215 protein-coding genes, 6 tRNA genes, 3 pseudogenes and 2 riboswitches (1 of these 226 running past the window's edge) are annotated in these 220220 nt (G+C 64.8%); of the genes and pseudogenes, 127 read left to right on the forward strand and 97 right to left on the reverse strand.

The genetic code is table 11. The annotated features are described in order from the left end of the window. From AC1DHL_RS06560 to AC1DHL_RS06595, 8 genes and pseudogenes are all read left to right on the forward strand, one after another. Positions 1–122, forward strand: a pseudogene (locus AC1DHL_RS06560) (fimbrial protein); the annotation flags it as partial. A 96-nt stretch (positions 123–218) separates the two neighbouring features. Continuing rightward, positions 219–986 carry a fimbria/pilus periplasmic chaperone gene (locus AC1DHL_RS06565; protein WP_478097518.1) on the forward strand — a complete coding sequence of 256 codons (768 nt, stop codon included), beginning with the start codon at positions 219–221 and terminating at the stop codon, positions 984–986. 117 nt (positions 987–1103) lie between these two features. Then, a complete protein-coding gene (locus tag AC1DHL_RS06570; RefSeq protein ID WP_478161444.1) occupies positions 1104–3668 on the forward strand; it encodes a fimbria/pilus outer membrane usher protein in 2565 nt (854 codons plus the stop codon). 156 nt (positions 3669–3824) lie between these two features. Continuing rightward, the gene (locus AC1DHL_RS06575) at positions 3825–4865 is read left to right on the forward strand and encodes a fimbrial protein (protein ID WP_478161446.1); all 1041 of its coding nucleotides are present in this window, start codon (positions 3825–3827) and stop codon (positions 4863–4865) included. Positions 4866–4976: 111 nt separating this feature from the next. Continuing rightward, positions 4977–6038, forward strand: coding sequence for an aldo/keto reductase (locus tag AC1DHL_RS06580; protein ID WP_478097513.1), 1062 nt, complete (start codon positions 4977–4979; stop codon positions 6036–6038). Positions 6039–6045: 7 nt separating this feature from the next. After that, a complete protein-coding gene (locus AC1DHL_RS06585) occupies positions 6046–6537 on the forward strand; it encodes an aminoacyl-tRNA deacylase (RefSeq protein ID WP_478097511.1) in 492 nt (163 codons plus the stop codon). A 52-nt stretch (positions 6538–6589) separates the two neighbouring features. Further along, positions 6590–7219, forward strand: a complete 630-nt coding sequence (plsY, locus tag AC1DHL_RS06590; protein ID WP_478097509.1) for a glycerol-3-phosphate 1-O-acyltransferase PlsY — start codon at positions 6590–6592, stop codon at positions 7217–7219. Between the two features lie 14 nt (positions 7220–7233). Next, complete coding sequence (locus AC1DHL_RS06595; RefSeq protein WP_478161448.1) at positions 7234–7587, forward strand: RidA family protein; 354 nt, start codon at positions 7234–7236, stop codon at positions 7585–7587. 4 nt (positions 7588–7591) lie between these two features. Here the strand turns inward: AC1DHL_RS06595 and AC1DHL_RS06600 are convergent, their stop codons facing one another. Both AC1DHL_RS06600 and AC1DHL_RS06605 read right to left on the reverse strand, forming a co-directional pair. Further along, on the reverse strand, positions 7592–8230 hold the full coding sequence (locus AC1DHL_RS06600) for a retropepsin-like aspartic protease family protein (protein WP_478097505.1): 639 nt from the start codon (positions 8228–8230) through the stop codon (positions 7592–7594). A 12-nt stretch (positions 8231–8242) separates the two neighbouring features. Further along, positions 8243–8728, reverse strand: coding sequence for a YajQ family cyclic di-GMP-binding protein (locus AC1DHL_RS06605; RefSeq protein ID WP_478097504.1), 486 nt, complete (start codon positions 8726–8728; stop codon positions 8243–8245). Between the two features lie 73 nt (positions 8729–8801). Between AC1DHL_RS06605 and murB the strand changes: the two genes are divergently transcribed. Continuing rightward, on the forward strand, positions 8802–9854 hold the full coding sequence (murB, locus tag AC1DHL_RS06610; RefSeq protein WP_478161450.1) for a UDP-N-acetylmuramate dehydrogenase: 1053 nt from the start codon (positions 8802–8804) through the stop codon (positions 9852–9854). A gap of 123 nt (positions 9855–9977) precedes the next feature. On the opposite strand, the gene argG is transcribed toward murB, so the two are convergent. The 4 genes from argG to AC1DHL_RS06630 all read right to left on the reverse strand — a co-directional run bounded on the left by argG (position 9978) and on the right by AC1DHL_RS06630 (position 12764). After that, the gene (argG, locus tag AC1DHL_RS06615) at positions 9978–11312 is read right to left on the reverse strand and encodes an argininosuccinate synthase (RefSeq protein ID WP_478097500.1); all 1335 of its coding nucleotides are present in this window, start codon (positions 11310–11312) and stop codon (positions 9978–9980) included. Between the two features lie 14 nt (positions 11313–11326). Next, positions 11327–11650 (reverse strand): pyrimidine/purine nucleoside phosphorylase, encoded by a 324-nt coding sequence (gene ppnP / locus AC1DHL_RS06620; RefSeq protein WP_478097558.1) that lies wholly within the window; start codon positions 11648–11650, stop codon positions 11327–11329. Between the two features lie 130 nt (positions 11651–11780). Further along, positions 11781–12332 (reverse strand): hypothetical protein, encoded by a 552-nt coding sequence (locus tag AC1DHL_RS06625; protein ID WP_478097498.1) that lies wholly within the window; start codon positions 12330–12332, stop codon positions 11781–11783. A gap of 78 nt (positions 12333–12410) precedes the next feature. Next, positions 12411–12764, reverse strand: coding sequence for an ArsC family reductase (locus tag AC1DHL_RS06630; RefSeq protein ID WP_478161452.1), 354 nt, complete (start codon positions 12762–12764; stop codon positions 12411–12413). 34 nt (positions 12765–12798) lie between these two features. On the opposite strand from AC1DHL_RS06630, the gene folC reads away from it, so the two are divergent. The 9 genes from folC to AC1DHL_RS06675 all read left to right on the forward strand — a co-directional run bounded on the left by folC (position 12799) and on the right by AC1DHL_RS06675 (position 20019). Continuing rightward, entirely contained in the window at positions 12799–14106 is a 1308-nt protein-coding gene (gene folC / locus AC1DHL_RS06635; RefSeq protein ID WP_478161699.1) for a bifunctional tetrahydrofolate synthase/dihydrofolate synthase, read from the forward strand. A 62-nt stretch (positions 14107–14168) separates the two neighbouring features. Beyond that, positions 14169–15026 (forward strand): SPOR domain-containing protein, encoded by an 858-nt coding sequence (locus tag AC1DHL_RS06640; RefSeq protein WP_478161454.1) that lies wholly within the window; start codon positions 14169–14171, stop codon positions 15024–15026. 15 nt (positions 15027–15041) lie between these two features. After that, positions 15042–15527: a CvpA family protein gene (locus AC1DHL_RS06645; protein ID WP_478161456.1), complete on the forward strand. Its 486-nt coding sequence runs from the start codon at positions 15042–15044 to the stop codon at positions 15525–15527. Between the two features lie 12 nt (positions 15528–15539). Beyond that, positions 15540–17039 carry an amidophosphoribosyltransferase gene (gene purF / locus AC1DHL_RS06650; RefSeq protein ID WP_478161458.1) on the forward strand — a complete coding sequence of 500 codons (1500 nt, stop codon included), beginning with the start codon at positions 15540–15542 and terminating at the stop codon, positions 17037–17039. Positions 17040–17045: 6 nt separating this feature from the next. Then, on the forward strand, positions 17046–18269 hold the full coding sequence (locus AC1DHL_RS06655; RefSeq protein ID WP_478161460.1) for an O-succinylhomoserine sulfhydrylase: 1224 nt from the start codon (positions 17046–17048) through the stop codon (positions 18267–18269). After that, positions 18266–19654 (forward strand): glutamate--tRNA ligase, encoded by a 1389-nt coding sequence (gene gltX, locus AC1DHL_RS06660; protein ID WP_478161462.1) that lies wholly within the window; start codon positions 18266–18268, stop codon positions 19652–19654. The genes AC1DHL_RS06655 and gltX overlap by 4 nt, the downstream gene beginning before the upstream one ends. Positions 19655–19689: 35 nt before the next feature. Beyond that, positions 19690–19765 (forward strand) — tRNA-Ala (locus AC1DHL_RS06665). Positions 19766–19795: 30 nt separating this feature from the next. Beyond that, positions 19796–19871, forward strand: a tRNA-Glu gene (locus AC1DHL_RS06670). 71 nt (positions 19872–19942) lie between these two features. Continuing rightward, positions 19943–20019, forward strand: a tRNA-Asp gene (locus AC1DHL_RS06675). 253 nt (positions 20020–20272) lie between these two features. Here AC1DHL_RS06675 and AC1DHL_RS06680 read toward each other — a convergent pair. After that, a complete protein-coding gene (locus tag AC1DHL_RS06680; protein WP_478161464.1) occupies positions 20273–21037 on the reverse strand; it encodes a carbonic anhydrase family protein in 765 nt (254 codons plus the stop codon). Positions 21038–21297: 260 nt separating this feature from the next. On the opposite strand from AC1DHL_RS06680, the gene AC1DHL_RS06685 reads away from it, so the two are divergent. After that, positions 21298–22944 carry a M30 family zinc metallopeptidase gene (locus AC1DHL_RS06685; protein WP_478161466.1) on the forward strand — a complete coding sequence of 549 codons (1647 nt, stop codon included), beginning with the start codon at positions 21298–21300 and terminating at the stop codon, positions 22942–22944. Here the strand turns inward: AC1DHL_RS06685 and AC1DHL_RS06690 are convergent. The 3 genes from AC1DHL_RS06690 to AC1DHL_RS06700 form a co-directional block, all read right to left on the reverse strand. Next, the gene (locus AC1DHL_RS06690) at positions 22941–24914 is read right to left on the reverse strand and encodes an alkyl/aryl-sulfatase (RefSeq protein ID WP_478161468.1); all 1974 of its coding nucleotides are present in this window, start codon (positions 24912–24914) and stop codon (positions 22941–22943) included. The genes AC1DHL_RS06685 and AC1DHL_RS06690 overlap by 4 nt on opposite strands. 86 nt (positions 24915–25000) lie before the next feature. Beyond that, entirely contained in the window at positions 25001–26614 is a 1614-nt protein-coding gene (locus AC1DHL_RS06695; protein ID WP_478161470.1) for a GMC family oxidoreductase, read from the reverse strand. Continuing rightward, positions 26611–28119, reverse strand: coding sequence for a coniferyl aldehyde dehydrogenase (locus AC1DHL_RS06700; protein WP_478161472.1), 1509 nt, complete (start codon positions 28117–28119; stop codon positions 26611–26613). Before AC1DHL_RS06700 ends, AC1DHL_RS06695 begins: the two co-directional genes overlap by 4 nt. A gap of 142 nt (positions 28120–28261) precedes the next feature. Here AC1DHL_RS06700 and AC1DHL_RS06705 point away from each other — a divergent pair, with 142 nt between their 5' ends. Continuing rightward, complete coding sequence (locus AC1DHL_RS06705) at positions 28262–29332, forward strand: AraC family transcriptional regulator (RefSeq protein ID WP_478161474.1); 1071 nt, start codon at positions 28262–28264, stop codon at positions 29330–29332. Between the two features lies 1 nt (position 29333). Here the strand turns inward: AC1DHL_RS06705 and AC1DHL_RS06710 are convergent, their stop codons facing one another. The 3 genes from AC1DHL_RS06710 to AC1DHL_RS06720 form a co-directional block, all read right to left on the reverse strand. Beyond that, complete coding sequence (locus AC1DHL_RS06710) at positions 29334–29825, reverse strand: hypothetical protein (RefSeq protein ID WP_478161476.1); 492 nt, start codon at positions 29823–29825, stop codon at positions 29334–29336. A 37-nt stretch (positions 29826–29862) separates the two neighbouring features. Beyond that, on the reverse strand, positions 29863–30249 hold the full coding sequence (locus tag AC1DHL_RS06715) for a DUF3597 domain-containing protein (RefSeq protein WP_478097470.1): 387 nt from the start codon (positions 30247–30249) through the stop codon (positions 29863–29865). Between the two features lie 88 nt (positions 30250–30337). Then, positions 30338–30721, reverse strand: a complete 384-nt coding sequence (locus AC1DHL_RS06720) for a hypothetical protein (RefSeq protein ID WP_478161478.1) — start codon at positions 30719–30721, stop codon at positions 30338–30340. A gap of 153 nt (positions 30722–30874) precedes the next feature. Between AC1DHL_RS06720 and AC1DHL_RS06725 the strand changes: the two genes are divergently transcribed. Further along, positions 30875–32617 carry an IlvD/Edd family dehydratase gene (locus AC1DHL_RS06725; protein WP_478161480.1) on the forward strand — a complete coding sequence of 581 codons (1743 nt, stop codon included), beginning with the start codon at positions 30875–30877 and terminating at the stop codon, positions 32615–32617. Further along, a complete protein-coding gene (locus AC1DHL_RS06730; RefSeq protein ID WP_478161482.1) occupies positions 32614–33078 on the forward strand; it encodes an EVE domain-containing protein in 465 nt (154 codons plus the stop codon). The genes AC1DHL_RS06725 and AC1DHL_RS06730 overlap by 4 nt, the downstream gene beginning before the upstream one ends. A gap of 15 nt (positions 33079–33093) precedes the next feature. On the opposite strand, the gene AC1DHL_RS06735 is transcribed toward AC1DHL_RS06730, so the two are convergent. After that, entirely contained in the window at positions 33094–33468 is a 375-nt protein-coding gene (locus AC1DHL_RS06735; protein WP_478097462.1) for a VOC family protein, read from the reverse strand. Between the two features lie 92 nt (positions 33469–33560). On the opposite strand from AC1DHL_RS06735, the gene AC1DHL_RS06740 reads away from it, so the two are divergent. After that, positions 33561–34862: an acetyl-CoA hydrolase/transferase family protein gene (locus tag AC1DHL_RS06740; RefSeq protein WP_478161484.1), complete on the forward strand. Its 1302-nt coding sequence runs from the start codon at positions 33561–33563 to the stop codon at positions 34860–34862. A 103-nt stretch (positions 34863–34965) separates the two neighbouring features. Here the strand turns inward: AC1DHL_RS06740 and AC1DHL_RS06745 are convergent. Continuing rightward, positions 34966–35091: pseudogene (locus AC1DHL_RS06745) on the reverse strand (ATPase domain-containing protein); the annotation flags it as partial. Between the two features lie 74 nt (positions 35092–35165). Between AC1DHL_RS06745 and AC1DHL_RS06750 the strand changes: the two are divergent. Then, the gene (locus tag AC1DHL_RS06750) at positions 35166–35759 is read left to right on the forward strand and encodes a HEAT repeat domain-containing protein (protein WP_478161486.1); all 594 of its coding nucleotides are present in this window, start codon (positions 35166–35168) and stop codon (positions 35757–35759) included. 101 nt (positions 35760–35860) lie between these two features. Beyond that, positions 35861–38218 (forward strand): fatty acid cis/trans isomerase, encoded by a 2358-nt coding sequence (locus AC1DHL_RS06755; protein WP_478161488.1) that lies wholly within the window; start codon positions 35861–35863, stop codon positions 38216–38218. Positions 38219–38230: 12 nt separating this feature from the next. Here AC1DHL_RS06755 and cueR read toward each other — a convergent pair whose 3' ends face one another. Both cueR and AC1DHL_RS06765 read right to left on the reverse strand, forming a co-directional pair. Then, positions 38231–38647 (reverse strand): Cu(I)-responsive transcriptional regulator, encoded by a 417-nt coding sequence (gene cueR, locus AC1DHL_RS06760; protein ID WP_478097454.1) that lies wholly within the window; start codon positions 38645–38647, stop codon positions 38231–38233. Beyond that, on the reverse strand, positions 38644–40893 hold the full coding sequence (locus AC1DHL_RS06765) for a heavy metal translocating P-type ATPase (RefSeq protein WP_478161490.1): 2250 nt from the start codon (positions 40891–40893) through the stop codon (positions 38644–38646). The genes cueR and AC1DHL_RS06765 overlap by 4 nt, the downstream gene beginning before the upstream one ends. Before the next feature lie 188 nt (positions 40894–41081). Here AC1DHL_RS06765 and AC1DHL_RS06770 point away from each other — a divergent pair, with 188 nt between their 5' ends. Further along, positions 41082–42056 carry a JmjC domain-containing protein gene (locus AC1DHL_RS06770; protein ID WP_478161492.1) on the forward strand — a complete coding sequence of 325 codons (975 nt, stop codon included), beginning with the start codon at positions 41082–41084 and terminating at the stop codon, positions 42054–42056. 11 nt (positions 42057–42067) lie between these two features. On the opposite strand, the gene AC1DHL_RS06775 is transcribed toward AC1DHL_RS06770, so the two are convergent. Together AC1DHL_RS06775 and AC1DHL_RS06780 are read right to left on the reverse strand one after the other, a co-directional pair. Further along, positions 42068–43336, reverse strand: a complete 1269-nt coding sequence (locus AC1DHL_RS06775; RefSeq protein ID WP_478097448.1) for a cytochrome c — start codon at positions 43334–43336, stop codon at positions 42068–42070. Between the two features lie 7 nt (positions 43337–43343). Continuing rightward, positions 43344–44060 (reverse strand): c-type cytochrome, encoded by a 717-nt coding sequence (locus tag AC1DHL_RS06780; protein WP_478097446.1) that lies wholly within the window; start codon positions 44058–44060, stop codon positions 43344–43346. 148 nt (positions 44061–44208) lie between these two features. Between AC1DHL_RS06780 and AC1DHL_RS06785 the strand changes: the two genes are divergently transcribed. Both AC1DHL_RS06785 and AC1DHL_RS06790 read left to right on the forward strand, forming a co-directional pair. Continuing rightward, positions 44209–45105 carry a mechanosensitive ion channel family protein gene (locus tag AC1DHL_RS06785; RefSeq protein ID WP_478097444.1) on the forward strand — a complete coding sequence of 299 codons (897 nt, stop codon included), beginning with the start codon at positions 44209–44211 and terminating at the stop codon, positions 45103–45105. Next, a complete protein-coding gene (locus AC1DHL_RS06790) occupies positions 45084–45836 on the forward strand; it encodes a DUF1345 domain-containing protein (RefSeq protein WP_478097442.1) in 753 nt (250 codons plus the stop codon). The genes AC1DHL_RS06785 and AC1DHL_RS06790 overlap by 22 nt, the downstream gene beginning before the upstream one ends. Here the strand turns inward: AC1DHL_RS06790 and AC1DHL_RS06795 are convergent. From AC1DHL_RS06795 to AC1DHL_RS06805, 3 genes are read right to left on the reverse strand one after another with little or no spacing between them, the layout of a single operon-like run. Further along, on the reverse strand, positions 45786–46760 hold the full coding sequence (locus AC1DHL_RS06795; protein WP_478161494.1) for a DMT family transporter: 975 nt from the start codon (positions 46758–46760) through the stop codon (positions 45786–45788). The genes AC1DHL_RS06790 and AC1DHL_RS06795 overlap by 51 nt on opposite strands. Further along, on the reverse strand, positions 46757–47281 hold the full coding sequence (locus AC1DHL_RS06800) for a methylated-DNA--[protein]-cysteine S-methyltransferase (protein WP_478097439.1): 525 nt from the start codon (positions 47279–47281) through the stop codon (positions 46757–46759). The genes AC1DHL_RS06795 and AC1DHL_RS06800 overlap by 4 nt, the downstream gene beginning before the upstream one ends. A 5-nt stretch (positions 47282–47286) precedes the next feature. Then, positions 47287–48840, reverse strand: coding sequence for a DNA-3-methyladenine glycosylase 2 family protein (locus tag AC1DHL_RS06805; RefSeq protein ID WP_478161496.1), 1554 nt, complete (start codon positions 48838–48840; stop codon positions 47287–47289). 111 nt (positions 48841–48951) lie between these two features. On the opposite strand from AC1DHL_RS06805, the gene AC1DHL_RS06810 reads away from it, so the two are divergent. Continuing rightward, a complete protein-coding gene (locus tag AC1DHL_RS06810; RefSeq protein WP_478097435.1) occupies positions 48952–50334 on the forward strand; it encodes a phosphomannomutase/phosphoglucomutase in 1383 nt (460 codons plus the stop codon). A gap of 11 nt (positions 50335–50345) precedes the next feature. Beyond that, entirely contained in the window at positions 50346–51704 is a 1359-nt protein-coding gene (locus AC1DHL_RS06815; protein WP_478097433.1) for a 3-deoxy-D-manno-octulosonic acid transferase, read from the forward strand. Between the two features lie 16 nt (positions 51705–51720). Here the strand turns inward: AC1DHL_RS06815 and AC1DHL_RS06820 are convergent, their stop codons facing one another. The 7 genes from AC1DHL_RS06820 to AC1DHL_RS06850 form a co-directional block, all read right to left on the reverse strand. Beyond that, positions 51721–52653, reverse strand: coding sequence for an autotransporter outer membrane beta-barrel domain-containing protein (locus AC1DHL_RS06820; RefSeq protein ID WP_478161498.1), 933 nt, complete (start codon positions 52651–52653; stop codon positions 51721–51723). Between the two features lie 185 nt (positions 52654–52838). Beyond that, positions 52839–54371 (reverse strand): TolC family outer membrane protein, encoded by a 1533-nt coding sequence (locus AC1DHL_RS06825; protein WP_478097424.1) that lies wholly within the window; start codon positions 54369–54371, stop codon positions 52839–52841. 163 nt (positions 54372–54534) lie between these two features. Then, positions 54535–54870 carry a rhodanese-like domain-containing protein gene (locus AC1DHL_RS06830; protein WP_478097422.1) on the reverse strand — a complete coding sequence of 112 codons (336 nt, stop codon included), beginning with the start codon at positions 54868–54870 and terminating at the stop codon, positions 54535–54537. A 13-nt stretch (positions 54871–54883) separates the two neighbouring features. Beyond that, a complete protein-coding gene (locus tag AC1DHL_RS06835; RefSeq protein ID WP_478097420.1) occupies positions 54884–55570 on the reverse strand; it encodes a protein-L-isoaspartate O-methyltransferase family protein in 687 nt (228 codons plus the stop codon). Positions 55571–55590: 20 nt separating this feature from the next. After that, on the reverse strand, positions 55591–58854 hold the full coding sequence (locus tag AC1DHL_RS06840; RefSeq protein ID WP_478161500.1) for an efflux RND transporter permease subunit: 3264 nt from the start codon (positions 58852–58854) through the stop codon (positions 55591–55593). A gap of 13 nt (positions 58855–58867) precedes the next feature. Beyond that, positions 58868–60058 carry an efflux RND transporter periplasmic adaptor subunit gene (locus tag AC1DHL_RS06845; RefSeq protein ID WP_478161502.1) on the reverse strand — a complete coding sequence of 397 codons (1191 nt, stop codon included), beginning with the start codon at positions 60056–60058 and terminating at the stop codon, positions 58868–58870. After that, on the reverse strand, positions 60055–60729 hold the full coding sequence (locus tag AC1DHL_RS06850) for a TetR/AcrR family transcriptional regulator (RefSeq protein ID WP_478097414.1): 675 nt from the start codon (positions 60727–60729) through the stop codon (positions 60055–60057). The genes AC1DHL_RS06845 and AC1DHL_RS06850 overlap by 4 nt, the downstream gene beginning before the upstream one ends. 100 nt (positions 60730–60829) lie before the next feature. On the opposite strand from AC1DHL_RS06850, the gene msrA reads away from it, so the two are divergent. From msrA to AC1DHL_RS06865, 3 genes are read left to right on the forward strand one after another with little or no spacing between them, the layout of a single operon-like run. Further along, a complete protein-coding gene (gene msrA / locus AC1DHL_RS06855) occupies positions 60830–61381 on the forward strand; it encodes a peptide-methionine (S)-S-oxide reductase MsrA (RefSeq protein WP_478097412.1) in 552 nt (183 codons plus the stop codon). A 13-nt stretch (positions 61382–61394) separates the two neighbouring features. Continuing rightward, positions 61395–61700, forward strand: coding sequence for an acylphosphatase (locus AC1DHL_RS06860; protein WP_478161504.1), 306 nt, complete (start codon positions 61395–61397; stop codon positions 61698–61700). A 48-nt stretch (positions 61701–61748) separates the two neighbouring features. Beyond that, complete coding sequence (locus tag AC1DHL_RS06865; protein ID WP_478161506.1) at positions 61749–62696, forward strand: AEC family transporter; 948 nt, start codon at positions 61749–61751, stop codon at positions 62694–62696. A gap of 9 nt (positions 62697–62705) precedes the next feature. Here the strand turns inward: AC1DHL_RS06865 and pdxH are convergent, their stop codons facing one another. After that, a complete protein-coding gene (gene pdxH / locus AC1DHL_RS06870) occupies positions 62706–63371 on the reverse strand; it encodes a pyridoxamine 5'-phosphate oxidase (protein WP_478097406.1) in 666 nt (221 codons plus the stop codon). A gap of 23 nt (positions 63372–63394) precedes the next feature. On the opposite strand from pdxH, the gene AC1DHL_RS06875 reads away from it, so the two are divergent. Further along, complete coding sequence (locus AC1DHL_RS06875; protein WP_478097404.1) at positions 63395–63979, forward strand: nucleotidyltransferase family protein; 585 nt, start codon at positions 63395–63397, stop codon at positions 63977–63979. Here AC1DHL_RS06875 and AC1DHL_RS06880 read toward each other — a convergent pair. Next, the gene (locus AC1DHL_RS06880; RefSeq protein WP_478161508.1) at positions 63966–64499 is read right to left on the reverse strand and encodes a superoxide dismutase family protein; all 534 of its coding nucleotides are present in this window, start codon (positions 64497–64499) and stop codon (positions 63966–63968) included. The two genes, AC1DHL_RS06875 and AC1DHL_RS06880, sit on opposite strands and share 14 nt — an antisense overlap. Positions 64500–64504: 5 nt before the next feature. Continuing rightward, positions 64505–65167 (reverse strand): gamma-glutamylcyclotransferase, encoded by a 663-nt coding sequence (locus tag AC1DHL_RS06885; RefSeq protein ID WP_478161510.1) that lies wholly within the window; start codon positions 65165–65167, stop codon positions 64505–64507. Positions 65168–65296: 129 nt separating this feature from the next. On the opposite strand from AC1DHL_RS06885, the gene AC1DHL_RS06890 reads away from it, so the two are divergent. Continuing rightward, complete coding sequence (locus tag AC1DHL_RS06890) at positions 65297–65833, forward strand: OmpA family protein (protein ID WP_478161700.1); 537 nt, start codon at positions 65297–65299, stop codon at positions 65831–65833. Between the two features lie 116 nt (positions 65834–65949). On the opposite strand, the gene AC1DHL_RS06895 is transcribed toward AC1DHL_RS06890, so the two are convergent. Next, positions 65950–68406, reverse strand: coding sequence for a spermidine synthase (locus AC1DHL_RS06895; RefSeq protein ID WP_478161512.1), 2457 nt, complete (start codon positions 68404–68406; stop codon positions 65950–65952). A 13-nt stretch (positions 68407–68419) separates the two neighbouring features. Beyond that, complete coding sequence (locus tag AC1DHL_RS06900; protein WP_478161514.1) at positions 68420–69160, reverse strand: protein-L-isoaspartate(D-aspartate) O-methyltransferase; 741 nt, start codon at positions 69158–69160, stop codon at positions 68420–68422. 199 nt (positions 69161–69359) lie between these two features. On the opposite strand from AC1DHL_RS06900, the gene edd reads away from it, so the two are divergent. The 4 genes from edd to AC1DHL_RS06920 all read left to right on the forward strand — a co-directional run bounded on the left by edd (position 69360) and on the right by AC1DHL_RS06920 (position 74854). Continuing rightward, positions 69360–71198 carry a phosphogluconate dehydratase gene (gene edd, locus AC1DHL_RS06905; RefSeq protein ID WP_478161516.1) on the forward strand — a complete coding sequence of 613 codons (1839 nt, stop codon included), beginning with the start codon at positions 69360–69362 and terminating at the stop codon, positions 71196–71198. Beyond that, a complete protein-coding gene (gene eda, locus AC1DHL_RS06910) occupies positions 71189–71830 on the forward strand; it encodes a bifunctional 4-hydroxy-2-oxoglutarate aldolase/2-dehydro-3-deoxy-phosphogluconate aldolase (protein WP_478161518.1) in 642 nt (213 codons plus the stop codon). Before edd ends, eda begins: the two co-directional genes overlap by 10 nt. 58 nt (positions 71831–71888) lie before the next feature. Then, positions 71889–72614 (forward strand): haloacid dehalogenase type II, encoded by a 726-nt coding sequence (locus AC1DHL_RS06915; protein WP_478161520.1) that lies wholly within the window; start codon positions 71889–71891, stop codon positions 72612–72614. Between the two features lie 98 nt (positions 72615–72712). After that, the gene (locus tag AC1DHL_RS06920; protein ID WP_478161522.1) at positions 72713–74854 is read left to right on the forward strand and encodes a tetratricopeptide repeat protein; all 2142 of its coding nucleotides are present in this window, start codon (positions 72713–72715) and stop codon (positions 74852–74854) included. Here the strand turns inward: AC1DHL_RS06920 and gloA are convergent. Then, positions 74811–75221 (reverse strand): lactoylglutathione lyase, encoded by a 411-nt coding sequence (gene gloA / locus AC1DHL_RS06925; protein WP_478161524.1) that lies wholly within the window; start codon positions 75219–75221, stop codon positions 74811–74813. The two genes, AC1DHL_RS06920 and gloA, sit on opposite strands and share 44 nt — an antisense overlap. Positions 75222–75276: 55 nt before the next feature. Beyond that, positions 75277–75819, reverse strand: a complete 543-nt coding sequence (locus AC1DHL_RS06930) for a PaaI family thioesterase (RefSeq protein ID WP_478097388.1) — start codon at positions 75817–75819, stop codon at positions 75277–75279. Positions 75820–75871: 52 nt separating this feature from the next. Between AC1DHL_RS06930 and AC1DHL_RS06935 the strand changes: the two genes are divergently transcribed. Genes AC1DHL_RS06935 through AC1DHL_RS06950 form a run of 4 tightly spaced genes read left to right on the forward strand, consistent with a single transcriptional unit; the run spans position 75872 to position 79725 of the window. Further along, positions 75872–76336 (forward strand): MarR family winged helix-turn-helix transcriptional regulator, encoded by a 465-nt coding sequence (locus tag AC1DHL_RS06935; protein ID WP_478161526.1) that lies wholly within the window; start codon positions 75872–75874, stop codon positions 76334–76336. Then, a complete protein-coding gene (locus tag AC1DHL_RS06940; protein ID WP_478161527.1) occupies positions 76329–77582 on the forward strand; it encodes an MFS transporter in 1254 nt (417 codons plus the stop codon). The genes AC1DHL_RS06935 and AC1DHL_RS06940 overlap by 8 nt, the downstream gene beginning before the upstream one ends. Continuing rightward, the gene (locus tag AC1DHL_RS06945) at positions 77579–78991 is read left to right on the forward strand and encodes an MATE family efflux transporter (RefSeq protein WP_478161528.1); all 1413 of its coding nucleotides are present in this window, start codon (positions 77579–77581) and stop codon (positions 78989–78991) included. The genes AC1DHL_RS06940 and AC1DHL_RS06945 overlap by 4 nt, the downstream gene beginning before the upstream one ends. A gap of 29 nt (positions 78992–79020) precedes the next feature. Continuing rightward, positions 79021–79725 (forward strand): SDR family oxidoreductase, encoded by a 705-nt coding sequence (locus AC1DHL_RS06950; RefSeq protein ID WP_478161529.1) that lies wholly within the window; start codon positions 79021–79023, stop codon positions 79723–79725. A gap of 43 nt (positions 79726–79768) precedes the next feature. On the opposite strand, the gene AC1DHL_RS06955 is transcribed toward AC1DHL_RS06950, so the two are convergent. From AC1DHL_RS06955 to AC1DHL_RS06970, 4 genes are read right to left on the reverse strand one after another with little or no spacing between them, the layout of a single operon-like run. Continuing rightward, the gene (locus AC1DHL_RS06955) at positions 79769–80509 is read right to left on the reverse strand and encodes an aldolase (protein WP_478161530.1); all 741 of its coding nucleotides are present in this window, start codon (positions 80507–80509) and stop codon (positions 79769–79771) included. 30 nt (positions 80510–80539) lie between these two features. Then, positions 80540–81181, reverse strand: a complete 642-nt coding sequence (locus AC1DHL_RS06960; protein WP_478161531.1) for a 2-dehydro-3-deoxy-6-phosphogalactonate aldolase — start codon at positions 81179–81181, stop codon at positions 80540–80542. Next, positions 81178–82074: a 2-dehydro-3-deoxygalactonokinase gene (locus tag AC1DHL_RS06965; RefSeq protein WP_478161532.1), complete on the reverse strand. Its 897-nt coding sequence runs from the start codon at positions 82072–82074 to the stop codon at positions 81178–81180. Before AC1DHL_RS06965 ends, AC1DHL_RS06960 begins: the two co-directional genes overlap by 4 nt. Positions 82075–82112: 38 nt before the next feature. Beyond that, complete coding sequence (locus AC1DHL_RS06970) at positions 82113–82505, reverse strand: RidA family protein (RefSeq protein ID WP_478097372.1); 393 nt, start codon at positions 82503–82505, stop codon at positions 82113–82115. 112 nt (positions 82506–82617) lie between these two features. On the opposite strand from AC1DHL_RS06970, the gene AC1DHL_RS06975 reads away from it, so the two are divergent. The 14 genes from AC1DHL_RS06975 to AC1DHL_RS07040 all read left to right on the forward strand — a co-directional run bounded on the left by AC1DHL_RS06975 (position 82618) and on the right by AC1DHL_RS07040 (position 98187). Further along, positions 82618–84222, forward strand: coding sequence for an ABC transporter substrate-binding protein (locus tag AC1DHL_RS06975; protein ID WP_478161533.1), 1605 nt, complete (start codon positions 82618–82620; stop codon positions 84220–84222). A gap of 18 nt (positions 84223–84240) precedes the next feature. Then, positions 84241–85191 (forward strand): ABC transporter permease, encoded by a 951-nt coding sequence (locus tag AC1DHL_RS06980; protein WP_478097368.1) that lies wholly within the window; start codon positions 84241–84243, stop codon positions 85189–85191. Next, the gene (locus AC1DHL_RS06985; RefSeq protein WP_478097366.1) at positions 85188–86054 is read left to right on the forward strand and encodes an ABC transporter permease; all 867 of its coding nucleotides are present in this window, start codon (positions 85188–85190) and stop codon (positions 86052–86054) included. The genes AC1DHL_RS06980 and AC1DHL_RS06985 overlap by 4 nt, the downstream gene beginning before the upstream one ends. After that, positions 86051–87103 (forward strand): ABC transporter ATP-binding protein, encoded by a 1053-nt coding sequence (locus AC1DHL_RS06990; RefSeq protein ID WP_478097364.1) that lies wholly within the window; start codon positions 86051–86053, stop codon positions 87101–87103. The genes AC1DHL_RS06985 and AC1DHL_RS06990 overlap by 4 nt, the downstream gene beginning before the upstream one ends. Next, positions 87100–88110: an ABC transporter ATP-binding protein gene (locus tag AC1DHL_RS06995; RefSeq protein ID WP_478161534.1), complete on the forward strand. Its 1011-nt coding sequence runs from the start codon at positions 87100–87102 to the stop codon at positions 88108–88110. The genes AC1DHL_RS06990 and AC1DHL_RS06995 overlap by 4 nt, the downstream gene beginning before the upstream one ends. A gap of 250 nt (positions 88111–88360) precedes the next feature. After that, on the forward strand, positions 88361–89632 hold the full coding sequence (locus tag AC1DHL_RS07000) for an amino acid deaminase (RefSeq protein ID WP_478161535.1): 1272 nt from the start codon (positions 88361–88363) through the stop codon (positions 89630–89632). Between the two features lie 13 nt (positions 89633–89645). Further along, a complete protein-coding gene (locus AC1DHL_RS07005; RefSeq protein WP_478097359.1) occupies positions 89646–90548 on the forward strand; it encodes a MurR/RpiR family transcriptional regulator in 903 nt (300 codons plus the stop codon). Further along, complete coding sequence (locus AC1DHL_RS07010; RefSeq protein ID WP_478097357.1) at positions 90548–92047, forward strand: N-acyl-D-amino-acid deacylase family protein; 1500 nt, start codon at positions 90548–90550, stop codon at positions 92045–92047. The genes AC1DHL_RS07005 and AC1DHL_RS07010 overlap by 1 nt, the downstream gene beginning before the upstream one ends. Positions 92048–92151: 104 nt before the next feature. Further along, complete coding sequence (locus tag AC1DHL_RS07015; protein WP_478161536.1) at positions 92152–93120, forward strand: 2-hydroxyacid dehydrogenase; 969 nt, start codon at positions 92152–92154, stop codon at positions 93118–93120. A gap of 9 nt (positions 93121–93129) precedes the next feature. After that, a complete protein-coding gene (locus AC1DHL_RS07020; protein WP_478161537.1) occupies positions 93130–93876 on the forward strand; it encodes a FadR/GntR family transcriptional regulator in 747 nt (248 codons plus the stop codon). A gap of 96 nt (positions 93877–93972) precedes the next feature. Beyond that, positions 93973–95349: an ABC transporter substrate-binding protein gene (locus tag AC1DHL_RS07025; protein WP_478097352.1), complete on the forward strand. Its 1377-nt coding sequence runs from the start codon at positions 93973–93975 to the stop codon at positions 95347–95349. Positions 95350–95372: 23 nt separating this feature from the next. Beyond that, on the forward strand, positions 95373–96254 hold the full coding sequence (locus AC1DHL_RS07030) for a carbohydrate ABC transporter permease (protein WP_478097350.1): 882 nt from the start codon (positions 95373–95375) through the stop codon (positions 96252–96254). Continuing rightward, positions 96251–97102, forward strand: coding sequence for a carbohydrate ABC transporter permease (locus AC1DHL_RS07035; protein WP_478097349.1), 852 nt, complete (start codon positions 96251–96253; stop codon positions 97100–97102). Before AC1DHL_RS07030 ends, AC1DHL_RS07035 begins: the two co-directional genes overlap by 4 nt. Before the next feature lie 14 nt (positions 97103–97116). After that, the gene (locus AC1DHL_RS07040; RefSeq protein WP_478097347.1) at positions 97117–98187 is read left to right on the forward strand and encodes an ABC transporter ATP-binding protein; all 1071 of its coding nucleotides are present in this window, start codon (positions 97117–97119) and stop codon (positions 98185–98187) included. An 89-nt stretch (positions 98188–98276) separates the two neighbouring features. On the opposite strand, the gene AC1DHL_RS07045 is transcribed toward AC1DHL_RS07040, so the two are convergent. Then, positions 98277–100076: a DEAD/DEAH box helicase gene (locus tag AC1DHL_RS07045; protein ID WP_478161538.1), complete on the reverse strand. Its 1800-nt coding sequence runs from the start codon at positions 100074–100076 to the stop codon at positions 98277–98279. A gap of 283 nt (positions 100077–100359) precedes the next feature. On the opposite strand from AC1DHL_RS07045, the gene ettA reads away from it, so the two are divergent. After that, positions 100360–102021: an energy-dependent translational throttle protein EttA gene (gene ettA / locus AC1DHL_RS07050; protein WP_478097344.1), complete on the forward strand. Its 1662-nt coding sequence runs from the start codon at positions 100360–100362 to the stop codon at positions 102019–102021. 53 nt (positions 102022–102074) lie between these two features. Here the strand turns inward: ettA and AC1DHL_RS07055 are convergent, their stop codons facing one another. Next, a complete protein-coding gene (locus AC1DHL_RS07055) occupies positions 102075–103451 on the reverse strand; it encodes a TAXI family TRAP transporter solute-binding subunit (RefSeq protein WP_478097342.1) in 1377 nt (458 codons plus the stop codon). Positions 103452–103643: 192 nt separating this feature from the next. On the opposite strand from AC1DHL_RS07055, the gene AC1DHL_RS07060 reads away from it, so the two are divergent. Beyond that, a complete protein-coding gene (locus AC1DHL_RS07060) occupies positions 103644–103886 on the forward strand; it encodes a hypothetical protein (RefSeq protein ID WP_478161539.1) in 243 nt (80 codons plus the stop codon). On the opposite strand, the gene AC1DHL_RS07065 is transcribed toward AC1DHL_RS07060, so the two are convergent. Next, positions 103856–104872 (reverse strand): P1 family peptidase, encoded by a 1017-nt coding sequence (locus tag AC1DHL_RS07065; protein ID WP_478161540.1) that lies wholly within the window; start codon positions 104870–104872, stop codon positions 103856–103858. The genes AC1DHL_RS07060 and AC1DHL_RS07065 overlap by 31 nt on opposite strands. A 185-nt stretch (positions 104873–105057) precedes the next feature. Between AC1DHL_RS07065 and AC1DHL_RS07070 the strand changes: the two genes are divergently transcribed. The 3 genes from AC1DHL_RS07070 to AC1DHL_RS07080 all read left to right on the forward strand — a co-directional run bounded on the left by AC1DHL_RS07070 (position 105058) and on the right by AC1DHL_RS07080 (position 106591). Then, positions 105058–105528: a Cd(II)/Pb(II)-responsive transcriptional regulator gene (locus AC1DHL_RS07070; protein ID WP_478097336.1), complete on the forward strand. Its 471-nt coding sequence runs from the start codon at positions 105058–105060 to the stop codon at positions 105526–105528. A 110-nt stretch (positions 105529–105638) separates the two neighbouring features. Further along, complete coding sequence (locus AC1DHL_RS07075; RefSeq protein WP_478097334.1) at positions 105639–105887, forward strand: hypothetical protein; 249 nt, start codon at positions 105639–105641, stop codon at positions 105885–105887. Positions 105888–105922: 35 nt separating this feature from the next. Beyond that, complete coding sequence (locus tag AC1DHL_RS07080; RefSeq protein ID WP_478161541.1) at positions 105923–106591, forward strand: ABC transporter ATP-binding protein; 669 nt, start codon at positions 105923–105925, stop codon at positions 106589–106591. 53 nt (positions 106592–106644) lie between these two features. Here the strand turns inward: AC1DHL_RS07080 and AC1DHL_RS07085 are convergent, their stop codons facing one another. From AC1DHL_RS07085 to AC1DHL_RS07100, 4 genes and pseudogenes are all read right to left on the reverse strand, one after another. After that, complete coding sequence (locus tag AC1DHL_RS07085) at positions 106645–107649, reverse strand: glycerophosphodiester phosphodiesterase (protein ID WP_478097331.1); 1005 nt, start codon at positions 107647–107649, stop codon at positions 106645–106647. A 13-nt stretch (positions 107650–107662) separates the two neighbouring features. Continuing rightward, entirely contained in the window at positions 107663–108241 is a 579-nt protein-coding gene (locus AC1DHL_RS07090) for a DUF1439 domain-containing protein (protein WP_478097329.1), read from the reverse strand. A gap of 49 nt (positions 108242–108290) precedes the next feature. After that, positions 108291–109073: an amino acid ABC transporter ATP-binding protein gene (locus AC1DHL_RS07095; RefSeq protein ID WP_478097327.1), complete on the reverse strand. Its 783-nt coding sequence runs from the start codon at positions 109071–109073 to the stop codon at positions 108291–108293. Beyond that, positions 109057–109143 (reverse strand): annotated as a pseudogene (locus AC1DHL_RS07100) (amino acid ABC transporter permease); the annotation flags it as partial. The gene AC1DHL_RS07095 and the pseudogene AC1DHL_RS07100, both read right to left, overlap by 17 nt. Before the next feature lie 50 nt (positions 109144–109193). On the opposite strand from AC1DHL_RS07100, the gene AC1DHL_RS07105 reads away from it, so the two are divergent. Further along, positions 109194–110450, forward strand: coding sequence for an AMP-binding protein (locus tag AC1DHL_RS07105; protein ID WP_478161542.1), 1257 nt, complete (start codon positions 109194–109196; stop codon positions 110448–110450). A gap of 13 nt (positions 110451–110463) precedes the next feature. Here the strand turns inward: AC1DHL_RS07105 and AC1DHL_RS07110 are convergent, their stop codons facing one another. Continuing rightward, positions 110464–110745, reverse strand: a complete 282-nt coding sequence (locus AC1DHL_RS07110) for a GNAT family N-acetyltransferase (RefSeq protein ID WP_478097323.1) — start codon at positions 110743–110745, stop codon at positions 110464–110466. A gap of 241 nt (positions 110746–110986) precedes the next feature. Continuing rightward, positions 110987–111232: a hypothetical protein gene (locus AC1DHL_RS07115; protein ID WP_478097321.1), complete on the reverse strand. Its 246-nt coding sequence runs from the start codon at positions 111230–111232 to the stop codon at positions 110987–110989. Between the two features lie 504 nt (positions 111233–111736). Here AC1DHL_RS07115 and AC1DHL_RS07120 point away from each other — a divergent pair. From AC1DHL_RS07120 to AC1DHL_RS07135, 4 genes are read left to right on the forward strand one after another with little or no spacing between them, the layout of a single operon-like run. After that, positions 111737–114091 carry a nitric-oxide reductase large subunit gene (locus tag AC1DHL_RS07120; protein ID WP_478161543.1) on the forward strand — a complete coding sequence of 785 codons (2355 nt, stop codon included), beginning with the start codon at positions 111737–111739 and terminating at the stop codon, positions 114089–114091. An 11-nt stretch (positions 114092–114102) separates the two neighbouring features. Beyond that, a complete protein-coding gene (sdhC, locus tag AC1DHL_RS07125; RefSeq protein WP_478097318.1) occupies positions 114103–114480 on the forward strand; it encodes a succinate dehydrogenase, cytochrome b556 subunit in 378 nt (125 codons plus the stop codon). Next, entirely contained in the window at positions 114474–114815 is a 342-nt protein-coding gene (sdhD, locus tag AC1DHL_RS07130; RefSeq protein ID WP_478097316.1) for a succinate dehydrogenase, hydrophobic membrane anchor protein, read from the forward strand. Before sdhC ends, sdhD begins: the two co-directional genes overlap by 7 nt. Before the next feature lie 35 nt (positions 114816–114850). Further along, a complete protein-coding gene (locus AC1DHL_RS07135) occupies positions 114851–115600 on the forward strand; it encodes a succinate dehydrogenase iron-sulfur subunit (RefSeq protein WP_478097314.1) in 750 nt (249 codons plus the stop codon). A gap of 797 nt (positions 115601–116397) precedes the next feature. Here the strand turns inward: AC1DHL_RS07135 and AC1DHL_RS07140 are convergent. From AC1DHL_RS07140 to AC1DHL_RS07150, 3 genes are all read right to left on the reverse strand, one after another. Next, positions 116398–117414, reverse strand: a complete 1017-nt coding sequence (locus AC1DHL_RS07140; RefSeq protein ID WP_478161544.1) for a synaptic vesicle VAT-1 family membrane protein — start codon at positions 117412–117414, stop codon at positions 116398–116400. A gap of 218 nt (positions 117415–117632) precedes the next feature. Next, positions 117633–117812 carry a hypothetical protein gene (locus AC1DHL_RS07145; RefSeq protein ID WP_478097310.1) on the reverse strand — a complete coding sequence of 60 codons (180 nt, stop codon included), beginning with the start codon at positions 117810–117812 and terminating at the stop codon, positions 117633–117635. Positions 117813–118079: 267 nt separating this feature from the next. After that, on the reverse strand, positions 118080–118520 hold the full coding sequence (locus AC1DHL_RS07150; protein WP_478161545.1) for an OsmC family protein: 441 nt from the start codon (positions 118518–118520) through the stop codon (positions 118080–118082). A gap of 160 nt (positions 118521–118680) precedes the next feature. Between AC1DHL_RS07150 and AC1DHL_RS07155 the strand changes: the two genes are divergently transcribed. Then, complete coding sequence (locus AC1DHL_RS07155) at positions 118681–120375, forward strand: long-chain fatty acid--CoA ligase (protein WP_478161546.1); 1695 nt, start codon at positions 118681–118683, stop codon at positions 120373–120375. Positions 120376–120436: 61 nt separating this feature from the next. Here the strand turns inward: AC1DHL_RS07155 and AC1DHL_RS07160 are convergent, their stop codons facing one another. The 3 genes from AC1DHL_RS07160 to AC1DHL_RS07170 all read right to left on the reverse strand — a co-directional run bounded on the left by AC1DHL_RS07160 (position 120437) and on the right by AC1DHL_RS07170 (position 122283). Further along, positions 120437–120853 carry a type II toxin-antitoxin system HicB family antitoxin gene (locus AC1DHL_RS07160; protein ID WP_478161547.1) on the reverse strand — a complete coding sequence of 139 codons (417 nt, stop codon included), beginning with the start codon at positions 120851–120853 and terminating at the stop codon, positions 120437–120439. Between the two features lie 3 nt (positions 120854–120856). Then, positions 120857–121042, reverse strand: coding sequence for a type II toxin-antitoxin system HicA family toxin (locus tag AC1DHL_RS07165; RefSeq protein ID WP_478097303.1), 186 nt, complete (start codon positions 121040–121042; stop codon positions 120857–120859). Positions 121043–121419: 377 nt separating this feature from the next. After that, positions 121420–122283 carry a LysR family transcriptional regulator gene (locus tag AC1DHL_RS07170; RefSeq protein WP_478097301.1) on the reverse strand — a complete coding sequence of 288 codons (864 nt, stop codon included), beginning with the start codon at positions 122281–122283 and terminating at the stop codon, positions 121420–121422. Positions 122284–122349: 66 nt separating this feature from the next. On the opposite strand from AC1DHL_RS07170, the gene AC1DHL_RS07175 reads away from it, so the two are divergent. From AC1DHL_RS07175 to phnE, 8 genes are all read left to right on the forward strand, one after another. Next, a complete protein-coding gene (locus AC1DHL_RS07175; protein ID WP_478097299.1) occupies positions 122350–123543 on the forward strand; it encodes a YbfB/YjiJ family MFS transporter in 1194 nt (397 codons plus the stop codon). A 28-nt stretch (positions 123544–123571) separates the two neighbouring features. Next, on the forward strand, positions 123572–124165 hold the full coding sequence (locus AC1DHL_RS07180) for a carboxymuconolactone decarboxylase family protein (RefSeq protein WP_478097297.1): 594 nt from the start codon (positions 123572–123574) through the stop codon (positions 124163–124165). Between the two features lie 127 nt (positions 124166–124292). Beyond that, entirely contained in the window at positions 124293–126020 is a 1728-nt protein-coding gene (locus tag AC1DHL_RS07185) for an ABC transporter permease (RefSeq protein WP_478097295.1), read from the forward strand. Positions 126021–126057: 37 nt separating this feature from the next. After that, complete coding sequence (locus AC1DHL_RS07190) at positions 126058–127386, forward strand: ABC transporter ATP-binding protein (RefSeq protein ID WP_478097293.1); 1329 nt, start codon at positions 126058–126060, stop codon at positions 127384–127386. Positions 127387–127481: 95 nt separating this feature from the next. Then, a complete protein-coding gene (locus AC1DHL_RS07195; RefSeq protein ID WP_478097291.1) occupies positions 127482–128345 on the forward strand; it encodes a putative selenate ABC transporter substrate-binding protein in 864 nt (287 codons plus the stop codon). 13 nt (positions 128346–128358) lie between these two features. After that, the gene (locus AC1DHL_RS07200) at positions 128359–129177 is read left to right on the forward strand and encodes a phosphonate ABC transporter ATP-binding protein (protein ID WP_478097552.1); all 819 of its coding nucleotides are present in this window, start codon (positions 128359–128361) and stop codon (positions 129175–129177) included. A gap of 2 nt (positions 129178–129179) precedes the next feature. Continuing rightward, a complete protein-coding gene (locus tag AC1DHL_RS07205) occupies positions 129180–130013 on the forward strand; it encodes a PhnE/PtxC family ABC transporter permease (protein ID WP_478097289.1) in 834 nt (277 codons plus the stop codon). Beyond that, positions 130010–130792, forward strand: a complete 783-nt coding sequence (phnE, locus tag AC1DHL_RS07210) for a phosphonate ABC transporter, permease protein PhnE (protein ID WP_478097287.1) — start codon at positions 130010–130012, stop codon at positions 130790–130792. The genes AC1DHL_RS07205 and phnE overlap by 4 nt, the downstream gene beginning before the upstream one ends. On the opposite strand, the gene mnmH is transcribed toward phnE, so the two are convergent. After that, positions 130783–131850 carry a tRNA 2-selenouridine(34) synthase MnmH gene (gene mnmH, locus AC1DHL_RS07215; RefSeq protein ID WP_478097550.1) on the reverse strand — a complete coding sequence of 356 codons (1068 nt, stop codon included), beginning with the start codon at positions 131848–131850 and terminating at the stop codon, positions 130783–130785. The two genes, phnE and mnmH, sit on opposite strands and share 10 nt — an antisense overlap. A gap of 74 nt (positions 131851–131924) precedes the next feature. Between mnmH and selD the strand changes: the two genes are divergently transcribed. The 3 genes from selD (at position 131925) to AC1DHL_RS07230 (ending at position 133630) form a co-directional block, all read left to right on the forward strand. Then, complete coding sequence (selD, locus tag AC1DHL_RS07220) at positions 131925–132980, forward strand: selenide, water dikinase SelD (protein WP_478161548.1); 1056 nt, start codon at positions 131925–131927, stop codon at positions 132978–132980. 20 nt (positions 132981–133000) lie between these two features. Further along, complete coding sequence (locus AC1DHL_RS07225; RefSeq protein ID WP_478161549.1) at positions 133001–133501, forward strand: ABC transporter ATP-binding protein; 501 nt, start codon at positions 133001–133003, stop codon at positions 133499–133501. Positions 133502–133554: 53 nt separating this feature from the next. Then, positions 133555–133630, forward strand: a tRNA-Gly gene (locus AC1DHL_RS07230). A 40-nt stretch (positions 133631–133670) separates the two neighbouring features. On the opposite strand, the gene AC1DHL_RS07235 is transcribed toward AC1DHL_RS07230, so the two are convergent. The 3 genes from AC1DHL_RS07235 to AC1DHL_RS07245 form a co-directional block, all read right to left on the reverse strand. Continuing rightward, the gene (locus AC1DHL_RS07235) at positions 133671–135152 is read right to left on the reverse strand and encodes a trypsin-like peptidase domain-containing protein (RefSeq protein WP_478161550.1); all 1482 of its coding nucleotides are present in this window, start codon (positions 135150–135152) and stop codon (positions 133671–133673) included. Positions 135153–135218: 66 nt separating this feature from the next. Then, positions 135219–136229 (reverse strand): Bug family tripartite tricarboxylate transporter substrate binding protein, encoded by a 1011-nt coding sequence (locus AC1DHL_RS07240; protein ID WP_478161551.1) that lies wholly within the window; start codon positions 136227–136229, stop codon positions 135219–135221. Between the two features lie 2 nt (positions 136230–136231). After that, the gene (locus tag AC1DHL_RS07245; protein WP_478161552.1) at positions 136232–137248 is read right to left on the reverse strand and encodes a Bug family tripartite tricarboxylate transporter substrate binding protein; all 1017 of its coding nucleotides are present in this window, start codon (positions 137246–137248) and stop codon (positions 136232–136234) included. Between the two features lie 138 nt (positions 137249–137386). Between AC1DHL_RS07245 and AC1DHL_RS07250 the strand changes: the two genes are divergently transcribed. The 6 genes from AC1DHL_RS07250 to AC1DHL_RS07275 are packed head-to-tail and all read left to right on the forward strand — an operon-like array spanning position 137387 to position 144201. Next, positions 137387–138844 (forward strand): FAD-dependent oxidoreductase, encoded by a 1458-nt coding sequence (locus tag AC1DHL_RS07250; protein ID WP_478161553.1) that lies wholly within the window; start codon positions 137387–137389, stop codon positions 138842–138844. Positions 138845–138904: 60 nt separating this feature from the next. Next, a complete protein-coding gene (locus AC1DHL_RS07255) occupies positions 138905–139747 on the forward strand; it encodes an IclR family transcriptional regulator (RefSeq protein WP_478161554.1) in 843 nt (280 codons plus the stop codon). Positions 139748–139772: 25 nt separating this feature from the next. Further along, positions 139773–141065: an aconitase X gene (locus AC1DHL_RS07260; RefSeq protein ID WP_478097272.1), complete on the forward strand. Its 1293-nt coding sequence runs from the start codon at positions 139773–139775 to the stop codon at positions 141063–141065. Beyond that, on the forward strand, positions 141062–141526 hold the full coding sequence (locus tag AC1DHL_RS07265; protein WP_478161555.1) for an aconitase X swivel domain-containing protein: 465 nt from the start codon (positions 141062–141064) through the stop codon (positions 141524–141526). Before AC1DHL_RS07260 ends, AC1DHL_RS07265 begins: the two co-directional genes overlap by 4 nt. Continuing rightward, positions 141523–143214: a dihydroxy-acid dehydratase gene (ilvD, locus tag AC1DHL_RS07270; protein ID WP_478161556.1), complete on the forward strand. Its 1692-nt coding sequence runs from the start codon at positions 141523–141525 to the stop codon at positions 143212–143214. Before AC1DHL_RS07265 ends, ilvD begins: the two co-directional genes overlap by 4 nt. Positions 143215–143226: 12 nt before the next feature. Further along, positions 143227–144201 (forward strand): Bug family tripartite tricarboxylate transporter substrate binding protein, encoded by a 975-nt coding sequence (locus tag AC1DHL_RS07275; protein WP_478161557.1) that lies wholly within the window; start codon positions 143227–143229, stop codon positions 144199–144201. Between the two features lie 7 nt (positions 144202–144208). On the opposite strand, the gene AC1DHL_RS07280 is transcribed toward AC1DHL_RS07275, so the two are convergent. From AC1DHL_RS07280 to AC1DHL_RS07290, 3 genes are all read right to left on the reverse strand, one after another. After that, a complete protein-coding gene (locus AC1DHL_RS07280) occupies positions 144209–145660 on the reverse strand; it encodes a flavin-containing monooxygenase (RefSeq protein WP_478161558.1) in 1452 nt (483 codons plus the stop codon). Positions 145661–145683: 23 nt separating this feature from the next. After that, a complete protein-coding gene (locus tag AC1DHL_RS07285) occupies positions 145684–145968 on the reverse strand; it encodes a hypothetical protein (RefSeq protein WP_478097265.1) in 285 nt (94 codons plus the stop codon). Between the two features lie 267 nt (positions 145969–146235). Next, positions 146236–146865 carry a flavin reductase family protein gene (locus tag AC1DHL_RS07290; protein WP_478097263.1) on the reverse strand — a complete coding sequence of 210 codons (630 nt, stop codon included), beginning with the start codon at positions 146863–146865 and terminating at the stop codon, positions 146236–146238. 83 nt (positions 146866–146948) lie between these two features. Between AC1DHL_RS07290 and AC1DHL_RS07295 the strand changes: the two genes are divergently transcribed. Then, on the forward strand, positions 146949–147845 hold the full coding sequence (locus AC1DHL_RS07295; protein ID WP_478097261.1) for a DUF3014 domain-containing protein: 897 nt from the start codon (positions 146949–146951) through the stop codon (positions 147843–147845). A gap of 6 nt (positions 147846–147851) precedes the next feature. Here the strand turns inward: AC1DHL_RS07295 and AC1DHL_RS07300 are convergent, their stop codons facing one another. From AC1DHL_RS07300 to AC1DHL_RS07315, 4 genes are all read right to left on the reverse strand, one after another. Continuing rightward, positions 147852–149156, reverse strand: a complete 1305-nt coding sequence (locus tag AC1DHL_RS07300) for an RNA polymerase sigma factor (RefSeq protein WP_478097260.1) — start codon at positions 149154–149156, stop codon at positions 147852–147854. Further along, entirely contained in the window at positions 149157–149573 is a 417-nt protein-coding gene (locus AC1DHL_RS07305) for a YciI family protein (protein WP_478097258.1), read from the reverse strand. A gap of 39 nt (positions 149574–149612) precedes the next feature. After that, positions 149613–150035, reverse strand: coding sequence for a YciI family protein (locus AC1DHL_RS07310; protein WP_478097256.1), 423 nt, complete (start codon positions 150033–150035; stop codon positions 149613–149615). A gap of 176 nt (positions 150036–150211) precedes the next feature. Beyond that, positions 150212–150781 carry a DUF4124 domain-containing protein gene (locus AC1DHL_RS07315; protein ID WP_478161559.1) on the reverse strand — a complete coding sequence of 190 codons (570 nt, stop codon included), beginning with the start codon at positions 150779–150781 and terminating at the stop codon, positions 150212–150214. 240 nt (positions 150782–151021) lie between these two features. Here AC1DHL_RS07315 and AC1DHL_RS07320 point away from each other — a divergent pair, with 240 nt between their 5' ends. The 3 genes from AC1DHL_RS07320 to AC1DHL_RS07330 are packed head-to-tail and all read left to right on the forward strand — an operon-like array spanning position 151022 to position 152161. Then, positions 151022–151402 carry a hypothetical protein gene (locus tag AC1DHL_RS07320; RefSeq protein WP_478097252.1) on the forward strand — a complete coding sequence of 127 codons (381 nt, stop codon included), beginning with the start codon at positions 151022–151024 and terminating at the stop codon, positions 151400–151402. 13 nt (positions 151403–151415) lie between these two features. Beyond that, on the forward strand, positions 151416–151649 hold the full coding sequence (locus AC1DHL_RS07325; RefSeq protein ID WP_478097250.1) for a hypothetical protein: 234 nt from the start codon (positions 151416–151418) through the stop codon (positions 151647–151649). After that, positions 151646–152161, forward strand: a complete 516-nt coding sequence (locus AC1DHL_RS07330) for a HugZ family pyridoxamine 5'-phosphate oxidase (protein WP_478161560.1) — start codon at positions 151646–151648, stop codon at positions 152159–152161. The genes AC1DHL_RS07325 and AC1DHL_RS07330 overlap by 4 nt, the downstream gene beginning before the upstream one ends. Before the next feature lie 25 nt (positions 152162–152186). Here AC1DHL_RS07330 and gcvP read toward each other — a convergent pair whose 3' ends face one another. From gcvP to AC1DHL_RS07350, 4 genes are all read right to left on the reverse strand, one after another. Further along, on the reverse strand, positions 152187–155099 hold the full coding sequence (gene gcvP / locus AC1DHL_RS07335) for an aminomethyl-transferring glycine dehydrogenase (protein WP_478161561.1): 2913 nt from the start codon (positions 155097–155099) through the stop codon (positions 152187–152189). A 38-nt stretch (positions 155100–155137) separates the two neighbouring features. Further along, the gene (gene gcvH / locus AC1DHL_RS07340) at positions 155138–155515 is read right to left on the reverse strand and encodes a glycine cleavage system protein GcvH (RefSeq protein ID WP_478161562.1); all 378 of its coding nucleotides are present in this window, start codon (positions 155513–155515) and stop codon (positions 155138–155140) included. 61 nt (positions 155516–155576) lie between these two features. Beyond that, positions 155577–156773, reverse strand: a complete 1197-nt coding sequence (gene gcvT / locus AC1DHL_RS07345; RefSeq protein ID WP_478161701.1) for a glycine cleavage system aminomethyltransferase GcvT — start codon at positions 156771–156773, stop codon at positions 155577–155579. A 14-nt stretch (positions 156774–156787) separates the two neighbouring features. Then, positions 156788–156898, reverse strand: a riboswitch (glycine riboswitch). Between the two features lie 15 nt (positions 156899–156913). Then, positions 156914–157013: riboswitch (glycine riboswitch) on the reverse strand. A gap of 86 nt (positions 157014–157099) precedes the next feature. Continuing rightward, on the reverse strand, positions 157100–158593 hold the full coding sequence (locus AC1DHL_RS07350) for an ABC transporter permease/substrate-binding protein (protein WP_478161702.1): 1494 nt from the start codon (positions 158591–158593) through the stop codon (positions 157100–157102). 191 nt (positions 158594–158784) lie between these two features. Between AC1DHL_RS07350 and AC1DHL_RS07355 the strand changes: the two genes are divergently transcribed. Further along, positions 158785–159573, forward strand: coding sequence for an alpha/beta fold hydrolase (locus tag AC1DHL_RS07355; RefSeq protein ID WP_478161563.1), 789 nt, complete (start codon positions 158785–158787; stop codon positions 159571–159573). A 21-nt stretch (positions 159574–159594) separates the two neighbouring features. Continuing rightward, positions 159595–160689 carry an ROK family protein gene (locus AC1DHL_RS07360; RefSeq protein ID WP_478161564.1) on the forward strand — a complete coding sequence of 365 codons (1095 nt, stop codon included), beginning with the start codon at positions 159595–159597 and terminating at the stop codon, positions 160687–160689. Positions 160690–160702: 13 nt separating this feature from the next. Here AC1DHL_RS07360 and AC1DHL_RS07365 read toward each other — a convergent pair whose 3' ends face one another. The 4 genes from AC1DHL_RS07365 to AC1DHL_RS07380 form a co-directional block, all read right to left on the reverse strand. Next, positions 160703–161389, reverse strand: coding sequence for a dienelactone hydrolase family protein (locus AC1DHL_RS07365; protein ID WP_478097238.1), 687 nt, complete (start codon positions 161387–161389; stop codon positions 160703–160705). A gap of 82 nt (positions 161390–161471) precedes the next feature. After that, complete coding sequence (locus AC1DHL_RS07370; protein WP_478161565.1) at positions 161472–162851, reverse strand: phospholipase D-like domain-containing protein; 1380 nt, start codon at positions 162849–162851, stop codon at positions 161472–161474. Beyond that, complete coding sequence (locus AC1DHL_RS07375) at positions 162848–163516, reverse strand: glutathione S-transferase family protein (RefSeq protein ID WP_478161703.1); 669 nt, start codon at positions 163514–163516, stop codon at positions 162848–162850. The genes AC1DHL_RS07370 and AC1DHL_RS07375 overlap by 4 nt, the downstream gene beginning before the upstream one ends. Positions 163517–163548: 32 nt before the next feature. Next, the gene (locus tag AC1DHL_RS07380) at positions 163549–164670 is read right to left on the reverse strand and encodes a 5-methyltetrahydropteroyltriglutamate--homocysteine S-methyltransferase (protein WP_478161566.1); all 1122 of its coding nucleotides are present in this window, start codon (positions 164668–164670) and stop codon (positions 163549–163551) included. A gap of 203 nt (positions 164671–164873) precedes the next feature. Between AC1DHL_RS07380 and AC1DHL_RS07385 the strand changes: the two genes are divergently transcribed. The 7 genes from AC1DHL_RS07385 (at position 164874) to AC1DHL_RS07415 (ending at position 170942) form a co-directional block, all read left to right on the forward strand. Beyond that, on the forward strand, positions 164874–165620 hold the full coding sequence (locus AC1DHL_RS07385) for a GntR family transcriptional regulator (protein WP_478161567.1): 747 nt from the start codon (positions 164874–164876) through the stop codon (positions 165618–165620). A gap of 205 nt (positions 165621–165825) precedes the next feature. Beyond that, positions 165826–167001 carry an ABC transporter substrate-binding protein gene (locus tag AC1DHL_RS07390; protein WP_478097232.1) on the forward strand — a complete coding sequence of 392 codons (1176 nt, stop codon included), beginning with the start codon at positions 165826–165828 and terminating at the stop codon, positions 166999–167001. A gap of 151 nt (positions 167002–167152) precedes the next feature. Further along, the gene (locus AC1DHL_RS07395) at positions 167153–168025 is read left to right on the forward strand and encodes a branched-chain amino acid ABC transporter permease (RefSeq protein ID WP_478097230.1); all 873 of its coding nucleotides are present in this window, start codon (positions 167153–167155) and stop codon (positions 168023–168025) included. 1 nt (position 168026) lies between these two features. Beyond that, positions 168027–168998 (forward strand): branched-chain amino acid ABC transporter permease, encoded by a 972-nt coding sequence (locus tag AC1DHL_RS07400; protein WP_478161568.1) that lies wholly within the window; start codon positions 168027–168029, stop codon positions 168996–168998. Between the two features lie 8 nt (positions 168999–169006). Beyond that, on the forward strand, positions 169007–169765 hold the full coding sequence (locus AC1DHL_RS07405; protein ID WP_478161569.1) for an ABC transporter ATP-binding protein: 759 nt from the start codon (positions 169007–169009) through the stop codon (positions 169763–169765). Continuing rightward, the gene (locus AC1DHL_RS07410) at positions 169758–170462 is read left to right on the forward strand and encodes an ABC transporter ATP-binding protein (protein WP_478097224.1); all 705 of its coding nucleotides are present in this window, start codon (positions 169758–169760) and stop codon (positions 170460–170462) included. The genes AC1DHL_RS07405 and AC1DHL_RS07410 overlap by 8 nt, the downstream gene beginning before the upstream one ends. An 81-nt stretch (positions 170463–170543) precedes the next feature. Further along, the gene (locus AC1DHL_RS07415; protein WP_478097222.1) at positions 170544–170942 is read left to right on the forward strand and encodes an SRPBCC family protein; all 399 of its coding nucleotides are present in this window, start codon (positions 170544–170546) and stop codon (positions 170940–170942) included. Between the two features lie 16 nt (positions 170943–170958). Here AC1DHL_RS07415 and AC1DHL_RS07420 read toward each other — a convergent pair whose 3' ends face one another. Together AC1DHL_RS07420 and AC1DHL_RS07425 are read right to left on the reverse strand one after the other, a co-directional pair. After that, the gene (locus AC1DHL_RS07420; RefSeq protein WP_478161570.1) at positions 170959–171576 is read right to left on the reverse strand and encodes an NAD(P)-dependent oxidoreductase; all 618 of its coding nucleotides are present in this window, start codon (positions 171574–171576) and stop codon (positions 170959–170961) included. Then, positions 171573–172286, reverse strand: coding sequence for a DsbA family protein (locus tag AC1DHL_RS07425; protein ID WP_478161571.1), 714 nt, complete (start codon positions 172284–172286; stop codon positions 171573–171575). Before AC1DHL_RS07425 ends, AC1DHL_RS07420 begins: the two co-directional genes overlap by 4 nt. 68 nt (positions 172287–172354) lie before the next feature. Between AC1DHL_RS07425 and AC1DHL_RS07430 the strand changes: the two genes are divergently transcribed. Then, a complete protein-coding gene (locus AC1DHL_RS07430; RefSeq protein WP_478097216.1) occupies positions 172355–173305 on the forward strand; it encodes a LysR family transcriptional regulator in 951 nt (316 codons plus the stop codon). Here AC1DHL_RS07430 and AC1DHL_RS07435 read toward each other — a convergent pair. The 4 genes from AC1DHL_RS07435 to dnaG all read right to left on the reverse strand — a co-directional run bounded on the left by AC1DHL_RS07435 (position 173250) and on the right by dnaG (position 180253). Continuing rightward, a complete protein-coding gene (locus AC1DHL_RS07435; protein ID WP_478097540.1) occupies positions 173250–174383 on the reverse strand; it encodes an HPP family protein in 1134 nt (377 codons plus the stop codon). The two genes, AC1DHL_RS07430 and AC1DHL_RS07435, sit on opposite strands and share 56 nt — an antisense overlap. A 5-nt stretch (positions 174384–174388) precedes the next feature. Next, positions 174389–175627, reverse strand: coding sequence for a multidrug effflux MFS transporter (locus AC1DHL_RS07440; RefSeq protein ID WP_478097214.1), 1239 nt, complete (start codon positions 175625–175627; stop codon positions 174389–174391). 88 nt (positions 175628–175715) lie between these two features. Further along, positions 175716–178028 (reverse strand): RNA polymerase sigma factor RpoD, encoded by a 2313-nt coding sequence (gene rpoD, locus AC1DHL_RS07445; RefSeq protein WP_478097212.1) that lies wholly within the window; start codon positions 178026–178028, stop codon positions 175716–175718. A 278-nt stretch (positions 178029–178306) separates the two neighbouring features. After that, positions 178307–180253 (reverse strand): DNA primase, encoded by a 1947-nt coding sequence (gene dnaG, locus AC1DHL_RS07450; protein WP_478161572.1) that lies wholly within the window; start codon positions 180251–180253, stop codon positions 178307–178309. Positions 180254–180334: 81 nt separating this feature from the next. Here dnaG and AC1DHL_RS07455 point away from each other — a divergent pair, with 81 nt between their 5' ends. Then, positions 180335–181297 carry a YihY/virulence factor BrkB family protein gene (locus AC1DHL_RS07455; RefSeq protein WP_478097208.1) on the forward strand — a complete coding sequence of 321 codons (963 nt, stop codon included), beginning with the start codon at positions 180335–180337 and terminating at the stop codon, positions 181295–181297. Here the strand turns inward: AC1DHL_RS07455 and AC1DHL_RS07460 are convergent. Both AC1DHL_RS07460 and AC1DHL_RS07465 read right to left on the reverse strand, forming a co-directional pair. Continuing rightward, positions 181245–182003: a 3-hydroxyacyl-CoA dehydrogenase gene (locus AC1DHL_RS07460; RefSeq protein WP_478097206.1), complete on the reverse strand. Its 759-nt coding sequence runs from the start codon at positions 182001–182003 to the stop codon at positions 181245–181247. The two genes, AC1DHL_RS07455 and AC1DHL_RS07460, sit on opposite strands and share 53 nt — an antisense overlap. A 262-nt stretch (positions 182004–182265) precedes the next feature. Next, positions 182266–182823 (reverse strand): phasin family protein, encoded by a 558-nt coding sequence (locus tag AC1DHL_RS07465; RefSeq protein ID WP_478161573.1) that lies wholly within the window; start codon positions 182821–182823, stop codon positions 182266–182268. Between the two features lie 172 nt (positions 182824–182995). Between AC1DHL_RS07465 and AC1DHL_RS07470 the strand changes: the two genes are divergently transcribed. Together AC1DHL_RS07470 and AC1DHL_RS07475 are read left to right on the forward strand one after the other, a co-directional pair. After that, positions 182996–183925, forward strand: a complete 930-nt coding sequence (locus tag AC1DHL_RS07470; protein WP_478097202.1) for a histone deacetylase family protein — start codon at positions 182996–182998, stop codon at positions 183923–183925. Beyond that, the gene (locus tag AC1DHL_RS07475; protein ID WP_478161574.1) at positions 183922–184359 is read left to right on the forward strand and encodes an acyl-CoA thioesterase; all 438 of its coding nucleotides are present in this window, start codon (positions 183922–183924) and stop codon (positions 184357–184359) included. Before AC1DHL_RS07470 ends, AC1DHL_RS07475 begins: the two co-directional genes overlap by 4 nt. 70 nt (positions 184360–184429) lie before the next feature. Here the strand turns inward: AC1DHL_RS07475 and AC1DHL_RS07480 are convergent, their stop codons facing one another. Together AC1DHL_RS07480 and AC1DHL_RS07485 are read right to left on the reverse strand one after the other, a co-directional pair. Beyond that, positions 184430–184846, reverse strand: a complete 417-nt coding sequence (locus AC1DHL_RS07480; protein ID WP_478097198.1) for a hypothetical protein — start codon at positions 184844–184846, stop codon at positions 184430–184432. A 62-nt stretch (positions 184847–184908) separates the two neighbouring features. Then, on the reverse strand, positions 184909–185139 hold the full coding sequence (locus AC1DHL_RS07485; RefSeq protein WP_478097196.1) for a CsbD family protein: 231 nt from the start codon (positions 185137–185139) through the stop codon (positions 184909–184911). A gap of 191 nt (positions 185140–185330) precedes the next feature. Between AC1DHL_RS07485 and pncB the strand changes: the two genes are divergently transcribed. The 5 genes from pncB to AC1DHL_RS07510 are packed head-to-tail and all read left to right on the forward strand — an operon-like array spanning position 185331 to position 191501. Further along, complete coding sequence (gene pncB / locus AC1DHL_RS07490) at positions 185331–186551, forward strand: nicotinate phosphoribosyltransferase (protein WP_478097193.1); 1221 nt, start codon at positions 185331–185333, stop codon at positions 186549–186551. Then, a complete protein-coding gene (locus AC1DHL_RS07495; RefSeq protein ID WP_478097191.1) occupies positions 186548–187972 on the forward strand; it encodes a sodium:proton antiporter in 1425 nt (474 codons plus the stop codon). The genes pncB and AC1DHL_RS07495 overlap by 4 nt, the downstream gene beginning before the upstream one ends. Before the next feature lie 2 nt (positions 187973–187974). Then, positions 187975–188961, forward strand: a complete 987-nt coding sequence (locus AC1DHL_RS07500) for a 2-hydroxyacid dehydrogenase (protein WP_478161575.1) — start codon at positions 187975–187977, stop codon at positions 188959–188961. 18 nt (positions 188962–188979) lie between these two features. Continuing rightward, on the forward strand, positions 188980–190323 hold the full coding sequence (locus AC1DHL_RS07505) for a DNA recombination protein RmuC (RefSeq protein WP_478161704.1): 1344 nt from the start codon (positions 188980–188982) through the stop codon (positions 190321–190323). Continuing rightward, positions 190320–191501 carry an MFS transporter gene (locus AC1DHL_RS07510; protein WP_478097187.1) on the forward strand — a complete coding sequence of 394 codons (1182 nt, stop codon included), beginning with the start codon at positions 190320–190322 and terminating at the stop codon, positions 191499–191501. The genes AC1DHL_RS07505 and AC1DHL_RS07510 overlap by 4 nt, the downstream gene beginning before the upstream one ends. Positions 191502–191522: 21 nt before the next feature. On the opposite strand, the gene AC1DHL_RS07515 is transcribed toward AC1DHL_RS07510, so the two are convergent. The 3 genes from AC1DHL_RS07515 to earP all read right to left on the reverse strand — a co-directional run bounded on the left by AC1DHL_RS07515 (position 191523) and on the right by earP (position 194252). Continuing rightward, complete coding sequence (locus AC1DHL_RS07515; protein WP_478097185.1) at positions 191523–192389, reverse strand: LOG family protein; 867 nt, start codon at positions 192387–192389, stop codon at positions 191523–191525. A gap of 132 nt (positions 192390–192521) precedes the next feature. Then, a complete protein-coding gene (gene efp / locus AC1DHL_RS07520; RefSeq protein ID WP_028253416.1) occupies positions 192522–193076 on the reverse strand; it encodes an elongation factor P in 555 nt (184 codons plus the stop codon). A gap of 108 nt (positions 193077–193184) precedes the next feature. Further along, the gene (gene earP / locus AC1DHL_RS07525; protein WP_478097183.1) at positions 193185–194252 is read right to left on the reverse strand and encodes an elongation factor P maturation arginine rhamnosyltransferase EarP; all 1068 of its coding nucleotides are present in this window, start codon (positions 194250–194252) and stop codon (positions 193185–193187) included. 47 nt (positions 194253–194299) lie between these two features. On the opposite strand from earP, the gene AC1DHL_RS07530 reads away from it, so the two are divergent. The 4 genes from AC1DHL_RS07530 to AC1DHL_RS07545 all read left to right on the forward strand — a co-directional run bounded on the left by AC1DHL_RS07530 (position 194300) and on the right by AC1DHL_RS07545 (position 198274). Beyond that, positions 194300–194782, forward strand: a complete 483-nt coding sequence (locus AC1DHL_RS07530; protein WP_478161576.1) for an OsmC family protein — start codon at positions 194300–194302, stop codon at positions 194780–194782. A gap of 5 nt (positions 194783–194787) precedes the next feature. Continuing rightward, the gene (gene uvrC, locus AC1DHL_RS07535) at positions 194788–196761 is read left to right on the forward strand and encodes an excinuclease ABC subunit UvrC (RefSeq protein ID WP_478161577.1); all 1974 of its coding nucleotides are present in this window, start codon (positions 194788–194790) and stop codon (positions 196759–196761) included. Positions 196762–196829: 68 nt separating this feature from the next. Then, entirely contained in the window at positions 196830–197396 is a 567-nt protein-coding gene (pgsA, locus tag AC1DHL_RS07540) for a CDP-diacylglycerol--glycerol-3-phosphate 3-phosphatidyltransferase (protein WP_478097178.1), read from the forward strand. Further along, complete coding sequence (locus AC1DHL_RS07545) at positions 197393–198274, forward strand: DMT family transporter (RefSeq protein WP_478161578.1); 882 nt, start codon at positions 197393–197395, stop codon at positions 198272–198274. Before pgsA ends, AC1DHL_RS07545 begins: the two co-directional genes overlap by 4 nt. A gap of 6 nt (positions 198275–198280) precedes the next feature. Here the strand turns inward: AC1DHL_RS07545 and AC1DHL_RS07550 are convergent, their stop codons facing one another. Beyond that, positions 198281–199225: a LysR family transcriptional regulator gene (locus AC1DHL_RS07550; protein ID WP_478161579.1), complete on the reverse strand. Its 945-nt coding sequence runs from the start codon at positions 199223–199225 to the stop codon at positions 198281–198283. Between the two features lie 75 nt (positions 199226–199300). Here AC1DHL_RS07550 and AC1DHL_RS07555 point away from each other — a divergent pair, with 75 nt between their 5' ends. The 7 genes from AC1DHL_RS07555 (at position 199301) to AC1DHL_RS07585 (ending at position 204414) form a co-directional block, all read left to right on the forward strand. Beyond that, a complete protein-coding gene (locus AC1DHL_RS07555) occupies positions 199301–200191 on the forward strand; it encodes an alpha/beta fold hydrolase (RefSeq protein ID WP_478161580.1) in 891 nt (296 codons plus the stop codon). A 3-nt stretch (positions 200192–200194) separates the two neighbouring features. Beyond that, positions 200195–201280: a tartrate dehydrogenase gene (locus AC1DHL_RS07560; protein ID WP_478097170.1), complete on the forward strand. Its 1086-nt coding sequence runs from the start codon at positions 200195–200197 to the stop codon at positions 201278–201280. A gap of 223 nt (positions 201281–201503) precedes the next feature. Continuing rightward, the gene (locus tag AC1DHL_RS07565; protein ID WP_007830705.1) at positions 201504–201776 is read left to right on the forward strand and encodes an HU family DNA-binding protein; all 273 of its coding nucleotides are present in this window, start codon (positions 201504–201506) and stop codon (positions 201774–201776) included. Between the two features lie 14 nt (positions 201777–201790). Next, positions 201791–201866: transfer RNA gene (locus AC1DHL_RS07570), tRNA-Val, on the forward strand. 74 nt (positions 201867–201940) lie between these two features. Continuing rightward, positions 201941–203854 (forward strand): SurA N-terminal domain-containing protein, encoded by a 1914-nt coding sequence (locus AC1DHL_RS07575; protein ID WP_478097168.1) that lies wholly within the window; start codon positions 201941–201943, stop codon positions 203852–203854. A 30-nt stretch (positions 203855–203884) separates the two neighbouring features. Then, positions 203885–203960 (forward strand) — tRNA-His (locus AC1DHL_RS07580). Between the two features lie 115 nt (positions 203961–204075). Then, complete coding sequence (locus AC1DHL_RS07585) at positions 204076–204414, forward strand: H-NS histone family protein (protein ID WP_478097166.1); 339 nt, start codon at positions 204076–204078, stop codon at positions 204412–204414. A 61-nt stretch (positions 204415–204475) separates the two neighbouring features. Here the strand turns inward: AC1DHL_RS07585 and AC1DHL_RS07590 are convergent, their stop codons facing one another. Continuing rightward, positions 204476–205462 (reverse strand): NADPH:quinone oxidoreductase family protein, encoded by a 987-nt coding sequence (locus tag AC1DHL_RS07590; RefSeq protein WP_478097164.1) that lies wholly within the window; start codon positions 205460–205462, stop codon positions 204476–204478. A 125-nt stretch (positions 205463–205587) separates the two neighbouring features. Between AC1DHL_RS07590 and surE the strand changes: the two genes are divergently transcribed. The 5 genes from surE to rlmD are packed head-to-tail and all read left to right on the forward strand — an operon-like array spanning position 205588 to position 210618. Next, positions 205588–206352: a 5'/3'-nucleotidase SurE gene (surE, locus tag AC1DHL_RS07595; RefSeq protein WP_478097536.1), complete on the forward strand. Its 765-nt coding sequence runs from the start codon at positions 205588–205590 to the stop codon at positions 206350–206352. Between the two features lies 1 nt (position 206353). After that, complete coding sequence (locus AC1DHL_RS07600; RefSeq protein WP_478097162.1) at positions 206354–207127, forward strand: protein-L-isoaspartate(D-aspartate) O-methyltransferase; 774 nt, start codon at positions 206354–206356, stop codon at positions 207125–207127. Between the two features lie 11 nt (positions 207128–207138). Beyond that, positions 207139–208089 (forward strand): peptidoglycan DD-metalloendopeptidase family protein, encoded by a 951-nt coding sequence (locus AC1DHL_RS07605; RefSeq protein ID WP_478097160.1) that lies wholly within the window; start codon positions 207139–207141, stop codon positions 208087–208089. A gap of 6 nt (positions 208090–208095) precedes the next feature. Beyond that, positions 208096–209142, forward strand: coding sequence for a sigma-70 family RNA polymerase sigma factor (locus tag AC1DHL_RS07610; protein ID WP_478097158.1), 1047 nt, complete (start codon positions 208096–208098; stop codon positions 209140–209142). A 42-nt stretch (positions 209143–209184) separates the two neighbouring features. Next, positions 209185–210618, forward strand: a complete 1434-nt coding sequence (rlmD, locus tag AC1DHL_RS07615) for a 23S rRNA (uracil(1939)-C(5))-methyltransferase RlmD (RefSeq protein ID WP_478161581.1) — start codon at positions 209185–209187, stop codon at positions 210616–210618. A 45-nt stretch (positions 210619–210663) separates the two neighbouring features. Here the strand turns inward: rlmD and AC1DHL_RS07620 are convergent, their stop codons facing one another. Next, positions 210664–211365, reverse strand: a complete 702-nt coding sequence (locus AC1DHL_RS07620; RefSeq protein WP_478097154.1) for a Bax inhibitor-1/YccA family protein — start codon at positions 211363–211365, stop codon at positions 210664–210666. Positions 211366–211538: 173 nt separating this feature from the next. On the opposite strand from AC1DHL_RS07620, the gene AC1DHL_RS07625 reads away from it, so the two are divergent. Further along, positions 211539–211946, forward strand: a complete 408-nt coding sequence (locus AC1DHL_RS07625; protein WP_478097152.1) for a GlcG/HbpS family heme-binding protein — start codon at positions 211539–211541, stop codon at positions 211944–211946. Between the two features lie 181 nt (positions 211947–212127). Here the strand turns inward: AC1DHL_RS07625 and hemP are convergent, their stop codons facing one another. The 6 genes from hemP to bfr all read right to left on the reverse strand — a co-directional run bounded on the left by hemP (position 212128) and on the right by bfr (position 215328). Beyond that, a complete protein-coding gene (gene hemP, locus AC1DHL_RS07630; RefSeq protein ID WP_478097534.1) occupies positions 212128–212340 on the reverse strand; it encodes a hemin uptake protein HemP in 213 nt (70 codons plus the stop codon). Between the two features lie 94 nt (positions 212341–212434). Next, on the reverse strand, positions 212435–212848 hold the full coding sequence (locus AC1DHL_RS07635) for an ExbD/TolR family protein (protein WP_478097150.1): 414 nt from the start codon (positions 212846–212848) through the stop codon (positions 212435–212437). A gap of 5 nt (positions 212849–212853) precedes the next feature. Beyond that, positions 212854–213567: a MotA/TolQ/ExbB proton channel family protein gene (locus AC1DHL_RS07640; protein WP_478161582.1), complete on the reverse strand. Its 714-nt coding sequence runs from the start codon at positions 213565–213567 to the stop codon at positions 212854–212856. 20 nt (positions 213568–213587) lie between these two features. Next, on the reverse strand, positions 213588–214286 hold the full coding sequence (locus AC1DHL_RS07645) for an energy transducer TonB (RefSeq protein WP_478161705.1): 699 nt from the start codon (positions 214284–214286) through the stop codon (positions 213588–213590). A 102-nt stretch (positions 214287–214388) separates the two neighbouring features. Continuing rightward, a complete protein-coding gene (locus AC1DHL_RS07650) occupies positions 214389–214661 on the reverse strand; it encodes a (2Fe-2S)-binding protein (protein ID WP_478097146.1) in 273 nt (90 codons plus the stop codon). 190 nt (positions 214662–214851) lie between these two features. Further along, positions 214852–215328 carry a bacterioferritin gene (bfr, locus tag AC1DHL_RS07655; protein ID WP_478161583.1) on the reverse strand — a complete coding sequence of 159 codons (477 nt, stop codon included), beginning with the start codon at positions 215326–215328 and terminating at the stop codon, positions 214852–214854. A 235-nt stretch (positions 215329–215563) separates the two neighbouring features. Between bfr and ahpC the strand changes: the two genes are divergently transcribed. Further along, a complete protein-coding gene (gene ahpC / locus AC1DHL_RS07660) occupies positions 215564–216136 on the forward strand; it encodes an alkyl hydroperoxide reductase subunit C (RefSeq protein ID WP_478161584.1) in 573 nt (190 codons plus the stop codon). Between the two features lie 80 nt (positions 216137–216216). Next, positions 216217–217794, forward strand: a complete 1578-nt coding sequence (gene ahpF / locus AC1DHL_RS07665; protein WP_478161585.1) for an alkyl hydroperoxide reductase subunit F — start codon at positions 216217–216219, stop codon at positions 217792–217794. An 18-nt stretch (positions 217795–217812) separates the two neighbouring features. Here ahpF and ppsR read toward each other — a convergent pair whose 3' ends face one another. After that, entirely contained in the window at positions 217813–218634 is an 822-nt protein-coding gene (gene ppsR, locus AC1DHL_RS07670; protein WP_478097142.1) for a posphoenolpyruvate synthetase regulatory kinase/phosphorylase PpsR, read from the reverse strand. A 191-nt stretch (positions 218635–218825) separates the two neighbouring features. On the opposite strand from ppsR, the gene ppsA reads away from it, so the two are divergent. After that, positions 218826–220220: the 5' portion of a phosphoenolpyruvate synthase gene (gene ppsA, locus AC1DHL_RS07675; RefSeq protein ID WP_478161586.1), read on the forward strand. 999 nt of this gene lie beyond the right edge of the window; 1395 of the gene's 2394 nt are visible here — the first part of the coding sequence; its start codon is at positions 218826–218828; its stop codon lies off the right edge, out of view.

Genomic DNA, 220220 nt, shown 5'->3' on the forward strand with positions numbered 1-220220 from the left:
CGGTTGCTATCACCGCCGGATCTGCACTGCTGCCCTACGCCGCTGAATACGTGGCTGTCAATGGAGCTGCTGGCGCCGGCGCAGCCAATTCGAGCGTGATGTACACGCTCATCTACCAGTAATTTCTGGTAGCCCGGAAGCGCGCCGCCCGGCGCGCTTCCTCCCCCTCTTTATTCCTTATTACCAATTCGGACCTGCAATTCCGATCCACTACCACCATGAAGCAAATCTTTAAGACTTTCTTGGCCGCTGGCGTGCTCGCGCTGGGGGTGGCTGGCGCGCTGCAAGCGCAGGCGTCCGTCGTTGTGGGTGGTACGCGGGTCATCTATAACGCCAAGGATCGCGAGACCACGGTCAAGCTCAGCAATGAAGGCAAGTCGCCCGCGCTGACGCAGATCTGGATCGACAAGGGCGATCCCAAGGCGGCCCCCTCAAGCATCCAGGTGCCGTTCACCGTGACGCCTCCCGTGGCGCGTATTGACCCCGCCAAGGCGCAGACCTTGCGCATTATTTACACCGGCGAGCCGTTGCCCCAGGACAAGGAGTCCGTGTTCTGGCTCAACGTGCTCGAAATTCCTCCCAAGGCATCTGCTGATCAGGCGGATACCAACAAGCTCCAGATGGCATTCCGCACTCGCGTGAAGTTATTCTTCCGGCCCGCGAGCCTCGAAGGCAAAGCGAGCGAGGCGCCTGCGCAGATCGCCTGGCGCCTGGTTCAGGACGGCAATCGGCCTGCGCTCGAAGGGCGCAATCCCACGTCCTATCACGTGTCCTTTTCTTCTTTGAAGCTCATCGGCGGCGGCAAGGAAGCTCAGTTCGATGACGGCGGAATGATCGGCCCGGGCGAGACGAAGGTCTTCCCGCTTTCCGGCGATGTTCCGCAAGGGCCTGAGTCCAAGGTGCACTACCAGGCCGTCAACGACTATGGCGGCACGACCGCGGGTGATGCGGTGCTTGGCGCACCGGCTTCCTCCTCTTCGAAGTAGGCCGCGTAGGCCAATTCCGGGCAAGCCCCGGCCCTCTTTTCTCTCCGTTCCCAATTTCAACATGCCGCATGCGCCGGCAGGGGATCGTCTCGCCTCAATTTTCACGACAACACTCCGATGCAAGCATTCAACGATCAGACTCTCCGGTTTCGGCTGCGCCCCACGAGCGCGCTGGTGTTGTCCTTGTTTGCAAGCGTCGGTGCCTGGGCTGACAGTGGAAATGCGCCTGCCTCCACCGCGGTGGCCCAGGTGGAATTCAACGACTTGTTTCTGCAACAGCCTGGCGGTGCCCGGATCGACTTCAGCCGCTTCAACAAGGGCAACGTCGCACTCCCGGGTAGTTACCGCGTCGACCTCTACGTCAACCAGGCATGGCTCGGGCGCTCGGAGGTGACGCTGCGCCAGATCGGTGATGACAGCGCCAACGTGCAACCCTGCTTCGACCGGGCCTTCCTTGAGCGCATTGGCGTCGACCTGACCAAACTCACCCCCGAGGTCAGCACGCGCCTGGAAGCCGGCGGCGACGCCTGCACGCCCCTCTCGGAACTGGTCACGGACGCCACCGCGGCATTCGACAACGGCGAGCAGCGGCTCGACATCAGCGTGCCTCAGATCGCGATGGTCCGCACGGCACGTGGCTATGTCGACCCGAAGTATTGGGATGACGGCGTGACGGCCGCCCGGCTGCAATACAACGCCAACACCTACTGGGCGGAGAGCGCAGGGCAATCGTCCGCGCAAAGCTATATCGGGCTGAATGGCGGCGTCAACGTTGGTGCGTGGCGCTTTCGTCACAGCGGCAGCCTGACCAGCGGCGATCATGGCGGAACCCGCTACCAGAGCGTGCTGACCAACGCGCAACGCGGCATCACTTCGATAAAGAGCCAGTTGGTTGTGGGCGATGCCTATACCGACGGCTCGATCTTCGACAGCGTGGGCTTTCGCGGCGTGCAGCTGGCCAGCGACGACCGCATGTACCCTGAGTCGCAGCGCGGCTACGCCCCAGTCGTGCGCGGCATCGCGAGCACCAATGCACGCGTGCAGATCCGCCAGAGGGGCAACATCATCTATGAGACCACCGTGGCGGCCGGCGCGTTCGAAATCAACGATCTCTATCCGACGGGCTATGGTGGCGACCTGGAGGTCATCGTGACTGAGGCCGACGGCCGCGTGCGCATTTCCACAGTGCCCTATGCAGCCGCCGTGAACTCGCTGCGTGCGGGCTTGACGCGCTACAACGTCACCGTGGGCCAGTATCGCAATACCAGCGTGCAGAGCACGTCGATGATGTCCCAGGCCACCGTGCAGCACGGTTTCAACAACCTGGTGACAGGCTACGGCGGCCTGACGCTCACGCAAGGCTATGCGGCCGGCGTGTTTGGCGCCGCGCTGAATACCGACTTTGGCGCCTTCGGCGCCGACATCACCCATGCCAGCACGCGCCTGGAAAACCAGCCCGACCGCAACGGGCAAAGCGTTCGGCTGAGCTATAGCAAGCTGCTCGAACCCACCAACACCAATCTGACGGTGGCGGCCTACCGCTATTCCAGCCGTGGGTATTTGAGCCTGTCCGACGCGATGGCGCTGCGCGACCTGGACAGTCGCGACATGGGATATGCCGCGAACGACACTCAGCGCGGCAGGCTGCAGTTGGTCTTGAACCAGGCCTTGCCCAAGGGTTATGGCTCGCTCTACGCATCCGGCTCCAGCCAGACCTACTGGAATCGCGGCGGCACCGACACGCAGTTTCAAGTGGGCTACAACAACAGCTACAAGCAGATCAACTACGGCGTCTCTGCAGTGAGAGAGTACAACCCGGCGGCCCGCAAGTGGGACAACCGCGTGATGCTGAACCTCAGCATTCCGTTCGGCGGTGGCCGGCATCCGGTGTATTCGACGACCAACTTGCAGCGCGACAAGAACGGGGACACCAGCGTCCGGCAATCGGTGACCGGTGCGTATGGCGAGGACAACGCCCTCAGCTATGGCCTGAGTGCGGCTCACAGCGGCGGCGCCGGCAACACGACCAGCCTGGGCGCCAACGTCGCCTACGCTTCTCCGATGGCCACGGTCACCGGCAATGCCAGCAAGAGCAACTCGTATTCGCAAGTTGGCGCTGGTGTTTCGGGGGCGGTCGTTGCCTACGCCGGTGGCGTGGCCTTCACGCCGAACGCGGGTGACACCGTGGCCATTGTCGAAGCCAAGGATGCAGCCGGCGCACGCGTTACCAACGGCAGTGGTCTGCGGGTGGACCCGTGGGGCCACGCGATTGTGTCGAATCTGGTGCCGTTCGCGAGCAATCAGATCGAAATCGACCCCAAGGGCCTGCCGGTGAACGTGGAACTCAAGTCCACGGAACAGCGCGTCGCCCCGACATCGGGCGCGGTGGTGGTCGTCAAGTTCGATACGGACAACACCGGCCGGGCAGCGATCATCAGCGCCAAGGCCAGCGATGGCACGCCGCTGTCGTTCGGTACGGAGGTGTTCGATGCCGAGGGGAACAACGTGGGCACCGTGGCGCAGGGGGGACGGATCATCGCGCGCGGCCTGAAGAGCGACAGCGGAACCCTGACAGCCCGTTGGGGCCAGGACGATCAATCGACTTGCTCGCTGGGCTACACCTTGCCTCCTGGCGACAGTCAGTCTGCATCCTATGTGGCTTTGGATGCCGACTGTCGATAGATCATTCCCAGGAGATTTTTCTGGGGAATACTTACTTCCGAAAAGAATTGCGATGAGATTTAACAGATATTCGACGCGGTGGCACGCCATCGCCAATACGGCAGGGCAGCGCCCGACGATTTCGTTGGGGCACAACTTATTGCGCAGGATTGATCTATGAAAAAGGTAATTCAGATATTTCTAGGCATTGTGATGGCTGTAGCCGGTTCATCTAGCGTCCAGGCGGCGTGCCGCGCTATTAACTTTGGTAGTGCGGATTATAATATGGCCACCATCCCTGTTATTGACGCCGCTGCTTCCGCCGACCTGCCGGATGGTGCAATTCTATTTTCTACCACTGTAAGCACCAGAACCACCGGTTCTTTAACGATTGCAGGATGTGCTGGCAAGCAAGTGAGGATCGACCTTTATGGCATTAGTGGGCCGCATAACACCACACCTTCGGGAATCCCAGGGATCGGAGCGCGTTTGGTGTGGACTGGCCAGGGCAATATCTTTTACCAGCTCGCTTTTCCGTCAGGATATCTTCCCCAGACTTCGACGAGCCCTTTGTCTGCCAGCAGTCAGCTCAGTTGGGCGGGGAGCCTGACCTTAGAGTTGGTCAAGACGGGTCCGCTGTCGGCCGGACGCTATACTTTGGCCCGAATTGCGTTTTACCTTGCAGTGGTGGGTGACAGCCTGGACCTTACCCCTTGGGGTTACATTTACGGTCTCTCAGGCCCTACTTCTCCCATTATTGAAGTCAGACAGAATCCGACCTGTAGTGTGTCCTCTCCTTCGATGCAAGTGTCATTAGGCAGCGTCCCGATTCGCAATTTCTCCGGGGTCGGGAGTACATCGCCACAATCACAATTGTTCAATATCCAACTTGCCTGCTCGGGCGGCGACACTGGGGCAACGACCAAGGTCTTCACCACATTGACTGACCAGACCAATCCTGCGAATGAGTTGGACACCTTGTCATTGGCCTCGGGTTCCACTGCAAGCGGTGTCGGAATCCAGGTGCTGAGCGGTACTACCCCCATCAAGTTCGGACCGGATTCGTCCGCAGCCGGGAACACCAACCAGTGGCAAGCAGGGAGCACCGGAAACGGGGCTTTCAACATTCCGTTGACGGCACGTTACGTCCAGACGGCCCCGACAATCACTGCTGGTTCAGCGAATGGCTTGGCGACTTTCACGATGAACTACCAGTGATAGGAGCCTGTTCAAAGTCTCGTCGTCAGGGCGATGCACAGATCAAGCTCGCCGGAACGACGGATTGATCAGAACGTGGGACGGAACGCGGCAGCAGGTAGCATTTCGCCCATGCAAAAAATCCAACTCGGTCAGAGCGACCTCCACGTCACGCCGATTTGCCTCGGCACCATGACCTTCGGTGAGCAGGTCAACGAGCCCACCGCGCATGCGATCCTGGATCGCGCCTTCGAACGCGGCATCGACTTTATCGATACGGCCGAGATGTACGCCGTCCCGACCCGCAAGGAAACCTTCGGCGCCACCGAGACCATCATCGGCAATTGGTTCGACAAGAATCCCGGCATTCGCCAGAAGATCGTGCTGGCGACCAAGGTTGCCGGTCCGTCACGCGGGATGCCATGGGTGCGAGAAGGCGGCGGCATGACGGCGGCCGATATCGCCGCCTCGTGCGAAGCCAGCCTCAAGCGTCTGAAGACGGACGTGATCGATCTCTACCAGATCCATTGGCCCGAACGCCATGTGCCCGCATTCGGCTCGATCTACTACGACCCGACGAAGGAAAGTTCCGCCACGTCGATCCATGAGCAACTCGATGCATTGGGCAAGCTCGTCAAGGCCGGCAAGGTGCGCGCGATCGGGCTGTCCAACGAAACGCCGTACGGTGTCCACGAATTCGTCCGGCTCGCCGAACAACACGGCCTGCCCCGCGTGGCGACCGTGCAGAACCTCTATTGCCTGATCGGCCGTGCGCTGGAAAACGGGCTCGACGAGACGATGCACCGCCTCGGCGTTTCGCTCCTGGCCTATTCGCCGCTGGCCTTCGGGCTGCTGACCGGCAAGTACGACGAAAGCGGCACCGAAGGGCCGTTGGCGCCCAAGGGTGCGCGCATCTCCAGCTACGAATCGGTGCGCAAGCAGCGCTGGGGCCGGGCGGATGCGCTCGCCGCTGCGCGCCGCTACAACGCGCTGGCAAAGTCGCACGGCCTCACGCCGGCAAAGCTCGCGCTGGCTTTCTGCTACACCAAGTGGCAGGTCGCGAGCACCATCATCGGCGTGACTTCGGTCGCGCAACTCGACGAAGACTTGGACGCCTGGGGCACGAAGCTTTCGCCCGAGTTGTTGGCGGAGATCGACAAGATCCGTTGGGAAATGCGGGATCCCGTAGCCTGACGACGAAGTGAGCAAGAAAACGCACGTCTCCGAAACGCCCGCGACGCAGATGCTGCGGGCGAACGGTATCGCGTTCACGGAGCACCCGTACGAGTACCTCGAGCACGGCGGCGCGCAACACAGCGCCGAAGTGCTCGGCTTCGACCCCTTCACGGTGGTCAAGACGCTCGTCATGCAGGATCAGGACGCCAAGCCGCTGATCGTGCTGATGCACGGCAACCGCACCGTCTCGACCAAGAACCTGGCACGGCAGATCGGGGCGAAGTCGGTCGAGCCCTGCAAGCCCGAAGTGGCGAATCGGCACAGCGGCTATCTCGTCGGCGGCACGTCGCCGTTCGGCACGCGCCGAGAGATGCCGGCCTATGTGGAGTCGACCATTCTCGAACTGCCCTGGATCGCCATCAACGGCGGGCGGCGGGGCTATCTGGTCGGGATCGATCCGCAGGTGTGCGTGAAGCTCCTGGGCGCGAAGCCGGTGCAGTGCGCGCTGGCAGAATAGCCGGCTGCCTCGTTCGGAGGCGCGCCGCCGGGATTGCCGGCCCGGAGACACTGTGAGTTCCTACTTTCCCTCGCTCGTCGCGATCGTTCTTTCCTACCTGCTCGGATCCCTGTCCTTTGCAGTGATCGTCAGCAAGTCGCTCGGCATGGCCGACCCGCGTAGCTACGGCAGCAAGAATCCCGGCGCCACCAATGTGCTGCGCTCGGGCAACAAGGGTGCTGCCCTGGCGACGCTGCTGCTCGACGCGCTGAAAGGGTGGATTCCGGTGTTCCTGATCCAGCACTTCGGCTCAGGGCTGGGGATGGGGCAGGGCGTTGCCGCGATCGCGGGCCTGGCGGCATTTCTCGGACACCTCTATCCGGTGTTCTTCGGTTTCCAGGGCGGCAAAGGCGTGGCCACGGCGGCCGGCGTGCTCGTCGGCATCGCCTGGTTGCTGGGGCTGGCCACCGGCGTCACCTGGCTGATCATCGCCGTCTTCTTTCGTTACTCGTCGCTGGCGTCCATCGTCGCCGCCTTTTTTGCGCCGGCGTACTACCTGATCGGCGGCGAAATCGCCTGGCCGCTCGACCTCACGGTGCTGTTGTCGCTGGTCTCGATCAGCCTGCTCTTGATATGGCGGCATCGCGAGAATATTCGCCGCATCGCGACCGGCACCGAGTCGAGGCTCGGCGCCAAGAAATAGACAAAGGAACAAGCATGGCCACCATTCAACGCTTTCATGTCGGTCCTCGCCTCAGCGAGACGGCCGTACACAACGGCACGATCTACCTGGCCGGCCAGGTGCCCGACGATACGACGCAAGACATTTGTGGCCAGACCGCCCAGGTCCTCGCCATGGTCGACCGCCTGCTCGCCGAAGCCGGCAGCGACAAGTCGCGCATCCTGATTGCGCAGATTTTCCTTGCCGACATCGCCGAGATCGGCGCGATGAACGAGGTGTGGGACGCCTGGATTCCCGCGGGCAACACGCCCCCGCGCGCGACGGTGCAGGCCGCCATGGCCAACCCAGCCTACAAGATCGAAATTGTCGTGACGGCCGCGGCGGCCTGAGCGTTCAGAACCGTTTCTCGAGGACCATCTGGTCGGCGTCGCGCCGCATGGAAAAGCGGCTGATGAAGCTGTTGCCGAGCAGGATGAAAGGCATGGGTTCCTGCGAAACGATGGCTTCGACGTCGTAGATCTCGACATCGCCGACGCGCACCGAGTTCAGCCGCACGCGATAGCCCTGCGCGAGACCGTTGGCGGTGTTCATCCGCACCGGCTCGCCCTTCGTGAAGTCGAGCCCGATGCGTTGCGCGTCGGCGGCCGACATGGAGACATTGGTCGCGCCGGTGTCCACCATGAAGGTGACAGCCCGGCCATTGATGGCCCCCTGGGTCATGAAATGCCCGCCGCTCGATACAGGCAGCACGATGCGGTTGCCGCCGCCCCCGCCGCCCCCGCCGGCACCTATGCTCGTCGGCGTATCCATGCGCAGCGCAATTCGCTTGCCGCCAGCTTCGACGGTCGCCTGCTCGCCCTGAAGAGCCAAGAGCTTGACGCCCTGGAAGGTCTCGCCGACTGCCACCGTCTTGGGCGCGCTGCCGTCCACGATCAGGATCGCGCGGCTCCCGATGGTGCCGGTCAGCATGACCGACTGCGCGTTGGCGAAAGTGCAGGCCGCCGCCAGCAGCAAGGGCGTAAGCGCCTTCATTGCGATTGACGCTCAGTCCCTGAAATTGTTGAAGGACAGCGGCATGTCCGGTACGTCCTTCTTGATCAGCGCCATCGCGGCTTGAAGATCATCCCGCTTGCCACCGGTGACGCGCACCGCGTCACCCTGGATGGCGGCCTGCACCTTGAGCTTGCTGTCCTTGATCAGGCGCTGGATCTTCTTGGCGGTCTCCGATTCGATGCCGTTCTTGACCTTGATGACCTGCTTGACCTTGTCGCCGCCGATCTTGTGGACGTCGCCCTTGTCGAGAAAGCGGACATCGACGCTGCGCTTCGTCAGCTTGGCGCGCAAGATGTCTTCGACCTGCACGAGCTGGAACTCGGCATCGCCGATCATGGTGATTTCCTTGTCCTTGAGCTCGACGGCAGCCGAAGTGCCCTTGAAGTCGAAGCGCGTGGAGATTTCCTTGGCGGTGTTCTCCACTGCGTTCTTGACCTCGGGCAAGTTGGGTTCACAAACAGTGTCGAAAGACGGCATGAAGGCTCCGGCGGCAACAAATTGAAAGGGCCACGCGCAGTGCCGCGCGGCGTGCGAATGCGACAATTCTCCCATGATCGTGGAGCACAACGTACCGCTGCAACAGCACAACAGCTTCGGTATTGTCGCGCGCGCCCAGCACATGGTGCGCATTGCCGGCGAAGCCGACGTTGCCGCGCTGCTGTCCGATGCGCAATGGGGCTCGGTGCCCAAGTTCGTGCTTGGCGGCGGCAGCAACATCGTGCTGACCGGCGACGTCAAACCGCTCGTGCTGAAGGTCGAGATCAAGGGGCGCAGGCTGGTCGAAGAGACGTCGCGCGCCTGGATCGTCGAGGCGGGCGCCGGTGAAATCTGGCACGACACCGTGCGCTGGGCACTCGAGCAGGGCTTTCCGGGGCTCGAAAATCTGGCACTGATTCCCGGAACGGTGGGTGGCTCACCGGTGCAGAACATCGGCGCCTATGGCGTCGAACTGCAGGATCGCTTCGACTCCCTCGACGCGATCGACCTCGAATCCGGCCGAACCTTTTCGCTCGACGCCGCGCAGTGTGCCTTCGGCTATCGCGACTCGGTCTTCAAGCATGTCGCCACCGGCGAGAACGATTTCGGTCTGGCGGGGCGGGCGCTGATCACGCGGGTGCGCTTTCATCTGCCCAAGCCCTGGAAGCCGGTGGTGAGTTACCTCGACCTTGAACGCAAGATGGCCGAAACCGGCAACTTCACGCCAAGCGCGATGGAAATCTTCGACTGGGTCTGCGCCATCCGCCGCGCGAAGCTGCCCGACTGGCGCGTACTCGGCAACGCCGGCAGCTTCTTCAAGAACCCGACCGTCACGCCGGAGCAGTGCGCCGACATCATTGCCCGCGACCCGAAGATCGTTCACTACCCAATGGCGGACGGCAGCATCAAGCTCGCAGCCGGCTGGCTGATCGATGCCTGCGGCTGGAAGGGCAAGTCGGTCGGAAACGCTGGCGTCTACGAGCGCCAGGCGCTCGTGCTCGTCAACCGCGGCGGCAAAGCCAACCCGGTCACGGGCGGCGAGGTGATGACACTGGCCAAGGCCATTCAGACCAGTGTCTACGAGCGCTTCGGCATCCGCCTGGAGCCCGAACCCGTCGTGGTCTGACCCCCGGCCGCGCGGAGCGCAGGCCCCTTCGTGAAACACCGCGGAACCGGCTCTGCCGGGCCGCTGGTGTTGCCCCTGGCAGGGGGTGGCAGCGACACGAAGTGCGCGAGCTTCGGGGCGAGCTTATTCTTCGTCGTTCTTTAGTTGGGGAAGCGACGCGCCCTGCGACGACGACAGCAGGCCCGCCCGCGCGTAGATCGCCAGCTTGTCCCGCGTATCGACGATGTCGAGGTTGCGCATGGTGAGCTGGCCGATGCGGTCGGCCGGCGAGAAGCTCGATTCGCCCTTTTCCATGGTCAGCCGCTCGGGCTGGTAGGTCAGGTTCGGCGACACAGTGTTAAGGATCGAATAGTCGTTGCCGCGGCGCAGTTCGACCGTGACCTCGCCAGTGATGGCGCGTGCCACCCAGCGCTGGGCCGTTTCGCGCAGCATGATGGCCTGCGGATCGAACCAGCGCCCCTGGTAGAGCAGGCGACCCAGCCGACGGCCATGGTCACGATATTGCTCGATGGTGTCCTCGTTATGGATGCCGGTCACCAGGCGTTCGTAGGCAATGAACAGCAGCGCGAGGCCGGGTGCCTCGTAGATGCCGCGGCTCTTGGCCTCGATGATGCGGTTTTCGATCTGGTCGCTCATACCCAGCCCGTGGCGGCCGCCGATGCGGTTGGCTTCCAGGATGATGTCGACAAGGCTCGAGTATTCGACGCCGTTGATTGCCACCGGACGGCCTTCGACGAAGCTCACCGTCACTTCTTCGCGCTTGACTTCGACCTCGTCATTCCAGAAGGCGACGCCCATGATGGGCTGCACGATCTTCATGCCGCTGTTCAGGTGCTCGAGATCCTTGGCTTCGTGCGTTGCACCGAGCATGTTGGAGTCGGTCGAGTAGGCCTTTTCCGCAGACATCTTGTAGGCGAAGCCGGCCTTCTGCATGAATTCCGACATCTCGGCGCGGCCGCCCAGTTCGTCGATGAAGGTCTGGTCGAGCCAGGGCTTGTAGATCTTCAGCGCCGGATTGGTCAGCAAGCCGTAGCGGTAGAAGCGCTCGATGTCGTTGCCCTTGTAGGTGCTGCCGTCGCCCCAGATGTGGACGTCGTCTTCCTTCATGGCCGACACCAGCATGGTGCCTGTGACCGCGCGCCCGAGCGGCGTCGTGTTGAAGTAGGTCAGGCCCGCCGTCGTGACGTGGAAAGCGCCGGCCTGCAGTGCGGCGATGCCTTCGGCGGCAAGCTGGGTCCGGCAGTCGATCAGGCGCGCCTTTTCGGCGCCGTAAAGCATCGCCTTGCGCGGGATTTCGTCGTAGTCGGGCTCGTCGGGCTGGCCGAGGTTGGCGGTGTAAGCGTAGGGAATGGCGCCCTTGTTGCGCATCCAGTGCAGCGCGGCGCTGGTGTCGAGGCCGCCTGAGAAGGCGATGCCGACCTTCTGGCCGGCGGGAACGTTCTGGAGGATGGTGGACATGCTCGATTCCCGGTTCAGCCGAAGTGGCAGATGTAGCTGTAGGGCTCGCCGCTCACGCGGATCTGGAAGCTGGCGTTGCCCGGCACGCTGAACTTCTCGCCAATGCCGGATGCCACCCACTCGCTGCTGCCCGAAAGCATGAATTCGCAACTGCCGCCGGTGCCTTCCATGATCTCTGGCGCGCCAGTGTTGAAGGTGAGGGTGGACGGCAGGATCACGCCGACCGATTTCTTGGTGCCGTCGGCGAGCGTGAGGCTGTGGCTCACGCATTTGCCGTCGAAGTACACGTTGGCCTTGGTCGATACCGAGGCGCTCTGGAGGAATTCGGTTGTGCTCATGAGATAGGAGGGCGTGGCACCGGTTGCGGTCGGCATCCGGCGGCGCGCCTTTGCCAGACGCGCCCTTGCAATGGTTGGAAAAGCCCGTGATTTTAGGCTTCCCGGCCGGCCCTCCGGCCTGATCCCGGACTCAGCGCCAGCGACCACCCCAGCCGCGCGAGTAGCCGAAGCCCAGCGAGATGCCGATCGGCGGGTAGGCGTAGGCCGGTGCGTAGGCTGGGCCGTAGTAGGCGGGGGCGGGGTAGTAGACAGGCGCCGGCTGTACGTACACGGGGGCGGGCTGTGCATACATGGGAGCGGACTGCGCGTAGCCCGGTGCCAGCGCCGGTGCACCACCGCCCGACACCACAAGGCCTTGCTCCGGAACGACGTTGTCCCAGTTCTGAGGCGCCGGGTTCTGTGCAATCTGTGATTGCGGTACGACTGGCGACGTCGTGACGCCGTAGTCGCCCATATCGACCGAAATGCTTGCTCCAGGGGGCGTTGCCGTGCGCGTCGAGTATTGGCGACCCGCGTATTCGTAGGTGACGTTGTAGCTGATATGCCCGTTCGATTCGGTCACGGGCGATGTGGAAATCACCCGTGCCAACACCTGTTCTGCGTGGGCCATCGTGGCGCCGCCTGCCAGAGCGGCGGTCAACACAGAGAGGGCCGATATCTTGCGAATGGTGTTCGTATTCATGTCAATAACTCCTGGAAATGGGACTGCCAGCCCCGCATGGTTGGATTTGACGCGTTGGGGTGGTTCGGGTTCAACCGTTTACACAACGTGGCTTTTCCATTGGTCGGCGTCGAACCCCGTCGTGACGCCTGCGGGGGATCCCCAATCGACCACCGGCCGCTTGATCAGGCTGGGATTGGCGAGCAATGCAGTGCGCGCCGAGAGGGCGTCGACCACGCCCGCGCGGGTGGCTTCGTCGAGCCGGCGCCATGTGGTTCCGCGGCGATTGACCAGCGCTTCCCAACCGGGCGCGCGGAGCCACTGGTCCAGTTGGGCTTCGGGGACGCCTTCTTTCTTGAAATCGTGGAATCGGTAGGCGACACCATGTTCATCGAGCCAAGCGCGGGCGCGCTTGACGGTGTCGCAGTTCGTTATGCCGTAGAGCGTTATCATCCCTCGATGATGCCTGGGGCCCGCGTCGGCGACAATTCCGGGCTCCATGAAAACCCTCGCCGAATGGCTCGCGCTCGCTGAGCGCCTGCACCCCAAGAACATCGAACTCGGGCTCGACCGCGTCCGCACCGTCGCCGAGCGGCTGGGCCTTTCCTTCGACTGCCCTGTCATCACGGTGGCCGGCACCAACGGCAAGGGCTCGACTTGCGCGATGCTCGAGTCGATCCTCACGCATGCGGGCTACCGCACGGCTGTCTTCACTTCTCCCCATCTGGTGCACTTCGAGGAGCGGCTGCGATTGCGCGGCCATGCAGTCGACGGGGTCGAACTCGCGGAGCACTTTGAAACGGTGGAGCGCGGCCGGGGCGATGTCGCGCTGACCTATTTCGAGTTCACGACGCTTGCCATCCTGCTGTGCATCGCGGCGAACAAGCCGGACGTCGCCATCCTCGAAGTTGGCCTCGGGGGACGGCTCGATGCGGTCAACATCGTCGATGCCGACTGCGGCGTGATCACCAGCATCGACCTCGACCATATGGACTTTCTCGGCCCCGATCGCGAGAGCATCGGTTTCGAGAAGGCCGGCATCCTGCGAGCCGGTCGCCCGGCAATCGTCAGCGATCCGGTTCCGCCGCAAAGCGTGATCGACCATGCCAACGCGATCGGTGCCGATCTCTGGCTCGTCGGACGTGACTTCAACGTGTCGGGCGACAAGCAGCAGTGGGGTTGGAGTGGCCGCGGCAGGCGCTACAGCGGCTTGGCCTATCCGGCACTGCGCGGTGCCAACCAATTGATCAACGCCGCCGGAGTGCTGGCTGCGCTCGAAGCCCTGCGGCAGCGGCTTCCGGTGACTGCGCAGGCGGTGCGCAACGGTCTGGCCATGGTCGAACTGCCGGGGCGCTTCCAGATCATTCCAGGCGAGCCGGCCTTGGTGCTAGACGTTGCGCATAACGCGCACGCGGTCGCCGCGCTGGCCGAAAACCTCGATGCAATGGGCTTCTACCCGACCACCCACGGTGTATTCGGTGTGATGGCCGACAAGGATCTGATCCCCATCCTGGCGCGGATCGGCCCGATGATCGACCGCTGGTATTTCACTGATCTGCCGACAGCGCGCGCCGCCAAGGCGGACGATCTGCTGGCCCGCTGGCAGGCGCAGAACACGCGCTCCGACACCAGCGGCAGCGTGCACCACGCTCCCATGGAAGCGCTGCAAGCCGCCATCGATCATGCGGACCCCACTGATAGAATCGTCGTCTTCGGATCGTTCTTCACCGTGGGTGGCGTGCTCGAGCACGGAACCCCTCGTCTGCGGGCCAGGCACTTGTCGTCGGACTCCTGAAACAGCCTGATTTCCGGCGCTTTTTCCACCTCACGCTGCACTCCATCAGGAAAACGAATTTCATGGCGTTCTTCAAGTTCCGCGCACGCGGTCCTCAGGGCAACGAAGGGCGAAACTCCGCCGTCGCCGCACCGCCGGCGGAGAGCATCGAAGCGATGCGTCGTCGCGCACGCCACCGGCTCGTCGGCGCCGCCGTGTTGGTGTTGATCGGCGTGATCGGCTTCCCCTTGTTGTTCGACACGCAACCGCGTCCGGTCGCGGTCGACATTCCGATCGAAGTCCCGGACCGCGCCAAGGCAAAACCCCTGACCCTGCCGTCGACACCGGCGCCTGCACCCGCGGCCTCCGGCAAGGGCGGCGGCGCCGCATCGGCCAACGGCAGCATCATCACCGAGGCTGCGGACGGCACCGAGATTCCGCCCGGCAAGGTCGCCGCCGCAACACCGCCTGCGGAAGCCAAGCCCGACCCGGCGCCCGAGACGAAGCCGGAACCCAAACCCGAACCGAAACCCAAGGTAGAAGCCAAGGCCGAGCCCAAGCCGGAAGCCAAGGCGGAGCCGAAACCCGCACCCCCCAAGCCGGCAGCTCCCGCCGACGATGGCGGCCGCGCACGCGCCTTGCTCGAAGGCAAGACACCCGTGGCGTCCGCAACCGCTGCAAAGCCTACCGCGACCACCAACGCTGACGAAAACGGCCGCTTCGTGGTCCAGGTCGGCGCCTTTGCCGATGCGGACAAGGCCAAGGAAGTGCGCCAGAAACTCGAAAAGGCGGGGCTCAAGACATATACGCACGTCGCGAAGACGGCCGATGGTGAGCGCACGCGTGTGCGCGTCGGTCCGTTTGCCACACGTGCGGAGGCTGACCGTGCTGCGGGCAAGGTCAAGGGCTTGTCATTGCCGGCAGCCATCCTCAGCTTGTAGCCAGCACCGATCGACGTGGCCCTCCTCGACTGGATCGCCGTCGCCCTGGTGGTGATTTCGATGTTGCTGGGATTGATGCGTGGCCTGGTCTTCGAGGTGATATTGCTCGCAGGCTGGGTGGCTGCCTTCCTGTGCGCCCAGTGGCTGGCGGAAGACATCGGCCGTTGGTTGCCTTTCGGCGACCCGGCCGCAACTTGGCGCTACGCGGCGGGTTTCGTGCTGGTGTTCGTGGCCGTGGCCTTCAGCGTGGGGCTGGTGGCTTCGCTCACGCGCAAACTCGTGGCGGTGATCGGACTGCGGCCAGTGGATCGTATTTTGGGCGGCGTCTTCGGCGTGGCGCGCGGCGCGACGGCGCTGCTGGCCGCCGCGGTGGTTGTTCATTTGCTGGCGTTGAGCGACAGTGCCTGGTGGCACGAATCGCGAAGCGCCATTGTTCTCGATGCGGCATTGCAGGGCCTGAAGCCCGCCTTGCCTGAAAAGTTGGCAAGCTACCTGCCCTGAGAGGATTGCTTCATGTGTGGAATCGTCGGCGTTGTCAGTAGCGCCCCCGTCAATCAACTGCTCTACGACGCGCTGCTGCTCTTGCAGCACCGCGGCCAGGATGCGGCCGGTATCGTGACGTTGCTGGAGCGCAAGTTCTTCATGCACAAGGCCAAGGGCATGGTGCGCGACGTGTTCCGTACGCGCAACATGCGCGCGCTGCCCGGTGATGTCGGACTGGGCCAGGTACGTTATCCCACCGCAGGCAATGCCTACAGCGAGGAAGAGGCCCAGCCCTTCTACGTGAACGCGCCTTTCGGCATCGTGCTGGTACACAACGGCAACCTGACCAATGCGCATGCGCTGCGGGCCGAACTGTTCTCCACCGACCACCGCCACACCAACACCGAGAGCGATTCCGAAGTGTTGCTCAACGTGCTGGCGCACGAGATCGATCGCGCGACGCGTGGCGGCGCGCTCAAGTCGGCAACGCTGTTCGATGCGGTGCGCAACGTGCACAGGCGACTGCGCGGCTCGTACGCTGTGGTGGCGCTGATCGCGGGCCATGGCCTGCTCGCGTTCCGCGATCCCTACGGCATCCGCCCGCTTGCCATCGGCCGCGGCGCCGACGGCACCGTGATGGTCGCCAGCGAATCGGTCGCGCTCGAAGGCTCGGGCCATGTGTTCGAACGCAACATCGGGCCGGGCGAGGCGGTGTTCGTCGATCTCCAGGGGCAGGTGCATGCAGAGCAATGCGCCGATTCCCCGACGCTCAAGCCGTGCATCTTCGAGTTTGTCTATCTCGCGCGGCCGGATTCCGTGCTCGACGGCATCTCCGTCTATCAGGCCCGTTTGAACCTCGGCGAGACGCTGGCCAAGCGCGTGGTCTCGACCGTGCCGCCCAGCGAGATCGACGTCATCATTCCAATCCCCGAATCGAGTCGACCGAGCGCCACACAGCTTGCTCACCTGCTCGGCGTTCCGTACCGCGAAGGCTTCGTGAAGAACCGCTATGTGGGTCGCACCTTCATCATGCCGGGCCAGGGCGTGCGCAAGAAGTCAGTGCGCCAGAAGCTGAATGTGATCGGCAGCGAGTTCAAGGGCCGTAACGTGCTGCTGGTCGACGACTCCATCGTTCGCGGCACCACCAGCCGTGAGATCGTGCAGATGGCGCGCGATGCCGGTGCACGCAAGGTGTATCTCGCGAGCGCTGCGCCGCCGGTACGCTACCCCAACGTCTACGGCATCGACATGCCCACCAAGGATGAGTTGGTGGCGCACGACCGCACCGTCGAACAGATCCGCGAACTGATCGGCTGCGATGCGCTGATCTACCAGGATGTCGATGCAATGAAGCGCGCCATCGGTTCGCTGAATCCCAAGCTCGACGGGTTCGATGCATCTTGCTTCGACGGCGTCTATGTGACGGGCGACATCGACACGGAAGCCATCTCGCGAATGAACGGAAATCGTCCCCGCGTCGAAGAGACCGAAGAGGATTCCTCGCGTCTCGCGCTGCCCAATCTGAGCTGAAACAACGTGGCCGACCAACCCCTGCCACCCGGACTTCACCGCGACACGCTCGCGGTGCGCACCGCGCTGGAGCGAAGCCAGTATGGCGAGAATTCCGAAGCACTCTTTCTGACGAGCAGCTTCGTGCAGCCCGACGCCGAGACTTCGGCGCGTCGGTTCGCCGGCACCGAAGAAGGCTTTACGTACACGCGCACGTCCAATCCGACGGTGGCCAGCTTCGAGCGACGGCTGGCGGCGCTCGAAGGCACCGAGGCTGCCATCGGCGCGTCCAGCGGGATGGCCGCCATCCTCATGATGTGCATGGGGTTGCTCAAGGCGGGCGACCACGTCGTGTGCTCACGCTCGGTGTTCGGCTCGACACTCAACCTCATTGGCCGCGAGTTCGGCAAGTTCGGCGTTGAAACCACTTTTGTTTCGCAGACGGATGTCGCCGAGTGGAAATCAGCCATTCGCTCGACGACCAAGCTGCTGTTCGCCGAAACGCCGACGAATCCACTGACCGACGTGTGCGATATCCGCGCGCTGGCGGACATTGCGCACGATGCAGGCGCGTTGCTCGTGGTGGACAACTGCTTCTGTTCGCCCGCATTGCAGCGGCCGACCGAACTCGGCGCGGACCTCGTCATTCATTCGGGTACCAAATACCTCGAAGGGCAGGGCCGCGTGCTCGCCGGCGCGATCTGCGGTTCCGCGAAGCTGATCAACGAAGTGTTCGGGCCGGTCGTGCGGACCGCCGGTATGGCGTTGTCGCCATTCAACGCCTGGGTTGTCCTCAAGGGGCTCGAAACGCTCGGCATCCGCATGCAGGCACATTGCGCAGGCGCGTTGGCGCTCGCGCAGTGGCTCGAAACGCAACCCGGTGTCGCGCGCGTCTACTACCCAGGCTTGCCGTCGCATCCGCAGCATGAACTGGCGATGCGACAGCAGTCGGGGCAGGGCGGTGCGGTCGTGTCGTTCGACGTGAGCGGCGACAGCCCCGAGACGGCACGAGCCAATGCGTTCCAGGTCATCGACAGCACGCGCGTGCTGAGCATCACGGCCAACCTCGGCGACACCAAGACCACCATCACTCATCCGGCCACCACCTCGCACGGGCGCCTCAGTGAAGCGCAGCGGCAGGCGGCAGGCATCAGCCAGGGCCTGATCCGCGTCGCGGTCGGGCTCGATCACATTGAAGACATCAAGGCCGACCTCCTACGAGGTCTCGGCGGCCTGGGCACTCTCGCATGACGCAAAAGACACGCACCCGCTTCGCACCTTCCCCGACCGGATTCATTCACCTCGGCAACATCCGTTCGGCGCTCTATCCGTGGGCCTTTGCACGCTCGACCGGCGGCGACTTCATTCTTCGGATCGAAGACACCGACGTCGAGCGTTCGACACAGGCAGCCGTCGACGTCATCCTTGAAAGCATGCAGTGGCTGGGCCTCGACCACGATGAAGGCCCGTACTACCAGATGCAGCGCATGGACCGCTACAAGTCCGTGCTAGCCGAGATGCAGGCCGCTGGCCTGGTGTACCCCTGCTACATGAGCGTGGCAGAACTCGACGCCCTGCGCGAGAAGCAGATGGCCGCCAAGGAAAAGCCGCGCTATGACGGCACTTGGCGTCCCGAGCCCGGCAAGACCCTGCCATCTGTGCCTGAAGGCGTACAGCCTGTGCTGCGGTTTCGCAATCCGCAGGGCGGTGTAGTTGCGTGGGACGACAAAGTCAAAGGCCGCATCGAAATCGGCAATGACGAACTCGACGACCTCGTGATCGCGCGCCCTGACGGAACGCCGACCTACAACTTCTGCGTCGTGGTCGATGACATCGACATGACCATCACGCACGTGATCCGCGGCGACGACCACGTGAACAACACGCCGCGCCAGATCAATATCTTCCGCGCGCTCGGCAAGGAGCCGCCGGTGTACGCGCATCTGCCTACCGTTCTGAACGAGCAGGGCGAGAAGATGAGCAAGCGCAACGGCGCAAAACCAGTCACGCAATTCCGCGATGAGGGCTTCTTGCCCGACGCGATGGTGAATTACCTTGCGCGCCTCGGCTGGAGTCATGGCGACGACGAGATCTTCTCGCGTGGGCAATTCATCGAGTGGTTCAACCTCGACCACCTGGGCCGCAGCGCTGCGCAGTTCGACGAGACCAAGCTGCGCTGGGTCAATGCGCAGCACCTCAAGGCAATGGCCGATGAGGCACTGGCTCCGCTGGTCGCTGCGCAATTGCAAAAGCGGGGCATCGCTATCGACGAGCGACTTCCCGCGATCTGCGGACTCTTCAAAGATCGTTGCGAAACCACGGTGGCGCTAGCAGACTGGGCTGCGGCCTTCTATGCGGACATCGTTGTAAGCGAAGCCGATCGCGCGCAGCACGTCACCGATGCCGTGCGACCCGCAATTGCGGCGTTGGCAGACAAGCTCGCGAACGTCGCGTGGGACAAGGCTGCGATTGCGTCCGCCATCAAGGAAGTGCTGGCCGCACATGGCCTCAAGATGCCTGCGCTCGCAATGCCGGTGCGCGTTCTTGTGATGGGAACGCCGCAGACGCCATCACTCGACGCAGTGCTCTCTCTTTTTTCTCGCGAGAAAGTGATTGAGAGATTAAAGAAGGCCTAAAAACCTGTATATAATTTGAGGCTCGACACCCACAAGGGGGTATAGCTCAGCTGGGAGAGCGCTTGCATGGCATGCAAGAGGTCAGCGGTTCGATCCCGCTTACCTCCACCAACAGGGCGTCGAGAAAATAGTCCAGGTTTTGACCCTATCGTCTAGAGGCCTAGGACATCACCCTTTCACGGTGAGTACCGGGGTTCGAATCCCCGTAGGGTCGCCAGTTTTCACCATCAGGTGAAGAAGGCACAAGTGGCAACACTTGGCTCCAGTCGGAGTGAACGTTGCCTACCAGGAGTGGTAGTTCAGTTGGTTAGAATACCGGCCTGTCACGCCGGGGGTCGCGGGTTCGAGTCCCGTCCACTCCGCCAGAAAGCAGAAAAGCCGTTGCAAGTCACTGACTTGCAACGGCTTTTTTCATTCTGACTACTACCCTGCACGCTGTTACTCCAAAGGCCCGGTCGGCACGATATCTGCTGCCTATGCTTGGCGTTCTGGTCTTCAACGACTGACCCGTCGCGCTCAATGCAGGCACGCAGCACTGCCGTTCCAACGTGCCGCGCGTAGAAAAGCCGTTGCAAGTTATTAACCTGCAACGGCTTGATTCCTCCGACACTGATTCGGTCACACCATAAACGTCACGACACCGTTCGAAAGGTTGTACATCGACCCGACGATCTTGATCTGCCCCTTCTTCTCGAGGTCGGTCAGGATAGGGCTGCCGCTGCGCACTGCGTCGATCGTCTGCTGCACGTTCGTGCGCGCCACTGCATCCACGAACTCGGGGTTCTTGCTGGATCGGTCGCCCGTGTAGGACGTCGCCGCGACTGCAGGCTTGATGACGTCGAGCAGCCCGGTCAGGCTTCCGAGCTGAACGCCGTCGATAGCGCCTTTGATGGCTCCGCAAGCGGTATGTCCCATGACAAGCACGACCTTGGCACCCGCGGCTGCGCAAGCGAACTCAAGGCTGCCGATCAGGTCCTTGTTGGCGATGTTTCCGGCGACGCGTGCATTGAAGCTGTCGCCGATGCCCATGTCGAGAATGATCTCGGCGGGTGCGCGCGAGTCGATGCAACTCAGGATGACAGCCGCCGGGTATTGCCCCGACGCGCTCGAGCGCTTCTGCGCGAGGTAGTCGTGCGTCTGCATCTTTCCGGATCGGAAGCGCTGGTTCCCTTTCTTCATCATCTCGAAGACCTTGTCCGGGCTCATGGCGTCGCGTTGGGCCTGGGTCAGCGAGGCGGCTTCGGCGTCGTCCGTTCGCAGTCCGATGCTGGCCATCAGGACGGCGGCGCCGCCGCCCGCGGCCGTCTTCTTCAACCACGCCCGTCGATCGCCGTTCGCGGGGCCTTGGCTGTCCGATGCACAGCAACTGGTGATCAGTTTCATTGGAGATCCTTTCAAGAACTGGGCTCGAGCGCAGACGCATGGCCGCAAGCCTGCGGCAGATGCTAGGCACTTTGATGGGCGGCTGCCACTTCGGAGGGGCTCGTTCGATGTGCTTGACGCGAGTAAAGAACTGGGCCGCGAGCCCTCAACTTCTTCCTGCCGCTGCCGATATCCGGTTGCAACCCGGAGGAAAGAAAGTGATGCGCAGCAACTCGCGATTCGAACAAGTGTGTGGAACGACAGCGGTGCTGGCGTTGGCAATGTCCTTGTCAGCCTGCGGCGGAGGCGGTGGTGGCGGAGGAGGCGGCAGCTATGCGGGTGCGCAGACTGCTCCACCCCCGACTGTCTCGAAGCCGCCCGGAGAGGCAACGGGAAGCAACGCAGTCAAGGCGTCCTGCAATTCGTGCGGCGCGCTCGACGACAGCACCTATGCAGGCACGGGCACGGGCATCTGGCAAGGCGTCAATGCGTCGCAGATCCCGATGGATGTTCCGCTCTCGATCGCGGGCCTCAACGGCCAGACCGTGACGCTGGTGTTGACCAACGAAGGCGATTCGGCCGAGGCGCTTCCCGGATTGAGCGTGCGCGCCAGCGAGTTGGCGACGACGGCCAACAAGGCGACGTTCCAGCCGCACGATGACATCGGCGACTATCGCAGTGCCATCGACGAATTCAACCGCTCCGGTTTCGCGAAACTGCTGGACCCTCAGGCCAAGGATCAGCCGGGCCTCATGAAGTCGATGGCGCCGCTCGCCGCGTACGTGCTCAACGACAAGCGCGACATCTATCTCTACGACCACACGCAGCGGACCGTCAAGCTCGCAGCTCAACGTGTGACCGGCGATGGCACGGCGGTGAACCTGTGGGTCGAGGCCGGAGAGCTTTCACCGTCAGCCGTCTCCGATGCACTGGTGACCCGCATGCTGGACAAATTCGCCGCCCAGGGCGGCATCTACGACATGCTGGTTCGCGTCGGCGGGCCGCTCTGGGGCGACCATGGCATGACGCAACTGGTACCGGGCAGCGGCCAGCCGGTCGACATCTTCATCGTCAACTTCGATCACGACCATGAGCCCTACGGCCTCGTCGGCTACTTCTGGGGCCTGAACAACTTCAAGAAGGGCAGCGGTGATCTGGCCTACAGCAATGAGTCGTTGAGCCTGTACCTGGATTCGGAGTCGCTCTATCTCGACGGCGAGACCGGCTTCAAGCAGATCGCAACCGTGATGGCGCACGAAGGCATGCACATGCAGAACTTCTATCGCCGCGGCGTCAAGATGGGCTCGGACTCCACCTTCGACACCTGGTTGGAGGAAATGTCCGCATTGATGATGGAGGACTGGGCGAGCTTCAACATCGACCCCACGCACAACGCGATCCGCGATTCGCGCTACCCGTACTACCTCAGCTACAACGGCGCCGGCAGCTACAACTGCGGGCTGACCGAATGGACGCCGATGGGTGCGACTTGCGAGAGCTACGCGGTGACCGGCTCGTTCGGCGGCTTCCTGAATCGCCAGTTCGGGCTCGATTTCTACAAGGCGCTCCTGAACGGTCCAGCCAAGACAAAATCGGCCGACATCCTTGACAAGGCGATCAAGGCGCGCCGGCCGGATTCGAGCATCGGACAGGAACTGCGTCGCTTCACCGCAGCGTCGGCGGGGCTGATTCCCTTGGGCGCAGGCATTGCCGAATACAGCATGCCGGCGCGCAACGAGGATGTCTTCAGCTTGCCCGCCATCGATCCGGCCAGTCTCGGCCGCGCCAACCGCAAGCTGCCGCAAGCGGCGCCGCAGTTCCTCCAGGCGCTGGCCAGCTTCCCGGTGATTCGACCGAACATCGCGGGCACCTACAGCGAAGTCGTTCGGGTACCGCCGGGCAGCACGCTGTCGGTGGTTGTCAATTAGGGCGTGACGATATTGAAGTAGGGATCGAAGGTCTCGACGTTCGCGAAAACGGTGGCCAGTGCCTTGGGGTCACCGCTCACCTTCACCGCACCGGCCTGGACCATCTCGGGCAGCTTCTTGCCTTGCAGCAGCATCGCGAGGAAAGCCGGGCGCGTCAGCGTGAGCGTGGCGTCGGGGTTCTTCAGCACGCGGCCCTTGGTGTTGTTGAGCACGGAGTTCGAGAGCTCCAGCGCCCACGTCTCGTTCAGATCGGTGAACACCATGTTGATGTTCGCCTTCATGCCGTCGACCTTCTCGTGGTTCAGGCGCAGCGCGATGTAGTCGAACAGCAGTTCATTGTTCATGCCGCGCACGACATCGGGACCCTGGGCCGACGTCGGCGGCTTGAGAACGCCTTCGCGCAGTTCCTTCGCGCCGACCAGATAGGAATTGCGCCACGTCCCGGCCTCCGACTGGTAGCCCAGCTGTTCGAGCGCGTCCGCCTGCAGCGCGCGCGCCGCGGTGTTGGACGGATTCGAGAACACGACATGGTTCACCAGTTCCGCCACCCAGCGGTAGTCGCCGGCATCGAAGGCCTTGCGCGCCGTGGCGAGCACCGCGTCTTCGCCGCCCATGGCCGCGACGTAGCGCTTGGCTGTCTCGGTCGGCGGCAGCTTGTGCAGGTTCGCCGGATTGCCGTCGTAGTAGCCGAGATAGAAGTTGTAGACCGCCCGCAGGTTGTGGCTGATCGTGCCGTAGTAGCCGCGCGAACTTGCGTCTGCAGCGAGCGCCTTGGGGAAGAATTCGGCATCGCCGATCTCGTCCATCACCTGGCCCTTGTTGGCGAGGTTCAAGGCCTGGTCGTGGATGAAGCGATAGGTGTCGCGCTGGTTCGCCATGTACTGGCGGATGTTGTCGCCGCCCCAGGTCGGCCAGTGATGGCTCGCGAATGCGACTTGCACGTCAGGGTACATGTCGATCGTTTCGTTGGCGTACTTGCTCCAGGCCAGCGCATCGCGCATCTTGGCGCCGCGGATCGTGTAGACGTTGTGCATGTGCTTCGTCAACACTTCCGAGAGGCAGAGCGCCTTCTTGTCAGGGAAGTAGAACATCATCTCCGAAGGCGCCTCGGAGCCCTGCGCCATCTGGAACACGATGCGCACGCCGTCCACCGTCATCTCCTGGCCGGTCTTGCTGATGAGATCGGTCGGCGGAATCAGGCCCGTGGTGCCGCTGCTCAGCGCCTTGCCCAGTCCGGTGCCGACGCCTTGCTTCTCGTTCGAATCGAGACCCGCGCCGAACTGGTAAACCGCACGGCGCGTCATCGCCGTACCGGCGAGCACGTTCTCCGCCACGGCGTTGTCCATGAAGCCTTCGGGTGCGATTACCTTCACCTTGCCGGCCTGTACGTCGGCCTCGTTGATCACGCCGCGCACGCCGCCGAAGTGGTCGGCATGGCTGTGGGTGTAGATCACCGCGACCACCGGCTTCTTGCTGCCGAGCTTTTCCATCGCGAAGGCAAGCGTCGCGCGCGAGATCTCCGCGGTGAGCAGCGTGTCGATCACGATCCAGCCGGTCTTGCCCTCCACGAGCGTCATGTTCGCGATGTCGTAGCCGCGGATCTGGTAGATGCCGTCCGTCACCTTGAAGAGGCCGCGGGCGTTGTTGAGCTTTTCTTGCCGCCAGAGGCTGGGGTTGACCGTGGCGGGCGAATCGCCCTCGATGAAGTCGAAGCGGTTGGCGTCCCAAACGAGCTTGCCTTCGGGCGTCTTCACCAGCGGATCGGGCATGGTCGCAATCAGGCCGCGCGTCGCGTCCTCGAAGTCCCGCTTGTCGTTGAAAGACATCGTGCGCGCGACGGCCTGGTTGGCGCGTTCGGTCGCGGGTGTCGCGGGCTTCGGTGCCGTGGTCGTTTGCGCGAAGGCGCCGGGCGTCGTCGCGAGGGTCGATGCGATGAGTGCGGCGAGCGCGCCGCGTGTGCTTGTCTTCATGGGTGATGTGATGCGCCAGCATGGCGCTGCCAAGTTGTTGTTCGAATGGAAAAGGGCCGGCACCGGGCGGTGCCGGCCGTGCCGCGTCAGGCGCGCGCGTCGGCGCGGATCATGTCCGCCGCCTTCTCGCCGATCATGATCGTCGGCGCGTTGGTGTTGCCGCCGCACAGGGTCGGCATGATCGATGCGTCGACCACTCGCAGGCCATCGAGGCCGCGCACGCGCAGGCGCTCATCGACCACGGCCATCAGATCGCCGTCGGCACCCATCTTGCAGGTGCCGACGGGGTGGTACTGCGTGTCAGCGCGGTTGCGGATGTCTTCTGCAATGGCCGCCTTGTCATTGCGGTCCACCGGATGCAGCATCTTGCCGCGATAAGGCGCGAAGGGGCTGCTCTGGAGCATGTCCATCTGCAACTGGACGCCTTTCACCAGCAGTTCGAGATCGCGTTCGTCGTCCAGGAACTTCGGGTCGATCAGCGGCGCGGCGCGCGGGTCGCGGCTGGCAAGGCGAACGTGTCCACGGCTCTTGGGGCGCAGGACTTCGATGTGGCAGGAGTATCCGTGACCCAGATGCAGAGTGCGATTGTGGTTGTCCACCATCGCCACGACGAAGACCATCTGCAGATCGGGCACCTTCACCTCGGGCGACGAGCGGATGAACGCGCCGGACTCCGCGAAGTTGGACGTGATCAGGCCGGTGCGTTTCTTCTTCCATTCGAGCATGGCGCCCGTGATCTTCAATCCGCCGCGCACCGACACGCCGAAGGTCGGTGAACTGCTGTTCGTGCGATAGGCCTGCACGTGGTCGATATGGTCCTGGAGGTTCTCACCCACGCCGGGCAGGTCGTGCAGGACCTCGATGCCCAGTCGCTGCAATGCTGCACCTGGTCCGACACCGGACAACATCAGCAATTGCGGTGAGCCGAAGGCCCCGGAGCTGAGGATGACCTCGCGCCGAGCCCGCACGGCGTGTTCGGCGCCGTCCACCGTGCAGACCACGCCGCGCGCACGCTTGCCGTCGAACACGATGCGCGACGAAAGCGCACCGGTCATCACCTTGAGGTTGAGTCGCGAGAGATGAGGCGTGATGTAGCCCTTGGCGGCGCTGCATCGCTCGCCGTTCTTCTGCGTCACCTGGTACATGAAGGCGCCGAACTGCTCGGCGCCGTTGTAGTCCGCGACGGGCGGAACGCCATTCAGCGCAGCCGCGGCGATGAACGCCTGGTTCAACGCGCTGGGGCTGCGAAGCTCGGCCACGTTGAGCGGGCCACCCGTGCCGTGGAAGGGGCATGCGCCGTGCGTCTCGTTGTGCTCCGCACGCTTGAAGTAGGGCAGCACATCGTCATACGACCAGCCCGGATTGCCGAGCGAGGCCCAATGGTCGTAGTCCCAGCGGTGCCCGCGGACGTACAGCATCGCGTTGGTCGAGCTCGATCCGCCGAGCACCTTGCCCCGCGGCTGGTATCCCTGGCGGCCGTTCAAGCCCTTTTGCGGGACGGTCTTGAAAGCCCAGTTCTTGAAGGGCACGGGCAGCGTGGCCGCGACGCCTGCCGGCGCATGAATGAAGACGCTGTTGTCCGCGCCGCCGGCTTCCAGCAGGCAGACCGACACGCCGGGATCCTCGCTCAGGCGCGAGGCGACGACGCAACCGGCCGAGCCGCCCCCAACGACGACGTAATCGAATTCCTCAGTGCTCATGAATGGATTTGCTTCGTTGATGAATCGGCGGCGCGTTGGGTGGCGAGCTTGGGGTCAGCGCTGCGCAGATAGAACTTGAGCGCGAACCGCTGCACGAAGCCGCCGTAGGGTGGGTAGAACAGGTCGATAGGGAAGAAGCGATTGCGCTGGAAGACCGTGCGCGCGTGCGACAGCTCGCGAAAGCCTTCCACGCCGTGGTACGTACCCATGCCCGAATTGCCGATGCCGCCAAAGGGCGCATCGTGGTTCACCACCTGCCATCCCCAGTCGTTCACGGCGACGCCGCCCGAATGCGTGCGGCGCAGCAGTTCGTCGCGCTCGGTACCGTCGTGGGTGAAGCAGTAGAGCGCCAGCGGACGCGGCCTGGCATTGACGAAGGCGATCGCATCGTCCGTCGTGTCGTAGGGCACCACCGGCAGGATCGGGCCGAAGAGTTCCTCTTGCAGGATCCGCATGTCGGGCGTCAGGCCGGTCACGATATGCAGCGGCATCTGGCGTCCTGCCCCTTGAGGATCGGGCGCACAGGCCTCGATGCGCGCGCCCTTGGCTCGCGCATCGTCGAGGATGCCGTGCATGCGATCCAGCTGCCGCTGGTTGACCACGGAGGTGTAGTCCGCGTTGCCGTGGGTGCGGTCGTTGTAGAAGCGGCGGAAGGTGCGCTTGACGCCGGCGATGAAATCGTCAACGCGTTCACGCGGCACCAGTGCATAGTCGGGCGACACGCAAATCTGCCCGCTGTTGGTCGACTTGCCATGCGTGATGCGGGTGGCTGCATCGGCGATCGGGTAGTTGCGCGTGACCACCGCCGGCGACTTGCCGCCAAGCTCCAGCGTGACCGGCGTGAGGTTCTCCGCAGCGGTGCGCATCACGATGCGGCCGACGGCCGGCGAGCCGGTGAACACGATGTGATCGAAGGGCTGCGACGTGAAGACGTTGGGGTCGGCCAGTTCTTCGCCGACGACAGCCACCAGATCTTCAGAGAAGACTTCGGCGAACAGTGTCTTGAGGACCGCATTGGTGGCCGGCGTGACCTCCGGCATCTTGATCATCACGCGATTGCCCGCGGCCAGCGCCGCGACGAGCGGCCCTATCGCGAGATAGATCGGGAAATTCCACGGCACGATGACGCCCACGACGCCCTTGGGCTGGTAGCGCACCTCGACCCGGTTGCCGAGGAACAGCAGTTCGGTCGAACGGCGACTGGGCTTCATCCACCGGCGGACATGCGAGACGGCATGGTCGATTTCGAGCACGGAGCCCAGCAGGTCGAGCATCTTCGATTCCGCCTCCGACCGGTAGCCGAAGTCCTTGCTCATGGCTTCCGCGAGGACGTCCTGGTAGCGCTGGATCTGTCGCTTCAGCGCGGTCAGCCAGTCTCGGCGCCGCCCGGCCTCGGGACAGGGCTGCAGGGCGAAGGCGGCCCGTTGCGCGGCGAAGAGGCGGTGGACGCGCTCGGTTGCATCGATGGCCGCGGCCGCGTGCGCCAGATCAGTGGTGTCGTTCATGTGTTGTCTCCTTGGACGCTGCCTTGCACCTGAACCTGCCGCGTCGTGTGGCAACGAATGTAGGTCTTTGCAAGGGTTGCGCACAGGTTCAACTTCGACACATTCGGGTGAAAATCTGCCAATCCCTCCTTTCTCGATCACCGTGACCAAAGAAGCTCTCGCCACCCGGCCTGCAACGCCACGCATCGCGGCACGTTATGCGAGCGACCTGGATGCACCGGCGCACAACATGCTTGGCTTGACGGCGCTCACGGACTCCCTCGCGGAACTCGGGGTCGCGACCGAGGATTTGTTTGCCGGAACAGGCATCGCGCCGGAGGCCATCTCCGATCCGCAAGCGCGCATCTCTCACCGCCAGAAGATCGCGTTCTTCGGCAACGTCAAGCGGCTCAGCCCGGAACCGGCCATCGGCCTCATCGCCGGGCAGCGCCAGCGCCTTTCGGATTTCGGCGTCTTCGGCTACGCGGTGCTGACCAGCGCCACGCTGGCCGATGCAGTGGCCTTCGGCATCCAGCACGTGAAGCTCGCCGGTCCGGTGCTGGAAAAAAGCTTCCGGGTCGAAGGCGATGTCGCGATCTTCGAGGCGCAGGATGTGATGGACCTGGGGCCGCTGCTGCCCCTGGCGACCGAGTTCTGGTTCAGCTCGATCCGGGCGTTGACGAGCCGCGTGCTCGAGCGCGACTACGGCGGCCGGCGCCTGCTGCTGCCCTATCCGGCGCCGCCGTACGCGCAGCGCTACGAGGAAATCCTCCGATGCGAGGCGACCTTCGACACGGGCGTCATGCAATGGCAGTTCGACGCCGCCTTGCTGGGTGTGGCCTTGCCCAACGCCAACCCGATCACGGCCGAGGTGTGCGCCGACTTCTGCGGCCGGATGCTGGGGGAATTCGCGGGCGAGCACGCGCTGGTCAAGGTCATCAAGCAGGCCTGTCTCGACAACGTCGGCGACCTGCCGCGCGCCGAGCAGATGGCCGAGCGGCTGCACCTGTCGACCCGCACGCTGCATCGCCGATTGGTCAATGCAGGCACGAGCTACCAGGAAATCATCGATGGCATCCGGCAGCGCGTGGCGATCGAATTCCTTGAACGCACCGACATGTCGGTCGAGGAAATCGCCGACCGCAGCGGCTTTTCCGACGCATCGAATTTCCGCAAGGCGTTCAAGAAGTGGACCGGCCAGACGCCCGCGTACTTTCGCGATCGCGGGCGCTGAACTAGCGTTGTTGGGTCGCGTGCTCTTTCATCTTCGCGAGCGTGACGGCCAGGGCGGCGCCGCCGATCATCTTGATGAGCCCTGCGTGCTGGGCATAGAACTGGCTCACCTGGTCGACGATGCCCGGATGTGCCTGCTCGGCGTGCGCGGCGATCTCTGTGACCTGCCCGGGCGTCAGCTGCGAAGCCTGGTCGGGCGTCAACTGGGTCTGGCCCGGCGTGAGCACGCGCCCCAAGGCGCCGCCCGCCACTGCCGACAATGCGGTCGGGCCCAGCGTGGCAAGGATCTGGTTCAGAACGCCTGCCTGCTGCTGTGAAGACGACACGTTGAAGAGCTTCCCGACCGTGTCGCTGAAGGGCGGTGTCTGGTCGGACTTCATCGCGGCGGCGAGCCCTGCGCCGAGTTGATCGGTCGAAGCGTTCTGCACGACCTGATCGAAGTGAGCCTCCGGGTTTGCGCCAACCACTTGCTGTAGCAAATCGAGCAATCCCATGGTGTTCTCCCGTGATCGATGAATGCAATGAATGGCGTCAGGCGATGAGTTCCGACGGCACCTTGCCGCCGTTCGCGGCCAGCTTGGTCATGACCTGCCGGTGCAGCCAGATGTTCATCTTGGCGCTGTCGCTCGTGTCCGCGCCATAGCTCAGTTCCTGCGCGAGTTGCTTGCGCGTTTCGAGGCTGCTGTCCAGGCCGAGCAGCTTCATCAAGTCGACGATCGACGTGCGCCAGTTGAGATTCTTCGCGCCGGGCATGCCGTCGAGCAATGCTTCCACATCGACCAGCGTGATCGCGGCCGGCGGCGCTGCAGCGGCTGTCGTGGGCGCTGCAGCGGCAGAGGCCGGTGCTGCCGGCTGCTGCGCCGGGGCGGCGACTGCGGACGGAATGATCTTGGCAAGGATGCTGCTGAAAATGCTCATTGGTTCTTCCTCGAAAAGGATGGGGAGTGATTGAAGGACCGTCCCATTCTGCGACGCGGTTTCGCGATGGGCCGACGGGTGCAAACTGTTACTGACGCTGCTTCATGTTCATGTAGACCGCCATCGATTCGCATGTGGTGCCGGGTTCCACCGAGACAAATCTGTCGATCACCATGTGCTCGCGTGCCGGACCTTCCATCGGCTCCCTGACTTCCAGCCGACCGTCGACGTTCGCGAGCAGGGGCGCTTGCGGTGCGCTGCGCCATTGCATGTAGGCGCGCTCCAGCGCCAGGTAGTCGCCGCCCATCACGACCGGCCAGCGCTTGCCGCTCGCGCAATCGGTGAATACCGCCGCGTCCGCGAAGTAGACGAAGTCGCCGCGAAAGCGCACGGGCTGCGCGTGCAGGCTGGCCGCGAGTGCGCCGAGCAATGCAGCGGTGATCCACTTCATCTTCGAGTTCGGTCTGCGCATCCGGTCGCCTTTCATGTGTCGCCGCCGTGACGAGATCGTGCACAGCTTAAGAGACGCCCGTACGACTCGCAAGGCGTTCGAAGATGTGCAGGATGGCGCAGATCGCGTACAAAGCGATGACAACACGCCACGATTCCCCCGGAAAGCACTTTCATGTCCAGTTCTCCGTTCGAACCCGATGACACAGCCGACACCAGCGGCATGCGCAAGGGCCTGACCAGCTATGGCGACCAGGGTTTCTCGCTGTTCCTGCGCAAGGCTTTCATCAAGGGCGCGGGCTTCACCGACGTGGCGCTCGACAGGCCCGTGATCGGCATCGCCGACACCGGCAGCGACTACAACCCCTGTCACGGCAATGCACCGCAACTCATCGAGGCCGTCAAGCGCGGCGTGATGCTCGCCGGCGGCCTGCCGATGGCATTCCCGACGATCTCGATCCATGAGAGCTTTGCGGCTCCGACCAGCATGTACCTGCGCAACCTGATGTCGATGGACACGGAAGAGATGCTCCGCGCGCAGCCCATGGACGCCGTGGTGCTCATCGGCGGCTGCGACAAGACAGTGCCGGCGCAGCTCATGGGTGCGGCCTCGGCGGGCATTCCGACGATCCAGCTCATCACCGGCTCGATGCTCACCGGTAGCCATCGCGGCGAGCGCGTCGGCGCCTGCACCGATTGCCGGCGCTACTGGGCGCGCTTCCGCGCCGACGAGATCGACGTCGCCGAAACGGTGGAGGTGAACAACCAGCTTGTGGCGAGCGTGGGCACCTGCTCGGTGATGGGCACCGCCAGCACCATGGCCTGCATCGCCGAAGCGCTGGGCATGACGGTGCCGGGTGGTGCATCCCCGCCGGCCGTCACCGCCGACCGTATCCGCATTGCGGAGCAGACGGGCGCCCAGGCGGTGCAGATGGCCCGCGACCGGCTGACCATCGACAAGGTGCTCACGCCAGCCGCCTTCGAAAACGCGATGCGGGTGCTGCTGGCGATCGGCGGCTCGACCAATGGCATCGTGCATCTCGCGGCCATCGCCGGCCGCGTGGGGCTCGACATCGACCTGCAGACGCTGGACCGCATGGGCCGCGAGACGCCCGTGCTGCTGGACCTGAAGCCTTCGGGCCAGCACTACATGGAAGACTTTCACGCGGCCGGAGGCATGGCAACGCTGCTGCGCGAACTCAAGCCGCTGCTCCGGCTCGACGCCCTGACCGTCACCGGCCGCACGCTGGGCGAGGAGATCGAGCGCGCCGGGCCGGGCTTTGTGCAGGATGTGGTGCGACCCATCGGCCGGCCGATCTATCCGCAAGGCGGCATCGCGGTGCTGCGCGGAAACCTGGCGCCCGGCGGCGCGATCATCAAGCAGTCGGCGGCCGATGCAGCGCTCATGGAGCACGAGGGCAGGGCGGTGGTGTTCGAGAACCTCGAAGACCTCGCGCGGCGCATCGACAGCGACGATCTCGACGTGACGCGCGATGACATCCTCGTGCTCAAGAACATCGGCCCCAAGGGTGCACCGGGCATGCCCGAAGCGGGCTACCTGCCCATTCCGCGCAAGTTGGCGCGTGCGGGCGTCAAGGACATCGTGCGCATCTCCGACGGCCGCATGAGCGGCACGGCCTTCGGCACCATCGTGCTGCACGTGACGCCGGAGTCCGCCATCGGCGGTCCGCTCGCGCATGTGCGCAGCGGCGACCGCATCCACCTCAGCGTGGCGAACCGGGAGTTGTCGCTGCTCGTGACAGACGAAGAGCTCGCGCGCCGCGCCAAGGAAACGCCGATCATCTCGCCGACAGCCGATCGCGGCTATCGCAAACTTTTCCTTCAATCGGTCACGCAGGCCGACCAGGGAGCCGACTTCGATTTCCTTCGCGCGCCGAAGGCAGGAGGATGCCCATGACCCAATACTGGTTGATGAAATCCGAACCCGACGATTGCTCGATCGACGACGCACTCGCCGCCCCGAACGCGACCGTGCCGTGGACCGGCGTGCGCGGTTACCAGGCGCGCAAATTCATGCGCGATGCGATGCATGTCGGCGACGGCGTGCTCTTCTACCACTCGAGCTGCGCCGAGCCCGGTATCGTCGGCATCGCGCGTGTGGCGTCGGACGCCCGGCCCGACCCGACGCAGTTCGACCCCGCGTCGCCCTATTACGATGCCGACTCCAAGACCGATGCCGCGCGGTGGCTGCTGCTCGACGTGCAGGCGTTGCGCAAGACGCGGCTGCTGGCATTGCCCGAGATGCGCGCGACACCTGAACTCGCCGACATGCTGGTGCTGCGCAAGGGAAACCGGCTGTCGATCACGCCGGTCGACGAGACGCACTGGCGGCTGATCACCGAGAAGATGCTCGCCTGACGCCGCCGATGCCGCTCACAGGGTCTGGATGACCGCCATGATGTTGCCTTCCGTGTCCTTGAACCACGCCGCCATGGCGCCGCCCTGCGTCACGATCCCGTCTGCATCCTTGCCGGGCATGTCGTAGTCCTCGAACACGACGCCACGCGCCTTCAGTTCGGCGACTTCCTTCCGGATGTCCTGCACTTCCCAGAAGGCCTGGCTCGCCAGTGAGGTACCTGCGTTCGGCGTGGGATACAGGAAGGCACCCGTGCCGCCGCCGAACTCATAATGGACGCCGCCGCCAAGCTCGGCCTTCGGCTTGAAGCCGAGCTTGTCTTCGTAGAACTTCCTGGCTCGCGCGACGTCCTTGACGGGGATGTAGGCAAACATGGGGGATTGCTGCAACATTGCATGCTCCTTTTCGAGTCCTCGAACGGCCGCGATTTTGCGCCGCGGAGCCGTCATTTCGCGCGCGTGCAAGCCGACACCGGGAGTAAGCCATGACCCTCGCCTTCGAATCCAAATACCAGAGCAAGCGGATGTCCGCCGCCGACGCGGTGCGGCTGGTCCACGACGGCGACACGATCGTCGTGCCGACGGGGCCGGGAGAGCCGCCGCACCTGCTGACGGCGCTGTCGAACCAGCGTCGCGATTTCCGCGACGTCCGGGTTTCGCAGATCCTGCCGCTGAAGAAATACGGCTACTTCGATCCCGAGACGGTCCGGCACGTGCGGCACGTCGCCTACTTCTTCGGGCCCGCGTCGCGCGCGGGCGGGCAGGAGGGCTGGAGCGACTACGTGCCGGCCAACTTCTCGGAGCTTCCCGCCTTGATCAAGCGCGGACTCACGCCGGCCGACGTGGTGTTCAGCATGGCCTCGGCGATGGACGAAGAGGGCTACTTCTCGCTCGGCCTGGCCGCCGACTACACGATGGCGGCGGTCGCCAAGGCGCGCGCCATCGTGCTCGAAGTCAATCCCAACGTGCCGTATTCGTATGGCGCCTGCCGCGTGCATCTGTCGCAGGTGAGTGCGCTCGTCGAATCCGAAGACGATCTCCCGGCGGTCGGCCTGCCGACCATCGGCCCTGTGCAGGAGGCCATCGGCAAGCAGGTGGCCGAGATGGTTCCGGACGGCGCCACCTTGCAGATCGGCTACGGCGGCATTCCGGACGCGGTGGTGATGCAGCTCACGCACAAGCGAGACCTCGGCATCCACACGGAGATGGTCGGCGACGGCATCCTGACGCTGGTCGAAGCCGGCGCCGTCACCAACCGGCTGAAGAACATGCATCCGGGCCGGATGTTCGCGACCTTCGCGCTGGGCTCGAAGCGCCTCTACCAGTTCATGCATCGCAATCCGATGCTGGAGATGCATCCAGTGGATGTCACCAACGATCCGCACCTCGCGGGGCAGAACGACCACCTCATTTCCATCAACGCCACCATGCAGGTGGACCTGATCGGGCAGTGCGGCTCCGAAAGCCTCGGCTTCTCGCCGGTGTCGGGGACCGGCGGGCAGAGCGATTTCGTGCGTGCTGCGAATCGCTCGAACGGCGGCAAGTCCTTCATCGTGCTGCCGTCGACGGCCAAGGGCAACACCATCTCGCGCATCGTGCCGACCTTGACGCTGGGCACCCACGTCACGACCAGCAAGAACGACGTCAACTATGTGGTGAGCGAATACGGCGTCGCGCAGTTGCGCGGCAAGAGCGCGAAGCAGCGGGCGGAGGCGCTGATCGCCATCGCGCATCCGGACTTTCGCGCCGAGTTGCGGGAGGCGGCGCAGAAGATGCGGCTGGCCTGAAGCGCCTCAAAGCAAAACCAGCAGCTGTTCGAGATTGACGGGCTTGAGCAAGTGGTGGTCGAAGCCGGCCGTCTCGATGCGCTCCCGGAGGCCGAGTTGCCCCCAGAAGGAACTGGATGGCCACGGTGGTCTTGCCTGCGCCGGGCGCGCCTTCCAGCAGGTAGAGGCGGTTGGCCGTCAGGCCGCCACCCAGGACATCGTCGAGGCCAGGGACTCCGAATTGCAGCAAGGTGGTCGACGTGGCCGCAGCATGCGGCGGCGGCCTACATCGGCGCAGCCCCGGCGCTGTCACGCTATGAGGCCATGAGTTCCGACCTTGGCGGACTCGATGCCGCAGATCCCACGGACCGCACCAGCGCACTCGCCGCGCTGGTCGTGGCTGGCCGCGCGTCCACACCGACCTTGCAGCGCGCGCTTGCGAGCCCTGACGCCGAAGTACGCGAGAAAGCCGCGGGGGGCCTCGCTGAAATCGCCGATCCGTCGGCCGCCGAGGCCTTGGCTGGCGCGCTCGGCGATTCAGAGCCGAGAGTGCGCGCCCGCGCCGCGCAGGCGTTGGCCGCCATCGGCGACGAGCGTGCTCTCGAAGCGCTCGTGCGCACCATCGACGACTATCCCGACGATCTGCATCCGCCGCATACCGTCGCGACCTATGTGCTGATTGCACGCGGTCGCGACGCACTGCCGGCGATCGTGCCGCTGCTCGATGCGCCGAATCCCGTCACGCGTCAGCGTGCCTTCGTCGTGCTGGAGACGCTGGTGTCGGACATGCCCGAGGCCGGTGATTGGGGCGTCTTGTGGCAATCGCTCGGCGCCTACGACCCGAAGGGAGCGGACGACGCGGCGCGCCAGGCTGCCAGCATGCAGTGGCGGCAGTGGATTGCCGCGCACTGTCCGTAGAAGCCCGCCGACCCATCTCAGGCCCATGCAAGCGGGCCACTGGCGCGTCATGTCGCCACGTTACAGTGCATGACCCATAGCTGCAGTCGAAAGGTACCGGCATGCGTCGTGTTCGTGTCGCGTCATTGATCGTCCTTGTCCTCGTCTTGATTGCCGCTTGTGCAACGGTTGCCACGCAGCGCTTCGACGATCTCTTCGGTCCGGCGGACCCGACGCGCTTCGACAAGCCCATCGCGCCGCCCGCAGGTCAGTCGTACGCGCAGACCATCCAGCCCATCCTCGATCGCCGGTGCGTGGTTTGCCACGCGTGCTATGACGCACCTTGCCAGCTGAAGGCCACGAGTTGGGAAGGCCTCGCGCGGGGTGCGAACAAGACGCCGGTGTATGACGCGACCCGATTGCTCGCGGCCCCGCCGTCGCGTCTTTTTGTCGACGCCGACAAGCCCTCGGAATGGCGGACGCGTGACTTCTTCCCCGTCCTGAACGAGCATGCGCCGACACCGGAAGCGAACCGCACCGCCGGGCTGATGCATCGCCTGCTGTCTCTCAAGCAGCAGCATCCGCTGCCGACCGAAGGTGTCGTCAGCGGCGGATTGGACTTCTCGATCAATCGCAAGGCGACGTGTCCCGCGGGCGAGGAGATCACGCGCTACGAGCGCGAGTCGCCATTGGGCGGGATGCCGTTCGGATTGCCGGGTCTCAGCCCTGCGGAGCACGGTACCCTCACCCAGTGGATCGAGAAGGGAGCGCCGTACGAGGGCCCGCCCGCGCCGTCGGGCCTGGCGATGCAGCGTGTCGCGCAGTGGGAGCTTTTTTTCAACGGCGATTCGCTGAAGGAAAGGCTCTTCAGCCGCTACGCCTACGAGCACCTGTTTCTCGCGCATCTCTATTTCGACGACGATCCGCAACGCCAATATTTCAAGATGGTGCGTTCGGCCACGCCACCCGGCCAGCCGGTGCAACTTGTCGCCAGCCGTCGACCCGTCGACGACCCCGGCGTGGACCGCGTCTACTACCGGCTCGTGCCCGAGCGCGAGACCATCGTCGCCAAGACACACATGCCCTATGCCCTGAACGCACAGCGCATGGCACGCTGGCGCTCGCTGTTTCTTGATGCGCCCTATTCGGTGGACCGCCTGCCGGGCTACAGCGCCGAGATGGCGGCGAATCCGTTCTCCACCTTTGCGGCCTTGCCGGTCGGCGCGCGCTATCGCTTCATGCTCGACGAGGCGGAATTCACGATCATGGGCTTCATCAAGGGGCCGGTGTGCCGCGGGCAGATGGCGCTCGACGTGATCGAAGACCACTTCTGGGTCGTGTTCCTCGCGCCCTCCGAGGGCTACGACAGCGCGCTTTCCGGCCAGTTGGCCCGCGATGCCAATCTGCTGCGGCTCCCCACCGGCAGCAGCAACACCGATGTCGTGGTTCCCTGGCTCTACTACGCGAGGCTGGAGAACGACTACCTGAAGGCCCGCACTCAATTCCTGGCCCAGAGCCTCGGCGGACCGCAGAAGCTCGATCTGCGGCTGATCTGGGACGGTGATGGCCGCAACGACAACGCCGCCCTGACGGTGTTCCGCCATTACGACAGCGCGAGCGTGGTCAAGGGCATGGTGGGTGAATCGCCGAAGACGGCGTGGGTCATCGGCTATCCGCTGCTCGAACGCATCCACTATCTGCTGGTCGCCAACTACGACGTCTACGGCAACATCGGACACCAGCTCAACTCGCGGCTCTACATGGACTTCCTGCGCATGGAGGGCGAGTTCAATTTCATCATGCTGCTGCCCAAGGCGCAGCGCACGGTCACGCGGGACGCGTGGTACCGCGACGACGGCCTGAGCACGCGCGAGCAGGTGTATGGCGGCCCCGCGACGACCCTGGCGATCGAGAGCGGCATCCGCTTTCGGACGGCCGACCCCAAGCGCGAGTTGCTCGAAATGATGAAGACGAAGCTGGCTCCCGTGCTCGACACGCGCTTCGATCTCGACCACCATGCGGCGCCGACGCTGAAAGCGCCGCAGCGCGAGCTGGAGGCCGTGCACGGCACCTCACTGCAATGGATGCCTGAAAGCGCGCTCCTGGTCGTCGAGGCGGCCGACGGCACCAGGACCACTTTCAGCCTGCTGCGCAACACGGCGCATTCGAGCGTGTCCCATCTGGTCGGCGAGCGCCGCGAGCTGCGGCCCGATGAGGACACGCTGACGATGGTCCCCGGCGTGATCGGCAGCTACCCGAATGCCTTCTATCGCGCCACCGTGGCCGAATTGCCGGCCATGACTGCGGCAATGCGCGAGCTTCGGTCCGAGGCCGACTACGCGGCCTTCTCGAAACGCTGGGCCGTGCGCCGCACCAATCCCGACTTCTGGGCCTTCAGCGATGCCGTCATCGATCGCTATCAGAAGGATCAGCCATTGGAAGCCGGCATCCTCGACTACAACCGGTTCGAAAATCGATAGGTGCGGGCGCGCCTACTCCGCCAGTTCGTCGAGGATCGGGCAATCGGGGCGGTGATCGCCATGACAGCACTCGGCGAGCCGCTCCAGCGTGCGCTTCATCGCCGCCATCTCCTCGATTCGACGATGCAGGTCTTCAGCGTGCGCGAGGGCGATGCGCTTGACGTCGGCGCTTGCACGGCGCTTGTTCTGCCAGAGCTTCAGCAGTTCGGCGATCTCGGCCATGCTGAAACCCAGATCGCGCGCACGGCGGATGAAGCGCAGCGTGTGCACGTTGCTCTCTGTGTACTGCCGATAGCCCGCGTCAGTGCGGGCCACGTCGGGCAACAGGCCGAGCGACTCGTAGTGCCGCACCATCTTGGCGGAAACGCCGGAGCGGGCCGCGGCCTCGCCGATGTTGAAAGGTTCCATGTCTGCTCTTGCTGCGCTCATCGCGCCTTTCCTTTCCAGCGGCGCAGCAGCAACGCATTGCTCACCACGCTCACGCTGCTGAAGGCCATCGCGGCGCCGGCGATCACAGGGCTCAGCAGGCCGAAGGCCGCCAGGGGAATGCCGACCACGTTGTACGCAAAGGCCCAGAACAGGTTCTGCCGGATCTTGGCGTAAGTGCGGCGCGAGATGTCGATGGCGTCGCTCACCAGCGCCGGATCGCCCCGCATGAGCGTGATGCCGGCTGCGTGCATCGCCACGTCGGTGCCGGTGGACATCGCGATCCCGACATCGGCGGCGGCCAGCGCAGGCGCGTCGTTGATGCCGTCGCCGACCATCGCGACGCGCTCGCCGTCGGCCTTCAGTTGCGCGACGATGGTCGCCTTGTCCTCGGGGAGTACTTCGGCGCGCACGGTGTCGATCTTCAGCACACGCGCCACCGCCTCGGCGCTGCCGCGGTTGTCACCGGAGACCAGCGCGGTGCGAATGCCTTGTGCGTGCAATTGCCGGATGGCTTCGGCCGCCGTGGCTTTCGGTGTGTCGCCGAACGCCAGCATGCCGATCAGCGTCCGGCCTTCGGTCACGTCCGCCAGCCATGAGACGGTGCGCCCTTCCGACTGCAATTGCGAGGCGCGGGCGTCGAGTTTGCCGAGTGGCACCGAGAGTTCGCGCATGAAACGGCTGCTGCCCAGGCGCATCTCGCGACCATCGACGACAGCCGACATGCCGCGTCCCGCAACAGCGCGCACGGCGCTGGCACGCGGGATGTCGATGCCGGCGTTTTTCGCGGCGGCGAGCACCGCACGAGCCAGAGGATGTTCGCTGCCGGCCTGGATGGCGGCGCTGGCGCGGAGCAGGGCTTCCGCGTGGCCGTCGACAGCCTCGCAGGCGACGAGTTCCGGGCGACCTTCGGTCAGCGTGCCGGTCTTGTCGAAGGCGACGACCTTGACGCTGTGCGCCACTTCGAGCGCCTCGGCATCCTTGATCAGCACGCCATGGCGGGCGGCGACGCCGGTCCCGGCCATGATGGCCGTCGGCGTGGCGAGGCCCAGGGCGCAAGGACACGCGATGACGAGCACGGCGACGGCATTCAATATCGCCGTCTCCCAGTTCCCCGCGGCGAGGCCCCAGCCAAGGAAAGTAAGCAGGGCGATACCGACGACCACCGGCACGAACACGCTGCTGACCTGGTCGACCAGCCGCTGAATCGGCGCCTTCTTCGCCTGGGCGGACTCGACCAGCCGAACGATGCGTGCGAGCGTGGATTCCGCGCCCACCGCGGTGGTCCGTATCAGCAGAAGGCCCTGGCCGTTGACGGAGCCGCCGGTCACGGCATCGCCCTTTTGCTTGGCGACCGGCAGACTTTCGCCGGTGATCAGCGACTCGTCGACTTCGCTGTTGCCTTCGATGACCAGCGCATCGACCGGCACCCGCTCGCCGGGGCGGACGACCACCAGGTCGTCGATCCGGACCTGCGCCACGGGCACGTCGTGCTCCGCGCCGTCTCGCCGTACGCGCGCGCGCTCGGGACGCAGCGCGTTCAGCGCCCGGATGGCCTCGGTGGTCTGGCGCTTGGCTCGCGTTTCCAGCCACTTGCCGAGCAGCACCAGCGTGATGACCACCGCCGAAGCCTCGAAATACAGGTGCGGCACGCCATGGTCGGCGTGCGCGAACAGGAGAAGGTAGACGCTGAGCCCGTACGCGGCCGACGTGCCAAGGGCGACCAGCAGGTCCATGTTGCCGGCGCGAGCCTTCAGCGCCTTCCAGCCCGAGCGATAGAAGCGCGCGCCGAGCCAGAATTGAACGGGCGTTGCCAGCGCGAGCTGCAGCCAGCCGTCGAGCATCCATTCCTCGCCGAAGAGCACGCCGAACATCGGCAACACGAGTGGCGCCGACAGAATGGCGGCGGCGATGACCGGCCATGCATCGTTGCGTCCGCGCCGCTGCACGGATGCCAAACCAGGGGTGCGCGCCACGCCGGCCAGTGCCGCCGGAGCCTCTTCCTCGCCGACGGCGTAGCCCGCCTTTTCGACGGCGGCGCGCAGGGCGGCGAGCTCCACCGACCCATCGGTCCGCACGCTGGCCGCTTCGGTCGCCAGGTTGACGCTGGCTTCGGTCACGCCCGGAACGCCGGCAAGCGACCGTTCGACCCGCGCCACGCAGGACGCGCAGGTCATGCCCTCGATCGGGAGCGACCATTCCAGGAGGCCGGTCGTCGTGCCGGGCGAGAGCGCCAAGCTCTGGTTCATGGAGATTTCCTGTCCTTCAAGCCGCCATGTGGGCGGGATGGAAGGAGTTTCAACCTTTCCATGATGGGAGGGTCAAGCGGACTTGATGGGCTTGATGTTGGGGTCGTTCTTTCGTACTACATCGAACGCCATTTAGTATTTTTTTGTTACATCGCCTATTCTTCCGCATTCACATCGAGGAGGTTTCGATGGGCGCGAGCGAAATCGATCGGATGGCGGCCGTCACGAAGGACTGCCGCATGTGGGTGGACGACCCCCAAGGCTTCACCACGTACAAGGTGGGCAGGCTCCATCACACCTACCACCTGCATCCACTCTTTCAACTGCCTGAACTGGAAGCGCTTGCGCAGGAACTGGTGCCGCTCAAGCAGTGCCGTTTCGTCAGGCCGGGCATCACGCAGGCGTCAGGCTTTGCGCACGACAGCAAGCCTTCGGACGGACGCAGCATCGAGGAAGTGTTCAGACGCATCGAGGAGCCTGGTTCCTGGATTGCGCTCTACGACGTCGAAGCCATTCCGCGCTACAAGGCGCTTCTCGAGAGCGTTCTGGACAACGTGCGCGACACCATCATGCGCGAGCAGCGCGGGATCTTCATGGTCACCGGCTTCATCTTCATCTCGGCGCCGCCGTCAGTGACGCCGTTCCACATCGACCGCGAGAACAACTTCTGGCTGATGTTGCATGGACAGAAGGTGATGAACGTCTGGGACCATACCGACCGCGTGGTCGTGCCGATCGACGGGGTGGAGGACTACATCGTCGCCCACTCGGCGCGCAAGGTCCGGCTGAAGGACGAATTCGTCGCACGCAGCCATGAATTCGTGACAGGACCGGGAGACGGAATCTACTTCCCGAGCACCTCGCCCCACATGACGCGCTCGGACCCGGAATGGACAACGCCCGGCGACCGCGTGGCGATCTCGGTCGGCGTGAACTTCTACACCGCCCATACGCGCAAGACGGCGCGCGTGCACCAGTTCAATCGGATGCTGCGCAAGTGCGGGCTGTCGCCTGCGCAGCCGGGCGAATCGCCGATGGTGGACGCCATCAAGGCGCCCATCGGAAAAGTTATCGGTTTTGCCCACTCGTCGCTGGCCCGCGCGGCCTACGCGATGAAGACGAAGAACGAACTCACCTTCAAGCCGCCGCCCGGCTCCTACTAGGGCGCTGCTCGTCACCGGCGCATCATGTCGCGCGGTGTCACGGGGGGTGCGTCGTTGCCCCACGATCCGCGAACGTAGGTCAGCACGGCGGCGACATCGATGTCGTCGAGCACCGGGCTGAAAGGCGGCATGCCGTAAGGGCGCGGATTGCCTCCGGTCGAAGGCAGGAAACCGCCGTGGCGCACGATCTGGATCAGGTTGACCGCCGAGTCCATCAGCACGGCGCGATTGCCCGCGAGCGGCGGATAGGCGCCCACTGCTCCCTGGCCCGAGTCGCCGTGGCAGTAGGCGCAGCGCTGGTCGAAGATCCTGGCGCCGCGTTCCATGACGCGGGGGTCGCGTCGGGTGGTCGAAGTCGGCGCCGCGGCGGTCGCGGTGCTCGGCAGTTCCTTGAGGTACACACCCATCGCGTGCAGGTCCGCCTCGTCCAGATGCTGGGTGCTGCCGAATACCACGTCGGCCATCGGGCCCATGACCGAGCCGCGCGCCGACCGGCCGTTCTTGAGCAGTTCGACCACGTCCTGCGGGTCCCAGTCGGCGACGCCGGCTTCACGCTTGGAGGTGAGCGAAGGCGCATACCAGTTCTCGACCGCGATGAGGCCGCCCGAGAGGCCCAGCTTCTCCTGCGTGGCGCCGAGCACGTTGCGGGTGCCGTGGCAGGCGATGCAGTGGCCGAGGCCTTCGACGAAGTAGGCGCCGCGGTTCCACTCGGCAGATTTCGCGGGATTCGGTTCGAAGGTGCCGGGCGTGAAGGAGAGCGCACGCCACACCGCGAGCGCAGCCTGCGTGTCATAGGGAAAGCGCAACTGGTGCCGAACGTTCGGCGTCGGCGAAGGCGGGATGCTCCGCAGATACGCAAAGATCGCATCCGAATCGTCGCGCGTCACGCGCGTGAAGTTCGGGTAGGGGAAGGCGGGGTAGAGCAGGCGCCCGTTCTTCGAGCGGCCGTTGTGCAGGGCCCGCCAGAAATGGTCGGCGCTCCAGTCGCCGATGCCGGCTTTCGGGTCGGGTGTCAGGTTGCTCGCGAAGACAGTGCCGAAGGGCGTCTCGATGCCGACGCCGCCCGCGTACGGCGCGCCGCCGAGGGCCGTGTGGCATCCCGCGCAATTGCCGGCCAGCGCGAGATAGCGGCCACGTTCGACCTGGGCCGGCGTGCCATTGAAGGCGGCCGGTGTTTCCGGCAGCTTGTCCTCCCCGCGCAGGTTGAGCCCGACGATGGCCAGGCCGGCCAGCACCGCGAGCGTGACCAGGAAGACCAGCAGATAGAAAAGGCGTCGCATGGCGGGCTCAGTTGGCGTTCAGCGCGCTGCATGCCATCGGCACGGGGCTCGGCGCCGTGGCCTGGGGCTTGGGGTTGGAGGGCACCGGCTGCATCGCGAGCCAGCTCGCCGCGGCGTTGATGTCGGCTGACGTGAGCTTGCGACCCACCTCCGCCATGCAGTCGGGCGCGAGCGCGTGGCGCTCGTTGGTGATCCATGCGCCGAGCTGTGATGAAAGATACAGGCGCGGCAGGCCGACCAGCGCCGGAATTCCGGGCAACACACCGGTCAGTGCCTCGCCGTGGCAGCGCACGCAGGCCGGAATGTCGCGCGCCGCGTCGCCCTGGAACACCAGCGCCTTGCCGCGCGCCAGCATCTCGGGCGTGGCATCGGTGGTGCTGGGAACGGGCGGGTAGGGCAGGTCGATGGAGGAGAAGTACTCGGCGATTTCGCGCAAATAGGCGTCCGACAGGTGCCGGACCATATGCACCATGTCCGTGTTGAAGCGACGGCCGTCCCGGAAGCTTTGCAGCTGGTTGAAAAGATAGCCTGCAGGCTTGCCGGACAAACGCGGGTAATAGCCTGCCTCGGTGCTCGATCCCTCGCGGCCGTGACAGGCAATGCAGGCTGCGACGCGTTGTTCGATGGTGTCGGGAACGTGCCCGGGCGCAGGCGGTGCGGCAAACACCGGCGCCGCCAGGACACAGGCTGTGAGCAGGGGCGCCAGGAGGCGTGGAATGTTCATTCGTGGTTCGTTGGTTGGACGACGGGCACGCCGGAGCGTAGCGCGATCGGATCGGTTCTGCGCGTCGGACGGTTCGCCGTGCTTTTCAGATCGTTCCGCTGTCGCGGAAAGGCCGCACCTCCAGAGAATGGACGCCATGAATCAATACATGAAAGCATTCGAAAGCATCAACTGGCAACAATGGAGCGCACCCGTGCTCTCAGGCCTGCGCATCATGCTGATCATCGCGGTTGCGTGGGCCGCGATCATCGTGCTTCAAAGGGTCGTGGGGGCGGTTCGTCTTCGTGTCGAGGCCCGGCTCGGCGGAGCCGACGGCCCCCAGCGGGCCGAGACGCTCGGACGCGTGGTCCGCTACCTGATCGCCTTGGCTGTCAGCGCCATCGCGGTCATGCTGGTGCTTGCCGAAATCGGCATATCGCTGGCGCCGATTCTCGGCGCCGCCGGCGTCGTGGGATTGGCCGTCGGCTTCGGGGCGCAAAGCCTGGTGAAAGACTACTTCACCGGCTTCTTCATCCTGTTCGAGGACCAGATCCGTACCGGCGACGTCGTGAAGATCGCCGATCTCAGCGGCGTGGTGGAGGACATCACGCTTCGCCACGTCCGGCTGCGGGACTATGAAGGCAACGTTCATTTCGTGCCGAACAATCTCGTGACCACCGTCACCAACATGTCGCGGTCTTTCGCGCAGGCCGTGGTCGAGGTCGGCGTTTCCTGTCAGGAGAACATCGATGAAGTCCTGTCCGTCATGGTGCAAGTCGGCGCAACGCTGCAAGCCGACCCTTCCCATGCAGGAAAGATCCTCGCGGACCTGGAGATGGCGGGCGTCGAGCGCTTCGAGAACGGTGCCGTCGTGCTGCGCTGTCGCTTCAAGGTGTTGCCCCTGCAACAGTGGACGATTCGCCGGGAATACCTTCGGCGCCTCAAGGTCGCGTTCGATCGGGCGGACATCCAGCTGCAGCTTCCCCGCATGGCGCTGTACGGCCCGGCGCCGGCGCATTGGGCGGCTGGCGCTAAAGTCGCCGCATGCGCAAGCAATTCGCGTTGATGACGGGCTGGCAGCGTCTGCTGTGCGGCGCTGTCCTGGGTTTGGTGGTGAGCTTCGGCCTGCCGCTGTTTCATTGGCCGCTCGACGACGCCTCGCGCGGTCTGCTGGGCTGGTGCGTCGCGGCCGCCGCGTACCTGCTGCCCGCCTGGTGGCTGGCAGAGACGTCGGATGCGGAGGGCACACGGTTGCGCGCGCAGCAACTCGACCAGCCCAAGGCATGGATCCTGATCATCATGGTGATCGCGGTCGGCGTCGGTGTCGGAGTGATCGCGATGCTGCTGCAGCAGGTGCCGCGACTGTCTGGTGCGCAGCGTGTCGGCCACATCGCGCTGGGGCTGGCGGGCCTCGCGAGTTCGTGGCTGATGATTCACACCATCTACGCCTTCCACTACGCGCACCGCTACTACCAGCGCGAGAAAAAGGAGAGCGGGAAAGGCCCGAAGGCCGAGCCCCCGGGGCTGAAGTTCCCCGGCAAGTCGGAGCCGGACTACTTCGACTTTCTCTATTACTCCTTCGTGGTCGGCATGACCTCGCAGGTGTCCGATGTGCAGGTCACGTCGCGCGAGATGCGGCGCATCACGCTGATCCACGGCGTGCTCGCGTTCACCTTCAACATGCTGGTGCTGGCGCTGTCCATCAACGTGGTGGCCGCGTCGATGCAGGGCCCGTCGCCGGCGTCTTCAGGCAGCCCGGCGGCTGGTGCGGCCCAGCCTGACCAGACCCGTCGATAGCGCCACGCCGCACACGATCACCACTGCGCAGATCAGCATCCACTGCGTGATCTCTTCGCCGAGAAACACGGCGCCATAGAACAACGCGAACACCGGCACCAGGAAGGTCACCGTGAGCGCGCGCGCCGGGCCCGCGTTCTCGATCAGCCTGAAGAACAGGATGTAGGCCAGTCCGGTGCACGCCGTGCCCACGGCGACCAGCGCCAGCCACGCCTGCACGCTCGGCATCTGGGTGGGCCAGAGCCACAACGCCGGTACGGCGAGCGCGAGCGTCGCACCGATCTGGCTGCCTGTCGCCGTCGCCAATGCAGGGACGCCGACCAGGTACTTGCGCGTCAGGCTGGCGGAAAACGCGTAGCAGATGCATGCGGCAAGGCATGCAGCGATGGCCCATCGCGCGGCACCCTCGTCCGCGCCGGAATGAAAGCCCGCGCCGCGGCCCGCGAGCATCGCGACGCCGACGAAGCCGATCACCAGGCCCAGGATGCGCGAACGGTCAGGTCGATCTCCGAACCACGCCCATGCGACCAGCGCGCCGAACATCGGCACGGTCGCGTTGATCACCGCCGCGAGGCCGCTGTTGATGGTCAGCAGCGCGAACGAGAAGAACGCGAATGGCATGCCGGAGTTGAGCACGCCGATGCCGAGCGCCGGCTTCCAGTACTGCTTCAACGCTGACCACTGTCCCCGTATCCCCAACAGGGGCAGCAGGAAGATCATCCCGATCGCGACGCGAACCGCCGCCGTCGGCAGCGCGCCGAATTCGGCGGCCCCGATACGCATGAAAAGAAAGGACGCGCCCCAAAGCATGCCCAGCAGCAACAAGTCCACGACCCATCGGCGGCTCGCCGCCTTCGGCTTCGAAGGAGGTGGCGCGGGATTCGCCGTAGCCGGGCCGCCCGCGGTGCACTCGGCTTCGCTCATGAACCCGTCTCCGCGAGCGGTGCGCCCAGCGCACCTTCCAGTTCGAGCAGCGCAGTCTTGCGGTCGAGCCCGCCCGCATAGCCGGTGAGCGATCCGTCGGAGCCCAGAACCCGATGGCAGGGCACGATCACGCTGATCGGATTGCGGCCGACCGCAGCGCCCACGGCGCGCACGGCGGCGGGCTTGCCGACACCCGCACTGATCGAGCCATAACTGGTGGTCTCGCCCGCGGGAATCGCGAGCAGCGCCTGCCATACCGATTGCTGGAAGGGCGTGCCGTGCGAGAGATCCAGCGGCAGGTCGAAATGCTGGCGGCGTCCGGAGAAATACTCGTCGAGCTGTTCGGTCGCCTTGCGCAGCACCGGATGGTCGGTCGCGACTTCCCAGCCGGTCATGTCCGGCGAGTGTCGCTGGCGGTCGAACCAGACACCTGCCAGGCCCTTGTCGGTCGCGGCGAGCGTGATGCCGCCGAGCTTGCTGTCGAAGTGGGTGGTGTAGATCGTTGAAGTCTTGAATTTCATGGCTATCAGACGGTGACGCCGGAATCGATGGTGGGGACGATCGATGCAGCATCGATCGTGGGAGATGAGGAAGGGGCGTACCAGGCGCGCAGCACGGCATAGCCACGCCAGGGACGCCAGGCGAGTGAAGCTTCCGCAGCCGCACGTGCCGTGGTGACGCCGAGCGCCTTCTGCAGCGCGACGTCGCCTGCGGGGAATGCGTCGGGCCAGCGCAGGGCGCGCATCGCGATGTACTGCGCCGTCCAGTCGCCGATGCCTGGCAATGCCTGCAACGCAGCGAGGGTGGCGGGGACGTCGGCGCCGGCATGCAGGGCAAGCCGGCCTCCCATCACTTCGCGCGCCACCGCGAGCAATGCTGCCTGGCGCTGTCGCACGATGCCGAGCTGGCCCAGCGCGTCGCCGCTTGCACCGGCAATGGCCGCAGGTGTGGGGAAGAGCCGGTCGAGCCCGTCGATGGGCGTCGCGATCGGCTCGCCGAAGGCTTGCACCAGCCGCGAGCCCAGGGTGCGCGCGGCCGCGACCGTGATCTGCTGGCCGAGGACCGCGCGCACGGCCAGTTCAAATCCGTCGACCGTACCGGGCACGCGCAGGCCGTCGCCGTGCGGAAAGCTGGCGTGCAGCGCACCGTTGATTGCCATCGGCTCGGCATCGAGATCGAGCATGGCACGCACGCGGCTGATCACGATGGGCAAGACTGAAGCCAGCGAATCGCCCACGCGCAGCAGGACCTGCTCGCGCTGCGGATCGAAGCGAAGCTGCAGCCATCCCTGCAGCGTCCGGCCGCCTTGCGACACGCGCAGCGTGCGTGCGAACTGCTTCGTGCCGTTGCTTTCCGAGAGGAGCTCGACGCCGCGCAGCGCGCGGCGCGCGAAGAAATCGAGCATCGCGGCGCTGTCATAAGGCGGACGAAAACCGAGCTTCACTTCGACGCCATCGCCTTCACGGCGATCGGCCGAGCCGCCGGCGCGGCGCAGGGCGCTCGGGTTCAGACCGTAGTGGGCCAAGAAGGCCGCGTTGAAGCGGCGCACGCTCGCAAATCCGCTGGCGAGCGCGACCTGCGTCATCGGCAGTCGCGTGTCGGCGATCAGCTGCTTGGCGGCGAGCAGGCGACGCGTCTGCAGATACTGCAACGGGGACACGCCGAACTGCGCCTCGAAGATGCGGCGCAAGTGGCGGTCGCTGACGCCGAGCCGCGCGGCAATTTGCGCCGCGCCTGGGCCGTCGTCGGACCAGGCGTCGGGCTCGTCGATCAGCCGTGCCGCCTGCAGCGCAAGGATGCGCGACGCGTCCTCGGTCGACCAACTCGCGGCGCGGGGCGCCAGTTCGGGTCGGCAACGCAGGCACGGGCGGAATCCTGCGGCCTCTGCCTGCGCCGCGTGGCGGAAGAAGCAGCAGTTCTCGCGCCGGGGCAGCTTCACGCGGCACACCGGCCGGCAATAGATGCCCGTGGATGTCACGCCGGTGAAGAAGGACCCGTCGAAGCGTGCATCATGGGCCTTCATGGCCAAATAGCATGCATCGCTCTCAAGTCCGGCAGTGGAGGCGGGGGTGGCTGGCATGAAAGGATCATACGTTCGCGCCAGGCCAAGAGTAGCCATTTCCGGACATCTGGCTTCGAAAGGCCATGCCTACAATCGTGTTCAATTTTCGAACTTCCAGGGGTTGCTTTCATGCAGATCAGCGCATCGATCTTCAAGGCCTACGACATCCGCGGCGTGGTTCCCTCCACGCTCGACCCGGAAGTCGCCGAGGCGCTCGGCAAGGCCTTCGGCAGCGCAGCGCGCGCAGCCGGGGAGAAGGCGGTGGCGGTCGGACGTGACGGGCGCCTCTCCGGCCCTTCGCTGTCGGAGGCCCTCATCAAGGGATTGGTCGCCACCGGTGTCGAGGTGATCGATGTCGGCGCCGTCACGACGCCGATGCTCTACTTCGCGGCCCATACGTTGTGCACCAGCGGCATCCAGGTGACCGGCAGCCACAACCCGAAGGACTACAACGGCTTCAAGATGGTGCTCGCCGGACGCGCGATCTACGGCGACGAGATCCAGGGCCTGCGCAAGGTGATGGAAGCCGACAGCGCGAAGCTCGCGCACGGCGGCAGCGTGCGCAAGGTCGACGTGACCGAGGCCTACACGAAGCGCATCACCGGCGACATCAAGCTCGAGCGTCCGCTCAAGATCGTGGTCGATTCGGGCAACGGCATCGCGGGCGCGTCGGCCCCGGCGATCCTGCGCGCGATCGGCTGCGAAGTGACCGAACTCTTCAGCGAGGTCGACGGCAACTTCCCCAATCACCATCCCGATCCCAGCAAGCCCGAGAACCTCCGGGATCTCATCGCCGCGCTGAAGGCCGGTGACGCCGAACTGGGACTGGCCTTCGACGGCGATGGCGATCGCCTGGGCATTGTCACCAAGGACGGCAACAACATCTTTCCCGATCGGCAGATGGCACTTTTCGCGCAGGACGTGCTGTCGCGCGTGCCGGGCGGGACCATCGTGTTCGACGTCAAGTGCTCGCAGCGTCTTGCGCCGGCCATCGAGGCAGCGGGCGGCAAGCCGATGATCTTCAAGACGGGCCATTCGCTCATCAAGGCCAAGATGAAGGAGATCGATTCGCCCCTCGGCGGCGAGATGAGCGGCCACATCTTCTTCAAGGAGCGCTGGTTCGGCTTCGACGACGGCACGTATGCCGGCTGCCGCCTGCTCGAGATCCTGAGCAAGAGCCCGAACGCGAGCGATGTGCTCAACGCATTGCCGACCAGCTTCTCGACGCCCGAACTCAATGTGAAATGCGCCGAAGGCGAGCCGCATGTGGTGGTCGATCAACTCGTCAAGACGGCGACCTTCGACGCGCCGGCCAAGGTGTCGACCATCGACGGCTTGCGCGTCGACTGGCCTGATGGTTTCGGACTCATCCGTGCCTCCAACACCACGCCCGTGCTCGTGTTGCGCTTCGAAGGCCAGACCGATGCGGCGCTCAAGCGCATCGAAAGCGAAATGCTCACGCTGCTCAAGAGCGTGAAGCCGGACGCGACGCTGGCCGAAGCCGCGCACTGAATCCGCGAAGCGTGCGTTCCTTGCTGTTGCGCCTCTACGGCGCCGTCACTACGCTGGCCAAGCCGTTGGTGCGCCGCAAGCTCCGCCGGCGTGCCGCGGCCGAGCCTGGCTACGCGCTGGCCGTCGAAGAGCGCTTCGGTCACTACGACGATGCCGCCAACGGAATGGGCTGGTGCTGGATCCATGCCGTGTCGCTGGGCGAGGCGCGCGCGGCCGGCATCCTCATCGAAGAACTTCGCCGGCAATTGCCCGGCATTCCGATCCTGCTGACCAACGGCACCGCCACCGGCCGCGAGGAGGGCGCCAAGCTGCTGGAGCCTGGGGACCTCCAGGTGTGGCAGCCCTGGGACGCGCCGGAGCCGGTCGCACGCTTTCTCGATCGCTTCCGTCCCCGCATCGGCGTGCTGATGGAAACCGAAGTCTGGCCCGAGATGACCGCCGCCTGCGCCGAGCGCGGGATTCCGCTGGTGCTGGCCAACGCACGGCTCAACGAGAAGTCGCTGGCCGGGGCCGAACGCTTCGGCTGGCTTGCGCGGCCTGCGTACTCCTCGCTGGCGGCCGTGTGGGCGCAAACGGAAGCCGATTCGCACCGGCTGGTGTCGCTGGGCGCCAAGGTCGCGGGCGTTTTCGGAAACTTGAAGTTCGACGCCACGCCGGACGCGCGGCAACTCGCCGCAGCGGCCAAGCTGCGTACGCAACTCCCTCGGCCCGTGGTCATCTTCGCGAGTTCGCGCGATGGCGAGGAGCAGCAACTGCTCGACGTGCTCAAGCGTTTCGGCGCACTGGCACCGGTGCCTCCTGCGCAGGACGCCGTCAAGTCGATCGCCAAGCGCGTGCACGACGTGCAATGGATGATCGTGCCGCGCCATCCGCAGCGTTTCGACGAAGTGGCCGCGCTGATCGAGTCGAACGGATTCGCTGTCGCGCGGCGCAGCGCTGCCGGCGCGCCGACCGAGGCCGAGATCTGGCTCGGCGATTCGCTCGGGGAAATGGCGCTCTACTACGGCCTGGCCGACGTGGCGTTGCTGGGCGGCAGCTTCGAGCCGTTGGGGGGGCAGAACCTGATCGAGGCGGCGGCCTGCGGTTGCCCGGTCATCATGGGGCCGTCGACCTTCAACTTCGCAGAAGCGGCGGAACTCTCGCTGGCCGCCGGCGCTTCCGCGCGAGTGGCCGACATGGAGCACGCCGTGACGGCTGCGCTCAAGTTGGTCGAGAAACCCGAGCGTCGTGAGGCGATGGCACAGGCTGCGCTCGCATTCGCTTCATCGAATCGCGGCGCGGCTGAGCGCACGGCAGCGGCATTGCTCGACATCGCCGAACGGGCGTCGCCGACAGTTCCGGAAGAGCGCGCCGAGCCTCACCTCGAATGATTGCGGCCTTGACGACCTACCAGGCGTACTTCATGCCGGCGCGCACGGTCCAGGCTTGATACGGCTGGGACGACGACTGAGTGTTCCACTGCCACCCCAGGTCGCCCCACGCACCGAGTCCCTGCTTGAAGTCGACGTTGACGCCGGCCTTGAGCTCGTAGCGATTGTTTGGATAGGTCGTCATCTGGTTGACCAACACCTCGTCGCCCAAGTCATCGTGCCACCAGTTCATGGCGGCATAGGGGCGGAAGCGCCAGCCAGAGGTCTGGACCCAGTTCGGTTGCACCCGAATCCCTATCCTCGACATCCAACCGGCGCGCTTGCTCGTCTCTATGTTGGAAAAGTCAGTGTCCAGGAGGTTGTAGTTGTTGTTGCGCAGGTAGATCAACTGGCCTTGCGGCCGGAGTGTCCAGCCGCTTGTGTCGCCCAGCGGTATCGCGTAGCCGAGCTCGGCGGACGCTATGCCGACGCGGGACTGGCCGTCCGTGCCGGCCAGAGACAGAGGGGCCGCCCGGTTGTCCGACCATGCGTACTGTCCCCGTACGTCGGCGTACCAGCCTTGCCGGGTTCGATCGTCCTGGTACCAGGTGCTGTAGATGCCCATGCTGCCGCTCGGCGTGTCACCGCGCGGCTGGAACAGGTTGCCGATCCCGCTCGAATCGGGGCGCGAGCTGTCGCTGCTGGCCGTGGCGCCGAGGTGGAGGCGGTCGGTGCCACTGAAGAGCGACCATTGCGCGGCGTCGGCCGCGGCTGGGGCGGTGCCAGCTCTGGGATCGGTGTCGAAATTGCTGGGGTTCCGCGAGGCGCACTGGGCGGCCGCGCCGAATCCCGACGAGGAGCATTGCGCATAGGCGCCGATGCTGCCGGCGCACACTGCCGCCGCGACGGCCAGCCGAGGGATGCGCCGCGCGGTCGATGCGCCCGCCAACACAGGAGATGCACTACGCACGGCCGAACCTCCTTCTGGACCGATCCGATGACTCAGGAAAGCCGTGGAGAACGGAAGGCCCGTAACCTATTGTGCGTCGATTGTGAGGGTTTGAGGCGTTGCCTGCAAACGACGATTAGCGATTTTCGTCACGGTGTCACGACGTCGAACATCGGCTCGAATTCGTCGAGCATCGGATCCGAAGGCTAGCGCGTCGGCGGTGCGATCACCGGCGGCGGTGGCGGCACAGGCATCGTCGGCGGCTGCGAATTGACCGGCGGCGACAACGTGGGCGGTGCGGTCAAGCTCGGCGTGGGTTCGACGGGCACCGGGCTCACTGTTGCCGCGGAAGGCTGGTCGGGCGAGGCGGCGCTGTCGACCGTCGCGCGGCCGTTGGTCGCGAGCGTGTTGTTGACGGCCACCAGGTCGTCCGACGTCAGTGTGCCGTTGGCCTGCCGCAGCCTGAGGTTACCCACCAGCACGTTGTAGCGCGCGACGGCGAGGTCGCGCTTGGTCTGGAAGAGCTGGCTCTGCGAGTTCAGCACATCGATGTTGATGCGAACGCCCACCTGGTAGCCCAGGCGGTTGGCGTCGAGCGCGCTCTGGCTGGACGACTCGGCCGCTTCGAGCGCCTTGACCTGCCCGGCGCCCGAGACGAGCCCCAGGAAGGCCGAACGCGTGGCCTGCGAGACGCTGCGGCGCGTCGATTCGAGGAACTGGCGCTGCTGCTCCTCGAGCGCCAGCGTTTCCTTGATGCGGTTCTCGGTCGCGAAGCCCGCGAAGAGCGGCAGGTTGAACACCACGCCGATGCTCGCTGCCCGCACGTTCACACGGCCGGTGCTGGTGCTGGTGCTAGTGCCTTGCGGGTTGTTCGTGGCGTTGTAGCCGAGCTGCGCATCGAGCGTCGGCTTGTGGCCGGCCTGGGCCTTGTCCACTTCGAGCTTGGCCACGTCGAGGCCGAGCTGCGCCTGCTGGATGGCGGGATGTACGGCCTCGGCCTGCGTCACCCAGACGTTCATGTCGGCGGGAAGCAGCGGTGGCAGCACCACCGGCGCGGCCAGTGGCGTCGGGTTGGTGCCCGGGCGGCCGACTAATTGGTCGAGCGCGATCCTCCTGACCTGCAGGTCGTTCTCGGCCGTGATCTCCTGTGCGACCACAAGGTCGTAGCGGGCCTGTGCCTCGCGCGAGTCAGTGATGGTGGACGTGCCGACCTCGAAGTTGCGCTTGGCCGAAGCGAACTGTTCGGCCACCGCGATCTTCTGCGCGCGGACCAGCGCCAGGCTGTCCTGCGCCGAGAGTACGTCGAAGTAGGCCTGGCTCACGCGCACGACCAGATCCTGCTCCGCGATGGTGAGCGTCGCCTGCGCGATGTCGACCTGCCGCTTGCTCTGCTCGTAAGCGGCCCAGTTGGCGGGACGGTACAGCGGCTGCGTCGCGTTGATGCCGGCGGACTGGTTCGGAAAGCCGCGGGTGGTGGACAGGTTGTCGGTCGACAGTTCCTGGTGGGTGGCCGAGGCACTGGCTGAAAGCCCGACTGCCGGCAGGATGCCTGCCTTGGCCTGCGCGGCCCGTGCCAGGCTCGCGTCATACTGCGCCCGCGCGCCCTGGTAGGTCGCGTCGTAGCCGCGTGCGGAATCATAAAGTTCGATCAGGCTCTGGCCATGAGCCGGCAGTGCAATCGCCGCTGCGAACAACATCGCGAGCGCTGCCGAAAGAGGAAGAAGCCTGGGAACGGGCATGAAACGTCCTTGAAAAATCAAAAGCAAGGTTGCGAGGCACTGACGTCGCGAGCCCAGCAGCCAATACCAGAAACACCGCGGAACCGGCTTAGCCGGGCCGCCGGTGTTGCCCCCGGTAGGGGGTGGGCGGCTACACGAAGTGAGCCAACCTGGGGGGGAGCCATCAGTACTTTGGAACGGAGGGATCGTGCTGCGACCAGGCGTCGATGCCGCCGGCGATGTTCGCCACTTCGGCAAAACCGTTCTGAACCAGAAAGGCCGCCACCCGCTGGCTGCGCGCGCCGTGGTGGCACAGGCAGGCGATGCGCTGGCCGGCGTTCAACTCGCCGACGCGCGCGGGGATCTCGTTCATCGGAATCGTCGCCAGCGTGAAGCCCTTGGGCACGACGCTGGCGGTCTGGAGTTCCCACGGCTCGCGCACGTCGAGAACCACCGGCATCGCATTCGGGTTCTGGGCGAACCAGTCGGCAAGGTCGGCCGCTCGGATTTGATCGATCATGAAAAGGCCGGGATCAGAAATTGAAGCGCGAGGGCGCCGGGAAATTGAGAAGGCGAGGCGCAACCATGTCCCACGGCTGGATGGTGTCCCACTTGCCTTCGCTGACGCGGGTGACGAAGTGGGCGCGCATCATGGGCTCGTCGCCGACGATTGCAGCGAGCCGGCCGCCCATCTTCAGGGAGCCCAGCAGGCCTTGCGGAATGCGCGCGACCGAGCCGCTCAGCAAGATCACGTCGAAGGTCGGGCCGCTCGGTAGCGGCTTGGAGCCGTCGGCGTTACGCACTTCGACGTTCATCACGCCGTTGCGGCGCAGCGTCTCGGCGGCGGTAGCGGCCAGCTTGGGGTCGATTTCGAGCGTCAGCACCTGGGCGGCACGGTGAGCCAGCAGCGCGGCCATGAAGCCGGAGCCGGTGCCAATTTCGAGCACGGTCTCGTGCTTCTGGATGTGCAGGTCCTGCAGCATGCGCGCTTCGACCTTGGGCGAGAGCATGCATTGGCCGGGTTCCTTGGGCGTGCCGACGTCTTCGAGCGGGATTTCCATGTCGAAGAAAGCCAGCGCGCGGTGGGCCTTGGGCACGTAGTCTTCGCGCCGGACGTTGGCGAGCAGGTCGAGGATTTCGAGATCGAGCACATCCCAGGGGCGGATCTGCTGTTCGATCATGTTGAAGCGAAGGCGCTCCAGAGAAAGGGTGGGGTTCATGTGCTTTTCCTAGGTCGGGCTCAGGACAAACTTTCAATTTTAGGCGCGGGCTCCTGGGGCTCCCCGGCGGGTGCCGCCTTCGGAGCACCGCTCCAGCGGCGGCGCGCCCAGTTCGCGAGGTCGTCCATGTAGCAATAGACGACCGGCACCACGACCAGCGTCAGCAGCGACGAGGTGATCACGCCGCCGATCACGGCTTGCCCCATCGGCGCGCGCTGCTCGGAGCCTTCGCTGATCGCGAAGGCCAGCGGCACCATGCCGAAGATCATCGCCAGTGTTGTCATGAGGATGGGGCGCAGCCGCACACGGGCGGCGAGCAGCAGCGCTTCCGAGCGCGGCAGTCCCGGCACCGGCATGCCGTCGTCGCCGACGCCAGGCTCCCGCGCCCGGATCGCGAAGTCCACCAGCAGGATGGCGTTCTTCGTCACCAGCCCCATCAGCATCACGATGCCGATGATCGAGAACATCGACAACGTCGAGCCGAAGATGAGCAGCGCCAGCACCACGCCGATCAGCGTCAGCGGCAGCGCCATCATGAGCGCCAGCGGTTGCAGGAAGCTCTTGAACTGGCTGGCCAGGATCATGTAGATGAAGATGATCGCCAGCGCAAGCGCCGACACGGCGTAGCCGAACGATTCCTGCATGTTCTTGGTCGAGCCGCTGAACTGCCAGCCATAGCCGGGCGGGAAGGGGATTTCCGCGAGCGCCTTGCGAATGTCGGCCGACACCTCGCCCGCCGATCGGCCGTCGACGTTGGCGTTGATGGCGACTTCGCGCGCCAGAGCGCGGCGATTGATCTGGTTCGGCCCGGTGGATTCGCGCACTTCCGCCACCTGCTGAAGCCGCACGATGCGGCTCGACCCGTCGGCGTTGGCGCCCACGGCCGTGCTGATGAAGGGCAGGCGCGCGAGGTCGGCCGGCGAGTTGCGCACCTCGGGCGCGAGCCGCACGTTGACGTCGTAGGTCTGGTCGTCCGGCGCGCGCCAGTTGCCGACCGTGGTGCCGGCCACCAGCGTGCGCAGCGAAGCCGCGATCGGCGCCACGCCCAGGCCGAGGTCCGATGCCGCATCGCGCCGCACCACGACGCTCACCGTGGGCTTGTTGGGCTTCTGGCTCGAATCGAGATCGACCAGCCCGGGAATGGGACGGATCGCATCCATCACACGCTGCGTGAGCCGTTCGAGTTCCTTGAAGTCGGTGCCCTGCAGAGAGAACTCGATGGGCTTGTTGCCGCCCACGGAATCGCGCAGGCCCACGTGCGTGACCGTGATGCCGGGCACCGAACGCAGCCGTTCGCGAAGCACCGTCGACATCTGGTCGACGCTGCGGCTGCGCGCCTTGCGGTCCACCAGCCGCACGTAGATGCTCGCGTACATCTTGCCCTGAGCGTCGCCAGTGTTGATGGTGGTGAGCGTGTAGCGCACCTCGGGCATCTCGCGCAGCACGGCCTCGACCTGCCGCGCCTTCGCCTCGGTCACTTCGAGCGAGGAGCCGACCGGCGTGTAGAAGTTGATGGCGGTCTCGGAGAAGTCGGCCTTGGGCACGAATTCGGTGCCCAGCAGGGGCACCATGAAGACGCTGCCAATGAAGATGCCCACTGCCGCGAACAGCGTCGCAAGCTTGTGCACCAGCGCCCAACGCAGGATGCCCTGGTAGCCCTCGGCCAGGCGTTCCGTCGCGGCATCGAACCATCCGGTCACGCGGCCGATGGTCTTGTCGTAGAGGGTGACGGGCGTTTCGCGCTGGCCGTGCAGGTCGATCGCCGGCGAACCATGTTGAGACCCGGCCTTGATGGCCGGGTCGTGCCAGATGCTCGACATCATCGGGTCGAGCGTGAAGCTCACGAACATCGAGATCATCACGGCCGCGACGATGGTGATGCCGAATTCGTGGAAGAACTTGCCGATGATCCCTTCCATGAAGCCGATCGGCAGGAACACCGCGACGATCGACAGCGTGGTTGCGAGCACGGCGAGGCCGATTTCCTGCGTGCCGTCGAGCGAAGCCGCATAAGGCGATTTGCCCATCTGCACATGGCGCACGATGTTCTCGCGCACCACGATCGCGTCGTCGATCAGCAGGCCCACGCAGAGCGACAGCGCCATCAGCGTGACCATGTTGATCGTGAAGCCGAACATCGCCATGAACCAGAAGGTGCCGATCAGCGCGATCGGCAATGTCAGGCCGGTGATGACCGTCGAGCGCCACGAGTTCAGGAACAGGAAGACGATCAGCACCGTGAGCAGTGCGCCTTCGATCAGCGTATGGCGAACGTTCTCGACTGCGACACGGATCGGCCGCGAAGCATCGGCGATGGGTTCGAGCCGCACGCCCGGCGGCAGTTGAGGCTGGATTTCGGCGATCGCCTTGGTGAGGCCGTCGACCACCTGGATGGTGTTCTCGTCCTGGGCCTTCTGCACCGACAGCAGCAGCGTGCGCTGGCCGTTGTAGAGGGCGAGGCTGTCGATTTCCTCCGCGCCGTCGTTCACGGTCGCGACCTGCTCGACACGGATCGGTGCGCCGCCCTTGCGCATGATGATGATCTTCCCGAAGTCCTCGGGGCGTTCCATGCGGGCATCGACCTGCACGACGCGGTCCTGCTCGAGCGAGCGCACGGAGCCGACCGGCAGCGCCTGGTTCTCGTTGCGCACCGCATCGACCACCTGGGTGGCGCTGACGCCGAAGGCTTCCATCGCCTGCGGATTCAGGTAGATGTTGATTTCGCGCCGGGTGCCGCCGACCAGCGTGACGGAGCCGACGCCTCGGACGTTTTCGAGGCGCTTCTTGAGGACTTGATCGGCCCAGTTCGTCAGCTCCACGGCACTGGGTTGCTTGTCCTTGTTTCCGTCTGGCAGCACGGCCACCGACCAAACCGCACGCGAGGCCGGGTCGAAGCGCTGCACGCGCGGGTCTTTCACTTCGTCGCGGAACAACGGCCGCACGGACGCGACCTTCTCCCGCACGTCGTCGGCCGCCTTGCGCCCGTCGACGTAGAGCTGGAATTCGATGATGACGACCGACTGGCCTTCATAGCTGCGCGAGGTGAGGGCGTTGATGCCGGCGATCGAGTTGACGCCTTCCTCGACCTTCTTGGTGACTTCGCTCTCGACGATCTCGGGCGAGGCGCCGGGGTATTCGGTGATCACGACCACGACCGGGAAGTCGATGTTCGGAAACTGGTCGACCTGCAGGCGCTGGTACGAAAAGGCGCCGAGCACGACCAGCGCGAGCATCAGCATCGTCGCGAAGACGGGATTCTTCAGACTGACACGGGTGAACCACATGGGCGTGCGCCGCTCAGGGGGTGGAGCGCGCGGCGGCGCTCGCAACCGGACCGGTCGAGGCGATCGGCATGAGACGCACCGCGGTGCCTTCGCGAAGCGGGCCGACGCTACCCGCGATCACTGTCGCGCCATCGTCGATGCCGCGCACGGCGACCATCGCCTGGCCGTCCGCCTGGCCGCGCAGGCCGGTCTCGACCGGTCGATGCGCGATGCGGCCGTCGATGACCAACTGCACGTAGGGAGTGGGTTTGTCGGTGCGCACGGCGGACAAGGGCAGGGCGAGCGTCTCCGTGCGGCCCACGTCGATCGTGCCTTGCGCGAACAGCCCCTGACGGAAGCCGGTGCTGCGGTCCAGTTGCAGGTAGACGAGCACGCTGCGGCTGCCTGCCTGCGCGCTGGGATTCACGCGCACCACGGTCGCGCCGACGTTGCGCTCGCCGCTTTTCGGGTCGCTGGCGCTGCCGCCTTCGATCTGGAGCGTCGCACGCTGGCCCACGCGCACGGCCACCGAATCGGCGGCCGCCAGCGTGGCTTCGACTTCGATGCGGCTCAGGTCGACGACCTCGATCACCTTCGTGTCGATGGCGACGCGCTCGCCGGACTGCGCCAGCCGCTGCGCCACCTGCCCGGTGATGGGGCTCTTGAGTACGGTGTCATCGAGCGACTTGCGCGCCACTTCCACGGCGGCGAGTGCCGCGCGATGGGTGGAGAGCGCGGAATTGAGATTCGACTGCGAGGTATCCAGCGCTGTCTTGGAGATGAAGCCCTGGTCGACGAGCGCCTTGTTGTTGTCATAGGTGCGCTGGGCCACTTCGGCCTGTGCGCGGGCCGAATCGGCCTGCTCCTGGACCTGACGCATGCGCGAACGGTATTCGATCGGATCGATGCGTGCGATGACCTGACCCGCCTTGACGGTATCGCCTTCGCGCACCGTGAGGCCAATCAACTCACCGGCCACGCGCGCCTTGACGGCCGCCCAGTCGACCGCCTTGAGCGTGCCGGAGACGGCCAGCGCTTCGGCCAGTTCGCGTCGGGTGGCCCGCACCACATCGGCCGACGAAAGCTCCACGACGGTCTCGGCCGGCTTCGCGCTCGCCGCGACTGCGGCCTGATGCGCCTTGCGCGCACCGATGGCCCGGACGATGCCGCCGAGCACAAGAATGAGGATCAGGGCCGCGACGACCCACTTGACGGAACGCTTCATACGTCGGCCTTGGGCGCACGAAGGCCGTTGAGGACGATCTCGGCCTGGAGGGCCAGGTACTTCTGGGGATCGATTTCAGATTCTCCGTCGACGCAAATGGCAGCCGAGTGCTTCCACAGCATCAGGAACATCATCGGAGCGATGACGGCATAGATGGCAAGGTCCACGTCGACCGGCGCGAACTCACCGCTGTCGACGCCGCGTCGCACGATGCGCCGCAACAGCGCGTGCCCGGGGCGGACCACTTCGCGGCGGTAGAACTCGGCCAGTTCGGGGAAGTTGCGGCCCTCGCTGAGCATGAGCTTGGCGAGGCCCGAGACCTTGGTCGAGCCGATGCGCTCCCACCAGATGCGCATGCAATAGCGCAGCATGTCGGTCGTGGAGCCTTCGAAGGCATCGAACTCACGGTTCCATTCGGTGAAGCGGCCGGAGAGGTTCTCGACGACCACGGCCTTGAACAGCTCTTCCTTGCTCGGAAAGTAAAGGAAGAGCGTGCCCTTGGAGACGCCGGCCCGGGCCGCCACCTCTTCGGATCGCGTGGCTGCGAAGCCTTTTTCGACGAAGAGGTCCAGCGCAGCTTCGAGCAACTCGCCGGGACGGGCTTCCTTGCGACGCTCGCGCTTGGCGCGCACCGGGCAGATCTTGTCGCTGAGGAATCGGGGGGCGGGCATGAGGGGTTACTGACTGGCGGGTTAGTAATGTAGTGAGGCGCCCGATTTGCGTCAAGCCGTCAGAATGTCTGGTTTGGTAATTTCACCCGCCGGAGTTCCCATGACCGACTCGTCACCGCAAACCGAAACCATCGTCCTGGGCGGCGGCTGCTTCTGGTGCACCGAAGCGGTGTTCGATCGCGTGCGGGGCGTGGTCGATGTCGAATCCGGCTACAGCAACGGCCAGGTCATGCATCCGAGCTACGAGCAGGTCTGCACCGGCCGCACCGGGCATGCCGAGGTGGTCAAGGTGGCGTTCGACCCGGCGCAGATCTCACTGCGGGAGATCCTGGAGATCTTCTTCGTCGTGCACGACCCGACCACGCTCAACCGGCAGGGCAACGACGTCGGCACCCAATACCGCAGCGGCATCTACTACACGAGCGATGCGCAGAAGCAGGTGGCAGAGGATGTGATCCGCGAGATCACCGAGAGCAAGACCTATCGCTCGCCCATCGTGACCGAGGTGAAGCCGCTGGACAACTACTCGACCGCCGAGGCCTATCACCAGGACTATTTCCTGAACAACCCCAACCAGGGCTATTGCGCCTTCGTGGTCGGGCCGAAGGTCGAGAAATTCCAGAAGACCTTCGCGGCGCATCTCAAGGCGTGATCCGGGGCCGGCCATGAGTTCCGACGGCATGAGCGGACTGGAAAGCCGGTTGGTCCGGCTCCACGGCCGCGTGCAGGGTGTCGGTTATCGCGAGACCTGTGTGCATCATGCGCGTGCGCTCGGCGTCACGGGGTGGGTGCGCAACCGGTCGGACGGTTCGGTCGAGGTGCTGCTGCAAGGCTCGCCGAATCAACTGGCGCACATGTGCGACTGGTTGCGTACCGGCGTTCCGGGCGCGAAGGTCGACGCGATCGACGTGAAGGACGTGCCGCGGCCCTTCGATCGGCTTGACACATTCGAGCGCCATCCGACCGTGTGAGCCGTCCCGGGTGGGGTGCGCCGTTCGACGGCATGTATCCTCGCCGCCGTGAATGCCTCCGTCCTTTCCTCCCTGCTGCCCGTCGTGTTGCTCATCGCCGTCGGGTTCTTCGCGGGGCGACGGGGGTGGGTCGGCGGCGGCGCGGTGCGGGACCTGTCCAACCTGATCTTCCTGCTGCTCGCGCCGGCGCTGCTTTTCCGGTCGATGAGCACCGTGCATGTGGCGCAACTCAGTCTGCGGCCGGTCGCCGTGTACTTCGTCGCGGCGGGTTTGATCTTCGCGGCGACGATGATGTGGCGCGGCTTCAACCGGACGGCGGCCGTGCTCGCGCTCGCCAACACCTACAGCAACACCGTGATGATCGGCATCGCGCTGATCGGCCTGGCGTATGGGCCCGAGGGCATGGTCGTGCTGCTGACGCTGATCTCACTGCACTCGCTGGTGCTCCTGACGAGCGCGACCGTGGTGCTCGAAATGGCCGTGGCGCACGAGCATGCTGCGACCAGCGGGGAAGCGCGGCGTCCGATGGTGAAGGTCGTCGGCGGCGCGCTCTATCACGCGATCATCCATCCGGTGCCGTTGCCCATCATTGCCGGTCTTCTGTTCGCGCGATCAGGCCTGCAAATGCCCGAAGCCATCGACACGCCGATCGCCTTGCTCGGCGGCGCCTTCAGCCCGGTGGCGCTTGTCATGGTCGGCATCACGCTGGCGTTGACGCCCGTTGGTGAACACTGGCGCGACGCGCTGGTGCAGGCACTGGTCAAGAATGTGGCGCACCCGCTGCTGGTGGCCGGACTCGGTCTTGCACTGGGCCTGCGTGGGCTGCCGCTCACGGTGATGGTCGTGGCCGCGGCGTTGCCGATGGGCGCCAACGTCTTCCTGTTCTCGCAGCGCTACCGGACTGCCGAAGAACTCGTGACCGCCAGCGTCGTGGTGTCGACGGGCTTGGCGCTCGTCACGCTGACCGTCGTCATGGCGCTCGCGAATCGTCTGTAGCGCGGCGCGTCAAGGCGCGAGGCGCTCGCGCACCCAGGCGCCGCTTTCGATGCGATAGCGCAGGCGATCGTGCAGGCGGCTCTTGCGGCCTTGCCAGAATTCCCAGCGATCGGGCATGAGCCGGAAGCCGCCCCAGTGCGGCGGCCTTGGGGGTGAGAGCAGGTGCCGCGCGGCCTGCACGGCGGCGTTCTTCACCAGCACATCGCGGCCGCTGATGACTTCGCTTTGCGGACTGGCCCACGCGCCGATGCGCGAATCGAGCGGGCGGCTCGCAAAGTAGGCGTCGCTTTCGGCGTCGCCGACTCTTTCGACACGGCCTTCGATGCGCACCACGCGTTCAAGCTCGACCCAGTGGAATTGCAGCGCGGCATAGGGGTTGCCGGCGAGGTCCTGCCCTTTGCGGCTGTTGTAGTTGGTGTACCAGACGATGCCGCGCGCGTCGTAGCCCTTGATCAGCACGATGCGCGTGGAAGGGCGCAGGTCGCCGCCGACGGTGGCCAGCGTCATCGCGTTCGGTTCGGGGAGCTTGGCGTCGATGGCCTCGGCAAGCCAGCGCTCGAATTGCTGCAGCGGGTCGGCGGCGCTGCCGTTTTCGTCAAGTTCGGCGCGCTCGTAGCTCTTGCGCAGCGCGGCCAGCGATTCGGTGGGAGAACTCATGGCGCCATTGTTGCGCATGCGAAGCGGAGATACTGCGGATCATGAACGAAGTGAACGACACACCCGTGTCACGTCCGCCCATCGTCATCGTGCTGGCCTCGGGGCGAGGCGAGCGCTTTCTGGCCGCCGGCGGCGTCGGGCACAAGCTGCACGCGCCGCTGGGCGAAGCGACGGTGCTTGCACATACGCTGGCCGCCGTGCGCGCGAGCGGCCTGCCGTGGCACATCGAGGACGTGGGGCATCCCGGCATGGGCGATTCGATCGCCGCCGCCGTCCGGGCCACGGCCGATGCGGGCGGGTGGCTGATTCTCCCGGCCGACCTGCCCTTGGTGCAGCCGGCCACCTTGCAGGCGGTGGCGCGGGCCCTGGTCGATCCGGTGCGGGCGGCCCAGCCGCACTACCGCGGCGGGCGAGGACACCCGGTCGGCTTTGCGGCTGCGTGCGGTCCGCAACTTGCAGCGCTGTCCGGCAACCTGGGTGCGTCGCCGGTACTTCGGGCGCTGCGGGAAGCGCAGCAGGTCGCGGACATCGAAGTCGACGACATCGGCATCGTCACCGACGTCGACACCCCCGAAGAATTGGCGCGCGCCGAAGCGCTGCTGCTGGAACGACTCAGCCGCGCGTGATCACTGCGCAAGCGATGCGCGGGCCGGAATTGCCCGCCGGTTGCGTCGTGAAATCGTCGCGGTCGCGGTGAACCACGAGCGCTCGTCCGATCACGTTGTTGGCCGCGCCGTCGGTCAGCGAAATCGCGTGCACGTCGACGCTGAACCGCGCCACGCCGCTCGCGTCGGCGACCAGGCTGGGCAACTCGCCTGAATGACTGCCCGGGGCGGCGAACTTGCCGTGCGTGCCGCCGGACGGATTGAAGTGACCGCCCGAAGCGTTGCCGTTGTCACCGCAATCGCCCTTTTCGTGGATGTGGAAGCCATGCTCCGTGCCGGGCGGAAGGCCGCGCACTTCACCCGCGACGCGCACGCCATGGTCGAGCGCCGTGAAGGTCACCTTGCCCATCGTCGGATTCGGCGAGATCGCTCCGGTCGGCGCGAGGTTGGCCGTGGCACCCGCTCCCGAAGCCATGGTGCCGCAGGCGGCGAGCAGGCTGGCCGAGAGAAAAGCTGCAGCGATAGCGATGAAACGCGACATGTGTGTTACTCCTTGAATCTTGATTGCGTTGAAGGCTCCGAAGGGTATACCGGAGACGCCAACTCGCGGCTATCAGCCTGCGCCGACAGGCGGGATTCCGCCAGCTTGACCAGGCGCGCCAGCGCCGCGTCGTGGATGCCGTGGTGCTTCAGTTCCAGCAACGTCTGGTGTGCGTAGTCGAGCGAACTGCCGTAGCGGCCAACCGCGGTCTCGAAGATGTGGCGGTAACGCTCGTCGCTCAGTTCGCCGGTGAAATTGGGACTGAGCCGCGACAGCGTGAAGGCCAGGGCGCGCACCGTCGAATGGGGCGTCACGCATTCGAGCCATCGCGGGTCGTAGACGCCGGTCGGCATCTCGCGCAGCCAGAGCCGGCCCAAGGTTTCGAGCCCGTCGGCCGCCGGCACCCGAAAGACCATGCCCCGGCAACTTCCGCCCGACAGGAGCCCGAACACCAGGCCAGGGTTCTCGACCGTGCCGCGATTGACGCGGCTCCACATCTTGAGCGCACGGTGCCAGCCGTGCACCCGCGCGGGGAGTCTTTCGACGAAGCCGAACTCCGGCCGCCAGATCAACGAGCCGTAGCCGAACAGCCACAGATCCTGGTGGCCGCCCCATTCGTCGATCACGCGATCGAGCATCGGCTTCGGGTCGCGCAGTGGCTTCGGCAAAGGGTCCAGTCCGGGCGGCCCGGGATCGCCTCCCGGGTTCGGGGAGCCGACGCCTACAATTTCGCGGTCATGGTTCACCGCACCATTATTTACCGACCCCTCAATTACGGAGACCCGCCCATGTCTGCCATCAACGAAGACGAGAGCCAGCAGAATTTCATCCTCGCCTTTGTATTGGGCTTGATCGCGTTGGTGATCCTCTTCGTCATCGGTATCGTGCTGTTTCAGAGGAACCACATGACTGGCGTCCCGGCCCAACCGGTGGCCGCAACCGCGCCGGCGCCGGCGACGACGGTGGCCGTCGTGACGGAGACGGTGACCGTCGTGATCCCTGACGGCGCGAGCATTCGCGTCGCGGGCGGTGTCGTGAACTTCTACTTCGCCACGGCGAGCGCCGATATCGCGCCTGGTGCCGCCGAGGCGCTGGCGATCGTGATCAAGGGCGTCGAAAGCGGCCACAAATGCGTCGTGTCGGGCTTCCATGACACCACCGGGGACGCCGCGCTGAACGAAGAACTCGCCAAGAGGCGCGCCGAGACCGTCCGCGACGTGCTCACCGGACTTGGCGTTCCGGCGGACAAGATCGAACTGCAGCGGCCTCCTGTCACGGCGGGTACGGGCAACAACGCCGAAGCGCGCCGGGTCGAGGTCAGGCTGAAGGACTGAGATGAAACTCGCCCCCAGGTTGGCTCACTTCGTGTAGCCGCCCACCCCCTGCCGGGGGCAATACCAGCGGCCCGGCAAAGCCGGTTCCGCGGTATTCCTGGACTTGGGGTCGCATCTCAAGGACGCGCCGCGGCCGCAAGGCCGTACAGAAGCAGCGCCGCCACGACCACTACCGTGAATCCCACATGAATCGCGAGCAGCGTGGCCAGCACCGCCCCGGTGACTGAGGCGCAGCCGTTGATGCCCCAGGCCCAGGGAATGAGCCGCGCATGGACGGCCTCCATCCTCGCCAATCCCAGCGGGAAGGGCATGCCCATGAAGAAAGCCAGCGGGGCGATGAGGCCCGCCGAAAGCAGAATCCTGGCCACGTCCGGCAACCCCATCGCGTGCCGGAAGAGCCACGGAAGTAGCAGCAGGCAAAGCGCCGCCGACACCGCGATCGCGCCCACGACCGCCGTCTCCGGACGCTTCAGGCCGGCCCCGTGCTGCAGGCGCCCTGCAACGCGGCTGCCGATGCCGGCGAACAGCAGAAAGGCGAACAGCACCACCGCGACGGCACGGAGCGGGTGACTCAGGAACAGGACGAACTTCTGGATGAACGCGATTTCGATGAACATGAAGCCGAAGCCGATCGCCAGGAAGTAGACGAGGATGCGGCCGCGCGAGCCGGCCGAAGGCGCGCGCCGGTCCTGTCGAAGGTCGGCCCGTGCGACCCAGGCCAGAGGCAGTCCGATCAGCAGCAGGCTGGCGAAGATGGCTTGAGCAAGCGTCGCCACCAGCACCGGGTAGCCCCATTCCAGCAGCGTCAGGCCGCCTTGCTCCTTGAGCGAGAGGAGTTCGTGCAGAGAGCGCCACTTGAAGAAGTGGAAGAAGTGCGGCTTGTCGTCGGTGGCCGGGGCGATGTGGAACTTGTAGTCCCGAAGGAACGCGTCTCGGCCCGGACCCAGCAGCGCCGTCGCGCCGTCGAACAGGTCGGGGCCCTGGACCACGTTGTATCGGTTGGCTTCGCCAGGCTGCATGCCGGGATAGAACCCCAGGTCGAACGAGCGGGCGACGCAGAAAGACTTGATCGCCGCGATGTCCTCGCGGTCGAAGGCGCCGTTCTTCACCAGCAGCGTGCTGGTCTTCCAGCTTCGCACCATGGCGAGCCGCGATCCGGGATCGGCGATGCCCGCTTTTTCCAACGCCGCCACGGCGGTGGCAAACAGCTTCAGTGCTTCACGCGGCGGCAGCGTGACCCAGCGTGTGATCGCCAGCAGTCCGCCGGGCTCCAGGTGCCGCAGATCGTCCAGCAAGGCCTCGACCGTGTAGAGATAGTTCTCCGACAGCGCGTAGAGGCCGGCCGAGGACGCGCTGAAGGAATCGAGCAGGGCCAGCTGGATGAGGTCGTAGCGTTCCTCGCTGGCGGCGACGAAGCCGCGTGCTTCGGCCACGTGCACGTGCGCGATCCGCGAATAGAGGCCGCCCGAAGCATCCGCGAAGCGGTGCTGCACCAGATCGACGACCTGCGGGTTGAGCTCCACCGCATCGATCCGGCTTGCGCCGTGGAAATGGGCCTGCAGCACGTCGGCCCCCGCGCCTGCGCCCAGCACCAGCACGCGTGGGTGGTGCAGCAGGTGGTAGGGCAGTGCCGAACTGATCTGGTCGAGATACTCGAGAGACGCGAGGCTGTCGCGCCGTCCGTCGAATCGGGTCAGCGCGTTGAGACCTTCGCCGTCGGTGAAGACGCCCCACTGCGGCGGCGGCTCGGTCGTTGCGTTGAGACTCAGGCCCGGCACGTGGCGCAGCGGAATGCGCGGACTCTCGACCACGCTGACAAGGCCCAGCGGGCTCGAACGCTCCAGCACCACCCGCGCGTCGGGAATGCGCAAGGTCTGCGACAGCTCCTTGTACGGCGACATGACCGGCGCCAGCCATGCTGGCGGCAACAGCAGGGGAAGACCGGCCAGCGCTGCCAGCAGCGCGGCCGGCCATCGCCTGGGGCTTCGGCACTCGATCCAGGCCACGCTGGCGGCGACCCATCCCAGGGCCCCGATCAGCTTCAAGGCCTCGGCTGGCGACAGCACGAGCAACAGCGCCACGATGCCCAGGCTTCCCGCCCCCGCACCGAGGATGTCGAAGCTGTAGATGCGCGACTGCATGCCTCGAAACGAGGCCAGGGCCATGCACGTGCAGGCGCCGGCGCACAGAAAGGGGAGCAGGAGCAGCAGATAAACCGCCAGCAGGTAGGCCGGCTGGCGCGGATCCCACAGCATTTCCAGCGGATTGAAAGGCACGCGCTGGGCCAGCAGGAAGCAGCCGATGGCGCTGGCACCGAAGGCCCCTGCGGCGGCGCTGAACAGCAGCGCAAAGTGTCGCTGCACCCTGGGGAGTGCCAGGGTCAGCACGGCGCCGCTGGCGCCATAGCCGAGAAGCGCCAGGCTGATGATCATGTAGGCGAAGTGGTGCCACAGCACGATGGAGAAGAGCCGCATCAGCAGGATCTCATAGGCCAGCGCGGCAGCCGAGATCAGCGCCACGGCCATCACCGGCGCAGCAGCCGGACCGGGGGCGGACGCGCGTGTCCCGGCCATCGAATTCCCCGGCTCAACGCGTGCCCGTCAGCGGAACGAAGGCCACCGGCAGGATCTGCCGGGTCGAGACCGTCCCGTCGGCATTCTTCTCGACCAGCATCAGCTGCTGGATCATGAAGGGCGCGCCTACCGGGATCACCATCCTGCCGCCGACCTTGAGTTGCCGGATCAGCGGCGGCGGGATGTGGCTGGCCGCCGCGGTGACGAGGATCGCGTCGTATGGTGCATGTTCATTCCACCCGTAGTAGCCGTCACCCAGGCGCACCTGGACGTTGTCGTAGCCCAGCGCCTGGAGGCGCTGCCGGGCCTGCAATCCCAGCGGCTCGATGATCTCGATGGTGTAGACCGCGCCGGCCAGTCGCGCCATCACCGCCGCCTGGTAGCCCGAACCGGTGCCGACCTCGAGCACCGTGTGGCCGGGTTCCACCCTGGCGAGGTCGGTCATGAGCGCCACGATGTAGGGTTGCGAGATGGTCTGGCCGTAGCCGATCGGAAGCGGCCGGTTGAGATAGGCCAATGTCACCTGGTCAGCGGAAACAAAGGCGTGCCGCGGCACCTGGCCCATGGCGGACATCACGCGCTCGTCGAGGGCCTGCTTGCCGGTCTCGGCGCGGGTTTCGCGCACGAACGCCGTGATCTCCTGCGTCATCTGCCGGCGCTGGGACGCAAAGTCGTCGGCTGCGGCGCCCTGTGCGCCTGCCATGGCCGAGAGGAGCACTGCGGCAACAACGCCACGGAGAGTGGATGCGGTCATTGCTTCGGTTCGGCGGCATCTTTCGTTCGCCAAGGGGCAGCACAGACGTGCTGATCATGGCCGAGCGCGAGATCGCGGTCCAGCGCGTGGCCGCAAGCCCATGTTGGGAAGGCGGTAGCAAATCCTGCAACGGCGACTTGATACCATGCACCTCCGAGCCGCCGCCACATGGCAGCTCACCGGCAGTGCGACAAATCCCATGACTACACACCCCACAGTCCGCGATGTCACCGACCGTATCCGCGAACGCAGCCATACGCTGCGCAGCGCCTACCTCCAGCGTCTGACCGAAACCCGCAACCGCGACCGCGGTTCCGACCGCATGGGCTGCGCCAATGTGGCGCATGCCGTGGCGGGTATTCCGGCGAGCGACAAGATCAGGGTCGTCGCCGAGCGCGCGCCCAACATCGGCGTCGTCACCGCCTACAACGACATGCTCTCGGCTCACGCGCCGTACCAGGGCTATCCGGACATCGTCAAGCACGAGGCTCGCCGTCTCGGCGCGACCGCGCAGGTGGCCGGCGGCGTGCCGGCCATGTGCGACGGCGTGACGCAGGGTACGCCCGGCATGGAGTTGAGCCTCTTCAGCCGGGACGTCATCGCGATGGGCACCGCAGTAGCGCTCACGCACGACATGTTCGATGCCGCGCTGCTGCTCGGCGTCTGCGACAAGATCGTGCCGGGGCTGCTGATCGGCGCGTTGCATTTCGGCCATCTGCCGATGGTGTTCGTGCCCGCGGGGCCGATGCCTTCGGGGCTCTCCAACAGCGCCAAGTCCAAGGTGCGCGAACAGGCCGCGCAAGGGCTGGTGGGGCGGCAGGGGCTTCTCGACGCCGAGATGCAGGCCTATCACGGCCAAGGCACCTGCACCTTCTACGGCACGGCCAACAGCAACCAGATGTTGCTCGAAGCCATGGGGCTGCACGTGCCCGGCACCGCATTCATCCAGCCTGGCGACACGATGCGCGAGGCGCTGACGCGCGAGGCGGTGCGCACCGTGCTGGGGCGCGCCTCGGATGCCGCCTATGCCGTTCCGCCCATCGGCGAAATGGTCGACGAGCGCGTCATCGTCAACGCGATGGCCGCATTGCTCGCGACCGGCGGCTCGACCAACCACCTGATCCACTGGGTCGCGGTCGCGCGTGCGGCCGGCATCCTCATCGACTGGAACGATTTCTCGGAGCTGTCGGAAGTCGTGCCGCTGCTCACACGGGTCTATCCCAACGGCAGCGCCGACGTCAACGAGTTCCAGGCCGCGGGCGGCCCGGGCTTCGTGATCGGCGAACTGCTCGATGCGGGCTTGATGCATGGGGATGTGCTGAGCGTGCGTGCCGGCGGCATTCGCGAATTCGCGAACATCCCGGTGCTGTCCGGCGCGCCATCGGACGAGCATCCACTCCAGTGGCATCCCGCTGCGCCGTCGAAGAACGATGCGGTCGCCCGACCGGTGTCGGCGCCATTCAGCGTCACCGGCGGGCTCAAGCTGCTCAGCGGCAACCTCGGCCGCAGCGTGATCAAGGTTTCTTCGGTGCCCGACGACCGCCACGTGATTGAGGCGCCGGCCCGCGTGTTCGATTCGCAGGCGGGCCTGCAACAGGCGTTCAATGCCGGCGAGCTGGAACGCGACGTGGTCTGTGTCGTTCGCTGGCAAGGCCCGCAGGCCAACGGCATGCCCGAACTGCACAAGCTCACCCCGCCGCTGTCCGTATTGCAGGGCAAGGGCTTCCGGGTGGCGCTGGTCACCGATGGGCGCATGAGCGGCGCGTCGGGCAAGGTGCCGGCCGCGATCCACGTGTCGCCTGAGGCCGCCGCGGGAGGCCCGCTCGCCAAGGTGCGCGATGGCGATCTGATCCGGCTCGACGCCGTGGCCGGTACGCTGACCGTGCTGCTTCCCGAAGACGAATGGGCATCGCGGGAGACCTCGACCCAACCCGAAGACCAGCGCACGGCCAACGGCCACGGCCTCGGCCGCGACCTGTTCGCCGGCATGCGCCGCAATGCATTGACAGCAGAAGAAGGAGCCTGCACATGGCTGTGAACCATTCGATTTCCGCGCTCGACGTGATGCGCGACGCGCCGGTGATTCCGGTGATCGTGCTGCACGACGTGAAAGACGCGGTGCCCCTGGCGCGTGCGCTGGTGGCGGGCGGCATCCGCATGCTGGAAGTGACGCTGCGCACGCGCGAGGCGCTCGAATGCATCGAGATCATTGCCAAGGAAGTGCCCGAGGCCGTCGCCGGCGCGGGCACGATCCGCAGTGCGGCCGACGCGCAGGCCTCGGCATTGGCAGGCGCGAAGTTCGGCGTCAGCCCGGGCTATACGCGCGCCGTCGGCAAGGCTTGCCACGACCTGGGCCTGCCGCTGCTGCCGGGCGTTGCCACAGGCAGCGAAATCATGCTGGCCCAGGAGGACGGCTTTACCGAACTCAAGTTCTTCCCGGCGGTGCAGGCCGGCGGCCTTGCCATGCTGAAGGCGTGGCAGGGGCCTTTCGGCGACGTCAAGTTCTGCCCGACCGGCGGCATTCACCTGGGCAACGCGCATGAGTTTCTCGCGCTCTCCAACGTGGCATGCGTGGGCGGGTCGTGGATCGTGCCGACGGACGCCATCGCCGCCGGCGACTGGGCCCGCATCGAAGCGCTCGCGCGCGAGGCGAGCCAGCTTGCGCGATGAGCGCCGCCCGGCCGCCCGAAGGCGCTCGCACCGCAGTGCGTAGCACGGAGATTTCCTTGTGAACGGCACCGTTGACATCGGCGATCTGAAGGTCGTCGCCTTCGACGTCTTCGGCACGGTGGTGGACTGGTATTCCGGCATCGCGGCCGAGGCCGAGCGAATCCTGCCGGGCGTCGATGGCGGCGCCTTCGCGCTGGCCTGGCGCGCAGGCTACCAGCCTGCGATGCGGAGCGTGATGGAGCGGCTTGCGGCAGGCGAGGGCGGCTTCACGTTGCTCGACGAATTGCACATGGGCATTCTCGAACACGTGTTGCGCGACTTTGGTATCGAGGATCTGGATGCGGCGCGCAAGCGCGATCTCAACAAGGCGTGGCACCGGCTACCCGCATGGCCCGACGCGGTGGAAGGGTTGGCGCGGCTCAAGCGCAAGTACACCATCTGCACGCTGTCCAATGGCAACATCGGCCTGCTCACCGAGATGGCCAAACGCGCCGGGCTGCCGTGGGACTGCGTGCTTTCCGCCGAAGTGTTCAAGGCCTACAAGCCCGATCCGCGCACCTACGTCGGCGTCGCGGGTGTCTTCGATGTCTCTCCGGGCCAGGTGATGCTGGCGGCGGCGCATCACGATGATCTCGCCGCGGCGCGCATGTGCGGGCTTCGCACGGCCTACATCGAGCGGCCGCTGGAGTTCGGGCCTTCGCGGCCGAAGGATGTCTCGCCGCAGCCCGACAACACGCTGCACGCGCGCGACATCGGCGAATTGGCGGATCTGCTGGGCTGCTGAGGGCGGCCGCCCGCGCCGGCCGGCCAGCGGCGAAGTCATCGGTCAGAATTCGGGCTCGCCATGGTTATGCAATCCGTCAGCACGAGTAAGAGACGTCCATGATTCAATCCACGCCCCAGCAGATGGCCCAGGCTGAGCGTCATTTCCGGGCCGGGCAAGCCGCTCTTGCCGAAGATCTGTTGCGCAAGGTCATCGCCCGGGATCCCAGGGTTGCCAAGGCCTACGAGCTTCTGGCGTACATCTGCGGCAATCGCCAGGATCTGGCGGCATGCGAGGAATTCCTGGAGAAGGCCGCGGCCTTGCCCCAGTGTTCCCCGGAAGCGCTGTTCTATCTCGGGCGGGCGCAGTTGCAACGCGGCCGCGCACGCGAGGCCGTGGAGTCCTTTGGCCGCGCCATGAAGCTGGCTGGCGAATTCTTCGAGGGTCTGCACGAACTGGGCGTCGCGCACAGCGCGCTTGGCGCGCACGAACCGGCGCTGCAGGCCTTCCGGCGCGCGGAGCGCCTCCATCCGCGCTCGCGCGAGTTGCAGTCCAACCTTGCCGACACGCTGGCAGCGCTGCAGCAGTTCGGCCCCGCGCTCCAGCACTATGACCGCGCGCTGACGCTCGATCCGAAGTTCGTTCAGGCCTGGGCGAACCGTGGCACCGTGCTGACCGAACTGGGCCGCGGGCCCGAGGCGCTCGAGAGCTACGAGCGCGCACTGGCGCTGGCCCCCGAAGACGTGCCCACCTGGATGAACCGCGCCGCCACGCTGACGGTGCTCAAGCGGCATGCCGAGGCGCTGGCCTGCTACGACGAGGTCGCCCGCCTCGCGCCGGACACGGACTACCTCCGCAGCCAGCGGCTGCATGCGGCGATGTTCGTTTGCCGATGGGACGGCTGGGCGCAGCAGGTCGACGACATCGTGGCGCGCGTCGAGGCCGGCGAGAAGGCGGCGATGCCCTTTGCGCTGACCGCAGTCCCTGCGAGTTCCGCGACGTTGCTCAAATGCGCGCGCAACTTCGCGCTGGACAAGCATCCATCGCGCGGACCCGCTGCGAGTGCCGCTGCGCGCGATCCGGCGCGAAAGCTGCGTGTCGGCTATTTCTCCACCGACTTCCGCGAACATCCGGTGTCGCAACTGATTGCGCGCGTGCTGGAATGCCACGATCGCCATCGATTCGAATGGTTCGGCTTTGCCCTCGGACCGCCCGCGCGCGACGAGATGGGCACGCGCATTGCAGGCGCGTTCGATCATTTCTCCCAGGTCGGGGATCGAAGCGATGCGGCCATTGCGGCCATGGCGCGTGATGCCGGCATCGACATCGCGGTGGACCTCAACGGCTTCACCGAAGGCGCGAGGCCGGACATCTTCGCGCGACGCGCGGCGCCGGTGCAGGTCAACTACCTCGGCTATCCGGGCACGATGGGCTGCGACTACATGGACTACATCGTGGCCGACGCGACGCTCATTCCGCCCGGCGACTACGACTGTTACTCGGAGAAAGTCGTCGTGCTGCCGGGCTCCTACCAGGCGAACGACAACACCAAGCGCATCAGCGAGGCCGTGACGACGCGGGAGCACATGGGCCTGCCGCCGGATGGCTTCGTCTTCGCGTGCTTCAACAGCAACTACAAGATCACGCCGGACGTCTTCGACGTCTGGATGCGGCTGCTCCGGAATGTGCCCGGCAGCGTGCTGTGGCTGCTGCAGGGCAACGCCGATGCGCAACGCGCGATCGAGGCCGAGGCGCGCCAGCGGGGCATCGATCCCGAGCGGATCGTCTGGGCCCAGCGGATGCCCCTGGCGGAGCATCTGGCGCGGCACGCGCACGCGGATCTTTTCCTGGACACCTTCCACTACAACGCCCACACGACCGGCGGCGATGCGCTCTGGAGCGGCCTGCCGGTGCTGACGCTGGCCGGCACGACCTTCGCGTCACGCGTCTGCGCGAGTCTGCTTGGGGCAGTGGGCTTGCCCGAACTCGTGACCCACAGTGTCGAGGCATACGAAGCCTTGGCGACGACGTTGGCGACCTCGCCGCAGCGCCTGGCCGAACTGCGTGGCCGCCTGCAGGCGAATCGCAAGACCATGCCGCTGTTCGACTCGACGCAATTTGCTCGGCGTATCGAGGCGGCGTACGAGGCGATGTGGGACCACCATCAGCGCGGACTGGCGCCCGATCACATCCGGATCGGGGACGCCGTCGAAGCGGTTAGCGCAGTCCGCCGCCCGTCGCGCCTTCTGCGCGCTGGATGAGTTCGATCTTGTACCCGTCGGGGTCCGTCACGAAAGCGATCACCGTCGTGCCACCCTTGACCGGACCGGCCTCCCGCGTGACGTTGCCACCGGCCGCCTTGATCTTTTCGCAGGCCGCATACGCGTCGGGAACGCCCAGCGCGATGTGGCCGTAGGCGGTGCCGAGCTCGTAGCTTTCGGTGCCCCAGTTGTAGGTCAGCTCGATCTCGGCCTGGGCCGGATTGCCTTCGTAGCCGACGAAGGCAAGGCTGTACTTGTACTCGGGGTTTTCGGAGGTGCGCAGCACTTGCATGCCGAGCACCTTCGTGTAGAAATCGATCGAGCGCTGGAGATTGCCAACGCGCAGCATGGTGTGAAGAAGTCGCATCTCGTGGATCGCCGTTGAAATTGTGGGTCGGCGATTGTCGCGCTTCGAGGCGAGGTCAGCGATTCGGCATCTCGAACACCAGGCACGTCGTCGTTGCATGTGCATACAAGGTGCCGTCCGCGCCCACGAGCCGGGCTTCGGCGGTCGCAAGCTGGCGGCCGCAATGGATCACCTTGCCTTCGGCCCGAACGCGCTGGACCTTGGGCGTCAACGCCTTGACCAGGTTCACGCCGAGCTCCGCCGTGGTGTAGGCGCGGCCGACCGGCATCATGGTGTGCACGGCACAGCCGAGCGCCGAATCGAGCAGCGTGGCAAACCAGCCGCCGTGAATGGTGCCGAGCGGATTCAGGTGCTCTGGCAGCGGTTTCCCCTGGAACACGGCGCGTCCCGGGCCGACTTCGATCAACTGGAAATTGAGCGTCTTTGCGATGTGGGCGTAGGGGAGCTCGGCTCGAAGCATCGCTTGCATCATTTCCAGGCCGGTCTTTCCGGCGATCTGGTCCGGCCGCGCGAGACCTGGGCCAGGGCCTGCATTGAGCCGCTCGTTGATGGCGTCTTCCTCGGCGATCCAGGCAGCCAGTTGATCCGTCGATGTCATCCGATTTTCCTTGAAAGTTGCATATGCAATGATTGTAGCTACAATCATCCCCATGAACGCTATCGCAAAACCCCAGGGTTGCACCAACTTCAGGTTGCGCCACTTGATGCGTCAGGTCTCGCGGCACTATGACGCCGAGGTCGCCAAGAGCGGTCTCAAGACAACGCAGTACTCGTTGCTGTCGCATGTGCTGCACCTCGGCCCGCTGCGGCCGGTGGATCTGGCGCAGGCGATGGGCATCGAGGCCTCGACGCTGTCGCGCAATCTGAAGCCGATGATTGCCGCCGGCTGGCTCGTGCAGGGCGAGGGACCTGACGCACGCAGTCGACTCATCGAGATCACCGGCGACGGCCGCAAGAAGCGCACGGAAGCCCAGCGCCACTGGCGCGCGGCCCAGGAGCAGCTCAATGAATTGCTCGGCGTCGAGCGCGTGATGGCGCTGCACACGCTGGTCGACGAGAGCATCGCGCTGTTGCAGGCCGCCGACGAAGTGTGCGAGGGAGACATCGATGAGTGACCGAACCGTTGCCGGCGCGACGCCCGCCGCGCGCTACGCCATCTGGCTGGTGCTTCTCGCCGCCGCCGGCACTTTCGCGCTGACCATGGGCGTGCGGCAGACGATGGGCCTGTTTCTCTCGTCGCTGAACACCTCCACCGGACTCGGCATCGGCAGCATCAGCCTCGCGTTCGCGTTCGGGCAATTGTGGTGGGGCCTGACGCAGCCTTTTGCGGGCGCCGTGGCCGACCGCATCGGCACCGGGCGCGTGATCTTCATCGGCGTGTTGCTTGTCGCGCTCGGCACTTTCATCACGCCGTTGATGACAACGACGGGCGGCCTGATCTTCGCCATCGGCGTGCTGGCTGCGGGGGGCGCGGGCATGGCGGGGCCTTCGGTCCTGATGGCCGCGACGACGCGCCTCGTTCCCGTGCAAAAGCGCGGTCTTGCCACGGGTGTGGTGAACGCGGGCGGCTCGTTCGGCCAGTTCGCCATGGCGCCGATCGCGATCGGGCTGATGGCCACTGTCGGCTGGGCGAGCGCCATGCAGTGGCTGGCGGTGTTGATCCTGCTGGCGCTGCCCGCGATATTCGTGCTCAAGGGCAACTCGAATCAACTTGCGGCACAGTCCGCGGCGGTAAGCGGCGTGAAGCCGCTCACTGCGCGCCAGGCGATCAGCCAGGCGATCGGCACGCCCAGCTACCGTTACCTCAGCCTCGGTTTTCTCGTCTGCGGTTTCCACGTCGCGTTCCTGGCGACGCACCTGCCGGGCGTGGTCGCGGCTTGCGGCCTTCCGCCCGAGATCGGCGGATGGGCGCTCGGGATGATCGGTCTCTTCAATATCGTGGGCAGTCTGGCCATGGGCTGGGCGGTCAGCCGCTGGCGCATGAAGTCGCTGCTGGCGCTGCTTTACGCGACGCGCGGCATCGCGGTGCTGGTTTTCCTGCTGGCACCCAAGACGCCGGCGGTGATGCTGATCTTCGCGGCAGTGATGGGCATCACCTTCCTGTCGACGGTACCGCCGACGGCGGGGCTGGTGGCCAAGATGTTCGGCCCGGCCAACATGGCAATGCTGTTCGGCATCGTGATGCTGGCGCATCAGGTCGGCGGCTTCCTCGGTGCCTTCCTGGGCGGCTATGTGTTCCAAGCCACCGGCAGCTATGACATCGTCTGGTACATCGACATCGCCCTGGCAGCCGGTGCGGCACTGATCAACCTGCCGATCCGCGAATCGCGGCCGGCGATGCTGGCGAAGGCCGCGGCATGAGCGAATCGACAACCATCGATCCGCGCACACGTCGCCTGCTCGAAGCGCCGATCGTCCCGACGCTGCTGCGGCTTGCCGCGCCCAACGTGCTGGTGATGATTGCGCAGGCTTCCGTCGGCCTGATCGAAACCTACTTCGTCGGCAAGCTCGGCACCGATGCACTCGCCGGCATGGCACTGGTGTTCCCGATCGTGATGCTGATGCAGATGACGTCGGCCGGCGCGATGGGCGGCGGCATCGCTTCGTCCATCGCACGCGCGCTCGGCGCACGGCGTCGCGATGATGCGGATTCGCTGGTGCTGCATGCGATCGCGATCGCCTTCGGCTTCGGACTGCTCTTCATGCTCGCGCTGCTGCTTGGCGGACCCTGGCTGTACACGCTCATGGGCGGGACCGGCGCGTCGCTGGACGCGGCAATGGCCTATTCGAACGTCGTCTTCGCGGGCGCCGTGCTGGTGTGGCTCTTCAACTCGCTGGCCGCCGTGATTCGCGGCACCGGCAACATGGCGGTGCCGGCGAATGTGACGGTCGCTGGCGTGGTCGTGCTCATTCCGCTGTCGCCGCTGCTGATCTTCGGCTGGGGGCCGATTCCGGGCCTGGGCATTGCCGGTGGTGCGGTCGCGCTATTGCTCTACTACCTCGGCGGATCGATCGCGCTCTGGATTTATCTTCGGTCGAAGCACAGCCTGCTGAAGCCATCGATGGCCAATGTACGCTTCCGTTGGCCGCTGTTCCGCGACATCCTGCGCATCGGCCTCGTGGGTGCGGTGTCGACCGTGGCGACCAATCTGTCGATCGGTATCGCGACTGCGCTGTCCGGACACTTCGGGCCCAGTGCGATTGCCGGCTACGGCACCGCGGCGCGGCTCGAATACCTGTTGGTGCCGCTCGTGTTCGGCCTCGGCGCGCCGCTGGTCGCCATGGTCGGCACCTGCATCGGTGCCGGCCAGCGCGAGCGGGCGCTGCACGCCACCTGGGCAGGTGCGGCCATCGCGTTCGCGCTCACAGGTGCCATCGGCGTTGCAGCGGCGCTGTTCCCGCGGCCATGGTTGATGCTCTTCGGCAGCGACCCCGCCATGCTCGAAACGGGTTCGCAATATCTGCGTGCCGCCGGGCCGTTCTATGGCTTCTTCGGCGTCGGGCTCGTGCTGTACTTCGCGTCGCAGGGTGCAGGGCGATTGCTGTGGCCGGTCCTTGCCAACATCGCGCGCCTGGTCGTCGCGGGGCTTGGCGGTTGGCTGGCTCTGCGCTGGGGCGGCACCTTGGCGCACGTGTTTCTCGTCCAGGGTATCGCGCTGATGGTGTACGGCGCGGTGAACGCATCGGCGATTGCCGGCGGCGCCTGGTTCGGCCGCATCGGCTGGCCTCGGACCACGACCGGGCTGTTGCGCCGCATCCAGCCTTCCTGAAATCTTTTCGAAACTTCCGAAAGACCGCCATGAAAGTCAAAGACTCCGTCGTATTCATCACCGGCGCCAACCGCGGGTTGGGGCTCGCCTTTGCGAAGGCCGCGGTCGCGGGCGGCGCGAAGAAGGTCTACGCGGCAGCGCGTGATCCGAAGAGCATCACGCTGGCCGGGGTGCATCCCATAGCGCTGGACGTGACGCGGCCCGAACAGGCGGAAGCTGCTGCCCGTGAATGTGGCGACGTCACGCTGCTGATCAACAACGCGGGCATTTCGCGTGGGGTGAACCTGCTCGGCACGCCGGATGCCTTCGAATCGGCGCGGGCCGAGTTCGAAACCAATTTCTTCGGACCGTGGGCCACGAGCCGGGCCTTCGCACCCGTGCTGAAAGCGAACGGAGGCGGCGCGATCGTGAACGTGTTGTCGGTCCTGAGCTGGCTCAGCCTGCCGAGTTCCGCGACCTACAGCGCGTCGAAGTCGGCCGCGTGGTCGTTGAGCAATGGCCTGCGCGACGCGTTGCGCGAGCAGGGCACGCAAGTGCTGAGCTTGCACGTTGCGTTCATGGATACCGACATGGCGAGCAATGCGCCGGGTCCCAAGGCGCCGCCGGACGACGTGGTCGCTCAGACGCTTGCGGCACTGGAAGCCGGTAAGTTCGAAGTGCTGGCGGATGAGTTGACGCGGCAGGTCAAGCAGGGGCTATCGACCGACGCGCCGCCCTACGCGGCGGCTCGCTGACCGATGAATCTTCCGCTCAATTGAAGTTGGACCCACCAGGCCTTCAAAGGGGTCGCGGCACAGGCACCAGGCGATGCAGCGCCTCGAAGAATAGATCGGACTGCTCCCTCTCCCCCTGAATCTGCGCAGCCACATGGGCGGCAAGCGCCGCGTCGACCGGCACGAGCGGCCGCCCGGTCGATTGCGCGATCACCTGGTGCAGGCAGGCGCGTTCGAGGTAGTACAGATCGTCGTAGGCGTGCGCAATGCTCGCACCGGCCACGATCACGCCGTGGTTCGCAAGAAACGCCACGTCCTTGCCCGCCATGGCGTTGGCGATGCGCTCGCCTTCGGTGTCGTCGAGCGCGAGGCCGTTGTAGCGGGCATCAACGGCGATGCGGCCCATGAAACGCATCGCGTTCTGGCTCAGCGTCGGGTCCAGAGCGCGATCGGAGGTGAGCGTTAGCGCGGTCGCGTAAGGCATGTGGCAATGCAGGACCACCGCATGGCCGGTGATGCGATGCACTGCGCCGTGGATGAAGAGCGCGGTGGGCTCGACGCGGTGTCGGCCGGCCAGCGCTTCGCCATGTACATCGATGAGCACGATGTCGTCGGGGCCGATCTCGCTCCAGTGGAGGCCGCGCGGATTGATGAGATAGCGATCCTTCGCGCCCGGCAACGCGACGCTGAAATGGTTGCACACGCCTTCGGACAATCCGTGATGCGCGGCGGCCCGCAGGGCAAGCGCGAGATCCTGGCGCAGGGTGCGGACGGCGGGGCTGGCGTATTGGGAATCTGCGTTCATGAGGTCGTGATCAGGTTGACGGTGGTGTCGTCACGCGCGCAGCGTGCCGCCGAAGCCCGCGACGAAACACTGCGCATCTTCGCGCACCGCCGCCGCACTCTTGCCCGGCTTGTACAGCGCCGAGCCGATGCCGAAGCCGGCCGCGCCCGCGGCGCGCCACGCATCCATGTTGTCAGGCGTGATGCCGCCGACGGGCATCAGCGACGTGCCCTTGGGCAGCACAGCGAGCAGCGCTTTCACCACCGCGGGTGAAGCCAGTTCTGCCGGAAACAGCTTGAGCCCGCTCGCGCCCGCGGCCAGCGCGCCGAAGGCCTCGGTCGGCGTCATCACGCCGGGCAGGCTGACGAGTCCGAGCCGCCCAGCTTCGGCGACGACTTCGGCGTTGAAGTTCGGCGCCACGATCAACTCGCCGCCGGCGGCATGCACGTCGCGCACCTGTTGCGCATCGAGCACCGTGCCGGCACCGACCAGCGCATCCGGAAAGCGCTTGCGCAAGAGCGCGATGCTTTCCAGCGGCCGTGGCGAATTGAGCGGCACTTCGAGCAGGCGGAAGCCCGATTCGACGATGGCGTCCCCCACGCCGGCGGCTTCCTCCGGCGTCAGGCCGCGCAGGATCGCCACGAGCGGCAGGTGCTGCAAGGCAGCGGTGAACTTGTCTGAGGGAGTGGTCATTGCTTGCGATGGCTGTGTGTGTGGAGCGCGTGCAGGCCAGCCCACGTCGCCTCGGCGCCGAGCGTCCTGGCCCTGGTGCCGGAGGCCTGCAGTGCCAGCAAGTAGCGCTGCGTGAGCGCGGGAGTGCCGATCAACACCACCTCGCCGGCCGCGTGGAGGGATTGCGTGCGCAGTTCTTCTCCAATGAGGATGCCGGAGAGATAGCTCGAGAGTTCCCGTGCCGGCATGCGATCGAAGAGCGACAGGGTGCGTGCACCGAATGCGTTGTGCAGCAGGCCCTGGCCGTTGTCGGACTGCGTGACGCCCTGCAGGAAGGCCGCCTCGTCGAGCGGTGCTGACGTATCGAGCGTGCGCGCGAGGATCGAATGCTGGCTCAAAACGGCATAGAACTCGCCGGTCATGAAGGTCCGAAAGCCGGTCACCATGCCGTTCTTCACGCGGGCCCATTTGTTGTGCGTGCCGGGCAGCACGAACAGACCGTCGCGCAGCTCGGTGAGGACCATCGCGCCGAGGATCTGCACTTCTTCCCCGCGCATCACGTCGGGCACGCCGTCGTGCGTGTCGCTGAGGCCCGGCACGATGGAGATGCGTCCCGGCTCGATTTCCATGATCTTGTTGCGAACTTCGGTGAGACCCGCGGGGCAGGGGCAGTAGGGCGCCTCGACCCATCCCTGCTTGCTTCCGGCCATGCCCGAAATCAGGCAGCGCGTGCCGAGCGGACGCATCCACTCGGCAAAGAGCGTTTCGAACACTTCGGTGAAGCCGCCGTTCTTGATGGTGAGGATGCCGCGCGGGTGGCTCTGCTCTTCCAGCACTTGCCCATCGGGGTCGAGCAGCGCACCGCGCAGCGAACTCGTTCCCCAATCGACGGCAACAAGGCGGGCGTGGCTCATGGGCGTGTCTCTCGCATCTCTCGTGTCTTTCGGTCGAATCAGCCGCGCGGCTTGTAGGCGGTCACGTCGATCTCGACCTTGGCGTCGATCATGAGACGCGACTCGACGGTCGAGCGTGCGGGCCGATGGTCGCCGAGGCATTCCATGTACACGCGATTGAAACTGCCGAAGTCACGCGCGTCATTCAACCACACGCTGACCTTGGCGATGTCGGCCAAAGTGCAGTCGGCCAGGGCGAGCGCCTGTTCGATGCGCTTGAAGACCTGGCGCGTCTGCGCTTCGATGCCGCCGACGATCACCTGGCCCTGGTCGTCGGTCGGGACCTGGCCGGAGACGAAAACGAAATCGCCCGCGCGGGTGGCGGGCGAGAGGGGGCGAGCCTGGCGGTCCGAGGCGATGGGCGACTGACCGAGCATTTCAACGTGGGACATGGTGATGGATATGTAATGAAATTACAGAAAATGCGAGGGTAAACCCCCGTTTGACGTGGCAAACGACTGTAAATACGATCGCCGATGTAATGTTATTACTCATGGAGCCGCGATGCAAACGTCCGCCATCACTGTACCGATATCTGGTTTTTCTCCACTGAACCCGGTGCGTGCGCCGCGTTGGCGGGCTGTCGCAGGCACGCTCTTCGCTGCCTTCGCGGTGGGCCTTCTGCCCGGCGCCGCATTCGCCGAACCTGCCAAGGGAGGCGCCGCCAACCTGGCGATGGTCGGCGAACCGCAGGGCCTCGACCCGATGACCAGCACGGCCGATCTCGTCGGCACCATCATGCAGCACGTCTACGAGCCGCTCTATACCTTCGACGCGAACTGGAACATCGCTCCGATGCTGGCCGAGGGCATGCCGGTTGTCTCCAAGGACGGCCTGACCTACACCATCGCGATTCGCAAGGGCGTCAAGCTCCACAACGGACGTGACCTGAATGCCGATGACGTGGTGGCCTCGCTGCAGCGCTGGATGGACCTTTCGCCGCGCGGCAAGGCAGTGGGCAAGGAAGTGGCTTCGCTCACGGCCAAGGGCCCGCTCTCCGTCGAGTTGAAGCTCAAGAACCCCTATGCGCCGCTGCTGGCCCAACTGGCGCTGCCCAGCGGCATGGCCGCCATCATGGCCAAGGAAAGCATCGCGCCGCAGCTCAAGGAATTCATCGGCACGGGCCCCTACAAGTTCAAGGAGCGCCGGCCGGATCAATTCACCGTGCTCACGCGCTTTGACGGCTACACCGCGCGCAAGGAAGCGCCGAGCGGCTACGCGGGCCGGCGCGAGGCCTTGCTCGACGAACTGCGCTTCGTGCCGGTGCCCAACGCGAACACGCGTGTCGAAGGCTCCCTGTCGGGGCAATTCCAGTACGCCGACCTGCTGCCCGTGGAGGCCATTGGCCGCATCGAGAAGGGTGCGCCGACCGTGGTGCCGATCGTGACCAAGAACTTCGGCTTCCCTTACATCGTGTTCAACACGAAGGAAGGCGTGCTGGCCTCGCAGCCGCTGCGCCGTGCGGTGCAAGCGGCGGTGGGGCAGGGCGAACTGATGGCCGCTGGTTTCGGCGACAACCGCTTCTTCGTCGTCGAGCCCAATTTCTTCCCGAAGGGCACGCCCTATTACTCGGCCGCCGGCGCCAACGCCTACAACACGCGCAATCCGCAAGCGGCGAAGGATCTCGCAGCCAAGGCGGGCTACAACGGCCAGCCGATCCGCATCATGGCCAGCCGCCAGTACGAGTTCCACTACAACATGGCGCTCGTCATGTCCGAGCAACTCAAGAAGGCAGGCTTCAAGACCGACCTGCAGGTGGTGGACTGGGCCACGCTCGTGCAGCGCCGCAACGACGCCAAGCTGTGGGACGTCTATTTCACGCATTCGGGCCTGTTCCCCGAGCCGATGCTTTCGCCGCCGCAACTGGGCGACGGGGCGCCGGGCTGGTGGGAAACGCCGGCCAAGAAGTCCACGCTCAGCGCCTTCAACCAGGAGAGCGATGCGGCCAAGCGCGGTGCACTGTGGGGCCAGGTCCAGCAGACCGTCTATGACGAAGTCCCGTTCATCGAGGTCGGCAAGTTCAACAGCCTGTCGGCGCGCTCGGCGAAGCTGGAGGGCTACACGCCCGCGATCTGGCCGTTCTTCTGGAACACCGGACTCGCCAAGTAAGCGCCGCGAGACTCTCCCATGTTGCGCTTCCTGCTCACTCGCCTGGCCGGCGCCCTGGTGGTACTCGCCATCGTGGCCGTGCTGGTCTTCGCCCTGACACGCCTTGCCTCGGGAGACCCTGTCGCGCTGCTGCTCGGCGACCAGGCCACTGCCGAGGACATCGCCCATGCCCGCACCCAGTACGGCCTTGACAAGCCCTTGCCGACGCAGTTCGTGCTGTGGGTGGGAGAACTGCTGCAAGGCAACCTGGGGCAGTCGCTGTTCCTGCAGCGGCCGGTGGCGCAGGCGCTGATGGAGCGTGCCGAACCGACCTTGTTCCTTGCGCTTTTCGCGGTGAGCATCGCGGCACTCATCGGCATCCCGGCCGGCATGGCCGCTGCCATCTGGCGCGGCAGTTCAGCCGACCAGGCCGTGAGCGGCGTCGCGATGCTGGGTGCGAGCGTGCCGAGTTTCTGGCTGGGGCTGATCCTGATCCAGTTCTTCGCGGTCAAGCTCGGCTGGTTTCCTGCATCGGGCTACGGTGATCCGAGCGCATCGCTGGGAGAGCGGCTGCATCACCTCCTGCTGCCCGCGCTGGTGCTTGGCCTGCTCAATTCGGCGCTGATCATCCGCTTCACCCGCGCGTCGATGCTCGACATCCTCGGCGAGGACTATGTGAGAACAGCCCGCGCCAAGGGCCTGCCGGAGCACGTGATCATGGTCAAGCACGTGCTGCGCAACGCGCTGGTGCCGATCATCACGGTGCTCGGCCTCACGCTCGCGCTGATGATCGGCGGCACGGTAGTGACGGAGACGGTGTTCAACCTGCCCGGCGTCGGCAACCTCGTGGTGCGCGCGGTGCTTCGGCGCGACTATCCGGTGATCCAGGGCACGCTGCTCGTGATCGCCGCCATCTACGTGTTCATCAATCTTGGTGTCGACTTCGTGTACACGCTGGTCGATCCGCGCATTCGGTTGGAATCCAAATGAAAGCCGCCGTCTCCTCATTCCTTGGCGGTGTGCTTCCCCTCGCGCGGCGGCTGTTTTCGCGCAAGGTGGTGTTGGCTGCCGCGATCGTGCTGCTGCTGGTGGTGGGTGTCGCGGTGATCTATCCGTGGCTCTCGGATGCCGACCCGAGCGCTATCGAGATCAGCGAGCGCCTGCATGCGCCCTCGTGGACGCACTGGGCCGGCACCGACGAACTCGGTCGCGACGTCATGCTGCGCATCGTTCACGGGGCGCGCTACTCGTTGCTGATCGGCTTCGTGACTGCAGCGGGCGCCGTTTTGTTCGGCACCCTGATGGGCATGCTCGCCGGCTTCTTCCCCCGTCTCGACGCGCCGCTGATGCGCGTGGTCGACGCCATGATGTCCTTCCCCGACATCCTGCTGGGCATCGCGCTGGTGTCGATCCTCGGCGTGTCGCTGTGGAACGTGATGCTGGCGCTGGTGATCGTCTACACGCCGCGCGTGGCGCGGGTGGTGCGCGCCACCACGCTCGTGCTGCGCGAACTGCTCTTTGTCGATGCGGCGCGCGCGCTCGGCGTGCGCACGCCGCGCATCCTGCGCAAGCACATCCTGCCCAACCTGATGTCGCCGATCCTGGTACAGGTGACATTCATCTTCGCCTACGCCATCCTGGCCGAAGCGGGGCTCTCGTTTCTCGGTGTCGGCGTGCCGCCCGACATTCCGACCTGGGGCACCATGATCGCCGGCAGCCTCGAATACGCGGACAAGGCCTTCTGGACCATCTTCTGCCCCGGCCTCGCGATCGTGCTGACCGCCCTGTCGCTGCAGATGCTGGGTGACGGCGTGCGCGACCTGCTCGACCCCAAGCTGAGGAAGGCGACATGAACACGAGCGCTGCTATGTCGACAGAGTCGCCGCGGCTCGAAGTGCACGGGCTTTCCACCTCCTTCGCCACGGAAGCGGGCCGCATCCAGAGCGTGGCCGACGTGAGCTTCTCCATCCGTCCCGGCGAAACGCTCGCGCTCGTAGGTGAATCGGGCTCCGGCAAATCGGTCACCAGCCTCACGCTGATGGGCCTGCATGCCAAGACCTCGCACGCGCAGGTGCAGGGCGAGGCCTGGTTTGTGCGGCGCGACGGCCGGCGGGTCGACCTGCTCGCCATGCCCGAGGCCGACAAGCGTGCCCTGCGCGGCAACGAACTGGGCATGATCTTCCAGGAGCCGATGACCAGCCTCAATCCGGTGCTCACCATCGGCGAGCAGATCGCCGAGTCGGTGCGGCTGCATCTCAAGCTGGATCGCGGCGCGGCCTTTGCGCACGCGCGGCGCATGCTCGAACTGGTGGAGATCCCCGCCGCCGGTCAGCGCGTCAACGAGTATCCGCACCAGCTCTCCGGCGGCATGCGCCAGCGCGTGATGATTGCGCTGGCGATGGCCTGCAACCCGACCTTGCTGATTGCCGACGAGCCGACCACCGCGCTCGATGTGACCATCCAGGCGCAGATCCTCGCGCTGATGGGGCGGTTGCAGAAAGAGACGGGCATGAGCATGCTCTTCGTCACGCACAACCTCGGCGTCGTTGCGCAGTACGCGGACGCGGTGGCCGTGATGTATGCCGGGCGGATCGTCGAATCCGCGCCGGTGCACGATCTCTTCGCGCGGCCGGACCATCCCTACACGCGCGGGCTTCTTGCCTGCCTGCCGGGCGTGGCGCGTCGGCGCGGTGCGCATGCTGCTTCTGCCGGGCGCCGTCCGCAATTGGTGGCCATTCCGGGCCAGGTCTCCAGCCCGTTCGCGCCGCCGCCCGGTTGTGCCTTCGCGCCGCGCTGCGCGTTCCGGCAAGAAGCGTGCGACGCGCGCATGCCCCTGCTCGAATCGGCGGGCGGCCGGCGCATGGTGCGCTGCATCGGATTCATCGAGGAGAAGGCCGCATGACGACCGCGACAGCCATGGCAACAGCGCCAACCACAGCAGCGGCGGCGGGCGACAACCTGCTCGAGATCCGCAATCTGCGCAAGTACTTCGGCAAGGGCAGCCATCCCGTGCGCGCGGTCGACGATGTGAGCTTCAGCATTCGCAAGGGTGAGACGCTGGGACTGGTCGGCGAATCGGGCTCGGGCAAGAGCACCATCGGCCGCCTGCTCACCCGTCTGGTCGACCCGACCGGCGGGCAGATGCTCTACCAGGCCAGTGGGTCGGATGCGACGCCGCAGGATCTCGCGGGGATGTCGCAATCGCAGTTCAGGCCGTTGCGCTCCAAGGTGCAGATCATCTTCCAGGACCCGTATGCCAGCCTCAACCCGCGCATGCGGATTCGCGATGTACTGGCCGAAGCGCTCGACACGCACGGATTGGCGAAAGGCAGTGCGCGCAAGCCGCGCATCGAGCAACTGCTGCAGCAAGTGGGTTTGCGCCCCGAGCATGCCGATCGCTTTCCGCACGAGTTCTCGGGCGGGCAGCGCCAGCGCATCGGCATCGCACGCGCACTGGCAGTAGAGCCGCAGTTCATCGTCGCGGACGAGCCGTTGTCGGCGCTCGACGTATCGATCCAGGCACAGGTGGTCAATCTGCTCGGCGAGCTGAAAGAGCAACTCGGCCTTACGCTGCTTTTCATTTCACACGACCTGGACGTGGTGGAGTACCTGTGCGACCGCGTCGTCGTGCTGTACCTCGGCCGGGTGATGGAGATTGCGCCGACCGAAGCGCTCTACGCGAGCCCGCAGCATCCCTACACGCGTGCGCTGCTTGCGGCGGCGCCGATTCCCGACCCGGCGCAGCGCCGCGTGGTGCCATTGCTGCAGGGCGATCTGCCAAGCCCGGCGAATCCGCCGTCGGGCTGCGTGTTTCGCACGCGATGCCCGCTGGCGGAAGAGCGCTGCGCCAGCGCCGACATGCAACTGCGCGAAGTGCAGCCGGGACACTGGCATGCATGCTGGAAATGAAGCTCACCCCCAGCCTCGCCCACTTCGTGTGGCTCTGCACCCCCTTGCAAGGGGCAACACCAGCGGCCCGGCAAAGCCGGTTCCGCGGTGTTTCACCAATGGGCCTGGCTTCGCCGGCCGCGCGCGGCGCGCCCGTTCGTGGGCTGCCGTGGAACCGGCTTTGCCGGGCCACGGGCAGCGCCCCCGGTAGGGGGTGGGCGGCTACACGAAGTGAGCAAACCTGGGGGCGAGCAACAGAAAAGGAACGAACATGACTGAAGAGCTGATCCTCGATCACCGCAGCAAGAGCTATCCGCTGGACGCCGCGCCGTGCCGCGCCGCGGATATCGGACAGAAGGGATGGAACGTCTTGGCCGACGACCTGGCCTATCCGCTGGCTGTCATCCGCCGCTCGGCGCTCGCGCACAACATCGCCTGGATGCAGGACTATGCGCAGCGCAAGGGCGTGACGCTGGCGCCGCACGGCAAGACGACCATGTCGCCCGAGCTGTTCGCACAGCAGCTTGCCGGTGGCGCATGGGGACTGACTTTCGCCACCATTTACCAGCTTGCGGTGGGTGTGGAGGCGGGCGCGCAGCGCGCCATCATCGCCAACCAGGTGGTGTGCGATGCCGACTTGGATGGGCTCGACATGCTGCTTGCCGGGCACAACGAGCTGCGGGTGTGGTTCCTGGTTGATTCGCTCGCACAGTTGGCGCTGATCGAAGACTGGGCGAAGCGCCGGCAGTGCAAGCGTTGCTTCGACGTGCTCGTCGAGATCGGCATCCCTGGCCAGCGCACCGGTTGCCGGACGCTGGAAGAAGCGCTTGCGCTCGCCGAGGCCATTTCGCGCTCGCCCGTCGCGCAGTTGGGTGGCATCGAATGCTACGAAGGCGGCCTGGCCCGCTGCGACAGCGAGCATGATGCGCGCGAAGTCACGGCGCTGGTCGAGCGCGTGCTCGAAGTGGCGCGCCGCTGCGACGCGCAGAACCTGTTCCATGAAGACACCATCATGCTCACGGCCGGCGGCTCGGCGGTGTTCGACCTCGTGGTGCCGCTGCTTCGTGCGCAGGGCTTGTCGCGGCCGGTGAAGGGCGTGTTGCGCTCCGGCTGCTACGTCACGCATGACAACGGCAATTACGCCCGCTTCCTGAAGCAGGTGGAGAAGCGTGAAGGACTGGATGCATCGCTGCGCGCGGCGCTCGAAGTCTGGGCCATCGTGCAGTCGGTGCCCGAGCCCGGCCTGGCACTGTTGACCTGCGGTCGGCGCGACATCTCGTACGACCTCGAAATGCCGATCCCGGTCCGCCATGCGCCGCGTGGCGCACGCGTGGCGGCCGAAGCGCCCACCGGTTGGACGATCAACGCCCTCAACGACCAACATGCCTATCTGCGCTTCGATCCCGCCGGCACCGCGCCGAAGGTCGGCGATCGCGTGGCGCTCGGCATCTCGCACCCTTGCACGACCTTCGACAAATGGCGCTGGATGGCGTTGGTCGAGGACGACATGGCGATCACAGGTGCCATCAGCACTCGCTTTTGAGGACTGCGTGGCAATGAACAATCCTTCCGCCCATCTGTTGCAGCGCCTGCGCGAACGCATGGCCGAGTTGCCCGCAGCACAGCGCAGCGTGGTCCAGTGCGTGCTGGAAGATCCGCGCGCAGCGGTGGCGGCAACGGTGGAGCAACTCGCGCAGCAGGCCGGTGTCTCGATGCCGACCATCGTGCGAACCTGCCGCAGCTTCGGCTTCGAGTCGGTGCGCGAGTTCATGCTCGCGCTTGCACAGGATCTTGCGGTCACCGGCTCTTACCTGCACCGCAGCGTGCTGGCGGAAGACAGCGCGAGCGATGTCGCGAGCAAGATCATCCATGCGGCCGTGTCTTCGCTGACCGAACTCGGCCGTCGCATCGACGTCGAGGTGCTCGATCAGGTCGCGACACGACTGGCTGCCGCGCGGCGCATCGACTGTTATTCGGTGGGCGCGGCGTCCACCTTCATGGCGAGCGAACTGCAGAGCCGGCTCTTTCGCCTGGGGTGCACCTCCAACGCGATCTTCGACGCGCACCAGCAACTCGTTTCTGCCAGCACCTTGGGCCCTGACGGGGTGGCGTTCGTCATCTCGCACGTGGGGCGCATGCCCTACACGCTGGAGGCCGCGCGCTTCGCGCGCTCGCAGGGCGCAACGGTGGTGGCGCTGACGCAGCCCGATACGCAACTGGCCGAGATCGCCGATCTCGTGCTCGCCGTGTCGGTGCCGCAGGATGCGGTGATGCGCGTCGGCACCGAGGCGTACCTTGCGCATCTCGTGGTGATCGAGATCCTGATGGTGCGACTCGCTCAGAAGCTCGGCCCGGTCGCGACGCATGGTCTGCAGCAATTCAAGCAGCTTCTTCACAAGCACGGCTTCGACAGTGCCGAGTATTCAGGCGCTACCGAGACCTTGAACGACGAGAAATGATGACGCAAGACATTGGCCATTCGACGCTTCTCAAAGGCGGCAAGATCGTCGACGGCAGCGATGGCCCGGGGTGGCTCGGCGATGTGCTGCTGGCGGGCGAGCGCATCGTGTCGGTTGCACCCCCCGGAGAAACCTCGCCCGAATTGCTCGCGGCCTTGCACGCGCAGGGCGTCGTCGTCGAAGAGATCGATTGCAGCAACATGGTCATCGCGCCGGGATTCATCGATGTGCATACGCACGACGACGCCGCGGCCATCGAGAAGGCCGACATGCTGCCCAAGCTGTCGCAGGGCGTGACGACCGTGATCGTCGGCAACTGCGGAATTTCGCTCGCCCCGGTGGTCACAGGCGAACCGCTGGCGCCGCTGTCGCTGCTGGGGCGCGAGCAGTTCCGCCACGGCACGATGCATGCATACGCCGATGCGGTGAATGCCGCGCGCCCCGGCGTCAATGTTGCCGCACTCCTGGGGCATACCGCGCTGCGCATGCGTCATATGGCGTCGCTGGATCGCGCGGCCAACGAGTCGGAGCGGGCCGCGATGGCGGCGAGCATGCAGGAGGCGATGGACGCGGGCGCCTTGGGGCTTTCGTCGGGCGTGTTCTATGAAGAAGCCTACGCGGCCGATCTCGATGAACTGGTGGCGGTTGCCAGCGTGGCGGCGCGCAACGGTGGCGTGTACGCGACGCACATCCGCGATGAATTGGCCGGAATCCTTCCGGCACTGCAGGAGGCTGCGCTGACGGCACGCCAGTCCGGCTTGCCACTCGTCATCTCGCATCACAAGTGCGCGGGGCCGGACAACTGGGGACGCACGCGCGAGACGCTGCCACTCATCGAGCAACTCGCCCGCAACCAGGAGATCGGCATGGACGTGTATCCCTACACCGCCGGCTCCACGGTGCTGCGCGAGGACCTGGTCGACGGCATCATTGACGTGCTGATCACCGGCAGCCAGTCGCATCCCGAGATGGGCGGACGCTATCTCGCAGACATTGCCGCGCAGTGGGACATTTCTCAGCAAGAAGCGGCGGTGCGGCTCAAGCCCGGCAATGCTTGTTACTTCCAGATGCGCGAGGACGACGTGCAGCGCGTGATCACGCACCCGCTCTCGATGATCGGGTCCGACGGCCTGCCGCACGACGAGCGGCCGCATCCTCGCCTGTGGGGCGCATTCCCCCGTGTACTGGCGAGCTATTGGCGCGAGAAGGGACTGCTGCGGCTTGAGCAGGCGATCCACAAGATGACCGGCATGTCCGCAGCGCGCTTTCGCATCGGCGAACGTGGCCTGCTGAAGGCCGGCTACATGGCGGACGTGGTGGTGTTCGACCCGCTGCGTGTCAAGGATGGTGCGACCTTCGAGCAGCCGCGCCTGTTCAGCGAAGGCATCGAACGCGTGTGGGTCAACGGCGTGTTGAGCTACACGGCAGAGGGCCGCGCGACCGGTGCGCGTGCCGGCCGCTTCGTGGTGCGCGCGAAGGCACCTTCAGACGCCAACTGACCCCGCTTCCTGACTTCGCCCATCAGGGTTTGTCCTGCCGAGCGTCGATTTCAATCATCATATGATAAGAATCGACAACGCCGAGAGGCTGGAGGGACGAACGCATGACAGCGACCAATGCCGCCAACGAGACTGCTCGCCCGGAGTTGCTGGTCGTCGCGCCCTTGATGCCGTTCCTCATGGAGGCCCTGCGGCGTGACTACACGGTGCATGACCGGATTCACGTCAGCGACCCTGCAGCCTTCGCCACCGTCGCGCCGCGTATACGCGGTGTGGTCGCCAACGGCGAAGCCAAGGTGCCGCGTGAACTGATCGCGCAACTGCCGGCGCTCGAGGTCATCTCGGTTTTCGGTGTCGGCTATGACGGCGTGGACGTGGCCGCGGCCCACGAGCGCGGCGTGCCTGTGACCAACACGCCCGAGTTCCTCAACGACGACGTGGCGGATCTCGCCATCGGGCTGCTGATCGCGGTCGCGCGCCGAATTCCGCAGGCCGATCGCTTCGTGCGTGCGAATGAATGGCCTGCCGGACCCATTTCCCTGAGTCGCAAGGTCACGGGCGGTCGTCTCGGCGTGGTGGGCATGGGTCGCATCGGGCAGGCGATCGCGCATCGCGCCAGCGCGTTCAAGATGAGCATCGCCTACACCGCGAGGTCGCCGCGCGCGAACGTCAACTACACCTACTATCCCGACGCTGTCTCGCTGGCCGCGGCAGTTGATTTTCTGGTCGTGATCACGCCGGGTGGCGCAGGAACGCGAGGCATGATCGACGCGCGCGTCCTTGCTGCATTGGGGCCCGAGGGCTACCTGGTCAATGTGGCGCGCGGCAGCGTGGTCGACGAGCCCGCGCTGATCGAGGCACTGCGCAGCGGTGTCATCGCGGGAGCGGGGCTCGACGTTTTCGCGAACGAACCCAACGTGCCCGAAGCCTTGCGCAACATGCCCAACGTGGTGCTCACACCGCACATCGGCAGCGGAACGAAACAGACGCGCGAAGCCATGGGCAAGCTCACGTTCGACAACCTGCACGCGCACTTCGCCGGCGCGCCGCTGCTGACACCCGTGGACGCCTGAAGGCACTGCATGACCAAGAACACCCACGGCCGTACATTGGACTTGCTGGGTGAGGCGATCGTCTCCCGCCGATATGCGATCGGAGCACCCATGCCTTCCGAGCCGCTGCTTTGCGAAGAGTTCGGCGTCAGTCGCACCGTCGTGCGCGAGGCAGTGAAATCGCTGGTGGCCAAGGGACTGATCGTGACCGGTCCCAAGGTCGGCACGCGCGTGCTGCCCGACGACGAATGGAACTGGTTCGACCCCGACGTCATCACCTGGCAAGCCCGCGCGGGCCTCACGCCCGAATTCCTGCGCGATCTCCAGGATCTGCGCCGCGTCGTCGAACCCGCCGCGGTGCGTCTCGCGGCCGAGCGCGCGACGCCGGAAGACATCGAGGAAATCGAGATCGCCTACGCGGGCATGAAGCACGCCGTGGAGCATGGCGGCGACTATGTCACCTTCGACCTGCGCTTTCATCACGGCCTGCTGCGCGCCGCGCGCAATCGCATGCTCGCGCAGATGAGCAAGGCGCTGCATGCGCTGCTCCGCACCAGTTTCGAGATATCGACGATCAAGAAGGATGGGCCGGCGATGTCGTTGCCGATGCACCGTGCCGTGCTCGACGCCGTGATCGCCCACAACCCCGCACGTGCCGAAAGGGCCATCACCAAGCTGATCGACGGCGCGCGCGAGGACATCGAGGAAGTGCTTCGCTCGCGACGGCGCCTGCCTCGTCTCGGCCGACCGCCCCCGCGACTCAAGGCCACCGCCTGAGGCGCACGCTTTCCGTTTTTCCGTTTTTCCGTTTTCCGTTTCCCAACCCTCGCTCGAGCACCGAGCAATCCCGTTCAAAAAGAAGGAGACAGCAGCATGAAATTGAAGGCATTGATGATCCCCGCGCTGATGGCGATGGGCCTCACGGTCGCCGGCCAGGCGGCGGCGCAGGAGAAGCTCACCGTCTGGTGGGTCAAGGGCTTCTACAAGGCGGAAGACGACGCGCTCTTCGCAGCCATCAAGAAGTTCGAGGAGAAGCACAAGGGCGTCAAGGTCGAGCTGTCTCAATACCCGGTGCAGGACATGATTCCGAAGACCGTCTCGGCGCTCGATTCGGGAAGCCCCCCGGACGTGGCCTATGCCGACGTCTACGACTTCCAGGTCACGGGCAAGTGGGCCTTCGACGGCAAGCTGGAAGACATCAGCAGCGTGATCTCGCCGATGGTGAGCCGCTTCGCGCCCAACACGGTCGAGACGACCTTCCTCTACAACGACCAGACGAAGTCCAAGGCTTATTACGCCTTCCCGATCAAGCAGCAGACGATGCACATCAACTACTGGATCGACATGCTGGCCGAGGCGGGCTTCAAGGAGTCGGACATCCCGACCAACTGGAAGGACTACTGGTCGTTCTGGTGCGAGAAGGTCCAGCCCGCCAGCCGGCAGAAGACCGGCAAGCGCACCTTCGGCATCGGCATGCCGATGGGCGTGGATTCGAGCGATTCTTTCTACTCGTTCCTGACCTTCGCGGACGCCTACAACGTGAAGATGGTCAACGACAGCGGCAAGCTGCTGGTTGACGATCCGGCCGTGCGTACGGGCCTGATCAACGCGTTGACCGACTATGTGGCGCCCTATCAGAAGGGCTGCACGCCGCCGTCGTCCACGAGCTGGAAGGACCCGGACAACAACGTCGCCTTCCACAACAAGACCACGGTCATGACGCACAACGCGACGATCTCGCTGCCCGCCAAGTGGCTCGACGATTCGAACAACGCGTCGCTCACGCCGGAGCAGCGCGAGGAAGCCAAGAAGAACTACTTCGAACGCATCCGCACGGCGGGCTTCCCCAACAAGCCTGACGGCAGCAAGATGGTCTATCGCACGGCGGTGAAGACGGGCGTGGTGTTCAAGGACGGCAAGAACAAGCAGCGCGCCAAGGAGTTCGTGACCTTCCTGCTGCAGGAAGAAAACCTCACGCCGTATGTCGAAGGCTCGCTCGGCCGCTGGTTCCCCGTGACCAAGGCGGGTCAGGCCAGTCCGTTCTGGCAGGCCGATTCGCATCGCAAGTCCGTGTACAACCAGTACGCGGCCGGCACGGTGACCTTCGAATTCACGAAGAACTACAAGTTCACCATCCTCAACAACGAGAACGTGTGGGCCAAGGCGATGAACCGCGTCGTGAGCGACAAGGTGCCGGTGGACAAGGCGGTCGACGAGATGATCGAGCGCATCAAGACGGTCGCGCGTTAAGTCAAACCTGATCGGCGGTTGCCATGAGTTCCACTGCAACAAGCATCGCGACTACTGCTGCTGGCGCCGCCGCAACGCCTGTCTCGAAGACCGGACGCTGGCAGTTCTGGGGGCGCCTGATGGTCGTTCCCTATCTGCTGGTGTTCGTGATCTTCGTTCTCTACCCGGTGTGCTACGGCCTCTGGCTGGCACGCCATCCGCAGAGCTACGAGCACCTGGTGGCGGACCCGATCTTCTTCCGATCGGTCATCAACACCATCGTCTTCCTGGTCGTCGCCATCAATCTGAAGATGGTGGTCGCCCTGGTGCTCTCGGGCTTCTTCGTGCAGTCGCGCTGGTGGATCAAGATCCTTTCGGGGATCTTCATCCTGCCGTGGGCCGTGCCGTCGATCCCGACCATTCTTTCGGTGCGGTTCATGCTCAACCCGGAGTGGGGCGTGATCAATACCACCATCTTTCGCCTGACGGGTCTCGACGGACCGAACTGGCTCAACGACCCGACGCTGGCGCTCAGCCTTGCGATGCTGATGCACATCTGGAAGTCGCTGCCGTTCTGGACGCTGATCCTGGTGGCCGGCCGGCTTTCCATCCCGACGGAGCAGTACGAGGCTGCGTCGGTAGACGGCGCGAGCTCGTGGCAGAAGTTCAAGTTCATCAGCTGGCCGGCGCTGCGCACGCTCTATGTCACGTCGCTGATCCTGTCGATGATCTGGACGCTCGGTGATTTCAACAGCGTCTATCTGCTGACCGGTGGGGGGCCTGCGGATCTCACACACGTTCTTGCCACGCTCGGCATTCGTTACCTGCGCCTCGACCAGGTCGATCTGTCGATGGCGTCGATCGTGGTCGCGATGCCGCTCGTACTTCCTCTTGTGTACTTCATGATGAAGAGGCTCTCGAAATGAAGCGCTGGACCATGAAGTCCGTCGGCACCGAGGCCAAGCTCCTGCTGATCGGCATTCCCGTGCTGCTATGGACGATCATCCCTGTCTATCACATGGTGCTGTTCGCGATCTCGCCGCGCGGCACCGCGACATCGGGGCGCCTGTGGCCGACGTCGCCGACGCTGGACAACTTTCACACGGTTTTCTTCCAGAAGCACTTCTACCTCGATCACTTCTGGGTGCAACTCGGCAACTCGGTGCTGATCGCGGTGGCGGTGGGCTTGCTCACGCTCTTCGTCGCGACCACGGCCGCTTTCGCGATCAGCCGGCTGCGCGTGCGCGGCGGCCGCACGGTGATGAACATGGCGCTCTTCACCTACTTCATCCCCGCAGCCTTCCTGGCAGTGCCGATGTACAAGACCATGGGCAACTACGGCCTGCTCAACAGCCAGTGGTCACTGATCCTCGCGATGGTGACCATCGCGTCGCCGTACTGCATCTGGGTGCTCAAGCAGGCTTCGGACAAGCTGCCCTATGAACTCGATGAAGCAGCGCGCATGGACGGCGCATCGCCCCTGCAACTTTTCCGGCTGGTGTACCTGCCGCTCATGGTGCCTTCGCTGGTCGCGGTCGGAACCTACGCGCTGCTGTTGGCGTGGAACGAATACCTCTATGCCTTCCTGCTGCTGTCGAACGATACGCAAGTCACTCTCGCCGTGGCGCTGGGCAATTTTCTCGCGGCCGACGATTCGCCGTGGGAACTGCTCATGGCGACTGGCTTGATCTACGCGTTGCCCCCTGCGGCGATCTACTACACCTTCAAACGCTACATGGTCGGCGGCATTACCGCCGGCGCGGTCAAGAGCTAAGGGAAGACAACGATATGGCTTCAGTCACTTTTCAGAACGTCCAGAAGTCCTACGGCAAGACGCAGATCATCGAGCGGCTCGGCTTCGAGATCGAGGATGGCGAATTCGTCGTGCTGGTCGGGCCTTCAGGTTGCGGCAAGTCGACGCTGCTGCGCATGCTCGCGGGCCTGGAGGACATCACCGGCGGCGAGATCATGATCGACGGCCGCGTGGTCAACGAACTCGAATCGAAGGACCGCGACATCGCGATGGTGTTCCAGAGCTATGCGCTCTATCCGCACATGACGGTGGGCGAGAACATGGGCTTCAGCCTGCGCCTGCGCAACGCCGACAAGGGCGTGACCGAGAAGCGCGTCGCGGATGCTGCCAAGATCCTCAATCTGGACAAGCTGCTGGGACGCTACCCGCGAGAGCTGTCGGGTGGTCAGCGGCAACGCGTCGCGATGGGGCGCGCGATTGTGCGTGATCCCAAGGTTTTTCTCTTCGACGAACCCTTGTCGAATCTCGATGCGAAGCTGCGCGTCGCGATGCGCGCCGAGATCAAGGCGCTGCACCAGCGATTGAAGACCACGACGGTGTATGTCACGCACGACCAGATCGAGGCCATGACCATGGCCGACCGCATCGTCGTCATGCACGACGGCGCGGTCGAACAGATCGGCACGCCCCTCGAACTCTATGACCGCCCGGACAACCTGTTCGTCGCGCAGTTCATCGGCTCACCGGCGATGAACGTGATCGAAGGGACTGTGAGGCGCAACAACGGGCGCTGCACCGTCGAGGCGCACGGCGCGATGTGGCCGGTGCCTGCCGGTGCCGCGACGGAAGAGGGCAAGGCCGTGCACTACGGCGTTCGGCCGGGTGACATGACGCTCTCGGATGCCTCCAACGGCGTACCGGCCAAGGTCATCGTGGTCGAGCCGACGGGTGCGGAGACGGAATTGCTGGTCGAGGTCGGGGAAGCGCAGATCACGCTCGCGGTGCACGGGCGGGTGGATGCGCAGCCTGATCAGATGGTGGGGCTCATGATTGCCAGCGAGAGCGTGCATCTGTTTGATCGGGAGAGCGGGAAGCGGTTGGGGTGAGTTCGTCGGCCTACCGCACATTGGCGATGCAAAAGTAGCGCCAATGAAAAAGGGCGCCGAAGCGCCCTTTTTCTGTTGAATGGTCGATCTCAGCGACCGAACGAGCGGCCACCGCCGCCACCACCACCGTAGCCGCCGCCGGAGCGACCGCCACCGCCACCCGAACGTCCACCGCCGCCCGAACGGTTGCCGCCGTAGCCGCCACCGCCGCCACGACGGCCGCGGCCGCCGAGGCTGTCGACGCTGGTGCGCAACGGATCAGGCTGACCCGCGGCACCGGCGATCGCTTCGGCGCGCAGGTGCGCGACCGCATCGGCTTGCGTCGGGCTATGGCTGTTGCCATGATGACGCGGCTGGCGCTCTTCGTGCGGTAGGTGGTCGTGATGGTGGTGATGCACCGGTGCATGGTGCGGCGCGCGCGCCGGTCCTTGCGGTCCGCGTGCCGGACCTTGCCCACGGCCACCTTGGCCGCGTCCACCTTGACCGCCACCATTCGCGTTGCGGCTCGGTTGTGCGCCCTGGCCCTGGCCGTTGCCGCCGCCGCGGCGTTGGCCACCGCCATTACCGCCGCCGTTGCCACCGCCACTGCGCTCGCCCTGGCCGGCCTTGTTCTCGCGGATGCGCTGCATCATTTCCTGACGGGCTGCCTTGGCAGCCGCCTGCATCACTTCGCGGCTCGGCGGACGGCCGGCGCCGCCCCAGATCGTCTGCCGACCCATCGCGATGGGTTCGGCGCGCTCACCTTCTTCAGGGCCGAAACCTTCGATGGTCTTGACCGGAATCTGCTGCTTGGTGAAGCGCTCAATCTCCTGCATGAAGCCTTCTTCGTCCAGGCAGACCAGGCTCACCGCCTCGCCGCTCGCACCCGCGCGGCCGGTACGGCCGATGCGGTGGACGTAGTCTTCGCTGACGTTCGGAATTTCGTAGTTGACGACGTGCGGCAGTTCGTCGATGTCGATGCCGCGTGCGGCGATGTCGGTCGCGACCAGCGCGCGGATGTCGCCGCTCTTGAAGCCGGCGAGTGCTTGCGTACGCGCGCTCTGGCTCTTGTTGCCGTGCAGCGCCATCGCCTGGATGCCGTTCTTGGTCAGGAATTCAGCCACGCTGTTGGCGCCGAACTTGGTGCGGGTGAACACCAGCACCTGGCTCCAGTTGTGCTCGTTGATGATGTGCGCGAGCAGCGCCTTCTTCTTGCCGCGGCCCACGGGATGGACCACCTGGGTGATGCGCTGGACGGTCGTGTTGCGCGGCGTGACCTGGATGCTCTGCGGATTCTTCAGCAGCGTGGCCGCGAGGTCGCGGATCTCGTCGCTGAAGGTGGCCGAGAAGAGCAGGCTCTGCTTTTCCTTGGGCACCAGCGCGAGGATCTTCTTCACGTCGTGGATGAAGCCCATGTCCAGCATGCGGTCGGCTTCGTCGAGCACCAGCATCTGCACGGTGGAGAGATCGAGCATGCCTTGCTGCTGCAGGTCGAGCAGGCGGCCGGGCGTGGCGACCAGGATGTCGACGCCGCGCTTCAGGCGATCGATCTGCGGGTTCATGCCCACACCGCCGAAGATCACGGTCGAACTCAGCTGAAGGTACTTGCCGTAGGTGCGAACGGATTCTTCGACCTGGGCAGCGAGTTCACGCGTGGGGGTCAGCACCAGGGCGCGAACGCCGGTACCGCCGAACTTGTTGGTGGCGCTGCGGCTCATCGTGAGCTTGTGCAGCAGGGGGAGGGTGAAGGCAGCGGTCTTGCCGGTGCCGGTCTGGGCGCCGCCCAGAAGGTCATGGCCGTCGAGGACGGCGGGAATCGCCTGCGCCTGGATCGGCGTGGGATTTTCGTAGCCTTGCTCATGCACGGCCTTCAAGATGGCCGGGGCCAGCTTCAGTTCATCAAAGTTCATTGAGTTCAATAAGCGCCCTACACGGCGCAGTGGTATCCACCCGCTCGGGCGTCACGTTGACGTCGAGCCAGTAAGGGTGAATGAAGGTCAGGGGTGGGAGCCTGAAAGCCCGCCCCTTGTCGAGGGAAATGGCCTTCTTCGTCCCCGGCGGAGAGCCGGCGTTGCGGGCAACTGGACCCGACAACAGACGGTATTGTCGCATGAGTCGATAATCGGCGGTTCGGCGCACCCCTTTCCGGGCGAACGCGCAATCCCTCTCACCCTCTGAAATGCAAGCAATCTGATGGCCCAGTACGTCTACACCATGAACAAGGTCAGCAAGACCGTGCCGCCCAAGCGGCAGATCTTGAAGGACATTTCGCTTTCGTTTTTCCCCGGCGCCAAGATTGGCGTCCTGGGCCTGAACGGCTCGGGCAAGTCCTCGCTGCTGAAGATCATGGCCGGCATCGACAAGGAAATCGAGGGCGAGGCGCTGCCGATGCCGGGTCTCACCATCGGCTACCTCGAACAGGAACCCAAGCTCAACCCGGCGCACACCGTGCGCGAATCGGTCGAGGACGCGATGGGCGCCGTCTACGCCGCCAAGGCACGCCTCGAAGAGGTGTACGTGGCCTACGGCGCGGAAGATGCCGATTTCGACGCGCTCGCAGCCGAGCAGGCCGAGCTCGAAGCCATCATTGCCACCGCCGGCACGGATTCGGAGCACCAGTTGGAAATCGCCGCCGATGCGCTGCGACTGCCGCCGTGGGACGCCAACATCGGCGTGCTTTCGGGCGGCGAGAAGCGCCGTGTCGCGCTGTGCCGGCTGCTGCTGAGCAAGCCCGACATGCTGCTGCTCGACGAGCCGACCAACCACCTGGATGCCGAGTCCGTCGAATGGCTGGAAGTGTTCCTGCAGCGCTTTCCGGGCACCGTGGTGGCCATCACCCACGATCGCTACTTCCTGGACAACGCCGCCGAGTGGATTCTCGAACTGGACCGCGGCCGCGGCATTCCATGGAAGGGCAACTACAGCACCTGGCTCGAGCAGAAGGGCGAACGTCTGGCGCAAGAGCAGAAGAGCGAAGAAGCCCACGCCAAGGCCCTGAAGAAGGAACTCGAATGGTCGCGCCAGAACCCCAAGGCGCGGCAGGCCAAGAGCAAGTCCCGCCTGGCCCGCTTCGAGGAACTGAGCGACTACGAATACCAGCGGCGCAACGAAACGCAGGAAATCTTCATCCCCGTGGCGGAGCGTCTGGGCAACCAGGTGTTCGAGTTCAAGAACGTCAGCAAGTCCTTCGGCGACCGGCTGCTGATCGACAATCTCAGCTTCGAAGTGCCCGCGGGCGCGATCGTCGGCATCATCGGCCCGAACGGTGCCGGCAAGTCGACCTTGTTCAAGCTGATCGCCGGCAAGGAAAAGCCGGACAGCGGCGAGGTGGTGGTCGGCCAGACGGTCAAGATGGCTTTCGTCGACCAGACCCGTGACGCGCTCGCCAACGAGAAGACAGTATGGGAAGACATCTCGAACGGCCTCGACATCATCAACGTCGGCAAGTTCCAGATGGCGAGCCGTGCGTATGCAGGCCGCTTCAATTTCAACGGTGCGGATCAACAGAAGAAGGTCGGTACGCTTTCGGGCGGCGAACGCGGACGGTTGCACCTGGCCAAGACGCTCATCGCGGGCGGCAACGTTCTGATGCTCGACGAACCGTCGAACGACCTCGACGTTGAAACGCTTCGTGCGCTGGAAGATGCACTGCTGGAATTCGCGGGCTCGGTGCTGGTGATCAGCCATGACCGCTGGTTCCTCGACCGCATTGCGACGCACATCCTGGCGGCCGAAGGCGACAGCCAGTGGACCTTCTTCAACGGCAACTACCAGGAATACGAAGCCGACAAGAAGAAGCGACTGGGCGAAGAAGGCGCCAAGCCGCACCGGATGCGCTTCAAGGCGCTCAAGTAACAGAGCGCCAGTATCGGCGGTGCCGCAAGGCACCGAAGCTTCGCTACCTTTTCTCAGGCGGACCCCGGCGCAGGGTACGCGTCACCCGCGTCCTCATCGTTCTGCGCGCGCGCCAAGATGCGTTTGCGCACCGCATAGATGTTGTTGCGCAGCGCGTAGAGCTCGTCGGCGTAGGACAGCGGCACGGCCACCTTGTTGACGCGCCGGTCCAGGTCATCGAGTTCCTTGAGAAGCGCGTCGGGGTCGCCCCGGTGCGATTCGAGCCTGGCTTCCACGTCGCGCAACCGGGCATACCAGCGGAACACGCGCCGCCGCACGCGAAACTGATAAAGCGGCGGCACGATGCGGCTCAAGGGCAGCATCAACACCAGCAAGCCGCCCAGCACCAGCCACATCCGTTCCACGAGGTTGCTCGCCCAGAAGGGGAGATAGCGTTGCCAGAACGGCGGCGTGCCGTTGATCGCGCGGTCACCTTCGGGGCTCACCGGCAGTTCGCTCGTGCGCGTATTCGGGAAGTCGCGGGCGCGATTGAACCATCCTGCGCCGCCGTGCAAGGTCTGCGCGCTCTGCGCGAACAACTGCCGGATGGCCGGATGCGTCTCCTCGCGCGCCAGCAGCGACGTCGTCGCGGCGAGCAGCGACACGTCGTGCGAAGGAAGATCGGCGGCCAGGTCGACCACCCCGCGCGGCAGCGTCACGGGCTGCAGGAAAGCGAATCGCCGCGAATACGCGTCGCTCTGCGCGAAATCCAGCAACTGGATGTCGGGAGCGCGCAGCAGGCGCTGCACCAGTGGAGACTGCGGCGCGGAGGCCAGCACGATCACGTCGAGCAGGCCGGCCTGGAGCGCCTCGGTGGCGGGTGTCTGCTCGAGGTTCGACAGCTCCAGCGTGGCCGGGTCCATGTGGTTGGCGCGAAACATCCTGTCCATGATCTCGGGCACGCCGCTTCCGGCCTTGTCGACGTTGATGCGCAGATCCTTGAACTGCGTGAGCGAGGTCAATGTCGCGGTCTTGTGATCGATCTTGCGCGCGGCGTCGGTGCGATAGAAGAACCAGAGCGGCTCGAGGAACAGGCTTCCCAGGGAGGTCAGTCCAGCCTCCTGGTCCTTCACGGGATCGGCGCTCCCGCCGCGGACGAAGGCCACATCGGCTTCGCCGTTGCGAAGCAGTTGCAGGTTGTCCAATGAGCCGTCGGTCGGCTTGAGCACCACTTCGATGCCGTTGGCCTTGAGCGCTGTTGCATAGCGCTTGCCGAATGTGGCGTAGGCGCTGCCTGTGGGTCCGGTCGCCAATGTCACCTGCTTCGGCGGTTGCGGCTGGAGCCACCAGTACGCCGCGGCCAGCAACCCGACGACGAGAAAGATGACCGGACCGGCGGACGCGATCAGGTCGCGGATGGAGAGGAGGAAGAGTCGGATGGCTTGAGGCATGCGTGGACGTGGGAGAGGACTCTGGATCGAGGCGCTTGCGGCAGCGGCATTTTCAGTTGGATTCAGGCCGATCCTGGTTACAAAGCGCTCGCTGAGCATGTGGCACGGGGCGTTGGCCCGAAGATGTAGGCCGTCGCTTCATCCGAATGAAGGATTGATGGAGAAACGAGCCGCGCGTCCAATACGCGGACCATGACCTACCTCCACACTCGTTTGCTATTCGTGGGCAGGATCCTCACGGCGGTGCTTGGGATCTCGCTGCTCTTGCTCATCGCCGCGCACGACCTGTTTCCGCTGATTTCACCGGCGAAGCTGCTTCTCTTTGCGGGCGTCGGCGCCTTGCTGCTGATCGCGGTGGTTCATGTCTATGCCTTCGCCATCGCGGGCGGCTGGAGGAAGCTGGTTCAACCGAGGTCCCCAGCGCAAGGAAAGTAATGCTCGCCGATGCGGACGGTTTGCGCCGCCCGCACGGCGCGCACCGTCGCCAGCGCAACGACTTCGGCCGCCATCGTGCCCAATACCGTCATGCCCGGCGCGTCACCCTCCAGCGGGACGCGCCCCGTGGCGAGCGCGAACAAGGTGTCGCCGTCGCTCATGGTATGGACCGGATTGATCGAACGAGCCAGCCCGTCGTGCGCGACGGTGGCCAGGCGGTTGGCCTGAACCTTGGTGAGAACGGCATCGGTCGCGATCACGCCCAGCGTGGTGTTGGTGCCCGCGAGCAGCGGCTTGGGGAGTTCGCCGCGAAGGATGGCGCGGCGGGTGTCGAGCAATGAAGCGCCATCCTCGGTGCGCGCGCCGGCGACAACATGCGCCGTGTCGGGGTCGATCACGTCGCCGAGCGCATTGCAGGCAATCAGCGCGCCGACGGTCACCCCGTTGACCGTGACCGAGGCAGTGCCGACGCCGCCCTTCATCGCTCGATGGACGCCAAACAGCTTGCCGACGAGCGCGCCGCTGCCGGCCCCGACATTGCCTTCGGCCGGTGTCGCGGTCGAGGCCGCCTCGCAGGCCGCGTAGCCGGCTGCCGCGTCGGGCCGGATGCTTGCGTCGCCGACCGGCAGGTCGAACAGCACGGCAGCCGGCACGAGCGGCAGCGTGCCGTAGCGCACGTCGAGTCCGACGCCGCGCTCCTCGAGCCAGCGCATCGCGCCGTCCGCGGCCGCGAGGCCCCAGGCGCTGCCGCCCGCGAGCATCACCGCGTGAATGTGTTGAACGAAGTTGCCGGGCGCAAGGAGATCCGTCTCACGGGTGCCGGGCGCCGCGCCGCGCACGTCGACGCCGGCGACCGCGCCATCGCGGGCAAGAATGACCGTGCAGCCGGTAGGGCGGCGCGGGTCGCTGAAATGGCCGACCTCGATGCCGGCAACGTCGGTGATGGCGCCCGCGCGGGGTGCCGAAGGGGAGGGGGAATCGCGCATCGGACGATTATGGTTGCTCGCTGCCTGTTTGGCAGGCAACGCAGTGGCAAGCCGCATGGGGCGGTGCTTTGAGGGTGGCTGTCCTTCTTCAACCCACAACGTTATCCACAGAAGTCCGGCGTAACTTGTCGCACGCCGCGTGAACTGCCACGATGTCGGACATGGAAATCACTTGAGGGCAACCCGTGGTCAACCCAACACAAATCGCCGGACAAGGCTTGCGCATCGGCGAGGCCGCCGCACAAAGCGGCGTGAGCGCCGCCAACATCCGTTACTACGAGAAGGAAGGGCTCATCGAGCCCCAGGCGCGGAGCGACAACAGCTACCGCATCTACAGCGACGCCGACGTGCACCGCCTGCGTTTCATTCGGCTGTGCCGCGCCATGGACATGTCGCTCGACGAGGTGCGCACCTTGCTCGCGCTCGACCTGCGCAGCAAGGCCGATTGCGACGCGGCCTGCGTGGCGCTCGATGCGCACCTCGGCCACGTGCGTGAACGTCTGCGGGAACTGCGCACGCTCGAAAAAGACCTGATCGCCTTGCGCGACTGCTGCGACGGCACCGACGCGCAATGCCACATCATCGAGACCCTGCATGCGCGCGCGGACCGTCAACCGGCCGATCCGCCGCGCACGCGCGCGGCGCGTCACGTGTGACGCGGCAGCGCTGACGCCTCCGAGCGATTGGGCACGTCAGTGGAAGCCCACCGCGCGCTGAGTCGGCGCCTTCGTCAAAATGACTCCGGTTAAGAGTTTGGAGATGACAAATGCCACGCGAGCACGAGTATTGGTTTCCATCAAAGCGCTATGGTTGGGGGTGGGGCATTCCAACCTGCTGGCAAGGCTGGGCAGTGCTTGTCGCGTACTTCACGCTGCTCGGGTTGGCTTTGCTACTTTCCCGTCCAGACCGGGAGCCCTTCACCTTTGTCTTGCTTGTAATGGCCCTGAGCCTCGTTCTTGTCGCCGTGTGCTGGGTCAAGGGGGAGCCGCCCAGATGGCGGTGGGGCAAGGAATGAGAGGCCATTGCGTGCCCTTGCTGTAGGGTTGCGACATGAACCCTACGGCACTCGCCCCCATTCTCGACGTCAAGGATCTATGCTTTGCGCACCCAGGGCAGCCGGCGCTTGCGGCTGGATGGAGCGCGTCCATCGGCGCCGGGGTCACGCTGTTGTACGGCGACACCGGCAGCGGAAAGTCGACGGTCCTTCGATTGATTGCAGGCAGACTACCCGCTGAGGGCCGGCTGACCCTCGCAGGTGCACGCCTTGACGGAGAGCCCGAGGCCTATCAACGAAACGTGTTCTTCTGCGACCCGACGACGGTCGCATTTGATGAGGTCACCGCGGTTGAGTGCACCGCGTCGCTCAACGCCGGCGATGCGCGCTTCAGCGAGGCCAGGTGGCGATCCTTCATCGAGGGATTCTCCTTGACCCCGCATCTCGACAAGCCGATGTATATGCTTTCGACCGGGTCAAAGCGCAAGGTCTGGTTGGCGGCTGCGCTCGCATCAGGACGCGCACTCACGTTGCTCGATGAACCCACGGGCGGGCTCGACGCCGCATCGATTCGCTTCTTGTGGCGCGCATTCGCTTGCCTCGCCGAGCAGCCCGATCGGGCCATCGTTGTCGCAAGCGCCGCGCGAATCGATTCGGTCCCGCTTTCCGGTTCGATTGAGCTACCACTTCGTTCAACACGACATATCGGACCGCGTGACATGTGACTTCTGGGCAGCTACCGCTGTGACAATCTCGGAGGAGCTCAGCGCCACGGCGTTCAGCGATTCCGCGCGGGCAGCGGCATGCCTTGTTCGCCCATCACATCGCGGAGGATGGCCGGATCGTCGGTGATGATCCCGTCCACGCCCCAGTCCATCAGCCGGGCCATGTCGGCGCGCTCGTTCACCGTCCACGGCAGCACCTGAAGGCCGAGCGTGTGCGCCTCTTTCACGAGCGCGGGCGTGAGGTCCTTGAAAGCAGGCGACCAGATCACCGGGCCCTTGGCGTTGCCCGCCGCGGCCTTCACCAGACGAGGCGCCGAGCCGAAATCCTCGAGCCGCAGGCCCGCAGTCCAGCGGCTGTCTTTCAGCGTGCCCGCGCTCGTCAGGTAAGCGCGTGGCATTTGCGGCGCCTGTTCGCCGACCAGCGCGAGGGTGCGCCAGTCGAAGCTCTGGATCGTCACGCGCTGTGCCATGCCCGCCTTGTCGATCTCGGCCAGCAACGCGCGCACCATCTGGTCGGGCGCTGCGGTTTCGTCGGGGTGCGTGGGATCGACCTTGGTCTCGATGTTGAAGCGCACCTGGTCTGCGCCGAGTTTGCGGACGCCCTCGAACAAGGCGGCGAGCGTCGGGATACGTTCGCCGTCGCGCGGCAACTGCTTCGGGAAGGACTTGCCGTAGTTGGTCTGCGGGTTGATGAGACCCACGTCGTAGGTCTGCAATTGCGACAGCGTGAGGGTGCGCAAGGGCGGGCCCTTCGACGCGAGGAATCGGCCTTGCGTGTCGCGGGTGTGGTCGGGGTTCAGTGACGTGTCGTGCGAGATCACGACCACGTTGTCGGCCGTCAGTCCGATGTCGAGTTCGAGCGTGTTGACGCCCAAGGCGATCGCGTTGGAGAAGGCCGCAAGCGTGTTCTCTGGCGCGAGCGCGCGACCGCCGCGGTGCGCCTGCAGGTCGATGGCCGGTTTCGCTTCGTGCATCGTCGTCGCGCAACCGCCGAGCAACGAGCCTGCGAGAAGCCAGGGCAGGCACCGTGCGGCCAGGTTGCGCGGCGATTCGTTCATGCGTTCTCCGTTCTTATTTGAGTTGCACCGTGATGCCGTTGTCCTGCACCGTGATGTCGCCGATCTCGTAGGTCTTTCGCCCGACCGTCAGTTCCTGGGCCGTGAAGGTACGCAGAGGCTGGTCGCGCAGCAGTTCCTGGGCGACGACGGCGCCGATCCGCTGGAGCCGCTCTGCGTCGCGGCCGGTCACGCCTTGCAGTTCGAGCCGCTCGGCCTGCGGATTGTCGAGGCGCAATGCACGCGCAGGCGCGTCGTACTTGAGTCCGCTGCTGACGGCGACGACGCCCTCGACCGTCGAAGGGCGAAGCAGCGGGCTGTTGATGGTGAGTGTGGCGGTGATCGCGGCACGGTTTTCACGGGCGTCCAAGCCTAGCTGCGGATCACGCAGGCTCACCGTGAAGATCTCGGCGTAGTGCTTCTGTACCGGGAATTGCTTGGCGATCTGCGCCTGGAGTTCGTCGCGGCTGGCGGTGTATTCGCTGGTGAAGAAGTTGAAACCCGCCATCGCGGCGAACGAGGCGGGCATCGCGGTTGCGCCCAGCAGTGCGCGCAGCAGGAGACGTCGGGAACGGATCGGGGAGCGGTTGCGCATACCGCTCGGAGCTTGCCATAACCGGAGGGTTCCCCGGCCGTCCTGGCCCTCAGTCGTGCAGCGACGAAAGGAACTGTTTCAATTCAGCCGTCTGAGGATTGCCGAAGAGCTCGGTGCGCGGCCCCATCTCGTGGACGCGGCCCTGGTGCATGAAGATCACCCGATCGCTGACCTTCCGCGCGAAGCTCATCTCGTGCGTGACCATCAGCAGCGTCATGCCCTCGACGGCGAGCGATTCGACCACGCGCAGGACCTCGCCGACCAACTCTGGGTCGAGCGCCGAAGTGATCTCGTCGCACAGCAGCACTGCGGGCTCCATCGCCAGCGCGCGGGCGATGGCGACACGCTGCTGCTGGCCGCCCGAGAGCTGGTCGGGCATGGCGTCGAACTTCTCGGCGAGGCCCACGCGCGTGAGCAGCTTGCGGGCCTGCGAAGCGGCCTCCATCGTGCTGCGCTTCTTGACCAGCGTGGGCGCAAGCATCACGTTGCGTCCGACCGTCAGATGCGGAAACAGGTTGAAACTCTGGAAGATCATGCCCACGCGCTGGCGCAGTTCGCGCATTGCCATCGCGCTTTCGTGGAGCAACGGTTTGCCGTCCACCGTGAGCGAGCCCTCCTGGAACACTTCGAGGCCATTGATGCAACGCAGGAGCGTGCTCTTGCCCGATCCGCTCTTGCCGATGATGGCGATCACCTCGCCGCGCCTGACATCGAGGTCGATCCCCTTGAGCACTTCGTTGCTGCCGTAGGACTTGCGCAGCGCCGTGATGCGCACGATGGGCGCGGCGGTCGAAACGGGGGCCGGCGCGGGAGCTTCAGCGACGAGCGCCATGGAATTTCCTCTCGAGGTTCTTGGCGTACAGGCTCACGGGAAAGCACAGCACGAAATAGAGCAGGGCGACGCTTCAGCGGCAAGGCTTGTGCCGGCCGCATCTGGGATTCCGAGAGCCGCGTGTTGATCACGATGGACGCCTACTACCGCGCCGGCCATCTGATCGATCACAAGGAAAAGGCCGACACCGCGGTGAAGGAGGCCGCCAGCCTTGGCCAGCAGGTCGACAAGGTCCTGGTCTGGCAGCGCTGCTCGGGGAAGACCTCGAGCGCCACGCCGCTTGTCGAGGGGCGCGACGTGATCGTCAATGACCTGCTCGGCAAGTTCCGCGGGCAGCGTGTCGAGCCCGTGCCGCTGCCGGCCGAGGCGCCGCTGTTTCTGATGTACACGAGCGGCACCACCGGACGGCCGAAAGGTTGCCAACATTCGACTGGCGGCTACCTCGCCTACGTCACCTGGACGTCCAAGTACATCCAGGACATCCACCCCGAGGACGTGTATTGGTGCATGGCCGACATCGGCTGGATCACGGGCCATTCCTACATCGTCTACGGCCCGTTGGTGCTCGCTGCTTCAACGGTCGCGTATGAAGGCGTTCCGACCCATCCGGACGCCGGCCGGCCATGGCGCATCGCCGAACAACTCGATGTCAACATCTTCCATACCTCGCCCACGGCCATCCGCGCGCTGCGGCGCGACGGACCCGACGAGCCGGCGAAATACCAGCACCACTTCAAGCACATGACGACCGTTGGCGAGCCGATCGAGCCTGAGGTGTGGAAGTGGTACCACCGTACGGTCGGCAAGGGCGAAGCCGTCATCGTGGACACCTGGTGGCAGACCGAAACAGGCGGGTTCCTCTGCAGCACGGCGCCGGGCATCCACCCGATGAAACCCGGCAGCGCCGGGCCCGCGATTCCCGGCATTCATCCGGTGATCTACGACGACCTGGGCAAGGAACTCACCAGCGGTTCGGGCAAGGGCGGCAACATCTGTATCCGAAATCCCTGGCCGGGTGGCTTCCAGACGATCTGGAAGGACCCCGAGCGTTATGTGCGCCAGTACTACTCGCGCTACTGCAAGGACCCCGAGAGCAAGGACTGGCGCGACTGGCCCTACCTGGCGGGCGACGGGGCGGTGCAGGCGGCCGATGGGTACTACCGCATCCTCGGCCGCATCGACGACGTGATCAACGTCGCCGGCCACCGCCTGGGCACCAAGGAAATCGAATCGGCCGCGCTGCTTGTGCCAGAGGTCGTCGAGGCGGCCGTGGTTCCGGTGGCCGACCCCATCAAGGGCAAGGTGCCTGATCCCGGCGACGTGTCCACGCTCGCCAATCCGGAGGTCGTCGAACGGATCAGGGAGTCGGCCAAATAGAACCTGTTGCGCGTCACCAAATCCCTTCCCTACTATCAAGCGTGACGCACCTTCTTGGTCTTCGCAATGGCACCAAGCACCAGCTTCTTGACCCCAAAGCGCGCGCCAGGCTCATCGCCTCAAGCATCAATCGCTCACCATAGTGATGTCCCTTGTATTGCTCGCGGACGTACAGCCGCCTCACCTCGGCAACACTGGCATCGTGCTTCTGTATTGCGACACAACCGATGATTTCGCTGCCCTTTTCAAGCAACAGCAACACGCCAATCCGGAAAGGGCACCGAGACAAGACCATGGAGAGACGAGAGCATCAAGCATTTCGGAGGTCGGGGCGAGTGTCTGGTCCTGGGCCGGCAGCCGCCTCGCGGCTATTTTGACGCTTCGGCCCGTGTTTCACGGACTCGACAACTGGCTTCGAATCATCGATGACGCTACCGGGCTTCGATGTTGGCGGCGGCGTCAGCTGTCCGCCTCGTGTGCACTTCGCATTCCAATCCTGGGTCCTCATAGCCGCGACAACCGCCTCCCAGGCGCGTTCACCCTTCAACGGCCCAATCTGCCATTCCTCGAAAGAGCCCCGCGCGTTCCAGCATATGCGTCATCTGCGCTGCCGCGTGGATGGTCAAGTGGTGCCGGGTGAAGCCCGGCCGCGGAGAAATATAGGCCGCCATTTCGCGGGCAAGCACGCGCTGCGCGTCCGAGGAATCGGCGAGGAGCGAGATGACCAGATTCTCGAGCGCGATGATGCGGACCTGCAGCTGAACCAGTTCAGCGTTGGTCAACGCGGGGACAGTGGACTGCTCCTCTTCGCCATGTGAGGCCCATTGCGGTCCACATGCGCACGCACCCCCCTCGTTGTCCCATCGCGCAAGTGCCTGCTCGAGCAAGGTTCTGACGTCAGACGGTTTCGTGGCTGTGGACATAGGCGTGCAAGTGGAAATTGCGAACATTTAAACCCGAGCCGAAGCGTGGACCGTCGAAACCGACCGCCAAACCTAGCTGCGGGGTAAAGAACCAAGTACTGAACCTACTTCATCGTGACCTCCTCGACAAGGAACGCCCGCCGTTCGAAGGGCAGTAGGATGCAACTTGCGTCGCAACAGCGGTTCGCCTCGATGCGAAGCCTCAATGTTCGACAGCGCACGTACGGTTTGCCGGAATCACGCGCATACTGCACGAAGGAGTGTCTCTATGACCCCGGCCTTCCCGAGCGACGCGATAGAAAGCGAAACAACCTTTCGCTTGCTGGAAGAACCCAGCAGCGCGCTACTGAAGGGACTCGGCCGATGATGGCTGCAGGCCCCAAAATCGCCGAAGTTGCGCCTCCCCTGTCCGACGTCCGGACTATCGAGCGACTATCACCGTGGTGGCGGCGCGCGAGCCTCATCACGATGGCATTCGGCTTTGCCGTGCTGGTTCTGCTCACCTTCAAGGTCTACCACGAGGCTCCTCCAATTCCAGAGAAAGTTGTCACGTCGGATGGAACCCTCGTCTATACCGGAGCGGACGTCCAAGAAGGCCAGCAGGTTTTCCTGAAGTATGCGCTGATGGAAAATGGCTCCATCTGGGGCCATGGCGCTCTTCTGGGGCCGGATTTCTCGGCCGAGTTCCTTCACAGTTTGGCGCTGTACCAGGCAGAGAGCCTTGCGCGGCAGAAACATGGTGCAAAGCTTGAATCCTTGACGGTGACGCAGCGCGCCCTGGTCGAGGCCGAAGTGAGAACCGGGCTCAAGGACAACCGCTACGACCAGCAGAGCGCAGGCCTGGTGGTCGACCCGTCCTACCGAGAGTGGTTCGAAGGTCGGACACGCGCTTGGGAGGAGTACTTCTCATTGCCTGCGCACAACGGCGGGCTGCGGGCCAAGACAATTTTCGACCCTTCCGAGTTGAAGCAACTCAGCGCGTTCGTCGCATGGACGGCCTGGGCGTCGGTTGCAAATCGGCCGGGGACCGCGCATTCGTACACCAACAACTTCCCCTTCGACCCTGTCGCAGGCAACACGCCGCCGGCTGATGCAGTCCTGTGGAGCGCGTTGAGCCTCATCTTTCTGCTCGGCGGTACTGCCACGGTCCTTCTGGCATTCGGCAAATTCGACTACCTCGGCTGGAAGACCAGGCCCGGTTACCTGTATCCGAAGGTGCTCGGCGCCTCGGTCACGCCTGCCCAACGCGCGACGCTGAAGTATTTCGCGTTGGTGGCTGTCTTGGTCTTGGCTCAGACTTTGGTCGGGGGCGCCGTGGCGCACTACCGCGCGGAACCGGGCAGCTTCTATGGCTTCGACCTGGCAGCGTGGCTGCCCAGCAATCTGCTGCGCACCTGGCATCTGCAGTTAGCGATATTCTGGATTGCAACCGCCTATGTGGCTGGTGCGCTCTTCCTTGCGGCCGCGTTGGGCGGGGGCGACCCCCCTGGCCAGCGAAGAAACATCGATGCGCTGTTCTGGGCCTTGGCGACGGTCGTGATTGGCAGCCTGCTGGGGGAGTGGGCGGGAATGCGACAACTTCTGCCGCAACTGTGGTTCTGGTTCGGTCATCAGGGCTGGGAGTACCTGGACCTGGGCCGAGCATGGCAGATGATGCTGGCGGTGGCGCTCCTGTTCTGGTTCGTGCTACTTTTCCGGGCGGTGCTACCCGCACTGCACGACCCTGAGCGGCGAGAGATTGCGGCGCTGTTCTTATGTGCCGCCATTGCGATTCCCGTCTTCTACCTGCCAGCGATGTTCTTCGACGGGAGAACGCATTTTTCAGTCGTCGACGCCTGGCGCTTCTGGATTATTCACCTCTGGGTCGAGGGCTTCTTCGAATTCTTCGTGACGGTGATGGTTGCGATTATCTTTTTTCAGTTTGGCGTCGTGAGTCGCATCACCGCCACGCGCGTCATCTACCTCGATGCCATCCTCTACTTCGCCGGGGGTTTCATCGGAACTGGGCATCACTGGTACTGGACCGGACAGACGAGCTTCAATATGGCGGCGAGCGCCCTCTTTTCAGCGTTGGAGGTCGTGCCGCTCACCCTCATCACCCTGGATGCCTGGGACTTTGTCAGACTGTCGCGCCCCAGCTCTGACCCTGACCGTGAGCGAATCGAGGTGCCACACAAGTGGACCTTTTACTTCCTGATGGCTGTCGGGTTCTGGAACTTTGTCGGAGCGGGCGTCTTTGGCTTCCTCATCAACCTGCCCATCGTGAGCTACTTCGAGACCGGCACGCTCCTCACCATCAACCACGCCCATGCCACGATGATGGGCGTCTTCGGCATGTTGGGCATCGCCCTCATCGTCTTCGCCATCCGGCAGACCGTTGACGAGCCTCTTTGGAAGGTGCTTGAACGGTACGTCAGGGTCGGCTTCTGGGGCATGAACGGCGGCTTGGTGTTGATGGTCGTGCTGAGCTTGTTTCCGGCCGGTGTCTTGCAACTCGCGGACGTGCTCGAAAATGGCTATTGGCACGCTCGCAGTCAAGCGTATACGGCTGGGACGATTCCCATATTTCTGGAATGGAGCCGCCTGCCTGGGGACCTCGTCTTCATATTGCTTGGCGTCGTCCCTGTCACCATTGCGGCCGCTCGGGCTTACCTGGCAAGCAGAACTCCACCTACCGGTGCAGCGATGACCGTGCCTGCGATTCAACCTCACGCATAGGCGCACCCGCCATGGCTCGCTCGTCTCGTCCGGTCTTTCTGAACCCGTTCCAAATCCAGATGCCGGTGGGCGCCATCACCTCTATCGGGCACCGGGTGTCCGGTGTCATTCTCGCTGCGGGCGTCCCGCTCGGCGTCTATCTCTTGGCCCAGTCGCTGCGAGATGAGCAAGGCTTCGAGCGCGTCCTGGCGCTGCTGGGCCATTGGCCTGTCAAGGGCGGCGCGACTATTGTGACCTGGGCGCTCGCGCATCACATCTTCGCAGGCATTCGACATTTGTTGTCGGACTTCAACGTGGGCGCACCATTGCGGCTGGCGCGTCGAAGCGCCTATCTCGCAAATATCGGTGGTATCGCGGTCGCCCTGGCCATGGCGGTGCTCCTATGGTGAAAAGAGGATTCACGGGGTTGCCAGCGTGGTTGGTGCAACGCGTAAGCGCCATCTACATGCTGCTATTCATACTCTTCTCCCTCGCAGCCTTGGCCTTTCAGCCGAGGCGCACCTACCAGGACTGGCGGGCGTGTATCGCCGACCCGCTGGTCGGAATTGCCCTCGCCGTCTTCTTCGTCGCATTGTTCTCGCACATGTGGGTCGGCCTACGCGACGTGCTGCTGGACTATGCGAAGCCGGCCGGCCTACGCCGCACCTTGATTGCTGTCGTGGCGTTGTGCCTGCTGGGTCTGGCGGCGTGGGTCGCTCAAATCATCCTGGGCGCCAGAACATAGCCTCTTCCGTCTTCCGGAACCAAAGGTTGCCAACAATGAAGCTCTCAATCTCTCGCTACAACCCTGAAAAAGACAGCAAGCCGCACATGCGGGACTACGAGATTGAGCCCGCGCCTGAGGACCACATGTTGCTCGATGTCATCCTGAGGCTGAAGAAGCAGGACAACACCCTGACGCTGCGGAAGTCCTGCCGCGAAGGGGTTTGCGGGTCCGACGCGATGAACATCAACGGCCGCAATGGGTTGGCCTGCATCACCCGTGTCCATGGACTGAAGGAGCCGGTGGTCCTGCGCCCGTTGCCCGGCTTCCCCATCATCCGGGACTTGGTCGTTGATATGACCAACTTCTTCAAGCAGTACCGCTCCATCAGTCCATTCCTGATGAACGACGATGCGCCGCCGGAAAAGGAGCGCCTCCAGTCGCCGGCCGAAAGAGACACGCTCAACGGCGCCTACGAGTGCATTTTGTGCGGCTGTTGCAGCAGCCAGTGTCCGTCGTACTGGTGGAACCCGGACAAGTTCGTCGGGCCTGCCGGACTGCTCCAGGCATACCGGTTCATCGTGGACAGCCGGGACCGCGCCACGCCCGCGCGGTTGGAGAATCTGAAGGGCCCCTACCGTCTGTTTCGATGCAGAACCATCATGAACTGTGCAGAGGTATGTCCGAAGGGCCTGGAGCCTTCGCATGCCATCGAGAAAATCAGGTTGAGGATGCTCAACGTCACCGGCCAAGGAGGTGGGCTGGAAGTTCACGAGCCAGGCACCGGTCTCGACAAAAACCCTTAGATGCTCGGTTCACGGACAGACCGGAGCAGGTCCTTTGCGGCAAGGCGTGAACGTCCGGTTGTGGCTGACTGTAGCCGGTGGTCAGGTCCTGCTAAGAACTTGCTCCCTGGCTCGCCACTGGGCTGGACCGACCAGACAGTAGATTCCACGCAGGTGGACTCGCATCGGAGTTGCAGGGGGAGCATAGCCAGCTACCAATGCGACCGTTGCGCACCCAGGCGAAGTCGGGGTTGGGGTTGACCGTCCTTCGACTTTCGGCAACTGAGGGTACGGCATGTCGTAGGAAGTTGTTCTCTCTTGCCGCAAAACCGAGAACACCGGTAAGACCTATGAGCACGCTGTTCTGACCCACATCGGGAAATCCGGCTTCATCAAGGCGCATCAGAAGCTCCTGCCGCGACTCATTGGTGAGGTGCGGCGTCAACGGGGTCACTGCGCTCGCACCGGAGCATCCGAGCAGAAGTGCGGCGCCGGAGAGAAACCTTGAAATCACCATGCCTGTTGGCCTTTTCCTTGAACAGCGGGGACGATGAGCGGCTGCTTTGGCTCGAATTCTGCGGTCTTGACGAAGGGCCGGTCTTGGCCGACTGCGGAAGTCTAAGCGCGAGGCTTCCATTTGGGACTGGCCGCCAGTGCGCATCGCCTGCGCGCGCCGTGCTTCTTCATCGCTTGAACTACCCCGTCAGCCGCTGGAGATCGCAAAGTTTCACGATGCGGCAAAAGAACAGGAAATCGTGTCGCACTCAATGTGTTTTAGTGACGCACGACAAACCGCTCTGTCGCCCGCGGCCCGGTTGTCAAACGACCAACACGACCTTGCCTGTGTTCTTGCGAGCTTCCATGTAGGCCTGCGCTTCGCCTGCCAGTGCCAGCGGAAAGCTTCTGTCCACGTGGGGACGCACCCAACCTGCTTCCACACCATCCAGCAAGGTCCTCATCCAGGCCTGAAGCTTGGGCACCTCATGCCACAGATGGCCGAGGTTGACGCCGAAAACCGATCTGTTCTGGTTCATCAGCGCCACTGGGTTGAACCAGGGCATGCCAAGGCCCACCGAGAGCAGCTTCAGCGGGCCGGGCAGCGCCGACTCTGTCGCCGTGGAGGCGCCGAACATGCCTAGCCTGCCGGTGTGACGCAAGGCGCGATAGCTCTTCTTCCATTCCGCCCCACCCAGCGGATCGGAGATGAGCTCGACGCCGCGGCCTTGTGTGAGCCTTGCGACCTCGCGCGTCCAATCGAGCTTGGTGTAGTCGATCGCCTCGTGCAGGCCGCGTTGCTTGAGAAGAGCATGCTTGCCAGCGCTTGCGGTGCCGTAAATCGTGGCGCCGATATGGCGGGCAATATCGATCGCCGCCAGCCCGACGCCGCCGCCGGCGTTGTGGATCAGTACCGTCTCGTCCGGCTTCAGGCCGCCCATCACGACAATCAGTTGCCAGGCCGTCAGATAGTTGACCGGGATCGCCGCGGCCTGTTCGAAGCTCAAGGCGGCGGGCTTCTCGAAGACCTGGTCGTGGGGCACCACGACGGTGTCGGCATAGCCGCCAAAGCGGGTGAGGGCGAACACCTGCTTGCCGATCCAGCCTGTTTCCGACTGCGTGCCGACCGCATCGACGATGCCCGAGACTTCGTAGCCGATCACGGCCGGCAGCTTCGGTGCATCCGGATAGAGGCCCTTGCGAGCCAGGATGTCCGCAAAGTTGATGCCGCTGGCCCTGACCCTGATGCGCAGTTGCCCGGCCTGTGGTTCCGGGTCGGAAGCCTCTCGCTGCTGCAGGGCTTGCGGGCCGCCCTTGGCGGTGATCCAGACTTGCTTCATGGCGCACCCTCCGTGCTCGGCTCCTGCTGCGGCCGGTCCGCCCGCGAGGCGCGAAGCGTCGCAGCTTACGTCGAGTCAGCTTTTCTGACCACCTCAAAGCTGGCGGTCACAAACGACCGGCCTGAGCACCGCAGTCCGGATGAATGCGCCCTACGGTGCCTACGTGATCGGCGACTACACCGGAATCACGTCCCCGTTCAGAGCGCGCCTCCTGAGGATCAGGCCGTGGGCGGGTCTCGCTTGGAGTCGGACTTCGCACGGACGACCAGCGAGCGCAGTTCGCGCAAGCTGGCCAGTTGCTCGTCACTGCGAAGCTTCATCGCTTCAAGCTCGCGGACGATCTGCAAGAAGGGGTTGGGGTCTTGGGGGCGCGCGGGCGCGCAAGTAGGGTGTGCCATTGATGGCCTCCAACGATTTCGGTTTGCTACAACCGACGCACCCGCTGCTAAACGGGGGCGGCGGCTCGAACGGGTTAGCAGACCGGGAAACCGAAGGAAACCGGCGAGCCTCGCGGCTCCCCGAACGAGCCGCCAAAAAAAGTGGGGCGCGAACGACGAAGCCGCGGAACCCTTCGATTCAACTGCGGCTTCTGGTTTTCAGTTTCTGGGCTGCTAAACCCGATCACTCCATTGTGTGACGTGACGCGGCAAAGTATAGCGACGGGCTCAAGCCTTGCGCGTGGCCTTCAGCGTGATCTCCGGAACACTGGCAAGTGCTTTCGACAGCGGGCAACCCGCTTTCGCCCCGGCCGCGAGTTCCTGGAACTTCGCTTCGTCGATGCCGGGCACGGCCGCTTCCAGTTCAAGCTGGATGCGGTCGATCTTGAATCCCGGGCCGTCCTTCGCGAGGCGCACCGCGGCCTTTGTGTCGATCGACGTCGCGGTGAATCCGGCGCCCTCCAGCGCGAACGCGAAAGCCATCGTTAGGCAGCCCGCATGGGCCGCACCCAGGATTTCTTCGGGATTGGTGCCGCGCTTGTCATCCTCGAAGCGGCTGGCGAATCCATAGGGAAAGTCTTTCAACGCGCCGGTCTCGGTGCTGATCAGGCCCTTGCCGGTCTTGCCGGCACCTTCCCAGTGAACGCTTGCGTGCTTGTCTGCTGCCATGTGAACTCCTTGACGGTGGGTTGAACGGAGCCTGCCGTTGTACGACAGATTGGCCGCGGCGTCTGTCAGCCTGGAGAGTCACCCATGTGACGCCTATGGGGCTTCCCCGATGCAGCCGCGCCTTCGCGCGGCGTAGGCTCTCGGGCTGTTTGGAGACTGTATGGACCGCCCGCATTACAAGTTCTGGCCGCAGCGCCTGCCTCGTTCGATCACCGTCCCCGCCACCTCGCTGTGGCACAACCTCAAGACCAACGCTGAGCGCTATCCCGACAAGGCCGCGCTGGTCTTCTTCGGCAGCGAGATCACCTACCGCGAATTCGCCGCCCAGACCGAGCGCCTGGCCGGTACGCTGCATGCCCTCGGCGTGAAGCGCGGCGACCGCGTCATCCTCGACATGCAGAACTGCCCGCAACTCGTGATCGCGCATTTCGCGATCCTGCGCGCCAATGCCGTCGTGGTGCCGGTCAATCCGATGAACCGCGCCGAGGAATTGAAGCACTACATCACCGATCCGGACGCCAAGGTCGCGATCACCACCGGCGACATCGCGCCCGAACTCGCCAAGGCCAGCAATGCGCTGGACGCCAAGGACCGACTGGCGCACATGATCGTGACCCAGTTCACCGACACCTTCGATGCCGAGGTGACCGGCGACGAAGCCCCGGCGCCGGCCTGGCGCGACTGGCTGCTGACCCGCCATCCGCTGCCCGCGCTGGAAGACGGCGCCGTGATGGCGTGGACCGACGCAATGAACGCCGGCCACTCCGTGCCGGAGCACGTGGTCGGCGCCAACGACATGGCCTTGCTGCCCTACACCAGCGGCACCACGGGCCTGCCCAAGGGCTGCATCCACAACCATTCGAGCCTGATGCACAACGCCATCGCGGGCCAGCTCTGGGGTCTCGGCTCGATGGAGACGGTGGTGCTGGCCGTTGTGCCGATGTTCCACATCACCGGCGTGGTGAGCATGATGCACACCACCATCATCTTCGGCGGCACCTTGGTCATCATGCCGCGCTGGGATCGCGACGTGGCCGGCCGCCTGATCTCGCGCCGCAAGGTCACGAGCTGGACCAACATCCCGACCATGGTCATCGACCTGTTGGCCAGCCCGAACTTCGCGAACTACGACCTGAGCAGCCTCGTCTACATCGGCGGCGGCGGCGCCGCGATGCCGCAGGCCATCGCCCAAAGGCTGCTGGAGCAGTTCGGCCTCAAGTACCAGGAAGGCTACGGCCTCACCGAGACCGCCGCGCCTTCGCATGCCAATCCGTTCGAGAACCCGAAGCAGCAGTGCCTCGGCATTCCCTACATGAGCACCGACGCGCGCGTGGTCGACCCTGACACGCTGCGGGAAATGCCCATCGGCGAATCGGGCGAGATCATCATCCATGGCCCCGAAGTCTTCGAGGGCTACTGGAAGCGGCCCGACGCCACGGAAGCTGCCTTCGTCGAGTTCGAGGGCAAGCGCTTCTTCCGCTCGGGCGACATGGGGCGGATGGACGAGGACGGCTACTTCTTCATGACCGACCGGCTGAAGCGCATGATCAATGCGAGCGGCTTCAAGGTCTGGCCGGCCGAAGTCGAGCTGCTGATGTTCCGCCATCCAGCGATCCAGGAAGCCTGCGTGATCGCCACCAAGGATGCCTACCGCGGCGAATCGGTGAAGGCCGTGGTCGTGCTGCGCCCGACGCACAAGGACACGACCGAGCAGCAGATCATCGACTGGTGCCGCGAGAACATGGCGGTCTACAAGATCCCGCGCGCGGTGCAGTTCGTCGATGCCTTGCCCAAGAGCGGCAGCGGCAAGGTGATGTGGCGGTTGCTGCAGGAGGCGGAGAGCGCCGAAAAATAAGGTTTTGGACACGCTGCTGCGGGTACCCCCCATCGACGCTAGCGTCCGCCACGCATAGGCCTCACGCCAGACTCATGTCTAGCCGCCGACCGAGCGCCCGCAGCGCAGCGGCAACCGTGTCGATCTTCGTCGGGTGGTGCAGGTCGATCAGGCGCGTGACCTCCTGCGGGCGCGCGTGCATAAGCCGCGCCAGCTCTGCAGGGCGCTTGCCCTGCGCAATCATCTCGTTGAGCAATAGCACCTTTGCCGACACGCTGGCCGGCAGGTCGACCGTGATCTGTCCGCGCTTCGGAGCCGACGGCGGCGGTACCGGTCGGCGGTCTTCGAAGTAGAAATCCATCGCACTCGTCAGCGCATCGGCTGCGAGCGCAATCGCCTCATCCCGATCCTTCGCGCCGGTCAGGGCCTCGGGGATATCGGGGAAAGAAACCGTGAACCCATCGCCATCGCGGGTCACGCGTGCCGGGTAGCTAAACATTGTTCACCTCTCATCTTTGACACCGAGTTGACGCAAGATGGCCTTGCGCAATCCTTCGCCCAGATCCTGGGCACCGTGTCGCGGCAGCGTCGACTGCTTGCCGTTCAGGTACACCTTGGTGTGCTTCGCACCCTCAGTGAACGTCGCCCCCTTGGCGGCGAGGAAGCGCTTGAATTCCGAATACTTCATGGAGAGTCCCATCCTGTGGTTGTCGTTTGCGGTCCATAGCTCTTTCTCCATGATTTCGTGCACAGCGCACGCACCCTTGGGCGAGGTGCAGGCCGCCGGAATATCCGACTTGCCTGCATAAAGTATAAACAAAAATGTTGAACATTGTCTATGTAGGCAACATTGACCGGCTAGGCGCCGCCGCTGCTTCCAGATTGTCAGCAAGGCCTGCGAACGAGGGTACGGCCGGGCAGGTGAAGCAGGCGTGCGGGTCCTCGCAGAGCCACCGGTACAACTCCATCTTCTGCGAGTACTGCACGCCGTGCAGCACGAGACCAGACAGGTGCCAGATGAAACGCCCTGTTTCAATCGTGGTAACGGTTCGCGAAGGGCAGGCGCTATGGCTTGCGCAGCATATCGATCAGCCGCGCCAACGCCACTGACGGCGTGCCTTGCCACACCAGATGCGTGCGATTGGCGCGCATGCGCTCCGGCAGCACGTGCTGGCGCACATCGGCGGTGGCGCGCAGCGCCTTGAGCACGGACACCGGCACGATCGCAAAGCCGGTGCCCGCTGCCACGCAGGCGATCATGGCCTGGTAGGAAGAAAACTCCAGCGAGCGCGACGGCGATACGCCGCCCTTGCCGAGCCATTGCTCGAGCAGGCGGCGATAGGAACAGCCCTGCGCGAAGGCAATCAGCGTCGCATTGGCCAAGTCGCCGGGCCGGGTCACGGAGCTCACGCTGTGCGCGGTGATCAACACCAGTTCTTCCTCGAACACCGGCAGGGTCTCGAGCCCGGGCGCGGCGAAAGGCTCCGACACGAAGGCGGCTTCGATATCGAAGGCCTTCACCCGTTTGAGCAAAGCGCCAGTGGTGCCGGTGACGAGTTCGACCACCACCCCCGGATAAAGCTTGTGGAAGCGCGACAGCACAGGCGCCAGCCGGCTGCCCGCCGTGCTTTCGAGCGAACCCAGCCTGAAGGTGCCAAGCGGGAGATCGCTGCGCAATTCGCTCTCCGCCTCGTCGGCCAGGCGCAGCAGGCGGTCGGCATAGGGCAGCAGCTTGTGGCCGGCGGGCGCGAGCGCGAGGGTGCGCCCCTGGCGATGGAACAGCTTGTGACCCAGTCGCTCTTCAAGTTGCTGGATGCGGGTCGTGACGTTCGACTGCACGCGGTTGAGCTTGTCGGCCGCGCGGATCACGCCGCCCTCGGCCACGACAGTGCGAAAGATCTCCAGGGAGTCGAGGTCGATCGTTCTCATAAGAAGAATGATTGTTCTGAATAATTCATTTGTGGCCGTTGCGCATTCTGCGTCTAATGACGAGCCATGTCGAACCCATCCATCGCCGTATCGAGACCGTCCTTTGTCACCGTGTGCGCCGCCGGAATGCTGGCGCTGGCGATCGCGATGGGGATCGGCCGCTTCGCCTTCACGCCGATGCTGCCCCTGATGATCCGCGCCGGCAGTGTCGACGTGGCGGCCGGTGGCTGGCTGGCGGCGGCCAACTACGCGGGCTATCTGCTGGGCGCGCTCACGACTGCGCGGCTGCCGCTCACGCCGCAGCGCGTCGGGCTGTTGTCGCTGGCGGTGATCGTGCTGTCGACTGCGGTGATGGGCTGGACCGGCTCCGTCTCGATCTGGCTGCTGCTGCGCTTCGTGGCAGGGGTGGCGAGCGCATGGGCGCTGGTGAGCACCAGCGTGTGGTGTCTGGGCTGGCTGGCGCGCCTCGATCGTCCGGCAGGCGCCGGCGTGCTCTATGCAGGCGTAGGCGTGGGCATCGCGCTCGCAGGCCTCTATTGCTGGCGCGCGGGCGTGGCGGGCGTGGTGCCCGAGGGGCTCTGGATGCAGCTCGGCGCGCTCGCGCTCGTGGGTTTGGTCGTTGTCGCGGTGTTGATGCCGCGCGAGGCGGCGGGGCAGGGCGCGGCCGCGAACGGTCCTTCCGCCGCCGCGCCGACGTCGTCGCCCGGTGTGGTCCCGTGGGGACTCGTGTTGAGCTACGGTGTCCTGGGTTTCGGCTACATCCTGCCGGCGACTTTCTTGCCGGTGCTCGCGCGCGCGGTGGTCGATGACCCTTCCGTGTTCGGCGCCGCCTGGCCCGTGTTCGGCACGGCGGCGGCGTTGTCGACCGTGTTTGCCGGCGCGGCGCTGGTCCACTTGCCAAGGCGGCATGTGCTCGCCGGAAGCCATGCGCTGATGGCGCTCGGCTGCCTGCTGCCGGTGCTGCATCTGTCGGCGGCCACCGTGCTCATGGCTGCGCTGCTGGTGGGCGGCACATTCATGGTCGCGACCATGGCCGGCATGCAGGAAGCAAAGGCGAGCAGCGTGGGCGATCCGACGCGCATGCTGGGGCGAATGACCGCGGCCTTCGCGATCGGCCAGATGGCCGGGCCGGTGTTGTCCTCCGCGCTGAGCGGCAAGGCGGAAGGCTTCGGCGGACTTTTCATCGCGTTGGCGGTCGGCGCCGTGGCGCTGCTGGGCAGTGCCGCATGGTTGGTCCGGAAACCTTCACGCACCGTTTGATCGACAGAACCAGACAGGAACCCATCACATGATTCAGCAAGGTCACACCGAGCCCTGGGTCGAGCGGCTGCCCATGCCCGCCGCCGAGTCCATGAGGGATGCGCAACGCGCCGCCGCGCAGGCCCTGATCGACGGTCCGCGCAAGGCCGTGTTCGGTCCCTTCATCCCGCTGCTGCAGAGCCCGGTGTTGATGGAGCGCATCGGCAGCCTGGGCGAATACCTGCGCTTCGACAGCGCGATCGACCCGCGCGTGCGCGAACTGGTGACCTGCGCCGTCGCGCGCCACGTCGGTAATCAGTTCGAATGGGTGCTGCATGCCGCGGCGGCGGTCAAGGCCGGTGTCAGTGCCGAGGCGATCGAGGCTTTGCGACTCGGGCGCCGCGCTGTGCCGCTGGCGGACGACGAGCAACTCGCGCTCGACTTCGCTCTGGAACTGCTGCGGAACCATGGCGTGAGCGAGCCCACCTACGCGGCCGCCGAGGCGCGCTTCGGCCCGCGCACGGTGGTTGAACTCAGTGCGCTGGTCGGCTACTTCACGATGGTCTGCTGGGTCATGAACGTGGCCCATACGCCGGTCAAGCCGGCGGATGGGCAGCCCGGGCTGGACCCGTTCCCGCTCTAGGGCGCGGCGAACCCGCAGGCCGCCGCGGCGGCCGGGCATGGCGCGTGGTCAGGTTGGTGTCGCAATCGGCAGGCACAATCGCGTCGCGCCGCGGACAGGGTCCGTGAACCGACCCTTCCGATCACTCATGCTCGACAAACGCTTCTTCCCGCGCCAGGCCGTCGCGTCCGGCGGCAACCGCTGGGACTGGGCCCTCCTGCCCCTGGTGCTGGCGACCCTGTTCGCCCTGGCATTTGGTGCCGCCCAGATGGCGCGCCCCTATGAACTGGGCCAGCCGCTGCCGATCAGCCTCGACCCGTGGATGCTGCCGTACTACCTGCTGCGCACGACGCTGCGGATGTTCCTCGCGCTCGGGGCGTCACTGGTGTTCGCCTGCGTCTTCGCCGTGCTGGCGACTCGATACAAGGTGGCCGAGAAGATCCTGGTGCCGATGCTGGACATCCTGCAGTCGATCCCGATCCTGGGCTTTCTGTCGATCACGGTCACCGGCTTCATCGCGCTGTTTCCGGGCAATCTGCTGGGCGTGGAGTGCGCAGCGATCTTTGCGATCTTCACCTCGCAGGCCTGGAACATGGCGTTCAGCCTTTACCAGTCGCTTCGCACGGTGCCCGCCGAGCTGCGGGAGGCGTCGTCGGTGTTCCAGCTCTCGGCCTGGCATCGATTCTGGCGACTCGAACTGCCTTTCGCGATGCCCGGACTGCTGTGGAACATGATGATGTCGATGTCCGGCGGCTGGTTCTTCGTGGTCGCGTCCGAAGCGATCTCGGTGTCGAACCAGAACATCAAGCTGCCCGGTGTCGGCTCCTACATCGCGATGGCCATCGAGGCGCGCGACATCGGCGCGATCGGCTGGGCCATCGGCGGCATGCTGATCGGCATCACGCTGTACGACCAGCTCTTCTTTCGGCCGCTGATCGCATGGGCCGACAAGTTCCGCTTCGAGGAGGGCAGCTCCGAAGACGCGCCGCGCTCCTGGCTGCTCACGTGGCTGCGCCGCACCGATCGACTCAAGCGCATCGTGATCGGGGCGGCGAAGATGCTCGAGCGCTCGCTGGTGCTGTTCCGGCGCGATCACGACGGGACTTCCATCAAGGCGCGCCCGCAACTGCCGAACGAGGCCGTGGCGCGTGTGTGGGACGCCACGATCGCGGCGGCGGTGCTGCTGGCCATCGTGTGGCTGGTGCGCTTCATCCACACCGAGGTCGGCTGGTCCGAGGTGGGCCACGTCTTCCTGCTGGGCTTCTACACGATGCTGCGCGTGCTGGTGCTGATTGCGCTGGCCGCGCTGGTGTGGGTGCCGATCGGCGTTTGGATCGGCATGAATCCACGCTGGGCCGGGCGGCTGCAGGGCGTGGCGCAGTTCATGGCGGCGTTTCCGGCAAACCTGATGTTCCCCGTGGCGGTGCTGTTCATCGTGCGCTGGCAGCTCAACCCGAACATCTGGCTCGCGCCCCTCATGGTGCTGGGCACGCAGTGGTACCTGCTCTTCAACGTGATCGCGGGCGCCTCGACCATCCCGACCGAACTGCGCTACGCGGCCGAGAATTTCGGGCTGAAGGGATGGCTCAAGTGGCGGCGCTACCTGCTGCCGGCGGTGTTCCCGAGCTTCGTCACCGGCGCCATCACGGCCAGCGGAGGCTCATGGAACGCCAGCATCGTGGCCGAATACGTGACCTGGGGCGACACCACGCTGCAAGCCGTGGGCCTGGGCAGCTACATCGCCCACATGACCGCCATCGGCGACTTTCCGCGCATTGCGCTGGGCATCGGCGTGATGTGCGTGTTCGTGATGGCCATGAACCACTTCGTCTGGCGGCGGCTCTATGAGCTTGCAGAGAACCGGATGCATTTCTAATTTCCAATGACTGCGAATGATTGCGCGAGGAACCGCCATGGCTGAAGCCATCGTTGAACTCAGGGGTGTGGGCAAATCCTTCAAGCTCGCCGACGGCGCGGCGCGCTCGGTGCTGGAGGGCGTGGATTTTCGGCTGGCCGAAGGCGAGATCGTGGCGTTGCTCGGGCAGTCGGGTTCGGGCAAGTCGACGCTGCTGCGCATCCTGGCGGGCCTGATCGGCGTCGATGCCGGCAGCGTGAACTACCGCGGCCAACCCTTGTACGGCCCGGCGCGCGGCATCGCGATGGTGTTCCAGTCTTTCGCGCTCTTTCCGTGGCTCACGGTGCAGCAGAACGTCGAACTGGGGCTGGAGGCGCGCGGCGTCGAGCCGGTGGAGCGCGCGCGGCGTGCGAGCGACGCCATTGAATTGATCGGTCTGGCGGGCTTCGAAGGGGCATTGCCGCGCGAGTTGTCGGGCGGCATGCGGCAACGGGTGGGCATTGCACGCGCGCTCGTGGTCGAGCCCGAGGTGCTGCTGATGGACGAGGCCTTCTCCGCGCTCGACGTGCTCACCGGCGAGCGCCTGCGAGACGACATCCTCCAGCTCTGGGGCGGTGGCGAGATGCCGACCAAGGCCATGCTCATCGTGTCGCACAACATCGAGGAAGCCGTGCTGATGGCCGATCGCGTGCTGATCTTCGCGGCGGACCCCGGCCGCGTCCGCGCCGAATTGCCGATCCGCCTGCCGCGCCCGCGCGATGTCGACAGCCTGGAGGTGAGGGCGCTGATCGACGAGGCCTATGCGCTCATGACCGCCGGCGCGCCGGTGGCCGGCCGCGCCGCCGAGGAACCCGTGCGAATGCATCTGGGCGATCGCCTGCCCGACGCCGATGTCGGCCGCATGGAAGCGCTCCTGGAAATGCTCATCGAAGACGGCCGGGAGGGCCGCGCCGACCTGCCGCAACTCGCCGAGGAGGCCGAGCTCACCGACCATGACCTGCTGCCACTCACGCAGGCGCTTTCGTTGTTCGGCTTTGCGCAGCTTGCGGACGCCGACTTGCATCTCACCGAACTGGGTCGTCGCTACGTCGCTGGCACGCACACGTTGCGCCAGCAGTTGCTGGGTCAGCAGTTGCTTGCGCACGTTCCGCTCGCAGCCCACATCCGCCACAGCCTGGAACAGGCCCCCTCGGGCGAGCTGCCGCAAGAACCCTTCCTGGAGTTGCTGAAGGAGAGCCTGGACGAGGCAACCGCCGAGCGCGTCCTGCGCACGGCGATCGAATGGGGCCGATACGGCGAGGTGTTCGAGTACGACCTGCGCACCGGCCTGATCCATCTGCCCGCAGGCGAGGACGAAGCCGCCGAAGCTTCAAGCAACGGCGGCTAGACCAGCGGGCGACCGGATAATGCGGGGCCTGCGGCGCCGGCGCCAGCGATGCTGCGGTCCGGCCCGCCCTCTCTTTCATCTTCGACTGATCTCCCATGAAGCGACTTTTCCTGCAAGGTGCCCTGGCCGCCCTGATGGCCTCCTGCCTCGGCATGGCTGCGCATGCGCAAACCCCCGTCCTGCGCGTTTCGGCCATCCCCGACGAGGCGCCGACCGAGTTGCAACGCAAGTTCAAGCCCTTGGGCGACTACCTGCAGAAAGCCACCGGCATGACGGTGCAGTTCACGCCGGTGACCGACTACGCCGCCGTGGTCGAGGGCCTCGCCACGAACAAGATCGATCTCGCCTGGCTCGGCGGCTTCACCTTCGTGCAGGCCAAGCTGCGCACCAACGGCACGGCCGTGCCGATCGTGCAGCGGGCCGAGGACCAGGTCTTCACCAGCAAGTTCATCGTTCCGGTCGACAGCAAGGCGAAGACGCTGGCCGATCTCAAGGGCGACACCTTCGCCTTCGGCGCACCCTCGTCGACCTCGGGCAGCCTGATGCCGCGCTATTTCCTGATGCAGGCCGGCATCAACCCCGAGAAGGACTTCAAGAGCGTGGCTTACTCCGGCGCACATGACGCCACCGTCGCTTTCGTCGCGGCGGGCCGTGCGCAGGCCGGCGTGCTCAATGCCTCCGTGTGGGACAAGCTGGTCGAGGAAAAGAACCCGAACGCGGGCAAGGTCCGCGTGCTGGCGACGACACCGACCTTCTACGATTACAACTGGACGGTACGTCCCGGCCTCGATCCGGTGATCACGAAGAAGCTGACCGACGCCTTCCTTGCGCTCGACGCGGCGAATCCGGCGCACAAGGACATCCTTGCACTGCAGCGCGCCAGCAAGTTCATCCCCACGCAGGCTTCGAACTACGAAGGCATCGAGGCGGCGGGCAAGGCGGCCGGTCTCATCAAGTAAGGCGGGATTGGCCTTGACGCTGGTGCTGCGCGACGTCGGGCTGGTGCACCCCAACGGCCACCGCGCGCTGAAAGGGGCAACGCTGGCCGTCGAGCGCGGCGAATGTGTCGCCGTGATCGGCCCTTCGGGCGCGGGCAAGACCAGTCTGTTGCGCGTCGCGGGAACCTCGATACGACCGAGCGAAGGCCATGTCGAAGTGCTCGGCCAGGCGCCGTGGGGGTCGTCCGCCCCGGCGCTGAAGGCCTTGCGGGCGCGCATCGGCTTGATTCACCAGACGCCGCCGATCCCGCCTCGTTTGCGTGTCGTCAGCGCGGTGCTGGCGGGGCGGCTCGGCGTGTGGTCGGGGTGGCAGGGCATCGCCTCGCTGCTGCGCCCCGCCGATGCGGCCGGTGCGCAGAACGTGCTGGCGCGGCTCGATCTGGGCGAGCGTGTGTTCGATCGATGCGATCGCTTGTCGGGCGGCCAGTTGCAACGCGTCGGTATTGCGCGCGTGCTCTACCAGGCGCCGGACCTGATCCTGGCGGACGAGCCCGTGTCGGCCCTCGATCCCACGCTGGCCGATGCGGCCATCCGCGAACTCATCGCGCAGAGCGAGGCCACGGGTGCAGCGGTGGTGGCGTCTTTACACGCCGTCGATCTGGCGCTGAAGTGGTTCGGGCGCATCGTCGGCCTGCGCGATGGGGAAGTGCGGTTCGACGTGCCGGCGGCCGATGTCACCCACGCGATGCTGCAGGACCTCTACGCCACCGAAGGCGGTGTGCTGCCGACGCAGGCCCGCGAACTGCCGCTCCCCGGCCCGGATGCGCGGGCGCCGGCAATCATGTGTCGCTGACCATGCATTCCCCGAGCGCCGCGACCCTGCGCGACCCGCTGGCGCGTGGGCGCCTCACGGCAGTGCTGATCGCGCTGGTCGTGCTGTGGCCGATGGCGTTGATCGCGCAATTCAATCCGCTTGCATTGTTCGACCCTGCGAGCCTGCGCGTCATGGGTGGCTTCCTCGCGGGCTTCTTGCCGCCTTCCGCGGCGCCCGACTTCCTGGCGTTGCTCGCCAAGGCCACGCTCGAGACGCTTGCCATGGCGACTGCCGGCATCGCGTTGGCCTTTGTCGTTGCGGTTCCGCTGGCCTTCGCGATGACGCGATCCCTCTCGGTGGCGCGCATCGGGCCCGGGCCGGGGCGCTGGCGGGGGCAGGCGATCCGGTCGGCCGCAAGCGGTCTGCTCGTCGTTCTGCGCGCCATTCCGGAAGTGGTCTGGGCGCTGGTGCTGGTGCGCGCCTTCGGGCTGGGGCCGGCGGCGGGCGTGCTGGCATTGGCCATCACGTACGGCGGGATGCTTGGCAAGGTGTATGGCGAGATCCTCGAATCGGGTGATACGCGCCCGGCACGCGCATTGCTCGAAGCCGGCAGCGGACGGATCGCGGCCTTGTTCTATGGGCTGTTGCCGGGCGCGGCACAAGAACTGGTTTCGTACACCGTGTACCGCTGGGAATGCGCCGTACGCGCATCGGTCGTGATGGGTTTCGTCGGTGCTGGCGGCCTGGGCCAGCTCATGGACCAGTCGATGAAGATGCTCAACGGCGGCGAGGCCAGCAGCATCTTGATCGTCTTTCTGTTGCTGGTGCTGATGGCGGACGGCTTGAGCGCCATGTTGCGCAGGGTGCTCGCATGACGCAACGGCCGTGTGTTGCATGCATCGCGGTGAGCTTGGGCGTGCTCGTCGCGATCATTGCCAGCTTTGCCTATCTCGCGATCGACTTCCGGGCTCTGTTCGCCAGCGAGTCGATGGCATCCATGGCGAGGTTCGTCGCCGAGTTTTTCCCGCCCGATGTTTCGTCGGCCTTTCTGGCAAAGATCGCCTGGGGCGCGCTGCAAACGCTGGCGGTGTCTGCGTTGGGCACCTTGCTGGCATTCGTCGCTGGCGCGTTGCTGGCGCTGCCGGCCTCGGGGCGATTCGGGGTGGTGGGCAAGCAGGGCGCGCGGTTCATGCTGAATGTGTTGCGCAGCGTGCCCGAACTGGTTTGGGCGGCGCTGATGGTCCTGCTGGCCGGCCTGGGTCCTTTCGCGGGCGTGCTTGCACTGGCGCTCCACACCACTGGCGTCTTCGGAAGGCTGTTCGGCGAGGCACTCGAAAACGCGCCCGCAGCGCCCGAGCTCGCGCTGCGCGAGGCGGGCAGCGGCGCGGCAGCCGCCTTCGCCTACGGGAGCCTGCCGTTGGTCTGGCCGCAGTGGCTTGCCTATACGCTCTACCGATGGGAGATGAACATCCGCATGGCGGCAGTGCTCGGCTTCGTGGGTGCCGGCGGGCTCGGGCAGATGCTGTACTTCCATCTGTCGCTGTTCCAGCAGGCGCAGGCCGCGACCGTGATCGGCGCGATGTTCGTGCTGGTCTTCATCGTGGATGGCGCAAGCAGCCGGCTGCGGCGCGGGCTCGTTCCGGCCTACGCCTGAAGGCGAGAGGCTTCCAGCGCCAGCACGGCATCGGCCACGGCCTCGATGCCAGCGTCCGAAAGATCGCTCGCCTCGATTTGGCGTCGGTCGCTCCACGCCGCGAAGTGACGCGCCTGCGATCGCGCATAGTGCGGGTCGTAGTGCAGCGCCATCAGCTCCGCGAACAACGGTGAAAGCTCGCCGGCGCGCGCCCAGGCCTGCCAGCGCTGCACCGTCTCCTTGCCCTGCATTTCCTTGAGCATGCCGAGTTGGGTGGCGAGCGCTTCGGCGTTGTCGCCCAGATAGGCGTAGTCTCGCAGCAGGTAGGTCAACCGCGCCTCGGGCGTCGCGACGACCTCGATGCATGGGCTCTCGCGCATCCGGGCGACCATCGACAAAGGCACCGCGATGCGGCCGATGCGCGCGCTTTCGCCTTCCACGTACAAGGGGCGATCGAGATCGATCGTTTCAAGCACCTGCGCGATGCGCGTCTCGAAATGTTTCTGCGAAGGCTGGGGCACGCCCGGCAGGGCGCCGAGCAGCGATCCCTTGTGCCTCGCGAAATCCTCCAGGTCGAGCACCTGCGCTCCGCGCCGCGCCAGCGCCTGCAGCACGCGGGTCTTCGCGCTGCCCGTGGCGCCACAGAGAATGCGCAGTGGCAGCCGCGGGCACAGCGATTCGAGCTGTTGCAGCACGTGATGGCGAAAGCTCTTGTAGCCGCCGGCCAATTGCTGGGCATCCCAGCCCACGAGCCGCAGCCAGGTCACCATCGAGCCGCTGCGCAGGCCGCCGCGCCAGCAGTACACGAGCGGCTTCCAGTTGGCCGGGCGGTCGGCAAAGACCTCGCGCAGATGCTTCGCGAGATTGGCCGCGACCATCGCACCGCCGACGCGCCGCGCCTCGAATGCGCCCTGCTGCTTGTAGAGCGTGCCGACGATGCGGCGCTCCTCGTCGTCCAGCACCGGGCAGTTGATGGCGCCGGGGATGTGGTCCAGCGCAAACTCGGCGGGCGAGCGTGCGTCGATCAGGGTGTCGAACGCGTGACGATCGGTCACGCGCACAGGAGAACGTTGCATGATGTGTTCAGCGCCGATGCCCGGCGCGCATGGCTGGCAAAATGCCGACCCACGTCGGCTGTCTCGAACACTTCATCATGGAATCGATCGCTCTCACAAGGTTTTCCCACGGCGGCGGTTGCGGCTGCAAGATCGCCCCGGGCCTCCTGGCCGAGATTCTGGCACGCGCCCCGCAAGGCATCGTGCCGCCCGAACTGCTCGTGGGCATCGAGACCAGCGACGATGCGGCCGTCTATCGCCTCAATGCCACGCAGGCGCTGGTGGCCACCACCGATTTCTTCACACCGATCGTCGACGACCCGTACGACTTCGGCCGCATCGCCGCGACCAACGCGCTGTCGGATGTGTACGCGATGGGCGGCACGCCGATCATGGCCCTGGCGCTGGTCGGCATGCCCATCGACAAGCTGCCGCCCGAAGTGATCGGGCGCGTGCTCGAAGGCGGCGCCAGCGTCTGCCGGGAGGCCGGTATCCCCATCGCGGGCGGCCACAGCATCGATGTGCTGGAGCCGATCTACGGCCTGGTCGGGCTGGGGCTGGTCCATCCCGATCGCGTGCGCCGCAACTCGGACGCAAAGGCTGGTGACGTGCTGGTTCTGGGCAAGCCGCTCGGCGTGGGCATCCTCTCGGCGGCGCTCAAGAAAGGGCTGCTCGACGATGACGGTTACGCGCAGATGCTGCGCTACACGACACAACTCAACCGCGTGGGGATCGAACTCGCGGCCATGGACAGCGTGCATGCGATGACCGATGTCACCGGCTTCGGCCTCGCCGGCCACCTGCTGGAAATCTGCCGCGGCGCGAATCTCTCTGCGCGCGTGCAACTGAGCGCGCTGCCGATCATCGAGGCCGCGGCGAAGTTCGCCAAAGAAGGCATCGTCACCGGAGCTTCGGGCCGGAACTGGATCGGCTATGGTTCACAGGTCGAATGGCCGGCGTCTGCCGCCACGTGGCAGCATTCGCTGGTGGCCGATCCGCAGACCAGCGGTGGGCTGCTGGTGAGTTGCAGCGCCGATGCCGTCGATGCCGTGGTGGGGGTCTTCCGTGCCGCGGGTTTCGAGCATGCCGCACCGATGGGTGCACTCCGCCAGGGCGATGCCGGATCGGCTTCGCGTCTTGAATTCACTGTCTAAGAAAGAACACCGAGGAGCCTATGAATCGTCGCGCCAGTGCCGTGGTGGCAAGCCTTCTGATTGCCTTGTCGTCATTCGCGGCCTGTGCGCAAGAGTCCGAGCCAGATGAATTTTCCGGAAAGCCGTTCTGGGAAGTCCTCATCGGACCGTTTGCGATCCACTGGAGCAACAATCCCGAGCACAAGCACGTCTATCTCCTGGGCATCGAGCGAGCTCAGGCGGACGGCTACATCTGGGGCTTCTCCGCCTTCAGCAATTCGTTCGGCCAACCCTCGGCCTACGCCTATTACGGCTATCGATGGGACGACCTGTTCGGCTATCCCAAGGTCTACGCAAAACTCACCGGCGGCATCATCTATGGCTACAAGTACCCGTACGAGAACAAGATTCCGTTCAATCACGATGGCGTCGGGCTCGGGGTCATTCCGGCAATCGGCTATCGGTTCACCCCCAGAGATGCTGTTCAGGTCGAAATGCTGGGGACGGCCGGACTGATGTTCACGTACAACCGCAGGTTCTGAATCTCGACAAAATTTCCCCCTATAATGTGAGGCTCTGCAAAATGCGGAAAAACGCGGGAATAGCTCAGTTGGTAGAGCGCAACCTTGCCAAGGTTGAGGTCGAGAGTTCGAGACTCTTTTCCCGCTCCAGTTTTCAGAAAAAGAGGCCTTGGCCTCTTTTTTTTGGTCTTCAGTCCGACGCGTTCGACGGCCCGATCCGCGCATCCGGCAGCCGGACCGGCACATAGGCCAGCCGGCGATCACGCATCACCAGCAGCGCGACGGACTGCCCGGGCGGGAGATTCGAGAGCCGGTGTCGGTAGTCCTCGACACGATCGACCCGTGCGTCGTTCACCGCAACGATCAGATCCCCCGCCCGAATGCCTTCGCTACGGGCTGCGCCGGTGGCTTCGCGGACCATCAGACCGCCCTCGGTTCCCAACTGCTGGCGTTGTGCCGGCGTCAACTCGCCAAGGCTCAGACCCAGGCCGTCGTTCCACTCGAGAGCGAGGTCGGTCCGCAAATAGCTTCTCTGCACCGGTTCTTCCGAGAGCGTCACCAATATCGTGTGTTTCGTGCCGTGGCGCCACACGTCCAGTCGAGCGCGGCTGCCGGGCGCGCGCTCGGCAATCTGGCGCAAAAGCTCCGTGAAGTGCGCGATCGGCGCACCGTCGAGCATGGTGACGACATCGCCGCGAGCCAACCCGGCCGCCTGCGCCGGACCGCCGGCATCCACGCGAACCACCAGCGCGCCGCCCGCCGTTTCCTTCGATCCGAAGGCTTGGGCCAGCGCTGGCGTCATCTCCTGGAAGTCGGCGCCGATGCGAGCCCGCCGGACCCGCCCTGAGGCCTTCAATTGCGCTGCGACTTTCATCGCGAGGTTGATCGGCACCGCAAAGGACAGGCCCATGTAGCCGCCGCTGCCGCTGTAGATCATCGAATTGATGGCGACGACCTCGCCGCGATGGTTGAACAGCGGGCTACCCGAACTGCCGGGATTGATGGCCACGTCGGTCTGGATGAAGGGAATCTCACCGGCGCCGCCGATGAAGCGGTCGACGGCGCTCACCACGCCCGCGGTGACAGTGCCGTGAAAGCCGAAGGGCGCCCCGATGGCAGCAACCCAGTCACCCGGCGCGAGTTTCGACGAATCGCCGATGACGGCGGTCGGAAGGCCGGTCGCGTCGATCTTCAGCAATGCGATGTCGGTGCGCCTGTCGACGCCCAGCACCTTCGCGGGGAACCGACGACCGTCGTCCAGGCGGACTTGGGCTTCGTCGATGGCAGCGACCACGTGGGCGCTGGTCAGGATCAGGCCGTCGCTCGTGAGAACCACGCCGGAGGCCAGGTCGCGGATCTGGCTGACCCGCACGCTGGCCCGCAACGGCCACGCCAGCCTGTCGGCGAAGTCGGCTTCGGGCGCGATCTCGTCAAGGCCGTCGATCGTTTCGTCGCGCCCGATCCGCAGGGTGCTGATATCGACCACGCTGGCGCTGCGGCTCGCGACGAGCGAAGAGAAGGAGGTCGCCCCGGTCGGTGATGTTCCGGGGCTGACGGCGCACGCGCCGAGAAGGCATGCAAGACCCACGATGACCACGCGCCGAGACAGGCGCGCCACTGCTTGCGCAACGCAGCCGCTGTTCCACATCCGCATGATCGAAAAACCGCACATGGCGATTCTTCAGATCGAAGAAACCTCAGGCTGGTTCCTGTGCCATGTGCCGCCGGCGCGCCGCGCTCACTGCCGGGTCAGTCCGAGCTGGTGAATGATGCTTCCCCACTGTTCGTAAGTCGAATGCGTGAGCTCGTCGAGTTGCTGCGGCGTCGACGATTCGGCCTCGTACGCACCCTGACGGAAGAAGTCTCGCGTCGCCGGCATCGCGAGCACCTGCGCGAGTGCCGCGTTGAGCTTGGCGACGACCGGTGCGGGCATGTGCGCCGGGCCATAGAAGCCCAACCAGCTCGGCATGTCGACGCCGGTCACACCTTGCTCGGTCATCGTCGGCACGTCGGGCAGCATGGGACTGCGCTTCGGCGCGGCGACCGCCAGCATGCGGACCTTCCCGGTCGCGGTGTTCGTGATCGCGTTGGGTGCGGCATCGAAGTAGTACTGCACACGGCCCGCGAGGAAATCCTTGGCCGCATCCGCGCCGCCCTTGTACGGCACGTGGACCACGTCGAGCCCGGCCTGGCGCGCGAAGGCTTCTCCGTAGATGTGCGACGAGGTGCCGGTGCCGAAGGAGGCGTAGCTCATCTTGCCCGGGTTGGCCTTGATGTAGGCGATCAGCTCCTGCACCGTCTTCGCGGGCACGCTGGTGTGCACGGTGAGCACCAGCGGGCCGCGCGCGCCGAGCGAGATCGGCGTGAGGTCCTTGAACGGGTCGTACCGCACCTGCGCCAGCGTCTGCGGGTTCTGCGCGACGACGGAGGAGGGCGCGTACATGATCGTGTAGCCGTCAGGCGCTGCCCGGATCACCTCTTCGGTCGCGAGGATGAAGCTCGCGCCGGGCCGGTTCTCGACGATCACCGATGTCTGGAGCACTTCGGCGAGCTTGTTGGCCACGAAACGCGCCTGCGTGTCGGACGCGCCGCCCGCGGCGAGGCCCAGGACGATGCGGATCGTGCGGCCTTTTTCCGGGAAAGGCGCCGTTGCCGCCGCCGAGACGCTCGTTGCGAGCGCTGGCGCAAGACAGAGTGCGAGTGCGCCGAGCGCGCGGCGGCGGTCGATGCGAAGAGGAGGTGGCTGCAATTTCATTCCTTGGTCAATCCCACTTGTTTCACCATCGCGCCCCAGCGGTCATAGGTCGACCGGGTGATGCGCGCAAATTCATCCGGCGAGGTGCCGCCGGCTTCGTAACCGCCATTGCGATAGAACGCCTGCACCTGCGGCATTGAGAGCACCTGGGCCAGCGCGCTGTTGAGGCGGGCCAGCACGGGCTTCGGCATGTTCGCCGGGCCGTAGAAGCCGAGCCAACTCGGCAGGTCGAGGCCATCCACGCCTTGTTCGGCAAAGGTGGGCACGTCCGGCAGCGCGGGAATGCGTGATGCCGAGGCCACGGCCAGGATCCTGACCTTGCCGGAAGCGGCCGTGATGACGGCGGACGAGGCCGAATCGAACATGTACTGGACGCGGCCGCCAATCAGGTCCTTGGCGGCGTCCGAGCCACCCTTGTAGGGGATGTGCACGGCATCGATGCCGGTCTTCTTGACGAAAGCTTCGCCGTAGATGTGCGAAGAGGTGCCCGTGCCGAACGACGCGTAGCTGATGGTGCCGGGGTGCGCCTTCACGTAGCTCACGAGTTCGCCAACCGTCCTGGCGGGCACTGCGCTGTTCACGGTCAGCACCAGCGGGCCGCGACCGCCCATCGAGATCGCGGTGAAGTCCTTGAACGGGTCGTACGGCACCTGCGCCAGCGTGTGCGGGTTCTGGGCCATGGTGGACGACGGGGCGTAGAGCAGTGTGTAGCCATCCGCCGGGGCGCGCGCGACTTCGCTGGCGGCAAGCATGGTGCTTGCGCCGGGGCGGTTGTCCACGATCACGCTCGTGCCGAGAACGTCGCCGAGTTTCTGCGCCACGATGCGCGCCTGCCCGTCGGTGCCGCCGCCGGCGGTGAAGCCGACCACGATGCGGATCGGCTTGCCCTTGATTGGGAAGTCCTGCGCCCCGGCCACGGGGGCGAGCGCCAGCAGCGCGCAGCCGGCCAGCAAGGCGAACGCCCGGCGGAAAGCTCCCGGCCACCGTGCGGCGAATTCGTGCAACGTCTCCATTCGCTTTATATTGAACACATGGTTCATAAAAAGCTAGATTGTTTAGGGAATACCCCAGTAAATGCGATATGTGATTGACAAAATGGACATGAAAATCAAAATACGCATCTACGAGACACTATGAACCATCGCTGATCCATGAAAACCGTCGTCCGCACCGATGAGCGCATCCTGAGCTCCGACATCTTCGACCGCGACGGCCGTGTCGCCCGACTCGACCACGGCGTCTGGTCCGAGCCCGGCCGCGACATCCCCGTCTACCACCGCTGCGGCGTGCTCGTCGTGGGTGGCGGTCCGTCGGGTACCGCGGCGGCGGCAGCGGCGGCGCGGGCCGGCGCAGACGTGGCCTTGCTGGAGCGCTACAACCACCTGGGCGGCCTCTCGACCGGCGGCCTGGTGATCTGGATCGACCGCATGACCGATTGGGAAGGCAAGCTCGTGATCCGCGGCTTCGCAGAGGAACTCTTCGACCGCCTGCCGGCCGATGCCATCGCAGGTCCCGCGCGTGAGGATTGGGGCTCGCAAGACACGGCCAAGGCCGCCCACTGGTCGCAACGCACGGCGGCGTACCACGGCGTCGTCACGTGGTCGCCGACCATCGACCCGGAGCGGCTCAAGCTGCTGTCGCAGGAAATCGTGCTCGAACGCAAGGTCAAGCTCATCTACCACTCGTGGGCCGCCGTGCCGATCGTGCAGGACGGTGTCGTCAAGGGCGTGGTGTTCGAGAGCAAGGAAGGGCGCATGGCGATCATGGCCGACGTGGTGGTCGACGCCACCGGCGACGGCGACCTGTTCGCGCGCGCCGGCGCCGCTTACGTGAACGACATCGAAGAGGCCGACGTGCATCACTGCATGAACACCTCGTGGCTGTTCGGCGGCGTCGACATGAACCGCTGGATCGATTTCAAGGCCGGTCGTCCCGACGAGTTCAGCGCCTTCATGGCGCGCGGGCGCGAAGAACTCGGTCTGTTCGAACGGCCCTTCGTCTCCTGGCGCAACGACGTCGCGCTGTTCATGGGGCCGCGCCAGTCGGGCTACTCGGCGCTCGACGTCGACGATCTCACCGCGGTGGAGGTGCGTTCGCATCGCGCCATGGCCGCGCATCTGGACTACTTCCGCGCGCACGCGCCGGGCTTCGAGGACGCCTACCTGATGCTGAGTGCGCCGCAGATCGGTGTTCGCCATGCGCGCCGGCTCAGCGGGGTCGGCGCGGTGCTGCGCAGCCAGTGGCCCGAAGGCCGCGCGCTGGCCGACGAGATCGGCGTTTCGCCCGCCGTCTCGCCCAAGTTTCCGAACATCTCGATTCCCTACGGCGCATTGGTGCCGCAGCAACTCGACGGCCTGCTGGCCTGCGGCCGGCACGTCTCCTGCGACCGCAATTCGCACGGCTTCATGCGCGAGATTCCGCAGTGCTGGATCACCGGGCAGGCCGCGGGCGTGGCCGCGGCGCTCGCGTCTCAGGGCCGCGTCGCGCCGCGTGCGGTCGATGTGGGCGTGCTGCAGGCGGCGTTGCTGGCGCAGGGCGTCCATCTGCGCGCCGGTGCCGATGCCGCCAACGCCGCGGTTGCCCGACCGCTCGATGCGTTGCAGGCCTGAGCCGCACCGATGAACCCGAAGGCAGCCTCTACATTGGCGGGTTCCTCCAAGGAGTTCTCCATGGCCACCGACAAGAACGATTCATCCCTTCAATCTCCCGAAACCGCCGATGCGCGCGCCGACCGCTCTGACACCGTGAGCGCGCTGGAGCGCGGCATCTCGGTGCTGCGCAGCTTCACCGAGGAACGGCCGCTGCTGAGCCACGCCGAAGTCGCGCGCATCACCGGCATCCCCAGGCCCACGATCAACCGTCTGGTGGCAACGCTGCTCGCGATGGGCATGCTCAAGATCGCGCCCGGGAGCGATCGCTTTTCGCTGGGGCCCGGTGTCGTGTCATTGGCGCGCGTGTTTCTCGGAGGCCTCGATGTGCGCGCCATCGCACGGCCGGTGATGCAGGGGCTGGCCGAGGAAATGGGCGCGTCGGTCTACCTCGCCGTACGCGACGGCATGGAAATGGTGCTGATCGAAGCTTGCCGTCCGCGCTCGACAATGCTTTCGGCGCGGCTCGACGTCGGTTCGCGCGCGCCGCTGCCCAATTCAGCGCTGGGGCGCGCCTACCTCTCGGCGCTCGATGAAGGCACGCGCTCGCAACTCCTCGATTCGATGCGTCTGCTGCGCGGGCCCGAATGGGACAGCCTCGCACCCGCCATGACGCGCGCCATCGGCGAAGCGCAGCGGCTGGGCTACTGCCTGTCGCTGGGTGAATTCCATCGCGAGATCAACTCGGTGTCGGTGCCGCTGATCGGGCCGGGCGACGAGATCATGGCCCTCAATGGCGGCGGTGCGGCTTTTGTCTTCACCGAGGAGCGCTTGCGCAACGAACTCGCGGCGCGCCTGCGCGAGATCGCCGAGCGCATTGCGCACGACATCGGTGGCCGTGTGCCCGGCCTGCCGGCGAAATAGCGTCAACCCACGGAGGTCGCAGGCCATGCACTTGAGCGATGAAGAACAATCGATGCGGGACGGCCGCGACGGAGCGGCCGTGCAGAAGGCCATGGATCTCCTGATCCGCTACGGCGAAGCCCTGGGCGCGGAGCGCCTGGTCGAGACACGCAACGTGTGCGCGACCATCACATCGACCACGCCCTTCCAGCGCGATTTCGCGCTCACACAGGGCGGCATGGATGCGGTGTTCTCCGAATTCAGCCTCGACAGCCAGGAGGCGGTGCCGATTCCGAAGTTCAAGGTCTTCACCAGCCATCTTCAGCTGGGCTTCGATCCCGGACAGCCCGAACGCATGGGTGTCAGCGAAGACATCGTTCGCTTCTACGAGAAGAGCGAGCGCCATGCCGCCGGCCTGGGCGCGCAGATCATGAACACCTGCACGCCCTATCAGGTGGGCAACATCCCGACGCGCGGCGAGCACTGCGCCTGGATGGAGTCGTCGGCGGTGATCTACTGCAACTCGGTGCTCGGCGCCCGCACCAACGCCGAAGGCCGCGAGAGCACCGGTGCGGCGATGCTCACGGGCCGCATCCCTTACTGGGGTTATCACCTCGACGAGAACCGGCTCGGCACGCACGTCGTGGAACTCGACATCGAGATCGAATCGGTGCAGGACTGGGGCCTCCTGGGCTACTACATCGGCGAGCAGGTGCAGGATCGCGTGCCGGTGATCCACAGCCGGCGCGGCATCGGCCGCGTGCCGAATCTGCCGCGGCTCAAGCATTTCGGCGCAGCGGCCTCGTCGTCGGGCGGCGTCGAGATGTACCACGTGGTCGGCGTGACGCCCGAGGCGCTGAGCCTCGAGCAGGCGCTCGGCGGCCGAAAGCCCGTGCAAGTGCTGCGCTACGGCGAGGCCGAGCGCCGTGCCACCTACGAAACCATCAACGCCACGGCGCGCAGCGCGGAGATCCAGTACGTGATGCTCGGCTGCCCGCACTACACGATCGAGCAGATCTGGGAGGCCGCGCAACTCATCGAGGGCCGCAAGGTGCATTCAGATTGCGAACTGTGGATCTTCACGCCGCGCGCGATCAAGTCGCTGGCCGATCGGAACGGCTACACGAAGATCATCGAGGACGCGGGCGGCATCCTCATGACCGACAGTTGTTCGGCCATGAGCCGTGCGGTGCCCAAGGGCACGAAGACCGTTGCCCTCGATTCGGCCAAGCAGGCTCACTACCTGCCGGCCATCCTTGGCGTGCAGGCCTGGTTCGGCAGCACGGCTGAATGCATCGACGCGGCGTGTACGGGCCGCTGGAACGGGAGCCTGGCATGAGCTCGCGAGTTGGCAACACCGACAACACCCTGGTGATCCGCGGCCGCAAGGTGGTCGGCGGCGTCGCCGAAGGCGAGGCGCTGGTCACGCGCGACCGGATCTCGGGCTGGGGCGGCATCGATCCGCGCACGGGCACCGTCATCGAAACGCGGCACTCGCTGCGCGGCCAGAGCTTCGCCGGCAAGGTGCTGGTGTTCCCCGGCGCCAAGGGCTCGTCGGGCTGGTCCGCGATGTTCCATGTGGCGCGGCTGATGAACACCGTACCTGCTGCATTCCTGTTCAACGAAATGACGACCAAGGTGGCGCTCGGCACGGTGGTCACGCATTCGCCATCGATGACCGACTTCGACCGCGACCCTCTGGAGTGCATCGAGACCGGCGACTGGGTGCATGTGGACGCCGACCGCGGCGTCATCGAAATCACGAAGAAAAACATCCACAACATCGGAGACACCCCATGACTCGGCCGCTACGCAGCAACTTCCCGCGCGGTTCCTATCTCTGGTCGGTTCGCAACGCCCACTGGCGTGCGCTCGGCATTCCCGAGGAAGACTGCGAGAAGCCCAAGATCGCGGTCGTCAACAGTTCTTCGGAGCTTGCGGCCTGCTTCAGTCATCTCGACCAGATCGCGGTGCAGGTCAAGGAAGCGATCCGCGCGGCGGGAGGTGTGCCATTCGAAATCCGCACCGCGGCGCCGAGCGACTTCATCACCGGGGCCGGCGCACGCGGCGCCTACATGCTGGCCGCGCGCGACCTGGTGACCAACGACATCGAAGTCGCCGTCGAAGGCGCGCAGCTCGACGGCATGGTGTGCCTCACCTCCTGCGACAAGACGGTGCCGGGCCAATTGATGGCGGCGGCACGGCTGAACATCCCGACGCTGCTCGTGCCGTGCGGCTACCAGCCGAGCGGTGAGTTCCGCGGCCGCCACATGGACATCGAGGAGGTCTTCATCGGCGCGATGCATGCCGTCACCGGCAAGCTGCCATTGGAAGAGCTGGTCGGCATGAGCCGCGAGGCCATTCGCGGCCCGGGCGTGTGCTCAGGCCTTGGCACGGCGAACTCGATGCACATCGTGTGCGAGGCGCTCGGCCTCGCGTTGCCCGGCAGCGCACCGGTCGCGGCACTGAGCCCGAAGATGATGGCCGATGCCCGCGCTGCAGGCGCCCGCATCGTGCAGATGGTGTGGGATGACCTGAAGCCGCGCGACATCCTCACGCCCGGCGCGTTCGCGAACGCCGTGCGCGCGGTGCTGGCCATCGGCGGTTCGCTGAACACGGCGAAGCATCTTCAGGCCGTGGCAACCGAGGGCGAATGCGGCGTCGATGTGTATGGCCTGTTCGAGCGCCTCGGCCCCGAGACGCCGGTGCTCGCGGGCGTGCGTCCGATCGGCGAACACAGCATCGAGCAGTTCGAGGCGGCGGGTGGCTGTCGCGCGCTGATGAGGCAGCTCGAACCGCTGCTCGACACGTCGGCGCGCACCGTCAGCGGTGAGACGGTCGCGGGCAATCTGCGCGACGTCGCGGTGGCCGATGTCGAGGTCATCCGGGCCATCGATCGACCGGTTGCGCAAAAGCCCGCCATCGTGTTGCTGCGCGGCAATCTCGCGCCGGAGTCCGGGCTGATCAAGACCGGCATCGTCGAACGCAAGGTGCGCCGGTTCACCGGACCGGCCGTGTGCTTCTGGAGTTCGGACGAAGCGATCGCTGCGCTGAAGCAGGGAAGCATCCGCCCCGGACAGGTGATCGTCATGCGCGGCGCCGGAGCCTGCGGCGGTCCCGCGATGGGCGGAGGCGCATCGCGTGTCGTGTTCGCGGTCGATGGGGCAGGGCTCGGCGACGACGTTGCGCTGCTGACGGACGGCCATCTCTCTGGCCTCGTGTGCAAGGGGCTGGTGGTGGCCGAGGTGTCTCCCGAGGCGGCGCTTGGCGGTCCGCTGGGGCTGCTCGAAGACGGCGATGTCATCACCATCGACCTCGACGCGCGCCGCCTCGACGTCGAACTCGATGACGCGCAGCTTCAGGCGCGCCGCGCCGGCTGGCGTCCGCCGCCGCCCACGCACGACACCGGCTGGCTGCAGCAATATCGGCGCAACGTGGGTGCGCTCTCGCAGGGCGCCGTCCTGGTGCGGTCCGAACGGGCACGCTGAAAGGAGGCCGCGATGCAACGCAGAACAATCCTGCAAGGGGCGGCAACCATCGCCGCCGCGCTCGCGCTGCCCATCGCCGCGAGTTGGGGCGCCGAGGCCTATCCGCAGAAGCCGGTGCGCCTGATCGTCGGCTTCGCGCCGGGCGGCGGTGCCGACGTGATCACGCGGATCATGGCGGACGGTCTTTCCAGGCAACTGGGGCAGCAAGTGGTGGTCGAGAACCGACCCGGCGCCGACGGCGTGCTTGCCGCACAGGCGGTGAGCAGCGCGCGTCCCGACGGCTACACGCTGCTGATGGGCACCAACACCGCGATGGTCGCGGCGCCCACGATTCGGCCGACCGCGCCCTACGATCCGTTCAAGGCGTTCACGCCGATCAGCAGCGCGGGGCAGTTCTCGATGTTCCTGGTCGTCCCGTCCGCGCTGCCGGTCAAGAGCGTCAACGACCTGCTGGCGCTGGTCGCGGCCAAGCCTGGTACCTACAACTCGGCTTCGAGCAACAGCGCCTCGGAGCTCGCCATGCTGCAACTGCTCGGCGACCGCAAGGTGGTCAATGCACGCTACAAGGGCGACATGCAGGCGATGACCGATCTGCTTGGCGGTCAGATCCAGATGATGTTCACCACCGGAACGCTGGCGCCGGGCTTTGTCAAGGACGGCCGCATCCGCGCGCTCGTGACACTGCAACCGGAACGCAGTGCCTTGCTGCCCAACGTGCCGTCCGCCGGGGAACTCGGACTCGGCAAGCTCACCATCACACCGTGGGCCGGCTTCTTCGGCCCGCCGGGACTTCCGCCGGAGATCGTCGAGAAGCTCTCGGCTGCGCTGCAGGCCACGATGAAGCGGCCCGAGGTGCGCGAGCAACTGGTCCAGCAGGGCTTCGAGGGCTACGGCATGAGCCCGGCGAATTTCGCCGCTTTCTTCCGCACGCAATACGACGCCTTTGGTTCGACGGTGCGCGAGCACGGCGTCAGGTTCGATCAATAGCGAGTGCCTAGGCAGAGAAGCGCATGACCCCGTCGTCCACCGCGCCGTAGCGCAAGGTGAAGAAGTCCGAAAGGTAGTTCTGGTTGAGCTTCCAGGGCTTTTTTTCGCCTTGCCTGGGCAACTGACCTGCGGCGCGCTGGAAGTAACCCGAGGAGAAGTCGACCCAGGGCTGCAAGGGCATGGCCGGATCGTCCGCCATCGCCACGCACCGCCGCGCGCCGGTTTGCTGCATGTGATTGAGCAAGCGACAAACGAAGGTGGCGGACAGGTCCGCCTTCAGCGTCCAGGAAGCGTTGGTGTAGCCGAAGACCGACGCGAAGTTCGGCACGCCGGCGAACATGATGCCCTTGTAGTTCACGAGCTCCGCTGGCTCCAGCTTGCGACCATCGACACGAAGCTCGATGCCGCCGACCACCTTGAGCCTCAGGCCGGTTGCCGTCACCACCAGGTCGGCGGGCAACTCCGCGCCGCTCGCGAGCTTGAGGCCAGTCTCCGTGAAGGACTCGATCTGGTCGGTCACCACACTGGCGCGCTGCGTGCGGATGGCCTTGAAGAGATCGCCATCGGGCACCAGGCACAGGCGCTGCTCCCAGGGGTTGTATCGGGGGGTGAAGTGCGTATCGATGTCGTAGTCGGGACCCAACTGGCGCCGGACCTGCTTGATCAACGCGGACTTTGCGAATTGCGGCCTGTGGCGGCAAACCCTGAAGAGGACCAGGGCAAGCAGCATGTTTTTCCACCGTGCGAGGGCGTGGGCGGACGAGGGCCCGAGATGTCGGCGAAGCCAGGTGGCGATCCGGTCGACCGAGGGCTGCGTGGCCACATAGCTGGGCGAGCGCTGCAGCATCGTCACGTGCGCCGCGTGCCGGGCCAACTCGGGCACCATCGTGACGGCAGTGGCGCCGCTGCCGATCACGACCACGCGCTTGCCCGCGTAGTCGATGTCGTCGGTCCATTGCTGGGGGTGCACCACGCGGCCGGCGAATCGCTCGCGGCCGGGAAAGTCCGGCGTGTAGCCCCCGGCGTAGTCGTAGTAGCCGCTGCACATCAGCAGAAAGCCGCAGCGCAGCGAAAGCGGCTCTCCGTTGCCGTCTTCTGCGTCCACCGTCCACTGGGCCGCCTCCGACGACCAACTGGCGCGTCGGACGCGATGGCCGTAGCGGATCAGTGGGTCGATGCCTTGTTCATGCGCCGTGTCGCGCAGGTATTGCAGGTTGGTGGGTCCATCGGCGATGGATCGGGCTTCCGTCCACGGCCGGAACGAGTAGCCCAGCGTGTACATGTCCGAATCCGAACGCACGCCCGGATAGCGAAAAAGATCCCATGTACCGCCAAGCGTCTGTCGCGCTTCCAGGATGGCGACGCTGCGGCCCGGACACAGCCGCCGCAGATGAGACGCCGCCCCGATGCCTGACAGGCCGGCGCCGACGATCAGCACGTCGACGAATTCATCGGCCATCGTTCGGTGATCTGGCGCGTGCCTCAGCCTTTCGCTGCGCCGTCACGGCGATTCGCGCCCAGCGCATAGACGACCGGCTTTTCATCCGTCACCTTCGGGGGCGCCGCCCCGCTGTCGCCGACAGGCACGTGCGAGGTGCCGTAGACCTCCCGCTCCAGTCGCTTGGCGCGGTCCGCATACATGCGGGCGAGGGCGCCGTGGTGTTCGGCGGCGGCCTGGTGCTCGATGCGCGCCAGATTCGCCTCCTCGAGCAAGGTCATGATGCGTCGCAAGTGGCCGTTTCGGCCGTGCTGAAAAATGCTGAACATCGGATTCCTCCAATCAATGCAGCGCTGAGGAAGCTGTTTTAACTTCAATCGCCCGGGCCGTGTGGGTCAGCCGACCCAACCATTGACGTAGTCCTACAGGCCGATGACCGTTCGCCTGACAAGGCAGTAAATTGGAGGGCGTTGCCCGCGGTCAGCGGTCGATGGGGGTCAGGCGTGCCAGCACAGTCGCCTCCATCTCGGCTGCCCAGTCGGAATCGGGAATTTCGATGCGCAGCAGCAGACGGTAGCGGCCTCGGCTGAGCCGATCTACATCTCGTCGATGGCGGTGCTTCGCATCTCGCCCTGAGCGGCGAGCGAATAGCGTTCGCGCGTCTTCACATAAAAGCTCGCACCGAATCGGCCGACCGGAAAGTAGTGCTGCAGGCGAACGCGCCACGCGTCGGTGTCGATGAGTTCGTCGCGCGCGTGCATCCAGCGCACCTGGCCGATGAAGATTTGCCGGCTCTCGGTTTCCAGCGTTTCCCATAGCGTGCATTCGAAGGCGACCGGTGCCTCGGCAATGCGCGGCGGCTTCACCGCATGGCTCGGCAGGGCGGTGAAGCCGACGATGTCGAGTTCGCTCACGTGCGGCGGGTGACGCTCGCCGCAACGGTGCATCTGCTCGGCGATGTCCTCGTCAGCCAGGTGGATGACGAACTCGCCGGTCCGCACGATGTTGGCGGCGGTGTCTTTCAATACGCCGTCCTGCAGCCGGTTGACGCTGATCATCACGATCGGCGGCTCCTCGCCGAGCATGTTGAACATGCTGAAGGGCGCGGCGTTGACGACGCCGTCGGCCCCCAGCGTGGTGACCAGCGCGATCGGTCGTGGCACGATCAGGCTCGCCATGAGCTTGTAGCGTTGGTATTCCGTCAGTGTCGAGAAGTCGATGTTCATGGTGTTCTCGTGGGCGGTCACAGGGCGTTACGGCAAGCCGTGCCGCAGTAGTTTCCAATGGACAGGGAAAGGAAGATTGAAACATGCCCCAACGGGACCCAGCAGAATTCAGGCCAGCTCGCGAATCCTCGATGTGGATTCCCGCGATCGTGGTCGTCGCGATCCTCGCAGCCTCCTTCGCGTGGTGGCGCTGGTCGCTGCAGAAAGAGACGCCACCCGAAGCTCCGCCGGTTGCAACAGCACCGCAGCCCCAACCGGCGCCGCCCGACGTGCCCGCGCCTGTCGCGACGGGGCCGCAGAACCTGGTCGAGCCCCTGGCCGAGCCCGACAAGACGCTCCCGCCCTTGAACGACGCCGACGCGCGCGTGACCGGCGCGCTCACCGACCTGCTGGGCAAGAAGGCGGTCGTGTCGTTTCTCCAGACCGACGGTTTCGTGCGGCGCGTCGTCGCGACGGTGGACAACCTGCCGCGCACGCAAGCGTCTTCGCGCCTGTGGCCGGTGCATCCCACGCCGCAGCGATTCGAGACTCAGGGCGATGGCGAGGTCAAGACCATCGGTATCGACAATGGCAGCCGCTACACGCCCTTCGTGCTCTTTGTCGAGTCGGTCGACACCGCTCGCGCGGCAGCGCTTTACGCGAAGCTCTATCCGCTGTTTCAGCAGGCGTACGAAGAACTGGGCTACCCGGGCCGCTATTTCAACGACCGGCTGGTGGCCGTGCTGGATCACCTGCTGAAGACGCCGGAGCCGGCGGGGCCGGTGCAGGTCAGGCTGACCGAAGTGAAGGGCGAGTTGAAGGACGAGGCGGTCTCCCAGACCCCCTGGTTGCGGTATGAATTCGCCGATCCGCAACTCGAATCGCTGTCCGCGGGCCAGAAGATCCTGATCCGCATGGGTCCGGTGAACGAGCGGCGGATGAAGGCCAAGCTTGGGGAATTTCGCCGGCTCGTCGCGACCGGCGCCGTCGCGAAGAAGTAGGGGACTTCAGTCGGTGGCCGTGTCGCTGCCGGTGCATGCCAGCGCCCGCATCAGCAGCAGCTTGCGTTCCCGGGCGTTGCGCGTGAGTTCGGCGGCACGCTTGAATTCGGCGCGTGCTTCGCGCTTGCGGCCGAGCTTGGCGAGCAGGTCGCCGCGCACGCTCGGCAGCAGGTGATAGCCCTGCAATTGAGGCTCCGAAAGCAGCGTGTCGACAAGTTCGAGACCGACGGCCGGGCCGAAAGCCATCGACAGCGCGACGGCACGATTGAGTTCCACGATGGGAGAGGGCGCGAGCTGGGCGAGCGCCTCGTAAAGCGCGGCGATGCGCGGCCAGTTCGTGTCCGCGGCGGTGCGTGCACGCGCATGGCAGGCGGCGATCGCGGCCTGCAGCGCGTACGGGCCGAGCGCTCCGCCGAGCTTCTCTGCGCGCTCCAACGCGGCGAGGCCACGGCGAATCAGCAGGCCGTCCCAGCGTGCGCGGTTCTGGTCGAGCAACAGGATCGGATCGCCCTGCGCATCGACGCGCGCCGAGGCGCGCGAAGCCTGGATTTCCATCAGCGCGGCCAGGCCGTGGACTTCGGGTTCGTCCGGTACCAGTTCGGCCAGGATGCGGCCGAGGCGCAGCGCTTCCTCACAAAGCGCGGGTCGCATCCAGTCGTCGCCGGCCGTGGCCGAATAGCCTTCGTTGAACACGAGGTAGATGACCTCGAATACCGAGGACAGCCGGGCCGCGAGCTCGTTCGCGCGAGGCGCCTCGAAAGGTACGCGCGCCGCGGCCAGCGTGCGCTTGGCCCGCACGATGCGCTGGGCGATCGTCGGCTCGGGCACGAGGAAGGAACGCGCGATCTCGTCCGTGGTGAGTCCGCCGAGCAAGCGCAGAGTCAAGGCGACCCGCCCTTCGCGCGGCAGGACCGGATGGCAGGCCGTGAACATCAGGCGAAGGATGTCGTCGCCCACCTGGTCGTCGAGCGCCGCGTCGACCGCCTCGGCGAAATCCGACGCCGCCATGGCGTGCTGCGCATCGAGTTCGCGACCGATTTCCGCTTCCTTGCCGGCGTGCAGGCTCCGCTTGCGCAGGAGATCGATGGCGCGGTGCTTCGCGGCGGCCGTGAGCCACGCGGCGGGATTCTCGGGAATGCCTTCGCGCGGCCACTGTTCGAGTGCAGCGACCAGCGCGTCCTGCGCAAGTTCTTCCGCCACGCCGACGTCGCGCACCATGCGCGCGAGCGCACCGATGATCTTGGCGGATTCGATGCGCCAGACGGCATTGAGGGCGCGATGCGCCTCGTCGGCGGGCGCGATCGACGTCATCTATTTCCTCTCGCGGAGGAGCGCTTCATGCCTGCGCATCTCGGGCGTGAACTCGGCGCCGAAGTCCTCTGGTTCGTAGATCTGGCGCAACTCCAGCTCGACATGGCCGTCGCCGTCGATGGGCGGCCAGCGCTTGACCCACTCGAGCGCTTCTTCCCTCGACTTGACCTGGATCAGGGTGAAGCCGGCGACCAGTTCCTTGGCTTCCGCAAAGGGGCCGTCGATCACCGTCGGCTTGCCCGCATTGAACTTGATGCGCGCTCCCTTCGAGCTGGGCTGGAGGCCCATGCCGTCGAACATCACGCCGGCCTTGATCATCTCTTCGTTGTACTTGAGCATGTCGGTGACGAGCTGCTCGGTGGGCATCATGCCGGCTTCGGTGTCCTTGTCGGCCTTGCGAATGATCATGAACTTCATGTCTGGATCTCCTGGGTGTCTTCTGGATGCGTCGCGAGGTCAGGCTTTCTTCGCGGCGACTTCCGCGAGCAGGCGCTCTTCCTGCTCCCTGAGTTCGGGCGTCAATTCGGCGCCGAAGTCGTCCAACTCGAAGACCTGGCGCAGCTCCACTTCGGTGTTGTCGTCGAAGGGCGCGCGCTTGAGCCATTCGATGGCTTCTTCCCGCGAGCGCACCTGCCAAAGCCAGAATCCGGCCACCAGTTCCTTGGTTTCGCTGAAAGGCCCGTCGATGACCGTGCGCTGCTTGCCGGAGAAGCGCACCCGTGCGCCCTTCGAACTCGGGTGCAGCCCATCCATCGCGAGCAGGACGCCAGCCTTGACCAGCTCCTCGTTGTACTTGCCCATGTCGGTCAGCATCTGCTCCGTGGGCATTGCGCCTGCTTCGGATTCCTTGCTGGCCTTGACGATCACCATGTATCGCATGTCGTTGCTCCTTCGAGGTTGCGAGTCCGGTTGCCTATCGATATGACGGCGATTTTCCGGCCTCTGCATGCACGTCGAAGCAGCGACGACGAAATCGACAGGCTCGACGCCTGCCGCTGTAAAAAAATGTTGTTCAGCCGGCAAGGCGCGTTTTCAGCGCCGTGCCGTCCGCCGGTTCAGCGGCAGACCACGGTCGTTCCCACCGGCTGGCAGGTTCTTCCATCGATGCTGCGAAAGCGGTCGAGTTGACCGGAGTGGGTGAAGTGGTTGCCCTGCATGTCTTCGCAGGTTCTGGATCCGCAATTGCGGATGCGCGGCCGCATGTCGCGTGGCCGGGACGGGCGGGAGATGCCGGGCGCGGGATACAGCCCGTCGTCGATCACGATCGAGTCCACGCCGCGATCGCTCCAGCGCGAGTCGCTCGGCAGCGCGCTGCCGCCATTGCCGTCGCGGCGGCCGTCGATGATGATGGGGCCCGAAGGTGCTTGAGGCGGGATTGCCGCGACCTCCCTCGAATCGCCTGGTGGAGCGCCGGCGTCGATGCTCTGTTCGGGCCGAGGGTCATTGGGCCCGCGCACGACGCTGACCGGCTCCACCGTCGACACGCGCGCCACCTTCTTGGCGCCCGCCGGGCATGTGCCATCGGTGTAGCTCACCCTGCCCGCCGCGTCCGCGCAGCGGATCACGTCGGCGCCGGCCATCGGGCCGACCGCGAACAGAACCGCAAGAAGGACAAGGTTGCGCATGGTGCGTCTATTGTGTTCCTTCTGCGAGACAACAACACGCGAAGTGGGACGAAAGTACTCACCGAAATCTGGGGCTTCAACCCTTGATCGACGCGCTTGACATGCCTCGACGTCGCAGCGCACGATGCATCGCAGCCGGAAGAAGAGCATCCAATCCGGCTGTATGCGTGCGCGGCCGGGCATGCGTGCCGTGGACCGCGATGTGTCCATTCACACGAGGGGAATCCGTTGGAGAACGCAATGACATCGAAACTGCAAGTACGTGCGACCCTGTCGGCGGCGTGCATGGCTCTGGCGCTGACGTGCGTACCAGCCAAGGCGGCCGAAATCCCGGTTGTGACCGGCGAGCAATGGACTACGTCGAACCCCGCCGTGAAGAAGGCGTATCTCGTGGGGCTCGCCAATCTGGTTCAGGTCGAGGCGGCCTATTCGTCGAGAAACCCGCCGAGCGATGCCCAGAGCTTCATTCCGCGACTGGCGAAGGGAATGCAGGGGCAGACGCTGGACGGCGTGAGTTCCGGCATCGACAAGTGGTATGCGGCGAACCCCGACAAGCTCAAGCGTCCGGTGCTCGACATCATCTGGTTTGAAATGGCCGTTCCCGGTCTTCAGAAGAAGTGAAAGGAAACGGATCATGAAACGACTCAACTGGACACTGGCCGTGGCTGCCGCGGTGCTCGCCGTGGGCTGTACCGACATGACCCCGCAGCAACAAGGAACGATGAGTGGCGCCGCCATGGGCGCGGCGGCCGGCGCAGGCATCGCCGCGATCTCCGGAGGCGACGCCTGGACCGGTGCGGCCATCGGCGGACTTGCGGGTGGTGTCGCCGGCAATATCCACGGTGGCAGGCAGCAGCAACGTTGGTGAGCGATGGGCAACGCGAGGCCACGCCGCCTCGTGAAGCCAGGCTGACGCGAGAGATGCGGGCCCTCTTGAAGGCCCGTCGCACCGCTGCCCTGGGGACCATCGATGACGATGGCTCGCCCTTTGTCTCGATGGTTCCTTTCGCCGTGGAGCCTTCGCAAGCTTGCCTTGTCATCCATGTGAGCGGACTGGCCGCCCACAGCCGGCATCTTCAACAGAGGCCGGGACTGTCGCTTCTCGTCACGGCGCGCGAGGTGCATGGCAAGCCCGTGCATGCCTTGCCGCGCGTCACCCTCGATGGGGCGGCGGGACGGCTGGAACCCGGCAGTCCCGAGTGGAAAGCGTGCCGTGACGCGTACCTGAAGCGATTTCCCGAGGCCGAGCCCATGACACAGCTCGGCGATTTCCGGTTCGTCGCCATTCGCGTGACAGGCGGCCGGCACATCGCCGGATTCGGAGCAGCGCGAGATGTCGACGAGGAAGAGATCCGACGCGTCTTGCGCGCGATGAACTGAACCCGTCGGCCCGCGCGCGTTCAGCTCAGCGAGCGGCCGCCCAATCGCCCACCGGCACGCAACTGCAGAACAGGTTGCGATCGCCGTAGACGTTGTCGACTCTTCCGATCGGCGGCCAGTACTTGGCGCCCTTGAGCGTCGCGAGCGGGAACGCGGCCAGTTCGCGCGAATAGGGTCGCGTCCATTCGCTGCCGAGCAGGCTGGCGGCAGTATGGGGTGCGTTCTTGAGCGGGTTGTCTTCCTTCGGCCAGACGCCTTCCTCGATGCGGCGGATCTCGCCGCGAATGGCGATCATCGCGTCGATGAAGCGATCGAGTTCGGCGAGCGGTTCGCTTTCGGTGGGTTCCACCATCAGCGTGCCGGGCACGGGGAAGCTCAGGGTCGGTGCATGGAAGCCGTAGTCGATGAGCCGCTTGGCGACGTCTTCGGCGGTCACGCCGCTGGCATCCTTGAGGGGACGCAAGTCGAGGATGCACTCATGCGCGACGTGGCCATTCGGACTTGCGTAGAGCGTGGGATAGTGATCCTTCAGGCGCGCGCTGATGTAGTTGGCGCTGAGGATCGCGGTCTCGGTCGCCGCCTTCAAGCCGGGCGCGCCCATCATGCGGCAGTACATCCAGCTGATCGGCAGCACGGCCGCATTGCCCAGCGGTGCCGCCGACACCGCGCCCACGCCGTGTGAGGCGATGCCGCCCGTCGCATGGCCCGGCAGATACGGCACCAGGTCCTCGACCACGCACACAGGGCCGACGCCCGGACCGCCGCCGCCATGGGGAATGCAGAAAGTCTTGTGCAGGTTCAGGTGACTCACATCGCCGCCGAACTCGCCGGGCGCTGCCACGCCGACGAGCGCATTCATGTTGGCGCCGTCCACGTACACGCGACCGCCGTGCGCATGCACGATCTCGCACAGCTCCTTCACACGGGTCTCGAAGACGCCATGGGTGCTGGGGTAGGTGATCATCACCGCGGCCAGCTTGTCGCCATGGGCACCGCATGCGCGCTTGAGGTCGTCGATGTCGACATTGCCTTCGGCATCGCAGGCCGTGACCACCACCTTCATGCCGGCCATGTGGGCACTGGCCGGATTGGTGCCGTGCGCCGAGAAGGGAATCAGGCACACATCGCGATGGCCTTCGCCCCTGGCTTCATGAAAGGCCTTGATCGCAAGCAGGCCCGCGTACTCGCCCTGCGAGCCCGCGTTGGGCTGCAGGCTGATGCCCGCGTAGCCGGTGGCTTCGCACAGCCATGCGCGCAGCTGCTTGTCGAGTTGGGCATAGCCCTGGAGCTGTTCAGCCGGCGCGAAGGGATGGATGTTCGCGAATTCGGGCCAGGTGATCGGGATCATCTCGCTCGTCGCGTTGAGCTTCATGGTGCAGCTCCCGAGCGGGATCATGCTGCGATCGAGCGCGAGGTCCTTGTCGCCGAGGCTGCGGATGTAGCGCAGCATCGCGGTTTCGCTCTTGTGCGTGTTGAAGACCGGATGCGTCAGGAATGCGCTGGTGCGGCGCAAGTCCTCGGGGATGCGCGAGGCGATCCGGCCGGCGAGTTCGTCGAAACGCGGCATCGGCGTGCCCGCGGGCACGAACAGCGCCCAGAGCGTCTCGATGTCGGCGCGCGTCGTGGTTTCGTCGAGCGAAATGCCCAGGTGGTTCTGCACGCGCAGACCCAGGTTGATGCAGGCGGCCTCGGCGCGTTCCACGATCTTCGCGGTGTCTTCGCCGGTCTTGACGGTGAGCGTGTCGAACGCCGTCGCGTTGATCAACTCGCGGCCCATCTGTTCGAGACCTTGCGCGAGGATCGACGTGAGTGACGCGACGCGCTGCGCGATGCGACGGATGCCCTCGGGTCCGTGGTAGACCGCGTACATGCTGGCGATCACCGCGGGCAGCACTTGCGCGGTACAGATGTTGGACGTCGCCTTCTCGCGCCGGATGTGCTGCTCGCGTGTCTGCAGCGCGAGGCGGTAGGCGGGCTCGCCGTGCGTGTCGACGCTGACGCCCACGATGCGCCCGGGCAGCGAGCGCTTGAATTCATCGCGGCATGCCAGGTAGGCGGCATGCGGGCCGCCGTTGCCCATCGGCATGCCGAAGCGCTGCGTGCTGCCGCAGACGATGTCCGCATCCCATTCGCCGGGCGGTGCGAGCAGCGTGAGCGCGAGCAGGTCGGCCGCTACGCAGAAGGCTGCATCGAACTGGTGCGCGTGGCCGGCGAGCGGTCGCAGGTCGTGTACGTGACCCGTCGTGGCGGGGTATTGCGCCAGCACGCCGAAGAATTCGCAGCTCGCCATCAGGTGGGGCAGGGTCTCCGACACCGTGCTGACCCGTACCTCGATGCCCAGCGGCGCCGCGCGCGTCTTGATGACCTCGATGGTCTGCGGGTGGCAGTCGCCCGACACCAGGAACACGTTGCTCTTGCTCTTGACGCTGCGGCGCGCGAGCGTCATCGCCTCGGCCGCCGCGGTGGCCTCGTCGAGCATCGACGCATTCGCGATGGCCATGCCTGTCAGGTCACAAACCATCGTCTGGAAATTGACCAGCGCCTCCATGCGACCTTGCGAGATTTCGGCCTGGTAGGGCGTGTAGGCGGTGTACCAGGCGGGGTTCTCCAGCACGTTGCGCAGGATCACGCCCGGCGTGTGGGTGCCGTAGTAGCCCTGTCCGATGAAGCTCTTCGCCACCTTGTTCTTCGCGGCGATGGCCTTGAGTTCGGCCAGCGCGTCGGCCTCCGTCACCGGCGCAGGCAAGCGCATCGGCCGCGCGCGCCGGATGGCCGGCGGCACGATGCCGTCGATCAGTTCGGCCCGCGTGGCCGAGCCGATCGCCGACAGCATTCGCGATTCGTCAGCAGCTTCGATGCCAATGTGGCGCGCGATGAATTCCTCGGCGTTCTCAAGCTCGCTGAGCGAAGGGAAGAGGGGCAGGACGGATGTCGACATGGATGGAGGGCTCAGGAGGGCAGGGGACTGGGATTAGCTCAGTTTTCGGCTGCGAACTTTTCGTACGTGGTGTCGTCGAGCAGGCTTTCGAGTTGCGTCACCTCGCTGACGCGCGCCTTGAAGAACCAGCCTGCGTCCATCGGCGCGCTGTTGGCGAGCGAGGGGTCGGCGCGCAGCGCTTCGTTGACTTCAGTGATTTCGCCGGAGACCGGCATGAAGACGTCGGCGGCGGCCTTGACCGACTCGACCACACCCGCGACCTCGCCCTGGGCGAAAGTCTTGCCCACTTCAGGCAGATCGACGAAGACCACGTCACCCAGTGCGTCCTGCGCGTGGACGGTGATGCCGACGGTGACGAGCGTCGCGTCCGCTTCCTGGCGAACCCACTCGTGATCCTTGGTGTACTTGGTGGTCATGAACAAAAGCTCCTTGAGATAAGAAATCGGAACGAAATCGGCAGGACTTGAAGATCGGGTCTCAGCCGCGGAAATAGCGCGCCGGGACGAAAGGCATGGTGCTGACTTCCATCAACACCGGCTTGCCGCGCACCATCGCCTGGATGCGCGTGCCGGGCTCGGAATAGGCCAGCGCAACGTAGGCCATGGCGACGGGCCGGTCGACCGTGGGACCGAGCAGTCCACTGGTCACCTGGCCGATGGCGAGGCCTTCGAAGGATTCGAGCAGCGTGCCGTCGCGCACCGGAACACGCTCCAGCGCGACGAGGCCCACGCGTTTGCGCTTGAGGGTGTCGTGGTCGAGATGGCCCGCCGTGCCGTCCGCGGCAGTGAGTTGCGCCAGCACCTTGGCCGCGCCCGGGAAGCCGCCTTCGCGCGCACCACCGGACCGTCGCACTTTCTGCATGGCCCAGACGAGCGAGGCTTCGACTGGCGTGGTCGTCTCGTCGATGTCGTTGCCGTAGAGGCAAAGCCCGGCTTCGAGCCGCAACGAATTGCGCGCTCCCAGGCCGATGGGCTTGACCTCGGGTTGCGCGAGCAGCAGCCGCGCAAGGCGTTCGGCGTCCGCGGCGCCGACGGAGATCTCGAAGCCGTCTTCGCCGGTGTACCCGCTGCGGGTCACGAAAGCCGGAATGCCGCCGATCTGCACGGCGCCACCGGTCATGAAGACAAAGCGCTCGACGCCGGGCGACAGACGCGCCAGCGTCGCGCCAGCCTGCGGTCCCTGGAGCGCGAGCAACGCGTGGTCGGGCATCGGCAGGACCTGGCAACGGTGCCCGATCTTCGCGGTGATGTGCGCGATGTCGGCCTGCTTGCAGGCGCCGTTGACGATCACGAACAGCGAGTCGTTGCCCTCGTTGAAGAACATCAGGTCGTCGAGGATGCCGCCGTCGTCATTGAGCAGCAGTCCGTAGCGCTGCTTGCCGGGCGCCAGGCCGATCACATCCACCGGCATCAGCGTCTCGAAGGCGGCCGCGGCATCGGGGCCCGACAGGCGCAACTGGCCCATGTGGGAAATATCGAAGAGTCCCGCAGCCTCGCGCGTGTGCTTGTGTTCGGCCATGAGGCCCGCCGGGTATTGCACGGGCATCGAGTAGCCGGCGAAAGGCACCATGCGCGCGCCAAGCTCCACGTGCAGTGCGTGAAGCGGGGTCTTCAGAAGATCGTCAGTCGATGCGGAGGCCAAGGCACTCTCCAAAAGGGGGCAGTCCAGATCCATGGCCGAAGCCATGGGCCACCCCTGCTGTCCGCTTTACCTGAGAGATTCACCCCACGATCGGGGCTTGCTCCTTCGGTGGACGAGTCCGTCGTCGCGACGGGTCGTCTCTCTCCAGCAAGGAAACGCCCTGAATGCGGGCGCTTCGCCAGTCCTTTTGCCTGAGCGTTCGGGCCCGTGCTTCGATGGGACCTGCGCCTTCGGCGGCCCCGACGCGGCGGGGCTCTCTCCTGACTGCGCGAGTGTAAGGGATCGAAGGCGTGCCCAACGGCGAATTCAGTGAAGTTGCTGCACCGGAAGAAGCCTGTCGATGCGTTCAGTTTCAAGTTTCAGTATTTGCGACGCATCAGGTATTCGATGCACTCGAAGAATGCCTCGCTGAGCAGGGCCAGCACCGCCGCGGGTATGGCCCCGGCGACCAGCAGTTCGCGATCGTTGAGTGCCAGGCCGGTCACGATGCGTTCGCCGAAACCGCCCGCGCCGATGAAGGCCGCGATCGTCGCGGTGCCGATGGCGATGGTCGTCGCCGTCCGCACGCCGGCAAGGATCGTGGGGAGCGCGAGCGGCAGCAGCACCACCCGCAGGGTCTGGCCGCCGGTCATTCCCAGCGCGGTCCCTGCCTGCCGCAACCCGACCGGGACTTCGGCCAGGCCGGTGACTGTGTTCCGCATGATCGGCAAGAGCGAATAGAGCGTGAGCGCGATCAGCGCCGGCACCAGGCCGATCGCGCCGACGGCCGAGATCAGGATCGCCAGCAGTGCGAGCGAGGGAATGGTCTGCAGCAGGCCCGTGAGCCCCAGGACGAGCGCACGCGCGTTCAGGTGCGGAAAAACGAGGACTCCCACCGGCACCGCGATCAGGATGGCGACCCCGACCGAGACCGCCACCAGGAGCAGATGTTGACGCGCGAGGCGGACAAGGTCGGGGCCGAACAGCTTGGCGAGGAAACCCCGTGCCGCGGCTTCCTTGGGGAGGGCGGAGCCGGTTGTCTTGGCGGCGGGTGCCTGGGCGACGATCTTGCTCTGCGCCAGGAAGTCACGCGCGATCGCGTCGAACGCCACGCCCTGCAATTCGGCACGCGCATTCATTGCGATCATGGCGTGCTCGTCGACGCGGCCTTCGAGTTTCTGCAGTGCCGCCCACGCCTTGGGCAATCTTGTCGGCACGTCGAGCCGGTAGAGCACCACCGCGTCGTAGCGAGGGAAATATTGGCGGTCGTCCTCGAGCACACGGAGGCCGAGATGATCGATCTTGGCGTCGGTGGTGTAGATGTCGGTGACGTCGATCTGCTTCGCCGCGATGGCGTCGTAGGCGAGCCCATGATCCAGCCCCGTCGGCGTCTGTGTGAAACCGTATCGCGCAGCCAACCCTTGCCAGCCGTCGGCGCGGCCGATGAACTCGTTCGACAGTCCGAGCTTCAGTTCAGGATGGCTGGCGAGGTCGCTCAGGCTTCGCACGCCGAGGCGGTCCGCATCGGCCGCGCGCATGGCGAGCGCATAGCCGTCGTTGAACCCGAAGGGAATCGCGGCGCCCAGGCCCAGCGGCCGGAGCGCCGCGTTCATGTCCTCGAGCGTCATCGACTGAGGACTCTTGAGGATCTCCAGGGCGATGGTGCCGGTGTATTCGGCATAGAGATCGATGCTGCCGGAACTCAAGGCCTCGTAGACGATGGCCGTGTTGCCGAGTCCCTGCCGGACCACCGGGGGGGCGGCGGTATGCGGCGCCGCGGTCTGCGCGAGAACCTCTGCCAGGATGTACGACTCGGTGAATCGCTTGGAGCCGATGCGAAGTTCGTCGGCCCCGCCTTGCGCGTGCGACGGCATGGGGTTGCCCAGAAGGCCCAGCAGGCCCAGGCAAGCCAGGGAGGTGAGCCAGATTCGGCGCAGTGGACGCATCGACCCAGTGTATCGGCGTCATGGCGGCGAGGACCATCCGATGCGCAGGCTCGTTCTCCTACAAAGGATCGTGCGCCGTGCCGATGCTGCGCTGCAGCGGATGAACGCAGAATGAACAAGTGCGGATCAACTATGTTCGACGCGGTGAAGGCAAGCCCCTGTTGCTGGTCCACGGCCTTGGCGGCACCTGGCGGTCGTGGCGGACCGTGCTGACGCCGTTGGCCGCACAGCGCAGTGTCGTGGCGATCGATCTGCCGGGTTTCGGCAAGAGTCCGGAGCTGAAAGGCGAAGTCTCCATTCGCACGATGTGCGACGCGGTCGCTCAGTTTCTGCATGAACACGACCTGATGGGCATCGACGCCGCCGGCAGTTCCGTGGGGGCGCAATTGATTCTGGAACTGGCGCGGCGCGGCGGCGTGCTGGGGGCGGTCGTCTCGCTGGGGCCTGTGGGCTTCTGGGAAGGATGGGAGCGCCACGCCTACCGGGCCTCCGTCTGCCTCTCGTGGCGGCTGGCGCGCGCGCTGCAGTTCGCGATGCCGGCGATCACGACGCACGAATGGTCGCGCGTGCTCCTGCTGAGGCAGGTATCGGCCCAAGCCGCCGGCCTTTCGCCTTCGATGGTTCTGGACGAAATGCGCAACTGGGCCTCGGCATCGTCGTTCAGCATGATGCTGAAGAGCCTGGTGCAAGGGTCGCCGCAAGAAGGCGTGGCGGCCGGGAGCCTGGACAAGCAACTCGTGATCGGCTGGGGGCGCTTCGACCGGATCTGCTTCCCGAGGCAGGCCGCTCGCGCGCAGGCGCTTTTCCCCGATGCGCACATCCATTGGTTCGAGCGATGCGGCCACTATCCGCATTGGGATGCGCCGGAGGAAGCCGCACGCCTGATACTTGCGACCACGGCCGACTGAACGGCGCATCCGGGAAACACGATGGCAAAAGAGAAAGTCGAAAAAGACGCGCATCCTCTGGCCGACGTGCACGGCGCACGCGAACTGCCTTCGGTCGTGGTCGAGGGCTACAGCCTCCAGTTGCACGACAAGGACGGCTTCATCGGCGACCAGGCCAGCCAGACCGCCTTCAGGGAACTGCTGGAACGCTGGCGCCGCCGTCGCCGAAAGAAGGGAAACGACCCGCTGGGCGGTCTTCATTCCAGGGAGATGAGCAAGAAGATGCTCGACCAGGCGCTCGGCGAAAAGGCGTCCGAGGCGGCGGACGTGGTCCACGCGGTCATCGAGGAATTCGCGGAAGAACTGGCCTCGGTGATCGATCGCTTCATGCGCCAGCCGTCATGGAAAGGTGTCGAGCGCGTCGTCATCGGCGGCGGCTTCCCCGAAAGTGACGTCGGAGAGCGGGCGATCCTGCAGGCAGCGGCCATGTTGCAGGAGATGAATCAGTCGGTGCAATTGGGGCGCATCAGCCATGCGACAGACGATGGCGGCCTGCTCGGTTGGGTGCACCTCGTGCCGCCGCCGCTGCTGAAGCGCCGCGACGCCATCCTGGCGCTGGACATCGGCGGCACCAATGTGCGCTGCGGCATCGTCAAGACGCGGATCAGACGTTCGCCCGACCTCTCGCACGCCAAAGTGATCCACCGCGAAAAATGGCGCCATGCCGACGATGGCCCGAGCCGCAAGGCGCTGGTCGACCGGCTCGCGAAAATGCTTGAAAAGCAGATCCGCCATTGCAAGAAGAAAGGCATCCGACTCGCGCCGTTCGTCGGCATCGGTTGCCCCGGGCTGATTCGCAAGGACGGATCGATTTCACGCGGTGCGCAGAACCTCCCCGGCGACTGGGAGAGCGAAAACTTCCATCTGCCGAGCGAGCTGTGCAAGAGGCTCCCGCTCATCGACGGCGACCCCACCGTCGCGCTGATGCACAACGACGCGGTCGTCCAGGGGCTGAGCGAGTTGCCCTTCATGCAGGACGTGAAGCGCTGGGCCGTCCTGACCATCGGCACCGGGCTTGGCAACGCGAGCTACACCAACAAGGCCAGCAAGGCCGACAAGGCGACCGCAAAGCGTTGAAGCGGCCGCGCCCTCAGGCGAGTTCGCGCCCAAAGAATCGCACGGTGCGATCCCACGCACGCTGTGCCCACACGGCGTCGTATTGCGTGATCGGAATGCGCCCCGGGCCTTGGGCGTCTTCATTGGCAAAGGCGTGCTGCGCCTGGTAGCGATGGCCTTCATAGCGCACGCCCGCGCCACGCAGTTTCTCTTCGAGCGCGTCGGCACCCGCGATGGCAAAGGCCGCATCCTGCGTGGCCCAGTGCGCCATCACCGGTGCGGAGATCTTCGATGCATCGACGTACTCCAGCGGCGGATACCCGTACCACACGACGATGGCGTCGGCTTCAGGTGCCATCGTCGAGGCCAGCACCGTCAACGCGCCGCCCATGCAGAAACCGGTGACGCCCACTTTGCCGCCGCGCGCCTTCAGGAACTGCACCGCGCCGCGCACATCTTGCGAGGCCGCGTCGGCGAAGTTCAAGCCGTCCATCAGGTGATGGGCTTCCTCGGCCTCGACGGTGGATTTCCCGCGATAGAGGTCGGGCACCAGGGCCGTGAAGCCGGCCCTGGCAAAGCGTTCGGCCACGCCCCGGATCTGGTCGTTCAAACCCCACCATTCCTGGATCACCACCACCGAGCCGAAGGTCTTGTCGGCCTCCGCGAGATACCCTTGAACGGCGCCGCCGTCCGGACGGTTGAACTGGACAAGCTTTCCCATGCATCTCTCCTGAAGTGTTCGAGATCGAGAAGGCGAGTATCTGACAAGGCGGCGTCGTCGGCACGCCGGCCGGCGAGTTCGATCAGAGCTGGAAGGCGATGGTGAGGAGGAGGCCTTCGGCCAAGTCACGCAGGATGCCGGGTCGGCGCGCGCGATAGTTCTCGCCGGCGGAGGCTGTCGTTTCGATCCACTGCGCGAGCCAGTCGACCTGGTCATGGCCGTAGAACACCACGGCTGCCTCGTGGTTGATCAGCAGGCTGCGCAAGTCGAGATTGATGGAACCGCACATCGCGAGATCCTCGTCCACGACCACCGCCTTGGCGTGCGCCATGAACGGCAGCATCCGGAATGTCACCCCCGCGCGCGCGAGGTCGCGCATCGCGCGTGCCCGGACGAAGTCGGCCAGGCGGTGGTTCGAATGCGCTGGAATCGCGATCGTCACCTGCACACCGCGCCGCGCGGCCAGACGCAGCGCGTCGCGCAGGCCGTCGCCGGGCACGAAGTAAGGCGTGATGGCCAGCAAGCGTTGTTCGGCGCGAAAGCAGGCGTCAACCAGCAGCGCATGTGCCGTGTCCTCGGTCTGGTCGGGGCCGCTCGGCAGGAACTGCGCGAGGTTGCCCTCGGCCGGCTTGTCCACGGCGGCCGCAGCGCGCGCCTTGCGCTTGCGCACCGACGACCAGTCATGGTCGAACTGCCGCGCTGCCGCGGCGGCCACGCTGCCCCGGAGATCGAAGGACAGATCGCGCCATGCGACCGGGTGCTCGTCGTTGCCGGTGAAGTATTCGCCGGCGAGGTTGCGGCCGCCCGACCAGAGCCAGCCGTCGTCCGCAATCGTGACCTTGCGGTGGTTGCGCAGATTGCGCGGACCGGTACGACGCAGGCTGAAGATCGGGCGGAACACGGCAACTTCGGCACCCGCTTCGCGGAGCGTGTCGAAGTGCGAGCGCGGCAGCGAAAGGGCGCCGAAGCCGTCGAGCAGCACGCGCACCGCCACGCCTTCGCGCGCACGCCGCGACAACCTGTTGATGACCTCGTGGCCCAGCGCGTCGTCGCCGATGATGAACGTGCCCACATCGAGCCGCGTCCGCGCGCCTTCGATCACAGCGAAGAGCGCGTCGCGTGCGGCCGCGCCGTCGGAATGGAAGTGAATCTCGCAGGGGCCGGGCGGCGCCAGGCCGAAGCTCTCGATCAGATCGGCAGCCCAATGTCCCGTCGGACCCGTGCGCGGCGGCCGCGGCGACCCTGGCGGCCGCAGCTTGCGCTGGCCGAACAGCAGGTACATCGGCAGGATGATGTAGGGCATCAGCGCGAATCCCATGACCCACGCGATCGCTGTCGAGGGCGCCCGCTGTTCGCGCCGGGCGCGCGTGGTCAGCACATAGACAAGCAGCGCAATCGTGACGACAAGCAAATGCTGCGACGGCGAGGGCAGCCAGTCGAGCAGGTCGTCGATCTGGTTCACGTGCGGAGGTGCGACTGCAGGAATGCAGGGACCGGACGCCCCTGCGATGCGAGGAAGCGCATCATGGCGCCGACCACTTCGCGCACCGCCGGCCGTGCGCCGACGCGATCGCGCCAGGCCACCAGCCGTGGTGTGGAGGAGGTCATGCCTGCGCCCTTGCGGTCCGCAAATACGTGCGCCATGTAGAAGGCGATGTCGGCGTATGAATAAGGGCCGGCGAGGTAGTCGCGGCCTTCGAGCAGCAGGTCCAGTTCCTTGCCGAAGCGATCGCAAGCGGCACAGGCCGCCACGGCCGCAGGACTCTGCATGTCGTTCTGCAGGCCGAAGAGCTTCACCACCTGAGGAAAGAAGACCTCGTCCGACTTGAGCTCGAGCTGCCGTGCTCGGGCGCGCGCTGCGACGCCGGCGGGCCATAGAGGAGGATCGGGAACAAGGTCTTCGAGGTATTCGAAGATCTGCGTCGAATCGAACAGCTCGACCTCGCCGTCGATCAGCACCGGCACCTGTCGCTTGGGATTGACCCGAAGCACCTCGGGGTGCCTGGGCTCGTAGTTGTCGTCCCGATCGAAGGGCACCATGATGCATTCGAACGCGAGCCCCTTTTCAAGGGCCGCGATCTGCGCCTTGGCGCCGAACATGCTGAGGGGACCGGTGAAGAGCTTCATGGACATGACGCTACTTCACCACGGTTACGCCTTCAGGTCGAGCCCCAGACCTCTTGCGCAGTCTCGACGACCAGGCGCAGCTTGGCGCGCTGGGCTTCCACCGCGATGTTGTTGCCATGCACCGTGCTCGAGAAACCGCATTGCGGCGACAGGGCGAGCTGGTCGAGCGAGACGTACTTGGCGGCGGCCTCGATGCGGCTCTTGAGTTCGTCCTTGTCCTCCATTTCGCCGAACTTGGTGGTCACCAGGCCGAGCACGACGGTCTTGCCCTTGGGCAGGAAGCGCAGCGGACGGAAGTCGCCCGAACGCGCGTCGTCGTACTCGAGGAAGTAGGCGTCGAGGTCCATTTCCTTGAGCAGTGCCTCGGCCACCGGCTCGTAATTGCCGGCCGCGGCGTGCGTGCTCTTGAAGTTGCCGCGGCACAGATGCATCGCCAGCGTCATGCCGGCGGGCTTCTGCGCCACCACCTTGTTGATGAAGGCGGCGTAGCGGTGCGGCAGTTCGTTCGGGTCGTCGCCGCGCTGGCGGGCGGCTTCGCGCATCCTCTCGTCGCAGAGATAGGCGAGGTTGGTGTCGTCCATCTGGACATAGGTGCAACCGGCTTCGGCCAGCGAGCGCAGCTCGTCGCCGTAGGCCTTCGCGACATCGTCGTAGAAGGTCGGGTCGAGTTCGGGGTAGGCCTCCTTGCTGATACCGGCGCGGCCGCCGCGGAAGTGCAGCATCGTGGGCGAGGGGATCGTGACCTTGGGCGTGTTGCCGGCCGACACCTGGCTCTTGAGGTACTGGAAGTCCGCCAGCTGGATGTTCTTGGCGTGGCGCACCTTGTCGATGACGCGCATCACCGGCGGGGCCAATTCCTCGGTGCCATCGGGCTTGCGGATGGTGACCGGGATGTCGGTCTTCACGCCGCCGAGCTGTTCGAGGAAGTCGATGTGGAAATAGGTGCGGCGGAACTCGCCGTCCGTGATGCTCTTGAGGCCGATGTCTTCCTGGAACTTGACGATCTCGGTGATCGCCTTGTCTTCGACCTTGCGAAGCTGCTCGGGCGTGATCTCGCCGTTGGCTTTCTGCTCGCGCGCCTCGAGCAGGTATTTGGGGCGCAGGAAGCTGCCGACGTGGTCGTATCGGGCAGGCAGTTGGGCATGCTGTGACATGGGGATTGGCTCCGTCGAAATCTGGAATAGAACGGTCGATCGTATCCGCACAGGGCAGGGGGAGAGCGGATACATGGGCATGAGTGTTTACCCTCGATTCAGGGCAGAGGACCGAAATTGTTGGTATTCATGTATACAGTCCGTATCCTGTGAGCACCCCCGCATTTCCAGTAAGCACCCATGCCGCTTCGGTCGCAACCGGCTTGAGCGTCGAACCGGTCGAAGCCGGCGGCTCGCAGGCGGTGAAGGCCCAGTTGCGGTTGCGCGAGATGGTGCTGGCGGGTGAATTGCCCGGTGGTGCACGCATCGCCGAAGTGGCGATCTCTGAAATGCTCGGCGTGTCGCGGACGCCGGTGCGCAGCGCGCTGATGCGTCTCGAACAAGAGGGCTTGCTGGAAGCGCTGCCCAACGGCGGTTATGCCGTCCGGACCTTTTCGGAGCGCGACGTGGCCGATGCGATCGAACTGCGCGGCACGCTCGAAGGCCTGTCGGCCCGGCTTGCAGCGGAGCGCGGCGTGTCGCCGGTGGTGTTGCGCGAGGCGCGCGCCTGCCTCAAACGCATCGATGAACTGTTGCGCGAGCCCGCGCTGGACGATGCGGCGTTCTCACGTTACGTGGCCTTCAACGAGGAATTCCATCGCCTGCTGTCCGAACTCTCGGCCAGTCCGTTGATTGCGTTGCAAACCGAACGCGTGACCAACTTGCCTTTCGCATCGCCTTCCGCCTTCGTCGTCGTGCAGGCGAACGCACCCGCCGCGCGCGACATGCTTCTCGTTGCGCAGGACCAGCATTGGCAAGTGCTCGACGCGATCGAGAATCGCGAGGGATCCCGCGCCGAGGCGCTGATGCGCGAGCACAGCCGCATCGCGCAGCGCAACCTCCGCGAAGCGCTGCACGGCGTGCAGGCCCATCCCCTGCCGGGCGTGAATCTCATCCGCCGACGAAACTGAACATGCCCGTCAACACAACGAATCCTGGATACCTCGCCTCGTTCTCAAGTCATTGCGCGATGATCGCGCGCCGTATTCTCTGATCGCGCAGAAATCCATCGCTTCATTGGCAAGCTAGGTGTTTGCCGACGCCCCGGCGCGCTTGCATCTCGTCACAATACCCCCCGTTTCACCATTTCAGCACCTACCGAAAAAGGAGAGCTCCATGCTTCGTCGCCATCTCGTCAAGGCTGCCAGTCTGACTGCCATCGCGCTGGCCATGCCGTTGGCTTACGCCGCGGACAACACGTTCAAGATCGGCCTGATCCTTCCGATGACGGGTCAGCAAGCTTCCACCGGTCGCCAGATCGAGGCGGCAGCGCGCCTCTACATGGCGCAGAACGGCGACACCGTGGCGGGCAAGAAAGTCGAGTTGATCGTCAAGGACGACACCGGCCTGCCCGATGTCACCAAGCGCCTGGCGCAGGAATTGGTGGTCAACGACAAGGTCGACGTGCTCGCCGGCATGGGCATCACGCCGTCCGCGCTGGCGGTCGCACCGATCGCCACGCAGTCGAAGACGCCGCTGGTCGTGATGGCGGCCGCCACGTCGAGCATCACCGAAGCTTCGCCGTACGTCGTGCGCTCGAGCTTCACGCTGCCGCAGGTGTCGGTGGCAATGGGCGACTGGGCGCCCAAGAACGGCATCAAGACGGTCGTCACACTGGTCTCCGACTATGGCCCCGGCAACGACGCCGAGAAGTACTTCAAGGAGCGCTTCCAACTCAACGGCGGCAAGGTGCTCGATTCGCTGCGCGTGCCGCTGCGCAACCCGGACTTCGCGCCGTTCCTGCAGAAGGTGCGCGACGCCAAGCCTGACGCGCTGTTCGTCTTCGTGCCCTCGGGTGCGGGCTCGGCCGTGATGAAGCAGTTCCTCGAACGCGGCATGGACAAGGCCGGCATCAAGCTGATCGCCACCGGCGACGTGACGGACGACGATCAACTCAACGACATGGGCGACGGCGCGCTGGGCGTCGTCACCTCGCACCACTACTCGGCAGCCCATCCGTCGGCGATGAACAAGAAGTTCGTCGAAGCCTTCGAGAAGGCCAACAAGAACATGCGCCCGAACTTCATGGCGGTCGGCGGCTACGACGGCATGCACGTCATCTATGACGCCCTCAAGACCACGAAGGGCCAGGGCGGCGGCGAGGCATTGCTCGCGGCAATGAAGGGCCAGGTCTTCGAAAGCCCGCGCGGCCAGGTGCTCATCGACGCCCAGACCCGCGACATCGTGCAGGACGTGTACCTGCGCAAGGTCGAGAAGAAGGACGGCCAGCTCTACAACGTCGAGTTCGACGTCATCAAGGGCGTGAAAGACCCCGGCAAGACCAAGCAGTGATTCACCACCAGCCATTGACCGACATTGACGCAAAGATCCCACCAAGCGTCTGCCGTGGAACACCGCGGAACCGGCTTAGCCGGGCCGCTGGTGTTGCCCCCGGCAGGGGGTGGGCGCCCGACACGAAGTGCGGGCAACCTGGGGGCGAGCCTTGCTAACCATTCTCTTTGACGGCATCGCCTACGGCATGCTGCTGTTCGTGCTCGCGGTCGGGCTGGCCGTGACGCTCGGGCTGATGAACTTCATCAACCTTGCGCATGGCGCCTTCGCCATGGCCGGCGGCTACCTCACGGTGTTCGCCATGCAGCAGCTGGGCGTGCCCTTCCTCCTTTGCCTGCCGCTGGCGTTCGTGGTGGTGGGCGCCGCGGGCGCGCTGCTCGAGCGCACGCTCTACCGGCCGATGTATGGAAAGCCGCACCTGGACCAGGTGATGTTCTCGATCGGGCTTGCGTTCATGGCGGTTGCAGCAATCGACTACTTCGTCGGCTCCTCGCAGCAGAACATTCACCTGCCCGAATGGCTGCGAGGCCGCAGCGAAATCGGTGACGGCGCATTGCTGCTGGGCATGGGCCACTACCGGATCTTCATCATCGCGGTGTGCGCGGTGCTGACGGTGGTGCTTCAGCTCATCTTGACGAAGACGCGCTTCGGCAGCCGGCTTCGTGCAGCGGTCGACGATCCGCGCGTGGCGGCCGGCATGGGCATCAATGTCAACGTCGTGTTTCTGCTGACCTTCGCGGTCGGCTCCGGCCTTGCAGGCCTGGGAGGAGCGCTGGGCGCCGAGATCCTGGGGCTCGATCCGACCTTTCCGCTGAAGTACATGATCTACTTCCTCATCGTGGTGTCCGTCGGCGGCACCTCATCGATTACCGGGCCGCTCCTGGCCGCCCTGCTGCTCGGCATTGCCGACGTGGCCGGCAAGTACTTCATTCCGAAGATGGGCGCATTCACGGTTTACCTGTTGATGATCTTCATCCTGATGTGGCGGCCGCAGGGCCTGTTCACGCGCAAGGGAGCGCGCTGACATGGATTTCCAGCAACCGCTGCTGCGCAAGGCGCGCTGGCGTCCGTGGGAGTTCGCAGTCTGGGCCGTGGCGTTCGTGCTGCCGCTCTTGCTGCCCTCGCGCGCGCTCATGATCAACGAGATCGCGATCGTCGCGCTATTCGCGATGTCGCTCGATCTCATCCTCGGCTATACCGGCATCGTCTCGCTGGGGCATGCGGGCTTCTTCGGCTTGGGTGCCTATACGGCGGCGCTCTTCGCCAAATATGTGATGCCCGATCCGACCGTGGGCCTCTTGGTGGCGATCGTGATGTGCGCCATCGTCGGTGCGCTGGCCAGCGTCACCATCCTGCGCGGCACCGACCTGACCCGCCTGATGGTGACGCTCGGCACGGCGTTGCTGCTGCTCGAGCTTGCCAACAAGCTCGACTGGCTCACGGGGGGCGCCGACGGCTTGCAGGGCGTGGTGATGGGGCCGGTGCTTGGTCTCTTCGACTTCGATCTGTTCGGCCGCACGGCCGCGTGGTATTCGATGACTGTGCTGCTGCTGCTCTTCCTGCTGATGCGGCGACTGGTCCATTCGCCCTTCGGCGCCACGCTCATGGCTGTGCGCGACAACCGTCTGCGCGCCATGGCGATCGGCATCCCTGTCGTCTCCCGGCTGGCCGTGATCTACACGGTCGCCGCCGCGGTGGCCGGCGCGGCGGGCGCGTTGCTCGCTCAGACCACCGGCTTTGCGTCGCTCGACGTGCTCTCGTTCGACCGCTCGGCCGATGTGCTGCTGATGCTGGTGATCGGCGGAGTGGGCTGGCTCTATGGCGGCGTCGTGGGCGCGATCGTGTTCAAGCTGTTGCAGGACACGCTCTCCACCGTCACGCCGCAATACTGGATGTTCTGGATCGGCCTGATCCTGGTGCTGATGGTACTGGTTGGCCGTGAGCGGCTGTTCAAGCCCTGGACATGGTTTGACGCCCGCGGGGGAGCCAGGTCATGAGCGATACCGTGAAAGACATCGTCCTATCTGCGACCGGCCTCGTGATGCGCTTCGGCGGCATCACGGCCACCAACAACGTCACGCTGAATCTGCGGCGCGGCGCGCGACACGCGCTGATCGGACCGAACGGCGCCGGCAAGACAACGCTGATCAATCTGCTGACCGGGGTGCTCACGCCCACCGAGGGCCGCATCGTGCTCGAAGGCGAGGACATCACGCGTCTCGCGCCGCACCGCCGTGTGGCACGCGGGATGGTGCGTACCTTCCAGATCAACCAGTTGTTCGATTCGATGACGCCGCTGGAGACGCTCGCGCTGGTGGTCTCGCAGCACACGGGCGCGGGCACCGATTGGTGGCGGCCGCTTGGCACATCGAAGCAGGTGGCCGAACGGGCAGGGCAACTGCTGGAGCAGTTCCGGTTGGCCGATGTGGCCCGGCAGCAGACGAAGCATCTTGCGTACGGCAAGCGCCGGTTGCTGGAAATCGCCGTCGCGCTGGCCTGCGAGCCGCGCGTTCTGCTGCTTGACGAACCTGTGGCTGGCGTGCCGGCGGGCGAGCGCGAAGAACTGCTCGAAACGGTCGCCGCGTTGCCTGCGGATGTCTCGGTTCTTCTCATCGAACACGACATGGACCTGGTCTTCAGTTTTGCCGATCGAATGACTGTGCTGGTCAACGGCACGCTGCTGACCGAAGGCGACCCCGACACGATCGCCAACGACCCGAAGGTGAAAGAGGTCTACCTGGGTCATGGAGCCGAGCATGTCTGAGTTGCTGCGCATTGAAAACCTGAGCGCCGGCTATGGCGAGGCAGTCGTGCTGCACGACATCAATCTCGCGATCGGAGAAGGCCAGACGCTCGCGCTGCTGGGCCGCAACGGCACCGGCAAGACCACGTTGATCAACACCCTGGCCGGCGCCACGCGCCAGCACGGCGGCAGCATCACGCTTGGCGGCGTGGCGCTCCACAAGCTTTCGTCGCACCAGCGCGCCGCAGCGGGCATCGGCTGGGTGCCGCAGGAGCGCAACATCTTCAAGTCGCTCACGGTGGACGAGAACCTCACCGCCGTGGCGCGACCGGGCAAGTGGAATCCCAAGCGCGTGTACGAGATGTTCCCTCGGCTGGCCGAGCGCAAGGGCAACCTGGGGACCCAGTTGTCGGGCGGGGAGCAACAGATGCTGGCCGTTGGACGCGCTCTCGTGGTGAACCCTGCGCTGCTGCTGCTCGACGAGCCGCTCGAAGGGCTGGCGCCCATCATCGTGGAAGAACTGCTGCGCGCCATTCGCCGCATCACGCAGGGCGAAGGACTGTCGGCGATCATCGTCGAGCAGCATCCCCAGGCAATCCTCGCGATTTCCGACGAAGCAGTGGTGCTGGACCACGGCACCGTCGTCCATGCCGACAACGCGGCCACGCTGCGCACGCAGCCCGAAGTGTTGGAGCGGCTGCTGGGGGTTTCGCGCTAGCCACGCTAACCCCCAGCCTCGCCCACTTTCGGGCCTACACTGGCGGGCCGTAATCCCGTTCGGTTGATAGGAGATCTGCTCATGGCTTCCATTCGACGCGAGATGCAGGTGGAGGCAGGCGCCGACGCCATCTGGGACGCTGTTCGTGATGTCGGCGAAATTCACCGCAGGTTGGTGCCGGGCTTCGTGATGGACTGTCGCTTGGAGGCCGACGCACGGATCGTCACTTTCGCCAACGGCATCGTGGCGCGCGAGGTGATCGTCGATGTCGACAATGCGGCGCGGCGCATCGTTTGGTCTGCCACTGGCGGCCGGCTCACGCATCACAACGCCTCGCTGCAAGTGTTCGCCGAGGACGCCGTGCACAGCCGCCTTGTCTGGATCGCCGACCTGCTGCCGCACGCAATGGCGCAGCCGATCGGCGCCATGATCGACGAGGGTATGCGCGCGATGAAGCACACCCTCGAGGCTCAGGCCTGAAGACGAGCTGAGGCGCTCAGTACCCAGCGGTAAAGCGGCGCCGCGAGTGCTTGGGTGATTCGACCTCGTCAGCCATCGCAATGGCGTAGTCCTCCATCGAGATCCAGCTCTTGCCGTTTGCATCCGTCAACAGCGCGTCGCCGCCGAGGCGGAATTTGCCCGTGCGCTCGCCGGGCGCGAACAGCGCGGAGGGCGAAAGAAACGTCCAGTCCAGCTCCTTCTCGCCACGCAGCGCGTTGAGGAGCCTGCCGCCTGCGCTGGCCTCCGGTTTGTAGGCCTCCGGAAAATTCGGCGTATCGATCAAGGCCTTGCCCGGCGCGACTTCCAGGCTGCCCGCGCCGCCGACGACCAGCAAGCGCGGCACGCCGGCCTTCTTTGTGGCGGCGATGAGTGTGGCGGCGTCGCTGCCGCCGACAAAGCGGGTCGCGCTGATCACCGCGTCGTGTCCGCGAAGAAGCGGGACCAGCGCGTCGAGCGACGTGGCATCCGCCGTCTTCACGGTGAGTCCGGCATGTTGCGGCACGCTTTCCGCTTTGCGGGCGATCCCGGTGACCGTGTGGCCGCGTTGAAGCAGTTCGTTGGCGATGCGCGAGCCGGCGTGGCCGGAGATACCGAGGACGGCAATCTTGCTCATGATGTGGCCTTTGTGGCGGTTGAAGAGGAAGTCGATTCGGCGATGAGGGTTCGCAGTTGCGTCGCCCAGGCGTCGGGCTTGCCGAGATAGCGGCCGGCGTCCAGCGCGAGGAGCCGGCCGGCCGGCAATTCGAGCGCGAAGGTCGGAAACCCCTGCCCGCCGGCCCTTGCGAGCCAGCGGCGGCTGTCGGCGATGTGGCGCTGGGTGGCTTCGCCAGACAGGTAGTCGAAGGCTTCCGCGAACGCCGCGGGGTCCAGCCCGATCTCCGTCGCAAGGTCTTGCAGCACGACCGAGTCGGCGATGCGGCGACCCTCCACGTAGTGGGCGCGTTGCACCCTCCGGATCATGTCGAGCCCGCGACCGGCCTCGGCCTGCGCCGCCAGGATGGCGGTCAGCGGTGGGGCGGAGTCCAGGAGCGCACCGCTGTCGTTCAGCAGGCCATCGAAGTAAGCCGCGCCGAAAGGCTGTCCGCTGAGGTGCGCAATCCGATGGTCGTGTGGCATCACGTAGGTGCGCCATTCGGGCGTGATCGTGCGGCGGTTGGGGCCGGTCATCATCCCGCCGCCGTGGAACTCGACCGACAGACCCGGCACGCCACGTGCGGCCTCGACCAGCGGCTCGGCGGCGTAGCACCAGCCGCAGAGAGGATCGAAAACGTAGTGAAGCGTCGCGCGTTGCTTGTTGGGATTCGGTGCTGTCATGGCGGCCATCGTATGTTTCCTGGGTCGATCGAAAAATCCCGCCAAATGGTCATCTTTGTTGCAGAATTCGATCGAATATGGATCGTGTCACTGCCGCCGAGGTCTTCGTTTCAATCGCCGAGCGCGCGAGCATGACAGCGGCGGCCGAGGCGCTCGACATGTCGCGCGCCATGGTCACGCGCTACCTTGCGCAGATGGAGGAATGGGCCGGCGCCCGGCTGCTGCATCGCACGACGCGGCGATTGAGTCTCACGGAGGCTGGCGAGGAAACGCTCGCCCGCTGCCGCCGCATGCTTGAAGTTGCCGCGGAGATGGCGGTGGCGCCAGTTTCGGAAGCCGGAACGCCTCGTGGGCTGTTGCGGGTGGCCAGTTCGCAGTCGCTTGCGCAGGAGGTGCTTGCCGCCACGGTCGCCGAATTCCTGCGTCGCTACCCGCTCGCGGCCATCGATCTTCACATCGGTCCCAGGTCGGTGAACCTGGTCGAAGAGCGCATTGACCTTGCGATCCGGATCACCAACGACCTCGATCCCAACCTGATCGCCCGGCCGCTGGGTCGTTGCGATTCCGTGATCTGCGCTGCGCCGATCTATCTGGCCGCGCACGGAAGTCCGCGCAGGGTCGAAGACCTCGCGACGCACAACTGCCTGACTTACTCCTACTTCGGCAAGAGTCTTTGGGAGTTCGATGTGGCCGGGGCGCGCATTGCCGTGCCGGTCAGCGGCAATCTCAGCGCGAACGAATCACAGGTGTTGCTTGCCGCCGCCATGGAGGGCGCGGGTATCACGATGCAGCCGGTGTACGCCGCGCGCGGGCCCATTGCGCAAGGGCGGCTGGTGGCACTTCTACCCGAAGCCGTGCCGCAGGCGCTGGGCGTCTATGGTCTCTATGGATCGAGGCGCCAGATGCCGGCGTCGCTGCGCGCGCTGCTCGACCTGCTGGTAGAGCGCTTCTCCGATCCAGGCTATTGGCCGTTCAGTCCTGTGGCCCCACGGCGCGATACAACGCGCGCACGAAATCGGACTGCGTGATCATCCCGACGAGCCGCCTTTCGCTGTCGATGATCGGGATGTGGTGGTGGCCGCCTTCGGAGAACAACGGCACCAGTTCGGCCAGCGGCCGGTCTTCGCTGGCCACGCGCACTTCGCGGGTCATGATCTGCCCCACGACCTCGGGCTTGCTCGACATCACGGTGCGCGTCGCGCGGATGAAGTCGCGCAGACGACCGCCGAGGCCTTCGTGGTGCTGCAGGTCGATGTGTTTGAAGAAATCCGCCTGGGTCACGATCCCGACCACGCGCCGGGTCCTGTCGACGACCGGCAGTGCCTTGATGCGTCGGGCGTGCATCAGCGACCAGGCTTCTTGCAGCGGTGTGCCGAATTCGATGAAAACGAGATCGCGCGACATGATGTCGACGCAATGCACCGTGTCGAGCCTTCGGTGCCACGACTCGACTTCAGTCTCGCGAATCAGCGATTCGAGATCGTCACGGCTGATGTCGAGCACCTGGTTGTAGCGCGCCAGCACGGCGTCGACGTCGGCCGAGCTGAAGCGGCTGTCCGTAGCGGGCTGACGCGGCGCGATCTGGACGTGCGGATAGCGTCGCCCCGTCAGGCTGTTGTAGAGCACACCCGCCAGCACCAGCAGCAGCGAGTTGACCATGGTCGGAAAGAGGGCGAACGAGAACTCTGTGGCGTGCGTCAACACCGCCAGCAACGCGACCGCGCCGCCCGGTGGATGGAGGCAGCGAAGCGCGAACATCAGCGAGATGGCCAGGGCAACGGCGATCGCGCCGACCCAGGCACCGTCCGGCAGCCATTGAACGCAGGCGACACCCGCCAGCGCGGCGACGGTGTTGCCGCCGATCACCGACCAGGGCTGCGCCAACGGACTGCCCGGCACCGCGTACACGAGCACGGCGCTGGCGCCCAGCGGCGCGATCAGCCACGTGCTGCCCCACGTGAGGTGAAGCATCCATTGGCACAGCAGCGCCGTGACGACCAGGCCGACCAAGGCGCCGGAAGCGGCCCGAAGGCGCTCGCGGCCATTCACGGACGTGCGCCCCGGGATCCAGGCGCGGGCAAAAGTCGACAACGCTTCGAGCCGCATGACCATCAGGCGGCTCCGCCGGCGACGAGGCGCCCGATTTCCGGCCATCGCCCGTGCAGCCAGACCCAGGCGACCAGGCCGATGCCCAGCATCAGGATGGAGGTGCCGGCCAGGGCCAGCGTCGAATGCATCACCAGCGGCGCGATCACGCCTGCGACGATTCCGTTGGCGGTCGATCCGATCACGGCTTGCAGCGAAGAGGCCATGCCGCGGCGCTCCGGGTGCAGGTCGAGCACCAGCAGCGTGACCACCGGCACCATCAGCGCCCATCCGAAGGCGAACACGGCCAGGGGCCACAACGCCCAGGCGGCATGCGGAGTGAACAAGGCGTTCGCGATCACGTTCACGACCGAAGTCGCCAGCATGATGACGAAGCCGTCGCGGATCTGCCGCTTCGGCGCCACCTTGCCGGCCATGCGTCCGCTCGCCCACGCGCCGGCCATGATGCCGCCGATGGTCAGCAGGAAGAACCAGAAGAACTGCGTGGGCGCCAGCGCGAGGTGCTCGCCAAGAAAGGCGGGCGCGGCGAGCACGTACAGGAACATGCCGTTGAAGGGCACGCCGCTCGCGAGCGCCAGCAGCAGGAAGCGCGGGTCGGAGCACAGGTCCCAATATCCGCGCAACAGATGCTTCACCTCGAAGGGCTGGCGGTGTTCAGGGTGCAGCGTCTCGGGCAGGAGCTTGTAGTTGGCGACGAACAGCACGACGCCCACTCCGACCAGGAACCAGAAAATGCTGTGCCAGCCGAGGTTCACGAACAGGAAACCGCCCACGATCGGCGCGATCGCCGGCGCGATGCCGAAATAGATCGTGACCTGGCTCATCACTTTCTGCGCTTCGGCCGGCGGAAACATGTCGCGGATCACTGCCCGCGAAACCACAATGCCGGCCCCTGTCGACAACCCCTGCAGCGCGCGGAACAGCACCAGTTGCCCGATGGTCTGCGAGAGCGCGCACCCCAGCGACGCGACCGTGAAGACGACGAGGCCCCAGAGCACCACCGGACGGCGGCCAAAACTGTCCGACAGTGCCCCGTGGAACAGGTTCATGAACGCGAAGCCGAAGAGATAAGCCGAGAGCGTCTGCTGCATCTCCACCGGCGTGGCGCCGATCGAGTGCGCGATGCCGGAGAAAGCGGGGATGTAGGTATCGATCGAGAACGGACCGAGCATGCCCAGCACCGCCAGCAGCACGGCCAGCGCCCAGCGCGGGGCCGGCCAGAGTTTGTGGGCGTCGGGGTTCATGCGCGATGTCTCCGGTCGATTCTTGGTGTTCTGAAAAAAGAAGGGCGCCCGAGGGCGCCTTCTTCTCTTGCTTGCAGCGAGTGCGAGCCTACAGGGTATCAATAAAGCTGCGCAGCTTGTCGGAACGCGACGGATGCTTGAGTTTGCGGAGTGCCTTCGCCTCGATCTGGCGGATGCGCTCACGCGTCACGTCGAACTGCTTGCCGACTTCTTCCAGCGTGTGGTCCGTCGACATCTCGATGCCGAAGCGCATGCGCAGCACCTTGGCTTCGCGCGGCGTGAGGCTGTCGAGGATGTCCTTGACCACGTCGCGCAGGCCGGCTTGCATCGCGGCCTCGATCGGCGCCGTGTTGCTGCTGTCCTCGATGAAGTCGCCCAGATGCGAATCGTCGTCGTCGCCGATGGGGGTTTCCATCGAGATCGGCTCCTTCGCGATCTTCATGATCTTGCGGATCTTGTCTTCCGGGATCTCCATCTTCGCGGCCAGGATGCCGGCGTCGGGCTCGAAGCCGAACTCCTGCAGATGCTGGCGGCTGATGCGGTTCATCTTGTTGATGGTCTCGATCATGTGCACCGGGATGCGGATGGTGCGCGCCTGGTCGGCGATCGAGCGGGTGATTGCCTGGCGAATCCACCACGTCGCGTACGTCGAGAATTTGTAGCCGCGACGGTATTCGAACTTGTCGACCGCCTTCATCAGGCCGATGTTGCCTTCCTGGATCAGGTCGAGGAACTGCAGGCCGCGGTTCGTGTACTTCTTGGCGATGGAGATCACGAGACGCAGGTTGGCCTCGATCATTTCCTTCTTGGCATCGCGCGAAGACGATTCGCCTTCGTTCATGCGCTTGTTGATGTCCTTGAGCTCGGCGAGCGGCACCACCACGCGCGATTGGATGTCAGCCAGGCGCTGCTGCAGTTCCTGCACCGGCGGGATGTTGCGCGAGAGCACGGCGCTCCAGGGCTTGCCGGCGGCAGCCTGCTTTTCGACCCACTTGAGGTTGAGCAGGTTGGATGCGACGCGATTGCCGTTCTTGTCATAGCCGCTGAAGTCGCGGATGAACTCTTCCTGCGGGAAGCCGCACTTGTCCACGATGATCCGGCGCAGTTCGCGCTCTTTCTTGCGGACGTCGTCGACCTGCGTGCGTACCAGGTCGCACAGCTTCTCGATCGTGCGGGCCGTGAAGCGAATGGTCATCAGCTCTTCGGAGAGCGAATGCTGTGCCTTCTGGTAGCCGGGCGTGCCGTAGCCTTCCTTGTCGTAGATCTTGTGGATCTTCTCGAACAGCACGGCGATGCGGTCGAAGCGCTCGAGCGCGTCGCGCTTGAGTTCCTCGAGCTTCTTGGTCAGCGCCTTGGAGCCGCCCTTGCCGTCGTCGTCGTCTTCCTCGTCGAACTCGTCAAAGTCTTCTTCGGCCACGTAGTCGTCGGCCTCGTTGGGGTTCGAGAAGCCGTCGACGATGGTCGAGATGACGACCTTGCCCTCGCGGATGTCTTCGCCCAGGCGCAGGATCTCGGCGATCGTCGCGGGCGAAGCCGAGATGGCTTCCATCATGGCCATCAGGCCGCCTTCGATGCGCTTGGCGATTTCGATTTCGCCTTCACGCGTAAGCAATTCGACCGTGCCCATTTCGCGCATGTACATGCGCACGGGGTCGGTGGTGCGGCCGAATTCGCTGTCCACCGTGGAAAGGGCGGCTTCGGCTTCTTCCTCGGCTTCCTCGACCGTGGTGGCGGTCGGGGCGGTGTTGTTCAGCAGCAGGGTTTCCGCGTCGGGCGTCTGCTCGTAGACGGCCACGCCCATGTCGTTGAGCATGGTGACCACGACTTCCATGGTCTCGGCGTCGACCAGCTTGTCGGGCAAGTGGTCGGAGATTTCACCATGGGTGAGATAGCCGCGGGTCTTGCCGAGCGTGATCAGGGTCTTGAGGCGCGAGCGGCGCTTGGCAAGGTCTTCCTCGGAAAGCACGGTCTCGTCGAGGCCGAATTCCTTCATCAAGGCGCGTTCCTTCGCCTTGCTGATCTTCATTCGCAGCGGCTTGACCTTTTCTTCGGTCGCTGCGACCGCCGGTTCTTCACCTGCCAGATCGTCCTCGATGTCGGACAAATCGATGTCGCTGGATACGGGCTCGTTGCCGGCCTTGGGCTTGCGGCCGCGTTTGGCGCCGCCGGCTGCGGCAGGCGTACCGGCTGCCTTGGGGGGGCGGCCGACCTTCTTGGCGGCGGGTTTCGGGGTGTCAGCGGTGGTGGTCGTTTTCGTGGGCACGGTTTTCACTTTCGTTGCTGCAGACGCCTTGGACGCGGCAGCGCCCGTCTTGGTTGCCGGCAGCGCGGCTTTTTTCAACGGCATTTCTGCAGCGGGCTTCTTGGCGGTAGACACGGCAGGCTTCTTTGAACTGGGCATAAGACCTCGAACAACAAGATGGACCAAGCGGAATCAAAGCGCCACAAACCCGGCGCAGGCAGGAGCACAAACAATGAGGCGACGAGGACTCGAGGTCCTCGAACGGCCGTCAAAAGGCAAGATGTCGGGCGAACATTTGGTGTGCAGTCCTTGCGGTGTATTGACCCGTTTCCCGTCGGGAAGTGCATTGCGCTTGGGGTCGGCCCGGAGGTGCTGCTGTCGCTCTTGCCTAATTCGCGTTCTAGCGAAGCCTCACATTATAGCGTGTTACAGATTTTTCAAGCTCCATTTGGCGTGCTCGGCTTGAGGCGCTGGCGCAATTCGAGCCGGCGGGCTTCCAGCGCCTTGTAGCGCTCCAATGCCCGCGGGTCGATTTTTGCCGCCTCGACGGCCTCGGTTTGCTGTGCCTTGAGCAGGTCGTCGAGCATGTAGTCGAGCACGTTGCGCAATTCCCGGATCGCGTCGGCGGCCTGTTCGCCTTCGGCATTGCCGATGGGGCTGCCGTCGGGGCCGGTCATGACACGGAGGGCCAGGGTTTCGAACGGCTGGTTTCGCAGGCCCTCGCGCAACGCGGCCCAGGATTGAACGCCGTGCTCGTGCAACTGGCTGTCGAGCCACGCGAAAAGCAGCCCGTGATCGCCGGGAAGGTCGCAGAGCAGGGCGTGCAACTCATGGGACAGGCCTTCCCACTCGGCCATGTTCGACAGGATGAGCCTTGCGGCGACGTCGGGGCGACTGGTCGGCAATTTGCGCCCGCCGGGCGGCGGACGAGGCACCGGCGCCCGGGAGGACTTGAAGCGTCGTCTTTCGGAGGCGGGCCGGGGTTGATTGTCGATCCACTCGTTTCGATCATTCCACCCGTTCCAGTCCTCATCCGGAGGGGCCGATTGAGGCGCGGGGGCATGGGTTCTTGCCGGCGCCGGCGCCCACAATTGCTCCAATTCCTGTCCGCTCAACTGCACCAGGGAGGCGATTTCACCGAGCAATTGGCGTTTCAGGGCGCCTTCGGGAAGGGCGGTCCAGAGCGGCCGCGCGTTGCTTGCCATGTGGGCGCGGCCCTCCGCCGTCCCGAGGTCGCAACCATCACTGGCGGCTTCGATCAGGAAGCGGCTCAGCGGCGTCGCGTCGTTCACGAAGCGTGCGAAGGCGTCGGCGCCGAATTCCCGGATGAAGCTGTCGGGATCGTGTTCGGTCGGCAGAAACAGGAACTTGATGCTGCGCACGTCGGTCGCGTACGACAGCGCGCCGTCAAGCGCCTTGCGCGCGGCGCGACGGCCGGCGGCATCGCCGTCGAAACTGAAAACGACCGATTCGGTGAAGCGGAACAGCTTTTGCACATGCTCGGGCGTGCAAGCGGTTCCCAACGTCGCGACGGCATTCGGGAAGCCGAGTTGCGCGAGGGCGACCACGTCCATGTATCCCTCGGTGACAAGAGCGTAGCCCCGGTCGCGGAAGGCCGCACGGGCTTCGTAAAGCCCATACAGCTCGCGCCCCTTGCTGAAAACCGGTGTTTCCGGCGAATTCAGGTACTTGGGCTTCTCGTCGCCCAGCACCCGGCCGCCGAAGCCGATGCATTCCCCCTTGACGTTGCGAATCGGGAACATCACCCGGTCGCGGAAGCGGTCGTAGCGCTTACCTTCCCCGTTGTCGTCCGCTTCGCCGGCAATCACCAGGCCGGTTTCCACCAGCAGCGGGTCGTCGTAGTCGGGAAACACGCTGGCCAGCGTGCGCCAGCCGGCCGGCGCGTAGCCGATGCCGAACTGTCGCGCGATCTCGCCGGACACGCCACGGCCCTTGAGGTAGCTGATCGCGCCGGGTGCCTGCCGCAGATGCTTCCGATAGGCCTCGCCGGCCTTTTCCAGCACTTCGGACAAGGTGGCTTGCTTCTGGCGTTGGCCGGCGGCCCGGGCCCGTTCTTCGGGGGAGGCGTCGTCCTCGGGAACCTGCATGCCGTACTGGCCGGCAAGATCGTGCACGGCCTCGACGAATCCCATTCCGCCGTGTTCCATGAGGAAGCCGATCGCGTTGCCATGCGCACCGCAGCCGAAGCAGTGATAGAACTGCTTGGTGGGGCTGACCGAAAACGAGGGAGACTTCTCTCCGTGAAACGGGCAAAGCCCCATGAAATTGGCGCCCGCCTTTTTGAGCTGAACGTAGCGCCCGACGATTTCCACCACGTCGGCGCGTGCGATCAGTTCCTGGATGAATGAAGCGGGGATGGTCATGTAGGCGGAGAGCGGCAGATGATACGCAAGCCATCAATCAGTCGCCGGCCGGCGGCATACTGGCCTTCCCGGAATCGACGCATGATTCGCCGAACCATCATCCATGCACCGCCCTTGTTTCGACATCCGTTGAGATTCATTTGGGAGGCCCTCAAGGGCTTCAAGGCCAACCAGGGGCTGTTGCTCGCCGGTGCGGTCGCCTATTACGCGCTGCTGTCGATCGTTCCGCTCCTGATCGTGAGCGTGATCACGCTCTCCCGGTTCATCGAGCAATCCGCGCTGCTCGAGGCTGTCGGGCGCTATCTCGAATGGCTGCTGCCGGGGCAGTCGCGAGCCATCGTCGCCGAGTTGTCGAATTTCCTCGCCCATGCGGATGTCCTCGGGCCGGTGTTGTTGGTGACGATGATTTTTTTCAGTTCGCTCGCCTTCACCGTGCTCGAAAGCGCGATGGCGGTGATCTTTCATCATCGCAAGGCGGATCATTCGCGGCATTTCCTGGTGTCGGTGGTGATGCCGTATATCTACATCCTTTGCCTGTGCTTCGGGCTGCTGCTGGTCACGCTGGTGTCAGGGGCATTGCAGGTCATCGGCGAGGAGACCATCGATTTGTTCGGCCACCGCTGGTCGCTCTCGGGGGTTTCGGGGCTGCTGCTGTATTTGCTCGGATTGGCCGGCGAGATCCTGATGCTGACTTCGCTCTACCTGGTCATGCCCGTCGGCCAGCTCAGGCTGCGGCATGCACTGCTCGGCGGAGTCACCGCGGCGCTGCTCTGGGAAGTCACGCGCCGGTTGCTGGTGCTCTACTTTGCGACGCTGTCGCAGGTCAACGTCGTCTACGGTTCGCTGACAACCGCGATCGTGGTCTTGCTGAGCCTTGAAATCGCGGCGACGCTGGTGCTCTTCGGAGCCCAGGTGATTGCGCAATACGAGCGCCTGGAGCGCACCGGTAGCCTGCTGCCGGAGGACGACACCGAAGGCGCCCTCGGCAGCGTCAGCGCGGCGCCAAACGAATCGCGCCGTCGAGTCGGATCACCTCGCCGTTGAGCATGTCGTTCTCGATGATGTGCTTGGCGAGCTTGGCGTAGTCGTCCGGCGTGCCAAGGCGCGAAGGGAAGGGCACGCTCGCAGCGAGCGCATCCTGGACTTCCTGCGGCATGCCGAAAAGCATCGGCGTCCCGAAAATGCCGGGTGCGATCGTCATGTTGCGGATGCCGTTGCGCGCCAGGTCACGTGCGATCGGCAGCGTCATGCCCACCACGCCGCCCTTCGACGCGCTGTAGGCAGCCTGCCCGATCTGCCCGTCGTAGGCCGCGACCGAGGCGGTGGAAATCAACACGCCGCGTTCCCCGGTCGCTTCCGGTTCGTTCTTGCTCATGGCGTCCGCCGCGAGACGGATCATGTTGAAGCTGCCGATCAGGTTGACCGTGACCGTCTTGCTGAAGACGGCGAGTGCATGCGGCCCGGTCTTGCCAACCGTCTTCTCGGCCGGCGCGATGCCGGCGCAGTTGACCAGCCCCATCAGCTTGCCCAGTTTCAGCGCCGCGGCCACGGCCGCCTGCCCATCCGCTTCCTGACTCACGTCGCACTTGACGAAAACTCCGCCGATATCCTTGGCGACCGCCTCGCCCTTGTCGGCCTGCATGTCGGCAACGACCACCTTGCCCCCATTCGCCGCCAGCATCCGCGCCGTACCCTCGCCAAGGCCCGAAGCCCCGCCCGTCACGATAAAAACCTTGCCGTCAATTTGCATGTAAGTCTCCAAAGATAAGCCGCCAATTATCAAAGACCCACCGCGGCCAAAGGCCGCAAGTTCGGGAAACACCGCGGAACCGGCTTCGCCGGGCCGCTGGTGTTGCCCCCGGCAGGGGGTGGGCGGCTACACGAAGTGAGCCAACCTGGGGGCGAGCAAAAAAAAGCCCCCGTCCGAAGACGAGGGCCCTGAATTGGATCCCGAAGGACCCAAGGAGACAATCGACACCCGCTTCAAGCGGGCTTTGAATGACTTTGATGAATTAGCGCTTGCGCGAAGCGGTTTGAGCGGTGCTCTTGGCTGCGTTCACGGCGGTGGTCGACACGGCCTGGAAGTTGGCTTCAGCGACGTCGGTCGCTTGCTTGACGGCTTTCTGCACCGATTCGAAAGCGTTGTTGGCGGCAGCCACGGCGCTCTTCATCACGGCAACGGCGGTTTCCGAACCGGCCGGGGCGTTCTTGGCGGCGCTGTCGACGAGGCCGACAAAGGCTTGCTGAGCTTCAGCGGCCTTCACTTCGAAAGCCTTGGTGAACTCGGCGCCGGTGCCTTGGGCGATGTCATACAGGTGACGGCTGTAGGCGGCGGTCTTTTCGGCGAGGGGCTGGAACAGGCTGGCTTGCAGGGAGAGCAGCTCTTGCGCGTCCTTGACGTTCAGCAGGGCCTGGCTGGTGCCGGCGGCTTCGGTCAGTGCAGCCTTGGAGGCGGTCACGTTCAGTTCGACGAGCTTTTCGACGCCTTCGAAAGCCTTGGTGGTCAGGCCGAACAGGGTTTCGAGGTTGGCTTTTTGGGCGGCGATGAGTTGGTCAGCGGTCAGGGCCATTTAGGTGCTCCAGTTGAGGTGAAAGGTCGATTCGGGTGAGCTGCCCCTCTAGCGATGTTGCGGTGCAGCATGGGCCCAAGTATAGGCAGACGCGAGTTGTAAACAAGAGGATTCTTGTTGCCATGCAGCAATTTAGAACGCTGCTTCTAAATCAAGGCTGACAATGTTTCTGATGCGTGCGTTTTATTCAGGTCAGTTCGTCCTGCCGTTGCCGCCGGGACATCGTTTTCCAATGAGCCGCTATGCCATGCTGCGCGACGGGCTTGAACGCGAGCTGCCGCAAGTCCTCATGATTCAGGCCCCGCGCGCCAGCGATGGTGAACTGGCATTGGCGCACACGCCGCAATGGATCACCGCGATCAGCGATGGCAGCGTCAGCGCCGAGGCGATGCGCGAAATCGGTTTTCCATGGAGCGAGGCGATGGTGGAGCGCTCTCGCCGTTCAACGGGTGCAACCATTGCCGCTTGCCGCGCAGCGCTCGATGAAGGCATCTCGGCGAACATGGCTGGTGGGACGCACCATGCGAGCGCGGGCAAGGGTGGCGGCTTCTGCGTCTTCAACGACGCGGCCGTGGCCGCGAGGCTCATGCAGGCGGAGCACGGGCGGCGCGGCCGCGTACCGCTCCAGGTCGCCATCGTCGACCTCGACGTGCATCAGGGCAACGGCACCGCGAGTATCTTTCGCGATGACCCAAGTGTGTTCACCCTGTCGTTGCACGGTCAGAAGAACTTCCCCTTCCGAAAAGAGGCGAGCGACCTCGACGTCGAGCTTCCGGACGGTTGCGGGGACGCCGACTATCTAGCCGCCCTCGAACAGGCGCTCGACGAACTCGAACGGCGGTTCACGCCCGGACTGGTCATCTATCTTGCCGGCGCCGACCCCTTCGAGCGCGACAGGCTGGGCCGGCTCAAGCTGAGTTTCGACGGCCTGGAGGCGCGCGACCGCCGCGTGTTCGATTTCGCCTGGCAGCGGCGCATTCCCTTGGTATTCGCGATGGCGGGCGGCTATGCGGCGGATATCGCGGAGACCGTGCAGGTGCAGCTAGGCACCTTTCGCGTGGCGTTCGAATACTGGCGGCGCTGGCAAAATGCCGCGCCATGAACGACAGACCCTCCCCGCAGAACCGCAGCAGCTACCGCGCCTTTCGCAGCATCCCGACGCGCTGGGCGGACAACGACATGTACGGGCATGTCAACAACGTCATCTACTATGGCTGGTTCGACACCGCCGTCAACGCGTACCTGATCGAGCGCGGGGCGCTGGACATCCATCAAGGCACGACGGTGGGATTCGTGGTCGAGACGCAGTGCAACTACTTCGCCCCGCTCGCGTTTCCCCAGACTGTGGAGGCGGGCATCCGCGTGGCGCACGCCGGCAGTTCGAGTGTGCGCTACGAAATCGGCCTGTTCGCCGAGGGCGCAGAGACGGCGGCGGCCCAGGGGCATTTCGTCCATGTGTACGTTGACCGGATCACACAACGATCCGTCAAACTTCCGCCCGCGCTGCTCGCGGTCATCGACGAACTCCGGATCTGACGGCCTCAAGAAAAACGGCGTCCAGGGACGCCGTTTTTTAGTGGTGCAAGCGATGTCGCTTACATCTTCCTCATGGTTGTCTTGATGACATCTTCATGGTCTGGATTTCGGCCTTTCCTCGAGCCTCCTCGGCCTTGGCTTCCTTTTCGCAAGCGCTCTTGGCCGCGCCCTTCTGGTCGTCGCATTTTTCCTTCGCGACTTCATAGTTGGCCTTTACCTTCTCTTCGGCGACATTGCGGGAGTGACTGTCGCTGGGCTTGTATTGCTGTTCGAGTTCAGCCTTGGCGACGTTTTCCTTGCCCTTGGCCTGCTTGTCGCATACGTCCTTGGCGTTGTCCTTCAAGGTGTCGCACTGGGCCTTGTCGACCTTGTAGTTGGCCTCGATCTTTTCCTTGGCTACTTTGTATTCATCGGACGTCATCGCGCTGGCTTGGCCGGCGACAAGGCAAGTCGATGCGATGGCGATCATGAGCAGTTGCTTTTTCATGGCTTGGTCCCTCTGTAGTTGCTGAATGGGTGGGATCGGACGGGTCTGGGCGGTTGACCGCTTCAGACGCGCTCCATCCAGATCGCAGGTGTGCGGCCGTCACGGGTTTCCCATGCAGCGACCTGCTTCTCGGCTTCGTCCCGGCTGATGCCGTGGCGTTCCTGGATGCGGCCGAGCAACTGGTCGCGCTTGCCCGCGATGACATCGAAGTCATCGTCGGTGAGCTTGCCCCACTGCTCCTTGACCTTTCCCTTGAGTTGCTTCCAGTTGCCTTCGACGGTGTCTTTGTTCATCACGTATCTCCTTCAAGATAAGGTTTCGCCACCGGCCTGGATGTCGTGTGGGCCGGCGTGAAGACACTGTCGCGTGATGCCCTCGGAATGCCGGTAGGACGCTCGGGGAACGGGTCGTAGGCACATGCCGACGCGGCCCGTGATAATCGAACGCACGCCGAACGATTACCCGGAGACCAGCGCGCCGCATCATGATCATCCACAGCCTGCTCGATACCGATCTCTACAAGTTCACGATGATGCAGGTGGTGCTGCACCAGTTTCCGGGGGCGCGCGTCGAATACCGTTTCAAGTGCCGCAATCCCGGCATCGACCTGGCCCGGTTTGCCGGGCAGATACGGGAAGAGGTGCGTCACCTCTGCTCGCTGCAGTTCAAGGATGCCGAATTGAGCTACCTGCGCTCGATGCGGTTCATCAAGAGTGATTTCGTCGATTTCCTCGGACTGTTCCGCCTCAACGAGAAGTACATCGACATCGTTCCGCAGCCCTCCGGTGAGTTGGAGATCCGCATCAAGGGGCCGTGGCTGCACACGATCCTATTCGAGATCCCCGTGCTGGCGATCGTGAACGAGGTGTACTTCCGAAATACCCAGCCGCAGCCCGACATGGCCGAAGGCCGCCGGCGGCTCGAGACGAAGATCGCGCAGTTGCAGGACGCCGGCCTCGCAGACCTCAAGATCGCCGACTACGGCACGCGTCGTCGCTTCTCCAAGGACTGGCACGAAGAGGTGTTGCGTACGCTCGCCGCGCGCCTGGGGGCTGTCACGGCGCCACCGCAACAAGCCCACGCCCAGGCAAAGCTGCCGCAGTTCGCGGGCACGAGCAACGTGCTGTATGCGATGAAGCTCGGGGTGATCCCGCTCGGGACCATGGCGCACGAATACCTCCAGGCTTGCCAGGCACTCGGGCCGAGGCTGCGCGACAGCCAGATCTTCGGCTTCGAGATCTGGGCCAAGGAGTACCGCGGCGACCTGGGTATTGCGCTCTCCGACGTGTACGGCATGAGCGCGTTCCTGCGCGATTTCGACCTGTACTTCTGCAAGCTGTTCGATGGCGCGCGTCACGACAGCGGCGATCCCTTCCAATGGGGCGAACGCATGCTGGCCCACTACAGCACCAACCGTGTCGATCCGCTCACCAAAACGCTGATCTTCAGCGACAGCCTCACGGTGCCTCGCACCGTCGAGCTCTACCAGCAGTTCCGTGGCCGCTGCCAGCTCGCTTTCGGCATCGGCACCAACCTGACCAACGACCTGGGCTACGAGCCGCTGCAGATCGTGATCAAGATGGTCGCGTGCAACGACCAGCCGGTGGCGAAGCTGTCGGACACGCCCTCCAAGAACATGTGCGAAGACGAACGATACCTGGCCTATCTGCGCCAGGTCTTCGAGATCGCCCAGCCCGTCGCATGACGGTCGCGGCTTCGACGAGGAACGTCGCCCGGTCGCTTGCACTCGTCGCGCTCATGTTGCCGGCGATCGCGCTGGCGGCCGATTTCGACGGCGCTCGCCTGTCGCCACTGTGGGGCGTGCCTTTCGCCGGCGTCCTGCTGTCGATCGCAGTGCTGCCGCTGCTGGCGCCATCGTTCTGGCATCACCACTATGGCAAGGTCGTGGCGGGGTGGGCGTTGGCCTTCCTGCTGCCCTTTGCAGCGAGCTTCGGCGTCTCGCTGGCGCTTGCGCAACTCGTGCATGCGCTGGTCGCCGAATACATTCCCTTCATCATCCTGCTGGCTGCATTGTTCGCCGTCTCGGGAGGCATCCACATTCGCGGGAATCTCCGTGGATCGCCGAAGCTCAACACGGCGATCCTGGCGATCGGCGCGGTGCTTGCCAGCCTCATGGGAACGACTGGGGCTTCGATGCTGCTGATCCGCCCCCTGATACGCGCCAACGATGATCGCAAGCACAAGGTGCATGTGATCGTGTTCTTCATCTTCATCGTCTCGAACGTGGGCGGTTCACTGACGCCGCTGGGCGATCCACCGCTGTTCCTGGGCTTTCTGAAGGGCGTCGACTTCTTCTGGACCGCACGGAACATCTTTCCCGAGACCTTGTTTCTGGTCGGCATCCTGCTGGTGCTGTTCTACATGCTCGATGCGTGGTACTACAGGCACGGTGGCACGTACGCAGTCGACCCGACGCCGGACACACGGAGCATCGGCTTCGACGGAGCGGTCAATTTCTGGTTGCTGGCTGCCACGGTCTTTTTCGTCCTGCTGAGCGGTCTCTGGAAATCGCCGATCAGCTTCGACATTCTTGGCACCGAGATGGGATTGCCTGGCCTTGTGCGCGACGTGGCCTTGATCGCGATCATCCTTTTGTCGCTCAGGATCACCGCACCCCAGGTGCACGCCGACAACCAGTTCAACTGGGGTCCGATGGTGGAGGTTGCGAAGCTCTTCGCCGGCATTTTCCTGACCATCGTGCCGGTGATCGCGATGCTGAAGGCCGGCGTCGACGGTCCTTTCGGCGCGATCGTCTCTGCGGTCACGCATCCCGACGGACAGCCCAATCCGGCGATGTATTTCTGGGCCACCGGAATTCTCAGCTCCTTCCTCGACAATGCGCCCACGTACCTGGTGTTCTTCAATACGGCCGGCGGCGATCCGCAGGCGCTGATGACCACCTATGCGACGACGCTGGCCGCGATATCGGCGGGTGCCGTGTTCATGGGGGCCAACACTTACATCGGCAATGCGCCCAACCTGATGGTCAAGGCCATCGCGGAAAGCCGGGGCGTGCGCATGCCGAGTTTCTTCGGCTACATGGTGTGGTCGGGCGCCATCCTGGTGCCGCTTTTTGTTCTTGCCACCTTCATCTTCTTCCGTTGATCATGAGCAAACCCAAAATCCTCGTCGCGCGTTCGATCTTTCCAGAGACCATCGCGCGACTTGAAGCGCATTTCGACGTCGAGTCCAACCAGAACGACGAAAGCTGGACCAAGGCCCGGCTGATCGACAAGCTCCAGGGCAAGGCCGGTGTCTTCACCACCGGCAGCGAACGCATCGATGCCGAAGTGCTCGACGCCTGCCCCGACCTGAAGATCTGCGCCAACATGGCCGTGGGCTACAACAACTTCGACATCGAGGCCATGACCGCCCACGGCGTGCTCGGCACGAATGCGCCGGACGTGCTGACCGAGACCACGGCCGATTTCGGATTCGCGCTGCTGATGGCCACGGCCCGCCGCATCGCGGAAAGCGAGCATTTCCTGCGCGCGGGCAAGTGGGAAAAGTGGAGCTACGACATGTTCGCGGGCTCCGATATCCACGGCTCCACGCTCGGCATCATCGGCATGGGCCGGATCGGGCAAGGGATCGCGCGGCGCGGGGCGCTGGGTTTCGGCATGAAGGTGATCTATCACAACCGGTCGCGGCTCGACGCCCAACTCGAGGCCGAGTGCAAGGCCAGCTACGTGGGCAAGGAAGAGTTGCTCAAGACCGCCGATCACGTGGTGCTCGTCGTGCCCTATACCCCTGCGTCGCACCACACGATCGGCGCTGCCGAGTTGGCGCTGATGAAACCCACGGCCACCCTGGTCAACGTCGCACGCGGCGGGATCGTCGACGACGCGGCGCTTGCCGCGGCTCTAGGCGAGAAGCGCATCGCCGCTGCCGGCCTCGATGTGTTCGAGGGCGAACCGAAGGTGCACCCTGATTTGCTGAAGGTGCCGAACGTCGTGCTGACGCCGCACATCGCGAGCGCCTCCGTGCCGACGCGGCGCGCCATGGCCGACCTGGCAGTGGACAACCTCATCGGCTATCTCGTCAACAACAAACCGGTCACGCCGCTCAATCCCGCCGTGGTCGCCAACCGATAGAAAACAACAAGACCCGTGATCGAAACCTGGATCCTGCTGGCCCTGGCGGTCTTGAATTTCATCCTCGTCGTCTGGCTGCTGGTGCGGAGGCCCGCTCCGCCGGATCACTCCGCGCTGATTGCGACGCTGGCCGCGAACAACGAGCGTGTCGAGCGCGAACTGCGCCACGAGATCGGGGAATCCTCGCGCGGCGCCCGACAGGAGACGGCGCAGGCGTTCTCCACGTTCCAGCAGGCGCTCGTTCATCAGGGCGCCGAAAACACGCGCACGCAAAACGCGCAGATCGACGCCTTCGCGCAGCAACTCAACCTGCTCCAGAAGACGCTGGGTGACACCCTCAACACGCAACTCCAGGGCCTGAGCGAATCGAACGCCCGGCGGCTGGCGGAAGTGCGCGCGACCATGGAGACGCAACTCGCGCAGCTCCAGCAGACCAACACCGCCAAGCTCGACGAGATGCGCAAGACGGTCGACGAGAAGCTCCAGAGTACGCTCGAAGCGCGTCTGGGCGAGAGCTTCAAGCAGGTTGCGGACCGGCTCGAGCAGGTTCACAAGGGGCTGGGCGAGATGCAGACGCTCGCTGTCGGTGTCGGCAGCCTGCAGCGGGTGCTGACCAACGTGAAAACGCGCGGCGTGTTCGGTGAGGTTCAGCTCGAAGCGCTGCTCGAACAGGTGCTGACGACCGACCAGTACGCCAAGCAGATCGAAACCAAGCCGCGCAGCGGACAGCGCGTGGACTTCGCGATCCGCTTTCCGGGGCGGGGCGACGACGGTGCCCCGGTCTGGTTGCCGATCGACGCCAAGTTTCCGCGCGACGATTACGAGCGCTTGCTCGATGCCCACGAACGGGCCGACCCTGGCGCGGCGGAAATCGCTGCCAAGGCGCTGGAGGCGCGCATTCGCACCGAGGCCCGGTCCATCGCCGAGAACTACCTGGCGGCGCCGCACACCACCGACTTCGCGATCCTTTTCCTTCCCGTGGAAAGCCTCTACGCGGAGGTGCTGCGCCGCCCCGGACTGATGGATGCCATCCAGCGCCAGCATCGCGTGACGCTGGCCGGCCCGACCACACTGCTGGCGATGCTCAACAGCCTGCACATGGGCTTTCGCACGCTGGCGCTGGAGCATCAGGCTTCCGAAGTCTGGAAGGTGCTCGGAGCAGTCAAGACCGAGTTCGAGCGCTATGGCGAATGGGTCGCGCGCATCAAGGAGCAAGTGGCGAAGGCATCCGACACGATCGACAAGGCTGACACCCGCGCCAAGCAGATGCGGCTTGCGCTGCGCAAGGTCGAAGCGCTGCCGGAGTCCCAGACACAAGGGATGCTGCCGCTCGCCGACGGCGAGGACGACGGTACCGCGTGAACGCGAGCCTGCTCAGGCTCATTGCTGCGCAGGTTTGCCTGCACGCGGCGATGACGGGCACCCGGCTGGCGGCACCGCTGCTGGCGCTGAGCGAGGGCTACAGCGCCGCGGCGGTCGGCGTGCTGCTTTCGCTCTTTGCCCTGACGCAGGTCTTCCTGGCGTTGCCGGCGGGCCGCTTTGCTGATCGCCATGGGTTGCGGCGTCCGCTTTTCATTGCCGTGTCTGCGGCCACTGCGGGCGCGGGGCTCGCGGCGGCATTTCCCGTGTTTCCGGTGCTTTGCATTGCCGCACTCCTCACGGGCGGCGCCACCGGCATCGCGGTGATTGCATTGCAGCGTCATGTCGGGCGTGCGGCGAGCAGTCCGACGCAGCTCAAGCAGGTGTTCAGCTGGCTCGCGATCGCGCCGGCGGCCGCCAACTTCGTCGGCCCCTTTGTCACCGGGCTTCTAATCGACCATGCTGGGCCAACGGCGGGCGACCTGATCGGCTATCGGGTGGCCTTCGTGCTGTTGGCACTGTTGCCCGTCGCGTGCTGGATGCTGGCACGCGGCACGCATGAGCTGCCGACGACACGACCGCCCGATGGTGCGCCCAAGCCGCGCGCCTGGGATCTCCTGGGGCAGCCGATGTTCCGTCGCCTGCTGTTCGTGAACTGGCTGCAATCCGCCTCCTGGGACGTGCACACCTTCGTCCTGCCGATCCTGGGCCATGAACGAGGGCTGAGCGCTTCGGTGATCGGCTCCATCCTCGGCGCCTTTGCCGTGGCTGCGGCCGGCATCCGCGTCGTGCTGCCGATGGTGGCTTCGCGCCTGAGCGAACGGACTGTGATCACCGCCTCCAACGTGATCACTGCGCTCGTGTTCGCGGCCTATCCGCTGATGTCGTCGGCGATCGGCATGGGCGCATGTTCGGTGATGCTGGGTATCGCGCTCGGCGCCGTGCAGCCCATGGTGATGAGCATGCTGCACCAGATCACACCGCACGCCCGCCACGGCGAGGCGCTGGGCCTGCGTGTGATGACGCTCAATGCTTCAAGCGTCGCGATGCCGATGCTCTTCGGCGCCGCAGGCGCGGTGATCGGCATAGCGGGCGTGTTCTGGATCGTGGGCGGCGTCGTGGCACTCGGCACGCGCTCGGTCTGGGGCCTGCAGGTCCCCAGCGCGGCCGACGCAGCCTGAGCGCCGGCGCCGGGGAACGCGTCAGAGCTTGTAGAAGCGCTTGATGTAGTCCCACGCGTCTTGCGGCGCGTCGACGTATTCGATCAGCTTCACGTCCTCGGGCGAAATCACGCCTTCCTCGGCGAGAAATTCGAAATTGACGAGCTGCTTCCAATAGTCCGAGCCGAAAAGCACGATCGGGACCGGCTTCGCCTTGCGGGTCTGGACGAGCGTGATCACCTCGAAGAGTTCATCCAGCGTGCCGAACCCGCCCGGAAACGCGACCAGCGCCTTCGCCCGCATCATGAAATGCATCTTGCGGATCGCGAAGTAGTGGAACTTGAAGCTCAGGGCCGGCGTGACGTAGGGGTTGGCTTCTTCCTCCATCGGCAGCGCGATGGCGAGGCCGACAGAAAGCCCCCCGCCTTCGTACGCACCGCGATTGGCGGCCTGCATGATCCCGGGGCCGCCGCCAGTGCAGACGAAGAGCTTGTCTTCCGGCTCCCGGTCGTTGCTGTATTGCGCGACCAGCTTGCCGAAGGCGCGCGCCTTTTCGTAATAGTGCGAACTGCGCGCGAGCTTGCGCCAGCGAGTAGCGGCGACGGTGTCGCCGGCCGCCTCGGCCTGGGCGATCAGGGCGCCGGATTCCTCTTCGCTGCGGAAGCGGGCGCTGCCGAACACCACCACCGTGTTCTCGATGCCGTGGGCGCGCATTTCGATGTCGGGTTTCATCAGTTCCAGCTGCATGCGAAGTCCGCGCGTCTCGCGGCGGAGCAGGAATTCGGGATCGGCGAACGCCAGCCGCGACGGATCGGTGTTCAGCGGGAGTCCCTTGTCCGAATGGGCCTGCAGGGTGGCCCACGCGTCGGCAAGGCGTTTGTCGTGAAGGTCGTGTGTACTGTTGGGCATGTTCTTGCGGGAAAAAACGATCCTGGATCCTGAATTGTGCGCCTTGCAGTTTTTGGGCCCAGTCCGTCGGCGCAGACGCAAAAAAGGCTCCCGAAGGAGCCTTTTTCATGACCGTTCAATGGCTGAGACGGCTTAGACGCGCTTGCGGTATTCGCCGGTGCGAGTGTCGATTTCGATGCGGTCGCCTTGGGCAACGAAGAGCGGCACGCCGATTTCGAAGCCCGTGGAGATCTTGGCAGGCTTCATGACCTTGCCCGAGGTGTCGCCCTTGACGGCCGGCTCGGTCCAGGTGATTTCGCGCTCGACGCTGGTGGGCAGTTCGACCGAAATGGCCTTGCCGTCATAGAACACCACTTCGACGGGCATGCCGTCTTCGAGGTAGTTGAGCGAGTCGCCCATGTTCTCGGCTTCGACTTCGTACTGGTTGTATTCGGTGTCCATGCAGACGTACATCGGATCGGCGAAGTAGGAGTAGGTGCACTCCTTCTTGTCGAGCACGATCTGGTCGATCTTGTCGTCGGCCTTGAAAACCACTTCGGTGTTGAAGTTGGCGATCAGGCTCTTGAGCTTCATGCGCACGGTGGCGGAATTGCGGCCGCCGCGGCTGTATTCGGTCTTGAGGACGACCATCGGGTCCTTGCCGTGCATGATCACGTTGCCGGCGCGAATTTCTTGAGCGATTTTCATAATCAGGGTCTCTGGATGTAAGCCGCTCGTTGCACATGCACCGCGGCGGGTTCAGCGGAAGGCGGGCAACAGGTGAAACCCGGCCGGAAATCCGCAAAGCCCGCAATTTTAGCTTTTTTGGGCGACGAAGCGCCGCAAGCGCGTCAAAAGATCCTCTTGCGACAGCAGGGATGCACGCGCTGCCAGGGCGGTCGTGCTCCAGGTCGTGAGCGTCGGTTTGTCGAGCGGCGGAAGGGCGCCAGGGGTGACGCCGTTCCAGAGATGGTGAAAAAGCCGCAGGGAAGGAGCTGCTTGCAGCCAATCCAGGAGGGCGTCGAGCTTGTTGTGGTGCGCGTCGTCGTCCTGCGGATAGATCTGCCAGACGAAGGGCGCGCCAGCCCAGAGCGCCCGCACCAGCGAATCTTCTCCTCGGACGAAGTTGAGGTCACAGGCCCAGAGAAGATGGTCGAAATCCCGATGCGACACATAGGGCAGCCACGAAATGGAGAGCGCGCCGCGCTGGGCAGGGCCCGGCGGTAGGGCTGCAGTCGCGCGACCGGCCGTGACAAGGAGGCGAGTCGGTTGTTCAGCGCCCTGCAGTTGCGCCAGCAGATCTCCAAGCGCCCGCGGCTCGTAGCAGAACAGCGAGATGAGTCGTTCGCCCTGCCATGGAATTCCCTGCTGCGCCAACCATGCCTTGCGGTCGAAGCGCTCCCTGCGCGCCATCAGGTCGGGCTCGCGCAGCAAGCCACCGGTGGCCGTCGTGAATCCCGGATAGAAAAAGTGCTTGGTCAGGCCGGCGCCGGGTTCACGGAATACGGGGGAGGGCAATCCATGCAGCCGTTCCACATAAGGTTCGGCCGACAGGTATTCCAGGTTGATCCATCTGTTGTCCGTGCCGGCTCCGTGGCGCTGCTGCGCGAAGAGCGCGACGACCTGGGGGGCGGGATCGCAACCGAAGGCTTCGATCAGCACGTCTGGCGCCGGGGTAGCGGGCGAGTCCGCGGCCTCCCGTTCCGTCCAGGTGACGACGGAGACGCCTTCGCAGCCACCGGGCGCCATCCAGTTCAGTGCGGAGGGATCGTCGATCCAGAGGCGCACCGTCTCGCCCTCCGCCGCCAGCGCAGCTGCGAGCCGCCAGCAGACGCCGACGTCGCCATGGTTGTCGATCACCTTGCAGAAAATGTCCCAGCGCATCGCGGGATACTCTACAGCCCCTCATGGCGACATCGGAGACAGCATTCATGTCACAGCACTCGGCCGACATCCTCTGGCAGCGCGGCGACCAGGACTTCCTGGGAAACAAGTACAGCCGCCGCCACCTCATCCGCTTCGACGGCGGTGCCGAATGGCTCGGCTCGTCGTCGCCGCACGTGGTGCCGGTGCCGTTGTCCGATCCCGCGGGCGTCGACCCCGAGGAGGCTTTCGTCGCTTCGCTGTCGAGCTGCCACATGCTGTGGTTCCTGTCGATCGCCGCCGAGCGCGGCTTTTGCGTGGATCGCTACAGCGACCAAGCAATCGGGCAGATGGGCCGCTGCGCCGCGGGAAAGATCGTGATCACCGTCGTCACGCTGCGACCGGACGTGCGGTTTTCCGGCGAGAAGCTCCCGTCGCATGCGCAGATCGAGGCCATGCACCACGCGGCGCACGACCAGTGCTTCATCGCCAATTCGGTCAAGACCGATGTGCGTTGCGAGCCGGTCCTGGCCGGCGCAGCACCACAATAAAGACGATGTCAGAAACGCATTCCGAACAGTTGCTCAGCGAAGTGGCGGCGTTGCCGCAGTTGCCCGGCGTCTACCGCTACTTCGACGCGGCGGGCGCGGTGCTCTATGTGGGCAAGGCGCGCAATCTCAAGAAGCGCGTGGCGAACTATTTCCAGAAGAATCACGCCGGCACACGCATCGGCCACATGATCTCGAAAATCTCACGCATGGAGACCACGGTGGTGCGCTCCGAGGCGGAGGCGCTGCTTCTTGAGAACAACCTGATCAAGACGCTCAAGCCGCGCTACAACATTCTCTTTCGCGACGACAAGAGCTATCCCTATCTCAAGATCGCTTCGCACACCTTTCCGCGGCTGGCCTATTACCGCGGCTCGGTCGATCGCAAGCATCGCTATTTCGGGCCGTACCCGAGCGCATGGGCGGTGAAGGAGTCGATCCAGCTGCTGCAGAAAGTCTTCAAGCTGCGCACTTGCGAGGACACGGTCTTCAGCAACCGTACGCGGCCGTGCCTGCTCTACCAGATCAAGCGCTGCAGCGGGCCTTGCGTGGATTACATCGCACCGGAAGCCTACGCACAGGACGTCGCCAACGCCGAAGCCTTCCTGATGGGCGATACCCAGGCCGTTCTCACCCAACTCGAGGCGCGGATGATGGCGCATGCCGAGAAGCTCGAGTTCGAGCAGGCGGCCGAGTTGCGCAACCAGATGTCGGCGCTGTCGCGCGTGCTGCACCAGCAGTCTGTCGAGATCGCCTCCGACAAGGATGTAGACATCCTCGCGGTCAAGGTTCAGGGCGGCAAGGCTTGCGTCAACCTGGCGATGGTGCGCGGCGGCCGGCATCTGGGCGATCGGGCGTACTTTCCGGTGCACGTCGAAGACGCAACGCTGATCCAGCATAGCGAGCGCGATGTGGAAGGCGACGACGATGTGCCGGATGTGCCGGATGTGCCGGATGCGGTCGAGGTCCAGGTTCTCGAGGCTTTCATTGCGCAGCACTACATCGATGTTCCCGTGCCCGCCACGCTGGTGTTGAGCGAGCTTGTGAGCCGTGAGTTGATCGCGGCGGTGTCGCTGCAGGCCGGCACGCGCGTCACGGCCGTATTCCAGCCGCACGAGCAGCGGCGCCACTGGCTCGAGATGGCATGCAAGAACGCCAGCCTGCAACTGGCACGCCTGCTCGCGGAAGAGGGCTCGCAGCAGGCCCGCACGCGCGCCCTGGTCGATGCGCTTGAACTCGCGCCGGATGACCTCGACACCTTCCGCGTCGAGTGCTTCGACATTTCGCACACGGCGGGTGAAGCGACGCAGGCCTCTTGCGTGGTATTCGAGCATCACGCGATGCAGAACCGCGAATACCGCCGCTTCAACATCGAAGGCATCACGCCCGGAGACGACTACGCCGCGATGCGGCAGGTGCTGCATCGCCGCTACGGCAAGCTGGCCGAGGCCATGGCGGCAGAGACCAATGCGCCGCCGGCCGGCGATGCGGCCGGCGCGGGAACGGACGCTCCACCGGGCACTCGCTCGGCCCGCATGCCGGATCTGGTGCTGGTCGACGGCGGCAAGGGCCAGGTCTCGATGGCGCGCGAGGTGTTCAGCGAGCTTGGATTGCCACTCTCGCTGATCGTCGGCGTGGAAAAGGGCGAGGGGCGCAAGGTCGGCCTCGAAGAACTGGTGTTCGCAGACGGCCGGGAAAAGGTCTACCTCGGCCGGGATTCGGCGGCACTGATGCTGGTCGCGCAGATCCGCGACGAGGCGCACCGTTTTGCCATCACCGGCATGCGCGCCAAGCGAGCCAAGGTGCGGGTGGGCGGCAGCCAGCTCGAAGACATCCCCGGTATTGGCCCCAAGCGCCGCGCCCGGTTGCTCCAGCGCTTCGGGGGCATTCGCGGCGTTGCGGCGGCCAGTGTGGAAGATATCGCGTCGGTCGACGGCATCGCGTTCGACCTTGCCGAGGAAATCTACCGGGCGCTGCACTAGACCCTTGGGCTCGAGGCTTCTCGGCGAGCACCCGAGAACAGTCTTCATGCCATGACACAATCGAGCCGATGTTCTGGACTCTGCCAACGATCATGACCTGGGCGCGCATCGTCGCGATTCCGCTGATTGTGGGCGTGTTCTACCTGCCGTTGTCCGAGCCCATGCGCAACCTCATCGCGACGGTGATGTTCATCATCTTCGCGGCGACGGACTGGCTGGACGGTTTTCTGGCGCGCAGGCTCAACCAGACTTCGGCCTTCGGTGCATTCCTCGATCCCGTCGCCGACAAGTTCCTCGTCTGCGCGTCGCTGCTCGTGCTGGTGCACCTGAATCGCGCCGATGTGTTCGTGGCGCTGATCATCATCGGACGTGAAATCGCCATCTCGGCGCTTCGCGAGTGGATGGCGCAGATCGGGGCCGGCAAGAGCGTCGCGGTCCACATGATCGGCAAGGTCAAGACCGCGGTGCAAATGGTCGCCATCCCGTTCCTGCTCTTCAACGGCATGTTGTTCGGCTGGATCGATACAGGCGCCTGGGGCCAGTGGCTGATCTGGATTTCCGCCGTGCTCACGGTCTGGTCGATGGTCTACTACCTGCAAAAAGCGATTCCCGAAATTCGGGCCCGGGCCAAATGACCGACACGGCCCGCTCTGCGGGCTGGTTGCGTGCGATGCCGGGTGTCTTCGTGCTCATCTGGAGTACCGGCTTCATCGTGGCGCGCTATGGCATGCCCTACGCGCCACCGCTCAAGTTCCTGGCGGTGCGCTATGCGCTGTCGGTCGTCTGCTTCCTGATCTGGGTGCGCCTCGCGCGTGTCGCGTGGCCCCGCAAGCGCTTGCAGTGGAGCCATCTCGCCGTCACCGGCGTGCTGATGCAGGCCGGCTATCTGGGTGGCGTGTGGGCGGCGGTTCGGGCCGGCATGGGCTCGGGGCTTGTGGCGCTGCTGGTCGGTATTCAGCCAGTGTTGACCGCGGTCTGGTTGTCTTTGCGCGGCGGCACGGTCACTCGGCGTCAATGGGCGGGACTTCTGCTCGGCTTCGTGGGGCTGGTTCTCGTTGTTTCGCGCAAGCTGGGTGAGGGCGGCGAAGTCAGCATGCTGACCATGGGGCTTGCGATCATGGCGCTGCTATCGATCACGGCGGGCACGCTGTATCAGAAGCGATTCGTGGCGCCCTGCGACGTGCGCAGCGCCAACGCCATCCAGTTGGCGGCAGCACTGATTGTCACGTTGCCCTTCGCGGCGCTGGAGCAGGACAGCATTCACTGGAACCTGTCTTCGGGCGGCGCGATGGCTTGGTCGGTGCTGGCGTTATCGCTGGGCGGAAGCTCGCTGCTCTACATCCTGATCCAGCGCGGCACGGCGACGGCGGTCACGAGTCTGCTCTATCTGGTGCCGCCATGTACGGCGGTCATGGCATGGCTGCTTTTCGCTGAACCGATCACTGCGATGACGCTTGCAGGCATTGCGCTGACCGCCGTCGGCGTGAGTCTGGCGGTTCGCGGCGCGCGCTGAAACCGCTCAGCGTACGGCCGCGCTACCGGTCTTCCAGGGCTCCGAACGAAAACGTTCCACCAGGAAATCGATTAGCAGGCGTACGCGCTTCGGCGTCTTGGGCCGCCAAGGCGCGATCCATTGCACATCGGCATCAGGCATCGTGTACTGGGGCAACACACGGGCGAGCTTTCCCGATGCGAGCAAAGGCGCGATGTCCCAGAGACTGCGCAACATCACGCCGCGGCCGGCAAGGCACCAGTCTCGAACCAGTTCCCCCGAGTTGCTCGAAAGCGGCCCGCTCACGCGAACACGCGCGCTGGTGCTGTCTCGGGCGTGGTGCAACGTCCAGAGTGCGAATTCACGTTCGTCGGCTTGGTTGTTCTCCCGGGCAATCAGGCAATCGTGCGACGCCAGTGCAGCCGCGTCTGCTGGACGGCCGCGGCGCGCCAGATAGGCTGGGGAGGCTGCCAGGACGCGCTGGTTGCGCGCGATGCGACGGGTGACCCAGTCACTGGCGTGGCGCTCCTGAGGCGCCCACAGCCACACGGCGCCGTCGTAGCGCGCCGCACCAAGGTCGGGCAGTTTTTCCGCCAGGGTGAGCTGGATGTGCAATCCGGGATACCTCTCGTTGAATATCGCTAGCGCCGGGCCGAGCCACAGCCTGCCGAACCCGAAGGTTGCGACGAGTCTGATGGTCCCGCTCAGTTCGGTCTGGCGCTCGCCCAGTTCGTTTTCCAGTGCCGCGAAGCCCTCGAGCAATCCCTTGGCATGCAGGCACACCGCTTCGCCCTCAGCGGTGGCGCTCAGCCGGCGCGTCGTCCTGTCGAAGAGGCGTTGCCCCAACTGCGCTTCCAGCGCCCCTAGTCGCTTCGTGACGACTGACGGCACGACGTCCAATGCGAGCGCTGCGCCGGCCAGGCTGCCGCGATCTCGGATAGCCATGACGAGTTCGAGATCGCTGCGATCCATTGCTGCCAAATCGGAAAGTATGAATTGGCTGATTGTTGCTTGATGAAGAGCTATGCGCAACGCACAATCCTTCGCATGTTCCCTTCGTTTTCCTCCTTCGATCTTTCGCGCGATGGGGTTCGATTGCACGGGCGGATCGGTGGCAGCGGCAGGCCACTGCTGCTGCTGCACGGGCATCCGCAGACACATGCCATTTGGCATCGCATAGCGCCGGGATTGGCAGAACACTTCAGGGTGGTCCTGGTCGACCTGCGCGGCTACGGCGACTCGGGCAGGCCGACTGCGGACGAAGCCCATGCGCGCTACAGCAAAAGGGAAATGGCGCTCGATGCGCTGGCGGTCATGCGTCATCACGGATTCGAGCGCTTTGGCGTACTGGCTCACGACAGGGGCGCACGAGTGGCGCATCGGCTTGCAGCGGATCATCCGCAAGCCGTGGAGCGGCAGATGCTGCTCGACATCGCGCCGACGCTCGCGATGTACGAAAACACATCGGAAGCTTTTGCGCGAGCCTACTGGCATTGGTTTTTCCTCATTCAACCGCCACCATTGCCCGAGGCACTCATCGAATCGGACCCGGTTCGATACATTCGCAGCGTCATGGGCGGACGCCATGCGGGGCTTGCGCCATTTGCGGCCGAAGCTCTCTCTGAATACGAGCGCTGTGCCGCGATCGACGGCACCGCGCAGGCTATCTGCGAGGACTATCGCGCATCGGCCAGCATCGACCTCGACCATGACCGGGCCGACGTCGCGGCCGGCCGCAAGCTGAGCCAGCCGTTGCGCGTGCTCTGGGGCGAGCATGGCGTGGTTGGCCGTTGCTTCGACGTACTGTCGATGTGGTGTGAGCGTGCCGATGACGTCTCCGGCGGCACGCTTTCGTGCGGCCACTACATTCCCGAAGAAGCGCCCGCCGAATTGCTCGCCGAGGCCCTTTCATTTTTCAACACGACTCCCAAGGATTGAGACATGAGTACCCAACGAATCGCGGTCATCGCCGGTGACGGCATCGGCAAGGAAACGATGCCGGAGGGCTTGCGCGTGCTCGACGCGGCCGCCCGGAAGTTCGGTATCGACCTGAAGTTCGATCACTTCGATTTTTCGAGTTGGGACTACTACGAGAAGCGCGGAAAAATGCTGCCCGACAACTGGAAGGACCAGATCGGTGGTCATGACGCAATCTTCTTCGGCGCGGTCGGCTGGCCAGAGAAGATTCCGGATCATGTCTCGCTCTGGGGCTCGCTGCTGTTGTTTCGGCGCGAGTTCGACCAGTACATCAACCTGCGGCCCGCGCGACTGATGCCAGGCATCGTGGCGCCCGTGGTACGCCGTGACGGCACGCCGCGGCAGCCTGGCGAGATCGACATGTACATCGTGCGCGAGAACACCGAGGGCGAGTATTCGAGCATCGGCGGGCGCATGTATGAAGGCACCGCCCGCGAGATCGTCGTGCAGGAAACGGTGATGTCGCGCGTCGGGGTGGATCGTGTGCTCAAGTTCGCCTTCGAGCTTGCGCAGTCGAGGCCGAAAAAGCATCTCACCAGCGCGACCAAGTCCAACGGCATCTCCATCACGATGCCCTACTGGGACGAACGCGTCGCAGCGATGGCGAAGACCTATCCGGGCGTGAATCTCGACAAGTTCCACATCGACATCCTCACGGCTCATTTCGTGCAGCGGCCGGACTTCTTCGACGTGGTCGTGGCGAGCAATCTTTTCGGGGACATCCTCTCGGACCTTGGGCCGGCGTGCACCGGCACGATCGGCATCGCGCCGAGCGCCAACCTGAATCCGGAGCGCACGACACCTTCGCTTTTCGAACCGGTGCATGGTTCGGCGCCCGATATCGCCGGCAAGGGCATCGCGAATCCCATCGGCCAGATCTGGTGCGGCGCGATGATGCTGGAATTCCTCGGCCACAAGGCGGCCCACGATGCCATCATGGCCGCGATCGAAAAGGTGCTTGCTCCCGACAGCGGCGCTCCGCGCACGCCGGACATCGGCGGTACGGGACGCACGATCGACCTCGGAAAGGCCATTGCCGAGGCGCTTTGAAATCGGCTTCGTCAAAACGCCACTAAAATCGCGCTCCTCGCCGTGGTCTATGGGGTGAGTGTCTTATTGACACCCCGTAGACCAGTGGTTGTAATCCTTGTCGGCAGTGCGCTGCCGGCGCGTCAGAACTGCCACCCTTTTTTCCAGCATGCACCCCGCGGCCTCGTCGCGGGGACGGGATCGCTTCTGACCCTGATCAACATTTTTTCTGCAAGGGGCCCTTGTGAACAAGACCGAACTGATTGAGCACATCGCAAAAAACGCCGATATTTCCAAAGCCGCTGCCACGCGCGCACTCGAATCCACCATCGGCGCCATTCGTACCACGCTCAAAAAGGGCGGTTCCGTGTCGCTCGTCGGTTTTGGCACTTTTGCAGTCGGCAAGCGTGCCGCCCGGACCGGTCGCAATCCGCGCACCGGCGACGCGATTAAAATCAAGGCCGCCAAGATTCCGAAGTTCCGTCCCGGCAAGGCGCTCAAGGACGCATTGAACTGAGATTACTGTTTCGGGGGTGCTTAGCTCAGCTGGTAGAGCGGCGCCCTTACAAGGCGTAGGTCGGGGGTTCGAACCCCTCAGCACCCACCACCCGATGCAAAGGCGAACACAGTGTTCGCCTTTTTTGTTGCCGTTTCGCAATCCGTCAGAGAGAGTCCTCAAGCATGTTTGATTCCTTCCGCAAGTACAACAAGGTCATCATGGTGTTCTTGTTCTTGCTGATCATTCCGTCGTTCGTGCTGTTTGGCGTCGATCGGTATCAGAGCGGCGGCCAGGGCGAGAAGGTCGCCCGCGTGGCGGGTACCGACATCACGCGTCCTGAATGGGACCAGCAGCATCGCAACGAGGTCGACCGGATTCGCCAGCAGGCGCCGAACATCGAACCTGCCATGCTCGATTCGGATGCAGCGCGCTATGCAACGCTGGAGCGCATGGTGCGTGATCGCGTGCTGGCGGCAGCGGCTTCGAAGTCGAACATGACGGTATCCGAAGAGCGGCTTGCCCGTATGTTCGCCGAAGATGCCGGCCTGGCGTCCTTCCGCACGCCCGACGGCAAGTTCGACCGCGAAACCTTCATGCGTGCGACTGGCCGGACGCCGGAGCAATATGAAGCGGCGGTGCGCGCAGACCTGGCAACGCAGCAGGTATCCCTCGGTGTGTCGGGAACTTCGTTTGCGACCGCGGCCCAGGCTGCAGCGACGCTCAATGCTTTCTACGACCGTCGCGAGATTCAGGTGGCGATGTTCAAGCCGGCCGATTTCGCGTCGAAGGTCAGCGTCAGCGACGACGATCTGCAGACTTACTATAAAGAACACACAGTGCAGTTCCGGGCGCCCGAACAAGCCAGCATCGAATACCTCGTTCTAGACCTTGAGGCAGCGAAGAAGAACATTGCGGTGAGCGAGGCTGATCTCCGCAGCTATTACGACCAGAACAGCGCGCGCTTCGGCACCAAGGAAGAGCGGCGCGCAAGCCACATCCTGATTGCCTCCCCCGCCAGCGCGCCTGCTGCTGAACGCGAAAAGGCCCGTGCGAAGGCGGAACAGTTGCTCGCAGAGGTCCGGAAGGCGCCGGCCAGTTTTGCGGACGTGGCTCGCAAGAATTCGCAGGATCCCGGATCGGCTGAAAAGGGAGGCGATCTTGATTTCGTGACGCGCGGCGCGATGGTCAAGCCTTTCGAAGACGCGATGTTTGCCCTCAAGAAGGGTGAAATCAGCAACGTGGTCGAGACTGAATTCGGCTTTCACATCATTCAGCTCAACGACATCAAGCCGGCAGTGGTGCCGCCCTTCGAGAAGGTGCGCGCCACCATCGAGAACGAGGTGCGGGGGCAGCAGGCGACGCAGGAGTTCGCCAAGGCGGCCGAGATCTTCACCGACATCGTCTATCAGCAACCCGATAGTCTGAAGCCCGCAGCCGAGAAGTTGAAACTCACGATTCAAACGGCGAGCAATGTGGGACGGACGCCCGCGCAGGGCGCAACCGGCGTGCTGGCAAGTCGCAATTTCCTGAATGCCCTGTTTGCGCCCGATTCGCTGGAGCGCAAGCACAACACTGAGGCAATTGAAATCGGACCGAACCAACTTGCATCTGGGCGCGTGACCCAATACTCGCCCGCTCGCGCTTTGGCGTTCGACGAGGTCAAGGAAAAGGTCCGCACTCAACTTATCGCGGAGCGATCGGCAGCACTTGCAAAGGCCGAGGGTTTGGCCAAGCTCGCAGCATGGCAGGCGAATCCCACTGGTGCAAACCTCGGTGCGCCGATGACCGTCTCGCGGCTGGAAACCCAGTCGCAGCCCACGTCTGTCATCGAGAGTGCGCTCCGTGCCGATGGCTCCAAGTTGCCGGTGTTCGTCGGCGCGGACCTTGGTGCGCAAGGGTTCGCCGTCGTTCGCGTCAACAAGACAGTTCCACGCACGCCGCCTGCCCCCGAGGCGGCCAAGCAGGAAAGCGAGCAAGTCGGGCAGGCGGTGGGAGCGGCCGAAACGGCGGCTTACTACAACCTGCTGAAGGATCGGTTCAAGGCAGAAATTTTGGTCCCGAAGCCGTCTGACGCCGGGGTTGCCGTCGAAAGGTAGTTTTTTCACGCTACAATTGCCGGCTCTGCGGTGGCTGTAGCTCAGTTGGTAGAGTCCCAGATTGTGATTCTGGTCGTCGTGGGTTCGAGTCCCATCAGCCACCCCAAACCATCTTGATCAAAAGCGCCGACCCATGGTCGGCGCTTTTTTTTGTTCGGCTCGTTGTGGCAATTGGGATTTGAATTAGAATTTTTGCTTTCCAATTCGGAGGATTAGCACCGATGGCCTCAACCCTTGCCGACATCAATTCCCAGATCAAGAAGCATGATGAGCAGATCGCGCAATTGCGCAAGCAAGCCGAAGAGCTCAGAAATCAAGAACGAGCTGGCGTGATCGAGGAACTGCGCAAGAAGATCGCCGAATATGGCCTGACGGCAACCGACCTCAAACTTACGGCGCGCGGTGGCAAGCGGAGCGTCGCTGCGGCACCGGTCAAGGCGGCTGCAAAGTATCGCAGCCCGACCGGTGAAACGTGGTCTGGCGGTCGCGGTCGCAAGCCACGGTGGGTCACCGAGGCCATTGCTGCCGGTAAATCGCTGTCGGAGTTCGAGATCAAGTAAAGATCTTGCACTATAAAAAAGCCCGCAGTCGCGGGCTTTTTGTTGAACTATACCGGCGGCCTCAGTTGACGAGCACCAGCTTGCCCTTCACGCCCCGCGAGCCCATGTGCGCATAGGCTGCTTTCAGTTCGGCCAAGGGCATCGTGCTGTCGATGACTGGCTTGATCTTGCCCAGGCCGTACCACTTTGCCAATTCGGCCATCATCTGCGCATTCGCTTTGGGTTCGCGCTTGGCGAAATCGCCCCAGAACACCCCGACCAGGGCTGCGCCCTTCAAGAGCATCAAATTCAATGGCAGCGAGGGAATGGGTCCAGCTGCGAACCCTACAACCAGGTAGCGACCTCGCCAGCCGATCGAGCGGAATGCCGGCTCTGCGAATTCGCCGCCGACCGGGTCGTAAATGACGTCAGGTCCTTTGCCATCGGTCGCCGCCTTCACTGCGTCACGAAATGCGTTGGGAACACTGTGCGTCGTGTAGTTGATCGTGAGATCCGCGCCAATCGATTTGCAGAGCTCGCATTTTTCGTCGGTCGACGCCGCCGCAATAACTTTTGCGCCCGCCGCTTTTGCGATCTGTATTGCGGCGGTACCGACGCCTCCTGCAGCACCGAGCACCAGCACGGTTTCGCCGGCCTTCAATTGGGCCCGGTCCATCAGTGCGTGCCATGACGTTGCGTAGATCATGATGAATGCCGCTGCGTCAACATATCCGAAACCGTCGGGCAGGGGCATGCACAAGGCCGCTGGCGCAATCGTGTGCGTTCCGAAGCCGCCGGTGCCCGACAGGCATGCAACGTTCTGACCCGCGCGCAGGTGCGTGACGCCTTCACCCACCGCGGCGATGATGCCCGCGTATTCGGACCCTGGAACGAATGGCAATGGCGGCTTCATCTGGTACTTGTTCTGTACGATCAGCAGATCAGGAAAATTCAGGCTGGCAGCCTTGATCTCGATGAGCACCTGGCCTGGACCGGGTTGAGGGGTCGGCAGTTCTTTCCACGTCAGCGCGTCGACGCCGATGGGGTTCTCGCAGAGCCATGCGTGCATGCTCGTGTCTCCTGTAATGAATCTGGATGGTGAAGAATGCGGGCCATGATAGGCGGGGTCCAATGACCGTGTTGTCCCAGTCGCGACGCACCCGCCGCCTACAATCGCGCGGACTCATAGACACCATGAAGATACTTATTTCGAACGACGACGGTTACCAGGCTCCCGGCCTCGTCGCCTTGCACGACGCGTTGATGGAAATTGCCGATGTCGAAGTGGTTGCGCCCGAGCACAACAACAGCGCCAAGTCGAACGCACTCACGCTGGCTGCGCCGCTGTATGTGCATACCGCGCACAACGGTTTTCGATACGTCACTGGAACGCCGGCCGACTGCGTGCATATCGCGCTGAAAGGCCTGCTTGACTATCGACCGGACCTGGTCGTCTCCGGCATCAACAACGGTGCCAACATGGGCGATGACACGATCTATTCGGGCACAGTCGGTGCGGCTATGGAGGCCTATCTTTTCGGCATACCGGCGATCGCCTTTTCTCAGATCGAGAAGGGATGGGCACATGTCGATGCTGCGGCACGTGCGGCGCGGCGTCTCGTCGAGCAGATCGAACAGGAGCGGATGCTTGGGGGTGGCGCATTTCTGCTGAACGTCAATGTGCCGAACCTGCCTTTTGATGCGCTGAAGCCGGTCAAGGTTTGCAGGTTGGGGCGCCGTCATGCCGCTGAAAAGGTGATCACGCAAGACAGTCCGCGCGGCGAGACGATGTACTGGATTGCCGGTGCGGGCGGCGCAAAGGACAGCGGTGAAGGCACGGATTTCCACGCGACGGCAGCTGGCCATATTGCGTTGACGCCGCTGCAGATCGACTTGACGGATCACGCCCATCTCGATCAATGGCGCGACACGGTGGCTCGCCTGGGCGAGCCATCCTGACATGGCCGCCCAGCGACCCGGCTTCCCCGTGCGGCTGACGCCCTCGGCCTCTTCCCCCGCCCGAAGTCGGGCGCCGGCAGTGCCCGCGAAGCCGACTGTTCAAGGGGCGCCCTCAATGGCCTCCGATGCAGTGCGCGCGCGCATGGTCCAACGGCTCGCTGCGCAGGGTATTGCGGACGGGCGCGTGCTGCGCGCAATGGGAGTGGTCGAGAGACATTTGTTCGTCGACAGTGCGCTGGTCAATCAGGCTTATGAAGACACCAGCCTGCCGATCGGATTGGGGCAGACGATTTCCAAGCCCAACGTGGTGGCAAGGATGGTCGAGTTGTTGCTTGGTGCGCCCGCGTTGGCGAACAAGCCGGCGGAGCGATTGGGTCGCGTGCTGGAGATAGGCACTGGATGCGGTTATCAGGCCGCGGTGCTAGGACAAGTGGCGACCGAGGTCTACAGCATCGAGCGATTGCGAGGGCTGCACGAGCGGGCTCGTTCGAATCTGCGACCCTTCCGGTTGGCGACGGTCCATCTCCTGCTCGGCGATGGCATGGTGGGGTACGCCAAGGGCGCGCCATATGCCGGCATCATCGCGGCTGCAGGTGGCGAAGTGGTGCCCGAAACATGGGTCGCGCAACTGGCCGTTGGCGGCCGGATCGTCGCGCCGACACAGTCCGCGCCGGGTGGACAAGCCTTGGTTGTCATTGACAAAACGGCACGTGGACTCGAGCGGCGCATTCTTGAGGCGGTCCACTTTGTCCCCCTAAAATCAGGAATTGCTTGAAGGAAGAACACATGCAGGGTTTTGGCAATCGGGGCTGGCTCGCCGGCATGACGCTGGTGTTCGCGCTCGTGATTGCGGGGTGTGGAGCACCGCGCGGTCCGGTGCCCGTCGAAGATCGCGGCACCATGGCTCGCGCACCGACCGCAGGGGCGAACGGAACTGCAACTCCTGGTGTACCACCTATCACCACCGACGCATCCGGCAAGCCGCTGCCTGGCATCGAGAACTATGGCAAGCCTGGCTACTATGCCGTGCGTCCTGGCGACACCATTCGCCGCATCGGCACCGAAACAGGCCAGAGCTGGCAGAACATCGCGCGCTGGAACAATCTCGATAACCCCGATCTGATTGAAGTGGGGCAGGTTCTGCGCGTCATCCCTCCAGCCGGAGGCAGTGCGACGGCGCCTGCAACATCGGCCGCCGCAGGCACGGATGCATCCGGGGTCGTGACGCGACCTGTGACGCAGCCGATTGTTGCGCCGGCAACCGCGGCGGCTGCGGCGGGTGCTACCGCGGCAACAAGCCCGGCAGCCAAGCCTGCCTCACCCGTGACAGCGTCGCCAACATCACCAGCCGCTGCGGCATCCGGTGATGAAGACGTGGGCTGGATCTGGCCGGCGCAAGGCTCCTTGATCGCCGGCTTCGACGAAGCCAAGAACAAGGGTCTCGACATTGGCGGCAAGGCGGGCGACTCCGTGCTTGCGGCGGCTGATGGGCGTGTGGTCTACGCTGGTGCGGGCTTGAGGGGCTATGGCAACCTCATCATCCTGAAGCACAACAACACTTACCTCACTGCTTACGCGCATAACCGCACGCTGCTGGTCAAGGAGGATCAGTCGGTGCAAAAGGGGCAGAAGATTGCCGAGATGGGCAACAGTGACGCAGACCGTGTCAAGCTGCACTTCGAAATTCGCCGTCAGGGCAAGCCGGTCGACCCGGCTCGGTACCTGCCACCGCGCTAGCATGCCATGGCCGCTTCTCGCCCTTATCGCACTTCGGTCGTGCGGCGAGCGGCGGGTGATGGCGGGATTTCGGGTTTCGATTCGGCGCGAGTCGCCGGAGCTGGGGTCTCGATTGCGTTCCACGGGGCTGTAGATGGGAACGCCGAAGAGGGCCGCGGCGGCAATCCGCGCGATGGCCTTCCGGTTGACGTGGCGGGTGAAGGCGGCGACTCGCTGACGCTCTATTTGCGTGAGATCCGGCGAACTCAGCTTTTCACTCCCGAAGAAGAATACCGAGCCGCGTGCGCTGCGCGTGCCGGTGATTTTGCGGCTCGGCAATCGATGATCGAGCACAACCTTCGCCTGGTGGTCAACATCGCGAAGGCCTATCTCGGACGCGGCGTGCCCATGGCCGACCTGATCGAAGAAGGCAATCTCGGCCTGATGCATGCGATCAACAAGTTCGAGCCGGAGCGCGGGTTCCGCTTCTCGACTTACGCGACATGGTGGATCCGACAGTCGATCGAGCGTGCGGCGATGATGCAAGCACGCGCGATTCGGTTGCCGGTGCATGTGGTGCGCGAACTCCAGCAAGTGATGCGTGCCCGCCGCGCTCTGGAAGGTGATTCAGAGTTTCTCGCTCGCCGGCCTGATGGCGTGCGGGTCGAAGACGTCGCGGCACTTCTCGGGCGTGAGGTGCAAGAGGTGGCGGACTTGATGGCGCTTGCGGAAGCGCCGCGTTCATTGGATGCGGGCAGCGAACGCGGCGATGAAAGCTTTACGCTTGCAGATACCGTGGCGTCGGACGATGAAGGCGCCGACCCGACCGGCGTCACTCAGACGCACGAGGTCGAGAAACTCCTCGATCAATGGATTCTTGTGCTCACCGAGCGCGAGCGCGAAGTCCTCGAAGGCCGCTACGGTTTGCATGATCGCGATCCCGAAACGCTTGAGGTCCTGAGTGTGCGTCTCGGCCTTACGCGTGAACGCGTAAGGCAGATCCAGAACGAGGCGCTCGCCAAGATGCGTCGCCAGTTGGCTCGCGCCGGTGTGCAGCGCGACGCACTTTTGTAGGGTCTGAGAATATCCGTTCCCTTGGCCTGAGACAATTCGGCCATGACGGATTCGATTGAGAAGAAAGAGGCGCAGCGTTCTGGCGGTGAATGGCTGCAGGTCGAGTCGCTCGACCTTGATGCACAAGGCGTGGCGCACAAGGCCGACGGCATGGTGGTGTTCATTGAAGGTGCCTTGCCTTTCGAAGAGGTGCAGTTCAACGTGCACCGCAAGAAGAACAATTGGGAGCAAGGCACCGTGACGGCAATTGGCCGCGAGTCTTCGCAGCGAGTGCGGCCGGGCTGTCCCCATTTCGGCTTGCATGCGGGTGCTTGCGGCGGCTGCAAGATGCAGCACCTCGATGCGGCCGCACAGGTCGCGGTCAAGCAGCGCGCGCTGGAGGACAACCTATGGCATCTCGGCAAGGTGCGTCCCGAGAACATGTTGCGTCCGCTCGAAGGGCCTGCCTGGCACTATCGCTACCGCGCGCGGCTGTCCGTACGCCACGTCGTGAAGAAGGGAACGGTGCTGATCGGCTTCCATGAGCGCAAGAGCCGCTATCTGGCAGACATGAAGGTATGCCCGGTGTTGCCAGCACAGGTCAGCGACATGCTGATGCCGTTGCGGGAACTCATCGGTTCGTTGGATGCTCGCGATACCTGTCCGCAAATCGAGTTGGCCTGTGGCGACGCACCGGACGGTCTTGGCTTGGGCGTCATCGCGCTCGTGCTGCGGCATCTGGAGCCGTTGTCGGGTGCTGACATTGCCCGGCTCAAGGCATTCGCGGTGCAGCACGAGGGCGTCCAATGGTGGCTGCAATCCAAGGGACCCGAGACGGTCAAGTTGCTTGAAGAGGGGGGCCCCCCTCTGGCCTACCAACTGCCTGAGTTCGGCGTGAGGATGCCGTTCAAGCCGACAGATTTCACACAGGTCAACCCACACATCAATCGCGTGCTCGTAGGTCGCGCGCTTCGTCTGCTTGACGTGCGGTCGGACGAACGCGTGATCGACTGGTTTTGTGGCCTGGGGAATTTCACGCTGCCGCTTGCGAGCCGGGCGCGCGAGGTGCTGGGCATCGAAGGCAGCGATACGCTGGTGGCACGCGCCACCGACAACTTCGAGCGCAATCGACCCGCCGTGCCCGGCCGGCGCTCGCTCGTAGCGACGAGATTCGTTGCGCGCAATTTGTTCGAGATGACGCCTGAGATGCTCGTGGCTGACGGTGCTGCGGAAAAGTGGCTCGTCGACCCGCCGCGCGAAGGAGCATTTGCGCTCGCAAAGGCGCTTGCGGATCTACATCAGCAGGGCAGAGTCGGGCGCGAGGGATGGGCGCCCCCGAAGCGCATCGTCTACGTGAGCTGCAATCCTTCAACGCTTGCGCGTGATGCGGGGCTGCTGGTCCATCAGGCGGGCTATCGGTGCACGTTTGCGGGGGTGGTCAACATGTTCCCGCACACGGCGCATGTGGAGTCGATCGCGGTGTTCGACCACCCATGAAAAAGGGCCCTCAAGGGGCCCTTTTTGAAGGAAGGCGAAGCTGCGTCAATCGCGATCGCCGCCGAAGACGCCGAGCAGGATCAACAGGCTCTGGAACACATTGAAAAGATCCAGATAGAGCGCGAGCGTTGCGCTGATGTAGTTCGTCTCGCCACCGTCGATGATCTGCTTGAGGTCATACAGCATATAGGCCGAGAAGATCCCGATGGCGACAACCGAGATCGCCAGCATGCCAGCGCTCGAACCGACGAACACATTGATGATTGCGCCGACCATCAGAACCATGGCTCCAACGAACAGCCACTTCGCCATCCCCGAGAGGTCGCGTTTGATCACCGTGGCGAGCGAAGCCATCAAGAAGAACACGCCGGCGGTGCCACCGAAGGCGGTCATGATGAGTTCGGAGCCATTCTTGAATCCGAGCACCATCGCGATCAGGCGCGACAGCATCAGGCCCATGAAGAAGGTGAAGCCCAGCAGAACCGGGACGCCCGCCGCCGAATTCTTTGTCTTTTCGATCGCGAACATGAAGCCGAACGCGCCGCCCATGAACACCATGAGTCCCAGGCCGCCCGTGAGGGAGCGAGTAATGCCCGTGGCAACGCCCAACCAGGCGCCGAGGACGGTTGGCAGAAGGCTCAGGGCAAGCAGCCAGTAAGTATTGCGCAGGACGCGCTGCCGATCCGCCTGAGCCAGTGTCTGGCCGTAGGCGACTGATGTATCGAGGGTGTTGACGCGGTCGTTCATTGCTGAAACTCCAGGTGTGTGCTGCAACGCTGCAGTTTGGGCGCATTCTAGGCCGCTGCAAGGGCGGCAATTCACAAATACCCGTGTCCGGACAGTCTTAGCGCGCGCCGGGGTGGCGGCCCTGGACGATGCGAGCGCTATGCTTGGGGGTTACGCAACTTTCCCCGAAGATCATGAAGACAAAGTCATTTCTCGAACTTGCCGATGTCAAGGCGATCGCAGCGGCAGCGGAAGCCGAAGCGCTCAAGAACAACTGGGCAGTGACCATCGCCATTGCCGATGACGGCGGCAATCTGTTGTGGTTGCAGCGCCTCGACGGTGCTGCAGCGCTTTCATCGCACATCGCCCCTGCCAAGGCCCACACGGCCGCGATGGGCCGACGTGAAAGCAAGACTTATGAGGACATGATCAACGGCGGCCGTACGTCCTTCCTGACGGCTCCTGGCGTGCATGGGTTGCTTGAAGGCGGCGTACCCATCGTGAAAGATGGCCACGTGATCGGAGCAGTTGGGGTGAGCGGCGTGAAGTCGAACGAAGACGCGCAGATCGCACGGGCCGGCATCGCCGCAATCGGCCTCTGAGATTGTCGTCCGCGCAAAGCAAAAACGCCGACCAAGTGGGTCGGCGTTTTTTTGGGGGGCCTCATGGGGGAAAAAAAGCTTGGCTGGTCGGCGAACCGTTGGCTAGCAAAAACGACCCTTTGGAGTGGAATCTCCTTGAGTCGCCCCACGATGAAACTTGCCCTAGTAGCGCAGCTGAATCTTATTTGGTCAGGATCAGCTTGCCGAGTTTGGTGGCTTGCAGACGATAGAGCGAGCCGTTGTGCAGGATACCGACCGTCTTGCCGCCTTTGAGAAGTTCCGTGCTTTCGACCAGGGCTGCAGGCCGCATTGCATCGCCTGAAGCGCGGCCGCCACCTGCATGGTCCAGCGAGGGATGGCTCAATATGGGGAAGGCGTTGGGCGTAGTTTGCATTTGAAGGCTCTTTATCGAAGCGATGCGCAAATGATAATGATTCGCAATAAAAAGTCAATCGGATCGATGAAGATTTTTGGCTTGCACCCATGCCTCACTTGGGATCAGGTTCAGTGATGAAGCCGATCTTGCGCACGCCTGCTTCGCGAGCCGCAGACATCGCCTGCGCGACGCGCTCATACCGTACTGCCTTGTCGCCGCGAATATGCAACTCGGGTTGGGGCTCCTTGGCGGCTTCGACGGCGAGCCGCCCCTTCAATTCGGAATCATCGATTTTCTGTTCGTTCCAGTAGTAGGAGCCGTCCGCCGCTACGGTGAACAAGATGTTCTGCGGCTTCGTCTGTTCGGGTTCGCTAGTGGCGCGCGGGAGGTCGATATTCACTGCATGCTTCATGACGGGGACGGTGATGATGAAGATGATCAAGAGCACCAACATGACATCCACCAAAGGGGTCATGTTGATCTCGTTCATGACCTCATCAGGTTCGTCTTGGGTTCCGAAGGCCATGATGCTCAGCCCTTCTTGAGTGCAACGACCGTGGCCTCGCCGCCGCTTTGTACACGGGCGCCGGTTACGAAGTAGGCGTGCAGATCGTGCGCAAAGCTATTGAGCTTGGTCAGCACAAATTTGTTGCCACGAACCAGCGCGTTGTATCCCAGAACCGCGGGAATCGCGACTGCAAGTCCCAGCGCCGTCATGATCAGCGCTTCGCCGATCGGGCCGGCTACTTTGTCGATCGTTGCTTGGCCGGCGGACCCGATGCTCATTAGCGCGTGATAGATGCCCCACACGGTGCCGAACAAACCGATGAATGGAGCGGTCGAACCCACTGACGCCAGGACAGCGAGTCCAGTCTGCACGCGTGCTGTAAATTCGTCGATGCCATTGCGCAGTGCGCGCGTGATCCAGTCGCTCACGTCGAGCGCATCGTGGAGGTGGGCTTTCGTGTTGCGATGATGTGCGGCGGCCTCGCGGCCTTCGAGTGCAAGCGCTCGAAACGGATTGGTATCGTCCTTGCCGAGCTTGTTGAGCGCCGTCGCGAAGTCCTCGCTGTGCCAGAAGTCCTGCGAATGCTTGGCCAAGCGCTTGTACCTGATGACGTCGAGCGCTTTGACCAGGATGACGATCCACGAGGCGAGCGACATGCCGATCAACAGGAGGGCGACGGCTTTGGTGACGAAGTCACCTTGATGCCAGACGTTCATCAGGCCAAATTGGGAATTCATGCGAAATTACTCCAGAAAGATTAATTGAGTACCCAGTTGATCGGCACGTTGAACTCCATAGGTTCAACGACTCCGTTGCGTTTACCTGGCACGTAGCGCCAACTCATGACCGCAGTGCGTGCTGCCTGATCCAGTCGTTCGTAGCCGCTTGATGTGCGAATGCTCGCCTGCTTGGGAAGGCCGTCGACGTCGATCAGTACGCGCACGACCGTCTTCCCTTGCTCGCCAAGGCGCTTGCTGATGGCGGGGTAGATTGGTTTGGGGTTTTGCAGATAGTCTGCATTGCTTGACGGCAACTGGACTGCCGACGGTGCTGGTGGCGCAGGTGCAGGGGCCGCTGGCTCTGGAGGGGCCGGCGCCGCGATCGGTGCAGGCGGAGGCGGCGGCTCGATGCTGCCCGTCGGTGCGTTTGGCGCGGGTGTCGGCTTCGCCTCTCGAATGGCCTGCGGCCTGGGCGGCGGTGGCGTTTTCGTGATCTGCCGTTTGGGTTCGGGCGGTGGCGGTGGTGGGGGCGGTGGTGGCTCGGTCGGCTTGGGAGGTTCGATGAACTCACTCAAGATTTCCACCGGAATGACCACCTCCGCGGCGCGGCGCAAGAGGCCGCTTTGCAGCGCCCAGAGGGCGGCCACGTGCGCCAAAACTACGCCGCCCGCAATAACAGCATTGCGCGACAGCCCAAGGGCCGATGTAGAGGGGGAGGAGAAGCGATCAGACACGATCAACCATTCGAGAATGAGCACGCTTTGAAGTGCCCCGGATGCAGCAGAACCGGTAGGCCAACTACTTGCGAAAAATCCACCAGACTGAACTGGCGACGAAGATCAGGCTGCCGACGAGGGCTGCGAAGAGTTCCATGCGTTGCTTTCCTTGATGGAATTGGCAAGCTGGATCGCCCTTGGGTTCGTTTCGCGGGTGAGCGCGGCGACCGGGTGCAAAGCGCTGCATTGAGCGACGACATCGCGCGCGCAACCTTCACATTGGCCGCACTGGGTGGCCACGCCGAGTTCAAACTGCACTTCGTCAAAAGTCATGCCGGCGCGCACATGGCGTGCGATTTCACGGTCAGAGACACGGCGGCATACGCAAACGATCATGGCCTGGAAGCGACTTGGCTGGCTGTTTTGAAGAGGAGTTCATTATAAATACGAATTCTTCGCATTTGCAATAACTATCACGCCGGCAAGGCGACAAACGGTGATGCTCCGTCAGTCCCTGGGCGAGTGGTCCGCTGACGCTGCCAAAAAAAAGCGGGGTCATGCCCCGCCAGCCTGATGTTGGGTAGCTCTATTCGATCTCGCCCATCTGCGATTGCAGATAGTTCTGTAACCCTACCTTGCCGACCAGATCGATCTGGGTTTCGAGGAAGTCGATATGGTCTTCCGTGTCGTCGAGGATCTCCTGCAGAAGGTCTCGCGACACATAGTCGCGCACTCCTTCGCAATGGGCGATGCCCGCCTTGATGGTCGCTTGCGCGCCGGTTTCCGACTTGAGGTCGCACTCCAGAATTTCGGGGACATCTTCGCCCACGTTGAGCTTGGCCAAGTCCTGGAGGTTGGGGAGGCCATCCAGCATGAAGATGCGGTCCATGAGTTTGTCCGCGTGCTTCATCTCGCCGATCGATTCTTCGTACTCCTTCTTGGCAAGCTTGTCCAAACCCCAATGTTTGAGCATTCGGTAGTGAAGAAAGTACTGGTTGATCGCAGTCAGTTCGTTCTTCAGCTGAGCCTGGAGATGGCCGATGACTTGAGGGTCGCCCTTCATGGTTTTTCCTTGTTCTTGAAAGGGTCGATTGTGAGCTTGTCGTGCCGCGGCGCAAGCAAACCCACGCTGCACCGCTCTGCATGCGTGTGAGGTTGATAAGTGTTCGCATTCGACGTGACCGCCCTTGCCCTCATAGGGATTGGCTCCGTTTTACATAGAGTAAAACTATCAATATGATGCAATTGGTAGTTATACTGATCACTCGTTTTTTTCATCAGCAACAAGGAACCCATTAATGTCCCTGATCAATACCGAAATCGTCCCGTTCAAGGCCACCGCGTATCACAACGGCAAGTTCGTGCCGGTCACCAACGAGAACTTCAAGGGCAAATGGTCTGTCGTGGTTTTCTATCCGGCCGACTTCACCTTCGTGTGCCCGACCGAACTCGGCGACCTTGCCGATCACTACGCAGAGTTCAAGAAGCTGGGCGTCGAGGTGTATGGCGTGTCGACGGACACGCACTTCACGCACAAGGCTTGGCACGACACGTCGGACACGATCGGCAAGGTGCAATACCCCCTGATTGGCGACCCGAGCCAGCAACTCGCGCGCGCATTCCAAGTGCTGATCGAAGAGGGTGAGGATGCAGGCCTCGCCTATCGCGGCACCTTCGTGATCGACCCCGCAGGCAAGATCAAGACGATCGAAGTGCACGACAACGGCATCGGCCGCGATGGAGCCGAGTTGCTGCGCCGCGTAAAGGCTGCGCAGTATGTCGCGGCCCACCCCGGTGAAGTCTGCCCCGCCAAATGGACGGAAGGCGCCGAAACGCTGAAGCCTTCGTTCGACCTGGTCGGCAAGATCTAAGTCACCTCCGCGCCACGGCCCGGGCGCCCCGGCTCCCGGGCTTTTTTATTTCCGTTCGCAACCACGAAGTGAGGCCCACCATGCTCGACGCCGGCACCAAGTCGCAACTCAAAAGCTACCTCGATCGCATCAGCCAGCCGGTCGAAATCGTCGCGTCGCTCGATGACACCAAGGCATCGAGCGATCTGCAATCGCTGCTGAAGGACATTGCGGAATCTTCCGCGCTGGTAAAGGTCACCGAGAGCCGTGGCGACAACCAGCGCAAGCCTTCCTTCTCGATCAATCGGCCGAGCGAAAACCACGGGCCGCGTTTTGCCGGGCTGCCGATGGGCCATGAGTTCACTTCGCTGGTGCTTGCATTGCTCCAGGTCGGCGGTTACCCGCCCAGGGTCGATGACGCCGTGCTTCAACAGATTCGAGCGCTCGATGGTGATTTCGAGTTTGAGATCTACATCTCGTTGACGTGCCACAACTGTCCGGATGTTGTGCAGGCGCTTAACTTGATGGCGACACAGAACCCACGCATCAAGACGACGATGATCGATGGTTCGCTGTACCAGGATGAAATCAAGGAGCGCCAGGTCATGGCCGTCCCGACCGTCTTCCTCAATGGAACGGAGTTCGGGCAAGGTCGCATGACCCTTGAAGAAATCCTCGCAAAGATCGATAGCAGCGGCGTCGAGCGCGAAGCCAAGAAGATTGCCGAAAAAGAACCGTTCGACGTACTTATCGTGGGTGGTGGTCCTGCAGGTGCGGCAGCGGCTGTCTATGCGGCGCGCAAAGGAATTCGTACGGGGGTGGCGTCCGAACGGTTCGGTGGCCAGGTGCTCGACACCATGGGTATCGAGAATTTCATCTCGATCAAGGAAACCGAAGGGCCCAAGTTCGCTCTCGCCCTCGAAGAGCATGTGCGCGACTACGACGTCGACATCATGAATTTGCAGCGGGCCGCCGCCCTTGTACCGGGCGACGAAGTGATCGAGATCAAGCTCGAAAGCGGTGCGTCGCTCAGGAGCCGTTCGGTCGTGATTTCGACCGGAGCACGCTGGCGCAATATCAATGTGCCGGGAGAGCACGAATACAAGAACAAAGGCGTGGCCTACTGCCCGCATTGCGACGGTCCGTTGTTCAAGGGCAAACGGGTCGCCGTGATCGGCGGTGGCAATTCGGGCGTCGAAGCTGCGATCGACCTGGCCGGCATCGTTGGGCACGTCACCCTGATCGAATTCGACATGCAGCTCCGAGCGGACGCCGTGCTGCAACGCAAGTTGCACAGCCTGAGCAATGTCGCGGTCGTCACCAATGCGCAGACGACGGAGATCACAGGCGACGGACAGAAGGTCAATGGCCTGATCTACAAGGATCGCGCGACAGGCGAGAGCCACCGAGTGGCACTCGAAGGCGTGTTCGTACAGATTGGATTGGTGCCGAACACCGATTGGCTCAAAGGTACGGTCGAACTGTCGAAGCACGGGGAAATCGTGGTCGACGCGAGGGGGCAGACTTCCGTGCCGGGTGTGTTTGCGGCAGGCGACGCGACGACGGTGCCGTTCAAGCAGATCATCATCGCGGCGGGCGACGGAGCGAAGGCCGCTCTCAGCGCCTTTGATCACCTGATCCGCACCTCCGCGCCTGCCGAGGAAGCGGTCGCCGCCTGACCTCGCCGCCCGGGCGGCTCAGTACGTCAGCCGCTCCGGACGCAGCTCCTGCAGGATCGTGGTCGCGATTTCTTCGATTGACTTGGTGGTGGTTGAAAGCCATCGAATGCCCGCCCGTCGCATCATGGCCTCGGCCTCGCTGACTTCGTGCCGGCAGTTCTCGATGCTGGCATAACGCGAGTTTGGCCGGCGTTCGTTGCGGATCTCGCTCAGCCGTTCGGGCTGGATCGTGAGGCCGAAGATCTTCTTGCGATGCGGCAGCAGGGCCGGCGGCAATTGGCGGCGATCGAAGTCCTCGGGGATGAGCGGGTAGTTTGCCGCTTTCAGGCCATGCTGCATGGCGAGATACAGCGAGGTCGGCGTCTTCCCGCTGCGGCTGACGCCGACCAGAATCACATCCGCTCCGTCGAGATCCCGGTTGCTCTGGCCGTCATCGTGCGCAAGACTGAAATCGATGGCCTGGATCCGCTCGTTGTATTCCTTGCTCTTGCTCACGTCGCTGAAGCGGCCGATACGATGGTTCGACTTCATCGCCAGTTCGATTTCGAGCGGGCGAACAAAGGTGCCGAACATGTCGAGCAGCATGCCCTTGCAGCCGGTTTCGATCACCTCGAGCACTTCCATGTTTGCCAACGTCGTGAAGACGATAGGGCGCAAGCCCTCGACCTCCGCGGTGTGATTGATCCGTCGAACCGCCTGGTGCGCCTTGTCGACCGTGTCCGTGAAGGGCAGCCGCACATGGCGGGGCTTCATTTCGAATTGGGCGAGGACGGCATTCCCGAAGGTCTCGGCGGTGATGCCGGTCCCGTCAGAGACGAAGAAAACGGTGCGGGTGTGCATGATCTGGCTGCCTTTTCCATAGGCGCGCGCCGATCCGTGGCGCGCCTACAATTCGGCCCATTATCGGGAATGCGGATCGCCGTTCCCTACCGAAATCCTTCCATGCACCTCTCGTCAGCGCCCAAAGCAAGAAGAATGATCGCGTTGAGCCGCCTGCATGCAGCATCAGTTTCAACTTCTGGAGCTTCCCCATGTCTGCACTCTTCGAAGCGACCGCCCTGGTCGTACCGTTTGAAAACCTGAGGATGACCGACGTCGAGTCGGTCGGTGGCAAGAATGCCAGCCTCGGCGAGATGATTTCCCAGTTGCCCCAGGGTGTGCGTGTTCCTACGGGATTTGCGACCACGGCGCACGCATTCCGGCAGTTCCTCGCTCACGATGGCCTGGCCGACAAGATCAGCGCAAGGCTTGCAAAGCTCGATACCGAGGACGTGCGGGCCCTGGCCGCTGCCGGCGCGGAGATCCGCGCGATGGTCGAGGCGCAACCATTCCCGGCCGACCTGCAGAAAGCCATTCAAACGGCATTCGCAACCCTTTCGGCTGGTAATCCCCATGCCAGTTTTGCCGTTCGTTCGTCGGCCACCGCCGAAGACTTGCCGGATGCTTCCTTCGCGGGTCAGCAGGAAACCTTTCTGAACGTGGTCGGCATTGAAGACGTCCTTCACAAGATGAAAGAGGTCTTCGCCTCGCTCTACAACGACCGCGCGATCAGCTACCGGGTCCACAAGGGCTTTGCGCACGATGTGGTAGCCCTCTCGGCGGGCGTCCAGCGCATGGTACGCAGCGATTTGGGAGCCGCCGGCGTGATGTTCACCATCGACACCGAATCCGGCTTCGAAGATGTGGTTTTCATCACATCCAGCTATGGTCTGGGCGAAACGGTCGTTCAGGGCGCCGTCAATCCTGACGAGTTCTATGTGCACAAGCCGACGCTGAGGGCTGGCAATCGTGCGGTCATTCGCCGGAGTCTGGGTTCGAAGCTGATCCAGATGGAGTTCGCCACCGCGGCAGAGAAGGCTGCCACCGGCAAGCTGGTCAAGACCACCGACGTTCCCGCCGAACAGCGCAACCGCTATTCGCTGAGCGATGCCGACGTCGAGCAACTCGCGAAGTACGCGCTGGTCATCGAAGAGCACTATGGCCGCCCCATGGACATCGAGTGGGGCAAGGACGGTACCGACGGACAGCTCTACATCCTGCAGGCCCGTCCTGAAACCGTGAAAAGCCAGCAGCAGGGCAAGGCTGAACAGCGCTACAAGCTGCTTGGCAGGGGTGCCGTGCTGGCTGAGGGGCGCGCAATCGGGCAGAAGATCGGCACCGGCCCCGTTCGCCTAGTCCACAGCATCAGCGAAATGGACAAGGTGCAAGCCGGCGACGTGCTCGTGACCGACATGACCGACCCCAACTGGGAGCCGGTGATGAAACGCGCCGCCGCCATCGTCACGAATCGTGGCGGGCGTACCTGCCATGCGGCCATCATCGCGCGCGAACTCGGCATTCCGGCTGTCGTCGGTTGCGGTGACGCCACGGACCTCTTGAAGGACGGCACGCTCGTCACGGTGAGCTGCGCCGAGGGCGACACGGGC

The sequence above is a fragment of the Variovorax sp. 10L426 genome (assembly GCF_056395305.1).

Excerpts from the sequence above, each read along its gene's own strand:
- AC1DHL_RS06565 (WP_478097518.1), top strand. The coding sequence starts at position 219 with ATGAAGCAAATCTTTAAGACTTTCTTGGCCGCTGGCGTGCTCGCGCTG.
- AC1DHL_RS06570 (WP_478161444.1), top strand. The coding sequence starts at position 1,104 with ATGCAAGCATTCAACGATCAGACTCTCCGGTTTCGGCTGCGCCCCACG.
- AC1DHL_RS06575 (WP_478161446.1), top strand. The coding sequence starts at position 3,825 with ATGAAAAAGGTAATTCAGATATTTCTAGGCATTGTGATGGCTGTAGCC.
- AC1DHL_RS06580 (WP_478097513.1), top strand. The coding sequence starts at position 4,977 with ATGCAAAAAATCCAACTCGGTCAGAGCGACCTCCACGTCACGCCGATT.
- AC1DHL_RS06595 (WP_478161448.1), top strand. The coding sequence starts at position 7,234 with ATGGCCACCATTCAACGCTTTCATGTCGGTCCTCGCCTCAGCGAGACG.
- AC1DHL_RS06600 (WP_478097505.1), bottom strand. The coding sequence starts at position 8,230 with ATGAAGGCGCTTACGCCCTTGCTGCTGGCGGCGGCCTGCACTTTCGCC.
- AC1DHL_RS06605 (WP_478097504.1), bottom strand. The coding sequence starts at position 8,728 with ATGCCGTCTTTCGACACTGTTTGTGAACCCAACTTGCCCGAGGTCAAG.
- murB (WP_478161450.1), top strand. The coding sequence starts at position 8,802 with ATGATCGTGGAGCACAACGTACCGCTGCAACAGCACAACAGCTTCGGT.
- argG (WP_478097500.1), bottom strand. The coding sequence starts at position 11,312 with ATGTCCACCATCCTCCAGAACGTTCCCGCCGGCCAGAAGGTCGGCATC.
- ppnP (WP_478097558.1), bottom strand. The coding sequence starts at position 11,650 with ATGAGCACAACCGAATTCCTCCAGAGCGCCTCGGTATCGACCAAGGCC.
- AC1DHL_RS06625 (WP_478097498.1), bottom strand. The coding sequence starts at position 12,332 with ATGAATACGAACACCATTCGCAAGATATCGGCCCTCTCTGTGTTGACC.
- AC1DHL_RS06630 (WP_478161452.1), bottom strand. The coding sequence starts at position 12,764 with ATGATAACGCTCTACGGCATAACGAACTGCGACACCGTCAAGCGCGCC.
- AC1DHL_RS06640 (WP_478161454.1), top strand. The coding sequence starts at position 14,169 with ATGGCGTTCTTCAAGTTCCGCGCACGCGGTCCTCAGGGCAACGAAGGG.
- purF (WP_478161458.1), top strand. The coding sequence starts at position 15,540 with ATGTGTGGAATCGTCGGCGTTGTCAGTAGCGCCCCCGTCAATCAACTG.
- gltX (WP_478161462.1), top strand. The coding sequence starts at position 18,266 with ATGACGCAAAAGACACGCACCCGCTTCGCACCTTCCCCGACCGGATTC.
- AC1DHL_RS06680 (WP_478161464.1), bottom strand. The coding sequence starts at position 21,037 with ATGAAACTGATCACCAGTTGCTGTGCATCGGACAGCCAAGGCCCCGCG.
- AC1DHL_RS06685 (WP_478161466.1), top strand. The coding sequence starts at position 21,298 with ATGTCCTTGTCAGCCTGCGGCGGAGGCGGTGGTGGCGGAGGAGGCGGC.
- AC1DHL_RS06690 (WP_478161468.1), bottom strand. The coding sequence starts at position 24,914 with ATGAAGACAAGCACACGCGGCGCGCTCGCCGCACTCATCGCATCGACC.
- AC1DHL_RS06695 (WP_478161470.1), bottom strand. The coding sequence starts at position 26,614 with ATGAGCACTGAGGAATTCGATTACGTCGTCGTTGGGGGCGGCTCGGCC.
- AC1DHL_RS06700 (WP_478161472.1), bottom strand. The coding sequence starts at position 28,119 with ATGAACGACACCACTGATCTGGCGCACGCGGCCGCGGCCATCGATGCA.
- AC1DHL_RS06710 (WP_478161476.1), bottom strand. The coding sequence starts at position 29,825 with ATGGGATTGCTCGATTTGCTACAGCAAGTGGTTGGCGCAAACCCGGAG.
- AC1DHL_RS06715 (WP_478097470.1), bottom strand. The coding sequence starts at position 30,249 with ATGAGCATTTTCAGCAGCATCCTTGCCAAGATCATTCCGTCCGCAGTC.
- AC1DHL_RS06720 (WP_478161478.1), bottom strand. The coding sequence starts at position 30,721 with ATGCGCAGACCGAACTCGAAGATGAAGTGGATCACCGCTGCATTGCTC.
- AC1DHL_RS06725 (WP_478161480.1), top strand. The coding sequence starts at position 30,875 with ATGTCCAGTTCTCCGTTCGAACCCGATGACACAGCCGACACCAGCGGC.
- AC1DHL_RS06730 (WP_478161482.1), top strand. The coding sequence starts at position 32,614 with ATGACCCAATACTGGTTGATGAAATCCGAACCCGACGATTGCTCGATC.
- AC1DHL_RS06735 (WP_478097462.1), bottom strand. The coding sequence starts at position 33,468 with ATGTTGCAGCAATCCCCCATGTTTGCCTACATCCCCGTCAAGGACGTC.
- AC1DHL_RS06740 (WP_478161484.1), top strand. The coding sequence starts at position 33,561 with ATGACCCTCGCCTTCGAATCCAAATACCAGAGCAAGCGGATGTCCGCC.
- AC1DHL_RS06750 (WP_478161486.1), top strand. The coding sequence starts at position 35,166 with ATGAGTTCCGACCTTGGCGGACTCGATGCCGCAGATCCCACGGACCGC.
- AC1DHL_RS06755 (WP_478161488.1), top strand. The coding sequence starts at position 35,861 with ATGCGTCGTGTTCGTGTCGCGTCATTGATCGTCCTTGTCCTCGTCTTG.
- cueR (WP_478097454.1), bottom strand. The coding sequence starts at position 38,647 with ATGAGCGCAGCAAGAGCAGACATGGAACCTTTCAACATCGGCGAGGCC.
- AC1DHL_RS06765 (WP_478161490.1), bottom strand. The coding sequence starts at position 40,893 with ATGAACCAGAGCTTGGCGCTCTCGCCCGGCACGACGACCGGCCTCCTG.
- AC1DHL_RS06770 (WP_478161492.1), top strand. The coding sequence starts at position 41,082 with ATGGGCGCGAGCGAAATCGATCGGATGGCGGCCGTCACGAAGGACTGC.
- AC1DHL_RS06775 (WP_478097448.1), bottom strand. The coding sequence starts at position 43,336 with ATGCGACGCCTTTTCTATCTGCTGGTCTTCCTGGTCACGCTCGCGGTG.
- AC1DHL_RS06780 (WP_478097446.1), bottom strand. The coding sequence starts at position 44,060 with ATGAACATTCCACGCCTCCTGGCGCCCCTGCTCACAGCCTGTGTCCTG.
- AC1DHL_RS06785 (WP_478097444.1), top strand. The coding sequence starts at position 44,209 with ATGAAAGCATTCGAAAGCATCAACTGGCAACAATGGAGCGCACCCGTG.
- AC1DHL_RS06790 (WP_478097442.1), top strand. The coding sequence starts at position 45,084 with ATGCGCAAGCAATTCGCGTTGATGACGGGCTGGCAGCGTCTGCTGTGC.
- AC1DHL_RS06795 (WP_478161494.1), bottom strand. The coding sequence starts at position 46,760 with ATGAGCGAAGCCGAGTGCACCGCGGGCGGCCCGGCTACGGCGAATCCC.
- AC1DHL_RS06800 (WP_478097439.1), bottom strand. The coding sequence starts at position 47,281 with ATGAAATTCAAGACTTCAACGATCTACACCACCCACTTCGACAGCAAG.
- AC1DHL_RS06805 (WP_478161496.1), bottom strand. The coding sequence starts at position 48,840 with ATGCCAGCCACCCCCGCCTCCACTGCCGGACTTGAGAGCGATGCATGC.
- AC1DHL_RS06810 (WP_478097435.1), top strand. The coding sequence starts at position 48,952 with ATGCAGATCAGCGCATCGATCTTCAAGGCCTACGACATCCGCGGCGTG.
- AC1DHL_RS06825 (WP_478097424.1), bottom strand. The coding sequence starts at position 54,371 with ATGCCCGTTCCCAGGCTTCTTCCTCTTTCGGCAGCGCTCGCGATGTTG.
- AC1DHL_RS06830 (WP_478097422.1), bottom strand. The coding sequence starts at position 54,870 with ATGATCGATCAAATCCGAGCGGCCGACCTTGCCGACTGGTTCGCCCAG.
- AC1DHL_RS06835 (WP_478097420.1), bottom strand. The coding sequence starts at position 55,570 with ATGAACCCCACCCTTTCTCTGGAGCGCCTTCGCTTCAACATGATCGAA.
- AC1DHL_RS06840 (WP_478161500.1), bottom strand. The coding sequence starts at position 58,854 with ATGTGGTTCACCCGTGTCAGTCTGAAGAATCCCGTCTTCGCGACGATG.
- AC1DHL_RS06845 (WP_478161502.1), bottom strand. The coding sequence starts at position 60,058 with ATGAAGCGTTCCGTCAAGTGGGTCGTCGCGGCCCTGATCCTCATTCTT.
- AC1DHL_RS06850 (WP_478097414.1), bottom strand. The coding sequence starts at position 60,729 with ATGCCCGCCCCCCGATTCCTCAGCGACAAGATCTGCCCGGTGCGCGCC.
- msrA (WP_478097412.1), top strand. The coding sequence starts at position 60,830 with ATGACCGACTCGTCACCGCAAACCGAAACCATCGTCCTGGGCGGCGGC.
- AC1DHL_RS06860 (WP_478161504.1), top strand. The coding sequence starts at position 61,395 with ATGAGTTCCGACGGCATGAGCGGACTGGAAAGCCGGTTGGTCCGGCTC.
- pdxH (WP_478097406.1), bottom strand. The coding sequence starts at position 63,371 with ATGCGCAACAATGGCGCCATGAGTTCTCCCACCGAATCGCTGGCCGCG.
- AC1DHL_RS06875 (WP_478097404.1), top strand. The coding sequence starts at position 63,395 with ATGAACGAAGTGAACGACACACCCGTGTCACGTCCGCCCATCGTCATC.
- AC1DHL_RS06880 (WP_478161508.1), bottom strand. The coding sequence starts at position 64,499 with ATGTCGCGTTTCATCGCTATCGCTGCAGCTTTTCTCTCGGCCAGCCTG.
- AC1DHL_RS06895 (WP_478161512.1), bottom strand. The coding sequence starts at position 68,406 with ATGGCCGGGACACGCGCGTCCGCCCCCGGTCCGGCTGCTGCGCCGGTG.
- AC1DHL_RS06900 (WP_478161514.1), bottom strand. The coding sequence starts at position 69,160 with ATGACCGCATCCACTCTCCGTGGCGTTGTTGCCGCAGTGCTCCTCTCG.
- edd (WP_478161516.1), top strand. The coding sequence starts at position 69,360 with ATGACTACACACCCCACAGTCCGCGATGTCACCGACCGTATCCGCGAA.
- eda (WP_478161518.1), top strand. The coding sequence starts at position 71,189 with ATGGCTGTGAACCATTCGATTTCCGCGCTCGACGTGATGCGCGACGCG.
- AC1DHL_RS06920 (WP_478161522.1), top strand. The coding sequence starts at position 72,713 with ATGATTCAATCCACGCCCCAGCAGATGGCCCAGGCTGAGCGTCATTTC.
- gloA (WP_478161524.1), bottom strand. The coding sequence starts at position 75,221 with ATGCGACTTCTTCACACCATGCTGCGCGTTGGCAATCTCCAGCGCTCG.
- AC1DHL_RS06930 (WP_478097388.1), bottom strand. The coding sequence starts at position 75,819 with ATGACATCGACGGATCAACTGGCTGCCTGGATCGCCGAGGAAGACGCC.
- AC1DHL_RS06935 (WP_478161526.1), top strand. The coding sequence starts at position 75,872 with ATGAACGCTATCGCAAAACCCCAGGGTTGCACCAACTTCAGGTTGCGC.
- AC1DHL_RS06940 (WP_478161527.1), top strand. The coding sequence starts at position 76,329 with ATGAGTGACCGAACCGTTGCCGGCGCGACGCCCGCCGCGCGCTACGCC.
- AC1DHL_RS06945 (WP_478161528.1), top strand. The coding sequence starts at position 77,579 with ATGAGCGAATCGACAACCATCGATCCGCGCACACGTCGCCTGCTCGAA.
- AC1DHL_RS06950 (WP_478161529.1), top strand. The coding sequence starts at position 79,021 with ATGAAAGTCAAAGACTCCGTCGTATTCATCACCGGCGCCAACCGCGGG.
- AC1DHL_RS06955 (WP_478161530.1), bottom strand. The coding sequence starts at position 80,509 with ATGAACGCAGATTCCCAATACGCCAGCCCCGCCGTCCGCACCCTGCGC.
- AC1DHL_RS06960 (WP_478161531.1), bottom strand. The coding sequence starts at position 81,181 with ATGACCACTCCCTCAGACAAGTTCACCGCTGCCTTGCAGCACCTGCCG.
- AC1DHL_RS06965 (WP_478161532.1), bottom strand. The coding sequence starts at position 82,074 with ATGAGCCACGCCCGCCTTGTTGCCGTCGATTGGGGAACGAGTTCGCTG.
- AC1DHL_RS06970 (WP_478097372.1), bottom strand. The coding sequence starts at position 82,505 with ATGTCCCACGTTGAAATGCTCGGTCAGTCGCCCATCGCCTCGGACCGC.
- AC1DHL_RS06975 (WP_478161533.1), top strand. The coding sequence starts at position 82,618 with ATGCAAACGTCCGCCATCACTGTACCGATATCTGGTTTTTCTCCACTG.
- AC1DHL_RS06980 (WP_478097368.1), top strand. The coding sequence starts at position 84,241 with ATGTTGCGCTTCCTGCTCACTCGCCTGGCCGGCGCCCTGGTGGTACTC.
- AC1DHL_RS06985 (WP_478097366.1), top strand. The coding sequence starts at position 85,188 with ATGAAAGCCGCCGTCTCCTCATTCCTTGGCGGTGTGCTTCCCCTCGCG.
- AC1DHL_RS06990 (WP_478097364.1), top strand. The coding sequence starts at position 86,051 with ATGAACACGAGCGCTGCTATGTCGACAGAGTCGCCGCGGCTCGAAGTG.
- AC1DHL_RS06995 (WP_478161534.1), top strand. The coding sequence starts at position 87,100 with ATGACGACCGCGACAGCCATGGCAACAGCGCCAACCACAGCAGCGGCG.
- AC1DHL_RS07000 (WP_478161535.1), top strand. The coding sequence starts at position 88,361 with ATGACTGAAGAGCTGATCCTCGATCACCGCAGCAAGAGCTATCCGCTG.
- AC1DHL_RS07005 (WP_478097359.1), top strand. The coding sequence starts at position 89,646 with ATGAACAATCCTTCCGCCCATCTGTTGCAGCGCCTGCGCGAACGCATG.
- AC1DHL_RS07010 (WP_478097357.1), top strand. The coding sequence starts at position 90,548 with ATGACGCAAGACATTGGCCATTCGACGCTTCTCAAAGGCGGCAAGATC.
- AC1DHL_RS07015 (WP_478161536.1), top strand. The coding sequence starts at position 92,152 with ATGACAGCGACCAATGCCGCCAACGAGACTGCTCGCCCGGAGTTGCTG.
- AC1DHL_RS07020 (WP_478161537.1), top strand. The coding sequence starts at position 93,130 with ATGACCAAGAACACCCACGGCCGTACATTGGACTTGCTGGGTGAGGCG.
- AC1DHL_RS07025 (WP_478097352.1), top strand. The coding sequence starts at position 93,973 with ATGAAATTGAAGGCATTGATGATCCCCGCGCTGATGGCGATGGGCCTC.
- AC1DHL_RS07030 (WP_478097350.1), top strand. The coding sequence starts at position 95,373 with ATGAGTTCCACTGCAACAAGCATCGCGACTACTGCTGCTGGCGCCGCC.
- AC1DHL_RS07035 (WP_478097349.1), top strand. The coding sequence starts at position 96,251 with ATGAAGCGCTGGACCATGAAGTCCGTCGGCACCGAGGCCAAGCTCCTG.
- AC1DHL_RS07040 (WP_478097347.1), top strand. The coding sequence starts at position 97,117 with ATGGCTTCAGTCACTTTTCAGAACGTCCAGAAGTCCTACGGCAAGACG.
- AC1DHL_RS07045 (WP_478161538.1), bottom strand. The coding sequence starts at position 100,076 with ATGAACTTTGATGAACTGAAGCTGGCCCCGGCCATCTTGAAGGCCGTG.
- ettA (WP_478097344.1), top strand. The coding sequence starts at position 100,360 with ATGGCCCAGTACGTCTACACCATGAACAAGGTCAGCAAGACCGTGCCG.
- AC1DHL_RS07055 (WP_478097342.1), bottom strand. The coding sequence starts at position 103,451 with ATGCCTCAAGCCATCCGACTCTTCCTCCTCTCCATCCGCGACCTGATC.
- AC1DHL_RS07060 (WP_478161539.1), top strand. The coding sequence starts at position 103,644 with ATGACCTACCTCCACACTCGTTTGCTATTCGTGGGCAGGATCCTCACG.
- AC1DHL_RS07065 (WP_478161540.1), bottom strand. The coding sequence starts at position 104,872 with ATGCGCGATTCCCCCTCCCCTTCGGCACCCCGCGCGGGCGCCATCACC.
- AC1DHL_RS07075 (WP_478097334.1), top strand. The coding sequence starts at position 105,639 with ATGCCACGCGAGCACGAGTATTGGTTTCCATCAAAGCGCTATGGTTGG.
- AC1DHL_RS07080 (WP_478161541.1), top strand. The coding sequence starts at position 105,923 with ATGAACCCTACGGCACTCGCCCCCATTCTCGACGTCAAGGATCTATGC.
- AC1DHL_RS07085 (WP_478097331.1), bottom strand. The coding sequence starts at position 107,649 with ATGAACGAATCGCCGCGCAACCTGGCCGCACGGTGCCTGCCCTGGCTT.
- AC1DHL_RS07090 (WP_478097329.1), bottom strand. The coding sequence starts at position 108,241 with ATGCGCAACCGCTCCCCGATCCGTTCCCGACGTCTCCTGCTGCGCGCA.
- AC1DHL_RS07095 (WP_478097327.1), bottom strand. The coding sequence starts at position 109,073 with ATGGCGCTCGTCGCTGAAGCTCCCGCGCCGGCCCCCGTTTCGACCGCC.
- AC1DHL_RS07110 (WP_478097323.1), bottom strand. The coding sequence starts at position 110,745 with ATGGTCTTGTCTCGGTGCCCTTTCCGGATTGGCGTGTTGCTGTTGCTT.
- AC1DHL_RS07120 (WP_478161543.1), top strand. The coding sequence starts at position 111,737 with ATGATGGCTGCAGGCCCCAAAATCGCCGAAGTTGCGCCTCCCCTGTCC.
- sdhC (WP_478097318.1), top strand. The coding sequence starts at position 114,103 with ATGGCTCGCTCGTCTCGTCCGGTCTTTCTGAACCCGTTCCAAATCCAG.
- sdhD (WP_478097316.1), top strand. The coding sequence starts at position 114,474 with ATGGTGAAAAGAGGATTCACGGGGTTGCCAGCGTGGTTGGTGCAACGC.
- AC1DHL_RS07135 (WP_478097314.1), top strand. The coding sequence starts at position 114,851 with ATGAAGCTCTCAATCTCTCGCTACAACCCTGAAAAAGACAGCAAGCCG.
- AC1DHL_RS07140 (WP_478161544.1), bottom strand. The coding sequence starts at position 117,414 with ATGAAGCAAGTCTGGATCACCGCCAAGGGCGGCCCGCAAGCCCTGCAG.
- AC1DHL_RS07145 (WP_478097310.1), bottom strand. The coding sequence starts at position 117,812 with ATGGCACACCCTACTTGCGCGCCCGCGCGCCCCCAAGACCCCAACCCC.
- AC1DHL_RS07150 (WP_478161545.1), bottom strand. The coding sequence starts at position 118,520 with ATGGCAGCAGACAAGCACGCAAGCGTTCACTGGGAAGGTGCCGGCAAG.
- AC1DHL_RS07155 (WP_478161546.1), top strand. The coding sequence starts at position 118,681 with ATGGACCGCCCGCATTACAAGTTCTGGCCGCAGCGCCTGCCTCGTTCG.
- AC1DHL_RS07160 (WP_478161547.1), bottom strand. The coding sequence starts at position 120,853 with ATGTTTAGCTACCCGGCACGCGTGACCCGCGATGGCGATGGGTTCACG.
- AC1DHL_RS07165 (WP_478097303.1), bottom strand. The coding sequence starts at position 121,042 with ATGAAGTATTCGGAATTCAAGCGCTTCCTCGCCGCCAAGGGGGCGACG.
- AC1DHL_RS07170 (WP_478097301.1), bottom strand. The coding sequence starts at position 122,283 with ATGAGAACGATCGACCTCGACTCCCTGGAGATCTTTCGCACTGTCGTG.
- AC1DHL_RS07175 (WP_478097299.1), top strand. The coding sequence starts at position 122,350 with ATGTCGAACCCATCCATCGCCGTATCGAGACCGTCCTTTGTCACCGTG.
- AC1DHL_RS07180 (WP_478097297.1), top strand. The coding sequence starts at position 123,572 with ATGATTCAGCAAGGTCACACCGAGCCCTGGGTCGAGCGGCTGCCCATG.
- AC1DHL_RS07185 (WP_478097295.1), top strand. The coding sequence starts at position 124,293 with ATGCTCGACAAACGCTTCTTCCCGCGCCAGGCCGTCGCGTCCGGCGGC.
- AC1DHL_RS07190 (WP_478097293.1), top strand. The coding sequence starts at position 126,058 with ATGGCTGAAGCCATCGTTGAACTCAGGGGTGTGGGCAAATCCTTCAAG.
- AC1DHL_RS07195 (WP_478097291.1), top strand. The coding sequence starts at position 127,482 with ATGAAGCGACTTTTCCTGCAAGGTGCCCTGGCCGCCCTGATGGCCTCC.
- AC1DHL_RS07205 (WP_478097289.1), top strand. The coding sequence starts at position 129,180 with ATGCATTCCCCGAGCGCCGCGACCCTGCGCGACCCGCTGGCGCGTGGG.
- phnE (WP_478097287.1), top strand. The coding sequence starts at position 130,010 with ATGACGCAACGGCCGTGTGTTGCATGCATCGCGGTGAGCTTGGGCGTG.
- selD (WP_478161548.1), top strand. The coding sequence starts at position 131,925 with ATGGAATCGATCGCTCTCACAAGGTTTTCCCACGGCGGCGGTTGCGGC.
- AC1DHL_RS07225 (WP_478161549.1), top strand. The coding sequence starts at position 133,001 with ATGAATCGTCGCGCCAGTGCCGTGGTGGCAAGCCTTCTGATTGCCTTG.
- AC1DHL_RS07235 (WP_478161550.1), bottom strand. The coding sequence starts at position 135,152 with ATGTGCGGTTTTTCGATCATGCGGATGTGGAACAGCGGCTGCGTTGCG.
- AC1DHL_RS07245 (WP_478161552.1), bottom strand. The coding sequence starts at position 137,248 with ATGGAGACGTTGCACGAATTCGCCGCACGGTGGCCGGGAGCTTTCCGC.
- AC1DHL_RS07250 (WP_478161553.1), top strand. The coding sequence starts at position 137,387 with ATGAAAACCGTCGTCCGCACCGATGAGCGCATCCTGAGCTCCGACATC.
- AC1DHL_RS07255 (WP_478161554.1), top strand. The coding sequence starts at position 138,905 with ATGGCCACCGACAAGAACGATTCATCCCTTCAATCTCCCGAAACCGCC.
- AC1DHL_RS07260 (WP_478097272.1), top strand. The coding sequence starts at position 139,773 with ATGCACTTGAGCGATGAAGAACAATCGATGCGGGACGGCCGCGACGGA.
- AC1DHL_RS07265 (WP_478161555.1), top strand. The coding sequence starts at position 141,062 with ATGAGCTCGCGAGTTGGCAACACCGACAACACCCTGGTGATCCGCGGC.
- ilvD (WP_478161556.1), top strand. The coding sequence starts at position 141,523 with ATGACTCGGCCGCTACGCAGCAACTTCCCGCGCGGTTCCTATCTCTGG.
- AC1DHL_RS07275 (WP_478161557.1), top strand. The coding sequence starts at position 143,227 with ATGCAACGCAGAACAATCCTGCAAGGGGCGGCAACCATCGCCGCCGCG.
- AC1DHL_RS07280 (WP_478161558.1), bottom strand. The coding sequence starts at position 145,660 with ATGGCCGATGAATTCGTCGACGTGCTGATCGTCGGCGCCGGCCTGTCA.
- AC1DHL_RS07285 (WP_478097265.1), bottom strand. The coding sequence starts at position 145,968 with ATGTTCAGCATTTTTCAGCACGGCCGAAACGGCCACTTGCGACGCATC.
- AC1DHL_RS07290 (WP_478097263.1), bottom strand. The coding sequence starts at position 146,865 with ATGAACATCGACTTCTCGACACTGACGGAATACCAACGCTACAAGCTC.
- AC1DHL_RS07295 (WP_478097261.1), top strand. The coding sequence starts at position 146,949 with ATGCCCCAACGGGACCCAGCAGAATTCAGGCCAGCTCGCGAATCCTCG.
- AC1DHL_RS07300 (WP_478097260.1), bottom strand. The coding sequence starts at position 149,156 with ATGACGTCGATCGCGCCCGCCGACGAGGCGCATCGCGCCCTCAATGCC.
- AC1DHL_RS07305 (WP_478097258.1), bottom strand. The coding sequence starts at position 149,573 with ATGAAGTTCATGATCATTCGCAAGGCCGACAAGGACACCGAAGCCGGC.
- AC1DHL_RS07310 (WP_478097256.1), bottom strand. The coding sequence starts at position 150,035 with ATGCGATACATGGTGATCGTCAAGGCCAGCAAGGAATCCGAAGCAGGC.
- AC1DHL_RS07315 (WP_478161559.1), bottom strand. The coding sequence starts at position 150,781 with ATGCGCAACCTTGTCCTTCTTGCGGTTCTGTTCGCGGTCGGCCCGATG.
- AC1DHL_RS07320 (WP_478097252.1), top strand. The coding sequence starts at position 151,022 with ATGACATCGAAACTGCAAGTACGTGCGACCCTGTCGGCGGCGTGCATG.
- AC1DHL_RS07325 (WP_478097250.1), top strand. The coding sequence starts at position 151,416 with ATGAAACGACTCAACTGGACACTGGCCGTGGCTGCCGCGGTGCTCGCC.
- gcvP (WP_478161561.1), bottom strand. The coding sequence starts at position 155,099 with ATGTCGACATCCGTCCTGCCCCTCTTCCCTTCGCTCAGCGAGCTTGAG.
- gcvH (WP_478161562.1), bottom strand. The coding sequence starts at position 155,515 with ATGACCACCAAGTACACCAAGGATCACGAGTGGGTTCGCCAGGAAGCG.
- gcvT (WP_478161701.1), bottom strand. The coding sequence starts at position 156,773 with ATGGATCTGGACTGCCCCCTTTTGGAGAGTGCCTTGGCCTCCGCATCG.
- AC1DHL_RS07350 (WP_478161702.1), bottom strand. The coding sequence starts at position 158,593 with ATGCCGTCGCACGCGCAAGGCGGGGCCGACGAACTTCGCATCGGCTCC.
- AC1DHL_RS07360 (WP_478161564.1), top strand. The coding sequence starts at position 159,595 with ATGGCAAAAGAGAAAGTCGAAAAAGACGCGCATCCTCTGGCCGACGTG.
- AC1DHL_RS07365 (WP_478097238.1), bottom strand. The coding sequence starts at position 161,389 with ATGGGAAAGCTTGTCCAGTTCAACCGTCCGGACGGCGGCGCCGTTCAA.
- AC1DHL_RS07375 (WP_478161703.1), bottom strand. The coding sequence starts at position 163,516 with ATGAAGCTCTTCACCGGTCCCCTCAGCATGTTCGGCGCCAAGGCGCAG.
- AC1DHL_RS07380 (WP_478161566.1), bottom strand. The coding sequence starts at position 164,670 with ATGTCACAGCATGCCCAACTGCCTGCCCGATACGACCACGTCGGCAGC.
- AC1DHL_RS07390 (WP_478097232.1), top strand. The coding sequence starts at position 165,826 with ATGCTTCGTCGCCATCTCGTCAAGGCTGCCAGTCTGACTGCCATCGCG.
- AC1DHL_RS07400 (WP_478161568.1), top strand. The coding sequence starts at position 168,027 with ATGGATTTCCAGCAACCGCTGCTGCGCAAGGCGCGCTGGCGTCCGTGG.
- AC1DHL_RS07410 (WP_478097224.1), top strand. The coding sequence starts at position 169,758 with ATGTCTGAGTTGCTGCGCATTGAAAACCTGAGCGCCGGCTATGGCGAG.
- AC1DHL_RS07415 (WP_478097222.1), top strand. The coding sequence starts at position 170,544 with ATGGCTTCCATTCGACGCGAGATGCAGGTGGAGGCAGGCGCCGACGCC.
- AC1DHL_RS07420 (WP_478161570.1), bottom strand. The coding sequence starts at position 171,576 with ATGAGCAAGATTGCCGTCCTCGGTATCTCCGGCCACGCCGGCTCGCGC.
- AC1DHL_RS07425 (WP_478161571.1), bottom strand. The coding sequence starts at position 172,286 with ATGGCCGCCATGACAGCACCGAATCCCAACAAGCAACGCGCGACGCTT.
- AC1DHL_RS07430 (WP_478097216.1), top strand. The coding sequence starts at position 172,355 with ATGGATCGTGTCACTGCCGCCGAGGTCTTCGTTTCAATCGCCGAGCGC.
- AC1DHL_RS07435 (WP_478097540.1), bottom strand. The coding sequence starts at position 174,383 with ATGCGGCTCGAAGCGTTGTCGACTTTTGCCCGCGCCTGGATCCCGGGG.
- AC1DHL_RS07440 (WP_478097214.1), bottom strand. The coding sequence starts at position 175,627 with ATGAACCCCGACGCCCACAAACTCTGGCCGGCCCCGCGCTGGGCGCTG.
- rpoD (WP_478097212.1), bottom strand. The coding sequence starts at position 178,028 with ATGCCCAGTTCAAAGAAGCCTGCCGTGTCTACCGCCAAGAAGCCCGCT.
- dnaG (WP_478161572.1), bottom strand. The coding sequence starts at position 180,253 with ATGACCATCCCCGCTTCATTCATCCAGGAACTGATCGCACGCGCCGAC.
- AC1DHL_RS07455 (WP_478097208.1), top strand. The coding sequence starts at position 180,335 with ATGATTCGCCGAACCATCATCCATGCACCGCCCTTGTTTCGACATCCG.
- AC1DHL_RS07460 (WP_478097206.1), bottom strand. The coding sequence starts at position 182,003 with ATGCAAATTGACGGCAAGGTTTTTATCGTGACGGGCGGGGCTTCGGGC.
- AC1DHL_RS07465 (WP_478161573.1), bottom strand. The coding sequence starts at position 182,823 with ATGGCCCTGACCGCTGACCAACTCATCGCCGCCCAAAAAGCCAACCTC.
- AC1DHL_RS07470 (WP_478097202.1), top strand. The coding sequence starts at position 182,996 with ATGCGTGCGTTTTATTCAGGTCAGTTCGTCCTGCCGTTGCCGCCGGGA.
- AC1DHL_RS07475 (WP_478161574.1), top strand. The coding sequence starts at position 183,922 with ATGAACGACAGACCCTCCCCGCAGAACCGCAGCAGCTACCGCGCCTTT.
- AC1DHL_RS07480 (WP_478097198.1), bottom strand. The coding sequence starts at position 184,846 with ATGAAAAAGCAACTGCTCATGATCGCCATCGCATCGACTTGCCTTGTC.
- AC1DHL_RS07485 (WP_478097196.1), bottom strand. The coding sequence starts at position 185,139 with ATGAACAAAGACACCGTCGAAGGCAACTGGAAGCAACTCAAGGGAAAG.
- pncB (WP_478097193.1), top strand. The coding sequence starts at position 185,331 with ATGATCATCCACAGCCTGCTCGATACCGATCTCTACAAGTTCACGATG.
- AC1DHL_RS07495 (WP_478097191.1), top strand. The coding sequence starts at position 186,548 with ATGACGGTCGCGGCTTCGACGAGGAACGTCGCCCGGTCGCTTGCACTC.
- AC1DHL_RS07500 (WP_478161575.1), top strand. The coding sequence starts at position 187,975 with ATGAGCAAACCCAAAATCCTCGTCGCGCGTTCGATCTTTCCAGAGACC.
- AC1DHL_RS07515 (WP_478097185.1), bottom strand. The coding sequence starts at position 192,389 with ATGCCCAACAGTACACACGACCTTCACGACAAACGCCTTGCCGACGCG.
- efp (WP_028253416.1), bottom strand. The coding sequence starts at position 193,076 with ATGAAAATCGCTCAAGAAATTCGCGCCGGCAACGTGATCATGCACGGC.
- earP (WP_478097183.1), bottom strand. The coding sequence starts at position 194,252 with ATGCGCTGGGACATTTTCTGCAAGGTGATCGACAACCATGGCGACGTC.
- AC1DHL_RS07530 (WP_478161576.1), top strand. The coding sequence starts at position 194,300 with ATGTCACAGCACTCGGCCGACATCCTCTGGCAGCGCGGCGACCAGGAC.
- uvrC (WP_478161577.1), top strand. The coding sequence starts at position 194,788 with ATGTCAGAAACGCATTCCGAACAGTTGCTCAGCGAAGTGGCGGCGTTG.
- pgsA (WP_478097178.1), top strand. The coding sequence starts at position 196,830 with ATGTTCTGGACTCTGCCAACGATCATGACCTGGGCGCGCATCGTCGCG.
- AC1DHL_RS07545 (WP_478161578.1), top strand. The coding sequence starts at position 197,393 with ATGACCGACACGGCCCGCTCTGCGGGCTGGTTGCGTGCGATGCCGGGT.
- AC1DHL_RS07550 (WP_478161579.1), bottom strand. The coding sequence starts at position 199,225 with ATGGATCGCAGCGATCTCGAACTCGTCATGGCTATCCGAGATCGCGGC.
- AC1DHL_RS07555 (WP_478161580.1), top strand. The coding sequence starts at position 199,301 with ATGTTCCCTTCGTTTTCCTCCTTCGATCTTTCGCGCGATGGGGTTCGA.
- AC1DHL_RS07560 (WP_478097170.1), top strand. The coding sequence starts at position 200,195 with ATGAGTACCCAACGAATCGCGGTCATCGCCGGTGACGGCATCGGCAAG.
- AC1DHL_RS07575 (WP_478097168.1), top strand. The coding sequence starts at position 201,941 with ATGTTTGATTCCTTCCGCAAGTACAACAAGGTCATCATGGTGTTCTTG.
- AC1DHL_RS07585 (WP_478097166.1), top strand. The coding sequence starts at position 204,076 with ATGGCCTCAACCCTTGCCGACATCAATTCCCAGATCAAGAAGCATGAT.
- AC1DHL_RS07590 (WP_478097164.1), bottom strand. The coding sequence starts at position 205,462 with ATGCACGCATGGCTCTGCGAGAACCCCATCGGCGTCGACGCGCTGACG.
- surE (WP_478097536.1), top strand. The coding sequence starts at position 205,588 with ATGAAGATACTTATTTCGAACGACGACGGTTACCAGGCTCCCGGCCTC.
- AC1DHL_RS07600 (WP_478097162.1), top strand. The coding sequence starts at position 206,354 with ATGGCCGCCCAGCGACCCGGCTTCCCCGTGCGGCTGACGCCCTCGGCC.
- AC1DHL_RS07605 (WP_478097160.1), top strand. The coding sequence starts at position 207,139 with ATGCAGGGTTTTGGCAATCGGGGCTGGCTCGCCGGCATGACGCTGGTG.
- AC1DHL_RS07610 (WP_478097158.1), top strand. The coding sequence starts at position 208,096 with ATGGCCGCTTCTCGCCCTTATCGCACTTCGGTCGTGCGGCGAGCGGCG.
- rlmD (WP_478161581.1), top strand. The coding sequence starts at position 209,185 with ATGACGGATTCGATTGAGAAGAAAGAGGCGCAGCGTTCTGGCGGTGAA.
- AC1DHL_RS07620 (WP_478097154.1), bottom strand. The coding sequence starts at position 211,365 with ATGAACGACCGCGTCAACACCCTCGATACATCAGTCGCCTACGGCCAG.
- AC1DHL_RS07625 (WP_478097152.1), top strand. The coding sequence starts at position 211,539 with ATGAAGACAAAGTCATTTCTCGAACTTGCCGATGTCAAGGCGATCGCA.
- hemP (WP_478097534.1), bottom strand. The coding sequence starts at position 212,340 with ATGCAAACTACGCCCAACGCCTTCCCCATATTGAGCCATCCCTCGCTG.
- AC1DHL_RS07635 (WP_478097150.1), bottom strand. The coding sequence starts at position 212,848 with ATGGCCTTCGGAACCCAAGACGAACCTGATGAGGTCATGAACGAGATC.
- AC1DHL_RS07640 (WP_478161582.1), bottom strand. The coding sequence starts at position 213,567 with ATGAATTCCCAATTTGGCCTGATGAACGTCTGGCATCAAGGTGACTTC.
- AC1DHL_RS07650 (WP_478097146.1), bottom strand. The coding sequence starts at position 214,661 with ATGATCGTTTGCGTATGCCGCCGTGTCTCTGACCGTGAAATCGCACGC.
- bfr (WP_478161583.1), bottom strand. The coding sequence starts at position 215,328 with ATGAAGGGCGACCCTCAAGTCATCGGCCATCTCCAGGCTCAGCTGAAG.
- ahpC (WP_478161584.1), top strand. The coding sequence starts at position 215,564 with ATGTCCCTGATCAATACCGAAATCGTCCCGTTCAAGGCCACCGCGTAT.
- ahpF (WP_478161585.1), top strand. The coding sequence starts at position 216,217 with ATGCTCGACGCCGGCACCAAGTCGCAACTCAAAAGCTACCTCGATCGC.
- ppsR (WP_478097142.1), bottom strand. The coding sequence starts at position 218,634 with ATGCACACCCGCACCGTTTTCTTCGTCTCTGACGGGACCGGCATCACC.